208 protein-coding genes, 1 tRNA gene and 1 riboswitch are annotated in these 227,464 nt (G+C 59.7%); of the genes, 116 read left to right on the forward strand and 93 right to left on the reverse strand.

Annotated features, from left to right (window positions below):
• Positions 1-210: 210 nt before the first annotated feature.
• The gene (locus WG29040_RS15420) at positions 211-633 is read right to left on the reverse strand and encodes an OsmC family protein (RefSeq protein WP_003444470.1); all 423 of its coding nucleotides are present in this window, start codon (positions 631-633) and stop codon (positions 211-213) included.
• A gap of 228 nt (positions 634-861) precedes the next feature.
• Here WG29040_RS15420 and crp point away from each other — a divergent pair, with 228 nt between their 5' ends.
• Positions 862-1,506, forward strand: coding sequence for a cAMP-activated global transcriptional regulator CRP (gene crp / locus WG29040_RS15425; protein WP_003444471.1), 645 nt, complete (start codon positions 862-864; stop codon positions 1,504-1,506).
• On the opposite strand, the gene WG29040_RS15430 is transcribed toward crp, so the two are convergent.
• From WG29040_RS15430 to rpe, 7 genes are all read right to left on the reverse strand, one after another.
• Positions 1,503-2,204, reverse strand: a complete 702-nt coding sequence (locus tag WG29040_RS15430) for a lipoate--protein ligase family protein (RefSeq protein WP_003444472.1) — start codon at positions 2,202-2,204, stop codon at positions 1,503-1,505. The genes crp and WG29040_RS15430 overlap by 4 nt on opposite strands.
• 68 nt (positions 2,205-2,272) lie before the next feature.
• On the reverse strand, positions 2,273-3,109 hold the full coding sequence (gene trpC / locus WG29040_RS15435; protein WP_127196496.1) for an indole-3-glycerol phosphate synthase TrpC: 837 nt from the start codon (positions 3,107-3,109) through the stop codon (positions 2,273-2,275).
• Positions 3,106-4,155: an anthranilate phosphoribosyltransferase gene (gene trpD / locus WG29040_RS15440; protein WP_003444474.1), complete on the reverse strand. Its 1,050-nt coding sequence runs from the start codon at positions 4,153-4,155 to the stop codon at positions 3,106-3,108. Before trpD ends, trpC begins: the two co-directional genes overlap by 4 nt.
• Positions 4,156-4,164: 9 nt before the next feature.
• Entirely contained in the window at positions 4,165-4,758 is a 594-nt protein-coding gene (locus tag WG29040_RS15445; RefSeq protein WP_010656639.1) for an aminodeoxychorismate/anthranilate synthase component II, read from the reverse strand.
• A gap of 11 nt (positions 4,759-4,769) precedes the next feature.
• Complete coding sequence (gene trpE / locus WG29040_RS15450) at positions 4,770-6,257, reverse strand: anthranilate synthase component I (RefSeq protein ID WP_003444478.1); 1,488 nt, start codon at positions 6,255-6,257, stop codon at positions 4,770-4,772.
• 70 nt (positions 6,258-6,327) lie between these two features.
• Positions 6,328-7,146 (reverse strand): phosphoglycolate phosphatase, encoded by an 819-nt coding sequence (locus WG29040_RS15455; protein ID WP_003444480.1) that lies wholly within the window; start codon positions 7,144-7,146, stop codon positions 6,328-6,330.
• On the reverse strand, positions 7,143-7,817 hold the full coding sequence (gene rpe, locus WG29040_RS15460) for a ribulose-phosphate 3-epimerase (RefSeq protein ID WP_003444482.1): 675 nt from the start codon (positions 7,815-7,817) through the stop codon (positions 7,143-7,145). Before rpe ends, WG29040_RS15455 begins: the two co-directional genes overlap by 4 nt.
• A 282-nt stretch (positions 7,818-8,099) precedes the next feature.
• Here rpe and WG29040_RS15465 point away from each other — a divergent pair, with 282 nt between their 5' ends.
• The gene (locus tag WG29040_RS15465) at positions 8,100-8,558 is read left to right on the forward strand and encodes a transposase (RefSeq protein WP_003444484.1); all 459 of its coding nucleotides are present in this window, start codon (positions 8,100-8,102) and stop codon (positions 8,556-8,558) included.
• Positions 8,559-8,561: 3 nt separating this feature from the next.
• On the opposite strand, the gene WG29040_RS15470 is transcribed toward WG29040_RS15465, so the two are convergent.
• From WG29040_RS15470 to WG29040_RS15495, 6 genes are all read right to left on the reverse strand, one after another.
• Positions 8,562-9,386, reverse strand: a complete 825-nt coding sequence (locus tag WG29040_RS15470; RefSeq protein WP_127196497.1) for an ABC transporter permease — start codon at positions 9,384-9,386, stop codon at positions 8,562-8,564.
• A gap of 10 nt (positions 9,387-9,396) precedes the next feature.
• On the reverse strand, positions 9,397-10,644 hold the full coding sequence (locus tag WG29040_RS15475) for an ABC transporter permease (protein WP_003444488.1): 1,248 nt from the start codon (positions 10,642-10,644) through the stop codon (positions 9,397-9,399).
• Positions 10,645-10,712: 68 nt separating this feature from the next.
• Positions 10,713-11,753 (reverse strand): ABC transporter substrate-binding protein, encoded by a 1,041-nt coding sequence (locus tag WG29040_RS15480; protein ID WP_003444490.1) that lies wholly within the window; start codon positions 11,751-11,753, stop codon positions 10,713-10,715.
• A 41-nt stretch (positions 11,754-11,794) separates the two neighbouring features.
• The gene (locus tag WG29040_RS15485; RefSeq protein ID WP_003444491.1) at positions 11,795-12,919 is read right to left on the reverse strand and encodes an ABC transporter ATP-binding protein; all 1,125 of its coding nucleotides are present in this window, start codon (positions 12,917-12,919) and stop codon (positions 11,795-11,797) included.
• A 272-nt stretch (positions 12,920-13,191) separates the two neighbouring features.
• Entirely contained in the window at positions 13,192-13,821 is a 630-nt protein-coding gene (locus WG29040_RS15490) for a response regulator transcription factor (protein ID WP_003444492.1), read from the reverse strand.
• A gap of 25 nt (positions 13,822-13,846) precedes the next feature.
• A complete protein-coding gene (locus tag WG29040_RS15495; RefSeq protein ID WP_003444493.1) occupies positions 13,847-16,237 on the reverse strand; it encodes a PAS domain S-box protein in 2,391 nt (796 codons plus the stop codon).
• Between the two features lie 74 nt (positions 16,238-16,311).
• Between WG29040_RS15495 and WG29040_RS15500 the strand changes: the two genes are divergently transcribed.
• Entirely contained in the window at positions 16,312-17,307 is a 996-nt protein-coding gene (locus WG29040_RS15500; protein ID WP_003444494.1) for an alpha/beta hydrolase family protein, read from the forward strand.
• 11 nt (positions 17,308-17,318) lie between these two features.
• Here WG29040_RS15500 and WG29040_RS15505 read toward each other — a convergent pair whose 3' ends face one another.
• The 3 genes from WG29040_RS15505 to WG29040_RS15515 are packed head-to-tail and all read right to left on the reverse strand — an operon-like array spanning position 17,319 to position 19,781.
• Complete coding sequence (locus WG29040_RS15505) at positions 17,319-18,086, reverse strand: TerB family tellurite resistance protein (protein WP_003444495.1); 768 nt, start codon at positions 18,084-18,086, stop codon at positions 17,319-17,321.
• A gap of 1 nt (position 18,087) precedes the next feature.
• The gene (murU, locus tag WG29040_RS15510) at positions 18,088-18,759 is read right to left on the reverse strand and encodes an N-acetylmuramate alpha-1-phosphate uridylyltransferase MurU (RefSeq protein ID WP_127196498.1); all 672 of its coding nucleotides are present in this window, start codon (positions 18,757-18,759) and stop codon (positions 18,088-18,090) included.
• Positions 18,756-19,781 carry an aminoglycoside phosphotransferase family protein gene (locus WG29040_RS15515; RefSeq protein ID WP_127196499.1) on the reverse strand — a complete coding sequence of 342 codons (1,026 nt, stop codon included), beginning with the start codon at positions 19,779-19,781 and terminating at the stop codon, positions 18,756-18,758. Before WG29040_RS15515 ends, murU begins: the two co-directional genes overlap by 4 nt.
• Positions 19,782-19,913: 132 nt before the next feature.
• Here WG29040_RS15515 and WG29040_RS15520 point away from each other — a divergent pair, with 132 nt between their 5' ends.
• The 11 genes from WG29040_RS15520 (at position 19,914) to WG29040_RS15570 (ending at position 34,007) form a co-directional block, all read left to right on the forward strand.
• Positions 19,914-22,661 (forward strand): LPS-assembly protein LptD, encoded by a 2,748-nt coding sequence (locus WG29040_RS15520; protein WP_003444498.1) that lies wholly within the window; start codon positions 19,914-19,916, stop codon positions 22,659-22,661.
• Positions 22,636-23,976, forward strand: a complete 1,341-nt coding sequence (gene surA / locus WG29040_RS15525; RefSeq protein ID WP_177412985.1) for a peptidylprolyl isomerase SurA — start codon at positions 22,636-22,638, stop codon at positions 23,974-23,976. The genes WG29040_RS15520 and surA overlap by 26 nt, the downstream gene beginning before the upstream one ends.
• Positions 23,973-24,962: a 4-hydroxythreonine-4-phosphate dehydrogenase PdxA gene (pdxA, locus tag WG29040_RS15530; RefSeq protein WP_127196500.1), complete on the forward strand. Its 990-nt coding sequence runs from the start codon at positions 23,973-23,975 to the stop codon at positions 24,960-24,962. The genes surA and pdxA overlap by 4 nt, the downstream gene beginning before the upstream one ends.
• Positions 24,959-25,777: a 16S rRNA (adenine(1518)-N(6)/adenine(1519)-N(6))-dimethyltransferase RsmA gene (rsmA, locus tag WG29040_RS15535; RefSeq protein WP_003444501.1), complete on the forward strand. Its 819-nt coding sequence runs from the start codon at positions 24,959-24,961 to the stop codon at positions 25,775-25,777. Before pdxA ends, rsmA begins: the two co-directional genes overlap by 4 nt.
• Before the next feature lie 160 nt (positions 25,778-25,937).
• Positions 25,938-26,318: a Co2+/Mg2+ efflux protein ApaG gene (gene apaG, locus WG29040_RS15540; protein ID WP_003444502.1), complete on the forward strand. Its 381-nt coding sequence runs from the start codon at positions 25,938-25,940 to the stop codon at positions 26,316-26,318.
• Positions 26,318-27,199, forward strand: a complete 882-nt coding sequence (locus WG29040_RS15545) for a symmetrical bis(5'-nucleosyl)-tetraphosphatase (protein ID WP_003444503.1) — start codon at positions 26,318-26,320, stop codon at positions 27,197-27,199. Before apaG ends, WG29040_RS15545 begins: the two co-directional genes overlap by 1 nt.
• Before the next feature lie 32 nt (positions 27,200-27,231).
• Complete coding sequence (gene glpE / locus WG29040_RS15550; protein ID WP_003444504.1) at positions 27,232-27,561, forward strand: thiosulfate sulfurtransferase GlpE; 330 nt, start codon at positions 27,232-27,234, stop codon at positions 27,559-27,561.
• A gap of 298 nt (positions 27,562-27,859) precedes the next feature.
• Positions 27,860-29,782 carry a PrkA family serine protein kinase gene (locus tag WG29040_RS15555; protein ID WP_003444505.1) on the forward strand — a complete coding sequence of 641 codons (1,923 nt, stop codon included), beginning with the start codon at positions 27,860-27,862 and terminating at the stop codon, positions 29,780-29,782.
• Between the two features lie 101 nt (positions 29,783-29,883).
• Positions 29,884-31,158 carry a YeaH/YhbH family protein gene (locus WG29040_RS15560; protein WP_003444506.1) on the forward strand — a complete coding sequence of 425 codons (1,275 nt, stop codon included), beginning with the start codon at positions 29,884-29,886 and terminating at the stop codon, positions 31,156-31,158.
• Positions 31,155-32,717, forward strand: coding sequence for a SpoVR family protein (locus WG29040_RS15565; protein ID WP_003444510.1), 1,563 nt, complete (start codon positions 31,155-31,157; stop codon positions 32,715-32,717). Before WG29040_RS15560 ends, WG29040_RS15565 begins: the two co-directional genes overlap by 4 nt.
• Before the next feature lie 60 nt (positions 32,718-32,777).
• The gene (locus WG29040_RS15570) at positions 32,778-34,007 is read left to right on the forward strand and encodes a multifunctional CCA addition/repair protein (RefSeq protein WP_010656649.1); all 1,230 of its coding nucleotides are present in this window, start codon (positions 32,778-32,780) and stop codon (positions 34,005-34,007) included.
• Positions 34,008-34,107: 100 nt separating this feature from the next.
• On the opposite strand, the gene folK is transcribed toward WG29040_RS15570, so the two are convergent.
• On the reverse strand, positions 34,108-34,632 hold the full coding sequence (gene folK, locus WG29040_RS15575; RefSeq protein WP_127196501.1) for a 2-amino-4-hydroxy-6-hydroxymethyldihydropteridine diphosphokinase: 525 nt from the start codon (positions 34,630-34,632) through the stop codon (positions 34,108-34,110).
• On the reverse strand, positions 34,623-34,976 hold the full coding sequence (gene folB / locus WG29040_RS15580) for a dihydroneopterin aldolase (protein ID WP_003444513.1): 354 nt from the start codon (positions 34,974-34,976) through the stop codon (positions 34,623-34,625). The genes folK and folB overlap by 10 nt, the downstream gene beginning before the upstream one ends.
• A gap of 74 nt (positions 34,977-35,050) precedes the next feature.
• On the opposite strand from folB, the gene plsY reads away from it, so the two are divergent.
• Complete coding sequence (plsY, locus tag WG29040_RS15585; protein WP_003444514.1) at positions 35,051-35,620, forward strand: glycerol-3-phosphate 1-O-acyltransferase PlsY; 570 nt, start codon at positions 35,051-35,053, stop codon at positions 35,618-35,620.
• A 55-nt stretch (positions 35,621-35,675) separates the two neighbouring features.
• Here the strand turns inward: plsY and tsaD are convergent, their stop codons facing one another.
• On the reverse strand, positions 35,676-36,701 hold the full coding sequence (gene tsaD / locus WG29040_RS15590) for a tRNA (adenosine(37)-N6)-threonylcarbamoyltransferase complex transferase subunit TsaD (RefSeq protein WP_003444515.1): 1,026 nt from the start codon (positions 36,699-36,701) through the stop codon (positions 35,676-35,678).
• A gap of 198 nt (positions 36,702-36,899) precedes the next feature.
• Here tsaD and rpsU point away from each other — a divergent pair, with 198 nt between their 5' ends.
• From rpsU to WG29040_RS15660, 14 genes are all read left to right on the forward strand, one after another.
• Positions 36,900-37,115: a 30S ribosomal protein S21 gene (gene rpsU / locus WG29040_RS15595; RefSeq protein ID WP_002551877.1), complete on the forward strand. Its 216-nt coding sequence runs from the start codon at positions 36,900-36,902 to the stop codon at positions 37,113-37,115.
• A gap of 473 nt (positions 37,116-37,588) precedes the next feature.
• Positions 37,589-39,553: a DNA primase gene (gene dnaG, locus WG29040_RS15600; RefSeq protein ID WP_127196502.1), complete on the forward strand. Its 1,965-nt coding sequence runs from the start codon at positions 37,589-37,591 to the stop codon at positions 39,551-39,553.
• A 67-nt stretch (positions 39,554-39,620) separates the two neighbouring features.
• Positions 39,621-41,468: an RNA polymerase sigma factor RpoD gene (gene rpoD, locus WG29040_RS15605; protein WP_003444517.1), complete on the forward strand. Its 1,848-nt coding sequence runs from the start codon at positions 39,621-39,623 to the stop codon at positions 41,466-41,468.
• 348 nt (positions 41,469-41,816) lie between these two features.
• A tRNA-Ile gene (locus tag WG29040_RS15610) sits at positions 41,817-41,893 on the forward strand.
• Positions 41,894-42,094: 201 nt separating this feature from the next.
• Positions 42,095-42,547, forward strand: a complete 453-nt coding sequence (locus tag WG29040_RS15615) for an Lrp/AsnC family transcriptional regulator (protein ID WP_010656665.1) — start codon at positions 42,095-42,097, stop codon at positions 42,545-42,547.
• 168 nt (positions 42,548-42,715) lie between these two features.
• Positions 42,716-44,398, forward strand: a complete 1,683-nt coding sequence (locus WG29040_RS15620; protein WP_127196503.1) for an NAD(P)/FAD-dependent oxidoreductase — start codon at positions 42,716-42,718, stop codon at positions 44,396-44,398.
• Positions 44,399-44,495: 97 nt separating this feature from the next.
• Positions 44,496-45,290: a carbon-nitrogen hydrolase family protein gene (locus WG29040_RS15625; protein WP_003444520.1), complete on the forward strand. Its 795-nt coding sequence runs from the start codon at positions 44,496-44,498 to the stop codon at positions 45,288-45,290.
• Positions 45,291-45,338: 48 nt separating this feature from the next.
• Complete coding sequence (gene pqqF, locus WG29040_RS15630; protein WP_127196504.1) at positions 45,339-47,786, forward strand: pyrroloquinoline quinone biosynthesis protein PqqF; 2,448 nt, start codon at positions 45,339-45,341, stop codon at positions 47,784-47,786.
• A 151-nt stretch (positions 47,787-47,937) separates the two neighbouring features.
• Complete coding sequence (pqqA, locus tag WG29040_RS15635) at positions 47,938-48,012, forward strand: pyrroloquinoline quinone precursor peptide PqqA (protein ID WP_003444522.1); 75 nt, start codon at positions 47,938-47,940, stop codon at positions 48,010-48,012.
• Positions 48,013-48,109: 97 nt separating this feature from the next.
• Positions 48,110-49,021, forward strand: a complete 912-nt coding sequence (pqqB, locus tag WG29040_RS15640) for a pyrroloquinoline quinone biosynthesis protein PqqB (protein ID WP_004419441.1) — start codon at positions 48,110-48,112, stop codon at positions 49,019-49,021.
• 64 nt (positions 49,022-49,085) lie between these two features.
• On the forward strand, positions 49,086-49,838 hold the full coding sequence (pqqC, locus tag WG29040_RS15645) for a pyrroloquinoline-quinone synthase PqqC (protein WP_004419443.1): 753 nt from the start codon (positions 49,086-49,088) through the stop codon (positions 49,836-49,838).
• A complete protein-coding gene (gene pqqD / locus WG29040_RS15650; protein ID WP_127196505.1) occupies positions 49,835-50,110 on the forward strand; it encodes a pyrroloquinoline quinone biosynthesis peptide chaperone PqqD in 276 nt (91 codons plus the stop codon). Before pqqC ends, pqqD begins: the two co-directional genes overlap by 4 nt.
• Positions 50,103-51,248: a pyrroloquinoline quinone biosynthesis protein PqqE gene (gene pqqE, locus WG29040_RS15655; RefSeq protein ID WP_004419448.1), complete on the forward strand. Its 1,146-nt coding sequence runs from the start codon at positions 50,103-50,105 to the stop codon at positions 51,246-51,248. The genes pqqD and pqqE overlap by 8 nt, the downstream gene beginning before the upstream one ends.
• Positions 51,214-53,040, forward strand: a complete 1,827-nt coding sequence (locus tag WG29040_RS15660) for a S9 family peptidase (RefSeq protein ID WP_127196506.1) — start codon at positions 51,214-51,216, stop codon at positions 53,038-53,040. The genes pqqE and WG29040_RS15660 overlap by 35 nt, the downstream gene beginning before the upstream one ends.
• Before the next feature lie 83 nt (positions 53,041-53,123).
• Here WG29040_RS15660 and WG29040_RS15665 read toward each other — a convergent pair whose 3' ends face one another.
• Together WG29040_RS15665 and WG29040_RS15670 are read right to left on the reverse strand one after the other, a co-directional pair.
• Positions 53,124-53,282 carry a YqaE/Pmp3 family membrane protein gene (locus tag WG29040_RS15665; RefSeq protein WP_004419451.1) on the reverse strand — a complete coding sequence of 53 codons (159 nt, stop codon included), beginning with the start codon at positions 53,280-53,282 and terminating at the stop codon, positions 53,124-53,126.
• Positions 53,283-53,457: 175 nt separating this feature from the next.
• Complete coding sequence (locus WG29040_RS15670) at positions 53,458-54,732, reverse strand: aspartate aminotransferase family protein (RefSeq protein WP_010656669.1); 1,275 nt, start codon at positions 54,730-54,732, stop codon at positions 53,458-53,460.
• A gap of 228 nt (positions 54,733-54,960) precedes the next feature.
• Between WG29040_RS15670 and WG29040_RS15675 the strand changes: the two genes are divergently transcribed.
• Entirely contained in the window at positions 54,961-55,863 is a 903-nt protein-coding gene (locus WG29040_RS15675; protein ID WP_004419455.1) for a LysR family transcriptional regulator, read from the forward strand.
• 342 nt (positions 55,864-56,205) lie between these two features.
• On the opposite strand, the gene WG29040_RS15680 is transcribed toward WG29040_RS15675, so the two are convergent.
• The 7 genes from WG29040_RS15680 to bioB all read right to left on the reverse strand — a co-directional run bounded on the left by WG29040_RS15680 (position 56,206) and on the right by bioB (position 64,901).
• Entirely contained in the window at positions 56,206-57,984 is a 1,779-nt protein-coding gene (locus tag WG29040_RS15680) for an acyl-CoA dehydrogenase C-terminal domain-containing protein (RefSeq protein WP_127196507.1), read from the reverse strand.
• Positions 57,985-58,252: 268 nt separating this feature from the next.
• Entirely contained in the window at positions 58,253-60,058 is a 1,806-nt protein-coding gene (locus tag WG29040_RS15685) for a phenylacyl-CoA dehydrogenase (RefSeq protein ID WP_004419459.1), read from the reverse strand.
• Between the two features lie 284 nt (positions 60,059-60,342).
• Positions 60,343-61,023 carry a dethiobiotin synthase gene (gene bioD, locus WG29040_RS15690; RefSeq protein ID WP_127196508.1) on the reverse strand — a complete coding sequence of 227 codons (681 nt, stop codon included), beginning with the start codon at positions 61,021-61,023 and terminating at the stop codon, positions 60,343-60,345.
• Complete coding sequence (bioC, locus tag WG29040_RS15695; RefSeq protein ID WP_004419463.1) at positions 61,020-61,832, reverse strand: malonyl-ACP O-methyltransferase BioC; 813 nt, start codon at positions 61,830-61,832, stop codon at positions 61,020-61,022. The genes bioD and bioC overlap by 4 nt, the downstream gene beginning before the upstream one ends.
• Entirely contained in the window at positions 61,825-62,556 is a 732-nt protein-coding gene (locus WG29040_RS15700; RefSeq protein WP_004419465.1) for an alpha/beta fold hydrolase, read from the reverse strand. The genes bioC and WG29040_RS15700 overlap by 8 nt, the downstream gene beginning before the upstream one ends.
• Positions 62,549-63,721: an 8-amino-7-oxononanoate synthase gene (gene bioF, locus WG29040_RS15705; RefSeq protein ID WP_127196509.1), complete on the reverse strand. Its 1,173-nt coding sequence runs from the start codon at positions 63,719-63,721 to the stop codon at positions 62,549-62,551. Before bioF ends, WG29040_RS15700 begins: the two co-directional genes overlap by 8 nt.
• 124 nt (positions 63,722-63,845) lie before the next feature.
• Positions 63,846-64,901 carry a biotin synthase BioB gene (gene bioB / locus WG29040_RS15710; RefSeq protein ID WP_004419470.1) on the reverse strand — a complete coding sequence of 352 codons (1,056 nt, stop codon included), beginning with the start codon at positions 64,899-64,901 and terminating at the stop codon, positions 63,846-63,848.
• 89 nt (positions 64,902-64,990) lie between these two features.
• Here bioB and WG29040_RS15715 point away from each other — a divergent pair, with 89 nt between their 5' ends.
• From WG29040_RS15715 to rarD, 5 genes are all read left to right on the forward strand, one after another.
• Positions 64,991-65,731 carry a ComF family protein gene (locus WG29040_RS15715; RefSeq protein WP_127196510.1) on the forward strand — a complete coding sequence of 247 codons (741 nt, stop codon included), beginning with the start codon at positions 64,991-64,993 and terminating at the stop codon, positions 65,729-65,731.
• Between the two features lie 58 nt (positions 65,732-65,789).
• A complete protein-coding gene (locus WG29040_RS15720) occupies positions 65,790-66,554 on the forward strand; it encodes a TOBE domain-containing protein (protein ID WP_004419474.1) in 765 nt (254 codons plus the stop codon).
• Between the two features lie 83 nt (positions 66,555-66,637).
• Positions 66,638-68,539 (forward strand): PhoX family phosphatase, encoded by a 1,902-nt coding sequence (locus WG29040_RS15725; RefSeq protein WP_127196511.1) that lies wholly within the window; start codon positions 66,638-66,640, stop codon positions 68,537-68,539.
• 134 nt (positions 68,540-68,673) lie between these two features.
• Positions 68,674-69,648: a serine/threonine protein kinase gene (locus tag WG29040_RS15730; RefSeq protein ID WP_004419476.1), complete on the forward strand. Its 975-nt coding sequence runs from the start codon at positions 68,674-68,676 to the stop codon at positions 69,646-69,648.
• 158 nt (positions 69,649-69,806) lie between these two features.
• Positions 69,807-70,691, forward strand: a complete 885-nt coding sequence (gene rarD, locus WG29040_RS15735) for an EamA family transporter RarD (protein ID WP_127196512.1) — start codon at positions 69,807-69,809, stop codon at positions 70,689-70,691.
• A gap of 123 nt (positions 70,692-70,814) precedes the next feature.
• Here rarD and WG29040_RS15740 read toward each other — a convergent pair whose 3' ends face one another.
• Positions 70,815-71,333 carry a glycine cleavage system protein R gene (locus WG29040_RS15740; RefSeq protein ID WP_004419479.1) on the reverse strand — a complete coding sequence of 173 codons (519 nt, stop codon included), beginning with the start codon at positions 71,331-71,333 and terminating at the stop codon, positions 70,815-70,817.
• Between the two features lie 371 nt (positions 71,334-71,704).
• Here WG29040_RS15740 and WG29040_RS15745 point away from each other — a divergent pair, with 371 nt between their 5' ends.
• Positions 71,705-73,882, forward strand: a complete 2,178-nt coding sequence (locus WG29040_RS15745) for a malate synthase G (RefSeq protein WP_004419480.1) — start codon at positions 71,705-71,707, stop codon at positions 73,880-73,882.
• Between the two features lie 191 nt (positions 73,883-74,073).
• On the opposite strand, the gene WG29040_RS15750 is transcribed toward WG29040_RS15745, so the two are convergent.
• Positions 74,074-74,514 (reverse strand): response regulator, encoded by a 441-nt coding sequence (locus tag WG29040_RS15750; RefSeq protein WP_004419482.1) that lies wholly within the window; start codon positions 74,512-74,514, stop codon positions 74,074-74,076.
• Positions 74,515-74,787: 273 nt separating this feature from the next.
• Here WG29040_RS15750 and WG29040_RS15755 point away from each other — a divergent pair, with 273 nt between their 5' ends.
• The 7 genes from WG29040_RS15755 (at position 74,788) to WG29040_RS24360 (ending at position 83,069) form a co-directional block, all read left to right on the forward strand.
• On the forward strand, positions 74,788-76,722 hold the full coding sequence (locus WG29040_RS15755) for a putative nucleotidyltransferase substrate binding domain-containing protein (protein WP_010656677.1): 1,935 nt from the start codon (positions 74,788-74,790) through the stop codon (positions 76,720-76,722).
• Positions 76,719-77,429 (forward strand): PolC-type DNA polymerase III, encoded by a 711-nt coding sequence (locus WG29040_RS15760; protein ID WP_004419485.1) that lies wholly within the window; start codon positions 76,719-76,721, stop codon positions 77,427-77,429. Before WG29040_RS15755 ends, WG29040_RS15760 begins: the two co-directional genes overlap by 4 nt.
• Before the next feature lie 198 nt (positions 77,430-77,627).
• Positions 77,628-78,152 carry an RNA polymerase sigma factor gene (locus WG29040_RS15765; RefSeq protein WP_165439574.1) on the forward strand — a complete coding sequence of 175 codons (525 nt, stop codon included), beginning with the start codon at positions 77,628-77,630 and terminating at the stop codon, positions 78,150-78,152.
• On the forward strand, positions 78,149-79,126 hold the full coding sequence (locus WG29040_RS15770; RefSeq protein WP_004419488.1) for a FecR domain-containing protein: 978 nt from the start codon (positions 78,149-78,151) through the stop codon (positions 79,124-79,126). Before WG29040_RS15765 ends, WG29040_RS15770 begins: the two co-directional genes overlap by 4 nt.
• Before the next feature lie 90 nt (positions 79,127-79,216).
• A complete protein-coding gene (locus tag WG29040_RS15775) occupies positions 79,217-81,652 on the forward strand; it encodes a TonB-dependent siderophore receptor (RefSeq protein WP_010656678.1) in 2,436 nt (811 codons plus the stop codon).
• Positions 81,653-81,783: 131 nt separating this feature from the next.
• Positions 81,784-82,896: a PepSY domain-containing protein gene (locus WG29040_RS15780; RefSeq protein ID WP_004419491.1), complete on the forward strand. Its 1,113-nt coding sequence runs from the start codon at positions 81,784-81,786 to the stop codon at positions 82,894-82,896.
• Entirely contained in the window at positions 82,893-83,069 is a 177-nt protein-coding gene (locus tag WG29040_RS24360; protein ID WP_004419493.1) for a hypothetical protein, read from the forward strand. Before WG29040_RS15780 ends, WG29040_RS24360 begins: the two co-directional genes overlap by 4 nt.
• A gap of 30 nt (positions 83,070-83,099) precedes the next feature.
• On the opposite strand, the gene WG29040_RS15785 is transcribed toward WG29040_RS24360, so the two are convergent.
• Positions 83,100-83,600: an ATP-dependent zinc protease gene (locus tag WG29040_RS15785; protein ID WP_004419495.1), complete on the reverse strand. Its 501-nt coding sequence runs from the start codon at positions 83,598-83,600 to the stop codon at positions 83,100-83,102.
• 229 nt (positions 83,601-83,829) lie between these two features.
• Between WG29040_RS15785 and WG29040_RS15790 the strand changes: the two genes are divergently transcribed.
• A complete protein-coding gene (locus WG29040_RS15790; RefSeq protein WP_004419497.1) occupies positions 83,830-84,717 on the forward strand; it encodes an acyltransferase in 888 nt (295 codons plus the stop codon).
• A gap of 2 nt (positions 84,718-84,719) precedes the next feature.
• Here the strand turns inward: WG29040_RS15790 and WG29040_RS15795 are convergent, their stop codons facing one another.
• Entirely contained in the window at positions 84,720-85,277 is a 558-nt protein-coding gene (locus WG29040_RS15795; RefSeq protein ID WP_004419500.1) for a DUF2780 domain-containing protein, read from the reverse strand.
• Between the two features lie 387 nt (positions 85,278-85,664).
• On the opposite strand from WG29040_RS15795, the gene WG29040_RS15800 reads away from it, so the two are divergent.
• On the forward strand, positions 85,665-86,297 hold the full coding sequence (locus WG29040_RS15800; protein WP_127196513.1) for an RNA polymerase sigma factor: 633 nt from the start codon (positions 85,665-85,667) through the stop codon (positions 86,295-86,297).
• Positions 86,294-86,968 (forward strand): anti-sigma factor domain-containing protein, encoded by a 675-nt coding sequence (locus tag WG29040_RS15805; RefSeq protein WP_127196514.1) that lies wholly within the window; start codon positions 86,294-86,296, stop codon positions 86,966-86,968. The genes WG29040_RS15800 and WG29040_RS15805 overlap by 4 nt, the downstream gene beginning before the upstream one ends.
• 43 nt (positions 86,969-87,011) lie before the next feature.
• Here the strand turns inward: WG29040_RS15805 and fdhA are convergent, their stop codons facing one another.
• The 7 genes from fdhA to glyA all read right to left on the reverse strand — a co-directional run bounded on the left by fdhA (position 87,012) and on the right by glyA (position 95,898).
• A complete protein-coding gene (fdhA, locus tag WG29040_RS15810; protein WP_004419507.1) occupies positions 87,012-88,211 on the reverse strand; it encodes a formaldehyde dehydrogenase, glutathione-independent in 1,200 nt (399 codons plus the stop codon).
• 106 nt (positions 88,212-88,317) lie between these two features.
• Entirely contained in the window at positions 88,318-89,175 is an 858-nt protein-coding gene (gene purU / locus WG29040_RS15815; RefSeq protein WP_004419510.1) for a formyltetrahydrofolate deformylase, read from the reverse strand.
• A 91-nt stretch (positions 89,176-89,266) separates the two neighbouring features.
• On the reverse strand, positions 89,267-89,899 hold the full coding sequence (locus tag WG29040_RS15820) for a sarcosine oxidase subunit gamma (protein WP_004419513.1): 633 nt from the start codon (positions 89,897-89,899) through the stop codon (positions 89,267-89,269).
• Positions 89,900-90,010: 111 nt separating this feature from the next.
• Positions 90,011-93,028 (reverse strand): sarcosine oxidase subunit alpha, encoded by a 3,018-nt coding sequence (locus tag WG29040_RS15825; protein WP_004419514.1) that lies wholly within the window; start codon positions 93,026-93,028, stop codon positions 90,011-90,013.
• Entirely contained in the window at positions 93,025-93,357 is a 333-nt protein-coding gene (locus WG29040_RS15830; protein ID WP_004419517.1) for a sarcosine oxidase subunit delta, read from the reverse strand. The genes WG29040_RS15825 and WG29040_RS15830 overlap by 4 nt, the downstream gene beginning before the upstream one ends.
• Positions 93,358-93,371: 14 nt before the next feature.
• Positions 93,372-94,622 (reverse strand): sarcosine oxidase subunit beta, encoded by a 1,251-nt coding sequence (locus WG29040_RS15835; RefSeq protein WP_004419522.1) that lies wholly within the window; start codon positions 94,620-94,622, stop codon positions 93,372-93,374.
• A 22-nt stretch (positions 94,623-94,644) separates the two neighbouring features.
• Complete coding sequence (glyA, locus tag WG29040_RS15840) at positions 94,645-95,898, reverse strand: serine hydroxymethyltransferase (protein WP_127196515.1); 1,254 nt, start codon at positions 95,896-95,898, stop codon at positions 94,645-94,647.
• Between the two features lie 291 nt (positions 95,899-96,189).
• Between glyA and WG29040_RS15845 the strand changes: the two genes are divergently transcribed.
• Positions 96,190-97,233, forward strand: a complete 1,044-nt coding sequence (locus WG29040_RS15845; RefSeq protein WP_004419528.1) for a low specificity L-threonine aldolase — start codon at positions 96,190-96,192, stop codon at positions 97,231-97,233.
• Positions 97,234-97,315: 82 nt separating this feature from the next.
• Here WG29040_RS15845 and WG29040_RS15850 read toward each other — a convergent pair whose 3' ends face one another.
• From WG29040_RS15850 to gbcB, 3 genes are all read right to left on the reverse strand, one after another.
• Positions 97,316-97,618: a cell division protein ZapA gene (locus WG29040_RS15850; RefSeq protein ID WP_004419530.1), complete on the reverse strand. Its 303-nt coding sequence runs from the start codon at positions 97,616-97,618 to the stop codon at positions 97,316-97,318.
• The gene (locus WG29040_RS15855; RefSeq protein WP_004419533.1) at positions 97,615-97,839 is read right to left on the reverse strand and encodes a hypothetical protein; all 225 of its coding nucleotides are present in this window, start codon (positions 97,837-97,839) and stop codon (positions 97,615-97,617) included. The genes WG29040_RS15850 and WG29040_RS15855 overlap by 4 nt, the downstream gene beginning before the upstream one ends.
• Before the next feature lie 181 nt (positions 97,840-98,020).
• Positions 98,021-99,121, reverse strand: a complete 1,101-nt coding sequence (gene gbcB / locus WG29040_RS15860) for a glycine-betaine demethylase subunit GbcB (RefSeq protein WP_004419536.1) — start codon at positions 99,119-99,121, stop codon at positions 98,021-98,023.
• Between the two features lie 281 nt (positions 99,122-99,402).
• On the opposite strand from gbcB, the gene gbcA reads away from it, so the two are divergent.
• On the forward strand, positions 99,403-100,695 hold the full coding sequence (gene gbcA / locus WG29040_RS15865; RefSeq protein ID WP_127196544.1) for a glycine-betaine demethylase subunit GbcA: 1,293 nt from the start codon (positions 99,403-99,405) through the stop codon (positions 100,693-100,695).
• A 497-nt stretch (positions 100,696-101,192) separates the two neighbouring features.
• On the opposite strand, the gene WG29040_RS15870 is transcribed toward gbcA, so the two are convergent.
• The 6 genes from WG29040_RS15870 to WG29040_RS15895 form a co-directional block, all read right to left on the reverse strand.
• Positions 101,193-101,963 (reverse strand): electron transfer flavoprotein subunit beta, encoded by a 771-nt coding sequence (locus tag WG29040_RS15870; protein WP_004419540.1) that lies wholly within the window; start codon positions 101,961-101,963, stop codon positions 101,193-101,195.
• A 103-nt stretch (positions 101,964-102,066) separates the two neighbouring features.
• The gene (locus WG29040_RS15875; RefSeq protein ID WP_010656686.1) at positions 102,067-103,278 is read right to left on the reverse strand and encodes an electron transfer flavoprotein subunit alpha/FixB family protein; all 1,212 of its coding nucleotides are present in this window, start codon (positions 103,276-103,278) and stop codon (positions 102,067-102,069) included.
• Positions 103,275-105,218: a dimethylglycine demethylation protein DgcB gene (gene dgcB / locus WG29040_RS15880; protein WP_127196516.1), complete on the reverse strand. Its 1,944-nt coding sequence runs from the start codon at positions 105,216-105,218 to the stop codon at positions 103,275-103,277. The genes WG29040_RS15875 and dgcB overlap by 4 nt, the downstream gene beginning before the upstream one ends.
• 125 nt (positions 105,219-105,343) lie before the next feature.
• Positions 105,344-107,404 carry a dimethylglycine demethylation protein DgcA gene (gene dgcA, locus WG29040_RS15885; protein ID WP_004419549.1) on the reverse strand — a complete coding sequence of 687 codons (2,061 nt, stop codon included), beginning with the start codon at positions 107,402-107,404 and terminating at the stop codon, positions 105,344-105,346.
• 15 nt (positions 107,405-107,419) lie between these two features.
• Positions 107,420-107,950, reverse strand: a complete 531-nt coding sequence (locus WG29040_RS15890) for a 4-vinyl reductase (protein WP_004419551.1) — start codon at positions 107,948-107,950, stop codon at positions 107,420-107,422.
• A gap of 129 nt (positions 107,951-108,079) precedes the next feature.
• Positions 108,080-109,057, reverse strand: coding sequence for a dipeptidase (locus WG29040_RS15895; RefSeq protein WP_004419552.1), 978 nt, complete (start codon positions 109,055-109,057; stop codon positions 108,080-108,082).
• Positions 109,058-109,276: 219 nt separating this feature from the next.
• On the opposite strand from WG29040_RS15895, the gene WG29040_RS15905 reads away from it, so the two are divergent.
• Positions 109,277-109,678: a lysozyme inhibitor LprI family protein gene (locus WG29040_RS15905; protein ID WP_004419553.1), complete on the forward strand. Its 402-nt coding sequence runs from the start codon at positions 109,277-109,279 to the stop codon at positions 109,676-109,678.
• A 48-nt stretch (positions 109,679-109,726) separates the two neighbouring features.
• Entirely contained in the window at positions 109,727-110,143 is a 417-nt protein-coding gene (locus WG29040_RS15910) for a DUF3010 family protein (protein ID WP_004419555.1), read from the forward strand.
• On the opposite strand, the gene WG29040_RS15915 is transcribed toward WG29040_RS15910, so the two are convergent.
• Positions 110,140-111,075 carry a GlxA family transcriptional regulator gene (locus tag WG29040_RS15915; protein ID WP_127196517.1) on the reverse strand — a complete coding sequence of 312 codons (936 nt, stop codon included), beginning with the start codon at positions 111,073-111,075 and terminating at the stop codon, positions 110,140-110,142. The two genes, WG29040_RS15910 and WG29040_RS15915, sit on opposite strands and share 4 nt — an antisense overlap.
• 165 nt (positions 111,076-111,240) lie before the next feature.
• Between WG29040_RS15915 and choX the strand changes: the two genes are divergently transcribed.
• The 5 genes from choX to WG29040_RS15940 all read left to right on the forward strand — a co-directional run bounded on the left by choX (position 111,241) and on the right by WG29040_RS15940 (position 115,205).
• Positions 111,241-112,167 carry a choline ABC transporter substrate-binding protein gene (choX, locus tag WG29040_RS15920; protein WP_004419560.1) on the forward strand — a complete coding sequence of 309 codons (927 nt, stop codon included), beginning with the start codon at positions 111,241-111,243 and terminating at the stop codon, positions 112,165-112,167.
• A 73-nt stretch (positions 112,168-112,240) separates the two neighbouring features.
• Positions 112,241-113,128: a 3-keto-5-aminohexanoate cleavage protein gene (locus WG29040_RS15925; RefSeq protein ID WP_004419561.1), complete on the forward strand. Its 888-nt coding sequence runs from the start codon at positions 112,241-112,243 to the stop codon at positions 113,126-113,128.
• Positions 113,129-113,251: 123 nt separating this feature from the next.
• The gene (locus WG29040_RS15930) at positions 113,252-114,217 is read left to right on the forward strand and encodes an L-carnitine dehydrogenase (protein ID WP_127196518.1); all 966 of its coding nucleotides are present in this window, start codon (positions 113,252-113,254) and stop codon (positions 114,215-114,217) included.
• A 12-nt stretch (positions 114,218-114,229) separates the two neighbouring features.
• Positions 114,230-114,712, forward strand: coding sequence for a thioesterase family protein (locus WG29040_RS15935; protein ID WP_004419565.1), 483 nt, complete (start codon positions 114,230-114,232; stop codon positions 114,710-114,712).
• A 235-nt stretch (positions 114,713-114,947) separates the two neighbouring features.
• On the forward strand, positions 114,948-115,205 hold the full coding sequence (locus tag WG29040_RS15940; RefSeq protein ID WP_004419567.1) for a hypothetical protein: 258 nt from the start codon (positions 114,948-114,950) through the stop codon (positions 115,203-115,205).
• A 104-nt stretch (positions 115,206-115,309) separates the two neighbouring features.
• Here the strand turns inward: WG29040_RS15940 and WG29040_RS15945 are convergent, their stop codons facing one another.
• The gene (locus WG29040_RS15945; RefSeq protein WP_004419569.1) at positions 115,310-116,413 is read right to left on the reverse strand and encodes a GlxA family transcriptional regulator; all 1,104 of its coding nucleotides are present in this window, start codon (positions 116,411-116,413) and stop codon (positions 115,310-115,312) included.
• 444 nt (positions 116,414-116,857) lie between these two features.
• Complete coding sequence (locus WG29040_RS15950; protein WP_004419571.1) at positions 116,858-118,234, reverse strand: L-serine ammonia-lyase; 1,377 nt, start codon at positions 118,232-118,234, stop codon at positions 116,858-116,860.
• A 359-nt stretch (positions 118,235-118,593) separates the two neighbouring features.
• On the opposite strand from WG29040_RS15950, the gene WG29040_RS15955 reads away from it, so the two are divergent.
• The 3 genes from WG29040_RS15955 (at position 118,594) to choV (ending at position 121,630) form a co-directional block, all read left to right on the forward strand.
• Positions 118,594-119,541 (forward strand): choline ABC transporter substrate-binding protein, encoded by a 948-nt coding sequence (locus WG29040_RS15955; RefSeq protein ID WP_004419573.1) that lies wholly within the window; start codon positions 118,594-118,596, stop codon positions 119,539-119,541.
• A 68-nt stretch (positions 119,542-119,609) separates the two neighbouring features.
• A complete protein-coding gene (gene choW, locus WG29040_RS15960; protein ID WP_004419575.1) occupies positions 119,610-120,455 on the forward strand; it encodes a choline ABC transporter permease subunit in 846 nt (281 codons plus the stop codon).
• Positions 120,452-121,630: a choline ABC transporter ATP-binding protein gene (choV, locus tag WG29040_RS15965; RefSeq protein WP_004419578.1), complete on the forward strand. Its 1,179-nt coding sequence runs from the start codon at positions 120,452-120,454 to the stop codon at positions 121,628-121,630. The genes choW and choV overlap by 4 nt, the downstream gene beginning before the upstream one ends.
• Positions 121,631-121,722: 92 nt before the next feature.
• Here choV and WG29040_RS15970 read toward each other — a convergent pair whose 3' ends face one another.
• Positions 121,723-123,663, reverse strand: coding sequence for a BCCT family transporter (locus WG29040_RS15970; protein ID WP_232286863.1), 1,941 nt, complete (start codon positions 123,661-123,663; stop codon positions 121,723-121,725).
• A gap of 453 nt (positions 123,664-124,116) precedes the next feature.
• Here WG29040_RS15970 and betI point away from each other — a divergent pair, with 453 nt between their 5' ends.
• The 10 genes from betI (at position 124,117) to WG29040_RS16020 (ending at position 138,397) form a co-directional block, all read left to right on the forward strand.
• Entirely contained in the window at positions 124,117-124,710 is a 594-nt protein-coding gene (gene betI / locus WG29040_RS15975) for a transcriptional regulator BetI (protein ID WP_004419582.1), read from the forward strand.
• A 109-nt stretch (positions 124,711-124,819) separates the two neighbouring features.
• Positions 124,820-126,292: a betaine-aldehyde dehydrogenase gene (gene betB, locus WG29040_RS15980; protein ID WP_004419584.1), complete on the forward strand. Its 1,473-nt coding sequence runs from the start codon at positions 124,820-124,822 to the stop codon at positions 126,290-126,292.
• A 118-nt stretch (positions 126,293-126,410) separates the two neighbouring features.
• Positions 126,411-128,114 (forward strand): choline dehydrogenase, encoded by a 1,704-nt coding sequence (gene betA / locus WG29040_RS15985; RefSeq protein ID WP_004419586.1) that lies wholly within the window; start codon positions 126,411-126,413, stop codon positions 128,112-128,114.
• A gap of 237 nt (positions 128,115-128,351) precedes the next feature.
• Positions 128,352-129,794, forward strand: a complete 1,443-nt coding sequence (locus tag WG29040_RS15990) for a TldD/PmbA family protein (RefSeq protein ID WP_127196519.1) — start codon at positions 128,352-128,354, stop codon at positions 129,792-129,794.
• Positions 129,794-131,131, forward strand: coding sequence for a TldD/PmbA family protein (locus WG29040_RS15995; RefSeq protein ID WP_127196520.1), 1,338 nt, complete (start codon positions 129,794-129,796; stop codon positions 131,129-131,131). Before WG29040_RS15990 ends, WG29040_RS15995 begins: the two co-directional genes overlap by 1 nt.
• Before the next feature lie 141 nt (positions 131,132-131,272).
• Positions 131,273-132,703 (forward strand): multidrug transporter subunit MdtD, encoded by a 1,431-nt coding sequence (gene mdtD, locus WG29040_RS16000; RefSeq protein ID WP_004419591.1) that lies wholly within the window; start codon positions 131,273-131,275, stop codon positions 132,701-132,703.
• 193 nt (positions 132,704-132,896) lie between these two features.
• Positions 132,897-134,234, forward strand: a complete 1,338-nt coding sequence (gene dbpA, locus WG29040_RS16005; RefSeq protein ID WP_232286864.1) for an ATP-dependent RNA helicase DbpA — start codon at positions 132,897-132,899, stop codon at positions 134,232-134,234.
• A gap of 131 nt (positions 134,235-134,365) precedes the next feature.
• Positions 134,366-135,544 (forward strand): NAD(P)/FAD-dependent oxidoreductase, encoded by a 1,179-nt coding sequence (locus WG29040_RS16010; RefSeq protein WP_010656692.1) that lies wholly within the window; start codon positions 134,366-134,368, stop codon positions 135,542-135,544.
• 145 nt (positions 135,545-135,689) lie between these two features.
• Positions 135,690-137,864, forward strand: a complete 2,175-nt coding sequence (gene yccS / locus WG29040_RS16015; RefSeq protein ID WP_004419597.1) for a YccS family putative transporter — start codon at positions 135,690-135,692, stop codon at positions 137,862-137,864.
• Positions 137,865-137,929: 65 nt separating this feature from the next.
• Positions 137,930-138,397, forward strand: coding sequence for a GNAT family N-acetyltransferase (locus tag WG29040_RS16020; RefSeq protein ID WP_004419598.1), 468 nt, complete (start codon positions 137,930-137,932; stop codon positions 138,395-138,397).
• On the opposite strand, the gene WG29040_RS16025 is transcribed toward WG29040_RS16020, so the two are convergent.
• The gene (locus WG29040_RS16025; protein ID WP_004419599.1) at positions 138,388-138,684 is read right to left on the reverse strand and encodes a helix-turn-helix domain-containing protein; all 297 of its coding nucleotides are present in this window, start codon (positions 138,682-138,684) and stop codon (positions 138,388-138,390) included. The two genes, WG29040_RS16020 and WG29040_RS16025, sit on opposite strands and share 10 nt — an antisense overlap.
• Positions 138,685-138,739: 55 nt before the next feature.
• The gene (locus tag WG29040_RS16030) at positions 138,740-139,240 is read right to left on the reverse strand and encodes a M48 family metallopeptidase (RefSeq protein ID WP_004419601.1); all 501 of its coding nucleotides are present in this window, start codon (positions 139,238-139,240) and stop codon (positions 138,740-138,742) included.
• 318 nt (positions 139,241-139,558) lie between these two features.
• On the opposite strand from WG29040_RS16030, the gene WG29040_RS16035 reads away from it, so the two are divergent.
• Positions 139,559-139,933: a hypothetical protein gene (locus WG29040_RS16035; RefSeq protein ID WP_127196521.1), complete on the forward strand. Its 375-nt coding sequence runs from the start codon at positions 139,559-139,561 to the stop codon at positions 139,931-139,933.
• 58 nt (positions 139,934-139,991) lie between these two features.
• Here WG29040_RS16035 and fba read toward each other — a convergent pair whose 3' ends face one another.
• The 5 genes from fba to tkt all read right to left on the reverse strand — a co-directional run bounded on the left by fba (position 139,992) and on the right by tkt (position 145,916).
• Positions 139,992-141,056 carry a class II fructose-bisphosphate aldolase gene (fba, locus tag WG29040_RS16040; protein WP_004419605.1) on the reverse strand — a complete coding sequence of 355 codons (1,065 nt, stop codon included), beginning with the start codon at positions 141,054-141,056 and terminating at the stop codon, positions 139,992-139,994.
• Positions 141,057-141,315: 259 nt separating this feature from the next.
• Entirely contained in the window at positions 141,316-141,534 is a 219-nt protein-coding gene (locus tag WG29040_RS16045) for a hypothetical protein (RefSeq protein WP_004419607.1), read from the reverse strand.
• 32 nt (positions 141,535-141,566) lie between these two features.
• A complete protein-coding gene (locus WG29040_RS16050; RefSeq protein WP_004419608.1) occupies positions 141,567-142,730 on the reverse strand; it encodes a phosphoglycerate kinase in 1,164 nt (387 codons plus the stop codon).
• A gap of 26 nt (positions 142,731-142,756) precedes the next feature.
• On the reverse strand, positions 142,757-143,812 hold the full coding sequence (epd, locus tag WG29040_RS16055) for an erythrose-4-phosphate dehydrogenase (protein WP_010656695.1): 1,056 nt from the start codon (positions 143,810-143,812) through the stop codon (positions 142,757-142,759).
• A 106-nt stretch (positions 143,813-143,918) separates the two neighbouring features.
• Entirely contained in the window at positions 143,919-145,916 is a 1,998-nt protein-coding gene (gene tkt, locus WG29040_RS16060) for a transketolase (RefSeq protein WP_010656696.1), read from the reverse strand.
• Between the two features lie 272 nt (positions 145,917-146,188).
• On the opposite strand from tkt, the gene WG29040_RS16065 reads away from it, so the two are divergent.
• The 4 genes from WG29040_RS16065 to WG29040_RS16080 all read left to right on the forward strand — a co-directional run bounded on the left by WG29040_RS16065 (position 146,189) and on the right by WG29040_RS16080 (position 150,685).
• On the forward strand, positions 146,189-147,184 hold the full coding sequence (locus tag WG29040_RS16065) for a metalloregulator ArsR/SmtB family transcription factor (RefSeq protein WP_004419611.1): 996 nt from the start codon (positions 146,189-146,191) through the stop codon (positions 147,182-147,184).
• A gap of 19 nt (positions 147,185-147,203) precedes the next feature.
• Positions 147,204-148,394, forward strand: a complete 1,191-nt coding sequence (gene metK, locus WG29040_RS16070) for a methionine adenosyltransferase (RefSeq protein ID WP_004419612.1) — start codon at positions 147,204-147,206, stop codon at positions 148,392-148,394.
• Between the two features lie 163 nt (positions 148,395-148,557).
• Positions 148,558-150,222, forward strand: coding sequence for an NAD-dependent DNA ligase LigB (gene ligB, locus WG29040_RS16075; protein WP_127196522.1), 1,665 nt, complete (start codon positions 148,558-148,560; stop codon positions 150,220-150,222).
• 67 nt (positions 150,223-150,289) lie between these two features.
• Positions 150,290-150,685, forward strand: coding sequence for a DUF1090 domain-containing protein (locus WG29040_RS16080; protein WP_004419614.1), 396 nt, complete (start codon positions 150,290-150,292; stop codon positions 150,683-150,685).
• Between the two features lie 107 nt (positions 150,686-150,792).
• Here WG29040_RS16080 and WG29040_RS16085 read toward each other — a convergent pair whose 3' ends face one another.
• Entirely contained in the window at positions 150,793-151,242 is a 450-nt protein-coding gene (locus WG29040_RS16085) for a cytochrome c (protein WP_127196523.1), read from the reverse strand.
• Between the two features lie 121 nt (positions 151,243-151,363).
• Between WG29040_RS16085 and WG29040_RS16090 the strand changes: the two genes are divergently transcribed.
• Positions 151,364-152,518, forward strand: a complete 1,155-nt coding sequence (locus WG29040_RS16090) for a murein transglycosylase A (protein ID WP_010656699.1) — start codon at positions 151,364-151,366, stop codon at positions 152,516-152,518.
• 86 nt (positions 152,519-152,604) lie between these two features.
• Here the strand turns inward: WG29040_RS16090 and WG29040_RS16095 are convergent, their stop codons facing one another.
• Positions 152,605-152,991 (reverse strand): MAPEG family protein, encoded by a 387-nt coding sequence (locus tag WG29040_RS16095; RefSeq protein WP_004419617.1) that lies wholly within the window; start codon positions 152,989-152,991, stop codon positions 152,605-152,607.
• Positions 152,992-153,004: 13 nt separating this feature from the next.
• Complete coding sequence (locus WG29040_RS16100; protein WP_004419618.1) at positions 153,005-153,838, reverse strand: DMT family transporter; 834 nt, start codon at positions 153,836-153,838, stop codon at positions 153,005-153,007.
• Positions 153,839-153,989: 151 nt separating this feature from the next.
• Here WG29040_RS16100 and WG29040_RS16105 point away from each other — a divergent pair, with 151 nt between their 5' ends.
• The 3 genes from WG29040_RS16105 to WG29040_RS16115 all read left to right on the forward strand — a co-directional run bounded on the left by WG29040_RS16105 (position 153,990) and on the right by WG29040_RS16115 (position 157,763).
• A complete protein-coding gene (locus WG29040_RS16105; RefSeq protein WP_004419620.1) occupies positions 153,990-155,255 on the forward strand; it encodes a sodium:proton antiporter in 1,266 nt (421 codons plus the stop codon).
• Positions 155,256-155,398: 143 nt separating this feature from the next.
• Entirely contained in the window at positions 155,399-155,770 is a 372-nt protein-coding gene (locus WG29040_RS16110) for a hypothetical protein (RefSeq protein ID WP_004419622.1), read from the forward strand.
• A gap of 1 nt (position 155,771) precedes the next feature.
• Positions 155,772-157,763: a pyrroloquinoline quinone-dependent dehydrogenase gene (locus WG29040_RS16115; RefSeq protein ID WP_127196524.1), complete on the forward strand. Its 1,992-nt coding sequence runs from the start codon at positions 155,772-155,774 to the stop codon at positions 157,761-157,763.
• A 666-nt stretch (positions 157,764-158,429) separates the two neighbouring features.
• Here WG29040_RS16115 and WG29040_RS16120 read toward each other — a convergent pair.
• On the reverse strand, positions 158,430-159,347 hold the full coding sequence (locus WG29040_RS16120; RefSeq protein ID WP_004419625.1) for a LysR family transcriptional regulator: 918 nt from the start codon (positions 159,345-159,347) through the stop codon (positions 158,430-158,432).
• A gap of 108 nt (positions 159,348-159,455) precedes the next feature.
• On the opposite strand from WG29040_RS16120, the gene WG29040_RS16125 reads away from it, so the two are divergent.
• From WG29040_RS16125 to WG29040_RS16135, 3 genes are read left to right on the forward strand one after another with little or no spacing between them, the layout of a single operon-like run.
• Positions 159,456-160,688 (forward strand): D-amino acid dehydrogenase, encoded by a 1,233-nt coding sequence (locus WG29040_RS16125; RefSeq protein WP_127196525.1) that lies wholly within the window; start codon positions 159,456-159,458, stop codon positions 160,686-160,688.
• Positions 160,689-160,719: 31 nt separating this feature from the next.
• On the forward strand, positions 160,720-161,070 hold the full coding sequence (locus tag WG29040_RS16130) for a RidA family protein (protein ID WP_127196526.1): 351 nt from the start codon (positions 160,720-160,722) through the stop codon (positions 161,068-161,070).
• 26 nt (positions 161,071-161,096) lie between these two features.
• Positions 161,097-161,999 carry a transporter substrate-binding domain-containing protein gene (locus WG29040_RS16135; protein WP_004419631.1) on the forward strand — a complete coding sequence of 301 codons (903 nt, stop codon included), beginning with the start codon at positions 161,097-161,099 and terminating at the stop codon, positions 161,997-161,999.
• A gap of 30 nt (positions 162,000-162,029) precedes the next feature.
• Here WG29040_RS16135 and WG29040_RS16140 read toward each other — a convergent pair whose 3' ends face one another.
• A complete protein-coding gene (locus WG29040_RS16140; RefSeq protein ID WP_004419632.1) occupies positions 162,030-162,671 on the reverse strand; it encodes an HD domain-containing protein in 642 nt (213 codons plus the stop codon).
• Between the two features lie 192 nt (positions 162,672-162,863).
• Between WG29040_RS16140 and WG29040_RS16150 the strand changes: the two genes are divergently transcribed.
• Positions 162,864-163,829 carry a GlxA family transcriptional regulator gene (locus WG29040_RS16150; protein WP_127196527.1) on the forward strand — a complete coding sequence of 322 codons (966 nt, stop codon included), beginning with the start codon at positions 162,864-162,866 and terminating at the stop codon, positions 163,827-163,829.
• 47 nt (positions 163,830-163,876) lie between these two features.
• Here the strand turns inward: WG29040_RS16150 and WG29040_RS16155 are convergent, their stop codons facing one another.
• Both WG29040_RS16155 and WG29040_RS16160 read right to left on the reverse strand, forming a co-directional pair.
• Positions 163,877-164,596, reverse strand: a complete 720-nt coding sequence (locus WG29040_RS16155; RefSeq protein ID WP_004419638.1) for a 16S rRNA (uracil(1498)-N(3))-methyltransferase — start codon at positions 164,594-164,596, stop codon at positions 163,877-163,879.
• A gap of 134 nt (positions 164,597-164,730) precedes the next feature.
• Positions 164,731-166,137, reverse strand: a complete 1,407-nt coding sequence (locus WG29040_RS16160) for an adenosylmethionine--8-amino-7-oxononanoate transaminase (RefSeq protein ID WP_004419640.1) — start codon at positions 166,135-166,137, stop codon at positions 164,731-164,733.
• A gap of 287 nt (positions 166,138-166,424) precedes the next feature.
• Between WG29040_RS16160 and WG29040_RS16165 the strand changes: the two genes are divergently transcribed.
• Positions 166,425-166,976, forward strand: a complete 552-nt coding sequence (locus WG29040_RS16165) for a cytochrome b (protein WP_127196528.1) — start codon at positions 166,425-166,427, stop codon at positions 166,974-166,976.
• Positions 166,977-167,008: 32 nt separating this feature from the next.
• On the forward strand, positions 167,009-167,584 hold the full coding sequence (locus WG29040_RS16170) for a YceI family protein (protein WP_004419644.1): 576 nt from the start codon (positions 167,009-167,011) through the stop codon (positions 167,582-167,584).
• Positions 167,585-167,828: 244 nt separating this feature from the next.
• On the opposite strand, the gene WG29040_RS16175 is transcribed toward WG29040_RS16170, so the two are convergent.
• From WG29040_RS16175 to ahcY, 3 genes are all read right to left on the reverse strand, one after another.
• Positions 167,829-169,685 carry a DEAD/DEAH box helicase gene (locus tag WG29040_RS16175; protein ID WP_004419646.1) on the reverse strand — a complete coding sequence of 619 codons (1,857 nt, stop codon included), beginning with the start codon at positions 169,683-169,685 and terminating at the stop codon, positions 167,829-167,831.
• Between the two features lie 321 nt (positions 169,686-170,006).
• Entirely contained in the window at positions 170,007-170,852 is an 846-nt protein-coding gene (gene metF / locus WG29040_RS16180; RefSeq protein WP_004419648.1) for a methylenetetrahydrofolate reductase [NAD(P)H], read from the reverse strand.
• 192 nt (positions 170,853-171,044) lie between these two features.
• Positions 171,045-172,454, reverse strand: coding sequence for an adenosylhomocysteinase (gene ahcY, locus WG29040_RS16185; protein ID WP_004419650.1), 1,410 nt, complete (start codon positions 172,452-172,454; stop codon positions 171,045-171,047).
• Between the two features lie 22 nt (positions 172,455-172,476).
• Positions 172,477-172,583, reverse strand: a riboswitch (S-adenosyl-L-homocysteine riboswitch).
• A 165-nt stretch (positions 172,584-172,748) separates the two neighbouring features.
• Between ahcY and WG29040_RS16190 the strand changes: the two genes are divergently transcribed.
• Both WG29040_RS16190 and WG29040_RS16195 read left to right on the forward strand, forming a co-directional pair.
• Positions 172,749-173,150 carry an acyl-CoA thioesterase gene (locus tag WG29040_RS16190; protein ID WP_004419651.1) on the forward strand — a complete coding sequence of 134 codons (402 nt, stop codon included), beginning with the start codon at positions 172,749-172,751 and terminating at the stop codon, positions 173,148-173,150.
• A 158-nt stretch (positions 173,151-173,308) separates the two neighbouring features.
• Entirely contained in the window at positions 173,309-174,154 is an 846-nt protein-coding gene (locus tag WG29040_RS16195; RefSeq protein WP_127196529.1) for a formate/nitrite transporter family protein, read from the forward strand.
• Positions 174,155-174,228: 74 nt separating this feature from the next.
• Here WG29040_RS16195 and WG29040_RS16200 read toward each other — a convergent pair whose 3' ends face one another.
• The 7 genes from WG29040_RS16200 to pilG all read right to left on the reverse strand — a co-directional run bounded on the left by WG29040_RS16200 (position 174,229) and on the right by pilG (position 184,436).
• Positions 174,229-174,846 carry a hemolysin III family protein gene (locus tag WG29040_RS16200; RefSeq protein WP_010656705.1) on the reverse strand — a complete coding sequence of 206 codons (618 nt, stop codon included), beginning with the start codon at positions 174,844-174,846 and terminating at the stop codon, positions 174,229-174,231.
• A 137-nt stretch (positions 174,847-174,983) separates the two neighbouring features.
• Positions 174,984-175,436: a chemotaxis protein CheW gene (locus tag WG29040_RS16205; protein WP_004419655.1), complete on the reverse strand. Its 453-nt coding sequence runs from the start codon at positions 175,434-175,436 to the stop codon at positions 174,984-174,986.
• Positions 175,429-180,948, reverse strand: a complete 5,520-nt coding sequence (locus WG29040_RS16210) for an Hpt domain-containing protein (RefSeq protein ID WP_127196530.1) — start codon at positions 180,946-180,948, stop codon at positions 175,429-175,431. Before WG29040_RS16210 ends, WG29040_RS16205 begins: the two co-directional genes overlap by 8 nt.
• Entirely contained in the window at positions 180,948-183,005 is a 2,058-nt protein-coding gene (locus WG29040_RS16215) for a methyl-accepting chemotaxis protein (protein ID WP_004419659.1), read from the reverse strand. Before WG29040_RS16215 ends, WG29040_RS16210 begins: the two co-directional genes overlap by 1 nt.
• Positions 183,006-183,058: 53 nt before the next feature.
• A complete protein-coding gene (locus tag WG29040_RS16220) occupies positions 183,059-183,598 on the reverse strand; it encodes a chemotaxis protein CheW (protein ID WP_004419661.1) in 540 nt (179 codons plus the stop codon).
• A gap of 10 nt (positions 183,599-183,608) precedes the next feature.
• Complete coding sequence (gene pilH / locus WG29040_RS16225; RefSeq protein WP_127196531.1) at positions 183,609-183,986, reverse strand: twitching motility response regulator PilH; 378 nt, start codon at positions 183,984-183,986, stop codon at positions 183,609-183,611.
• 42 nt (positions 183,987-184,028) lie between these two features.
• On the reverse strand, positions 184,029-184,436 hold the full coding sequence (pilG, locus tag WG29040_RS16230) for a twitching motility response regulator PilG (RefSeq protein WP_004419664.1): 408 nt from the start codon (positions 184,434-184,436) through the stop codon (positions 184,029-184,031).
• Positions 184,437-184,732: 296 nt separating this feature from the next.
• Here pilG and gshB point away from each other — a divergent pair, with 296 nt between their 5' ends.
• The 7 genes from gshB (at position 184,733) to WG29040_RS16265 (ending at position 190,726) form a co-directional block, all read left to right on the forward strand.
• Positions 184,733-185,704: a glutathione synthase gene (gshB, locus tag WG29040_RS16235; protein WP_004419666.1), complete on the forward strand. Its 972-nt coding sequence runs from the start codon at positions 184,733-184,735 to the stop codon at positions 185,702-185,704.
• A 145-nt stretch (positions 185,705-185,849) separates the two neighbouring features.
• Complete coding sequence (locus WG29040_RS16240) at positions 185,850-186,749, forward strand: energy transducer TonB (RefSeq protein ID WP_004419668.1); 900 nt, start codon at positions 185,850-185,852, stop codon at positions 186,747-186,749.
• Between the two features lie 80 nt (positions 186,750-186,829).
• Positions 186,830-187,402: a YqgE/AlgH family protein gene (locus WG29040_RS16245; RefSeq protein WP_004419669.1), complete on the forward strand. Its 573-nt coding sequence runs from the start codon at positions 186,830-186,832 to the stop codon at positions 187,400-187,402.
• Positions 187,402-187,854 (forward strand): Holliday junction resolvase RuvX, encoded by a 453-nt coding sequence (gene ruvX, locus WG29040_RS16250; protein WP_004419670.1) that lies wholly within the window; start codon positions 187,402-187,404, stop codon positions 187,852-187,854. The genes WG29040_RS16245 and ruvX overlap by 1 nt, the downstream gene beginning before the upstream one ends.
• 83 nt (positions 187,855-187,937) lie before the next feature.
• A complete protein-coding gene (pyrR, locus tag WG29040_RS16255) occupies positions 187,938-188,441 on the forward strand; it encodes a bifunctional pyr operon transcriptional regulator/uracil phosphoribosyltransferase PyrR (protein ID WP_004419672.1) in 504 nt (167 codons plus the stop codon).
• A 12-nt stretch (positions 188,442-188,453) separates the two neighbouring features.
• Positions 188,454-189,458 carry an aspartate carbamoyltransferase catalytic subunit gene (locus WG29040_RS16260; RefSeq protein ID WP_004419674.1) on the forward strand — a complete coding sequence of 335 codons (1,005 nt, stop codon included), beginning with the start codon at positions 188,454-188,456 and terminating at the stop codon, positions 189,456-189,458.
• Complete coding sequence (locus WG29040_RS16265; protein WP_010656707.1) at positions 189,455-190,726, forward strand: dihydroorotase; 1,272 nt, start codon at positions 189,455-189,457, stop codon at positions 190,724-190,726. Before WG29040_RS16260 ends, WG29040_RS16265 begins: the two co-directional genes overlap by 4 nt.
• An 86-nt stretch (positions 190,727-190,812) precedes the next feature.
• On the opposite strand, the gene WG29040_RS16270 is transcribed toward WG29040_RS16265, so the two are convergent.
• Positions 190,813-191,229: a TM2 domain-containing protein gene (locus WG29040_RS16270; protein ID WP_004419677.1), complete on the reverse strand. Its 417-nt coding sequence runs from the start codon at positions 191,227-191,229 to the stop codon at positions 190,813-190,815.
• Positions 191,226-191,498, reverse strand: coding sequence for a hypothetical protein (locus WG29040_RS16275; RefSeq protein WP_232286862.1), 273 nt, complete (start codon positions 191,496-191,498; stop codon positions 191,226-191,228). The genes WG29040_RS16270 and WG29040_RS16275 overlap by 4 nt, the downstream gene beginning before the upstream one ends.
• Between WG29040_RS16275 and WG29040_RS16280 the strand changes: the two genes are divergently transcribed.
• Entirely contained in the window at positions 191,482-192,141 is a 660-nt protein-coding gene (locus WG29040_RS16280) for a C40 family peptidase (protein WP_004419681.1), read from the forward strand. The two genes, WG29040_RS16275 and WG29040_RS16280, sit on opposite strands and share 17 nt — an antisense overlap.
• Positions 192,142-192,222: 81 nt before the next feature.
• Here the strand turns inward: WG29040_RS16280 and WG29040_RS16285 are convergent, their stop codons facing one another.
• Positions 192,223-193,221, reverse strand: coding sequence for a type IV pilus twitching motility protein PilT (locus tag WG29040_RS16285; protein ID WP_127196532.1), 999 nt, complete (start codon positions 193,219-193,221; stop codon positions 192,223-192,225).
• A 56-nt stretch (positions 193,222-193,277) separates the two neighbouring features.
• On the opposite strand from WG29040_RS16285, the gene WG29040_RS16290 reads away from it, so the two are divergent.
• The 10 genes from WG29040_RS16290 to WG29040_RS16335 all read left to right on the forward strand — a co-directional run bounded on the left by WG29040_RS16290 (position 193,278) and on the right by WG29040_RS16335 (position 200,257).
• A complete protein-coding gene (locus WG29040_RS16290; RefSeq protein ID WP_004419686.1) occupies positions 193,278-193,964 on the forward strand; it encodes a YggS family pyridoxal phosphate-dependent enzyme in 687 nt (228 codons plus the stop codon).
• Between the two features lie 33 nt (positions 193,965-193,997).
• Complete coding sequence (proC, locus tag WG29040_RS16295; RefSeq protein WP_004419687.1) at positions 193,998-194,816, forward strand: pyrroline-5-carboxylate reductase; 819 nt, start codon at positions 193,998-194,000, stop codon at positions 194,814-194,816.
• Positions 194,817-194,826: 10 nt separating this feature from the next.
• Positions 194,827-195,414: a YggT family protein gene (locus WG29040_RS16300; RefSeq protein WP_004419690.1), complete on the forward strand. Its 588-nt coding sequence runs from the start codon at positions 194,827-194,829 to the stop codon at positions 195,412-195,414.
• Positions 195,414-195,707, forward strand: coding sequence for a DUF167 domain-containing protein (locus WG29040_RS16305; protein WP_004419693.1), 294 nt, complete (start codon positions 195,414-195,416; stop codon positions 195,705-195,707). The genes WG29040_RS16300 and WG29040_RS16305 overlap by 1 nt, the downstream gene beginning before the upstream one ends.
• A gap of 199 nt (positions 195,708-195,906) precedes the next feature.
• Positions 195,907-197,046, forward strand: a complete 1,140-nt coding sequence (locus WG29040_RS16310; RefSeq protein ID WP_004419696.1) for a homoserine O-acetyltransferase — start codon at positions 195,907-195,909, stop codon at positions 197,044-197,046.
• Positions 197,047-197,053: 7 nt separating this feature from the next.
• Complete coding sequence (gene metW, locus WG29040_RS16315; protein ID WP_004419699.1) at positions 197,054-197,674, forward strand: methionine biosynthesis protein MetW; 621 nt, start codon at positions 197,054-197,056, stop codon at positions 197,672-197,674.
• A 44-nt stretch (positions 197,675-197,718) separates the two neighbouring features.
• A complete protein-coding gene (locus WG29040_RS16320; RefSeq protein WP_236010223.1) occupies positions 197,719-198,117 on the forward strand; it encodes a DUF4426 domain-containing protein in 399 nt (132 codons plus the stop codon).
• Positions 198,117-198,713: an RdgB/HAM1 family non-canonical purine NTP pyrophosphatase gene (rdgB, locus tag WG29040_RS16325; protein WP_004419705.1), complete on the forward strand. Its 597-nt coding sequence runs from the start codon at positions 198,117-198,119 to the stop codon at positions 198,711-198,713. The genes WG29040_RS16320 and rdgB overlap by 1 nt, the downstream gene beginning before the upstream one ends.
• Positions 198,710-199,924 carry a radical SAM family heme chaperone HemW gene (gene hemW / locus WG29040_RS16330; RefSeq protein WP_004419708.1) on the forward strand — a complete coding sequence of 405 codons (1,215 nt, stop codon included), beginning with the start codon at positions 198,710-198,712 and terminating at the stop codon, positions 199,922-199,924. Before rdgB ends, hemW begins: the two co-directional genes overlap by 4 nt.
• Before the next feature lie 9 nt (positions 199,925-199,933).
• Positions 199,934-200,257 (forward strand): DUF3392 domain-containing protein, encoded by a 324-nt coding sequence (locus WG29040_RS16335; RefSeq protein ID WP_004419711.1) that lies wholly within the window; start codon positions 199,934-199,936, stop codon positions 200,255-200,257.
• A gap of 115 nt (positions 200,258-200,372) precedes the next feature.
• Here WG29040_RS16335 and trmB read toward each other — a convergent pair whose 3' ends face one another.
• The 4 genes from trmB to WG29040_RS16355 form a co-directional block, all read right to left on the reverse strand.
• On the reverse strand, positions 200,373-201,092 hold the full coding sequence (gene trmB / locus WG29040_RS16340) for a tRNA (guanosine(46)-N7)-methyltransferase TrmB (protein ID WP_004419716.1): 720 nt from the start codon (positions 201,090-201,092) through the stop codon (positions 200,373-200,375).
• A gap of 9 nt (positions 201,093-201,101) precedes the next feature.
• Positions 201,102-201,896 carry a thiazole synthase gene (locus WG29040_RS16345; RefSeq protein WP_004419719.1) on the reverse strand — a complete coding sequence of 265 codons (795 nt, stop codon included), beginning with the start codon at positions 201,894-201,896 and terminating at the stop codon, positions 201,102-201,104.
• A gap of 50 nt (positions 201,897-201,946) precedes the next feature.
• Entirely contained in the window at positions 201,947-202,147 is a 201-nt protein-coding gene (thiS, locus tag WG29040_RS16350) for a sulfur carrier protein ThiS (protein WP_004419723.1), read from the reverse strand.
• Positions 202,148-202,227: 80 nt separating this feature from the next.
• Complete coding sequence (locus WG29040_RS16355) at positions 202,228-202,599, reverse strand: DUF423 domain-containing protein (protein WP_010656711.1); 372 nt, start codon at positions 202,597-202,599, stop codon at positions 202,228-202,230.
• 44 nt (positions 202,600-202,643) lie between these two features.
• On the opposite strand from WG29040_RS16355, the gene mtgA reads away from it, so the two are divergent.
• Positions 202,644-203,399, forward strand: coding sequence for a monofunctional biosynthetic peptidoglycan transglycosylase (gene mtgA / locus WG29040_RS16360; RefSeq protein WP_127196533.1), 756 nt, complete (start codon positions 202,644-202,646; stop codon positions 203,397-203,399).
• Positions 203,400-203,470: 71 nt separating this feature from the next.
• On the opposite strand, the gene rpoH is transcribed toward mtgA, so the two are convergent.
• The 4 genes from rpoH to ftsY all read right to left on the reverse strand — a co-directional run bounded on the left by rpoH (position 203,471) and on the right by ftsY (position 207,610).
• On the reverse strand, positions 203,471-204,325 hold the full coding sequence (rpoH, locus tag WG29040_RS16365; RefSeq protein ID WP_004419731.1) for an RNA polymerase sigma factor RpoH: 855 nt from the start codon (positions 204,323-204,325) through the stop codon (positions 203,471-203,473).
• 113 nt (positions 204,326-204,438) lie between these two features.
• Positions 204,439-205,461, reverse strand: a complete 1,023-nt coding sequence (ftsX, locus tag WG29040_RS16370) for a permease-like cell division protein FtsX (protein WP_004419734.1) — start codon at positions 205,459-205,461, stop codon at positions 204,439-204,441.
• Positions 205,458-206,129, reverse strand: a complete 672-nt coding sequence (ftsE, locus tag WG29040_RS16375) for a cell division ATP-binding protein FtsE (protein WP_004419735.1) — start codon at positions 206,127-206,129, stop codon at positions 205,458-205,460. The genes ftsX and ftsE overlap by 4 nt, the downstream gene beginning before the upstream one ends.
• The gene (gene ftsY / locus WG29040_RS16380; protein WP_127196534.1) at positions 206,126-207,610 is read right to left on the reverse strand and encodes a signal recognition particle-docking protein FtsY; all 1,485 of its coding nucleotides are present in this window, start codon (positions 207,608-207,610) and stop codon (positions 206,126-206,128) included. Before ftsY ends, ftsE begins: the two co-directional genes overlap by 4 nt.
• A gap of 355 nt (positions 207,611-207,965) precedes the next feature.
• Between ftsY and WG29040_RS16385 the strand changes: the two genes are divergently transcribed.
• The 5 genes from WG29040_RS16385 to WG29040_RS16405 all read left to right on the forward strand — a co-directional run bounded on the left by WG29040_RS16385 (position 207,966) and on the right by WG29040_RS16405 (position 213,427).
• A complete protein-coding gene (locus tag WG29040_RS16385) occupies positions 207,966-209,321 on the forward strand; it encodes a pitrilysin family protein (RefSeq protein ID WP_004419739.1) in 1,356 nt (451 codons plus the stop codon).
• Positions 209,314-210,804 (forward strand): pitrilysin family protein, encoded by a 1,491-nt coding sequence (locus tag WG29040_RS16390; protein WP_010656713.1) that lies wholly within the window; start codon positions 209,314-209,316, stop codon positions 210,802-210,804. The genes WG29040_RS16385 and WG29040_RS16390 overlap by 8 nt, the downstream gene beginning before the upstream one ends.
• Positions 210,804-211,412: a 16S rRNA (guanine(966)-N(2))-methyltransferase RsmD gene (rsmD, locus tag WG29040_RS16395; protein WP_004419741.1), complete on the forward strand. Its 609-nt coding sequence runs from the start codon at positions 210,804-210,806 to the stop codon at positions 211,410-211,412. Before WG29040_RS16390 ends, rsmD begins: the two co-directional genes overlap by 1 nt.
• Positions 211,413-211,598: 186 nt before the next feature.
• Positions 211,599-212,588 carry a hydrolase gene (locus tag WG29040_RS16400; protein WP_004419742.1) on the forward strand — a complete coding sequence of 330 codons (990 nt, stop codon included), beginning with the start codon at positions 211,599-211,601 and terminating at the stop codon, positions 212,586-212,588.
• Positions 212,588-213,427: an AraC family transcriptional regulator gene (locus WG29040_RS16405; RefSeq protein WP_029612696.1), complete on the forward strand. Its 840-nt coding sequence runs from the start codon at positions 212,588-212,590 to the stop codon at positions 213,425-213,427. The genes WG29040_RS16400 and WG29040_RS16405 overlap by 1 nt, the downstream gene beginning before the upstream one ends.
• Before the next feature lie 45 nt (positions 213,428-213,472).
• Here WG29040_RS16405 and WG29040_RS16410 read toward each other — a convergent pair whose 3' ends face one another.
• Complete coding sequence (locus tag WG29040_RS16410) at positions 213,473-214,327, reverse strand: sulfurtransferase (protein ID WP_004419746.1); 855 nt, start codon at positions 214,325-214,327, stop codon at positions 213,473-213,475.
• 30 nt (positions 214,328-214,357) lie between these two features.
• Positions 214,358-215,026, reverse strand: a complete 669-nt coding sequence (locus WG29040_RS16415; protein ID WP_004419748.1) for a TetR/AcrR family transcriptional regulator — start codon at positions 215,024-215,026, stop codon at positions 214,358-214,360.
• A 166-nt stretch (positions 215,027-215,192) separates the two neighbouring features.
• On the opposite strand from WG29040_RS16415, the gene WG29040_RS16420 reads away from it, so the two are divergent.
• The 5 genes from WG29040_RS16420 (at position 215,193) to WG29040_RS16440 (ending at position 219,842) form a co-directional block, all read left to right on the forward strand.
• A complete protein-coding gene (locus WG29040_RS16420) occupies positions 215,193-216,623 on the forward strand; it encodes a coniferyl aldehyde dehydrogenase (protein WP_127196535.1) in 1,431 nt (476 codons plus the stop codon).
• Between the two features lie 13 nt (positions 216,624-216,636).
• Entirely contained in the window at positions 216,637-217,182 is a 546-nt protein-coding gene (locus WG29040_RS16425; protein ID WP_127196536.1) for a twin-arginine translocation pathway signal protein, read from the forward strand.
• Between the two features lie 115 nt (positions 217,183-217,297).
• The gene (locus WG29040_RS16430) at positions 217,298-218,893 is read left to right on the forward strand and encodes a GMC family oxidoreductase (protein ID WP_004419752.1); all 1,596 of its coding nucleotides are present in this window, start codon (positions 217,298-217,300) and stop codon (positions 218,891-218,893) included.
• 115 nt (positions 218,894-219,008) lie between these two features.
• Positions 219,009-219,491 (forward strand): pantetheine-phosphate adenylyltransferase, encoded by a 483-nt coding sequence (coaD, locus tag WG29040_RS16435; RefSeq protein ID WP_004419754.1) that lies wholly within the window; start codon positions 219,009-219,011, stop codon positions 219,489-219,491.
• A 99-nt stretch (positions 219,492-219,590) separates the two neighbouring features.
• On the forward strand, positions 219,591-219,842 hold the full coding sequence (locus WG29040_RS16440) for a YfhL family 4Fe-4S dicluster ferredoxin (protein WP_004419756.1): 252 nt from the start codon (positions 219,591-219,593) through the stop codon (positions 219,840-219,842).
• Between the two features lie 108 nt (positions 219,843-219,950).
• On the opposite strand, the gene mutM is transcribed toward WG29040_RS16440, so the two are convergent.
• Positions 219,951-220,763 carry a bifunctional DNA-formamidopyrimidine glycosylase/DNA-(apurinic or apyrimidinic site) lyase gene (mutM, locus tag WG29040_RS16445; protein WP_004419758.1) on the reverse strand — a complete coding sequence of 271 codons (813 nt, stop codon included), beginning with the start codon at positions 220,761-220,763 and terminating at the stop codon, positions 219,951-219,953.
• Positions 220,764-220,780: 17 nt separating this feature from the next.
• Positions 220,781-221,593, reverse strand: a complete 813-nt coding sequence (locus tag WG29040_RS16450) for an HDOD domain-containing protein (protein ID WP_177412988.1) — start codon at positions 221,591-221,593, stop codon at positions 220,781-220,783.
• 201 nt (positions 221,594-221,794) lie between these two features.
• Between WG29040_RS16450 and WG29040_RS16455 the strand changes: the two genes are divergently transcribed.
• A complete protein-coding gene (locus tag WG29040_RS16455; protein ID WP_004419762.1) occupies positions 221,795-222,991 on the forward strand; it encodes a class I SAM-dependent rRNA methyltransferase in 1,197 nt (398 codons plus the stop codon).
• Between the two features lie 147 nt (positions 222,992-223,138).
• Here the strand turns inward: WG29040_RS16455 and WG29040_RS16460 are convergent, their stop codons facing one another.
• Positions 223,139-224,833: a DUF4153 domain-containing protein gene (locus tag WG29040_RS16460; RefSeq protein ID WP_127196537.1), complete on the reverse strand. Its 1,695-nt coding sequence runs from the start codon at positions 224,831-224,833 to the stop codon at positions 223,139-223,141.
• 317 nt (positions 224,834-225,150) lie between these two features.
• Here WG29040_RS16460 and ilvD point away from each other — a divergent pair, with 317 nt between their 5' ends.
• Complete coding sequence (ilvD, locus tag WG29040_RS16465; protein ID WP_127196538.1) at positions 225,151-226,998, forward strand: dihydroxy-acid dehydratase; 1,848 nt, start codon at positions 225,151-225,153, stop codon at positions 226,996-226,998.
• The last annotated feature ends 466 nt before the right edge of the window (positions 226,999-227,464 follow it).

The raw sequence follows: 227,464 nt of genomic DNA on the forward strand, positions 1-227,464 counted from the left end.
TCGACTTGGTCGACGACCGACAATTTAAAGGTCAGCGTGTAGTCTCGCTGACTACGCCTTTTACTTGTCTCCATTACGCCCTCCTGAAAATAGATCAGAAGGTGTAAACCTTATTCAGGACGGGACAGGCATATAAAAAAAGGCGGCTACCTACCGGTAGCCGCCTTTTTTATTGTTCGAAACCTGCGCCAGCTTGCATGCAATGGCGACTCAGCCCAACTCGATGATTTCATAATCATGGCTGATGGCTACACCGGCGGCGCCAAGCATGATCGACGCGGAGCAATACTTTTCGGCAGACAGTTCGATGGCACGCTTGACCTGAGCTTCTTTCAAGCCGCGACCTTTCACCACAAAGTGCAGGTGAATTTTAGTGAACACCTTAGGGTCTTCAGTGGCGCGCTCGGCTTCCAGGAATGCCTCGCAACTCTCAACTGCCTGACGCGACTTCTTGAGGATGCTTACAACATCGAAGTTGCTGCAACCACCGAGCCCCAGCAGAAGCATTTCCATCGGTCGAACGCCCAGGTTACGACCACCGCTCTCGGGTGGGCCGTCCATCACAACGACGTGGCCGCTGCCCGATTCGCCCAGAAACATGGCTTCGCCAGCCCATTGAATGCGTGCCTTCATCGCCCAGACTCCACTGATTTAAAAGGGGCGCCAGCTTAGCACAGCGCCCGAAACCGAGCGCTCACCACACCGAAGCCTTTATTCATTGCGACATGGAGCATCAGGAAAATTCTGACAACCGTTAAGAATCTGTCTGTTAAGCTGGCGCCAAATCACTGGCGCCAACCAGCCAGAGCGATATAAAAAAAATAGACACAACCCTTACTGTGCATGCTTCGGGATACAACAATGGTTGCTTTTACTCCCATACCAAAAATCAAAAATCTCGACAAATTTTTGACTCAGTGCCAACGCAGACGCTATCAGACCAAGAACAACATCATCTGCGCCGGTGAAAACTCACACACACTGTTTTTTATAATCAGAGGCTCGGTCACGATTGTGATCGAGGACGATGATGGTCGAGAAATGATCATTGCTTATCTCAACCCCGGCGATTTCATTGGCGAACTGGGTCTGTTTGAACAGCCAGGACAGGAGCAGGCTCGCAGTGCATGGGTTCGCGCCAAGACTGAGTGCGAGATTGCAGAAATTAGTTACACGAAATTCAGAGAGTATGCGCTGCAAGAACCGGAAATTCTTTATGCGATCAGCGGCCAAATCGCACAACGCTTACGCAATACCACACGAAAAGTCGGCGACCTGGCATTTTTCGACGTGACCGGGCGAGTGGCCCGCTGCCTGCTGGAACTGTGCAAACAACCCGATGCAATGACCCACCCCGACGGCATGCAAATCAAGATTACCCGTCAGGAGATCGGCAGAATTGTCGGCTGTTCCCGCGAGATGGTCGGCCGTGTGCTCAAGGATCTTGAAGAACAGAACCTGGTGAGCGTCAAAGGGAAAACCATGGTGGTGTTCGGCACACGCTAAGGCTTCAGCAAGGGCACCAGAATTTGTTGGTAACTGGTGCTCAAACGCTCGAAGAAATCGGGCGCAGGAAACACTTCATGCAGTGCGATATGACTCTCGGCACGGCAGTGCTGCTCCAGCCCGCATAACTGATTGAAGCGGTTGACTGCAGCCACCATCGAGTCGCGCTCGTTTTCAACCAGTAATGCTCCGTGAACCAGGCCCACAGGCCGCTGCCCGCCCTGACTCTGCCGCCAACGCTGCGCAGTTCCCACCAGCTTTCGCGCATTCAGGTTGACGTTGAAGCGACCATCGCAAAACGCGCCTTCAACTTCCCCCAAAGACGCCACGCCCCCCAGCTCTGTCAGTAAATCGCAGATCGGCTCACACAACCGTCGATAGGCCGTTTCGATACGTCCCTGATCACCTTCAGTACGCGCCGGTGCGTAGACCAGAGCGATATTGATCGTCGCTGCTGACTGAGGGACAGGCTCACCACCGGTTTCGCGCAACAGAATGGGCCAGCCGCTGGCCGCCAGTTCTGCACTGGCCTGCTCGAAACCCGGTAACCGGCTCAAGCGCCGCGGCATCACCAGCGCACGGTCCGTGGGTTGCCAGAACAAGACACCCGCCTCCAGCTCTGCGGCGCATACCGAAGCCAGTAAATCCTGCTCGGCCTTGAGGCCGGCTTCTACACTGAGTTGCTGGATGAGTGTCATAGGTGTCCTTGTCCAGCACCGACCAAATCGTCTTGCGATGCAGGCAACCGATGCCTGCAGAGCGCCGGTTAATCCAGGGTAGAGCCCGTTACCTGTACAACCCGCTCCGGGAAGAACAGACGCTGCAGTTCATTACCCGGGTTTTCTGCACGCATAAAGGCTTCGCCCACCAGGAACGAATACACGTCGCTGATTTCCATCAGCTCCACGTCTGCCCGGTTGAGAATCCCGCTCTCGGTAATCACCAGTCGATCCCGCGGGATACGCGGCAACAGATCCAGAGTGGTTTCCAGGCTGACGTCAAAAGTGTGCAGATTTCGGTTATTGATCCCCAGCAATGGCGTGTCCAGGGTCTTGAGTGCACGCTCAAGCTCATCGCCATCATGCACTTCGACCAGGACATCCAGCCCAACGCTTCTGGCAACGGCAGCCAGCTCGGCCATTTTCACGTCATCCAGCGCAGAGACGATCAACAACACGCAGTCTGCACCCAATGCCCGGGCTTCGACGATCTGGTACGGATCGATCATGAAGTCTTTGCGGATCACTGGCAGCTTGCAGGCAGCGCGAGCCTGCTGCAGGTACAGATCGGCGCCCTGGAAAAAATCAATATCGGTGAGTACCGACAGACAGGTAGCGCCACCTTTTTCATAACTCTGGGCAATTTCGGCAGGCACAAAGTGCTCGCGAATTACGCCCTTGCTTGGCGAAGCCTTTTTGATCTCGGCGATGACCGCTGGCTGTTTCAACTTGGCCTGCGCCAGCATGGCCCTGGCGAAGCCGCGCACCGGATCAGCCTGAGCTGCCATACGTTCAAGTTCGGCCAGGCTCACACGAGCGCTGCGCTCGGCCACTTCCTGAACTTTACGCGCCAGAATATTTTCCAGAACGGTAGGCACACTCATGCTTGGTTCTCCTGTTTGAAGATGGCGGTAAAGGCACCCAGCTCTTCGAGTTTTTCCCGAGCCAGACCTGTATGCAGCGCATCGTGAGCCAAAGCCACACCCTCTTTGAGAGTGTAGGCAAGATCAGCGGCATACAACGCGGCCCCGGCATTGAGCACGATCATCTCGGCGGCCTTCTGGCCTGCTTCTGTCTTGCGTCGGCCCAGGGCATCGCGGATCAGCTCCAGCGATTGTTCCGGACTGTCGACCACCAGACCGAACAGGCTCTGGCTCTTGATACCCAAATCTTCAGGCTGCACCCAATATTCAGTAATCTCGCCTTTGTTCAGTTCCGCAACAAAGGTCGGGGCCGCCAGGCTGAACTCGTCCAGACCATCTTGCGAATGCACCACCAGCACATGCTTGCTACCCAGACGCTGCAGCACTTCAGCCAGCGGTCGGCACAGCGCCTGATTGAATACACCTACGACCTGATGCACTACGCCGGCCGGATTCGTAAGCGGGCCAAGCATATTGAACAAAGTCCGCAGGCCCAGATCGCGACGCGGAATGGCCGCGTGCTTCATGGCACCGTGGTGGGACTGGGCAAACATGAAACCGATGCCCACGCTGTCAATACAACGGGCGACTTGCACGGGCGTCAGGTTCAAGTACACACCGGCGGCCTCCAGCAAATCAGCGCTGCCGCTTTTACCCGACACGGCGCGGTTACCGTGCTTGGCTACAGTGCAGCCTGCGGCCGCAATTACCAGAGCGGAAGCCGTGGACACGTTGAAAATATTCGCACCATCGCCGCCGGTGCCAACAATGTCGACCACACCGTCCAGGGTCTTGAGTTCAACCTTGTCCGCCAGCTCGCGCATCACCGTCACAGCACCGACAATCTCGTCGATGCTTTCGCTTTTCATGCGCATGCCCATCATGAACGCGCCAATCTGCGCCTCGGTGCACTGACCGGTCATGATGTCGCGCATCACATCGCGCATTTCTTCGGTGGTCAGGTCCAGATGACCGACGATACGGTTCAGGGCAGTCTTGATATCCATATAAAGTCCTTAGCGCGTGCCGCCGGTTTGTTTAAGAAAGTTGGCAAACAGTTCATGACCCTGTTCGGTCAGGATCGACTCGGGGTGGAATTGCACCCCTTCGATGTTCAGCGTTTTGTGGCGCAAGCCCATGATCTCGTCCACCGAGCCATCGGCGTGTTGCGTCCAGGCCGTCAGCTCCAGGCACTCAGGCAAGGTTTCACGCTTGACCACCAGCGAGTGGTAACGGGTCACGGTCAGCGGGTTGTTCAATCCCTGGAACACCCCGGTATCCAGGTGATACACCGGACTGGTTTTACCGTGCATCACTTGCCGGGCGCGAACCACATCACCACCGAAGGCCTGCCCGATGGACTGATGGCCCAGGCATACCCCCAGAATCGGCAGCTTGCCGGCAAAATACTTGATGGCTTCAAGCGAGATACCCGCCTCGTTCGGCGTGCACGGGCCGGGCGAGACCACAATGCGCTCAGGTTTCAGCGCTTCGATCTGGGCAATGCTCAGCTCATCGTTGCGCACCACCTTGACCTCTGCACCCAGCTCGCCGAGGTACTGCACAACGTTGTAGGTAAAAGAGTCGTAATTATCGATCATCAGCAACATGGCAAAGCTCCTCAGGCGTCGGATGCGGGGGTTTGTTCAGCGAGCGCTACGGCACGAAACATCGCGCGGCGTTTGTTCAGCGTCTCTTCCCACTCCAGGGCCGGTACCGAGTCGGCGACAATGCCGCCGCCGGCTTGCACATGCAATTCACCGTTCTTGATCACCGCAGTACGAATCGCGATGGCCGTGTCCATATTGCCGTTCCAGGCGAAATAACCGACTGCGCCGCCATATACACCGCGCTTGACCGGCTCCAGCTCGTCGATGATTTCCATCGCGCGGATTTTCGGCGCACCTGACAAGGTTCCCGCCGGCAGAATCGCCCGCAGCGCATCCATCGCCGTCAGCCCGCTTTTGAGCTGGCCGGTGACGTTGGACACAATGTGCATCACGTTGGAGTAACGCTCGATCACCATTTTCTCGGTGAGCCTGACCGAGCCGATTTCCGAAACACGCCCTGTGTCATTGCGCCCAAGGTCGATCAGCATCAAGTGCTCGGCGATTTCCTTGTCGTCGCTGAGCAGGTCTTGCTCCAGCGCCAGGTCAGCCTCTTCGGTTGCGCCACGGGGACGGGTACCGGCAATCGGGCGCACGGTAATCAGGTTGTCTTCGACCCGCACCAGCACTTCCGGCGAACTGCCCACCACGTGGAAGTCGCCGAAGTTGAAGAAGTACATGTAAGGCGTCGGGTTGAAGCAACGCAGCGCGCGGTACAGATCGATCGGCGCAGCCTTGAAGTCGATGGACATCCGCTGCGACGGCACTACTTGCATGCAGTCGCCCGCCAGGATGTAGTCCTTGATGGTGTCGACGGCTTTTTCGTAATCAGACTGGGTGAAGCTGGAACGGAACACCGGATCGGCTGCTTGCTGCCTGGTGAAATCCAGGCCTTGACGCGGCGTAATCGGCTGGCGCAACTGTTCAAGCAACGCCTCAAGGCGGGCCTGGCCTGCATCGTAGGCATCAGGCTGCGCAGGGTCGACCAGTACGATGGCGTGCATCTTGCCGGCCAGGTTGTCGAACACCACCACCGCGTCGGACACCATCAGCAAAATATCGGGCACCCCCAGCGGGTCCGGGTTCGGGCACTTGCCCAGACGTTTCTCCACGTAGCGCACGCAGTCATAACCGAAATAGCCCACCAGCCCGCCGTTGAAGCGTGGCAGCCCGGCGATGGTCGGTACGTTGTAGCGGGCCTTGAACTCTTCAACGAAGGTCAGTGGATCATCCGCTTCAAGAGACTCGATTTCGACGCCGTCATGGGTCACCCGGATCTGCTGCTCATGCACGCGAAGTACAGTGCGACATGGCAAGCCAATGATCGAATAACGCCCCCACTTCTCGCCGCCCTGCACCGACTCCAGCAAATAGGAGTTGGGCTGGTCAGCCAGTTTCAGGTAGATCGACAAGGGTGTGTCGAAATCAGCAAGGGTTTCACGTGCAAGGGGGATACGGTTGTAGCCGGCAGCGGCCAAACGCAGGAATTCTTCGCGGATCATGAGGTGCCTCGTGGTCTGAGGGTCAAACAGTCAGGTATGCAAACGTGCCGGATCTCCGGCCAGATTCAAGTCAGGCGCGCCAACGCCAACGGGCCAGGGCCTTGATAACTTTCATCCAGAGTTTGCGAGTGACCACCACGATGGAATCTCTTCGAGAGGGGTGAACAGAATTGCCCAACGTTATCTCAGGCGCAGAATCTAAGCAACCGGCTATAAGCTCATGAAGGTTACCGATCACCATATCGGGTGACTCTTCTTCAATCGGCCGGCCGTGATTGTAACCGTAACTCAGGGCTACACACTTCACGCCTGCGGCTTTGGCTGCCAGCACGTCATTGCGCGAATCACCGACAAACAATGCCTGCTCAGGTGCCACACCGGCCATTTTCATCACAAACAACAGCGCGGCGGGATCAGGTTTCTTTTGTGGCAGGGTGTCTCCGCCAATGATCCAGCGGAAAAACCGGCCCAGCTTCAACTCATCCAGCAACGGCGCCACAAAGCGCTCGGGCTTGTTAGTGATCAACGCCATTTCGACGCCCTGCTTCTGCAGCCATTTGAGGCTTTCGCGTACACCAGGGTAAACCCTGGTCAGATCATGGCCGCCATCGTAGGCGTCCATGAAAATTTCCAGCGCCTGTTCGGCTTCAGGGTCATCGACCCCCGAAGCCTCCAGGCTGCCGGCAAGAGCACGGCGCACCAGCATGGGCGCACCGTTGCCAATCCACATCCGCACGTTCTCTATACCTGCGGGCGGGCGGCCCAGCTTGAGCAGCATGGTCTCCACGGCGACTGCCAGATCCGGCACCGAATCGATCAGGGTTCCGTCCAGATCGAACATCACCAGTTTTGGCAGCTGCCCCTGAAGCAGCTGCTCAAAGCCACTCATGGACGGGCCAACGCAAGCTCGGCGCGCATTTTTTGAATGACTTCTTTGTAGTCAGGTGTATTGAAAATCGCCGAACCCGCGACGAATGTGTCGGCACCGGCCTCAGCGATCTCACGGATGTTCCCGACGTTGACGCCGCCGTCGATTTCCAGGCGGATGTCACGTCCGCTGGCGTCAATCAGGGCACGGGCTTCGCGCAATTTGTCGAGGGTGCCGGGAATGAATTTCTGCCCCCCGAAGCCAGGGTTGACGCTCATCAGCAAGACCATGTCGACCTTGTCCATCACGTACTTGAGCACGTCCAGTGGCGTTGCCGGGTTAAACACCAGGCCCGCCTTGCAGCCGCCCTCACGGATCAGTTGCAGGGAACGGTCAACGTGTTGTGTGGCTTCCGGGTGGAACGTGATGTAAGTCGCGCCGGCTTCAATAAAGTCGCCGATGATCCGGTCTACCGGGCTGACCATCAAATGAGCATCGATGGGAGCGGTGATGCCGTACTTGCGCAAGGCAGCACAAACCATCGGGCCGATGGTCAGGTTGGGCACGTAATGATTGTCCATGACATCGAAGTGCACGATATCAGCGCCAGCGGCGAGCACATTGTCGACCTCTTCGCCAAGACGGGCGAAATCGGCGGAAAGAATCGATGGGGCAATAGCGAAGGGCTGCATAACGCACCTTTAGTGAGCAAAACACGGTGGCGCGCATTGTATACCGCCGACCCGAGCCCCGAACACCGGGCGGTGATGATTGACTGCGTGACGACGCATCTCATACGGCCGCTTCGCACCCGATCGCAGCCTTCGGCAGCAACTACAGAGCCGTAACCGATCATTAACCTGCTGCGAAAAGGGCCGAAGAACCTTCCAGAAATATCTTGTGAACCAAGAAGCGGCCGTCTGTTGTGTTGCAGTCTTAAGTTAAACAACACCCACCATCATGAGGGCAAAGGAATGCCACACTCATTTAGCAGTCATCAACTATTGAAAGGTCGCTACTCAGAACATGGCCGGATCTATCTGCTCACAACAGTCACCGACAATCGGCGCCCGGTATTCGAAAACTTTCAGTCAGGGCGCCTGCTGGTCAATCAACTCAGGGACGCCCACGACGAAGGCATCGTCAACTCTATTGCCTGGGTGGTCATGCCAGATCATTGTCACTGGTTAATCGAATTACGCAGCAAAACACTGGGCGAACTGATGTGCCGGATCAAGTCACGCAGTTGCGTGGCAATCAATCAGGCCGCTCAATCCAGCGGTCGTCTATGGCAAAAGGGATATCACGACAGAGCATTACGCCAGGAGGAAGACCTCAAGGCTGCCGCCCGTCATATCGTCAAAAACCCGATCCGCGCAGGTCTCGCCACGCGGATCGGGGATTACCCCCTGTGGGATGCCTGCTGGATCTAAGGGCTAGGCCTGGGCGGTGCGCAGTTTCTCGCTGCGCCCGCGCAACCACTCGAGCGTCAGCAGCAATACCACCGAGAACGCGATCAGCAAGGTAGCTGCCGCAGCAATGGTCGGACTGAGGTTCTCGCGGATGCCGCTGAACATCTGCCGCGGCAACGTTGCCTGCTCCGGGCCCGCCAGGAACAGGGTGACCACTACCTCATCGAACGAGGTTGCAAAAGCGAACAGCGCGCCCGAAATGACTCCCGGCGCAATCAGCGGCAAGGTCACCCGGCGAAAGGCGGTCAGAGGTGAAGCCCCCAGACTGGCTGCAGCGCGCACCAGATTCTGATTGAACCCCTGCAAAGTGGCCGAGACCGTGATGATCACGAATGGCACTCCCAACACCGCATGCACCACGATCAGGGACAGGAAGCTGTTGCCAAACCCCAGCGGTGCAAAGAACAGGTAGCTGGCCACACCGATAATCACCACCGGCACCACCATGGGCGATATCACCAGCGCCATGACCAGCGCCTTGCCGGGGAAGTCGCTGCGGGTCAGGCCAATGGCCGCCAGCGTGCCAAAGATCATTGCCAGCACCGTGGCCGCCGGCGCCACGATGATGCTGTTGCGCAAGGCCCGCATCCATTCTGACGAAGCGAAAAAGTCCTGATACCAGTGCAGCGAGAACCCCTGCAACGGATACACCAGAAAGCTGCCCGAGTTGAACGACAACGGAATGATCACCAGCACCGGCAAGATCAGAAACAACAGAATCAGCCCGCAAAGAATGCGCAAACTGTAATACCAGACCCGCTCGACAGGTGACATATAAGGGCTAAGCATGGCGGTCTCCTTAACTCAAACGCAGGCGACTAGCGCCCACCAGCCAGTTGTAAATCAGATACAGCACCACGGTCGCCAGCAACAACAAACCGCCCAGGGCCGTCGCCATGCCCCAGTTGATACTGGTGTTGGTGTAGAACGCCACGAAGTAGCTGACCATTTGATCATTCGGGCTGCCGAGCAACGCCGGGGTGATGTAGTAACCGATGGCGATGATGAAGACCAGCAAGCAGCCCGCCCCGACTCCGGCATAGGTTTGCGGGAAATACACCCGCCAGAAGCTCGCGAATGGATGACAGCCCAATGAGATCGCCGCCCGCATATAGGTCGGTGAAATACCTTTCATCACGCTGTAAATCGGCAAGATCATGAACGGCAGCAGAATGTGCACCATCGAGATGTACACCCCGGTACGGTTGAACACCAGCTCCAGCGGCTGATCGATCACCCCCAGGCTCATCAGCGCACTGTTGATCAGCCCCCCTGACTGCAGCAGCACAATCCAGGCCGCGACCCGCACCAGTACCGAGGTCCAGAATGGCAACAGCACCAGGATCATCAGCAGGTTGCTTTGCCGAGCGGGAAGATTGGCCAGCAAATACGCCAGCGGATAGGCCAGCACCAGGCAGATACAGGTGATCACCAGGCCCATCCAGAAGGTCCGGGCGAAAATATCCAGATAGATCGATTGGTCCGGTGTGGCGGGAGCAATTTCGCCCAGGTCATCGATCCGGTGATCGACAGCCGCCAGCAGATAAAACGGGGTCACGCTTGAAGTGTTGCGCTTGATCGCCTGCCAGTACGCCGGGTCGCCCCAACGCTCGTCGAGGGCTTCCATCGCGTCTTTATATGACTCGGGTACCGCCTTGAACGGCAGCGCCTTGGCGGTTTTCATCAGCAAACTGCGATAACCGGCCAGCTCCATGTTCAGGCGCTTGGACAAGTCGCCCAGAACCTGATTCTTGCGGGCCTCGGCCAGGTCTTCGCTAAGGGACTGGTAGACCGGTTCCGCGGGCAGGCCTTTGCCATCCCAACTGGCCACCGCCACTACCGTGCGTGGCAATCCCCCAACCACTTCCGGGTTGCCGACACTTTTGTAGAGCAGGGCCGCGATTGGTACCAGGAACACCAGCAGCAAAAAAATAACCAACGGTGCAATCAGCGCCTGCGCTTTCCAGCGGTTAATCCGCTCGGCATGCGCCAGGCGCTTCTTCAACGTGGGGCTGGAGACCTCGTTCAGGGGAACGGCGATGGCCATGGCGAACTCCGAAAATCTTTAAACGATGGCGGCGCGCCCTGATCAGCTGCGCCGCATGTCAGCACTGCTTACTTGGCAGCCCAAGCGTTGAAGCGCTGCTCCAGCTGCTCGCCGTTGTCAGCCCAGAAGGTGACGTCGATCTGCACCTGATTGGCGATGTTTTGTGCAGCGGTCGGCATGTCTGCCTGCACGGCTTCAGGCAACAGTGGCATGGCCTCCTTGTTGGCCGGGCCGTAGGCGATGTTTTGCGAGTACAGGCTCTGCTGTTGCGGCTGCAGGGTGAAAGCGATGAACTTCTTCGCCACTTCGGCCTTGTCTTTGCTCAGGCCTTTGGGAATAGCCCATGCATCAAAGTCATAAATCCCGCCGTTCCACACAATCTTCAGATTGCTTTCTTTCTGCACGGCTGCGATCCGGCCGTTGTATGCCGAACTCATCACCACATCACCGGAAGCCAGGTACTGGGGCGGCTGTGCGCCCGCTTCCCACCACTGGATGCTCGGCTTGAGTTCATCCAGCTTTTTGAAGGCGCGGTTCTGCCCTTCCTTGCTCGCCAGCACCTTGTACACATCCTTGGGCGCTACACCGTCGGCCATCAAGGCAAATTCCAGGGTGTACTTGGCGCCCTTGCGCAGGCCGCGTTTGCCGGGGAAGGTTTTGGTGTCCCAGAAGTCTGCCCAGCTGGTGGGCGCAGTTTTCAACTTGTCGGCGTTGTAGGCCAGCACGGTGGACCAGACGAAGAAGCCGGCACCGCAGGTCTGAATCGCCCCTTTGACGTACTGCTCAGGATTACCGAACAGGGCCGGGTCCAGCGCTTCGAACATGTCTTCATCGCAACCGCGGGACAGCTCCGGCGATTCGACTTCTACCAGGTCCCAGGAAATGCTTTTGGTGTCGACCATGGCCTTGATCTTGGCCATTTCGCCGTTGTATTCACCGGCGATGATTTTGCCCTCGCCTTTGGCTTCCCAGGGTGCATAGAAGGCTTTGACCTGAGCCGCCTTGTTCGCACCGCCAAACGACACCACGGTCAGATCGGTTGCGGCCAGGGCATTGGCAGCGAACATCAGACCCAGACTCAAGGCCGTGAACTTCAGGGATGTATGCATTTTTTGTTCTCCACTGTGCAGGGTTGGTGAAGCCGGGGCGATTAATTCGCCTCTAAGAGAGGGTCCAGCGCACGTACATGTTCGACCTGCCAGCCCAGCGGCACGACGTCACCGACGGCCAGGGAGGGGTCCAGTTCAGCAATCGGCTGTTTCACAAAAAAATCGGTCTTGCCGCACACTTCCATGCGCACCCGGACGTGATCGCCCAGATAAATAAACTCTTCGACCCGGCCCGAGAAACGGTTGGCGCAGGCTTCGCTGGAACCATTGAGACAGATGCGCTCAGGCCGTATCGACAGGGTCACCGGATCACCCGTTCGCCCCACGTTTACCGCCAGTGCCTGGACTTTCTCACCGCGCCCCAGCTCGACCACGCAGCGCTCACCGTCCTGACTGTGCAGACGGCCATTGAGGCGGTTGTTTTCGCCGATGAAGTTGGCGACAAAGGTGTTTTTCGGCTCTTCGTAGAGGGTACGGGGCGGGGCAATCTGCTGGATTTCACCCTGATGGAATACCGCTACCCGGTCGGACATGGTCAAGGCTTCGCCCTGGTCATGGGTGACATAGACCACCGTCACGCCCAGACGTTGATGCAGATGCTTGATCTCCATCTGCATGTGCTCGCGCAGTTGTTTGTCCAGAGCCCCCAGCGGTTCATCCATCAGCACCAGCTGCGGTTCGAACACCAGCGCCCGCGCCAGTGCGACCCGCTGTTGCTGACCACCGGACAACTGGGCCGGGTAACGCTGGGCGAAGGCATCCAGCTGCACCATGCTCAGCACGCGCTTGACCCGTTCGCTGATATCGGTTCGATTGAGGCCGCGCACCGACAGCGGAAATCCAAGGTTTTCCGCCACGGTCATATGGGGGAACAGTGCGTAGTTCTGGAACACCATGCCGATGTCGCGCTTGTGCGGTGGCACGTGATTGATCGCGCGCCCGGCCAGTAAAATCTCGCCGGCGGTTGGTGTTTCGAAACCGGCCAGCATCATCAGACTGGTGGTTTTGCCCGAACCGGACGGCCCGAGCAAGGTCAGAAATTCGCCTTTGCGAATATCCAGATTGAGATCCTTGACGATCAGGTTTTCGCCGTCGTAGCTTTTTTGCACGCCACGGAAGCTGACCAGTATCTCACTCGCCCCAGCGCTTGCACCGACCTCACTCATAGCCACACCTTTTGTTTTGGACTGCCGTAGCCCAAGACTAAAGAAGGCGCCAGCCCACAGAAATCGGGGCGCAGGAGAGATTCACATCAGGAGGCTGGAAGGCTTCTTGTAGGGATAGCCCTACAGGGTTGTCGCGATTTGGATGGTTGATTGGGGCGGGCCCAGTGGCTGGGCAAAGACACCTCATGAAAGTGTCGTAATCAGGTATGCGCGAGATATGCCGTCGCGGCCGCAAGCTGCGATCGGCAGTACCGCGACCGGCCAGGTTACATTCAGAGCAACTTGTGCTCCATGGCGTATTTCACCAGCTCCGCCAATGAGTTGATATGCAGCTTTTGCATCAAGCGCGCTTTGTGGGTGCTGATGGTTTTACTGCTCAGGGCCAGTTGCTGGGCGATTTCGTTGACATTCACGCCCTGGGCCAGGCGCTCGAAAACAGAAAACTCACGCTCGGACAACAATGCGTGCAATGGCCTTTCATCTGTCAATCCGACCTCAAATACCATGCGGTCGGCCAGGTCCGGATCGATATAGCGCCCGCCCGCCGCAACCTTGCGAATCGCCATCAACAACAGCGCCGGATCACTGTCTTTGGTGGCATAACCGGCGGCACCGAACTTCAGGGCGCGGGCCGCCATTTGCGCTTCGTCATGCATCGATAACACAAGTATGGCCGGCGGGTTGTTCAGGGCGCGAATCCGCGGAATAGCTTCCAGGCCGTTGACCCCGGGCATGGATATATCCAGCAGCACCACCTCACATTGCACATGGCGCAGGGTTTCCAGCAACTGTTCGCCGTTGCTCGCCTCGCCCACCACCAGCAGATCCTTGGCCAGGCCAATCAACTGTTTGATGCCCTCGCGCACTATGGTGTGGTCTTCAGCTACCAGTACTCGAATCACGGATATTTCCTTATTCAAAGGTCACTCAAGACGCCGGGAGCAGCGGCACCCGCACACTCAACAGCGTCCCCTCACCCGGCACACTGTGCAAAGTCAGGGTACCGCCCAACATCAGGACGCGCTCGCGCATACCGACCAGGCCGAATGAAGTCGGCTTGCCGGTGGCGGGCACAAAACCCTGGCCATCATCGCTGATGCTCAGGCACAAGTCGTTGCCCTCCAGGCTCAAGGTCAACTCTACCGTCTGGGCGTGGGCGTGGCGCATTACGTTGGTCAGGGCCTCCTGCATGATTCTGAACAGGCCGACTTCCTTGGCCCCCCCCAGCGCCGGCAAATATTCCGGCACCTGCACCAGGCAAGGGATTTGCGTGCGCGCTTCAAAACGCCGGGCCTGCCATTCGATGGCGGAACTGATGCCGGCATCCAGGATCGGCGGACGCAGGGCCGTGGCCACATCACGTACCAGCTGGAACAACTGCGCAATCAGCTTTTTCATGCTGTTGAGGCGCTCGCGCAGCCCCGGATCCAGCTCGGCATAGGCCAGCTCGCACATTGAGGTCTCCAGCTTGAGGACCGTCAGCATCTGCCCCAGCTCATCGTGAACCTCACGGGCAATATGGGCCTTTTCCTCTTCGCGCACACTTTCAAGGTGGGCCGACAGCTCTCGCAGCTGTCCGCGCGAACTATCCAGTTCCAGCTCAATGCGTTTGCTCTCGCTGATGTCCCAGACGATGCCGTCCCAGACCACGGTGCCATCTTCCAGGCTGCGGGTGATGGCCTTGATCTCGGCCCAGCGTTGCTGGCCCTGACGGGTCAGGATGCGGCCCTGCCATGACCAGTCGCTGTCGCTGTCCAGCGCCAGGTCCTGAACCCGGTGGTAATCCGCCCGGTCATCCGGATGCACGAGGCTGCGCAGCCCCACTTCACGCTGACGCAAGGTAGTCGGGGAATACCCCGCCAGGCTCTCGCTGCCTTCGCTGATGTAGGGGAAGTCCAGCTCGCCGGTCAGCAACGAACGCTCCAGGCGAAAGACCAGTCCCGGGACATTGGCGGCAATACCCTGCAAACGCGCATCACTTTCCTGCAAGGCAGCCTGTACCCGGCGGCGTTCGGTGATGTCATTCAGGTAAACCACCAGGTATTCAGCATCTTTGAAGCGCAGAAAACTCAAGGTCACGTCGGCCGGAAACTCGCTGCCATCGGCGCGGATGCAATGGGTTTCGATCCGTTGCACTGCTTCTTCGCTGGCACGGGCGCGGCGCCATAAAGTCAACCAGCGGTCCATGTCCAGGCCCGGCTCAAAATCTCTCAGGGGGCGATCCAGCACGGCCCCCGGCGGATATCCGAGCATGTCTTCTGCCGCCTGATTGGCATAGCGCACATGACTGTCCCAGTTAACCCACAAAATCCCCATCGGGCTTTGATCGATAGAAAACTGAGTCAAGCGCAAGGCTTCAGCACTGGCGGTGCCCAGGGCAATGTCTTCACGGGCACGGAGCAATGCACGCTCCAGGGCCGTCTGCTGGCGACGCTGCCAGAACATGATTGCCATGCAGGCCAGCAATAGCACACCGATCAACAAGCACAGGTTCTGCCAGAAGCCGGGAGACGGGCCGAGCTTAGGGTACTTGGGTTGCAGCCAGTGGCTGTGCAGTTGCTCCATGTCCCGTGCAGGAATGGCATGCAGCCCGCGCTCCACGATACCGGCCAGTTGCGGCCAGTCGCGGCGGGTGGCCACCCGCAACAACTGTGGCAAACCAATGTCACCGACCACCGCCAGCCCGGCGAACTCGGGCTCGGCCGACAGCCGGGTCAGTTGCGCTTCATCAACCACCGCGTAGGTTGCTTGCTGGCTCAACAACAACTGCAAGGCCTGGCGTTCGAGGGGCACGCCCTGCAGATTGAGACCGGGATAGCTGCTGCGCAGATAATCGGCGGCAGAACTGGGCATTCGCACCGCGACCCGGACCTGGCTGTCCACCCGCTCCAGGTCCACAGAGCCGCCGGCGTTGCGCTCGCCCACCAACAAATGCGGAACCCGCATGTAAGGGTCAGAAAAAAGCCACAGCCGCAAGCCCGCCGGGGTCTGCGTCAGCCCGGGCGCCAGGTCGATCTCGCCGGCTCGGGCGGCCTGCTCCAGTTGCGCCAGATCGGCATAGTTATGCCAGACCAGGTCGATGCCCAGACTCTGCGCCAGCCATTTCATCAGTTCGACGTTGGCCCCGGACAATCGCTGCAAACGTTGATCAAATTTGGCATAGGGCGCCTGTAACACCAGGCCGACGCGCAGCTGCCCGTGCTGCGCCAGCCATTGCTGTTGCTCCGGGCTCAACTGCGCCGCAGGCATGGACGCGGCATTGACCATCAAGGGCAACGATAACCAGCCGATCATTAACAGATAGCAAAAACGCTTCATCGGAACACTCATACCCTGACAAATGCTGATCAACCCATTAGGCTGCCTGGATTACTTCTGGCCTGGAATCACCTATGTCTTCTTTGCGCCCGGCACTTGCAGCGCTGTGCCTGTGGTTGTTCCTGCCACACGCCTTGCCGGTACTGGCGGCTGATCCGGAGCCGGCGCCAGAGCCGGCACAAGCTCAGCCGGAAATACGCCCACAGCTGCCCGAACGCAGCATGGAAGACGAAACGGCTCTTGAGCGCCAGCTACCGAAAAACCAGCAACAACAACTGCAGGCCGGGCAAGACAGTTTTCTCGCACTCTGGAAGCCCGCCAATAGCAGCGACCCCAGTGGCGCGGTGATTATCGTACCGGGAGCAGGCGAAAGTGCAGACTGGCCACTGACTGTGGGCCCGCTGCGCAACAAACTGCCGGATGCCAACTGGGCCAGCCTGAGTCTGAGCTTGCCGGACATGCAAAGCCAGGCCAGCCAGCCGCGCCAGGCCGAACCACAGGCTCCTCCCGCACCCCCGGCGCCGAACACTAGCAGCAAAGAGGCCAGCACCACAGCCAAACCCATCGAGCAGGCGGCCAGTATCGGCACCGAAAACACGACTGAAGCGCCACCGGCCGAGACGTTTGAGGCCATGAGCAAAGCGGATGCCGAGCGGATCTACGCCCGTATTGACGCTGCCATTGCCTTCGCCCAACAGCAAAACATGCGCAGCCTGGTGCTGCTTGGCCACGGTACCGGCGCCTATTGGGCTGCGCGCTATGTGAGCGAAAAGCAACCAGCCCAGCTGCCCAGACTGATCCTGATCGCCGCGCAGACACCGACCGGAGTTGAACCTGATTTGAGCCAATTGACGCCGAATCTCTCGCTGGCGCAATTGGATATCTTCTACAAAGACCAGCCGCTGGCCCGCAAGGCCGCCTTGCAACGACGACAGGCCAGCCAACGGGTAAGCCGTACGAATTTCACTCAAGTTGCCCTGAACGCCATCCCGGGCAATAAGGAAGCCGAGCAGGAACAGCTGTTTCGCCGAGTACGCGGCTGGCTCAGCCCGCAGCCTGCCTACAAGTAGCCGCCAGGCCGTTAACGAAACCCGCGCTGCTCGCGAATCATGGCGTAGGCGTGGTGCAGTTCGCGGGTTTTTTCCGTGGCCTCGCGCACCTGGGCCGGACTCGCGCCGCTGCCGGCAACCTTGTCCGGGTGATGACGACTGAGCAAACGCCGATAGGCGCGTTTGATCTGATCCGGCTCCGTACTCGCCGTTACCCCCAGCAGGACTAACGATTGCTGGTAGGTGCCATCACGGGTGGCCAGTGGTTTTCTATGCGGTTCATAGTCTGGGCCCAGCGCCTGCACCTGTTGCGCCGTCCAGCCCAGCCAGTGCCCCCACAACACAATCAACTCGCGCTCCCGGGGATCGATACGACCGTCAGCCAAAATCATCCGCCACCCGGCGCGCAGCACACCTTCTGCTGCATGGGGCTGGGCTTTCAGGCGTCGTAGATAGCCACGCAGGGAGTCATTCTGCGATTTGCCACGATTGAACGCGGCAATGGCCCGCTGCTGCGCCGGGCCGGACATGTCGAGCTGACGCATTTCCTGGCGCGCCTGCTCAATGTGCTTGTCCACCACCCTGCCGCCGCTTTTGGCCAGCCGTCCAAGCAGCACAAACAACAGTTCATCGTTGCGCAACGCCGGGCGACCGCCCAAGCGTTCACGCAACTGCGCCCAGCTGTGCAACTGCAGACGCCGGTCCAGCGCCTGCCCCAGTAAAGCACCGAGCATGGCCCCCGGAATGCTGGCAATGAAAAAGCCGGCACCGGCTCCGACAAGAGTCCCTGGCCACAACATTTTAGTGTTTGCCCTTGATCAACGATTCAACTTCGGCCAAACGCTCATGGGTCCCCACATCGACCCAATCCCCCTGTAAACGCTCGCCCGTCACCTGTCCGTCGGCCATGGCTTTGCGCAGCAAGGGGGCGAGTTTGAATGCGCAAGGCGTAGCCCCCGCGAATAAGCCGGGGCTAAGCACTGCGATGCCACTGTAGGTCAGGGCGTCGACACCCGGCAGCGCATCGAGAACTTGCGCGCCCTGCAGGTAAAAGTCACCGCCCGGATGGTGTGCCGGGTTATCGACCAGAACCAGATGCGCCAGGCCTGTGAGCGGCTGACGCAAGCCTGCAAAGTCGTAGTCGGTCCATATATCGCCATTGATCACAGCAAAGGGCTGATCGCCCAGTAACGGCAATGCTTTAAAAATGCCGCCGCCGGTCTCCAGCGGTTCGCCTTCAGCGGAGTACTGGATACTCACGCCAAAACGCGAACCATCGCCCAGATGATCTTCTATTTGCTGACCCAGCCAGGCGTGGTTGATTACGATCTCGGTAAAGCCCGCCGCCGCCAGCGCCCGCAGGTGGTACTCGATCAAAGGCACGCCGCCAGCCCGTATCAACGGCTTGGGAGTATGCAAGGTCAGCGGCCGCAGGCGTTCACCTTTGCCCGCTGCCAGAATCATGGCCTTCATAGGTCCGCCCCGGCACGCAGGCCCAGGCTGTGGAACAGCTCGCCCAGTTCCGCCAGTTCAGGACGGCGTGCCAGCACCGCTTCTATATAAGAGAAGAACCGCGGCACGTCAGCCAGATAGCGTGGTTTGCCATCACGATGGCAGATGCGCGCAAAGATACCGATCACCTTCAGGTGTCGCTGCACACCCATCAGATCACTGGCTTGCAGGAACGCCTCGAAATCCGCCCCCACCGGGATGCCCAGTGGCAAGGCCAGTTCCCAGTAGTCGCGCAGCCAGGCGCGCACACGCTCTTCCGGCCAACTGAGAAAGGCGTCCTTGAACAGGCAGGTAATGTCGTAAGTGACCGGGCCATACACCGCGTCCTGGAAATCCAGAACCCCGGGGTTGGGGATACTGAGCATCAGGTTGCGCGGCATAAAGTCGCGATGGACCAGTACCTGGGGCTGCTGCAACGCACTGTCGATCAACAGCGCGCTGACCCGCTGCCAGGCAGCCTGTTGCTGCTCATCGAGCTCTACACCCAAATGACGGCGCACGTACCACTCGGGAAACAACTCCAGTTCGCGACGCAGCAAAGCAACGTCATAGCTGGGCAAAGGTGCTTTCATCGGCAGTTGCTGAAAAGCCAGCAAGGCTTCAATGGCGTCTTTGAACAACTCATCGGCATTGGTGCTGTTAATCACGTCGAGGAATGTTTTATTGCCCAGGTCGTTGAGCAAAAGAAAACCGCGCTCGAGGTCCTGAGCATAAATTTTTGGCACATTTATCTGGCTGATACGCAGCAAATCAGCGATATCGACGAATGGCTTACAGTTTTCCTGGGGGGGCGGCGCGTCCATGACGACAAAAGTCCGACCCTCGCCCTCCCAGCGAAAATAGCGTCTGAAGCTCGCGTCGCTACTGGCCGAAGTCAACGTGGCCGGGGGTACGACACCCCAACCCTGGTCCTCATACAAGGTTACCAACTGCTCATCCAGCCAAACTTTCAGGTGTTGCAGGCGTACATCTTGGTCAGGCATTACAAGGGTCTCCGACGGTGCTAGCCGTCAAGCGGGTCATGCTTTATTATCCAGCATCTTTTCCAGACCATCGATAGGCGTTGCGGTCCCCCACCGCGGGCTGATGGCACGCAGGAAGCCCGGACTAATAAGATGGCATTGAAATCCCCCGCGTTTCGTAAAAAATTTCCGTTGCTGGTAACCGGCAGTTTGCTGGCCATGCAACCTCTAGCCATGCCGTTCGCTGTTGCCGAGGAACAGTATGACTGTTCCGTGTCGGCTACGGGTGGCTGGGATTGCACGCCAAAAACCAACGCCGCGCAATTGCCGCCGCGTCCGGCGCACCAGGGTGTCCTGGCAGAAGCCAGCGGTGAGGCCAGCGAGCAAGTCGCGCCCATCCCGCTGGTTACTGAAGCCAAGGGCCGTGGGCTGAGCGCGCGCAGCGCCGACTACAGCCACCTGGACTGGGTGCCCCGGGAGAAGCTGACACCGGCGCAACTGGCCGAAACCGGACCTTATTGCTCCGGCTCGTACGTCGAGCCCATCCGTCCGGGCATGAACGACCCCACCAGTAAAAGCGATGCCCCGACCTTTGTTGGCGCTAAAGCTTCCCGCTATCAGCAGGAAGAACAGGTCGCGACCCTGGCCGGCGATGTCGTCATGCGTCAGGGCAGCATGCAGGTCGAGGCCGACGAGGCCAGCCTGTATCAGGCTGAAAGCCGTGGCGAACTCAATGGCAATGTCCGTCTGCGGGACAACGGTGCACTGATCGTTGGCGACCACGCCGATGTGCAGCTGGACACCGGTGCGGCCAAGGTCGACAACGCCGAATACGTTTTGCACAAGTCGCGCATCCGCGGCAGCGCGCTGTATGCCAAGCGCGCCGAAGACGCCATCATCCGTCTCAAGGATGGTACTTACACCACGTGCGAGCCGAGCAGCAACGCCTGGCAGCTCAAGGGCAACAACATCACGCTGAACCCTGCCACCGGTTTCGGTACGGCGACCAACGTGACGTTGCGGGTTAAAGACATCCCGATCTTCTACACCCCGTACATCTATTTCCCGATCGACGATCGCCGCCAGTCCGGTTTCCTGCCGCCGTCCTTCAGCAGCAGCACCGACACCGGCTTTACGCTCGTGACCCCGTACTACTTCAACCTGGCGCCGAACTACGATGCCACGTTGTACCCGCGCTACATGACCAAGCGCGGCCTGTTGATGGAAGGCGAGTTCCGCTACCTGACCGAGTCCAGCGAAGGGCAGTTCGGCGCCGCTTACCTCAACGACGACGACACCAAGCGCAAGGGTCAAACCGACTACTCCGACAAGCGCTACATGCTTAACTGGCAGCACAAGGGTGGCCTGGATTCGCGGGTACTGACAGAAGTCGACTACACCAAGATCAGCGATCCGTATTACTTCCAGGATCTGCAAACTGATCAGATCGGCGTCGAAAACCGCGACTACCTGAACCAGCAAGCTGCCGTCAGCTATCGGGGCGACAGCTACACCGCCCGGTTGAATGCCCAGGCCTATCAACTGGCCACTGTTACCCAGGTCACGCCTTACAACAAGTTGCCGCAACTCACCCTCGACGGTGCGCTGCCGTTTCACCCTGGCGGCGTGAACTTCAGCTACGGCTCCGAACTGGTGCGGTTTGAGCGCAGTCTGGAAAACGGTAATTACACCAACGAAGACGGCACTACTGCCCCGCGACTCGACAACAATATTGTTGGTCTGGCACGAGCCAACGGCACACGTCTGAATCTGGCGCCGAGCATGAGCCTGCCGATGACGTCAAGCTACGGCTTTGTGACTCCAACCCTGAAGTACATGTACACCCAGTACGATCTTGATCTGGATAGCCAGGGCAAAAGTACCTTGCTCGCCGGTGAGGACTACAAGAGCTCGCAAAACCGTAGCGTGCCTATTGCCAGCGTCGATAGCGGCCTGTATTTCGACCGCAATACCAACTGGTTCGGCACCAACTACCGCCAGACCCTGGAACCGCGCGCTTTCTATCTGTATGTCCCTGAGCGCAATCAGGAAGACATTCCTGTTTTCGACACCAGCGAAAACACCTTCAGCTATTCCTCGCTGTGGCGTGACAACCGGTTCAGCGGTTCCGACCGCGTGGGCGACGAGAACAAGCTGTCGCTGGGTCTGACCAGCCGCTGGATCGAAGACAACGGCTTTGAGCGCCAGCGTGTCAGCATCGGCCAGGCGTATTATTTCCAGGATCGCAAGGTTCAATTGCCGGGCATTGCCGACGATCGCAAGGATTCAACTTCCAGCGTCTCGCCTTATGCTCTGGAATACGCCTATCGCTTCAACCGCGACTGGCGCGCCACTGCCGACTACAACTGGGATCCGGAAACCCGCAGCCCGCGTTCCGGCAGCGCGATGATGCACTACCAGCCTGAAGACAACCCGAACAAGGTGGTCAACCTGGGCTATCGCTATCGCAACGACCAGGTGATTTACAACCAGTACACCGGCAAATGGCAAATGGGCGGTGATTACCTGACCCCGGGGCAAAACGGTTACATCAAGGATTACTACAAGATCCAGCAGCACGACTTCTCGGTTATCTGGCCGATCGTGCCGCAGTGGAGCGCCATCAGCCGCTGGCAGTACGACTACAACCGCAACCGTACTCTGGAAGCCTTCGGTGGCTTTGAATACGACAACTGCTGCTGGAAGCTTCGTCTGATCAGCCGTTATTGGGTATCCAACGACGAGTACACCCAAGAAGCCCCTCAAAACGAGAAGGGCGATCATGGTCTCTTCCTCCAAGTTGTGTTGAAAGGTCTCGGTGGCGTAGTCGGCACCAAAGTAGAGAGCTTCCTCGACAAAGGCATCCAAGGTTATCGTGAACGTGAAGATCAAGCTTTCTGAGTGTCTGCGCCCGCTAGTGCTGGGCGCGTTGTTTCTGGGTACTGCAGTACACGCTGCAGTACAACCCCTTGACCGGGTTGTGGCCATCGTCGACAACGACGTGATCATGCAGAGCCAGCTGGACCAGCGTGTCCACGAGGTTCAGCAGACCATTGCCAAGCGTGGCCAGGGCGTGCCGCCTGCCAGCGTTCTGGATCAGCAAGTACTTGAGCGTCTGATCGTCGAAAACCTGCAACTGCAGCTCGGCGAACGCTCAGGCATCCGGATCACGGATGAAGAGCTGAACCAGGCCATTGGCACCATTGCCCAGCGCAATAACATGACCATTGACCAGTTCCGCCAGGCACTGGCTCACGACGGCCTGTCCTATGAAGATGCCCGCGAGCAGGTTCGTCGCGAGATGATCATCAGCCGTGTGCGCCAGCGTCGTGTGGGCGAGCGCATTCAGGTGACGGAACAGGAAGTGAAGAACTTCCTCGCATCGCCTATGGGCGCAATGCAAATGTCCGAAGAATTCAATCTGGCCAATATTCTGATTCCAACGCCGGAAAGCGCGAATTCGGAAGCAGTCCAGACGGCTTACAAACAGGCTGAAGAGATCTACAACCAGCTCAAGAAAGGCGCCGACTTCGGTCAAATGGCCATCGCCCGCTCCGGCAGCGATACCGCACTGGAAGGCGGCGACATGGGCTGGCGTAAAGCCGCTCAATTGCCACCACCGTTCGACAGCATGCTGAGCAAAATGCCAGTAGGAGAAGTGACGCCTCCGGTACGTACACCGGGCGGCTTTATCATCCTCAAGCTCAACGGCAAACGCGGCGGCGAAACCGTGGTGGTGGACGAAGTCCATGTTCGTCACATCCTGATCAAGCCGAGCGAAATCCGTAGCGAAGCGCAGACCAAGGAACTGATCAACAAAATCTACGAGCGCATCACGTCGGGCGAAGATTTTGCCACCCTGGCCAAAACTTACTCCGAGGATCCGGGTTCTGCCCTTAACGGCGGCGACCTGAACTGGGTCAATCCGGACTCTCTGGTACCCGAGTTCCGTGAGGCCATGGCCGACACGCCCCAGGGCGTATTGTCCAAGCCGTTCCAGACTCAATACGGCTGGCATGTTCTGGAAGTCCTTGGCCGCCGCGCCACCGACAGCACCACCCAGGCCCGTGAACAGCAAGCAATGAACGCACTGCGTAACCGCAAGTACGACGAAGAGCTGCAAACCTGGTTGCGTCAGATCCGTGACGAAGCCTATGTAGAGATCAAACTTCCTGGCGCCACCTCGCAAGAGAGCGGAAACCAGGCAGCGCAGTGAAAACACAGCGTTTTGCACTGACACCCGGCGAGCCGGCAGGCATAGGTCCAGACCTGTGCCTGCTACTCGCCTCACAACGCCAGCCGCACCCCCTGATTGCCATTACCAGCCACGACCTGCTCCTTGAGCGAGCCGTGCAACTGGGCGTGGCTGTCAACCTGCTGCCGGTGAACCCGGACAACTGGCCTGATCAGCCAGCCCCTGCAGGCAGCCTGTATGTGTGGGATACCCCGCTGAAAGCGAAGGTAATTGCCGGCACACTGGACAAAGCCAACGCCGGGTTTGTCCTGCAAACCCTGACCCGGGCTGCCCAGGGCTGTGTCGACGGGCACTTCGCGGGCATGATTACCGCCCCTGTACACAAGGGCATCATCAATGAGGCCGGGATTCCATTTTCCGGTCACACTGAATTCCTCGCAGACCTGACCCACACCGGGCAGGTTGTGATGATGCTCGCCACGCACGGCCTGCGCGTAGCCCTGGTTACCACTCACCTGCCCCTGCGCCAGGTGAGCGACGCAATCACCCCTGAGCGACTGATGCGGGTTGCCCGCATTCTGCACGCCGACCTGCAACAAAAATTCGGCATTGCCCGGCCCCGCATCCTGGTTTGTGGGCTCAACCCCCACGCCGGCGAAGGCGGCCATTTGGGCCATGAAGAAATCGACATTATTGAACCAACTCTGGAGCGCCTGCGCAGCGAAGGTATGGATTTGCATGGCCCGCTGCCCGCCGACACTCTGTTTACCCCCAAATATCTGGAGCACTGCGATGCAGTGCTGGCGATGTACCACGACCAAGGCCTGCCCGTACTGAAATACAAAGGGTTTGGTGCCGCTGTCAACATCACCCTGGGCTTGCCGATCATCCGCACCTCTGTCGACCATGGCACCGCCCTGGATCTGGCAGGCAGCGGCAAGATCGATACCGGCAGCCTGCAAGTCGCGCTGGAAACCGCCTATCAGATGTCCGAGACCCGTATATGAACGAGCAATTCCAACACAAGGCGCGTAAGCGTTTTGGCCAGAACTTCCTGCACGATGCGGGTGTCATTGACCGTATCCTGCGCGCCATCAACGCCAAGCCTACTGACCGTTTGCTGGAAATCGGTCCGGGACAGGGCGCCCTGACCAAAGGCATCCTTAACAGTGGCGGCCAGCTTGATGTCGTGGAGCTCGACAAAGACCTGATCCCGATCCTCAAGCAACAATTCGCAGGCATGAGCAACTTCACCCTGCACCAGGGCGATGCCCTGAAGTTCGATTTCAACAGCCTGGGCGCTGCACCACGCACCCTGCGGGTTGTCGGCAACCTGCCGTACAACATCTCCACTCCGCTGATTTTTCACCTGCTGAAAAATGCCGGCCTGATCCGTGACATGCACTTCATGCTGCAAAAAGAAGTGGTTGAGCGCATGGCTGCCGGCCCGGGCGGTGGCGATTGGGGCCGTCTGTCAATCATGGTTCAGTATCACTGCCGCGTGGAACACCTGTTCAACGTAGGTCCAGGCGCGTTCAATCCGCCGCCTAAAGTAGATTCGGCAATTGTCCGCCTGGTGCCACACGAAGTGCTGCCACACCCGGCCAAAGACCATCGCCTGCTTGAGCGCGTGGTTCGGGAAGCCTTCAACCAGCGCCGCAAAACCCTGCGCAACACCCTCAAGGCCTTGCTCAGCAACGCCGAGATCGAAGCGGCTGGTGTTGACGGCAGCTTGCGTCCAGAGCAACTCGACCTCGCCGCCTTTGTGCGCCTGGCCGACGTACTCAGCGAACAAGCTGTGGCAAGCCCAGAAAAAGACTGATCATCTCCGGGCCAAGTGCCAGGCCTGTGCAGGAGCGTCAACCGGCGACTCCTGCAGCTGCCACGCCTTAACCGGCTGGCCTAGTCACCATTACTTGGCCTAGACTCAGGCATCAGTTTTATCCCGAACTGTGTCTACGCTTTCAAGTAAGGCCTCTCGCATGCCCGATCCCCGCTATCTGGTCGACGTCAACGTCGTCACGCGTTACCTGCCAGAACAATCCCAACCTGAACTTCAGCGCTTCGCCTTTGCTTACACCATTACGGTGCACAACAAGGGATCGATAGCCGCGAAGCTGTTGTCCCGGCATTGGGTGATCACCGATGGCGACGGTCATGTCGAAGAAGTCCGTGGCGCTGGCGTAGTCGGTCTGCAGCCATTGATCGAGCCGGACGGGCAGCATGTCTATAGCAGCGGCTCGGTGATCACCACCAAAGTCGGCACCATGCAAGGCAGCTATCTGATGCATGCCGAAGATGGTCACGAGTTCAAAGCCATCATTGCCCCTTTCCGCCTCGCCGTGCCCGGGGCACTGCACTGATGCCGGTGTACGCCGTTGGCGACCTGCAAGGCTGCCTGCAGCCACTCAGGTGCCTGCTGGAACGCGTAGCTTTCGATCCTGCCAAAGACAAACTGTGGCTGGTGGGTGACCTGGTAAACCGTGGCCCCGAATCGCTGGAAACGCTGCGCTTTCTATACCGCATCCGCGAATCGCTGGTGTGCGTACTGGGCAACCATGACCTGCACTTGCTGGCCGCCGCGCACAATATCGAGCGTCTGAAGAAAGGCGATACGCTGCGTGAAATTCTGCAAGCTCCCGATTGCGATGAACTGCTGTCCTGGCTGCGCCAGCAACCTTTGCTGCATTACGATGCCGAACGCAACGTCGCCCTCGTACATGCAGGAATACCGCCGCAATGGAGCCTGAAAAAGGCCCTGAAGTGCGCCAGCGAAGTCGAACACGCTTTGCGTGACGACAACCTGCTTGGCCCCTATCTGGATGGCATGTACGGCAACGAACCTGCCAAGTGGGACAACGACCTCACCGGTGTCGCCCGTCTGCGGGTGATAACCAACTATTTCACCCGTATGCGTTTTTGTACCCGCGACGGGAAACTCGACCTCAAAAGCAAAGAAGGCGTGGGCAGCGCTCCCCCCGGCTATGCCCCGTGGTTCAGCTATAAAGAACGCAAGACCCAGGACCTGAAGATCATCTTTGGTCATTGGGCGGCACTTGAAGGCAACTGCAAGGAGCCCGGGATTTTCGCCCTCGACACCGGCTGTGTCTGGGGAGGAGCCATGACCCTGCTCAACGTCGACTCTGGCCAGCGCCTCAGCTGTGATTGCGACGACCTTGGCCTTGCAGCCCACTCGACCATCGCGCTCCCCGACCAACCTTCCCAACCCTTGGGCGCCGTCTAGCCGCGCCCGCAGTCAGGCCACAGGAATCCTCCATGACCGAATTCAAACGTATCCCGCCCGAACAAGCACAGGCCTTGCGCGAAAAAGGCGCCGTGGTGGTCGATGTCCGCGACCCGCAGGCTTTCGCTGCCAGCCACATCAGCGGTGCGAAACATCTGGATAACCACTCGCTGCACGATTTCATCACCCACGCCGATCTCGATGCCCCTCTGATCGTTGCTTGCTATCACGGCAACTCCAGCCAGAGCGCTGCTGCTTATCTGGTGAGCCAGGGCTTTAGCGAGGTGTACAGCCTTGATGGCGGTTTCGAGTTGTGGCGTGCGACTTATCCGCAAGAAACCTCCCAGCTCCCCGCAGAATAATTTTTTATCAGCGCCAGCCCCCGTTATCCGCGGGCTGGCGCCCTGCCTGACCAACGGTCGAACGTAACAAATCTCGCATCGCGCCTTGACCTCTCCGATTACCAACTATCCTTTAGATCAGGCCATCCGAATCTGGGGAGAGCCGGTACTCCGGCGTATGGATTATCAGTAGTAAGTTCAAGGAGTTAACCACCTTGATGGTGTCCTGGGGGGTACACAGCAGCTGAAATGCTGCTGCATGCCAGCACTCGAACTGACCGATCTATCGCCGGCTCCACGTATCGAGCGAGGTGACGTCATGAGTATTTTTAGCCACTTCCAACAACGCTTTGAATCCACACGCCAAGAAGAACTGACCCTTCAGGAATATCTTGAACTGTGCAAACAAGACAAAAGCGCTTACGCCTCTGCCGCTGAAAGGCTGCTGCTGGCCATTGGTGAACCGGAACTGCTGGACACCTCCAACAACTCTCGCCTGTCGCGAATCTTCTCCAACAAAGTGATTCGCCGCTATCCGGCCTTTGAAGACTTCCACGGAATGGAAGAATGCATCGACCAGATCGTTTCCTACTTCCGCCACGCTGCGCAGGGCCTGGAAGAGAAAAAACAAATTCTCTATCTGCTGGGCCCGGTGGGCGGCGGTAAATCATCGCTGGCAGAAAAACTGAAGCAACTGATCGAGAAAGTCCCCTTTTATGCAATCAAGGGCTCGCCGGTCTTTGAATCGCCACTGGGGCTGTTCAATGCCACCGAAGACGGCGCAATTCTCGAAGAAGACTTCGGCATCCCGAAACGCTACCTGAGCACCATCATGTCGCCGTGGGCAACCAAGCGCCTGGCCGAATTTGGTGGCGACATCAGCCAGTTCCGCGTGGTGAAGCTCTATCCTTCGATTCTCAATCAGATCGCCGTGGCCAAAACCGAGCCGGGAGACGAGAACAACCAGGACATTTCGGCACTGGTGGGCAAAGTCGATATCCGCAAACTCGAGGAGTACCCACAGAACGACGCCGATGCCTATAGCTATTCAGGCGCACTGTGCCGGGCCAACCAGGGCCTGATGGAATTCGTGGAGATGTTCAAGGCGCCGATCAAGGTCCTGCACCCCTTGCTGACCGCAACCCAAGAGGGCAACTACAACAGTACCGAAGGTCTGGGCGCGATCCCGTTTACCGGCATCCTGCTGGCCCACTCCAACGAGTCAGAGTGGCATACCTTCCGCAACAACAAGAACAACGAAGCGTTTATCGACCGGATCTACATCGTCAAGGTTCCGTACTGCCTGCGCGTCAGTGACGAGGTGAAGATCTACGACAAACTGTTGTTCAACAGCTCGCTGGCCAAAGCCCACTGCGCGCCCGACACCCTGAAAATGCTTGCCCAGTTCACGGTTCTGTCGCGTCTTAAAGAGCCGGAAAACTCGAACATTTACTCGAAAATGCGGGTCTACGACGGTGAAAATCTTAAAGACACCGACCCGAAAGCCAAATCGATCCAGGAATACCGCGACAGCGCAGGCGTCGATGAAGGCATGAATGGCCTTTCCACCCGTTTCGCCTTCAAGATCCTGTCCAAGGTCTTCAACTTCGACCCGCACGAAATTGCAGCCAACCCAGTGCACCTGCTCTATGTCCTGGAGCAACAGATCGAGCAAGAGCAGTTCCAGGCGGAAACCCGCGAGCGTTATCTGCGCTTCCTCAAGGAGTACCTGGCACCGCGTTACATTGAATTCATCGGCAAAGAAATCCAGACCGCTTATCTGGAGTCCTACAGCGAATACGGGCAAAACATCTTCGACCGCTATGTGCTCTACGCAGACTTCTGGATTCAGGATCAGGAATACCGCGATCCGGAGACCGGAGAAATCCTCAATCGCGTAGCCCTCAACGAGGAGCTGGAGAAAATCGAAAAACCGGCCGGCATCAGCAACCCGAAAGATTTCCGCAACGAAATCGTCAACTTCGTACTGCGGGCCCGCGCCAACAACAACGGCAAAAACCCGACCTGGCTCAGCTACGAGAAACTGCGGGTGGTTATCGAGAAAAAAATGTTCTCAAACACCGAGGACCTGCTTCCGGTTATCAGCTTCAACGCCAAGGCAAGCAAAGAGGATCAACAAAAGCACAACGACTTCGTTACTCGAATGGTCGAACGTGGCTACACCGACAAACAAGTACGGCTTCTCTCCGAGTGGTACCTGCGGGTCAGAAAGTCGCAGTGAGGCAGCTGTAAGCCTCTAGCCTCAAGCTGCAAGAAGAAGTACGCGCTACCGCTTCGACTTGCAGCTTGCAGCTCACAACTTGAAGCTGCCCGGAGGGCCTAATGAGCTATGTGATCGACCGACGCCTCAATGGCAAGAACAAGAGCACGGTGAACCGCCAGCGTTTCCTGCGGCGTTACCGTGACCACATCAAGAAGGCCGTAGAAGAGGCCGTGGGCCGCCGTTCCATTACCGACATGGAACATGGCGAACAAATCAGCATTCCCGGCCGCGATATCGATGAGCCGGTGCTTCACCACGGCCGCGGTGGCAAGCAAACGGTGGTGCACCCTGGCAACAAGGAGTTCACCAGCGGCGAACACATTCAACGCCCACAAGGTGGCGCGGGAGGGGGTGGCGGCCCCGGCAAGGCAGGCAACTCCGGCGAAGGCATGGATGAGTTCGTGTTTCAAATCACCCAGGAAGAGTTTCTGGAATTCATGTTCGAAGACCTCGAACTGCCCAACCTGGTCAAACGCAACCTTACGGGCACCGACACCTTTAAAACGGTGCGTGCGGGCATCAGCAACGAAGGCAACCCGTCGCGCATCAACATCATTCGCACCCTGCGCTCGGCTCACGCACGGCGTATTGCCCTGTCCGGCAGCAGCCGGAAAAAACTCAAGGAAGCCAAAGCCGAACTTGAACGACTGAAGCGCGAAGAACCGGACAACTTCGGCGATATCAAGGTAGTAGAGGCTGAAATCGAGAAACTCAGCGCACGCATCCATCGCGTGCCATTCCTCGACACCTTTGACCTCAAGTACAACTTGCTGGTCAAGCAACCCAACCCCAGTTCGAAGGCCGTCATGTTCTGCCTGATGGACGTTTCCGGCTCCATGACCCAAGCCACCAAGGACATCGCCAAGCGTTTTTTCATCCTGCTGTACCTGTTCCTGAAGCGTAACTACGACAAGATTGACGTAGTGTTTATTCGCCATCACACCAGTGCACGGGAGGTTGATGAAGAGGAGTTTTTCTATTCGAGGGAGACCGGCGGCACCATTGTTTCCAGCGCACTCAAACTGATGCAGGAAATCATGGCTGAGCGCTATCCCACAAATGAGTGGAATATCTATGCAGCGCAGGCTTCAGACGGCGATAACTGGAACGATGATTCACCCATTTGCCGGGATATTCTGATCAATCAGATCATGCCGTTCGTGCAGTACTACACTTATGTAGAAATAACCCCGCGCGAACATCAGGCCCTCTGGTACGAGTACGAACGTATCAGCGAAGCGTATTCAGATACCTTCGCCCAACAGCAACTGGTCTCGGCCGGCGACATCTATCCGGTCTTCCGTGAACTCTTCCAGCGCAGGTTAGTGACATGACCGCCAAAGAGAATAAACGCCATCCCATTTCCACTGGCTCCGAGTGGACCTTTGAACTGATCCAGGCTTACGACCGCGAAATCGGCCGCCTGGCCGAACGCTATGCCCTGGATACCTACCCCAACCAGATCGAGGTGATTACCGCCGAGCAAATGATGGATGCCTATGCCTCTGTGGGCATGCCGCTGGGCTACCACCATTGGTCCTACGGCAAACATTTCTTGAGCACCGAAAAGTCCTATAGCCGCGGCCAGATGGGACTCGCCTACGAGATCGTGATCAACTCAGATCCATGCATCGCCTATCTGATGGAAGAAAACACCATCTGCATGCAGGCCCTGGTGGTGGCCCATGCCTGCTATGGCCATAACAGCTTCTTCAAGGGTAACTACCTGTTTCGCACCTGGACCGATGCCAGTTCGATCATTGACTATCTGGTGTTCGCCAAGCAGTACATCATGCAATGCGAAGAGCGCCACGGTATCGATGCCGTTGAAGACCTGCTCGACTCCTGCCACGCCCTGATGAACTACGGCGTTGATCGTTACAAACGGCCTTATCCGATTTCAGCCGAAGAAGAACGTCGGCGGCAGAAGGACCGTGAAGAGCACCTGCAAAAACAGATCAATGATCTGTGGCGCACCATTCCCAAAGGTGCAGACAAGTTCAGCGAAAAGGACAGCGCACGATTCCCCGACGAGCCCCAGGAAAACATCCTGTACTTCATCGAAAAACACGCTCCCCTGCTCGAGCCCTGGCAGCGTGAAGTCGTACGCATCGTGCGCAAGATTGCCCAGTACTTTTATCCACAACGACAAACCCAGGTAATGAACGAGGGCTGGGCGACGTTCTGGCACTACACCTTGATGAACGACCTCTACGATGAAGGGCTGGTTACCGAGGGCTTTATGATGGAGTTCCTCATCTCCCATACCAGCGTGGTGTTCCAGCCAGGCTTTGACAGCCCTCACTACAGCGGGATCAACCCCTACGCACTGGGTTTTGCAATGTATTGCGACATCCGGCGCATTTGCGAACATCCAACTGACGAGGACCGCCACTGGTTCCCGGACATGGCTGGCAGCGACTGGCTATCGAGCATCAAATTCGCCATGAGCAGCTTCAAGGACGAAAGTTTCATCCTGCAATACCTGTCACCCAAGGTCATCCGCGACCTGAAACTGTTCAGCATCATGGACGATGATCAAAAGGACGACCTGCTAGTACCTGCCATTCATGACGAGAACGGCTACCGCACCATTCGTGAAACCCTGGCGGCTCAGTACAACCTGGGCAATCGTGAACCCAACGTGCAAATCTGGAGCATCGACCGCCGCGGCGATCGCTCGCTGACCCTGCGTCACCAGCAACATGACCGCAAACCCCTGGGCGACTCCACTGACGAAGTGCTCAAACACCTGCATCGCCTGTGGGGGTTCGATATTCATCTTGAAACCCTTCAAGGCGACCAGGTCATGAAAGTCCACCATGTCCCGCCAAAAGGAGAACATTCAGACTCTGACTACGGGCGTTTGGATATGAGCGCCATTCACCTGTAACACGGGAACCTCCGTTCTCACGGCGCAAGCGTTATCCTGTCGTGCTAACGGAGGTTTTTTATGCAGATTTATAAAGTTGGCGGTGCCGTAAGGGATCGCCTGCTGGGCAAGCCCGTCACTGATATCGATTGGGTAGTGGTCGGCGCAACAGTCGAACAAATGCTCAGCAAAGGGTTTCGCCCCGTGGGCTCGGACTTTCCGGTATTTCTTCACCCTGTAACCGGGGAGGAATACGCACTGGCCCGCACAGAGCGCAAAAGCGGCCAGGGCTATGGCGGCTTCATCTTTCATGCAAGCCCCGACATTACCCTTGAACAAGACCTGATCCGGCGCGACCTGACCATCAACGCAATGGCTGAGGATGACTCAGGCAATTTGACCGACCCTTTCCATGGTCAGCGCGATCTGGAGGCGCGGATTTTACGCCATGTTTCACCCGCATTCGCCGAAGATCCCCTCCGGGTATTGCGAGTTGCCCGGTTCGCCGCGCGCTATGCCGGACTCGGTTTCAGCATCGCACCCGAGACCCTGGAGCTGATGCGCCAACTGTCTCGCTCAGGCGAACTGCAAGCGCTGACCCCGGAGCGTTGCTGGAAAGAAATCTCCCGGGCCCTGATGGAAGATCAGCCTCAGGTATTCCTGGAAGTACTGCGCAGCTGCGAGGCTCTGGAAGTGCTGCTACCGGAGATCAATGCCCTGTTTGGTGTACCCCAGCCTGCTGCACATCACCCGGAGATCGACAGCGGCGTACACACCTTGAGCGTGCTTGAGCAGGCAGCCCTGCACAATCAGCCACTGACCGTGCGCTGGGCCTGCCTGCTGCATGATCTGGGCAAAGGGCTTACACCTGAAAAGGACTGGCCAAGACACATTGCCCACGAGCACAAAGGGCTGCGCCTGATCAAAGCGGTCAACGAGCGCTACAAAGTGCCGCGCGACTGTCAGGAACTGGCACTCCTTGTGGGCGAATATCACACCCACGGCCACCGCGCTCTGGAACTCAAGGCATCAACGCTACTGGAACTGCTGCAGCGCTTTGACGTATATCGTCGACCGCAGCGTTTTGAGGAGTTTATCGTAGCCTGCGAGATGGACGCCAAAGGGCGCCTGGGACTGGAGAATCGCCCGTATCCACAGGCCGATTACCTGCGCGGAGCTGCCAAGGCTGCCCAGGCCGTGGCCGTCCAGCCTTTACTTGAGCAGGGTTTCAAAGGCCCTGAACTCGGGGAAGCGCTAAAGCACGAACGGCTAAAGGCGCTGCAAGCCTACAAAGAATCAGCAAAAGCCTGAGACATCGTTCTTGTAGTCGATGGCGCAGGCTGCGCCAAGGGCCGAAGGACCTTCACAGCAGGGTCGCCAGGCAACCCATCGCAGCCTGCACCAGCGACTACTAAGGCAAAAGCATCCCGACCGGGGTCAACTGCTCCCCCCGCCATTCAAATGCTGCAGGCGCCAGAACTTGATCGATCTGTGCTTCTGCCCACATCTGAGCCAGAGTCTTGCCCACGCCCGGATGCACCTTGTCTGGCGCTATCAACGATAAGGGCCACAAGACAAAAGCATTTTTGAGAATCTCTGCACGGGGCAAAATCAAGCCATCAAAGTTGCCTTCCAGATCACCGTAAAACAACACGTCGATATCCAAAGGCAAACCTTTGCGATCTTGGGCATAACGTCCGCTATCCGCCTCGATCAACTTCAAACGTCGACTTAGTTCAGCCAGCGGAAAGTCAGTTTTTGCCGACACCACCAGGTTGAAAAAAGGCCCGCTCCTGATGCCCACCGGCTGACTTTCAAACACTGCAGAACAGCTCATGTCCTGCAAAAATCCAGCAAGGGCGTCAAGCCCGGCGCACAAATGCTTTTCACGCTCGACATTACTGCCCAGCCCGAGGAAAACCTGAGTTAGCGACATCCGCGCTCAATCTCCACGCCCACACCGGTGGCCGCCGAAACGGCGCCGGGCTTGGTCAGCTTCAGATGCAACCACGGAATATTGAATTCAGTCATCAGCACTTCGGCCAGACGCTCAGCAAAAGTCTCCACCAACTGGAACTGAGCCGCCTCGGCAAATGCCTGGATTCGCGAAGAAACACTCGCGTAATCCAGGGCCAGCGTCAGGTCATCACCGGCCGCAGCCGGGCGATTATCCCACGCGAAACTCAGGTCAAGCCGCAAGCACTGGCGGATGCCACGCTCCCAGTCATAAGCACCGATCACGGTGTCAACTTCCAGGCCTTCGATAAACACTCTGTCCAAGCACTTTTCTCCGCAGCACGACAAGGGCGCAATGCGCCGTTAGAATCAGGGCGTCCTCGCCCGGAATAGTTAGCATGTTTTGGTTACTGGCGATTTTCGCCTACCTGCTTGGCTCTCTGTCCTTCGCCATTTTGCTCAGCCGCCTGACGGGAAATCCCGACCCGCGAATGAGTGGCTCGGGCAATGCCGGCGCGACCAATATGTTGCGCCTTGCCGGCAAAAAGCTCGCCGTCCTGACTCTGCTCGGCGACCTGTGCAAAGGCTTGCTGCCTGTACTTTTGGCCAACCAGCTCGGTCTCCCGCTCCAGCAACAAGCCTGGATCGGTATCTGCGCCGTCTTCGGCCACATGTACCCGCTGTATTTCCGCTTTCGCGGCGGCAAAGGCGTTGCCACTGCCGCAGGCATGCTGGTGGGACTCTACCCGCCTGCCGCCCTGCTGGCCGTTGCCGCATGGCTACTGACCTTCCAGCTAAGCCGCACCAGCTCACTGGCAGCGTTGATAGCCACACCCCTGACCCTGCCATTGCTGGCCTGGCAAGAGCCTGCTGCCCTGCTGCCCATGTGCGCCTTGACGGCGCTGATTGTATGGCGCCACCGCAGCAATTTACGCGACCTGATGGCCGGGCGCGAACGGCATTTCTGAATAGCGCGCATGAAATACGCTCACGCAACACCGACTCATGCCTTACGCCCCGCACTCACAGCGGCTTCAATTGCTCCATCGGCCAGCGCGCCTGCACACTGATCGCCAGGCTTTCATGCTGACCTGCCTGCAACCGCTGGCAGCCGGCAAAGGCAATCATTGCGCCGTTGTCCGTACAAAACTCCGGTCGAGCGTAGTAAACATTGCCATTCATTTCGCCGAGCATTTTTTCGAGCGAAACCCGCAGCGCCTTATTGGCACTGACCCCGCCCGCAATCACCAGACGCTTCATGCCTGCGTGCTTCAAAGCCCGCTTGCACTTGATGGTCAATGTCTCGACCACCGCCTGCTGGAACGCCAGAGAGATATCGCAACGGGTCTGCTCTGTGTCATCACCAGCCGCCACACAGCGCTGCCAGGTATTCAAGGCAAAGGTTTTAAGACCGCTGAAACTGAATTGCAGCCCCGGACGGTCAGTCATGGGCCTGGGGAACACAAACCGCCCCGCAACGCCCTGAGCGGCCAGTCGCGCAATCTCAGGGCCGCCAGGGTAGTTGAGCCCCATCATCTTCGCCGTCTTGTCGAATGCTTCTCCGGCCGCGTCGTCCAGGGTCTCGCCCAACAACTCGTATTGGCCGATGCCATCCACACGCACCAACTGCGTATGACCGCCCGACACCAACAAAGCGACGAACGGGAATTCCGGGGGCTGCTCTTCCAGCATTGGAGCCAACAAATGGCCCTCCATGTGGTGCACACCCAAGGCCGGAATCCCCCAGGCAAACGCCAGCGCCTGGGCACATGAAGCCCCAACCAGAAGGGCTCCGACCAATCCAGGCCCTGCCGTGTAGGCGATCGCATCAATCTCTGTAGGCACACAGCCAGCCTCAGCCAGCACCTGACGAATCAAGGGCAGCATGCGCTTGACGTGATCCCTTGAAGCCAGCTCCGGAACCACACCGCCATAAGCGCGGTGCAAGTCGATCTGACTGAACAGTGCGTCGGCCAAAAGCCCGCGTTCACTGTCGTAAAGCGCGACGCCGGTCTCGTCGCAGGAGGTTTCTAATCCCAGTACTAGCATGGGTTTACGCCTTGTAGAGGCTAAATTCGAAGGCGCGCATAATAGTCGCCACTCCCGCCCCCGGCCAGCGGTTTTCGATCAGAGGCTTTGCATTCCGGGCGATGAGGGGTTAACATCCGCAACCCTTAAAAACCGACGTCTTCCAACGCGATTTTGCCTTGAGACGTTGACCCCGGTAATGAATGAAGGTAGCTCTGGATGCCAGCCGTCAAAGTAAAAGAGAACGAACCCTTCGACGTAGCTCTGCGTCGTTTCAAGCGCTCCTGCGAAAAAGCCGGTGTTCTGGCTGAAGTTCGCAGCCGCGAATTTTACGAGAAGCCGACTTCTGAGCGTAAGCGTAAAGCAGCAGCTGCTGTTAAGCGTCACGCGAAGAAAGTTCAGCGCGAGCAGCGCCGCGCCGTTCGTCTGTACTAATACACAGACGTTCGAAGCACGCTTCTGCCAAGCCCGGCCTAAAGCCGGGCCGTAGGCAGTTGCAGCTTTAGTTACATGTTTTATTGTCAAGGCCGCAGATGCGACCGCGACAAAACGCTACATCACGTCAGACCTGGCCTAATAGCCAGCGGTGCACGTCTTTACTGACGAGCCTTCCAAGGCTACCGACGAGCACACCCCTCTGATTTTCCCAAAGACGATCAGCCCAAGGTACCTCTCCAGTACCTGCTTATGAGCTATCCGAGACCAGCCATTGGTCAATGCCGGACTCAGAGCGCGACACCTATCGAAGCCATTTACCCTGATTAAAAATAAATCAGTGACGTTTCGACAGATACACTCCCCCAACATGATTGAGCAGACGTCCCGCGATCTGGCAGCACACTTGCCTGCACGTACGACGACCAAGCCCTCATGCGGGTTAATTTCTGCGCAGAGATGACGAGAACGCCATGGCCGGGTTAATCCCCCAGAGCTTCATTGACGACCTTCTTAACCGTACCGATATCGTCGATGTCGTCAGCTCACGCGTGCAAATGAAGAAAGCCGGCAAGAACTACACCGCCTGCTGCCCCTTCCACAAAGAAAAAACACCATCCTTCAGCGTCAGCCCCGACAAACAGTTCTATTACTGCTTCGGATGCGGCGCAGGAGGCAATGCCCTCGGCTTTATCATGGACCACGACAACCTGGACTTCCCCCAGGCTGTAGAGGAACTGGCCAAAGCCGCGGGCATGGAAATCCCCCGGGAAGAAAGCGGCCGCCCACACAAGCCAAGGCAGCCCACCGACTCTCCGCTCTACCCGCTTCTGACAGCCGCAGCCGACTTTTATCGCCAGGCCCTAAAAGGCCATCCGGCACGCAAAGCGGCCGTGGACTACCTGAAGGGACGCGGCCTGACCGGCGAAATAGCCCGCGACTTCGGACTGGGCTTCGCCCCGCCCGGCTGGGATAACCTGTACAAGCACCTGAGCAGCGACACGCTGCAACAAAAGGCCATGATCGACGCCGGCCTGCTGGTCGAAAATGCCGAAACCGGCAAACGCTATGACCGCTTTCGCGATCGAGTCATGTTTCCGATCCGCGACAGTCGTGGCCGCATCATTGCTTTCGGCGGCCGGGTACTGGGCGACGACAAACCAAAATACCTGAACTCCCCCGAAACCCCGGTCTTCCATAAAGGCCAGGAACTGTACGGGCTGTTCGAAGCGCGCAAATTCAACCGCAGCCTCGACGAAATCATCGTCGTCGAAGGCTACATGGATGTTATCGCTCTCGCCCAGCAAGGCCTGCGCAATGCCGTGGCCACACTCGGCACGGCAACCAGCGAAGAACACATGAAGCGCCTGTTCCGCGTGGTGCCCAGCGTCCTGTTCTGCTTTGACGGTGACCAGGCCGGCCGCAATGCTGCCTGGCGCGCACTGGAGGCGACCCTGCCTTGCCTGCAGGACGGTCGTCGCGCGCGCTTCCTGTTCCTGCCCGAAGGCGAAGATCCGGACACGCTGGTGCGTTCCGAAGGCACTGACGCCTTCAAGGCGCGTATCAACCAGCATGCACAGCCGCTGGCCGATTATTTCTTCCAGCAACTGACAGAAGAGTCCGACCCGCGCTCGCTTGAAGGCAAGGCCCACATGGCAACCCTGGCAGCACCGCTGATCGATAAAGTTCCGGGGGCCAACCTGCGGACCCTGATGCGCCAACGCCTGAGCGAGATAACCGGTCTCACCAGTGAAACCGTCAGCCAGCTGGCGCAGAACGCACCCACAAAGGCGCAGGCGCAACCTGCTTATGACCCGGGCATTGATTACGACGGCATGCCTGACTACAGCGACTTCCAGCAACCGGACACCTACCTCCCCCAACAGGAGTGGACGCCGAAAAAACCTGGCGCTGGCGGCAAGAAGTGGGAAAACAAGCCCTGGGACAAAAAATCCAAGCGCGGCGGCGACAATGACCAGCCCCGCGGGCCACGCATCCCGGCAGCGGTCGAGCCACCAACCCTGGCCGCCCTGCGCACACTGCTGCATCACCCGCAACTGGCTGCGAAAGTTGAAGATGCCGGGCACTTTGCCGCAGAAGACCAGACTAATAATCAACTGCTGATCGCTCTGGTCGAGGCCGTACAGAAAAATCCTAAGCTAAGCTCTATTCAGTTGTTATCCCGTTGGCACGGGACTGAACAGGGTCGTTTATTGCAAAGATTGCTGGAAAAGGAATGGTTAATTGATGCCGACAACCTTGAACAACAGTTTTTCGACACTATAACTAGCCTGTCAGCTCGCCAACGCGAGCGAAATCTGGAGCAACTTCTTCGAAAAGCACGTCAAGGCGAGCTCAGTACCGAGGAGAAAAATCAGTTACGCGACCTTCTAAGTCGCAATAATCCCGCATCAAACCCGACCTCAACTGGCGCGTGAGGTCATAGCTAAGGTATAATCCTCGGCTTGTTTTTTGCCCGCCAAGACCTTCAGTGGATAGGGTGTTATGTCCGGAAAAGCGCAACAGCAGTCTCGTATCAAAGAGTTGATCACCCTCGGCCGTGAGCAGAAGTATCTGACTTACGCAGAGGTCAACGACCACCTGCCCGAAGATATTTCAGATCCGGAGCAAGTGGAAGACATCATCCGCATGATTAATGACATGGGGATCCCCGTACACGAGAGTGCTCCGGATGCGGACGCCCTTATGTTGGCCGATGCTGACACCGACGAAGCAGCTGCTGAAGAAGCAGCTGCCGCGTTGGCGGCAGTAGAGACCGACATTGGTCGTACTACCGACCCTGTACGCATGTATATGCGTGAAATGGGCACGGTAGAACTGCTGACACGTGAAGGCGAAATCGAAATCGCCAAGCGTATCGAAGAAGGCATCCGCGAAGTGATGGGCGCAATTGCGCACTTCCCTGGCACGGTTGACCATATTCTCTCCGAGTACACTCGCGTCACCACCGAAGGTGGCCGCCTGTCCGACGTTCTGAGCGGTTATATCGACCCGGACGACGGTATTGCGCCGCCCGCAGCCGAAGTACCGCCTCCTGTCGACCCAAAGGTGAAAGCCGAAGGTGACGACGAAGAGGACGAAAAGGAAGAGTCCACCGAAGAAGAGGAAGAGGTCGAAAGCGGCCCTGACCCGATCATCGCGGCTCAGCGTTTCGGCGCCGTTTCCGATCAGATGGAAATCGCTCGCAAGGCACTGAAAAAGCACGGTCGCGGCAGCAAGCAGGCAATTGCCGAGCTGGTTGCACTGGCTGAGCTGTTCATGCCGATCAAACTGGTCCCGAAGCAATTCGAAGGCCTGGTTGAGCGTGTTCGTAGCGCCCTGGAGCGTCTGCGTGCACAAGAGCGCGCCATCATGCAGCTGTGTGTACGTGATGCACGCATGCCGCGCACCGACTTCCTGCGCCTGTTCCCGGGTAACGAAGTCGACGAAAGCTGGAGCGACGCGCTGGCCAAAGGCAAAAGCAAATACGCTGAAGCCATTGGTCGCCTGCAACCGGACATCATCCGTTGCCAGCAGAAGCTGTCTGCACTGGAAGCTGAAACCGGCTTGAAGATTGCCGAGATCAAGGACATCAACCGTCGCATGTCGATCGGTGAGGCCAAGGCCCGCCGCGCGAAGAAAGAGATGGTTGAAGCCAACTTGCGTCTGGTGATCTCCATCGCCAAGAAGTACACCAACCGTGGCTTGCAGTTCCTCGACTTGATCCAGGAAGGCAACATCGGCTTGATGAAAGCGGTAGACAAGTTTGAATACCGCCGCGGCTACAAATTCTCGACTTATGCCACCTGGTGGATCCGTCAGGCGATCACTCGCTCGATCGCCGACCAGGCCCGCACCATCCGTATTCCGGTGCACATGATCGAGACGATCAACAAGCTCAACCGCATTTCCCGCCAGATGCTGCAGGAAATGGGTCGTGAACCGACCCCGGAAGAGCTGGGCGAACGCATGGAAATGCCTGAGGATAAAATCCGCAAGGTATTGAAGATCGCTAAAGAGCCGATCTCCATGGAAACCCCGATCGGTGATGACGAAGACTCCCATCTGGGCGACTTCATCGAAGACTCGACCATGCAGTCGCCAATCGATGTAGCCACCGTTGAGAGCCTTAAAGAAGCGACACGCGACGTACTCTCCGGCCTCACCGCACGTGAAGCCAAAGTACTGCGCATGCGCTTCGGCATCGACATGAATACCGACCACACCCTTGAGGAGGTTGGTAAGCAGTTCGACGTTACCCGTGAACGGATTCGTCAGATCGAAGCCAAGGCGTTGCGCAAGCTGCGCCACCCGACGAGAAGCGAGCATCTGCGCTCCTTCCTCGACGAGTGATACCAAAACCCCCGGCCCTGCCGGGGGTTTTGCTTTATAGCAACCTGCCCTCCCCGTTCTTTCGCCTGCCAGGCGCATGTCACGTACGCAGACCACTCCACGACTGCAACCTCTTGCCCCCTGCCTGCGAAGCCCCCCCCCCCCCGACAAAACCATCATTAGCGACGAGTGCCGAGACCTGGGCTCAACAGGATTTTCTTGCCGCACAAAGCTGCGAACGGATACAGACCCGCATCGCCAGCACGGCGCAAACCGCAAAAAATCGCAGAGACCATTGTTCACGCCTCTATTTCAGATTTTTCGGATAGCACTCACGAGAAACCATCGTTATAATCCGCGACCTACTGAGGGCCTATAGCTCAGTTGGTTAGAGCAGGGGACTCATAATCCCTTGGTCGTAGGTTCGAGTCCTACTGGGCCCACCATACTCAAAGCCGCGCACTGCGCGGCTTTCGTGTTTCTGGCTCCAGCGCAGCAGCGCTGGCTCGCCTGCGGCCAACACTTCTTCCGCCATCTGAAAGTCCCGGGCGCTTAAAACAACAGGCTGATCTATGGCGCCTGCAACCACGAGCCGTCAGGCCATGTACCATGACCACCCGCGTCACCAATGCCACAGGAGCCCTCCCTTGTCTGATGCCCACCCGCCCGCGCTGGATGAAACCGACCGCCAATTGATCGGGGCCCTGCAACTCAATGCCCGCGAAAGCGTGGCAATGCTGGCTCGCCAGCTGGGGATCGCGCGCACCACGGTGACCTCGCGGCTGGCACGACTGGAGAAAACAGGAGTGATTACCGGCTATGGCGTTCGCCTGGGCCAGCGACTGATTGATGGCGGACTTCAGGCCTATGTAGGCATCACCGTGCAGCCGCGCGCGGGCAAAGAGGTAGTCAGACGCCTGAGCGCCATGGCCCAGGTCCAGCAACTGTGTGCAGTCAGTGGCGAGTTCGATTATGTGGCCTGGCTTCGCAGCGACTCTCCCGAGCAGCTGGATCAATTGCTGGATCAGATTGGCAATGTCGAAGGTGTTGAAAAAACTACCACCTCGATCATTCTCAGCAGCAAAGTCGACCGCGGGTAACTTTTCAACCGTCCTACACAACAATATGCAGTCCATATTCGTCACATTGACCAATAAACAGTCATAACGACGACACATTGCGCCTTATTAACGTGTTCTGCGCTCCCTATCATGGTGCCTGTCTTTTCCTATACTCAGCGTTAAACGCGGGTCGCCAGCAGGTCAGCCATGAACAAGAATAATCGCCACCCCATCGACGGAAAAAAACCCATCACCATCTTCGGCCCGGACTTTCCGTTTGCCTTTGATGACTGGATTGAACACCCGGCAGGCCTGGGCAGTATCCCGGCCGACAAGCTGGGGACCGAAGTCGCGATCGTCGGCGCCGGCATGGCCGGAATGGTAGCGGCATACGAGCTGATGAAGCTGGGCCTCAAACCCGTAGTGTATGAAGCCTCAAAGATGGGTGGACGCCTGCGCTCGCAGGCCTTTGAAGGCAGTGAAGGGGTGATCGCCGAGCTGGGCGGCATGCGTTTCCCGGTGTCCTCGACCGCGTTTTACCACTACGTCGACAAGCTGGGACTGGAAACCAAACCGTTCCCCAACCCATTGACGCCCGCGTCGGGCAGCACCGTTATCGACCTCGAAGGCCAGACTTTCTACGCACAGAAAATGGCGGACTTGCCTGCACTGTTCCAGGAAGTCGCCGACGCCTGGGCCGATGCCCTTGAGTCAGGTTCGCGCTTTGGTGATATTCAGCAAGCCATCCGCGACCGTGACGTACCTCGCCTCAAAGAGCTGTGGAACACTCTGGTTCCGCTGTGGGACGACCGCACGTTCTACGACTTTGTTGCCACGTCAAAAGCCTTCGCCAAACTGTCGTTCCAGCACCGTGAGGTATTTGGCCAGGTCGGCTTTGGCACCGGCGGATGGGACTCCGACTTCCCGAATTCGATGCTCGAGATCTTTCGTGTCGTGATGACCAACTGTGACGACCATCAACACTTGGTGGTTGGCGGAGTTGAGCAAGTCCCGCTGGGTATCTGGCGTCATGCACCCGAGCGCTGCGCCCACTGGCCCGAGGGCACCAGCCTCAGCTCTTTGCACAACGGTGCCCCGCGCACCGGGGTCAAAGCCATCTCCCGCGCATCTGACGGACAGTTCTGCGTCACCGACAACCTCGGTGTAGTGCGCTCCCATGCAGCCATTTTGATCACCTGCCAAAGCTGGCTGCTGACCACCCAGATCGAATGCGAAGAATCGCTGTTCTCGCAAAAAGTGTGGATGGCCCTGGACCGCACACGCTACATGCAGTCCTCGAAAACTTTTGTCATGGTCGACCGCCCGTTCTGGAAAGACAAAGACCCGGAGACCGGCCGCGACCTGATGAGCATGACCCTCACCGATCGCCTGACCCGTGGCACCTACCTGTTTGATAACGGCGACAACAAGCCGGGGGTCATCTGCCTGTCGTATTCGTGGATGAGCGATGCACTGAAAATGCTGCCACACCCCGTAGAAAAGCGCGTGAAACTGGCGCTCGACTCGCTGAGGAAAATCTACCCCAAGGTGGATATCGCCAGCCGCATCATTGGTGACCCGATCACCGTGTCCTGGGAAGCCGATCCGCACTTCCTTGGCGCCTTCAAAGGGGCGCTGCCAGGGCACTATCGCTACAACCAGCGCATGTATGCACACTTCATGCAGCAGGATTTACCCGACGAGCAGCGCGGAATCTTCATTGCCGGCGATGATGTGTCCTGGACCCCCGCCTGGGTGGAAGGCGCGGTGCAGACCTCATTGAATGCGGTATGGGGCATCATGACCCACTTCGGCGGCAGCACCCATGCCGAGAACCCGGGGCCAGGCGATGTATTCCATGAAATCGGCCCGATCGCCCTTCCGGACTGAACACCGCCGTGATACTCCCATGACCCTTGAGTCTGGCTGACCCAAGGGTTATGGAAGTCACCGCCACAAACAGTCAGCACTTACACCGGAGAACCCCATGCGCGTCGCCCTTTATCAATGCCCGCCCCTGCCGCTGGATGTCGCGGGCAACCTGCAGCGCTTAGGCAATATCGCGCGGCAATCCAAAGATGTCGACTTGCTGGTGCTGCCCGAAATGTTCCTCACGGGCTACAACATCGGCGCCAGGGCCGTGGCCGAACTCGCACAGACCCACGACGGCGACGCTGCGCAGCAAATTGCCGAGCTGGCCAAAACCACCAACAAGGCGATCGTGTACGGCTACCCCGAGCGCGGCGCCGACGGGCACATCTATAACAGCGTGCAGTTGATCGATGCCCATGGCAAAAGCCTGTGCAACTACCGCAAGACCCATCTGTTCGGTGAACTCGATCACTCCATGTTCAGCCAGGGTCCCGATGCGTTCCCGGTTGTCGAGCTCAATGGCTGGAAGCTCGGCCTGCTGATTTGCTATGACCTGGAGTTCCCGGAAAATGCCCGGCGTCTGGCCCTGGCCGGTGCAGAACTGATTGTGGTGCCCACTGCCAACATGGTGCCCTACGACTTTATCGCCGATGTCACCGTGCGCTGCCGCGCCTTCGAAAACCAGTGCTTCGTGGCTTACGCCAACTATTGCGGGCATGAAGGAAATATCCATTACTGTGGTCAAAGCAGTATCGCCGCCCCCAACGGCCGGCAGGTTGCCCTGGCCAAACAGGACGAAACCTTGATTGCTGCGACCCTCGAACACCCGCAACTGCTGGCTGCCAAAACCGCCAATTCCTACCTCGCCGATCGCCGCCCAGAACTTTACAACGAGCTGACCAAGCGCTAATTGCCCGTAATCCGCTAGCATGAGCGCTTCTCTGTTCCGGAAGTGCCCATGCCTGCGCTGAACCACCCTCACACCCAACGCTCGACCCTGAACAACGGTCTGAGTCTTTCTGTACGCCATGAGCCGCGCCTCAAGCGTTGCGCGGCCGTATTGCGCGTTGCCGCAGGCAGTCACGATGTGCCCGCCGCCTGGCCCGGCCTCGCGCATTTTCTGGAGCACTTGCTGTTCCTCGGCACGGAGCGCTTCCCGGCACAAGACAACCTCATGGCCTACGTGCAACGCCATGGCGGCCAAGTGAATGCCAGAACCAGCGAGCGTCACACCGACTTCTTCTTTGAGCTGTCAGCCGATACCTTTGCCGGCGGTGTTGAGCGGTTGTGCGACATGCTCGCGCATCCGCGCATGAATCTGGATGAGCAACTGCGCGAACGCGAAGTACTGCATGCCGAATTTATCGCCTGGGCTCGTGAGCCCTCGGCACAGCACCAGCTAAAACTGCTGCAACCCCTTAATCCGGCACATCCGCTCAGGGCTTTCCATGCCGGTAACCGTTACAGCCTGCCAATACCTCGCCAGAGTTTTCAGCAGGCGCTGCAGGACTTTTACCAAGAGTTCTATCAAACCGGGCAAATGAGCCTCAGCCTGACGGGGCCGCTATCCGTAGATCAACTGACCGCACTGGCTGAACACAGCTGCGCCGATCTACGACGCGCAGAAACCGTTGTACAGAGTGCACCCCCCAAATTGATGACTGATGCCGGGCCGGGCTATCAACACATCGATGGCCAGCACCTGAACCTGATGTTCGCCTTCGAGCAGCTGCCGCCCGCCTCCAGACAGGCCCTGGACTTTCTGTGCCACTGGATCAATGCCGATAAACCCGACGGCCTGGTGGCCCGGCTATGCCAGCAGCAACTGATCACTAACCTGAAAGCTGCGGTGCTGTATCAGTTCAAGGGGCAGGCCCTGTTGCAAATCGAGTTCAGCGCAGCTGCCGAGATCACTCAGACCGCAACACAGATAAGCGAGATGTTCTACGACTGGCTGGCGTTCTTCAGCACTCAACAAGACTGGCCCGCTCTGCGGGAGGAGTTTCGTTTACTGCAACAGCGTCAGATGGAAGTTTGTGGCGCAATGGAATTGGCCCGCCTGGACTGCGAGCAAGCTGAGGGGCCGTTGTCGGATCAAGCCGTGGCGGCACTTAAAGCCATACTGGGGCAGATGCAGCCCGTGCCGGTCTCGACCTGCCGGTACACCTGGCAATTGCCGGCGGCCAATCCATTTTTGCGCGCAGCGAAAGAGCCGGTCAATGCCGGCCTGATTCGCGGGCAAACCAGTGCTCACCGTGGCTTGCGCACCTTTGCTCAGGACCGTTTGCGCAGCCGTCGCGATATGTCCGCAATGAACTTCAGTTCGGCGGTGCCTGCCCATAACGGCGAAGCAGCGATTTACCTGCGCTGGCGCTTGCACGCAACACCTGCAGACGGCGTGCTGTCAGGCCTGGAAAACAGCCTGCGCCCACTGCAGCAAGATGCCCGCGCGGCCGGTGTCGAACTGTCGTTCAGCCCTTGCGGCAATGACTGGCTGCTGAAACTGCAGGGCTTTCAGATGCCCATGCCCGCCATTCTCGAACACGCTCTGCGCGCACTGGCTACGCCCTCGACCGGGCCATTGACTAACGCCCCCCCTGCCAGGCCATTGATACCCATTCGCCAATTGCTCAAGCGCCTGCCAGAGGTCTGCCAGCCTGGTAGCGACTATGTGGCCGGCGATCTGCAGCAGTGCTGGGCCACGGCGCAGTGGGACGGGCTGGCTGTCGGTTTGCCCGCCGCCACCCAGTCGCTGATCACAGCGGCACTGGCCAGAGTTCCCGGCACCCCGGATGCACAGATCAGGCAGGAGCCCGAATCTGCAAACCGGCACTTCTGGCACACCGAACCCTGCGATTCCAGCGAACAGGCCCTGCTACTATTTTGTCCTGCGCCAGTGGGCAACCTCGGCGCTGAGGCGGCCTGGCGCCTGCTGGCCCATATCGCTCAAACCCCGTTCTATCAGCGGCTAAGGGGCGAGCTGCAATTGGGCTACGCGGTGTTCAGTGGTTTGCGCCAAATCAATGGCCAGACCGGCCTGCTGTTCGGCGTGCAATCACCCCACGCCTCAACGGCTGAAATCTTCGGGCACATCCGGACCTTTCTCGCCGATTTGCCGCAATTGGTCAGCTCGCTGGATGAAACTTCTTTCACCCAGGCTCGTGATGCCTTGGCACGGCAATTCTCGACCGAGGCCCTGGGCGCGCTCCAGGCCGCTGAGCTGTTGTGGCAAGCCAAACTGGCAGGCCACCCGTCGGATTACCTCGAGGCCCTCTACGCCGCGCTTCTGGCGCTGGAACCAGGCACTACACTGAAAGCGGCACAGCACATTGCCCAGGCTGATATCGGCTACTTGTGCCTCGCAACACACAATGCAACTGAAACGTTTTATCAGGGGAGAAGCTGATCGTTACCATCTGTGTAACGAGCTTTTTCCGACATTGGTCGTTCAAGAACGGTCTGATTTAGTAACATGATCGCCTAAGCACAGGAACGACTCCCTCGGGAGCCGGACTAACGTTAGAGACCCCACCCACTACCGCTGAAGGAGTTACCTCATGGCTTGGACAAAACCTGCTTACACTGATCTGCGTATTGGCTTCGAAGTCACCATGTATTTCGCTAGCCGTTGATCTGCGCTGCTTCTGTGCACAACAGAGCTGAGCAGAGCAACCCAACGCCTCGGTTCGCCGGGGCGTTTTTATTTTCAGAATTGCAAGAGAGCATGCCATGTTTGTCCAGATTCTAGGTTCCGCCGCTGGCGGCGGCTTCCCGCAGTGGAACTGTAACTGCGTCAACTGTGCGGGTTTTCGCGATGGCACGCTGAACGCCAAGGCCCGAACCCAGTCCTCGATTGCAATCTCCGATGACGGCGTGAACTGGGTTCTGTGCAACACGTCACCCGACATTCGTGCGCAACTGCAAAGTTTTGCCCCCATGCAGCCAGGCCGCGCCCTGCGTGACACGGGGATCAGCGCCATTGTTCTGATGGACAGCCAGATTGACCACACCACAGGCCTGCTGAGCCTGCGCGAAGGCTGCCCCCATGACGTGTGGTGCACCGACATGGTTCATGAAGACCTGAGCACCGGCTTCCCGTTATTCACCATGCTCAAGCACTGGAACGGCGGTCTCAACTGGCACCGCATCGAGCTTGAAGGCACGTTCACCATCCCGGCCTGCCCGAACCTGCGCTTTAGTCCACTGCCCTTGCGCAGTGCTGCGCCGCCCTATTCTGCGCATCGCTTCGACCCGCACCCCGGCGACAACATCGGCTTGATCGTCGAAGACCTGCGCACCGGCGGCAAACTGTTCTACGCCCCGGGACTGGGCAAGGTCGACGGGCCATTGCTGGACATCATGGCCGGCAGCGACTGCCTGCTGGTGGACGGCACGCTGTGGGACGACGACGAAATGCAGCGCCGTGGCGTCGGCACCCGTACCGGTCGTGAAATGGGCCATCTGGCACAAAACGGCCCCGGTGGCATGCTCGAAGTGCTTGAGCAATTGCCCGGGCAGCGCAAAGTCCTGATCCACATTAACAACACCAACCCGATCCTCGACGAAGACTCTGCCGAACGTGCCGAACTGGCCCGCCGGGGGGTTGAAGTGGCCTTTGACGGCATGAGTATCGAGCTCTGACCCGCAAAACCCTGTAGTCGCAGCCAGCGGCAGCGACTGCAAAAACGTATTTTCTGGAGGCACCATGACCCACGCCCCTCTCAGCACCACCGAATTCGAAGCCGCCCTGCGGGCCAAGGGCGCCTATTACCACATCTATCACCCTTATCAGGTGGCGATGTACGAAGGCCGCGCGACCCGCGAGCAGATTCAGGGCTGGGTCGCCAACCGCTTCTACTATCAGGTGAATATCCCGCTCAAGGACGCCGCGATTCTGGCCAACTGCCCCGACCGGGAAGTACGCCGCGAGTGGATTCAGCGCATGCTCGACCACGACGGCGCCCCCGGCGAAGACGGCGGTATCGAAGCCTGGCTGCGGCTGGGCCAGGCAGTAGGGCTGGACCCGGAGCAACTGCGTTCCCAGGAACTGGTCCTGCCCGGCGTTCGCTTTGCCGTGGATGCCTATGTCAATTTCGCCCGCCGCGCCAGCTGGGAAGAAGCCGCCAGCAGCTCCCTGACCGAGATGTTCGCGCCGCAGATCCACCAGTCACGGCTCGACAGCTGGCCGCAGCACTACCCCTGGATCGATCCTGCCGGCTACGAGTACTTCCGCACCCGCCTGGGCCAGGCCCGGCGCGATGTGGAGCATGGGCTGGCGATTACCTTGCAGCACTACACCACTTACCAGGGTCAGCAACGCATGCTGGAGATCCTGCAGTTCAAACTGGACATTCTCTGGAGCATGCTCGATGCCATGACCATGGCCTACGAGCTGGACCGCCCGCCCTATCACAGCGTGACCGACCAACGGGTCTGGCACAAAGGAATCACCCTATGAGCTTCGATCGCAGCAAAATCCCGACCTGGCGCCAGGGCTATCGCTTTCAATACGAGCCCGCGCAAAAAGGCCATGTGCTGCTGTACCCCGAAGGCATGATCAAACTCAACGACAGCGCGGCATTGATCGGTGGCCTGATAGATGGCCAGCGTGACGTATCCGCCATTATTGGTGAACTGGACCAACAGTTCCCCGGCGTACCCGAGCTCGGCGCAGACATCGAGCAATTTATGGAGGTCGCTCGTGCAGAGCACTGGATCGAACTTGCCTGACAGCCGTATCCCGCCCAAACCGGAAATCGGCCTGCCGCTCTGGCTGCTGGCCGAATTGACCTACCGCTGCCCGCTGCAATGCCCCTATTGCTCCAACCCGCTGGACTTCGCCCAGCAGGGCAAAGAGCTAAGCACCGAGCAATGGTTCAAGGTGTTCCGTGAAGCCCGGGAAATGGGCGCCGCCCAGCTCGGTTTTTCAGGGGGCGAACCGCTGGTGCGTCAGGACCTCGCCGAGCTGATCGCCGAAGCCCGCAAGCTGGGCTTCTACACCAACCTGATTACTTCCGGCATCGGCCTCACCGAGCAGAAAATCAGCGACTTCAAAAAGGCCGGCCTGGACCATATCCAGATCAGTTTCCAGGCCAGTGACGAACAGGTGAACAACCTGCTGGCCGGTTCGAAAAAAGCCTTCGCGCAAAAACTTGAAATGGCCCGCGCCGTGAAGGCCCACGGCTACCCGATGGTGCTGAACTTCGTCACCCATCGGCACAATATCGACAAGATCGATCGCATTATCGAGCTGTGCATCGCCCTTGAGGCCGACTTCGTCGAGCTTGCCACCTGCCAGTTCTACGGCTGGGCCCAGCTCAACCGGGTCGGACTGCTGCCGACCAAAGAACAGTTGGTGCGGGCGGAGCGCATCACCAATGAATACCGGGCCAAACTGGCCGCCGAAGGCCATCCCTGCAAACTGATTTTCGTCACCCCGGACTATTACGAAGAGCGACCCAAGGCCTGTATGAATGGCTGGGGCAGTATCTTTTTGACCGTGACACCTGACGGCACCGCCTTGCCGTGTCATGGTGCACGGCAGATGCCGGTCGAGTTCCCCAACGTACGCGACCACAGCATGCAACACATCTGGTATGACTCCTTCGGCTTCAATCGTTTTCGAGGCTATGACTGGATGCCCGAGCCTTGCCGCTCGTGCGACGAGAAGGAAAAGGACTTTGGCGGTTGTCGTTGCCAGGCCTTCATGCTCACGGGCGATGCCAGCAATGCGGACCCGGTTTGCAGCAAATCGCCACAACACGACTTGATTCTCAAGGCGCGCGAAGAAGCCGAGCACGCCACCCAGACCATCGAACAACTGGCGTTCCGAAATGATCGAAACTCACGTCTCATCGCAAAAGGCTGAACCTTTCAGTGCCGCACTCGCCGTAGCCGCCGGGGTCGATTTCGCAGAGCTGCGGGTCGGCCCAAAAGGGCTGTTCTGGAATGAGTACCGCCCCACCGACGCGGCCTGTCGCATCTGGCACTGGCGCGACGGCCAGGCACATTGCCTGACACCCGAGGGTTTCAGTGTTCGCAGCCGGGTCTACGAGTACGGCGGCGGCGCGTTCTGCCTGAGCGATAACGGGGTGGTGTTCGTCAACGAATCCGACCAGCAACTGTATCTGCAAACCCTGGATGACAAGGCCCCCCAGGCCCTGACCCGGGGCATTTGCCGCTATGGCGATGTGCAATACGCTGACGGGCACATACTGGCCGTCGAGGAAAATGTCGAAACCCATCGACTGGTGAGCATCAGCCTCAAGACCCTTGAGCGCCGGGTACTGGCTGAAGGCGCCGATTTCTACGCGGCGCCCACCCTGAGCCCAGACGGTCAACGCCTGGCCTGGATCGAATGGAGCCGGCCGCATCAGCCGTGGACGTCGACCCGCCTGATGCTGGCGGAAGGCAACATCGATGGGCACTGGAATACCCCACGCTGCATCGCCGGAGATCTGCGCGAAGAGTCACTGCAACAGCCGCGCTTCGACGAATACAGTCGCCTGTATTGCCTTACCGATCGCGCCGGCTTCTGGCAGCCCTGGGCACAATTTGCCGAAGGCCTGATACCTGCGCCAAGTGCCGCCGCCGATCACGCCCCGGCACCCTGGCAACTGGGCGCAAGCACCTGGCTGCCCCTGGGCGACAAGGCCTATCTGGCCAGCTGGACCGAGGCCGGTTTCGGACGCCTGGGCATCCATACGCCTGACGGCCATCTTGAAGATTACACCGCTGACTACAGCCGCTTTCGCTCCCTGGCGCTGGATGATGAGTTCATCTATTGCATTGCCGCATCACCGGTCAGCCCCTCGGCCGTCATTGCCATCCGCCGCCACGACAAACAGATCAACGTTTTGGCCGGTGGCATTGCGCCGCTCCCCCCCGGGCAAATCAGCCGGCCACATACCCTGCGCTACCCGTCCGGGGGCGGCGAAGCCCATGGCTTTTTCTACCCGGCAATGCACGGCGAAACCAAACCGCCATTGCTGGTGTTTGTTCACGGAGGCCCGACATCGGCCTGCTACCCGATGCTTGACCCGCGTATCCAGTACTGGACCCAACGCGGCTTTGCCGTCGCCGACCTGAACTATCGCGGCAGCAGTGGCTATGGCCGGGAATATCGCCAGGCCCTGCATCTGCAATGGGGTGAAGTGGATGTTGAAGACGCCTGCGCCGTGGTCAGCTACCTCGCGGCACAGGACTTGATCGATGGCGAACGCGCGTTTATTCGTGGCGGCAGCGCGGGTGGCTACACCACCTTGTGCGCGCTGGCATTCCACAATGTCTTCCGCGCGGGCGCCAGTCTGTACGGGGTCAGCGATCCGGTCGCCCTGGCACGCAGCACCCACAAGTTTGAGGGCGATTACCTCGACTGGCTGATCGGCGACCCGCAACGGGATGCCGAACGCTACGCGGCCCGCACCCCGTTACTGCACGCCAGCCAGATCCGCGTGCCGGTGATTTTCTTCCAGGGTGAGCTGGACGCCGTGGTGGTCCCGCAGCAGACCCGGGACATGCTCGAGGCGCTGCAAGACAACGGCATCCCGGCCCGGGCGCATTACTATCCCGATGAACACCACGGGTTTCGCAAGGCCAAAAACCAGGAACACGCACTGGAACAGGAATGGTTGTTTTATAGCGAGTTGCTGGCCAGATAACCCTTGGACTGCACACCACCTGCAGGAACGAGCTTGCTCGCTCCTGCAACGTCAGCGGCGCATCAGGAAGTTCCGGCCTCACGTTAGCGCTTGGCGATGATCCACACCGCGTGCACGATCCCCGGGATGTATCCGCACAAGGTCAGCAGAATATTCAGCCAGAATGCGCCGGCAAATCCCACTTGCATGAACACGCCAAGTGGAGGGAGCAAGATCGCAAAAATGATTTTAATAAGGTCCATGAGTTCAGCTCCCAATTAATAGCGGGCCCAATCGAGCCCTACAGTTAATCGACTGCGCACGTGATTAAAAGGTTCAGTCGGCACTCATCCGGGACAAAAAAACGCCCCGTGCCAAACAAAACTGGCACAGGGCGCGCGGTACACCGCGAGACGGTTCATTGAATTCTGTATGGCTCTAGGTTCTGCGGCACTGCAATTGTGCTGTCCGTACCCGGGCAAACGCCCGGGCCAGACGCAGCAGCATCTCATCGATGTTGCCTTTACTGACACACAGCGCAGGGGTGAAACGCAGACAGTCGGGCTGCGGAGCGCTGATCAGCAAACCTTCGTATAACGCCGCCTTTACCACTGCCTGCGCCGAATCATCCGACAGGGTCAGCCCCCAGAACATGCCCTGACCACGCAGTTCGCCCTGGGCATAACGGCTTGCCAGACGGGCCAGCCCCTCGCGCAAGTAGTGACCGGTGTCCCGCACCTGCTGCAAGAAACCTTTTTCCAGCAGCGTCTCAAGCACCGCACCACCGGCAGCGGTCATCAATGCATTGCCATGATGGGTGCCACCCAGCTCTCCCGGTTCCAGGCAACAGGCCTTGCCCCGCGCCAGTAACGCGGCCAATGGCACGCCGCCGCCCAGGCCTTTGCCCAGGGTTACGATGTCGGCACGTACGCCGTAGTTCTGTTCTGCCAGCAAGGTGCCACAGCGGCCCATACCGGTCTGGACTTCATCCAGAATCAGCAAGATGCCCAACTCGCGACACAGGCGTTCGACGCCCTTGAGGTAATGCCCGGTCGCCGGAATCACACCGGCATCGCTCTGTACCGGCTCCAGCATGATGGCCACGGTCTGCGCATCGACGGCGGCGTGCAGCGCCGGCAGGTCGTTGAACGGTACGTTGATAAAGCCCGGCAATTGCGGTTCAAAGCGATTATCAAAGGTGCCGCAGCCTGAGGCGGACATCGCGCCAAAGCTGCGACCGTGGCAACTTTGGGTGGCGGTAATAACTCGGTGGGCACCGCCACGATGCAACTGGCCCCACTTGCGCGCCAGTTTGATCGCGCCCTCGTTGGCCTCGGCTCCGGTATTGAGAAAATGCACTTGGTCACTGCCGGTGCTTGCGCACAAGCGCTCGGCCAGGCCCAACATGCCCGGATTGTAAAAAGCCGACCCGGGATTGATCAGTGCCTGCGCCTGATCTGCCATCGCCTTGATCAATACGGCCGGGCTATGCCCCAGGCTATTGACTGCACCGCCCTGGTAAAAGTCCAGATAAGCACGGCTTTCACTGTCCCACAGCCACGACCCCTGGCCCCGCACAAAGACTTGAGCCGCGCGCTCCACGCTGGGCATCAGGCAGGCCCGGGACTGGCGGCTGTCATGAACTGACGGAACGGACTCAGCCTCCAGCAGGTGATGGCTGGATCGGGGGCGACGCAGGTTGAACAGGTTCATGCAGGCAGACCTTGTGCTCATAAGCAGATCCGATTTGCAACCGGAGTCTTGTGCATGAGTGACAACGCCACCGGCAAAACCTATTGCCTTTCCTATGCAAAAAACCTCGTGCAAATCAGTAATCTTCTGGCTCTCAGGCTCTACGGCCCTTGTGGAATGGGGGTAGACTAGGCGTCGTCGGGCCTTTGAGCCATTTCGTTTTTTAAGCATTTTCGATAAGCATTACTTATGGATTTCAAGCAACTGCGTTATTTCGTCGCGGTGTACGAAGAAGGCCATGTGGGCCGTGCTGCCGAGCGTTTGTCCATCTCGCAACCGGCGCTCTCGCAACAGATACGCCACCTGGAGCACAACCTCGACGTCAGCCTCTTTGAGCGCAGCAGTAAACGCCTGCTACCGACGCTCGCGGCGCATACCTTGTACAACCACGCCTTGCCACTACTCGATGGTCTGCAACGGGCCAAAGAGGCTCTAAGCAACTTCCAGGGCCAGGCCCTGCGCACCATTGCCATCGGCGTGCTGCAAACCGTGCATACCAGCCTGGTGCCGCAAATGCTCGAACGCGTGCGTCAGGCCCAGCCGCATCTGGTGGTGCAAATCTACGAACTGACCGGCATCGAGATTGAACGGCGCCTGCTCAATGGTTCCCTCGACATCGGGATCAGCTATCTGCCGCCACGTCAGCCGGGGCTGAACGGCATGTTGCTGTACGAAGACGAGTTGCAACTGGTGATTCCGGCCGACCATCCGTTACGCGAATTCAAGAAGGTGTCACTGACCCAGGCTGCCGAACTGCCGATGTTGCTGCTGGGGGAGGAGTTTCAGGTGCGGCAAATCTGGAAGAGCCAGCTCGCGAGCCTGGGCCGTCGGCCACAGGTTCAGGCTGAGCTGAACACCATGGCCGGAATTCTCGAAAGCCTGCCCCATACCAGGCTGGCGACCGTACTGCCGGGGCGCTCGCGCCAGGAACATGAAAATCAAGTACTGCTCTGGAAGCCCCTCAGTGAACCGCGGGTGCCGCTGAAGGTGGGGTTGGTGTGTCGCGATGTACAGCGCCAGCAAGCGACGCTCGAATTACTGCGCACATTGCTGGAAGACGTGAGGCATCCCAAGGATGCAGCGCTGTTGTAGTGCAAACCGGCTTGCAGCGGTGCAGCAAGGGCGGCCATCTGAACAAAAACGATGATGCCATCGCCGCCAGGCCGGCTCCCGCAGGACATCTATTGTCAACCGGGGCCCAGCAAAATTCAGACGCACAAAAAAGAAAACCCCGCCTAGGCGGGGTTTTGCAGACTGTTTCCCTGACATCCTTTTCACTCCGCCTTCCTGGCAGAATCCTACGTGTCCCTGTTGTTGCTTTGAGCTTCCTGCTCTACGTCCCTGATAAGTAGATTACCCATGGATCCAATCTGGCGATATGGGCGAATGGCAGTACGCCATGTAAGCAAATGCTTACATGGCTCTGAAATGATTTCAGAAGTGCGCTTCATCCAGCAGGTAAAGCGACTCGCTACCAGCCTTGACCGAGGCGCTCAGCGAGTGAATACGTGGCAGCAAACGCGCGAAGTAGAAGCGTGCAGTGCCCAGTTTGCTGACATAAAAGGCTTCTTCGGACTCTTTGCCCAAAGCAGCCTTGGCCATCAATGCCCACATGTAGGCATAGGTCGTGTAACCAAAAACCTGCAGGTACTCGACCGATGCCGCGCCGATTTCATCGGGATTATTTTGCGAGCGGTCCAGAACCCAGGCCGTCAGTTGGTCAAGGGTGTCCAGAGCGGCCGCCAGGGGCTGGGTAAACTCGCTCAAGTCGCTGGATTGCGCTGCGATGAACTGGCGGATTTCATCGGCAAACATCCGGTAGTAAGCCCCGCGGTTGCCAACCACCTTGCGGCCCATCAAGTCCAGCGCCTGAATGCCGTTAGTGCCTTCGTAGATCTGGGTGATACGCACATCGCGCACCAGTTGCTCCTGACCCCACTCACGAATATAGCCATGGCCGCCAAACACTTGCTGGCCATGCACGGTGGTTTCCAGCCCCAGATCGGTCAAAAAGGCCTTGGCCACAGGGGTCAGTAACGCCACCAGGGCATCGGCCCGTTCACGCGCCGCCGGGTCTTCGCTGAACTTGGCAATATCCAGCTGATTGGCGACATAGGTGGAAAATGTACGTCCGCCTTCGTTGCAGGCTTTCATGGTCAGGAGCATGCGGCGTACGTCAGCATGAACGATGATCGGGTCAGCCACTTTGTCCTTGGCCTGAGCGCCGGTTGCAGCACGCCCTTGCAGGCGGTCGCGGGCGTATTCCACCGCGTTCTGATACGAGCGTTCGCCCGAGGCCAGGCCCTGAATACCGACGCCCAGACGCTCGTAGTTCATCATGGTGAACATCGCGGCCAATCCACGGTTGGGCTCGCCCACCAGATAACCCACGGCTTCGTCGAAGTTCATGACGCAAGTGGCTGAAGCCTGAATTCCCATTTTGTGTTCGATGGAACCACAGGTAACCGGGTTGCGCTCACCCAGGCTGCCATCGGCATGCACCATGAACTTGGGCACCAGAAACAGCGAAATGCCTTTGGGCCCCGCCGGAGCATCCGGCAGTTTGGCCAGGACCAGATGGATAATGTTTTCGGTGAGGTCGTGCTCGCCACCGGTGATGAAAATCTTGGTGCCACTGACTTTGTAGGAACCATCAGCCTGAGGCTCGGCCCTGGTGCGAATAATCCCCAGATCGGTACCGGCATGTGGCTCGGTGAGGCACATGGAGCCCGCCCACACCCCCGAATACATATTGGGCAGGTAAGTGGCTTTCAACTCTTCATTGGCGTGAGCGTTGATCGATACACAGGCCCCGGCCGTCAGCATGGGATACAGGCCGAAAGCCAGGCTGGAGGAGTTGATCATTTCTTCAACCTGGGCCGATACCGACTTGGGCATGCCCATTCCGCCGAACTCGGGGGCGCCACCCACGCCGACCCAACCGCCTTCAGCGTAGGTCCTGTAGGCGTCGACGAAACCGGCTGGCGTCGTGACTACGGTGTCTTTCCAGTGGCAGCCTTCTTCGTCGCCGCTGCGGCTCAACGGCGCGATGCTTTTGGCAGTTACTTTGCCCGCCTCCTCAAGAATGGCTTCAACAGTTTCAACATCGACGGTTTCTGCTAATGCAGGCAATTGCGCCCAAAGAGAGGCGACCTCGAAAACCTCATTGAGGACGAAGCGCATATCGCGCAGGGGCGCTTTGTAATCAGCCATGGCAAACCTCGTAATCTGTAAACGTTGGAGCCCGTAGGGCAATTGAAACCGGCACTCAGTCTAGCTTAACGACGATAGTGATACATAGGGTCAAGCTGTGACCAGACATAATATTTAAGTCATGCCCTGCAGGAGCGAGCTTGCTCGCGAGGCGTTTTTATAAAAAGCTCGCGAGCAAGCTCGCTCCTACAAGGGGGATGTGGATGGCGCACAATAAAAAAGCCGCGTCCCCTGGGGAGAAGCGGCTTTTTCAGATGACTCGCCGGGCTTAGTAGCCCAGGTCGAAGTCTTCTTCTTTCATGTCCATCAGGTTGCCTGCGCCCGAAAGCATGGTGGCAACGTGGGTACGGGTACGCGGCAAGATGCGCTGGAAGTAGAAACGTGCCGTTTGCAACTTGGCTTTATAGAACGCTTCTTCGGACGTGCCCGCTGCCAGCTTTTCAGCCGCCAGACGCGCCATGTCAGCCCAGAAATACGCCAGGCAGGCATAACCGGAATACATCAGGTAGTCGACCGAGGCCGCACCCACTTCTTCGCGGTCTTTCATGGCTGCCATACCGACCTTCATGGTCAGCTCGCCCCATTCCTTGTTCAGTGCAGCCAAAGGTGTCACGAACTCCTGAACGGCTTCGTTACCTTCATTGGACTGGCAGAACTTGTGCACGATCTTGGTGAAGCCTTTGAGCGCTTCGCCTTGAGTCATCAGCACTTTACGGCCCAGCAGATCGAGTGCCTGGATACCGGTGGTGCCTTCGTACAGCATCGAAATGCGGCTGTCGCGAACGTTCTGCTCCATGCCCCACTCAGCGATAAAGCCGTGGCCGCCATAGATTTGTACGCCATGGTTGGCGGATTCAAAGCCGACTTCAGTCATGAACGCTTTAGCGATTGGAGTCATGAACGCCAACAACGCATCGGCTTTCTTTTTCTCGTCTTCATCAACGCCGTATTTCACGATGTCGACTTGCTTGGCGGTGAAGTAAACCATCGCGCGGTTGCCTTCGGCGAATGCCTTCATGGTCAACAGCATGCGACGTACATCCGGATGAACGATGATCGGGTCAGCAGCCTTTTCAGGTGCCTTGGGCCCGGTCAACGAACGCATTTGCAGGCGGTCGCGAGCGTACTTCAGGCCGCCCTGGAAACCGATCTCGGCGTGGGACAGACCCTGCAGGGCAGTGCCCAGACGGGCCGTGTTCATAAAGGTGAACATGCAGTTCAGGCCTTTGTTCGGCGGGCCGATCAGGAAACCTGTTGCACCGTCGAAGTTCATCACGCAGGTGGCGTTACCGTGGATCCCCATTTTGTGCTCAAGGGAGCCACAGGAAACCGCGTTGCGCTCACCGAGGCTGCCATCGGCGTTAGCGTTGAACTTGGGCACGATAAACAGCGAAATACCTTTGGTACCCGCCGGTGCATCCGGCAGGCGCGCCAGAACGATATGGACGATGTTGTCGGCCATGTCGTGTTCGCCGGCCGAGATGAAAATCTTGGTCCCGGAGATTTTGTAGGAACCATCAGCCTGAGGTTCAGCCTTGGTCCGCAGCAGACCCAGGTCGGTACCGCAATGGGACTCGGTCAGGCACATGGTGCCGGTCCACTCGCCGGTAACCAGCTTGCTCAGGTAGGTATTCTGCTGCTCGGGAGTACCGTGCTCAGAGATGGTGTTCATCGCACCATGGGACAGGCCCGGGTACATGCCCCACGACCAGTTGGCCGCACCCACCATTTCGCTGACTGCCAGACCCAGAGACTCCGGCAGGCCCTGGCCGCCGTGTTCTACGTCGTGAGCCAGGCTAGGCCAGCCGCCTTCAACGAATTGTTTGTAGGCTTCTTTAAAGCCGGTAGGCGTTTTAACCCCGGATTCACTCCAGGTGCAGCCTTCGATGTCACCCACGCGGTTCAGCGGTGCCAGCACTTGCTCACAAAACTTGGCGCCTTCTTCAAGAATGGCGTCAACCATATCTGGAGTAGCGTCCTGGCAAGCCGGCAGGCTCTGATAATGCGCTTCGTAACCGAGCAGTTCGTCACGAACGAAGCGAATATCACGCAAGGGGGCCTTGTAGTCAGGCATAGCGATAAACCTCTGCTGATGAATCCGGGGATGAACAACCGCGTGAATTTGTTATAGCGGTCAAACAGTTGTTTGAAACATACGTTTACGCCCATTTATTGTCAAGCAGCGCTATGCCGCCGTTCGTCTTGGGCATGATCGATACCCTTATATATCGGGCCCGGCAGCAAATTGTGGGAGCCGGCTTGCCGGCCATCGCTTCAGCGTATTGCCACAGGCGCACCCGTCCCCAGGATCGCTGGCAAGCCAGCGCCTGAAGGGAGCAGTCACATGGGGAACAGAGCTTAGTCCAGCAAATCCAGCTGCAGATGCTCGGCCACAGCCTGCGCCGAGGCGCTCTTGAGCTTTGGCACACGGCCCAGGCAGGGAGCCGGGAGACGCTCGGCCAGGGTGGCGAGGTTTTCTTCAAGGCGGGAGGTCTTCGGACCAATGATGTTGGCCACCCAACCGGCCAGTTGCAGGCCATCCCGGGCAATCGCCTCGGCCGTCAACAGGGCATGGCTGATGCAACCCAGGCGTACGCCCACCACCAGAATCACCGGCAGATCCAGTGCCTGGGCCAGATCCGACAAACTGTCTTGCCCGGACAGCGGCACGCGCCAGCCTCCGGCGCCTTCAATCAGAGTGAAATCCGCCTGCCGGGCCAAAATCTGGCGCATGGGCGACAACAACGATTTCACCGTCAGCACCACCCCGACTTCGCGCGCAGCAATGTGCGGAGCGATGGCCGGTTCGAATGCCACGGGGTTGACCTCGTCGTAGCTGAGCTTGATTGAACACTCTGCCATCAGTGCCAGCGCGTCGGCGTTACGCAAACCTTCAGGGGTGTTGTCACAGCCCGAAGCCACCGGCTTGCCCGCCGCCGTGCTCAATCCGGCCTCGCGTGCGGCATACAACAAACCTGCTGCAATCGTGGTTTTGCCAACGTCGGTGTCGGTGCCAGTAATGAAGTACCCAGGGCTCATCGCGCTTTCTCCAGAATCCCGTAGACCACCTGATAGGTTGCCGGTAGTCCCGCAGGTTGACGAAACTGCTCGTACGCACCCACCAATCCCTGAAGCCGTGCCCTGCCGGTCAGCCCTTCGGGGCGACCGGGGTTGAGATTATGCGCCCCCAGAGCCTTCAGCTCATGGGTCAACTGGCGCACTTGCGGGTAGTGCAGCACATGCGCCTGATTGTGCAGGCCGAGTACAGCCAGGCCGCTACCGGCGCACAGCTGTTGATAGGTCTCGAATTCACGGAAGCGATTGACGTGAACCTGACCATCCACCGCCCGCCAGCTGTCACGCAACTCGCGCAATGTACCCACGCACAAACTGGCAAAGGCAAACACGCCTCCGGGTTTGAGCACCCGCCGGGCTTCGCTGAGCACGGCATTGAAATCGGCACACCATTGCAACGCCAGGCTGGAAAAAATCAAGTCACAACTGCCGGACTGCAGCGGCAGGCTTTCGGCATCCCCTGCAATAAAATGCTGGGCACCGCCCTGGGGCCGGGCGAACGCCAGCATGCCCTGGGCGATATCCAGCGCCAGCCCCTCACTGTGAGCAAAACGCTGCCCCAGCACCCGGCTGAAATAGCCCGTGCCACTGCCCAGATCCAGCCACCGCTCAGGCTTGAGATCTGCCGGTAAGCGGCTGGCCAGTTCATGACCTACTGCACGCTGCAGTTCAGCCACGCTGTCGTAGCTGGCTGCCGCCCGGGAAAACGAAACGGCCACCTGACGCTTGTCCGGCAAGGGATTGGCGTGGGTTGCAACACTCAAATCAGTCATCGCCCGACTCATGTAAAAAACCCTGGATCGCCGCCGCCAATTCGTGGGGGGCTTCCAGCAGGAATGCATGACAGGCCTGTTCAATCAGACCCACTTCGACATCTGGTAACAGCGCCAGCACATCGCTTGCGGCCTGTACCGGCACCAAGCCGTCAAGCCCGGCGAACAAATGCAATTGCGGACCGTTGAACGCCTGCAAGGCACTGCGCGTATCGAGCTTGCCCAGTAATTCCAGGCCTGCGAGCAGGATGTCCGGCTGCGCTTTGGGCGCGCCGCCCAACAGCTGGCTGGCCAATGCACGGGGCTCGGCCGAGCCCTGGCTGCATAACAGACAAAAGCGTTTCAGGGTGGTGTTGGGTGCTTCGCGAAAACCGCCAAGAAAGAGCTCGAAGGTAGCTGCCGGCATGCCACTGGGCCAGTCGTCACGGCTGACAAAGCTGGGGTTGCTGGCCAGGGTCACCAGCCCGCAACAACGCTCACCCCGGCGGGCGGCCAGCTCCGTGGCAAGCATGCCGCCCAGCGACCAGCCGCCCAGCCAGACGTTGTCGGGCAGTGTTGCATCCAGCTCATCGAGCCAGTCTTGCAACGTGGTCGACGCCAGCACCGGCAGCGGTTCGATTTCAACCCGAAAGTGCTCGTCCAGGCCTCGCAACGCTGCGGCCAGGGGCTCCAGCGGTGAAACCCCAAGGCCCCAGCCCGGCAGCAAAATCAAACGGTCACGCATGGTCGGGCTCCAGCTTGCGCCAACAGTCAGCGAGTGCATTTAACAATAGCTGCACCTGCGCCTCTGTGTGAGCGGCCGACAACGTCACGCGCAATCGCGCACTGCCTGCCGGCACCGTTGGCGGACGAATCGCGGTCACCATCAATCCGCGTGTGCGCAGCATCTGTGACAGGCGAATCGCCCGGCCACTGTCGCCAATCATGATCGGCTGGATCGGAGTAAAGCTGTCCATCAGCTGCAGGCCAATCTGCTCGGCACCACGGCGGAACTGACTAATCAATTGCTTGAGGTGTTCACGGCGCCAGTGTTCGGTGCACAACAGCTCGAGGCTTTTCAGCGTGGCACAGGCCAGCGCCGGTGGCTGGCTGGTGGTGTAGATGTAAGGCCGGGCGAACTGGATCAGGCTTTCGATCAACTCTTCGCTGCCGGCCACAAACGCACCGCTGGTGCCAAATGCCTTGCCCAGGGTGCCGACCAGCACCGGAACATCGTCCGCGCTCAGGCCGAAGTGCTCGACAATCCCGCCGCCATTGGCGCCTAACGGGCCGAAACCATGGGCATCATCGACCATCAGCCATGCGCCTTTGGCTCTGGCCTGGCGGGCCAGGGCAGGCAGGTCAGCCAGATCACCGTCCATGCTGAACACGCCATCAGTCACCACCAGCGTATTACCGCAAGCCTTCTCCAGCCGCGCGGCCAGACTGAGCGCATCGTTATGCAGATAACGATTAAACCGCGCGCCGCTCAACAAACCGGCATCCAGCAGCGAAGCGTGATTGAGACGGTCTTCCAGCACCGTATCGCCCTGCCCCACCAATGCCGTGACCGTGCCCAGATTGGCCATATAGCCATTACTGAACAACAGCGCCCGCGGGCGACCGGTGAACTCGGCCAGCGCCTCCTCCAGTTCGTGATGCGGTGTGCTGTGGCCGATCACCAGATGGGATGCCCCGCCGCCCACGCCCCAGCGCGATGCCCCGGCCTGCCAGGCTTCGATGACCTGGGGATGATTGGCCAGACCGAGATAGTCGTTATTGCAAAAAGCCAGTAACGGCTGGCCGTCGACCATTACCTGTGGCCCTTGCGGGCTCTCAAGCAACGGGCGCTGGCGATACAAGTGGTCGGCCCGACGCGCGGCCAGGCGGGCGCTTAGATCAAAAGACATGCTGGCCTCGAAAACAGATGGCGCACAACCTGCAGGAGCGAGCTGCCCCCTGTAGGAGCGAGCTTGCTCGCGAGCTTTTAAACAACCTGAAACAGCTCGCTCCTACAAAGGGTGGGGCTCGGGTTTAAACCGCAGCGTTATAAAACTGTTCGCTGGATTTCTGATCCATCAGCGCGTGCTCAATGGCTGCCTGATGCACTTCGTCAGCGTGGTCCTCACCGGCCTCGGGCAAGATGCCCAGGCGGCTGAACAGCTGCATGTCCTTATCGGCCTGGGGGTTGGCCGTGGTCAGCAATTTATCGCCATAGAAAATCGAGTTGGCCCCGGCAAAGAACGCGAGTGCCTGCATCTGCTCGTTCATCGCTTCACGCCCCGCCGATAGCCGTACATGGCTCTGCGGCATCATGATGCGCGCCACCGCCAGCATGCGGATGAAATCAAACGGGTCGATATCTTCCGCGTTTTCCATCGGCGTACCGGCCACTTTCACCAGCATGTTGATCGGCACCGATTCCGGATGCCCGGGCAAGTTGGCCAGCTGAATCAGCAGATTGGCCCGGTCATCCAGCGACTCGCCCATGCCCAGGATCCCGCCGGAGCAGATTTTCATCCCGCTATCACGCACGTAACTCAGGGTTTGCAGGCGCTCGCTGTAAGTGCGGGTGGTGATGATGCTGGTGTAGAACTCGGGCGAGGTGTCGAGGTTGTGGTTGTAGTAATCGAGCCCGGCGTGGGCCAGCGCGCTGGTTTGCTCCTGGTCGAGCTTGCCCAGGGTCATGCAGGTTTCCAGCCCCAGCGCCTTGACCCCTTTGACCATTTCCAGCACGTAGGGCATGTCCTTGGCCGAAGGATGTTTCCAGGCTGCACCCATGCAAAAACGGGTGGCGCCGATCGACTTGGCCCGTGCCGCTTCTTCCAGCACTGCCTGGACCTGCATCAACTTCTCTTTGGCCAGGCCGGTGTTGTAATGGCCTGACTGCGGACAATATTTGCAATCTTCCGGGCAGGCCCCGGTCTTGATCGAAAGCAGCGTCGAAACCTGCACCCGATTGGCGTCGAAATGTGCGCGGTGAACGGTCTGTGCCTGGAATAACAGATCATTGAATGGCTGAACAAACAATGCGCGAACTTCGGCTAAGGACCAATCATGTCGCAAGTTGGCAAGGGTGCTGGCGCTCATCGGCGTTTCTCTTGATTTATGCTTTGACTTGAACCTGAAGCAAGGGCTTCAGACACGGCACGGATGCCCGGCATGTTTAAGGATGCAAGATGAACTGTCAACCACATTGGATTAGACTGGTTGACATCTGGTTATTTAATAACCAGACCTGTTTATTGTGCGATGAGGCGCTCAAGGGCGTTTTACCGATCTGCCGTGCCTGTGAGCCTGAGCTGCCCTGGCTGGGTGATTGCTGCCTGCGCTGCGCCTTGCCACTCCCGGCGGCCCGGTTGACCTGCGGTGAATGCCTCAAGCAACCGCCTGCGTTCGAGCAGGTGCATGCGGCCTGGGCGTACGGCTTTCCGGTCGACAGCCTGATCGTGGGTTTCAAACACAACAGTAAATGGCCCTATGGCCGGCTGTTGGCCGAACTTCTAGGCCAATGCCTGCTTGATAGCTTCAACTGCGGCCAAGAGCGACCCGACTTCTTGCTGCCGGTACCGCTGTCCGTTCAGCGCCTGCGCCAACGTGGCTATAACCAGGCAGCCATGCTCAGTCACTGGCTCAGTGCCCGGTTGAACATCCCCTGCCGAGAACACTGGTTACTGCGCACCCAGGACACCCCCACGCAACAGGCGCTGGACGCCAAAGCCCGCAAGCGCAATCTGTTGCAAGCCTTCGGCCTGAGCCCGGGAGCGCAGGTCCAGGGCCTGCACCTGGCGCTGATTGATGACGTACTGACCACCGGCGCCACCGCTGAAAGCCTGGCGCGCCTGCTGCTCAAAGCCGGGGCTCGGCGGGTCGACGTGTATTGCCTGGCCCGCACCCCGAAACCTGACGGAGCGCCTTGACGGGCCCGGGTTGAACAGGCACTTTCCGGGCTTCCAGCCGCCTTGCGAATCCGCCGTCATGCACCTGCCCTCCTTGCTTGCACAACACATGGTCCGCCGCCCGCAGCGTATTGCGCTGTTACAGCACATTGCCGAACAGGGCTCGATCACTGCGGCGGCCAAAAGTGCGGGCATCAGCTACAAGGCAGCATGGGATGCCATTGATGAACTGAACAACCTGGCGCAAACCGCACTGGTTCAGCGCAGCGTTGGCGGCAAAGGCGGGGGCGGGGCGCGGCTGTCCGTTGCCGGAGAGCGGGTACTGCGTCTTTACCAGCGCTTGCAGGTGCTACAGAGCCAGGTGCTGGATGCCGCCGAAGACACCGAAGACCTCGACCTGCTGGGGCGCCTGATGCTCAGAACCAGCGCCCGCAACCAGTTGCACGGCAACGTGACTGCCATATCCAGCCATGGCCATAACGACATGATTGAGCTCGCCCTGGCGGGCGGTCTGAGCCTGCACGCGCAAATCACCCGCGACAGTACCCTGCGCCTGGAACTGCAGATCGGCAGCCCGGTGGTCGCCCTGATCAAGGCCGGCTGGCTGCAACTGGTGGCTGCCAAACAGGTGCCCGCCCCGGGGCACAATCATCTGCAGGGGCGCATTGAGCAAATCCTCCACGCCGACGATGGCCCCAGCGAAGTGCGCATCAGCCTGTCCGGCGGCCAGGTTTTGTGCGCCCTGAGCGAGCCGCAACACCTTGAAATACTTGGCGCAAAGACGGGGGATGCAACCCAGGTGCAGTTCTCGCCGTCGCTGGTGTTGTTGGGCACCCCGCTGTAACGGCCACCACGGCCGCTTGCAACACGGCTGTCATACCCGCGGCTTATGGTGGCTGGCAAAATCGTCTGCGAGCCGAGCCTGACATGACCCTGTTAAAAGAAGACCAACCCACCGACCTTGAGCAGATCATCGGCCTCAGTCGACGTGGCTTTATCGGCGCCGGCGCCTTGTGCGGTGCTGCCATGTTTTTGGGCGGCGGCCTGCTGAGCCGCAGCGCCCTGGCTACCGGCATCAGCGCCGCCTCCAGCCCGTTGCTGGGTTTTGACAGTATCAAGGCGGCCACCACTGACAGTATCAGCCTGCCACCCGGCTATCGCTCCAGCGTACTGATCAGCTGGGGTCAGCCACTGCACGCCGCAGGCCCGGCGTTCGACCCCGACGGTAACGGCTCGGCCAGGGACCAGGAAGTGCAATTCGGCGACAACAATGACGGCATGAGCCTGTTCGCCTTCGCCGATGACCCGAACCGCGCCCTGATGGCCATCAACAACGAGTACACCAACTACCGCTATCTGTACCCCCACGGCGGCATGCCCGCCTCCCTTGAACAAGTGCATAAAGCCCAGGCCAGTGAAGGCGTATCGGTCATTGAAATCCGCCGCACCGGCAACGGATGGGCGTTTGCCCAGGGCTCGCCGTTCAACCGGCGCATACATGGCAATACACCGATTCGCCTGGGTGGCCCGGCGGCCGGTCATGCCTTGCTGCGCACCCGGGCCGACAACACCGGCACCCTGGCCCTGGGCACCTTCCAGAACTGCGCCAATGGCAAAACCCCATGGGGCACCTACCTGACCTGTGAAGAGAACTTCACCGACTGTTTCGGCAGTTCTGACCCCAGGCAAGCCTTCGACACCGCGCAAAAACGCTATGGCGCCGTGGCCGCCAGTAAAGAAATCAACTGGCACCCCCATGACCCGCGATTCGATCTGGCGGTCAACCCCAACGAACTCAATCGCCACGGCTGGGTGGTGGAAATTGACCCGTTCGACCCGCACTCGATGCCCGTCAAACGCACAGCGCTGGGCCGCTTCAAGCACGAGAACGCCGCCCTGGCCGAAACCGCCGATGGCCGGGCGGTGGTCTATATGGGCGATGACGAACGCGGCGAATTTATCTACAAATTCATCAGCCGCGACCGGATCAACCATAAAGACCCCAAGGCCAATCGCGACCTGCTGGACCACGGCACTCTTTACGTTGCCCGCTTTGACGACGGCGACAAAAACCCCGACCTGCCCAGGGGGCAGGGTCAGTGGGTTGAATTGAGCCATGGCAAAAACGGCATCGATTCCGCCGGCGGCTTCGCCAACCAGGGCGAAGTACTGATTCACGCACGCCTGGCAGGCAGCGCGGTGAATGCCACGCGCATGGACCGCCCGGAATGGATAGTGGTCAGCCCCAAGGACGGGCAGGTCTATTGCACCCTGACCAACAACGCCAAGCGCGGCGAAGACGGGCAACCGGTCGGCGGGCCCAACCCCCGGGAGAAGAATGTCTACGGACAGATCCTGCGCTGGAAAGCCCGCAACGACGATCACGGCACCGACACCTTCGACTGGGACCTGTTTGTAGTCGCCGGCAACCCGCTGGTGCATGCCGGACAAGCCAAGGGTGGTTCTTCCAACATCACCCCGCAAAACATGTTCAACAGCCCCGACGGTCTGGGCTTCGACGACGCCGGACGCCTGTGGATCCAGACCGATGGCGATTCCGGCAATAGCGGGGACTTCGCCGGCATGGGCAATAACCAGATGCTCTGTGCCGACCCGGCAAGCGGTGAAATCCGCCGTTTCATGGTCGGGCCGATCGGTTGCGAAGTGACCGGCATCAGCTTCTCGCCAGACCAGAAAACCCTGTTCGTCGGCATCCAGCATCCCGGTGAAAACGGTGGATCGACCTTCCCCGAGCACTTGCCCAACGGCAAGCCACGCTCTTCGGTCATGGCCATCAGTCGCGAAGATGGCGGCATCATCGGCGCCTGATGACCGCAGGCCCATCTGTGGGAGCCGGCGTTGTGCCTCAATCGCCGGTAGCCACAGGTTTAGTGCCAGATCGTTCCCGGTCTGCGCTAACATGCATGGCCGGACGCGGCAGCCTGCTGCGCGCAGGAGTCAGCATGTCTCATCCGTTTGCAACACTTACCCCTGATCTGGTGCTCGACGCCGTCGAAAGCATCGGTTTCCTGAGCGATGCCCGCGTGCTCGCGCTCAACAGCTACGAAAATCGCGTGTACCAGGTCGGCATCGAAGACTCGGAACCGCTGATCGCCAAATTCTACCGACCGCAACGCTGGACCAACGAAGCCATCCTCGAAGAACACCGCTTCACCTTCGAGCTCGCCGACCTTGACGTCCCGGTGGTCGCACCGATGATTCACAACGGTCAGAGCCTGTTTGAACACGCAGGCTTTCGCTTCACCCTGTTTCCGCGCCGTGGCGGCCGTGCGCCGGAGCCCGGCAATCTCGACCAGCTGTACCGCCTGGGGCAATTGCTGGGGCGCCTGCATGCCGTGGGGGCAACCAAGCCGTTTGAACACCGCGAAGCGCTGGGGGTGAAGAACTTTGGTCACGACTCCCTCACCACCCTGCTCGAAGGCAATTTCATCCCGCGCAGCCTGCTGCCGGCCTACGAGTCCGTGGCCCGTGACCTGCTAAAGCGTGTCGAAGACGTGTACGCCGCCACCCCGCACACCAACATCCGCATGCACGGTGATTGCCACCCCGGCAACATGATGTGCCGTGATGAAGTGTTCCATATCGTCGACCTCGACGACTGCCGCATGGGGCCTGCGGTGCAGGATCTGTGGATGATGCTTGCAGGTGATCGTCAGGAATGCCTGGGCCAGTTGTCAGAATTGATGGACGGCTACAGCGAGTTCCATGACTTCAACCCGCGGGAACTGGCGTTGATCGAACCGCTGCGGGCCTTGCGCCTGATGCATTACAGCGCCTGGCTGGCGCGCCGCTGGGACGACCCGGCGTTCCCCCACAGCTTCCCGTGGTTTGGCACCGAGCGTTACTGGGGCGACCAGGTGCTGGCTTTGCGCGAGCAACTGTCAGCGCTCAATGAAGAACCGCTGAAGCTGTTCTGACCCCCTCCGTTTTCTGTAGGTGCGAGCTTGTTCGCGGGTTTTTGACTACCCGGTAAACGAACAGCCCGGACCTACAAAAACTTTGCTCGCAATCTGTAAAACCTGCTTACACTCTTGGCCTGTTCCGTATCCGTTAGTTGCCTAAGCAAGGACTCTGCATGCAAGCCGCCAACCCGCGTCGCGGGTACATTTTAGGCCTCACCGCCTATATCATCTGGGGCATCTTCCCGCTCTACTTCAAACTCCTGGCCAGTGTCCCCGCGGCCGAGATCATCGTAAACCGGGTGCTCTGGTCCGCACTGTTCGGCTCTTTGTTGCTGCTGTTCTGGAAACACCCCGGTTGGTGGCAGGAACTGCGCGACAACCCCAGGCGCCTCGGCGTGCTGGCCATCAGCGGGCTGTTGATTGCGGTCAACTGGCTGACCTATGTGTGGGCGGTCAATAACGACCGCATGCTGGAAGCCAGCCTCGGGTACTACATCAACCCGCTGGTCAATGTATTGCTTGGCATGCTGCTGCTGGGGGAGCGTTTACGCCGCCTGCAATGGCTGGCCGTAGGGCTGGCCGCCCTTGGCGTGGCGCAGCAGGTGTGGCAAGTGGGCAGCCTGCCGTGGGTGTCCCTGGTGCTGGCGCTGAGCTTCGGCTTTTACGGGCTGATCCGCAAACAGGCGCCCGTCAAGGCACTGCCCGGGCTGGTGGTCGAAACCTGGATTCTGGTGCCCCTCGCCATTGGCTGGCTGCTCATGCACCCCGAGGCCAACAGTGCCCATACGGAGTTCTGGAGCAGTAAGGAAGCCTGGCTACTGGTGGCTGCAGGTCCGGCAACGTTGATCCCGCTGGTGAGCTTCAACGCCGCCGCAAGGCACTTGCCCTACACCACCCTGGGCTTTATGCAGTACATCGCGCCGACACTGGTACTGATTCTGGCGGTGTGGGTGTTTGGCGAGCATCTGTCAGAAGCCACACTGATGGCCTTTATGTTTATCTGGGCCGGTCTGGCGATCTATACCCTTGATGCAGTGCTGACCCTGCGCCGGGGATAGGGGGCGTGCCCAATCAGTTTCCACAGCACGCAGGTTCTGCTGTTGTGCAGCGCGGGAAGCGAAGCTGAATCATTCCAAACCAGCTTCGCGCAACACGGCCCTGCGCAACAGCAGGGTCGGCCCCTAGTCCTCGGGGCGCAACTCGAGCCCGACCATCAACTCGTCGGCCAGGGTTTCCAGGCGCGCCTGCAACACCTCCAGCGAGAGCGTCAGCGGTACCGCCAGAATGGCCTCGGCATGAAACAGCGGCTCGTTGCTCATGGGCGCGGGTCGCACATCCGTCACCAGACGCTCCAGATTCACTCCCTGCTCCGTCAGCACCCGGGTAATGTCGCGCACTATGCCCGGACGGTCATTTCCCACCAGGTCCATGGCAATCGGCTTCCAGGTGCAAGACTGCTCGATCCCGCTTTCGGCGATCAACACCCGAATCCCGTCCGGCGCCAGGCCGTGCAGCGCAGCGATCAATTCATCATGGGCTTCAGCCGGCACGCCTACGCGCAAGATCCCGGCGAATTGCCCGGCCATCCGTGACATCCGGCTTTCCAGCCAGTTGCCGCCATGCTCGGCGATGCATTGGGCAATACGTTCGACCTGCCCGGCCTTGTCCGGGGCAAAGACCGTAATCACAAGATGGTTCATGGCGGGGACTCTCTTGTTAGGGGTCGGATGAGTATAGGCAAGACCCCGGGTGCCACTTCAGGTGCCACAAAAACACCTCGAAAGAACAAATTGTGTACTGTTTTTAGAATTATCTGGAACAAGCTGTACAATTCTTGAGAACATCCTGTTCTTCTGTATGACCGATAGCGTACAAATGGTCGCAGAACGACGTGATTAGTCTGATTTTCACATCTGCAATTGATCATGTAGTATCCCTTGGCGACCACTACATAATTTGTAATATGGTTCGCCAAGGCGTCTGCTACACCCCGCACAACCCCGCCAGCATGAGCTAACGCGGTGTTTTAAGAAGCGCTCCAGGCTTTAAATAAAAATGAGTGAGGCAAGCAATGACTGAACACGTTCACGTCGGTGGCCTGCAGGTCGCCAAAGTCCTGTTCGACTTCGTAAACAACGAAGCCATTCCCGGTACCGGCCTCGACGCCGACCAGTTCTGGGCCGGTGCCGACAAGGTTATTCATGACCTGGCACCCAAGAACAAAGCACTGCTCGCCAAACGCGATGATTTGCAGGCGCGGATCGACGCCTGGCACCAGGCTCAGGCCGGCAAGGCCCATGACGCCGTGGCTTATAAAGCCTTCTTGCAAGACATCGGGTATCTGCAGCCAGAAGCGGCGGATTTCCAGGCAACGACACAGAACGTCGACGACGAAATCGCCCGCATGGCAGGTCCCCAACTGGTGGTCCCGGTGATGAATGCGCGCTTTGCCCTCAACGCCTCGAACGCCCGCTGGGGGTCGTTGTATGACGCGTTGTACGGCACCGATGCCATCAGCGAAACCGATGGCGCCACCCGGGGCAAAGGCTACAACAAGGTCCGTGGCGACAAAGTGATCGCCTTCGCCCGCGCCTTCCTCGACGACGCCGCGCCCCTGGCAACAGGTTCCCACGTTGACGCCACAGGCTACGCCATTGTTGGCGGCGCCTTGCAGGTGAGCCTCAAGGGCGGCGCCAGCAGCGGCCTGCGCGACACTGCGCAACTGACCGGCTACCACGGCGCGGCTGCGGCACCGACCGCCGTGTTGCTCAAACACAATGGCCTGCACTTCGAAATCCAGATCGACGCTGCCAGCCCGGTCGGCCAGACCGACGCTGCCGGGGTCAAAGACGTGCTGATGGAAGCCGCGCTGACCACCATCATGGACTGCGAAGACTCAGTCGCCGCCGTCGATGCTGACGACAAGGTGGTGATCTACCGCAACTGGCTCGGCCTGATGAAGGGCGACCTGAGCGAGCAAGTATCCAAGGGCGGCACAACCTTCACCCGCACCATGAACCCGGACCGCGAATACACCGCGCCCGACGGCGGCACTGTCAGCCTGCACGGCCGGTCGTTGTTGTTCGTGCGCAACGTGGGTCACTTGATGACCATCGATGCGATCCTCGACAAAGACGGCAACGAAGTACCTGAAGGCATTCTCGACGGCCTGCTGACCAGCCTGGCAGCGATCCATAGCCTCAATGGCAAAGCGACCCGCACCAACAGCCGCACCGGGTCGGTGTACATCGTCAAACCGAAAATGCACGGCGCTGAAGAAGCGGCGTTCACCAACGAGCTGTTCGGCCGCATCGAAGATGTCCTGAAGCTGCCACGCAACACGCTCAAAGTCGGGATCATGGACGAAGAGCGCCGCACCACCATCAACCTCAAGGCCTGCATCAAGGCCGCCAGCGAGCGGGTGGTGTTTATCAACACCGGCTTCCTGGACCGTACTGGCGACGAGATTCACACCTCGATGGAAGCCGGGCCAATGGTGCGCAAGGCGGACATGAAGTCCGAAAAATGGATTAGCGCGTACGAAAACAACAACGTCGATGTCGGCTTGAGTACTGGCCTGCAAGGTCGTGCGCAAATCGGTAAAGGCATGTGGGCCATGCCCGACCTGATGGCTGCCATGCTGGAGCAGAAAATCGCTCACCCGCTGGCCGGCGCCAACACCGCCTGGGTGCCTTCGCCGACGGCAGCCGCCCTGCATGCGCTGCACTACCACAAGGTTGACGTGTTCGCCCGTCAGGCCGAACTGGCCAAACGCGCCCCGGCCTCCGTGGACGACATCCTGACCATCCCGCTGGCCGTTAGCCCGCAGTGGACGCCCGAGCAGATCCAGAACGAACTGGACAACAACTCCCAGGGCATTCTCGGTTACGTGGTGCGCTGGATCGACCAGGGCGTTGGTTGTTCGAAAGTACCGGACATCAATGACATCGGCCTGATGGAAGACCGTGCGACGCTGCGCATTTCCAGCCAGCACATCGCCAACTGGCTGCGCCATGGCATCGTCAACCAGACCCAGGTACTTGAAAGCCTCAAGCGCATGGCTCCGGTGGTCGACCGTCAAAATGCCAACGACGCGCTGTACCGTCCGCTGGCACCGGACTTCGACAGCAACATCGCCTTCCAGGCAGCGGTTGAACTGGTGATCGAAGGCAGCAAACAGCCAAACGGATACACCGAGCCTGTTCTGCACCGTCGTCGTCGCGAGTTCAAAGCCAGGAATGGTTTGTAACAAACCCCGAAAACCGCAAGCCCCTGCAGAGCGCTGTCTTTGCAGGGGCTTGCGGGTCCCGGGATATTCTCAATAACGCCGTGTTTACCCTGTAAACACGGCGTTATTGTTTAAAGCCCTCCCGCACCAGCTCGCCCCTGCAGTTGAGATCGCCGTTGTTCAAGCGAACCGCATTGCGGCCATGTGCCGGGCTACAACGCCAGTTCCTGCTTGATCAGCTTGAGCAACTTGGCGGTGTCGATGGGTTTGAGCAGGAAATCCACCACGTTGAGGTGCATCGCATCGATGGCATCACGCACTCCTGCATCGCCCGACATGATGATGATCGGCAAGCTTGCCCGCTCGGATGCGCGCACCTTGCGGATCAGGTGCAGGCCATCGTGGGGCACCATGCGCAAATCGGTGAGTATCAGCCCGATGGAGTGTTCAGACTTCAACAACGCCAGCGCCTGACGTTCATTTCTTGCGGTCACACACTCAATGCCGCTCAAGGTCAAAAACTCCGCCAGCAACTCGCAGGCCAACTCATCATCGTCAACAATCAACACCCCATGCTGCTCCGGCACAGGTGTTCGCATCACCTCGTTCAAGGCCTCGCGTTCGGCGTCGGTCAATATGTCGTGTTCAGTCATGCGGCTCTCGTAAACTGTCCTGCCGGTCAAATATCCCAGCGTTAAAGTCGGTTAATCCTTGATCGGATCAATGTGCACCCAGATCAGAGTAATTCCAAGTCCGGCATCAGGGTAAACAAGGAAATAGTCTGTAAGCATTCGCAAAAACTTCAACAGGCCTCTTCCCCATAGACTTACGTCCAATGGGCACCCGCGCCCAGACAACCGAGCATGAGGGTCACAACACGCCATGGGCCCGCCCCGTCCCGTCATAACAACAATGCGGTAATGGTAATGAGTAAATCGGATGCATTTCTCCAGGCAGGGAAAACTGCGGTGCTGCAGAACATTCACGGCACCATGCAATTCTTGCAGCGATTCCCGCCCTTCAACCAAATGGAAAATACGCACCTGGCATTCCTGGTGGAGCAGTGCCAGCTGCGCTTCTACGGGCCCGGTGAGAGCATCATCCGACCGACTGACGGGCCGGTGGATCACTTCTATATCGTCAAGCAGGGCCGGGTGGTGGGCGAACGGACCCATGTAGGCCGTGAAGACGCCGAGACCACCTTTGAAATCACTGCCGGCGAATGCTTTCCGCTGGCCGCGTTGCTGGGCGAGCGCGCCACCCGTACCGAACATCTGGCCGCCGAAGACACCTTTTGCCTGCAACTCAACAAGCCTGCATTTATCAAATTGTTCGCCCTGTCCGACGAGTTCCGCGACTTTGCCCTGCGTGGCGTCAGCAGCTTGCTCGACAAGGTCAATCAACAGGTGCAGCGAAAAGCCGTAGAAACCCTCGGCACGCAATATTCACTCAACACCCGCCTCGGTGAACTGGCCATGCGCCACCCGGTGACCTGTCTGCCGGACACCGCGCTGCGTGAAGCTGTGCGCCTGATGCACGAACAGCAGGTGGGCAGCATTGTGGTGGTGGACGGGCACAAAGCGCCGCTGGGCATCTTCACCCTGCGCGACCTGCGCCAGGTGGTGGCCAGCGGGATTCAGGATTTCGCCCAAACCATCGACCTGTACATGACCCCCGGGCCGTTTTACCTGTCCCCCGATCACAGCGCCTTCGACGCCGCCATCGCCATGACCGAGCGCCATATTGCCCATGTGTGCCTGGTCAAGGATCAGCGCCTGTGCGGCGTAGTCTCCGAGCGCGATCTGTTTTCTCTGCAACGGGTTGACCTGGTTCATCTGGCCCGCACCATCCGCCATGCCCCCCGGCTGGAAAACCTGATCAGCCTGCGCGGCGAGATCGGGCAACTGGTGGAACGCATGCTGGCCCACGGCGCGTCCTCAACCCAGATCACCCACATCATCACCCAGCTCAACGACCACACCGTGTGCCGGGTCATCGAGCTGGTGCTGGCCGACCGTGGCGATCCTGGCGTGCCCTTCAGCTGGCTGTGCTTTGGCAGCGAAGGGCGACGCGAGCAAACCCTGCATACCGACCAGGACAACGGCATTTTATTCGAGGCCAGGGACGCCACCCAGGCCGCTGAAATCCGCCAGCGCCTGCTGCCCATCGCACAGCAGATCAACCATCATCTGGCGGCATGCGGCTTTACCCTGTGCAAGGGCAATGTCATGGCCGGCAACCCGGAACTGTGCTTGTCGCGCGCCGAATGGGCCCGCCGTTTCGCCGCCTTCATTCGCGAGGCAACCCCCGAAAACCTGTTGGCCTCGAGCATCTATTTCGACCTGCGGGTGGTCTGGGGTGACGAACAGGGCTGCCAGCAACTGCGCCGCGGCATTCTCGAACAAGTGGCCGACAACCGCCTGTTCCAGCGCATGATGGCCGCCAACGCCCTGCGCCATAGCCCGCCGGTGGGGCGTTTCCGTGAGTTTGTACTGGAGCGCAAAGGCAGCGACAAAGCCACCCTGGACCTCAAGGTGCAGGGCCTCACGCCGTTCGTCGACGGTGCACGGCTGCTGGCACTGGCCCACGGCGTGGAAGCCAACAACACCCTGGAACGCCTGCGCCAGCTGGTGACCCTGGAAGTGATCGAGGCACTGGACGGCGCGGCCTATGAAGAGGCCTACCACTTCATCCAGCAAACCCGCATGCAACAGCACCAGTTGCAAACCCGGGAGAACCGCCCGTATTCCAACCGTGTCGACCCGGACAGCCTGAACCAGCTGGACCGGCGCATCCTGCGTGAAGCCCTGCGCCAGGCCCAGCGCCTGCAGAGCAGCCTGGCCCTGCGGTATCAACTATGAGCCTGCTGTCCTGGTTGCTGCCGCGTAAAAAGCCGGTCTTGAGCCCTGAGCAACAACAACGGGTGCTGCAACTGCCGGCACCACCCGGGCTGAGCGAGGCCTCACTGCGCCAACAGCGCTGGGTGGTGGTCGACCTGGAAACCAGCGGCCTGAACCTCAATCGCGACCAGGTGCTGTCGATTGGCGCGATGGTCATCGAAGATGGTGCCATCGATCTGGGCCAGGCGTTCGAACGCACCCTGTTGCGCCCCGACAACACCCTCAACCCCAGCGTGTTGCTGCATGGTCTGAGCCCGGAAGCAATTGCCGCGGGCAGTGATCCGGTGGATGCCCTGCTGGACTTTATGGCCTTTGTCGGTGACAGCCCGCTGCTGGCCTTTCACGCCCCATTTGACCAGCACATGCTGGGGCGTGCCCTTAAAGACAGCCTGGGCTACCGCCTGCAGCACCCGTTTCTGGATGTGGCGGCCCTGGCGCCGATGCTGTGCCCGCAGGTCAATCCGCGAGAGGCGGGGCTTGATCACTGGATCCGGCACTTCAACCTGCAAGTCGAAGACCGCCACAACGCCAGCGCCGACGCCCTGGTCACAGCCGAACTGGCGTTGATCCTGTTCAGCCGCGCACGCACGCAACAGATCGACAGCCCCCTGGCCCTGCAGCAGCGGCTAAACCAGTGGCAGCGACGCAAACAAGCCCATAGCTTCTGACACCGGACTCGACTCCTGAAGCGACACCACAGCTGACTTCACACCTGTAGGAGCGAGCTTGCTCGCGCGCCTTTCATGGCTGCGCCAAAGAGCTCGCGCCTGCAGGCTGTTTACCTTCCGATGAGTGTCAATTGCGCATGCCCATTGCCTCTGACACAATCGCGAATAGTTATCGTTAGTTAATGCATGTATTCGGTGATGCCCTTGTCGTCAGTCCAAACCCCCCACAGTGAACTGGTTGGAGCGCTTTACCGCGACCATCGCGGTTGGCTGCTGGCGTGGTTGCGACGCAATGTGGCCTGCCCGCAACGGGCGGAAGACTTGAGCCAGGACACTTTCGTGCGCCTGCTGGGCCGTGAAGACCTCAAGGCCCCCCGCGAACCCCGGGCTTTTCTGGCCGCCATTGCCAAAGGCCTGCTGTTTGACCATTTTCGCCGCGCTGCCCTGGAACAGGCCTACCTCAACGAGCTGATGCTGATCCCCGATGCCGAGCAACCCTCGCCCGAAGAGCAGCAACTGATCCTCGAAGACCTCAAAGCCATCGACCGCCTGCTGGCCAAACTCTCGAGCAAATCCCGGGCGGCCTACCTCTATAGCCGTATCGACGGCCTGACCCACGCTGAAATTGCCCAACGCCTCGGCGTATCGGTGCCCCGCGTGCGCCAGTATCTGGCCCAGGGCATCCGCCAGTGCTACATCGCCCTGTATGGCGAGCCGGCATGAGCCCGGTCAGCTCCAAACCGGTATCGGCACCCGTGCTGGATGCTGCCATTGCCTGGCAACTGTGCCTGGACTGCGGCAATGGCAGCGCCTTGGAGCAAGCCGAATTCAACAAGTGGTACAGCGCCAGCGAAGAGCACGCGCGGGCCTGGATGCAACTGGGCATGCTCGATCACCGCTTCAGCAGCACCAGTGTCCCGGCGCGTAACGCCTTGCTCAAGGCCCGCAGCGGCGTACAGCAACAGGTGCGCAAAATCGGCGGCGGCCTGGCCAGTATTGCGTTGGTGTGCGGGCTGACCTTGTTCGCCAGCAAAGACTACCTGCCGGTTGATTACTGGATGGCCGATCACCGCACCGCCACCGGCGAGCAACGCCAGTTACGCCTGGCCGATGGCACCCTGCTGAACCTCAACACCCACAGCGCAGTCGATGTGCGCTTTGATGGCACGACGCGACGCATCGTCCTGCAAGAAGGCGAAATCATGGTCGAGACCGGCCATGGCGACCCCCGGCCTTTTGTCGTGCAAACCCGTGATGGCAGCTTGCGAGCATTGGGCACGCGGTTTCTGGTCCGGCGCGAAGACGACGGCACCCGCCTCAGCGTGCTGCAGTCGCGGGTTGCAGCGCATCCCGAAAACAGCGTCGACGAAATCATCTACACCGAAGGTCAGCAAGTGCTGATGCACCGCGATTACCTGGGCCAGATGCTCGCCGTAAACCCCGGGGCAGACGCCTGGACCCGCGGCATGCTGGTGCTCGACAACGTACGCCTGGCCGACATGGTGCACGAACTCAAGCGCTATCGACGCGGCCACCTGGGCGTCGACCCCGACGTCGCCGACCTGCGCATCAGCGGCAGCTTCGCGCTGAACAACGTCGAGCTGGCCCTCAATGCCCTGCTGCCCGCCTTGCCGGTGAAGATTGAACAGCACACCCCGTGGTGGGTCACCATCAGCGCCAGGCCGGCAAAAAACTAAATCTAAATTATTTTCAATCAGCCCTATCACTTTTCGGATCTCGTTCGGCAGATAGTCATTGAGAAACATTTCCATTCAGGAACCCGCCGAATGTCCCGCTCCCTCGACACCTTTTTGCGCCCTGGCCTGTTAGCCGTAGCCATCGCCCTCAGCATCCCGCTGACCAGCACCTGCGTCATCGCCGCCGAACAGGCCCCGACTGCGCGCAGCTACAACCTGCCCGCCGGACCGCTGGCCGCCACCCTGAACCAGATCGCCAGCCAGTCGGGTATCACCCTGGCCATCGATCCGGCCCTGGTTGCAGGTAAAACGTCAGCCCCGGTCCAGGGTTCGTTCGAGGCCAGCACTGCATTGCGCGAGGCGTTGCGCGACAGTGGCCTGCAACTGGTGCCGGGAAGCGCCGGCAGCTTCAGCCTGATCGCCATTCCTGAAGGGGTGGTGGCGCTGGAAGCCACCACCATCAGCGGCCAGAGCAGCTATGAAAGCCCGTGGGGCCCGGTGGACGGCTACCTCGCCCAACGTACCGCCGCCGGCACCAAGACCGACACGTCCCTGCTCGAAGCCCCGCGCTCGATCTCCGTCGCCACCCGCAGCCAGATGCAGGACCGGGCGGTGCAGAACCTGGATGATGCGGTGCGTTACATGCCGGGCGTAACGGCCAGCAGCTATGGCAGCGACAGCCGTGCAGAATGGCTGAAGGTGCGAGGTTTCGAGCCAACCCAGTTCCTCGATGGCCTGCCATTGCCCAAGGGCACCTATGCCATGCCCAAGCTTGAAACCTGGGACCTGGAACGCGTGGCCCTGCTCCGCGGCCCGGCGTCATCGGTCTACGGCCAGACACCTGCCGGCGGCCTGCTGGATATGGTCAGCCGGCGCCCGGAAGACAGCGCCAGCCACGAAGTACAGATGCAGATCGGCAGCTATCAGCGCAAGCAGATCAGCTTCGACAGCACCGGCCCGATTGATGATGAAGGACGTTTTCTGTACCGCGTCAGCGGCGTGGTGCGTGACAGCAACACCGCCATCGACCACAACGAAGACAAGCGCTACAACATTGCACCGAGCCTGACCTGGAACATTGACGAAGACACCAAGCTGACCTTCCTCAGCCAGTTCAACCGTGATGACACCGGGATCACCAGCCAGTTCTTGCCGCTGCAAGGCACCAAGGTGTCCACGCCTGCGGGCAAAGTGAAGTATCACGAAAACCTCGGTGATCCGAAGTGGGAGTTCTACGACAAGACCTACTACGCACTGGGCTATGCGTTTGAGCACCGCCTGAACGACGTGTGGCAGTTCCGTCAAAATCTGCGCTACACCAAAAGCGATCTGGCCTTCCAGGGCATCACGGCGGGCGGTTACTACGGCTCGGTGGCAGACGATGGCACGGTTGAGCGCGGGGCCAACGTGGTGGATGAAGACATCAGCCAGTTCGCCGTGGACAACAATTTCCAGGCCGACTTCGACACCGGCGCAATCAAGCACACCGTGTTGATCGGTCTCGACCATCAGCGCGTCAATACCAACTACAAATGGGATTACGGCGCCGCGCCTGCCAGCAACATCATCAACCCGATCTACGGGCAGGATTTCAGCAACGTCAAATACACCACCTACAACGACTACAACCAGAAAACCCGCGACACCGGTCTTTACCTGCAAGACCAGATGGCTCTGGACAACTGGCGCTTGACCCTTGGCGGACGTCAGGACTGGTTGCACACCGACACCACGTTCTACAACGAGAAAAATGCCCGCGACACACGTGACGACAGCGCCTTTACCGGTAATGCCGCACTGAGCTATGTATTCGATTCCGGCTTCACGCCTTATGTCTCGTACGCCGAATCCTTCCAGGCCGAACCGGGCGGTTTTGCCGGAAAATCATTCAAGCCCGGCACCGGCAAGCAGTACGAACTGGGCCTCAAGTACCAGCCACCGGGCAGCGACATGCTGTTTACCGCCGCAGTCTATGACCTGACCCGCAAGAACATTGTGCTGAGCGATACGCTGGGCGTCAGCCGTCCGCTGGGTGAAGCCAACGTGCGTGGCCTGGAACTGGAAGCGGTGGGCAACGTTAACGAGAACCTGAAGTTGACGGCAGCCTATACCTACGCCAACACCAAAATGACCAAGGTGTCCGACCCGCTGGACAAGAACCGTCCACTGCCGCTGACCCCCGAGCATCAGGCTTCTATCTGGGCTGACTACACCTGGCACAAAGGCGCGCTGGAAGGCTTCGGCGTAGGCTTTGGTGCCCGCTACATCGGCGAGACCGACAACATCGCCATTGGCAGCATGGCCTATGTACCGGACGCTTCCTACGGTCATACAGATGCCTATACCGTCTACGATGCGGCGGTGCATTACGACCTTGGCAAGATGAACAAATCACTGCAGGGCGCCACGGTTTCGGTTAACGCCAACAACGTGTTCGACAAGCAATACCTGTCGACCTGCGATGGTTTCTACTGCTACTACGGCGACCGCCGCAACATCATGGCCAGCGTCAACTACAAGTGGTAACCCGCTAAACGCAACACCAATACCCACCTGCAGGAGCGCGCTTGCCTCGCGATGAAATCATCCCCCGACCGAGGGCCGGCATCGCGAGACAAGTTCGCTCCTGCAGGGGAGTTTTTGCATTTGGGAATGTCATGAAAAGCAAAACCATCCGCCGCTGGTCCTTCATTCACACCTGGACCAGCCTGATTTGCACCGCGTTTTTGCTGATGCTGGCGCTGACCGGCCTGCCGTTGATTTTTCACCATGAAATCGACCATCTGCTGGGCGACGCCCCGCAGGTCAAGGAATTGCCCGCCGGTACTCCAACCCTCGATCTGCAACAACTGGTGCTCGCCGCGCAGGCCCACCGGCCGGGCGAGGTCATGCAGTATTTCGGCTGGGACGACGATGAACCCAACGCCGTCCTGACCATCATGGCCCCCACCGCAGGGACCGAACCCAATTCGTCCCATACCTTCATGCTCGATGCACGCACCGGCGAGGCGATTGATGTGCCCTCCGCCAACGGCGGCATCATGATGGTCATGCTGCGCCTGCACGTGGACATGTTTGCCGGCCTGCCCGGCAAACTGCTGCTGGCATTCATGGGCATCCTGTTCGTACTGGCGATCATCTCCGGCACCGTTTTGTACTTGCCGTTCATGCGCCGCCATGACTTCGCCACCGTGCGCACCGACAAGTCCCGGCGCCTGCGCTGGCTCGACCTGCACAACCTGATTGGCGTCGTGACCCTGACCTGGGCACTGGTGGTGGGCGTGACCGGGGTGATCAGCGCCAGCGCCGACCTGATCATCGCTGCCTGGCGTGCTGAAACCCTCAGCGCCATGATCGAACCCTACCGCGACGCCCCGCCATTGACTCACCTGGCACCTGCCAGTGATCTGTTGCACATCGCCGCCAGGGCAGCACCCGACATGCAGCCGGACTTTATCGCCTTCCCCGGCACCCGGTTCTCCAGCGAACACCATTACTCGGTGTTCATGAAAGGCAGTACTCATCTGACCTCACACCTGCTGACTCCGGTCCTGATCGACGCCAGCAACCTTGAAGTCACCGCCGTGGCCGGACGGCCCTGGTACATGGATGCCATGGGCATGTCGCAGCCGCTGCACTTTGGCGACTACGGCGGCATGCCGATGAAAATCCTGTGGGCGGCACTCGACCTGCTGACCATCGTGGTCCTGGGCAGTGGCCTGTACCTGTGGTGGGTACGTCGTCGCGCGGCACAGGAGAGCACCCGATGAAACCGCGTCAGTCGAGTTTCTGGAAGGTGTTTTCCATTCCGCTGGCGATAGCCCTGGTGGGCGCCACCGGGTTGTTCTGCGCACTGCTGGACGATGGCGCCTGGGATTCGCTGAGCTGGATAGGGCTGGGCATACCGGCGTGGATCAGCCTGCGAGGCTTGCTCAAGCGTTGACCCTACCCCGCAGGGTAGGGCCAGGTCGCATCAGCAATCAGGCTTGTCTGCCGTATAACGACGGGCCGGGTTAACCGCGGCACCGAACTCGCGCAACGCCTTGGCACCGATCAGCAGCGGGTAGTTGAAGCTGCTGCGGTCGGTGAGGTTGACCTCAACCGTGCGTTTGACATTGCCCAGGCACATTTCCAGATCAACCACCGGGCGCTTGGCGCTTTCGCTCGCGTCCTTGTCTTCGTCTTCATCGGCGCGGCTTTTGATTTTGCTGATGCGTGCCACTTTGTGTTCATACACCTTGCTGCTCGCACCTTCGGTGGCCAGCTGGAAGCGTACCCAGTCGTCACCATCGCGGGTAAAGGTCTGGATGTTTTTGGCCGACAGCGACGCGGTCAGGGCACCGGTGTCCATCTTGGCTTTCAGGGTTTCACCGATTTCCGGCAACTTGATGTATTCGTAGCGCCCGTACAGGGTCGGCTCGGCGGCCATCACCGGCAATGCCAATACAGAGAGCAAGGCTAGAACAGACTTCATAAAGACAGTTTCCTTCGGTTTGACGCTGCCTGCAGGGGCGAGTCTGGCTCGCGATGCTGGCAACTCGTTTAATTCATTTGCCGTGGTGATGCTATTGCGAGCAAGCCCGCTTCTACAGTGTCGGTTGAACGATAGCGGCTGGCGCGTGAAACATTTGTCGATACGCCGATTTGGCGTTCGGCGAGGCTCTGCTTATCATTGCCTGTCATTAAACGTTCAAGAGTTACTTATGCGCCGCCTGCTCACCGGCTGTCTGGTCACACTGCTACTGCTGTGCAACACCCTCATCCTGTTTGGCCCCTTGATGCTGTTTGCCCTGCTCAAACTCATCTCGCCGGGTCGCCTGCGCGATTACAATTCGTGGGCCGTGATGTGGATCGCCGAGACCTGGTCTGAAATCGACAAACGCATTTTCGCCCTGTGCCTGCCCACCCAATGGGACATTCGCGGCGCTGAAGGCCTGAGCCGCGATACCTCGTACCTGGTGATCAGCAATCATCAATCCTGGGTGGATATCCCGGCGCTGATGCAGGGCCTTAACCGGCGTACGCCGTTCTTCAAGTTCTTCCTCAAAAAACAACTGATCTGGGTGCCCTTTCTGGGCCTGGCCTGGTGGGCGCTCGACTACCCGTTCATGAAGCGTTACTCCAAAGCCTTCCTCGCCAGACACCCGGAACTCAAAGGTGAAGACCTGAAAATCACCCGGGCAGCCTGCGAGCTTTTCAAGCGCCAGCCGGTGACCGTGGTCAATTACCTTGAAGGCACGCGTTTCACCCCGGCCAAGCGCGCCCGGCAACAATCGCCCTACACCTACCTGCTCAAACCCAAGGCGGGCGGCGTGGCGTTTGTACTGGCCGCCCTGGGCGAACAGCTGGATGCCGTGCTCGACGTGACCGTGGTTTATCCACAGGCAAAAATTCCGGGCTTTTGGGCATTGATCAGCGGGCAAGTGCCCAAGGTGATTGTCGACATTCAGATCCACCAACTGGACCCGGCGTTATGTCAGGGGGATTACGAGAATGATCCGCTGTTTCGTCAGCAGATCCAGAGCTGGGTCAACCAGCTCTGGATCAAGAAAGATCAGCGCATCAGCACCTTGCGTGCCGAGCGCGATTGATCTTAAACGCCCCAGGCGCTACCCAGTTTGCTCAGCAGCGAAGTGCTGACGTTCTGGCCTTTGAAGTAGTCCAGCAGGACCGGAGCAAACTTGGCGACCATTCCGTCCTGCATGCCCAGCGCAGAGAACGCAGCATCAAGCTGGCTGGTATTGGCCACGTTGCTCACAGCGCTGGTCGCGGTTTCGGACACGCCATTGGTCTTGCCCAGCAAACCGCCCAGTTGGCTCAGTTGACCCAGGGCACCGGCGCCAGCCAGTTTGTTAACACCCGGCACTTGCTTGGTCAGCTCGGAATAGTCACTTGAGGTCAGCTGGTTTTTCGCCAGGCTCAACATCGCGCCAACACCGCCAGCCGCCTGCTCGGGTTTTACCCCAAGTTCGTTGACCTTGCTCAGCAACTGTACCGCTTGTGCCGACTTGTCAGTGGTCGCGCCGTTACCGTTGGCGCCCTGCATTTGAGCCGCGACGCCAGCCACATCGCTCAAGCTGAAACCCGCAAACACCGGGCTTGCGGCCACGGTCATAAATGTTGCCAGTGCCACTGCGCTCAACTTTTTCATCGCATCAACCTCTATATCCAAAGAGCCGCGCGTCAATTAACGCGACGGCAAAACTGTGTGTAAGACCCGAAAAACCGGCAGATGTTCCCAAATGCCACTACGGGATCAAACGGCACGCAATCTTAATTGAAAAATTGTTTGCCCGCGCTGCATCCGCTTTGCCTTCGCCTGCGTATATCAAGCACGGACAGACCTTGTTGACCGCCTGCCAACCGACAAGGGCACAGACCATGAAATGCAACTCGATCAGAACCCCGTTGATTGCCAGCCTTCTGAGGCTGATTGTTGCCGCCAGCAACTGTCGACAAAGTGCTGATGCCTGAATAGTGCATGCCTGCCCGGCCGGTGGGCACCCACGGTAAGCGGCCGGTCAATGGGAACCCCGCCATGAATGGAATAACTCTATATGCTCATCTAATCTCAACCGACAACTGGCATGGAGCCATCCCCAGTCATGTAGGGAGAACCGGTATTTTAACTGCCAACACCGAGAACCTGAGACAGCTGCTGGCCCAATGCTCGTTGGGCAATCGACGCGCTTTCGAAACCCTTTACCGCAGCGTTGCTCCCAGCTTGCACAGCGTAGCCCTGCGTTGCATGGGCCGACGCGACCTTGCTGAAGAAGTGGTGCAGGAAAGCTTTGTGCGTATCTGGCACAACGCCTCACGCTATGAAGCTCATTTGTCGGCGCCATTGACCTGGATGATCAACATCACCCGCAACCTGGCCATCGACCAACTGCGCAAACACCGGGAGTTGCCGTTAAGCGATCTGCAACAGAACGCCGTGGCCGATGACACCCCGGGCGCCGATGAGCAACTGGACAGCGCCCGCTCCTCCCGTGCCCTCAATCATTGCCTTGAGCAACTGGACGGCATGCAGCGCCAGACCATTACCATTGCCTACTTCCATGGCTTCAGTGCCAGCGAACTGGCCACGCAACTTGCAGCGCCTCTGGGCACAGTCAAATCCTCGATTCGCCGGGGCATGGAACGTCTGCGCAGGTGCCTCGAATCATGAACTATCAAACTGCCGAGCGGCGCCGGGCTCTGGCTGGCGACTATGCCATTGGCCTGATGCCGCCCACTGCCCGCAAACGTTTTGAACAACTGCTGCTGGACGACCCGCATTTGCGCGCCGAACTGGCGCAGTGGGACACCCATCTCGCCAGCCTGGCCGACCCCCTGTCTGCGCAGCCCGTACCCGAGCACGTATGGCAGGCCATCGTCTCGCGCATCGAACCACAAAAACTGCATGTGCCGGCCAGGCGTCCGTTCTGGACCTGGCTACGCACGGGGGCTGTGATCTGCTCTTTGCTGATTGCCGTCACCGTGGGCCTGCTCTACACCCGCGACAACGTCCAGTACAAGGCCACCTTGCTCAGCGGTACCGAGCAACCGGGCTTGCGGATCGAAGCTCACACCGACTATCTGCAGGTTCAACCGCTGCAACTGGCAGCCCTCGATGCCGGGCGCAGTCTGGAGTTGTGGGCGATTCCGGTGGATGGCAAGCCTGTATCACTGGGCCTGATCCCCACGGGCGGGGACGGTATGATCGGTCTGAGCAAAGGCCAGCAACAATTGCTTGGCCCCCATGTTGTGCTGGCCGTGAGTCTTGAACCCAAGGGCGGCTCAACCACCGGTCAGCCGAGCGGGCCAGTGTTGTACCAGGGCCCGTTGGCTGCGTTGTAAGCATCACTGGCGCAGCGGTTCGCTGCGCCAGTGTGTGCAGGGATCAGACCCCGCTGAACAGTTTGTGCGGATCGATCACAAATTTCTTCGGTACCCCCGCATCAAACTCGCCATAGCCACGCGGAGCATCATCCAGACTGATCACTTCAACGCCGACGATGTCGGCGATTTTGATCCGGTCCCACATGATGGCCTGCATCAGTTGGCGGTTGTACTTCATCACCGGAGTCTGGCCGGTATGGAAACTGTGGGACTTGGCCCAGCCCAGACCAAAGCGAATGCTCAGGCTGCCCATTTTCGCAGCCGCATCCACAGCACCCGGATCTTCGGTCACGTACAGGCCAGGGATACCGATTTTGCCCGCTACCCGCACCACCCCCATCAGAGAGTTGAGTACCGTGGCCGGGGCTTCGTGCTTGACCCCGTCATGCCCGTGGCCACGGGCCTCAAAGCCCACCGCATCGACCGCGCAATCCACTTCGGGCTCGCCCAGCAGCTCGGCAATCTGTTCGTGCAGCGGAGTGTCTTTGGACAAATCGGCAATTTCAAAACCCTGGGCCTTGGCGTGCGCCAGACGAATCGGATTGACGTCGCCGACAATCACCACGGCCGCGCCCAACAGTCGCGCCGAAGCCGCCGCTGCCAGACCGACCGGGCCTGCACCGGCGATGTACACCGTGCTGCCAGGGCCGACACCGGCGGTCACGGCACCGTGGTAGCCAGTGGGCAGAATGTCGGAAAGGCAGGTCAGGTCACGGATCTTCTCCATCGCCGCGTCGCGGTCCGGCAACTTGAGCAGGTTGAAATCGGCATAGGGCACCAGCACATATTCGGCCTGACCGCCGACCCAGTCGCCCATGTCCACGTAACCATAAGCGCCGCCGGGACGGGCCGGGTTGACGGTCAGGCACACCCCGGTATTTTGTTCCTTGCAGCTGCGGCAACGGCCGCACGCCACGTTGAAGGGCACCGATACCAGGTCGCCAACTTTCAAATGCTCCACGTCGCGTCCGGCCTCAATCACCTCCCCGGTAATCTCATGCCCCAGCACCAGCCCGGTTTGCGCCGTGGTGCGTCCGCGCACCATGTGCTGGTCGGAACCGCAGATATTGGTCGATACCACTCGCAGGATCACGCCGTGATTGATTTGTTTGCCCTGCGGGTTCTGCATCTTCGGGAAAGGGATGCTTTGCACTTCCACCTGGCCATTGCCCAGGTACACCACACCGCGATTGTCAGCCATCGAGTTCACCCTTGTTGTTATTTGAGGGCAGTTGCACGCGGCAAGCTAAAAGCCGCAAGCAGTCTGCTGTGACTTGCAGCTTGCAGCTTAGAACGGGCTGCTGCGGTTACAGCACCACCGTACGACCTCCATTTAGGAAAACGCGCCGCTCGATGTGATACCCCACGCCCCGGGCCAGGGTTTGCGCCTCGATGTCGCGGCCCTTGGCGATCAGGTCTTCGGGGTAATGGCTGTGATCCACCACCTCGACCCCCTGGGCGATGATCGGGCCTTCATCCAGGTCGTTGTTGATGTAGTGCGCAGTGGCGCCCACCAGCTTGACCCCCTTCTCGTAAGCCTGGTGATAGGGCTTGGCGCCTTTGAAACCGGGCAGCAGCGAGTGATGGATATTGATCGCCTTGCCGTCCAGTTTGCGACACAGCTCAGGCGACAGCACTTGCATGTAGCGGGCGAGAATCACCAGCTCGGCGCCGGTGTCTTCGATCACTTGCCAGACCTTCGCCTCCTGCGCCGGTTTGTCGGCGGGGTTGAGGGCGAAGTGGTGGTAAGGAATGCCATGCCATTGGGCCAGCGGCTCAAGGTCCGGGTGATTGGACACCACGGCCACCACATCCATCGACAACTGGCCGATGCGCTGGCGGTAGAGCAAGTCGTTAAGGCAGTGGTCGGCTTTGGACACCATGATCAGCACTTTGGGCCGGTAGTGAGGCGGGGTCAGCTCGAACCTCATGCCAAAGGCTTCGCCGCGTTCGGCCAGGCCGGCGCGGAATTCGTGCTCGTCGAAGCCATCGGGCTGGCGGAACTCGACACGAATGAAAAACCGTCCGCAACGCTGGTCATCGAACGAATGGTGCTCGGTGACATAGCAGCGGTGCTCAAACAGATAACGCGTCACCGCATCCACCGTACCCAACAGGCTGGGGCAGTCAGCGGTGAGAATCCAGGTATCCGGGGCGCGGCTCATGGGGGGGTTCCTTGTAATTGTGTGGAATGGCGTAACCCTTGTGGGAGCTGGCAAGCCAGCTCCCGCAATCAGTTATGTGATCGCGCGTTGCTCAGGCCTCGACACTCAGCCCGTATTGCGCCGCTGCGTCCTGCAACCATAACCACCAATAGTCCGAAAAGCTGCGCCGGATCAGCAGTTCCCAGGTGTCTTCGCCGGTATGGCGGATGACCAGCTGCGATTTGGCGAACACCGTACCCACGGCCTTGCCCACCGGGAAGTTGTCGGGGTGCACGTCATAGCTGGTGGACTTCATCAGCACTTCACGCACGTTGGGCCCGCTCAGCTCCAGCAGTTGCTGGCCGCCACTGACATTGACCACCGAAATATGCAGCCCCGCCAGCGCTGCGCGCAGGGCTTGTTCCACAGCGAATTCCTGGCCACCGGGCACAATCAGCAGCCACTCGTCCGGGCCCATCCATTGCAGCGATGTCTGATCCTTGGCCACCAGGCTCAAGGCCACCGGCAATTCCAGGCCCAGGGCCTTGTGCACACCTTCGGCAAAGGCCGGGTCTTTGGCGTCGCCACGCAGGGTCAGATGCCCCAGAAGTTTTTTCTCGCGCACGATGACGCCGGGATTTTTACGGCCTTTGCCAATCAGCCCGGCGAGGTTGGCGTGGTGTAACGATGACTCGGCTTTCGCGCCCGAGTCAGGGCGTTGTTGGTACACGTTGGCTGTGGTCATGAATCACCCGTTCGCAATGTTATGTAGGATCGACCGCTATCGCTGGCAAGCCAGCTCCCACACTTGCACTGCAACCCATGTGGGAGCTGGCTTGCCAGCGATGGTCTTGATTCAAATATTCTGCCGTTCGCCCTTGGGGTCGAAGAACACCGAAGACACGATTTCAGCCTCGATCACGCTGCCGTCCGCCAACGGTGCGAACACCCGCTCGCCCATGCGCTTGAGGCCGCCTTTGACCACGCCCATGGCAAACGAGTAACCCAGCGAGCCGCAGGTGTAGCTGGAGGTCACATGACCGACCATGCTCATCGGGATCGCCTGCTTGGTGTCGAACACCAGCTGTGCGCCTTCAGGCAGCCATTTGGTCGGGTCCACCGGCTTGAGGCCCACCAGTTGTTTGCGCTGATCACGCACACAGTCTTCACGGTTCATCCCGCGCCAGCCGATCCATGAAAATGCCTTGGTGCGGCCCACACACCAGCCCATGTTCAGGTCGTCAGGGGTCATGGAACCGTCGGTGTCCTGACCGACGATGATGAAACCCTTCTCGGCCCGCAGCACGTGCATGGTCTCGGTGCCATACGGGGTGAGGTTGTACTGCTTGCCCGCCTCGACAATTTTTTCCAGCACGCCCATGGCGTAGTCAGCCTGGATGTTGACTTCATACGACAGCTCGCCGGTGAACGAGATACGGAACACCCGCGCCGGTACGCCGCCCACCAGACCTTCCTTCCAGGTCATGAACGGGAAAGCTTCACGGTCCAGGTCGATGTCGGTCACTTCGCTCAGCAGCTTGCGGCTGTTGGGGCCGGACAGGGTCAGGGTCGCGTAATGGTCGGTGACCGAGGTGAAGTACACCTTCAGCTCCGGCCACTCGGTCTGTTGATAGATCTCCAGCCATTGCAGTACCCGGGCCGCACCGCCGGTGGTGGTGGTCATCACAAAATGGTTGTCGGCCAGGCAGGCGGTCACGCCATCGTCGAACACCATGCCGTCTTCTTTGCACATCAGGCCGTAGCGGGCCTTGCCCACATCGAGCTTGGTCCAGGCGTTGGTGTAGATGCGGTTGAGGAACTCCCGGGCATCCGGGCCCTGAATGTCGATTTTGCCGAGGGTGGAAGCATCCAGAATGCCGACGCTGTCACGCACCGCCTGGCACTCGCGCTTGACGGCCGCGTGCAGATCTTCGCCATTGCGCGGGAAGTACCACGGGCGCTTCCACTGGCCGACGTCTTCAAATTCGGCACCTTGCTTGACGTGCCAGCTCTGCAGCGCGGTGTAGCGCACCGGCTCGAAGATGTGCCCGCAATGGCGGCCCGCCACCGCGCCGAATGTGACCGGCGTGTAGTTGGGGCGGAACATGGTGGTGCCCATTTGCGGGATGGTCACGTTCAGCGAACGCGCCGCAATGGCCAGCCCGTTGACGTTGCCCAGCTTGCCCTGGTCAGTGCCAAAACCCAGGGCGGTGTAGCGTTTGACGTGTTCCACCGACTCGAAGCCTTCACGGGTGGCCAGTTCAATGGCCGCTGCAGTGACGTCGTTTTGCAGGTCGACGAATTGCTTCGGCGCCCGTGCAGTGGCTTTTTCGTGGGGCACCTGAAACAGCGCCAGGGTGGCTTCTTCATGATGGTTCAGGGCTTTGGGCAACACGCCCTCAACCGGTTTGAAACCAGCTTCACTGGCCGCCCGCACGCCTCCTTCAAAGCCATCGGCCAGGCTGTCGCCGAGCTTGTAGACGCCATTGATGCCGCCCACGCAGACGCGTTTCTGCGGCGCTTCGCCGGGAACAAAGCCGAGAATGTCTTCACGCCAGGTCGGCTTGCCACCCAGGTGCGAGGCCAGGTGCACCACCGGGCTGTAGCCGCCGGAGGTCGCAACCAGATCACACTCCAGCCATTCGCCAGGGCTGGCGACGCTGTGCTGTTTAAGGTCAATCGCCGCCACACGGGCACCGGTTACATGTTTGCTGCCGCGGGTTTCGATCACCGCGCTGCCGGTCAGAATCCGGATGCCCTTGGCCCGTGCCTCTTCGACCAGTGCACCGCGGGGATTGCTGCGGGCATCGGCAATGGCCACCACTTGCTGACTGGCGTCGAGCCAGTCCAGCGCCACGCGGTAGGCATGGTCGTTGTTGGTGCTCAGCACCAGTTTTTTGCCCGGAGCCACGCCGTAGCGGCGCACATAGGTCGACACCGCACCCGCAAGCATATTGCCCGGCACGTCGTTGTTGCCATACACCAGCGGCCGCTCGCAGGCGCCGGTGGCCAGCACCACGCGTTTGGCCCGTACCCGATGGATGCGCTGACGCACCTGGCCGATGGGTGCGCGGTCGCCAAGGTGGTCGGTAAGGCGCTCGTGAATGGTCAGGAAATTGTGGTCGTGATAGCCGTTCACCGTGGCCCGTGGCAGCAGCAACACGTCCGGCAGCGCCTTGAGGGCCGCAATCACCCCGGCTACCCACTCCATCGCCGGTTTGCCGTCCAGGCTTTCGCGGCTGTCCAGCAGGCTGCCGCCGAACTCTTCCTGTTCATCGGCCACTATCACCCGTGCGCCGCTGCGCGCTGCTGCCAGGGCGGCGGCCAGTCCGGCCGGGCCGGCACCGACGATCAGCACATCGCAATGGTGGTTCATGTAGTCGTAGGTATCGGGGTCGTTCTGGGTTGGCGAACGCCCCAGCCCCGCCGCCTTGCGGATGTATTTCTCGTAAGTCATCCAGAACGACTGCGGGTACATGAAGGTTTTGTAGTAAAAGCCGGGCGGCATCAGCTTGCCGCCAACCTTGCCCAAAATCCCCATCACGTCATTGTTGACGTTGGGCCAGCCGTTGGTGCTGGTGGCCACCAGCCCTTGATACAGCGCCTGTTGTGTGGCGCGCACGTTGGGGATCTGGGTGGCTTCGGTGGCGCCGATTTGCAGCACCGCATTGGGCTCTTCGGCACCGGCGGCAAAAATGCCCCGCGGCCGGGAATATTTAAAGCTGCGACCGATCACGTCGACGCCGTTGGCCAGCAAGGCAGCGGCCAGACTGTCGCCTTCGTAGCCTTTGTACTGTTGCCCGTTAAAGGTGAAGGTCAGCACTTTGTTGCGATCGACGCGGCCGCCGTTAGGCAAGCGGTGGGTCTGGCTCATACCTTTTCTCCCAGCTCGCGAGTGGCCGTGGTGGTCAGTGGTGCAGCCTGTTCGGTGAACTGCGGCTTGCTGCCGATCAGGTAGGTTTCAAGAATTTCATAGGTCAGGGTATTGCGGGTCGCGTTGAAAAACTGGCGACAGCCGGCCACGTGGTTCCACAACTCGTGGTGCAGGCCACGGGGGTTGTCGCGAAAGAACATGTAGTCGCCCCACTCGGCATCGGTGCAGGTGCCAGGGTCGAGCGGACGCGGAATGTGGGCCTGGCCACTGGCGTGAAATTCCTCTTCGGAACGCAGCTCGCCGCAATGGGGACAGAAGATGTGCAACATGGGTGATTCTCCTGTTAGTGGGCGACAGCGGCAGCGCCGTGTTCGTCGATCAGGGCGCCGTTGTGGAACCGGTCAATGGAAAACGGGGCAGCCAGCGGGTGCATTTCGCCTTTGGCCAGGCTGGCGGCAAACACGTTGCCCGAGCCCGGTGTAGCCTTGAACCCGCCCGTGCCCCAACCGCAGTTGAAGAACAGGTTCGGCACCGGGGTCTTGGAGATGATCGGGCAGGCGTCCGGCGTGGTATCGACGATGCCGCCCCACTGGCGGTTCATGCGCACCCGGGACAACACCGGGAACATCTCGACGATGGCCTGAATGGTGTGTTCGATCACCGGGTACGAGCCGCGCTGGCCATAGCCGTTGTAGCCGTCGATACCGGCACCGATCACCAGGTCGCCCTTGTCGGACTGGCTGATATAGCCGTGCACGGCGTTGGACATGATCACGCTGTCGATAATCGGCTTGATCGGCTCCGACACCAGTGCCTGCAGCGGGTGCGATTCAATCGGCAGACGGAAGCCGGCCTGGCGTGCCATGTGCCCGGAATTACCGGCCGTGACCACGCCTACGCGCTTGGCACCGATAAAACCTTTACTGGTTTCGACGCCGATGCACACCCCGTTTTCCTTGCGAAAGCCCAGTACTTCGGTTTGCTGGATCAAGTCCACCCCCAGCGCATCGGCGGCCCGGGCAAAGCCCCAGGCCACGGCGTCATGCCGGGCCACGCCGCCACGTCGTTGCACGGTGGCGCCCATCACCGGGTAGCGGGTGTTTTTTGAACAGTCCAGATACGGAATTTCGTCTGCCACCTGTTTCGCATTCAGCAACTCGCCGTCCACCCCGTTGAGGCGGTTGGCGCTAACCCGGCGCTCGGAATCGCGGATGTCTTGCAGGGTATGGCACAGGTTGTATACCCCGCGCTGGGAGAACATGACGTTGTAGTTCAGATCCTGGGACAGGCCTTCCCACAGCTTCATCGCGTGCTCGTAGAGATGCGCCGACTCGTCCCACAAATAGTTGGAACGCACGATGGTGGTGTTGCGCGCCGTGTTGCCACCCCCCAGCCAGCCCTTTTCCACCACCGCTACATTGGTAATGCCGTGCTCCTTGGCCAGATAGTAAGCAGTGGCCAGGCCGTGGCCGCCACCGCCGACAATGATCACGTCGTAAACCTTTTTCGGGGTCGGCGTGCGCCACATCTTCTGCCAGTTTTCGTGGTGGCTGAGGGAGTGTTTGAAGAGGCCGAAGCCTGAATACCGTTGCATAGGGATTACTCCAAAACCGCGCTCAGCGATAAACCGGGAAGTCTTTGCACAGTGCCGTTACCTGGCGCGCCACATCAGCCTCGATATCGGCATCGCCGAGGTGATCGAGGATGTCGCAGATCCAGCCGGCCAGCTCCGTACATTGCGCCACTTTGAAACCGCGGGTGGTGACCGCCGGGGTACCGATGCGCAGGCCCGAAGTCACGAAGGGGGATTGCGGATCGTTGGGCACGGCGTTTTTGTTGACCGTGATATGGGCCCGGCCCAGGGCTGCATCGGCGTCTTTGCCGGTCAGGCCCTGACGGATCAGGCTGAGCAGAAACAGGTGATTGTCGGTGCCGCCCGAAACCACGTCGTAACCGCGCTTCACAAACACCTCGGCCATCGCCCGGGCGTTGTCGATCACCTGTTGTTGATAGGCTTTGAAGCCGGGTTCCAGGGCTTCCTTGAAACACACGGCCTTGGCGGCGATCACGTGCATCAACGGCCCGCCCTGGCCGCCGGGGAACACCGCCGAGTTGAATTTTTTCTCCAGCGCTTCGTTGGCCCTGGCCAGAATCAGACCGCCACGTGGCCCGCGCAGGGTTTTGTGGGTGGTGGTGGTCACAACGTCAGCGTACGGCAGCGGGTTCGGGTACAGGCCCGCCGCCACCAGGCCGGCCACGTGGGCCATGTCGACAAACAGGTAAGCCCCTACCTTGTCGGCGATCTGCCGGAAGCGCGGAAAATCGAGAAATTTGGAGTAAGCCGAGAACCCGGCAATGATCATCTTCGGCTGGTGCTCGACGGCCAGACGCTCGACTTCGTCGTAGTCGATCAGGCCCGTGGCGGTGTCGATGCCGTATTGCACGGCGTTGTACAACTTGCCGGAAAAACTCACGCTGGCGCCGTGGGTCAAATGACCGCCGTGGGCCAGGCTCATGCCCAGCACGGTGTCCCCGGCATTGAGCAACGCCAGATACACCGCTGCGTTGGCCTGGCTGCCGGAGTGCGGTTGCACGTTGGCGTAATCGGCACCGAACAGTTGTTTGGCACGGTCGATGGCCAGCTGCTCGACTTTATCCACATGCTCGCAGCCGCCGTAATAACGCTTGCCGGGGTAGCCTTCGGCGTACTTGTTGGTCAGGCCGCTGCCCTGGGCTTGCATCACGCGCCGACTGGTGTAGTTCTCGGAGGCAATCAGTTCGATGTGATCTTCCTGACGCTGGTCTTCGGCATTCATGGCCGCTAACAAGGCATCGTCGTAGCCCTGAATCTGATCCTGCTTGCTGAACATTGCGTTCTCCCAGCGCCAGCGCGCCTTTGGTCTCGGTTAGGGCTTGCCCTTTGAGCCAGATGGTAGAGCTGGCGCCCCCGGATCAAATGCCTATGGACGCCACACAAAGGTGCGTTTACGACATGGGACAAAAGCGGGTATCACTCATGCCCTGTGGGAGCCGGCTTGCCGGCGATACCTGATCTGCCATCGCCGGCAAGCCGGCTCCCACAAGAAGTCTGTCGAGCATTCTGTGCACCCGCCGGATTCTTGGATAAAGTGCAGCACGATCTTCGACCATGGAACCGGGAAATGACTGACAAGAGCCAACAATTCGCCAGCGACAACTACTCCGGTATCTGTCCCGAAGTCTGGGCCACCATGGAGCTGGCCAACCACGGCCACCAGCGTTCCTATGGTGATGACGAGTGGACGCTGCGCGCCGCCAACGATTTCCGCAAACTGTTTGAAACCGATTGCGAGGTGTACTTCGCCTTCAACGGCACCGCTGCCAACTCATTGGCCCTGTCGTCGTTGTGCCAGAGTTTCCACAGCGTGATCTGCTCCGAGACCGCCCACGTCGAAACCGACGAATGCGGCGCCCCTGAGTTCTTCTCCAACGGTTCCAAGCTGCTGCTCGCCCGTACTGAAAACGGCAAGATCACCCCCGAGTCGATCCGCGAAATCGCCCTCAAGCGCAAAGACATTCACTACCCCAAGCCGCGGGTCGTCACCATCACCCAGGCCACCGAAGTCGGCAGCGTGTATCGCCCGGAAGAAATCCGCGCCATCAGCGCTACCTGCAAGGAGCTGGGCCTGCTGTTGCACATGGACGGCGCCCGCTTCTCCAACGCCTGCGCGTTTCTGGGGTGCACGCCTGCGGAACTGAGCTGGAAGGCCGGGGTTGATGTGCTGTGCTTTGGCGGGACCAAAAACGGCATGGCGGTGGGCGAAGCGATTCTGTTCTTTGATCACGCCCTGGCAGTGGATTTTGACTATCGCTGCAAACAGGCCGGGCAACTGGCGTCGAAAATGCGTTTTCTGTCAGCCCCCTGGGTCGGCTTGCTGGAAAACGACGCCTGGCTCAAACATTCACGCCACGCCAACCACTGCGCACAATTGCTGAGCCAGCTGGTCAGTGACATTCCGGGGGTTGAGCTGATGTTTCCGGTGGAAGCCAACGGCGTGTTCCTGCAACTGTCGGAACCGGCTGTGGCAGCGCTGACAGCCAGGGGCTGGCGCTTTTACACCTTTATCGGCAAGGGCGGCGCACGCTTCATGTGCTCGTGGGACACCGAAGAGGCGCGGGTGCGGGAACTGGCTGCGGATATCCGCGAAGTGATGGGCGCAAATTAATGCAGGGGCGAGCTTGCTCGCGAGCTTCTAACAGCTCACGAACAAGCTCGCGCCCACAGAAGATGATTGTTTTTTGCGAGACTCAGGATTGCCCGAGAGTCCGCTCAATCACTTCGACCGTGGCGCTGACTTGCTCTTGATAACGGTCGATTTCCTGTTTGTGCTGCTGTTTGAGTTCAATCTGTTGTGAACACAGATTCAACGCGGCCAGCACCAGCAACTTGTCCCCGATCAAGCTCGGGTACTTTCTTTTCGTATCGGCCAAGGCAGTGTTCAACATCACCGATGCGGCCACCAGGGTTTGCAGCTCCCCCACAGGCGCCTTGATCGAATAGTCGTTGCCCAGAATCGAGACGACTTTTATTCCGTCTCTGTCTTCGCTCATGCGCTGACAGTGCTCGCACGTTCAACCAGTGCCTGGATGCGTGCAGCGGTTGCACCTTGCTTCTCTTCCTGTTCCATCAGGCTCAGTTGCAGGCTTTCGTTGTCGTCTTTGGCCTGGGCCAGTTCAGCGTTCAGCGCAGCGTTGGTGTCCAACAGCTCCTGCTTTTGTTGAACCAGGTCGCTGACCAGTTGTTCCAGTTTGCTAAGGGATGATTCCATCATGGTGGTGATCTCAAGCTGTTTTCAGAGGGCGCGTACGATAAAGAAAAGTCACCGGCTAAGCTAGCGGCAACCGGCCTTTAAGCCCCCTAAAGACTGTGGTTTCCAATCTTTGTTCCCGTCCTCCCCCAAACACCCACTGTGGGAGCGAGCTGTGGTTTTAAAAAGCTCGCTCCTACAGGTATCAGAATTCAATCCGCACATCGCCCTTGGGTACGCTGCAGCAAGACAAGATGTAGCCTTCTGCCACGTCTTCGTCAGTGATGCCGCCGTTGTGCTCCATCTCGACTTCGCCGCCCAGCTTCAACACCTTGCACGTGCCACAAATGCCCATGCCGCAGGCTTTGGGAATCAACAGCCCCAGCTTGGCTGCCGCAGCGTGTACGGTTTCGGCCGGGCCCACGCGGATACTTTTGCCCGACGCGGTGAACTCCACCTGGTTGAGGTCCGCCAGATCCAGCTCCGGCGCATCTGCCGCCTGTTCGGCCTGCTCCACCGCATCGGCCCGGGCCTCGGGCGGGGTCGCACCAAAAGACTCTTCGTGGTACCGGCTCATGTCAAAACCGTTGGCTTCCAGCAGCCGCTTGACCGCGCTCATGTAAGGCGTGGGGCCGCAACAGAACACTTCGCGCTCCATGAAGTCGGGCGCCATCAGCTCCAGCATCTTGTGATTCAAATAGCCGCGGTAGCCGGCCCAGGGCTCGCCCAGGCCGTGCTTCTCGCAGATCAGGTGCAGGCTGAAGTTGTCGATGCGCGAAGCCATGTGCTCCAGCTCGCGGTGATAAATGATGTCTTTCGGTGAACGGGCGCTGTGGATAAACACCATGTCGACATTGGCGTTGGTGTCGTAAAACCAGCGCGCCATGGACATCACCGGGGTAATGCCGACCCCGCCGCTCAGATACAGCACCTTGGGGCTCGGCGCGTCGATGGCGTTGAACAGCCCGACCGGGCCGTGTACCGCCAGCTCCTGGCCCTCACTCAAGGTGTCGTGCAGCCAGTTGGAGACGCGCCCACCCGGCACGCGCTTGATGGTCACCGAAAAGCTGTACGGCACCGAAGGCGAACTGGAAATGGTGTACGAGCGCATCACCGGATCGCCGTCGATTTCCAGCTCCAGGGTCACGAACTGCCCCGGCTTGAAAAAGAACAGAATCGGCTGGTCAGCCATAAAGCAGAAGGTGCGCACATCCCAGGTTTCCTGAATCACTTTGACGCAGCGCACGATGTGTCGGCCGTTGGCCCAGGTCTGGGTGGTTACCGGATTCAGAAAGCTGTTGGACATGGGCTTCTCCACGGCCGACAACCGGCCTCTTGCTGGCGATTCTGCGCATGCCCCGGGGCGGCCATTTACCTATTCGCGACATTCACATACTTATCGCGACCAGCCCCTTGAAACAGGGGCTGGCGCGTCGGGAACAGATTGGGCCATGTCGCCCGCAGATATGGCATCGGCCCGGCCGGAACGCACACTCAGCGCCACTGATAGCGTTAATTGCTTTGCCTTGCGTCGCACCCCTGAGCAGCTACTTTCGGCCACATAGAATGGCCATGAGGATTACAACGATGGACATCACCGCAACCCTGAGCCTGGGCGATCCACTGGAACCCGCACGCAAGGCCACCGCCGAGATGTTGCAGAGCCGTGAGCGTACTTTTTCGCTGCCGCAGCCGTTTTATAACGACGAGCGCCTGTTCGAAATCGACATGCAGGAGATCTTTCAGAAGGAGTGGCTGATTGCAGGCATGACCTGCGAGATCCCGACCAAGGGTAATTATCTGACGCTGCAAGTGGGCAACAACCCGATCATCGTGATTCGCGGTGCCGAGGGTCAGGTCCATGCATTCCATAACGTATGCCGGCATCGCGGCTCGCGGCTATGCACTTCCGAGAAGGGCAAGGTTGCCAAGCTGGTGTGCCATTACCACCAGTGGACCTATGAGCTCGATGGCCGCCTGCTGTTTGCCGGCACCGAGATGGGCGCCGACTTTGACATGAAGCAATACGGCCTCAAGCCGGTGAATGTGAAAACCGCAGGTGGCTACATCTTTATCAGCCTGGCCGAAAACCCGCCCGCAATCGACGAGTTCCTGGCCACCCTGAACCACTACATGGAACCCTACGACATGGAAAACACCAAGGTGGCGATTCATACCACCCTGGTGGAAAAGGCCAACTGGAAGCTGGTGCTGGAAAACAACCGCGAGTGTTATCACTGCAACGCGTCCCACCCGGAGCTGCTGAAAACCCTGCTGGAATGGGACGACGTCACCGATCCCCGGGCCGATCAGGCCTTCAAGGACCATGTGGCGGCTTCGGCAGCGGCCTGGGATGCGGAAAAAATCCCCTACGCCCACGCCAGCTTCGGCCTGCGCAACCGCATCGTGCGCATGCCGCTGCTCAAGGGCACGGTATCGATGACCCTGGATGGCAAACAGGGCTGCGCAAAACTCATGGGGCGGATTAAAAACCCGGACCTGGGCTCGATGCGCATCCTGCACCTGCCGCACTCGTGGAACCACTGCATGGGCGACCACATCATCGTCTTTACCGTGTGGCCGATCAGCGCCCAGGAAACCATGGTCACCACCAAGTGGCTGGTGCACAAGGATGCAGTAGAAGGCGTGGACTACGACGTGGAGCGCATGCGCAACGTGTGGGACGCCACCAACAACCAGGACCGGCGCCTGGCTGAAGAGAACCAGCGCGGCATCAACTCCGTGGCCTATCAGCCGGGGCCATACTCACAAACCTATGAGTTCGGCGTGGTCAACTTCGTCGACTGGTACAGCGAGCGCCTGTTGAGCAATCTGGGCGCGGAGCCGGCGCCCTACCTCACAGGTGTGCTCGCCCAGTAACCGTCCGACCAAACCTGTAGGAGCGAGCTTGCCTCGCGAGCTGTTGAAATCTCGCGAGGCAAGCTCGCTCCTACTGGCTATTTTTTGACCAGATGGCTACACCCCATACAATCAAAGGCCCGCAGCCCTTCACCAACATCTTATCCACAGTCACACCCACAGCAATTGTGGGGAAGTGGGTAAGTTATCCCGAAAACAGTGATTGGCTATTTTTTGTACAAAACCTTACAGACCACGGGATACGTGGCCTGCAAGCAACCGCAAACACCTTATCCACATATCCGCCAACAGAGATTGTGCGCAACTTATGCACCGCCCCCCATTACTGTGGAAAACCCTTTAAAGTCCCGATTTTTAAAGGGTTTGAGTGTCGAACAGTGGATAACCGGGGCAATTGAGTGTTTTTTGATCAGAAGCCTGTAAGCCTTGATCCGTATAGCGCTTAGCCGACAGCAAACAACTTATCCACATAAGCGCTAACAGACTTTGTGGGCAACTCAGCGCACCACGCCTTCTTCGATCAATAACTTCAAAATCGCCTGTGCCCCCTCTTCGCTGCTCAAGCCTTTGAGTATTTGACCGCTACCACCAGTGGCCTTGGCTGTGGCTGCTTTCATACGGTCGGCGGCACTTTTGGCCCTGATCACTTTGAGACGCTTTGGCCGGGGTCTGGCGGGCTGGAAAGCACCCACTGTGGATAACTCATCAACAATCACCTCAACCACTTCGGCATCCACCACCCCACGGGTAGCCGGGCCATAGGCACTTTGGCGGGCCTTGGGGGCAGCGTTATCCACAGTGGCCATGAACGGCAGGCGCACCTTGAGCCGGCGCCGCTGACCACGGGGCAATCCCTGCAACACCAGCGCGACACCGTTGTGGATAGATTCAACCTGAGCCACCCCCACCACCAGCGGCCAGCCCAGTTGCTCGGCCAGCAGATACGGCAACATGCCCGAGCCTTCGCCGGTTTCCGCCTGGCTGCCCGCGAGTACCACCTGCACCCCGGCTTCGCGGATGTAGTCGCGCAATACCGGCAGCGCATCGGCCCCGTGCGCCTGCTCAAGTACGTGAAGCTCCTCCAGGCCCATGCCCAGATACGCGCGTAGCGCCGGCTCATGGGGGTTGCCCGCATGCAGTACATGCAGGTTATCCCCAGCCAGTTGCAGGCCGAGCTCGACAGCCCGGGCATCCTGTTCAGCGCGGCGGGCCCGGCCGGAAGCCGGGTGGGCGCCGATTGAAACCAGTGCAACGGTGGCAATGGTCATAAGCGAATCTCCAAAACTGTAAACAGACTGTAGGAGCGAGCTCGCCTCGCGATCTGTTTAAAAGCTCGCGAGACAAGCTCGCTCCTACAGGGGTTCAGGACAATCAGGCGGCATCGCGCCTGGCGCTCTTGCGCCAGTTATCCACAGCCGCAATCAACGCCTGCAAAATTGCCGCACCGTCACCAATCACCGAAAGATCAGCGCGCTTGATCATGTCGCAACCCGGATCAAGGTTGATCGCCACCACCTTGTCGCACCCGCCAATCCCTTGCAGATGCTGGATCGCGCCGCTGATGCCGACCGCAACATAGACCCGGGCGGTAACCCAGGTACCGCTGGCCCCGACCTGACGCTCACGCCCCATAAAGCCGTCATCCACCGCCACCCGTGACGCGCCTTCGGTGGCCCCCAGCGCTGCTGCAGCCCTGTGGAAAAGTCCCCAGTCCTTGATCCCGTTACCGCCGCTGAGGATAAACTCGGCCTCTGCCATGGGCGTCGCCGCAGGATCCACCGCAACCGCACCCAGGTCTTCAATCCGGGGCAGGCAACGCGGCGCATCTGTGGATAACTGCACAGGCAATGCCTCATGCAGGGTTTCGCTGACCGGCTCGGCGCACTCGGCAGCGGCCAGGATCAACCGTGGCAACGGCTGCGCCAGATCCTGCAAGCCGGCCCCGGCTCGTCCCAGACAGGTTCCGTCCTTGATTTGCCACACCCGGGTGGCCGGGCGCTGGCCCAGGCTCGCAGCCAGACGACGGCCCAGTTCTGCACCGCCATTGCGGCTGTCGGGCAGCAACCAGTGTCTGGGCGCGAACTGGTTATCCACAGCCCGTAAATCGTGAACCCGTTGCTCCGGTGCATAACCTTCGCTGTCCAGTAACAACAAACGGTCTACCCCGGCCCTGGCAAAGGCCGTTTCTTTGCACTCGCCAAACACCACTGCCAGCACCGCGCCGTCGCTGCCCGCCAGTTGCCGGGCCAGGCCAAGCACGTCGCGGTCGTGACTGGCGAGGCGGCCACCGGCCATATCCGGTACCACGCAGATATAAAACGCCGGCGCCGGCACCTGATGCAGCGGCAATTGCACTTGTTCACTGGCCGCGCGTTTGACCGTGCCGCCCTGTTGCGCGCCACTGCGATCAATCCGCTTGATGCCGTTGGGGCCGATAAAACCCAGCCCATGTACATTTTTGCGCAGCACCCCGTTGGGCCCCATCCAGCTGGCGGATGCCGGCTGCATGGCGGCATGCAGCGGGTGCAGGCGGTTGCGGGCGATCCACTCGGCCCGCGGGTCGCGGCGGATAATGTCACTCATACCATCACCTCCGGGGCTGCGCGGCTGGGCGCTTTGGCGGGCACGATCGGTTCAATCAGAGCTTCAGCCACCAGTTCGGCAATGTCCTTGATCAGCGGCCGCGGCTCGACCACGCCTTCGAGCATGGCCGTGCATTGCGGGCACCCTACCGCCACACGCTCGGCGCCGGTCTCGCGGATGTCGCCCATGCGCATGTCGGGAATCCGTTGTTTGCCGGGGATGTCAGTAATGGGGGCGCCGCCGCCGCCGCCACAGCAGCGTGAGCGAAAGCCCGAGCGCTGCATTTCTTTGACTTCAATGCCCAGCGCGCGCAATACCGCGCGGGGAGCCTCGTATTCGCCGTTGTAACGCCCCAGATAACAGGGGTCGTGATAGGTCACGCTGCCGCCCGTATCCGCGTTCAGGGCAAGAGCGCCCAGGTCGATCAGTTCGGCCATGTAAGTGCTGTGATGTTGCACCAGGTACTCACCGCCAAAGGCGCCATATTCATTTTTCAGTACGTGGAAACTGTGGGGATCGCAGGTCACGATGCGTTTGAAACGGTATTGCCCCAGGGTCTGGATATTACGTCGGGCCAGCGCCTGAAAGGTCGCTTCGTCGCCCAGACGCCGGGCCACGTCACCGCTGTCGCGCTCTTCGAGCCCCAGTACCGCGAAATCGACCCCGGCGGCTTTCAGTACCTTGACGAATGCCCGCAGGGTGCGTTGGTTACGCATGTCGAAGGCGCCATCACCGACCCAGAACAGCACGTCCGCCGAGGGTTTATCGCGCATCAGATCAAGATTCAGGTCTGCAGCCCAGTTCATCCGCCCGCCCGGTGCAAAACCGCCGGGGTTGTCGGTGGCGATCAGGTTGTCCAGCACCTGAGCGCCGTTGTTCGGGGTTGCACCTTTTTCCAGGGTCAGAAAGCGGCGCATGTCGACGATGGCATCCACGTGCTCGATCATCATCGGGCACTCCTCAACACAGGCACGGCAGGTGGTGCAGGACCACAGGGTGTCTGCATCCACCAGGCCGTCAACTATGGGTTGATGCGGGTTGCCGCCATGTTCACCAACGGGTTTGCCCGGGTACGGGCTGCCGGCAAAGTGCGCATCGGTACCGCCCGCAAGCCCCACCACCATGTCCTGAATCAGTTTCTTCGGGTTCAACGGCTGGCCCGCAGCGTAGGCCGGGCACGCCGCTTCGCACTTGCCGCATTGCACGCAGGCGTCAAAACCCAGCAGCTGGTTCCAGGTGAAGTCCTTGGGTTTTTCCACCCCCAGGGGCGCGCTGCGATCATCCAGGTCCAAAGGCATCAAGCCGGTAGAACGGCCACCGCCAAAGCGCTCGGCGCGCCGATGCCAGGCCAGGTGCAAAGCCCCGGCGAAGGCGTGCTTCATCGGCCCGCCCCAGGTCATGCCGAAGAACAGCTCCGCCACGCCCCACAGCACTCCCACCCCCAGCAGGGTTGCCAGCAACCAGCCGCCAAAGTCCTGGGGCAGCAAACCGGCGACCGGCAAGGTGAGGATAAAAAAGCTCAGCGAAAATGCCAGCAGGCTTTTTGGCAGCCGCATCCACGGGCCTTTGGACAGGCGGGCCGGTGGATTGAGGCGACGTTTGAACACAAAGAGCGCGCCGACAAACATCAGCGCCGTGGCCACCAGCAGGGCGTATCCGAGGATGCGGTTATGCAGCCCCAGGCCATGCACCAGAATCGCCAGCAACGCCGCCAGTACAAAACCCCCGGCAGTGGCAACGTGGGTATTGGCCATGTACTTGTCACGGGCGACCACGTGGTGCAGATCAACCATATAACGCCGGGGCATGGCCAGCAGGCCAGCGAGCAGATCGACCCTGGCCGGGCGGCCACTACGCCACATATGCATCCGCCGCACGGCGCCGATGACGGCCAGACCGAGGGCAGCGAATAACAGAACTGGGAGAACAATATTGAGCATGGTGAAGCTCCCGAAGACCTCAGGGGTTGCGCAAATCCTGTGGGAGCCGGCTTGCCGGCGATGTTGCTGGCAATTGCCTATGCCTCATCGCCGGCAAGCCAGCTCCCGGAGTTATTCACACGTGCTTAGAAATCCTTGCACAACCTGAGTGCGTCATAGATCGCGGCATGTACGTTGCGCTGGGCCACGCAGTCACCGATGCGGAACAGCAGGTAACCGTCCCCCGGTTCGCTCAGGCACGGTTGCGGCTTGATCGCAAACAGCGCTTCGACGTCGATCTGGCCCTTGTTGCGCGAGTCCGGTTTAAGCCCGTAGTACAATTCTTCATCCGGACGCACGCCATTCTCGATCACCACCTGGTCCACCACCCGCTCCTCCCTGGCGCCGGTGTATTCGTTCTCCAGAACGGCAATCAGCTTGTCGCCTTCGCGGTAGACCTTCTCCAGCATCATGTCCCCGGTCATGATCACTTCCTTGGGGTACAGGCTGCGGTAGTAGGTGGGGAATGAGGTGCCGCCAATCGCCACCCCGGGCTTGGTGTCGTCGGTCACGATCTCGACCTGGGCACCTTTGTCGGCCATGAAGTCGGCGACGGACATGCCGGTAAACTCGCAGATGGTGTCGTACACCAGCACGTTCTTGCCCGGCTCGACCTTGCCGTCGAGCACGTCCCAGCTGCTGACCACCAGCCCTTCGGCAGCGCCCCAGTGTTCGTTCTGTTCCACAAACGGATGCCCGCCCACGGCCAGCACCACGATGTCGGGACGCAGATCGAGAATGGTCGCCGGGTCTGCCGCGGTGCCCAGACGCAGATCAACGTTCAGGCGCGCCAGTTCCAGCTGGAACCAGCGGGTAATGCCGGCCATCTGGTCCCGTTGCGGGGCTTTGGAGGCGGTGGTGATTTGCCCGCCGATGACATCCTTTTTCTCGAACAGGGTCACGTCGTGACCCCGTTCCGCGGCTACCCGCGCCGCCTCCATGCCGGCAGGCCCGGCGCCGACTATCACCACCTTGCGTTTGGCCCCGGTACTTTTCTGGATGATATGCGGCACGCCCATGTATTCCCGGGAGGTGGCGGCGTTCTGGATACAGAGCACGTCCAGGCCCTGGTACTGGCGGTCGATGCAGTAGTTGGCGCCCACGCATTGCTTGATCTGGTCGATCTGGCCCATTTTGATTTTGGCGATCAGGTGCGGGTCGGCGATGTGGGCACGGGTCATGCCCACCATGTCCACGTAACCGCCTTCCAGAATCCGCGTGGCCTGATTCGGGTCCTTGATGTTTTGCGCGTGCAGCACCGGGGCCTTGACCACTTCCTTGATCCCGGCGGCCAGGTGCAGAAACGGCTCCGGTGGAAAACTCATGTTGGGGATCACGTTGGCCAGGGTGTTGTGGGTATCACAGCCCGAGCCGACCACGCCGATAAAGTCGAGCATGCCGGTGTCGTCGTAGTACTTGGCGATTTGTTTCATGTCCTCGTGGCTCAAGCCATCGGGGTGAAATTCGTCACCGCACAGGCGAATGCCGACGCAGAAATCCGGACCGACTTCGGCACGCACGGCCTTGAGTACTTCGAGGCCGAAGCGCATGCGGTTTTCAAAACTGCCGCCCCATTCATCAGTGCGTTTGTTGACCCGCGGGCTCCAGAACTGGTCAATCATGTGCTGGTGCACAGCCGACAGTTCGACCCCGTCCAGCCCGCCTTTCTTGGCGCGCCCTGCCGCACTGGCGTAGTTGCCGATCACGCGCCAGATTTCTTCCGGCTCGATGGTTTTGCAGGTGGCACGGTGCACCGGTTCGCGCACCCCGGACGGCGACATCAGGGTCGGCCAGTTGAAGCCGTCCCAGCGTGAGCGGCGGCCCATGTGGGTTATCTGGATCATGATCTTGGCGCCGTGCTTGTGCATGGCATCGGCCAGGTTCTGGAAGTGCGGGATGATGCGGTCGGTGCTCAGGTTGACCGAACTCCACCACTCCTGGGGGCTGTCGATGGCCACCACCGATGACCCCCCGCAAATCGCCAGGCCGATACCGCCCTTGGCTTTTTCTTCGTAGTACTGCACGTAGCGCTCAGTGGTCATGCCGCCATCGGTGGCATACACCTCGGCGTGGGCAGTGCTGAGCACGCGGTTGCGGATGGTCAGTTTGCCGATTTGAATCGGCTCAAACATTGCTTCGAACGCCATATCCCGATCCTCGACTTACAATGGCTTGACGATAAACAGGCCGTGGTCGTGGCCCTCTTCCGATCCGCTATAAATCTGCTCGGCGCGGGTGCGAATGTGGCTGCCACGGGCCTGCAGAATCTGATCCATGGCGCCGGCAAACCAGCCGGTGAACATGTAATCGACCTTGCGCCCGACCTTGCCGTACACGTAGACGAAACAGGAGTGCTCGAGCTTGATGGTGGCAGTGCCTTTATCGAGGTCGATGTCCTGGATTTCGAACAGGCCCCAGCCACGCTGGGACAGACGCTTCATGTAGTGCTCGAACACCGCGACCCCTTCCAGGCCGTGGCACTCGGCTTCTTTTTCGCACCAGTGCCAGGCGGATTTGTAGCCGGCCTTGTAGAGAATTTCGGCGTAGGCGTCAGCACCCAGCACCTCCTCGATGCCCATATGGTTGTTGACGAAAAAATGCCGTGGCACATAGAGCATGGGCAGGGCGTCAGAGGTCCAGACACCGGTTTCACTGTCGACTTCGATAGGCAATTGCGGGGCGATTTTAGCCATGGAACAAAACTCCAGAAATTCAACAAATCTATGTAGTCGCTGCCGCAGGCTGCGAAGGGTTGCGAAGCAGCCCGTTTTTCAAGAAGTCCTCATCGCAGCCTTCGGCAGCGACTACGAGGAGCTGTTCGGCTATTCGCCCCAGACGTCCTTGAGCACGTTGACCCAGTTTTCGCCCATGATTTTGCGCACCACGCGCTCGGGGTGACCGCGCTTGAGCAGGGTTTCAGTGAGGTTGGGGAACTCACCCACAGTGCGAATGCCCAGCGGGTTGATGATCTTGCCGAAGCTGGTCAGACGCCGGGCATAGCCCTTGTCGTGGGTCAGCATTTCGAAGAAGTCCTGACCGTGGCCCTGGGTGAAGTCGGTGCCGATACCGATCGCGTCTTCGCCGACGATATTCATCGTGTACTCGATGGCCTGGGCATAGTCGTCAATGGTGGAGTCGATGCCCTTGGCCAGAAATGGCGCGAACATGGTCACCCCGACAAACCCGCCGTGGTCGGCGATGAATTTAAGTTCGGCGTCGGATTTGTTGCGCGGGTGCTCTTTGAGGCCGGACGGCAGACAGTGCGAGTAGCAGACCGGTTTCTTCGATTCGAGGATCACCTCTTCCGAGGTTTTTGAACCCACATGGGACAGGTCGCACATGATCCCGACGCGGTTCATTTCGGCCACCACTTCGCGGCCAAAGCCCGAGAGCCCGCCATCACGTTCGTAGCAGCCGGTGCCCACCAGGTTTTGCGTGTTGTAGCACATCTGCACCACGCCAACTCCGAGCTGCTTGAAGATCTCGATATAGCCCAGCTGGTCTTCAAAGGCGTGGGCGTTCTGGAAGCCAAAAATGATACCGGTCTTGCCCTGCTCCTTGGCCCGACGAATATCCGCAGTGGTTTTTACCGGGATCACCAGGTCGCTGTTTTCGCGAATAAGGGTCTGGCTGGCCACAATATTATTGATCGTGGCTTGAAAACCCTCCCACACCGACACCGTGCAGTTAGCTGCCGTGAGGCCGCCCTTACGCATGTCTTCGAACAGTTCGCGGCTCCATTTGGCAATGATCAGCCCGTCGATAACGATGCTGTCTGCGTGCAACTCGGCTGGGCTCATCAGGCGTCCCCTTATGGGCGCCGAATCGTCTGCCGGCGCTTTGGGGCCAGCATAGGCTCGGGGTTAAAAACAGCCGGGTGCAAAAGCGACAGCGCAATTGCCGAAAGCGTCAATCCGCGACAAAGCCCTCGGCGCCAAAGTAATGACCTATGCTGCGTAGCTGTTCTTTGGCCCACGCTTAAGCCAGAATCCGTCCCATCTATGGATTAGGAAGCCGCAATGAAATCGATTCTCCTGGCCTTGGCGTTGATCACAAGCGGTGCGTACGCAGCCGATGATGCCGACTACAACCCGTGCGATGCGGTGGAAAACGACCAGCAAACCCTGGCGTGTTCGGCGTACAGCAAGAATGCGGCCGAGCTGTTGCTGACCGAAAATTACGAAGCCCTGCAGACGCGAATGAACTCGATGTACGGCTCAAACGCAACTCAGCTCAATAACATCATCAGCAAGATCAAGACCGCTCAGGCGCTGTGGTTGCACCAGCGTGACGCCGACTGCGCGATTGTGGTGTTCCCTGCCACATCCGGCACCGAGACCTTCAACATTGCCCAGAACGACTGCATGGCCCGCATGAGCGATGATCGTTCGGAGTTTCTGGAATCGATCGGGCAGGAATAACCACCCTGCTCCCACAGATCAGATGCCTTATTTAAATCCAGGGTTTTTATGACTATTTGCGGTATCGATATCAAAGGCAGCGAAGCGATCTTCGCCGTCGCCACCCAGGGCCCCGACGGTCTTCAACATCTAGCCATTGCGACCAAGAAAATCGCCCTCGACGATGATGACGATGCCCTCAACGTCAAAGCCTTCGCCGCGCAGGTCACAGCCTTTGTAAAGACCAACGCCATCACCCGCATCGCGATTAAAAAGCGCAGTAAAAAAGGCGAGTTCGCCGGCGGACCGACCACCTTCAAAATCGAAGGCATCATCCAGTTGCTGGACGCTTGTGAGGTGCAATTGCTGTCACCGCAAACCCTCAACGCGCAATTCAAAAAGCACGCTTTCGAGCTGCCCGCCTCGCTGAACAAATATCAGCATGATGCGTACAAGGCTGCGTGTGCGGCGCTGCTCAAGGGTTAACCGACCCGGTCCTGTCGCGGCGCACAGGCAAATCGCGCGCGATAGCTGCGGGTGAAGTACGACGGTGATTCAAAACCGCAGGCCAGGCTGATATCCAGCACGCTCATGTCGGTCTGGCGCAGCAGTTGCCGGGCTTTGTGCAGGCGCAGGCCAAGGTAGAAGTTGCGCGGAGTATCGTTCAGGTGCAGGCGGAACAGGCGCTCCAGCTGGCGCTGGGTGACGTTGATGCTCAGTGCCAGTTGCGAAATGCTCAGGGGCGGCTCGGTGTGCTGCTCCATCTCGCCAATCACCTGCACCAGCTTCTTGTTACGGATGCCGTAACGCGTGGCAACTTGCATGCGCTGGTGATCCTTGCGCGGGCGGATACGCCCGAGCACGAACTGCTCTGATACCTCGATAGCCAGTTCCGGGCCGTGCGCCTGGGCAATCAGATCGAGCATCATGTCGATAGAGGCCGTACCGCCCGCGCAGGTAATCCGTCGGCGGTCGATTTCAAACAGCTCTTGCGTGACCTGTAACCGCGGCCATGACTCCTTGAACGCCTCCAGCGCTTCCCAGTGCAGGGTCAGACGATAGCCGTCGAGCAGGCCCGCCTCGGCCAGCACAAAACTGCCGGTATCGATCCCGCCCAGGCTTACCCCTTCGCCGTCCAGACGCCGCAGCCAGTGAATCAGTGCCGGCGTGACATGGGCCAGTGGCTCGAAACCGGCCACCACCAGTAACGTCGCCCCTGCGGTGAGCGCCTCCAGCCCTGCCTCGGCATTGACCGACATGCCGTTGCTCGCCGGTACCGCGCCACCGTCGCTGCTCAGCACGTGCCAGCGGTACAGCTCGCCGCGAAAGCGGTTGGCCACCCGCAGCGGCTCAATCGCAGAAATAAAGCCCAACGAGGAAAAGCCGGGCAGCAGCAGGAAATAGAAGTCCTTGGGCATGGAGGCGCTCGTGCAGTCAGTTCGCAGGATTGAAACACACTCAGGTCGCTACAGTGCAAAAGCCCGTCGCTCCAGTGCGGTTAAGCAATACCCGACCTCGGTAACTTGGCGTCACGGTGCACAAAGACACCGGCTACCTAATAACAACCTGCCGAGGCCCGCTCCATGAAACGACTGATCAGCTGTTGCTTGTTGGTACTCAGCCCCTATGTGCTGGCTGGCGAAGATCCATCGTGCAAGAACGTACGCATGGGCGTGGTCAACTGGACCGATGTGATCGCCACCAGCGCCATGGCGCAAACCCTGCTCGACGGTCTCGGCTACAAAACCAAACAGACCAGCGCCTCCCAGCAAATCATCTTCGCCGGGATACGTGACAACCGGCTGGACATGTTTCTGGGCTACTGGAACCCGATCATGAACCAGAGCATCACCCCCTTTGTCGATGCCAGACAGGTGACGGTGCTGGCCGAGCCCAGCCTTAAAGATGCCAAGGCCATGCTCGCCGTGCCGACCTATATGAGCGACAAGGGGCTTAAAAGCTTTGCTGACATTGCCCGATTCGAAAAAGAACTGGGGGGCAAGATTTACGGGATTGAACCGGGCTCCGGTGCCAACACCCAGATCAAGGCCATGATCGAGCAAAACCGCTTTGGCCTGGGCAAGTTCCAGCTGGTGGAATCCAGCGAGGCCGGAATGCTTTCGGCCGTGACCCGCGCGGTCAACCGCAATGAACCGATTGTGTTCTTTGGCTGGACCCCGCACCCGATGAACATCAACCAGAAAATGACCTACCTGACCGGCAGTGAAGACGCACTGGGCCCGAATGAAGGCCTGGCCACGGTGTGGACAGTGACCACGCCGGACTACGCCAGCCGCTGCCCGAACGTCAGCCGCTTGCTGAGCAACCTGACCTTCAGCGCCGATGACGAGAGCCGCATGATGCAGCCGTTGCTGGATCACAAAGACGCCCGGGCATCGGCCCGCCAGTGGCTCAGGGACCACCCGCAAGACCAGCAGCGCTGGCTCGAAGGTGTTACCACAGCGGACGGCAAACCCGCTGCAGGGAACCTGAAACTCAGCGCCAAATAATTCAACACCGAGCCCCTCGGCCGCCGCCTGCAACGGCAGCGGCGTGGCGCTCTACGCCCAAAGGAAATGCCCCATGAACCACGACGTCATCATCACTTGCGCACTCACCGGTGCCGGCGACACCAGCGCCCGCAGCCACCTGGTACCGATCACGCCCAAGCAAATTGCCGACGCCGCCGTGGAAGCGGCCAAGGCCGGAGCCACAGTGGTGCATTGCCATGTGCGTGATCCGAAAACCGGTCAGTTCAGCCGTGATGTGGCGCTGTACCGCGAACTGATGGAGCGCATCCGCGAGGCCGACATCGACATCATCGTCAACCTCACGGCCGGGATGGGCGGTGACTTGCACATCGGCCCCGGCGAGAACCCGATGGAGTTTGGCCCCAATACCGATCTGGTCGGGCCGCTGACCCGTCTGGCACACGTCGAAGCCTTGCTGCCGGAAATCTGCACCCTTGACTGCGGCACCCTGAACTTCGGTGACGGCGACACCATTTACGTTTCGACCCCGGCGCAGCTGCGGGCGGGGGCCAAGCGCATTCAGGAGCTGGGGGTCAAAGCCGAACTGGAGATTTTCGACACCGGCCATCTGTGGTTCGCCAAGCAAATGATCAAGGAAGGCCTGCTCGACGATCCGCTGTTCCAGCTGTGCCTGGGCATCCCCTGGGGTGCTCCGGCAGACACCACCAGCATGAAAGCCATGGTCGACAACCTGCCCGCCAATGCGGTGTGGGCCGGGTTCGGCATTGGTCGCATGCAAATGCCCATGGCTGCCCAGGCGGTCTTGCTCGGCGGCAACGTCCGGGTCGGGCTGGAAGACAACCTGTGGCTGGATCGCGGGGTACTGGCGAGCAACGGACAGCTGGTGGAGCGTGCCGCAGAAATCCTCAGCCGCCTTGGCGCCAGGGTGCTGACCCCGGCTGAAGGCCGGGTAAAGATGGGTTTGAGCCAGCGCCACTAACCCCGCCTCCCCCTGCCCACCTGCCCCCCCTGTAGGAGCGAGCTTGCCTCGCGAGCTCTTCAGCGAAACAGCGAAAAGCTCGCTCCTACAGGTTTAAGACCGAATTTTGATCAGGAATCGCCCATGACCTTTATCACTAACATCAAAACCTTCGCCACCCTTGGCAGCGGTGTCATTGGCAGCGGCTGGGTCGCCCGCGCACTGGCCCATGGCCTCGACGTGGTGGCCTGGGACCCTGCCCCCGGCGCCGAAGCCGCCCTGCGCAAGCGCGTGGCCAAGGCCTGGCCGGCGCTGGAAAAAAGCGGCCTCGGCAAAGGCGCGTCCCAGGACCGCCTGCGCTTTGTCAGCACCATTGAAGAATGTGTACGCGACGCCGATTTCATTCAGGAAAGCGCACCCGAGCGGCTCGATCTCAAACTCGAGCTGCACAGCAAAATCAGCGCTGCCGCCAAACCCGATGCACTGATCGGCTCCAGCACCTCGGGCCTGCTGCCTAGCGAGTTCTACGAGACATCCACCCATCCCGAGCGCTGCATCGTCGGCCACCCTTTCAACCCGGTGTACTTGCTGCCGCTGGTGGAAGTGGTGGGCGGACAAAAAACTGCACCACAAGCCATTGCGGCTGCGATCGAGGTCTATAAATCCCTGGGCATGCGCCCCTTGCATGTGCGCAAGGAAGTACCGGGTTTTATCGCTGACCGCTTGCTCGAAGCCCTGTGGCGCGAGGCGCTGCACCTGGTCAATGACGGGGTGGCAACCACTGGCGAGATCGACGATGCCATTCGCTTTGGCGCCGGTTTGCGCTGGTCGTTCATGGGCACATTCCTCACCTACACCCTTGCCGGTGGCGATGCGGGCATGCGGCACTTCATGAACCAGTTCGGCCCGGCCCTGAAACTGCCGTGGACCTACCTGCCGGCGCCGGAACTCAGCGAAAAACTGATCGACGACGTGGTTGAAGGTACAACTGAACAACTGGGCAGCCACAGCATTGCCGCGCTGGAGAGCTATCGTGACGATTGCCTGCTGGCGGTGATGGAAGCGGTGAACGCGACCAAACTCAAACACGGCATTGCCATCAACGATTGAGCGAGGTTCTGCATGCCCATCCTCACCACCTACAGCACCCCCGTTCTTGAAGAGTGGGTCGATTACAACGGCCATTTGCGGGACGCGTTTTACCTGCTGATTTTCAGCTATGCCACCGATGGGCTGATGGACCACCTGGGACTCGACAGCCAGAATCGCGAAGCCAGCGGCCATTCGCTGTTCACCCTGGAAGTGCACATGAACTACCTGCACGAAGTGAAGCTCGGCGCCCGGGTCGAAGTGCGCACCCAGATCATCGGCCATGATAAAAAGCGCCTGCATCTTTATCACAGCCTGCACCTGATCGGCGAAGAGCAAACCCTGGCCGGCAATGAGCAAATGCTGCTGCATGTCGACCTTGCAGGCCCGCACTCGGCACCGTTCAGCGAACATTCACTGGCGTTGTTGCAGGCAATAGAAACCCGCCAGGGAGACCTGCCCAAACCGGCTTATGTGGGCCGGGTGATCGGTTTGCCCGGCACCGCCAGGGCATGAAAAAAGCCCCGGACCTGCCGTGACAGGTTCGGGGCTAACTCTGTGTGATGCCGAGAGGGTGACCAAACCATCGACGATGCCGCGAAAGTCAGTGTGCACAGCCCAGTGCACCGGCACTTAGCCGAAAACGACCTGCGCTTAGGCATCCCGGACATATCGTCAGACCGCCCCTTGCCCCCTTGACCAAGCCGTACCAGAATCGAGTTCGATCGCGCCTCTGTAGAAGGATAAAAAAATGATGCACGCGGATTTGATTGATGAGCAAGACCTGCTGGGCCAACTGCGCTCACTGGGGTTTGAGGTGTCTGGCAGCGCCGAGCAAGCCTGTACGACGGTGGTCTGTGGACTGAATGAAACCAATGCTCGCGCACTCAAGGGCCTGGTAGAAAAACTCTACACCGGCAGCGCGACCATTTTGCCGGCGGTGCGCCAGGCCATAGATCAACAGCTGCTGCCGGGGCTGGCGCAATTCAAGCAAAGCAAAATGGCCTGACCCCACCTCTGCCTGCCCCCACCTCTGTAGGAGCGAGCTTGCCTCGCGAGCTCTTCGCTGAAATGCTCGCGAGCAAGCTCGCGCCTGCAGAAGGCTTTGCGGCGTTACAGTCGTACGCTGGCAAAGGTCGATTCGTTGCGCGCCTGATTCAAGGCAGACATGGGGCCGGCCAGCGGCGTCATCAGCAGTGACTGCGGAATCGGGATCAGGGTTGTCTGTTGCGCGGTGTTGGAGCCCACTCGCTCATCCCGTGGCGGAATACCGAAATACTCGCGGTAACACTTGGAGAAATGCGGGGTAGAAACAAAGCCGCACACCGCTGCCACTTCAATGATCGACATGGGTGTCTGCTTGAGTAACTGCCGCGCCCGTACCAGCCTCAGCTTGAGGTAGTAACGCGATGGCGAGCAGTGCAAATACTTCTGAAACAGGCGCTCCAGCTGACGTCGCGATACGGTGACATACACCGCCAGCTCATCAAGGTCGATGGGCTCTTCGAGATTGGCCTCCATCAATGCCACGATTTCCTGCAGCTTGGGCTGGTTGGTGCCAAGCATGTGCTTGAGCGGCACCCGCTGATGGTCCTGTTCGTTGCGAATGCGTTCATACACAAACATTTCCGAAATGGCCGCCGACAGCTCACGGCCATGATCGCGGCTGATCAGGTGCAGCATCATGTCCAGCGGTGCGGTGCCCCCCGAACTGGTAAAGCGGCTGCGGTCGAGGGTAAACAGGCGGGTACTCATGGCGACCCGCGGAAAGGCTTCCTGCATGGAGGCCAGACATTCCCAGTGCACGCTGCAATCAAAGCCGTCCAGCAGACCGGCGTAGGCCAGGGCCCAGCTGCCGGTGCATACGGCGCCCAGACGGCGCGACTGGCGCGCCTGGCTTTGCAACCATGAAACGTGCTCGCGGGTAACAGTGCGTTGAATACCGATACCGCCGCAAACAATCACCATGTCCAGTGCCGGGGCCTTGTACATGCTTGCATCGGGGGTTACTTGCAGGCCGTCGCTGGCCCATACCTGACTGCCATCTGCGGTGAGGGTGCTCCAGCGATACAACTCGCGACCGGACAGCTGATTGGCCATGCGCAAGGGTTCTATCGCGGAAGCCAGGGAAATGAGCGTGAAATTGTCCAGCAGCAGAAAGCCGATGGATTGAGGCGTACGGTTCTGGGGTTGAACCCCGGAGTTGAACGACGTCATCGCGATATCTCCTCACACAATGCGGGTGATGGCCCCAGGCACAGGCTCTTGTTATTGCCCTCGTTTGACGGGGCTTTGCAATCACAACGCAAATGCCATGCCTAAACTTGAATGACCATTCAACTAAGCCTGAAAACGACGTCGCAATGTGTCTGCGCGGGTATTGACCAAACCGCTGACAAGCATTGTTTAAAAGGACCCGACACGCACAGCCCGGCGCTTTTGAGCACATTGGTAGCACTTGTGGGAAGGCGGCAGAAACAGAGCCGTGACGGAATGTCACCAAGCGCACGAATGCGCCAAAAGAGATCGGTGTGCGCTGAAACAGCGCGCGGAAAACCTGACTACAAACCTGTAGGAGCGAGCTTGCTCGCGAGCTTTTGATCTTGAAAGCTCGCGAGCAAGCTCGCTCCTACAGGAGGGGGCGACCCAGTCATCCGGTGCTCAGCACTCCACCGCGCTGACGGCCAGCCCGCCCCGTGAGGTCTCTTTGTATTTGTCGTGCATGTCGGCACCCGTGTCGCGCATGGTGCGGATCACCCGGTCCAGCGAGATAAAGTGCTGGCCATCGCCACGCAAGGCCATTTGGGCCGCATTGATGGCTTTGACTGCAGCGATGGCGTTGCGCTCGATACAGGGCACTTGCACCAGCCCGCCCACCGGGTCACAGGTCAGGCCCAGGTTGTGCTCCAGACCGATTTCGGCCGCGTTGCACAGTTGCTCGGGGGTGGCACCCAGGATTTGCGCCAGCCCGGCGGCGGCCATGGCGCAGGCTGAACCGACCTCGCCCTGACACCCCACTTCGGCCCCGGAAATGGAGGCGTTCTTTTTGCACAGAATGCCGATCGCCGCCGCGCTTAATAAATAGTCAACCACATGGGCTTCGCTGACCTCGTCGCTGAATTTCATGAAGTAGTGCAGTACCGCCGGGATGATGCCCGCCGCACCGTTGGTGGGCGCCGTGACCATGCGCCCGCCCGCTGCGTTTTCTTCGTTGACCGCCAGTGCAAACAGGTTGACCCACTCCATGGCGCTGAGGGTCGAGCCGATGACATTGGGTTTGCCCAATTCCTGCAAGCTGCGGTGCAGGCGCGCCGCGCGGCGACGCACATGCAAACCGCCGGGCAGGATGCCTTCATGCTTCAGCCCCTGCTCCACGCAGTCCTGCATGGCGCGCCAGAGCTTGATCAGGCCACAGCGGATCTCCTCTTCACTGCGCCATGTGCGTTCATTGGCCATCATCAGGGCCGCCACGCTCAGGTGATGTCTGGCGCACAGTTCGAGCAGCTCGCCAGCGCTGGAGAAGTCATAGGGCAACAGGGTCCGGTCCATGTCCAGCACACCGCTGGCCGCTTGCGCAGCGTCCACCACAAAGCCGCCGCCCACCGAGTAATAGCTGTCGCGATGCAGCTCGCCCTGTTCACTGGCGGCGACCAGCGTCATGGCATTGGGATGAAACGGCAGGTTTTCGTCGATCAGGCGCATGTCTTGCGCCCACTCGAACGGGACTGGCAGATAACCGTCGAGTAGCAGGGTCCGGGTCTCGCGCAACTGTTCGATGCGTTCGCCAATGCAGGCCGGGTCGATGACGTCCGGCCATTCGCCCATCAGGCCCATGATCACTGCATTGTCGCTGCCATGACCGATCCCGGTGGCAGACAACGAGCCATAAAGCTGCACTTCGATACGCCGTACCTGTTGCAGCTGGCCGCGTTCGCGCAAGCCCTGCACAAACAGCGCCGCCGCCCGCATGGGCCCGACCGTGTGGGAGCTGGAGGGACCGATGCCGATCTTGAACAGGTCAAACACGCTGATAGCCATGAGCACAAAGCCTCGGGGGTGAATGCCCGCACTATGGGCGGTTTTCAATCAGCTAAAACGTCCAGCTACGACCCGGCTTTGCCTGCCAGCGCCCTCGCCGTTTTATACGGTGCAGACAGCTGGAAAAGGCAGTTTCAGCAGCGGAATTTTCCATATACGACCTCCCAAGTACCAGATACGACCCTCCCTGTACTGGATGCGACGCACCCTGTAGGCGTTTGAATTTCACTGTTACATGATCAGTCTCGACTCGATTGCCAGATGCGCGGCCAAACCCCTGCCGGGCATCGCCCAACCGCAACTGATACGTGCGGCTTTTCGATTCGGAAACCGCCACCCAGACACCCAGGAGTCGTTCCATGAAACATTCCCCGTCGCTGTTGCTGGCTGCACTGTTGAGTCTGCCCGTGATCGTCCAGGCTGCCGAGCCGGCGCAATGCAGCACCGTTAACTTCTCGGATGTCGGCTGGACCGACATCACCGTCACCACCGCCGTCACCAGCGAGGTGCTCAAGGCCCTCGGTTACAAAACCAAAACCACCATGATTTCAGTACCCGTCACCTACAAGTCACTGGCCGATGGCAAGAACATGGACGTGTTTCTGGGCAACTGGATGCCCACCATGGAAAACGACATCAAGGCTTACCGCGATGCCGGAACGGTGGAGACCGTACGGGCCAATCTGGAGAACGCCAAATACACCCTGGCCGTGCCCGAAGCGCTGTATGACAAGGGTTTGAAAGACTTCTCCGACCTACCCAGATTCAAGAAGGAACTGGACGGCAAAATCTACGGCATCGAACCCGGCAACGATGGCAATCGCATGATCCAGACCATGATCGACAAAAACGCCTTCGGCCTTAAGGACGCAGGCTTCAAGGTGGTGGAGTCGAGCGAAGCCGGAATGCTGTCACAAGTCGATCGCGCCCAGCGCCGTGGCACCGAGGTGGTGTTTCTGGGCTGGGAACCGCACCCGATGAACACCCGTTTCAAGATGAAATACCTCACCGGTGGCGATGAGTTCTTCGGCCCCAATTATGGTCAGGCAACCATCTACACCAACACCCGCAAGGGCTACACCCAGGAATGCCCGAACGTCGGCCAGTTGCTGAAGAATCTGGTGTTCACCCTGGACATGGAAAGCACCCTGATGGGCAAGGTGCTCGATGACAAGACCAAACCGGACGTGGCGGCCAGAGCCTGGCTTAAACAGAACCCGCAAGTGCTCGACACCTGGCTGGCGGGCGTGACCACTATCGACGGCAAGCCGGGCCTTGAGGCCGTCAAGGCCAGTCTCGCGAAGTAAGCTCGGGCGCCGGGCGGCACGCTCGCCCGGCTCCGTTTCAATTCCCCTGCATGCGGACGTTCACTACCATGCTGATTGATCACAAGATCCCTCTGGGCGAGTACATCGCCAGCTTCGTCGACTGGCTGACCAAACACGGCGCCAGCACCTTCGACGCCATTGCGCTGACGCTGGAAACCATGATCCATGGCGTGACGTTCGCGCTGACCTGGTTCAACCCCTTTGTGTTTATCGGACTGATTGCACTGCTCGCGCACTTTATTCAACGCAAGTGGGGGCTGACGGTGTTTGTGGCACTGTCGTTTCTGCTAATCCTAAATCTGGGGTACTGGCAAGAGACCATGGAAACCCTGGCGCAGGTGCTGTTCGCCACCTTTGTCTGCGTGATCATCGGGGTGCCGCTGGGCATTCTGGCGGCGCACAAACCCATGTTCTACACCTTCATGCGCCCGGTACTGGACTTGATGCAGACCGTGCCGACATTCGTTTACCTGATCCCGACCCTGACCCTGTTCGGGCTGGGTGTGGTGCCGGGGCTGATCTCTACCGTGGTCTTTGCCATTGCCGCGCCGATTCGCCTGACCTACCTGGGGATTCGCGATGTACCCCATGAACTGCTCGATGCCGGCAAGGCCTTTGGCTGTTCGCGCCGCCAGCTGCTCACACGCATCGAACTGCCCCATGCCATGCCCAGCATCGCGGCCGGGATTACCCAATGCATCATGCTGTCGCTGTCGATGGTGGTGATTGCTGCCCTGGTGGGTGCCGACGGCCTGGGCAAACCGGTGGTCAACGCACTGAACACCGCAGACATCGCCCTGGGCTTTGAGGCCGGGCTGGCAATTGTATTGCTGGCGATCATGCTCGACCGGATCTGCAAGCAGCCGGAAGCCAAGAAAGGAGCTGACGCATGAGCATTATCCGCTTCGACAAGGTTGACGTTATCTTTGCCAAAGATCCGCGCGAGGCCCTGGGCCTGCTGGACCAAGGGCTGTCACGGGATCAGATCCTGAAAAAGACCGGGCAGATTGTCGGCGTCGAGAGCGCCAGCCTGGACATCGACAAAGGCGAAATCTGCGTGCTGATGGGTTTGTCCGGCTCGGGTAAATCCAGCTTGCTGCGCTGTATCAACGGGCTTAACACCGTGAGCCGTGGCCAGTTGTATGTGGAGCATGAAGGCAAGCAGATCGATATCGCATCCTGCACCCCGGCCGAACTGAAAATGATGCGCACCCAGCGCATCGCCATGGTGTTTCAAAAGTTCGCCCTGATGCCATGGCTGACCGTACGCGAAAACATCAGTTTTGGTCTGGAGATGCAGGGCCGGCCCGAGAAGGAACGCCGCGCGCTGGTGGACGAAAAGCTGGAGCTGGTGGGCCTGACCCAGTGGCGCAACAAAAAGCCGGATGAACTGAGCGGCGGCATGCAGCAGCGGGTCGGCCTGGCCCGGGCACTGGCCATGGACGCCGATATTTTGCTGATGGATGAACCCTTCTCGGCACTGGACCCGCTGATTCGCCAGGGCTTGCAGGACGAATTGCTGGAGCTGCAGCGCAAGCTCAGCAAGACCATTGTGTTTGTCAGCCACGATCTGGACGAAGCCCTGAAACTGGGGAGCCGCATCGCGATCATGAAAGACGGCAAGATCATTCAGTACAGCAAACCTGAAGAAATCGTGCTCAACCCGGCAGACGACTATGTGCGCACCTTCGTCGCCCATACCAACCCCCTGAACGTACTGTGCGGGCGCAGCCTGATGCGCACGCTGGACAACTGCAAACGCATCAACGGCTCGGTGTGCATAGATCCGGGGGACGACTCGTGGATTGATCTGGCAGAAGGCAACACCATCAAGGGCGTGCGCCAGGGTGCCAGCAACGTGGACTTGCAGCACTGGAGCCATGGGCAGGCAGTGGAAGGACTGGGGCGTGGCCCGACCCTGGTGGACTCGGGAATCGGCATGCGCGACGCGCTGCAAATCCGTTATCAGACCGGCAACAAGCTGGTGCTGCACGACAATCAGAAAGTGGTGGGGATACTCGGCGATACCGAGCTGTATCACGCGCTGCTGGGCAAAAACCTGGGCTAGGTGCCCGTAACTGACCTTGTAGGAGCGAGCTTGCTCGCGAGCTGTTCAAACCGGCTCGCGAACAGGCCCGCTCCTGCAGGAGGGACGTGAATTTAGCTGTAAACCCGCCCAAGGAGCTGGCGATGGCTTTCAAACTGGTCGAGCACGTCACGGCTGATTTGCTCTGGAGTGAAGCCCATCAGGTCGTACTCCTGGCTGCCGTTATGCAAATACACTTCAGCCCGGTAGTAACGGTTGCGCACTTCATCCTGACCAGACTCGCCCGGTGCCGCCATGTAGCCGTCCAGGCTGACTTCGTAGACAAACGGGTTGCCTTCTTCCATCTCGACCCGCACGCCCATGCAACGCTTGGCTTTACCCAGCAGGGTCTGTACATCAAAGCCTTGGGCACGCAGTTGCGTGGCGGCTTCTTCCAGTGCCGGGGTCACGTGCTTGTCCATAAAGCGCTGCACCACTGCCTGGGTCGGCTGCAGGTCCTGGGCGGTCAAACGCTCGCTGAAAAAGCCGCTGCGACCACGGGCCGCCAGTTCAGCCTGTTCCTGTTCCATCTGGGTGTCCTGGCGCATCGCTTTGTGCAGGCCGAACATGAACAGGATCAGCACCACCGAGAACGGCAGGCCGGCCAGCACCACCATGGTTTGCATGGCGGCAAAGTTACCGGCAAACAACAGACCGATGGTCACCAGGGTAATCACCACCGACCAGAAGATGCGCAACCAGTGCGGGGCATCTTCATCCACATCGCCGCCTTTGCAGGACAGGTTGGCCATCATTACCGCGCCGGAATCCGCCGGGGTCAGGAACAGTACAAAGCCGACAAAGATCGACACGCCGATCACGATTTTCGAGGCAGGGTAGTGCTCAAGCAGTTGGTAAATTGCCATCGACGGCTGTTCGAGCGCCGTTTTACCCAACTCCACCGCCCCCTGGTTAACCACCAGGTCCAGGGCCGAGTTACCGAAGATCGACAGCCAGGCCAGGGTGAAGCCCAACGGAATCAGCAATACGCCCGCTACCAGTTCACGCACGGTCCGCCCGCGGGAAATACGCGCAATGAACATGCCGACGAACGGGGCCCAGGAAATCCACCAGGCCCAGTAGAACAGGGTCCACAGACCCAACCAGCCTTCGGTCTTCTTGGTGTCGCCTTCATAGACATACAGGTCGAAGGTTTTCATGACGATACCGTTGAGGTAGTCGCCGGTGTTTTGCACAAAGCCGTTGAGCAGGTGCAGGGTCGGGCCGAACAACAGCACGAAAATCAGCAAGCCACTGAACAGCACGATGTTCAGGTTGGACAGACGGCGAATGCCGTTCTCAACGCCCGAGACCGCCGCGATGGTGGCCACGGTGCTCATCACGATGATCACGATCAGCAAGTTGGTGTTGCTGTGCTCCATGCCGAACAGGTTCTCAAGCCCCGACGACACTTGCATCGAGCCAATGCCCAGGTTGGTCACCAGGCCAAGCAACGTCACGAACATGCCGAAGCCGTCTACTGCGTGGCCCGCAGCGCCTTTGACCCAGCGTTCACCCATCAACGGATACAACGCCGAGCGCAGGGCCAGCGGCTGGTTGTGACGATAGGCGAAGTAAGCCACGGCCAGACCGACCAGTGCGTAAATCGCCCAGCCGTGCAGACCCCAGTGCAGGAAAGTCAGTTGCAGCGCCTGGCGCGCGGCCTCGTGGCTGCCCGATACCCCTTCAGGCGGGTTGAAGTAGTGATCCAGGGGCTCGGAAGCGCCGAAATACAACAGCGAAATACCGATGCCGGACGAGAACAGCATCCCGGCCCAGGCGCCGTAGCTGAAATCGGGGGTGTCTTGCTTGGTCCCCAGTTTCAGCTTGCCGTAGGACGAAAACGCCAGCCCCACGACGAAAATCAGGTAAGCGGCGATCACCACCATGTAGTACCAGCCGAAGCTGCGCGACAGCCATTCCTGGGCAACACCCAGTACGCGGCCTGCTTCTTCGGGGGCGATGATCAAAATGGCAGTCAGCAACAATATCAAGGCAGTGGAGGTGTAAAACACCCAACCGTTGACCGTCACCTTTTGCGGTGGGGTCTTTATAAGAGAAGCAGAACTCATGGCACGGATGCTCCAGGCAGCGCGAGAGAAAGACTTGAGGCTACGCACCACTCGACCAAACGCTTAGATAGCGACCAACGGTCGAGTGATATAAAGACACCGCTAAAAAAACCGGACCCGCCCGGACCCTGCTGTTTCTGTAGGAGCGCGCTTGCTCGCGAGCTTTTTAATCGCGTTACAGGGCTCGCGAGCAAGCTCGCTCCTACACAAAACCGGGGTTCCAGCGATGTTTGCTGTGTCGTTTTGCGCCATTGATGCCCAGGCAAACGGCATAAATCGCGACGATTTGTCGCAGAGCTTATTCTTTGTTGATTGAACGTTCAATCAAAACAAAATAGACTGGTCTTCGCTCAGTGATCGATTTGCACTGCTCGCAGGCCCAAGGAGATTTGCAAGATGCCAAAGGTCGGGATGCAACCCATACGCCGCCAGCAGTTGATCGAAGCCACGTTAACGGCAGTCGATCAGGTCGGGATGGCCGATGCCAGCATTGCGCTGATTGCCCGTTTGGCCGGTGTGTCGAATGGCATCATCAGTCACTACTTTCGCGACAAGAACGGTCTGATTGCCGCCACCATGCGGTACTTGATGAACGTCTTGATCGACAACGTCACCGCCCGCCGCCAGGCGCTGAGCGATGACAGCCCCAGGGCTCACCTGCAGGTAATCGTTGAAGGCAACTTTGACGCCAGCCAGGTCAGTGGCCCGGCAATGAAAACCTGGCTGGCCTTTTGGGCCGCCAGCATGCACCAACCGTCTTTGCACAGATTGCAGCGGATCAACGATCACCGCTTGTACTCCAATCTGTGCTGCCAGTTCCGCCGGGTTTTGCCGCAGGCCCAAGCCCGCAATGCAGCACGGGGCCTGGCAGCTCTCATCGATGGTCTATGGTTGCGGGGTGCCCTGTCGGGAGACGCTTTCGACACCGAACAGGCACAACGCATCTGCTACGAATACATGGATCTACAACTGGCGAAAAAGGTGAGTTAGGCCTCAATCAATGCTTAACCCCTGAACTGTCGTGAATCTGAGTTGCCCCAGTTAGATGGCATCCAGGTTCACGATGAACGCCAACCACTTATGCACTTGCGAGGATTTTATGGCCCGTTTCGAACTGCAAAAACTCTACATCGACGGCGGCTACACCGACGCCAGCAGCGATGCAACCTTCGATGCCATCAACCCGGCTAACGGCGAAGTCCTTGCGCAAGTGCAACGTGCGACTAAAGAAGACGTTGAGCGCGCTGTTGTCAGCGCCGAAAAAGGCCAGAAAATCTGGGCTGCCATGACTGCCGTGGAGCGTTCGCGCATCCTGCGCCGGGCCGTGGACATCCTGCGCGAGCGCAACGATGAACTGGCTGCCCTGGAAACCCTGGACACCGGCAAGTCGTACTCCGAAACCCGTTACGTGGACATCGTGACCGGTGCCGACGTACTGGAATACTACGCAGGCCTGGTGCCCGCCATTCAGGGCGAGCAGATCCCGCTGCGCGACACTTCGTTCGTTTACACCCGTCGCGAGCCGCTGGGCGTTGTGGCCGGTATCGGCGCATGGAACTACCCGATCCAGATCGCTTTGTGGAAATCCGCACCGGCACTGGCCGCCGGTAACGCGATGATCTTCAAGCCAAGTGAAGTCACTTCCCTGACCACCTTGAAACTGGCCGAGATCTACACCGCTGCCGGCGTACCGGACGGCGTGTTCAACGTACTGACCGGCAGCGGCCGCGAAGTCGGCACCTGGCTGACCGAGCACCCGCGCATCGAGAAAATCTCGTTCACCGGCGGCACCGACACCGGCAAGAAAGTTACCTCCAGCGCCACCAGCTCTTCGCTCAAAGAAGTGACCATGGAACTGGGCGGCAAGTCGCCGCTGATCATTTTTGACGACGCCGACCTGGATCGCGCGGCTGACACCGCGATGATGGCCAACTTCTACAGCTCGGGCCAGGTGTGCACCAACGGCACCCGCGTGTTCGTCCCGACCGCACTGAAAGCAGCGTTCGAAGCCAAGATTCTGGAGCGCGTTGCCCGTATTCGTATCGGCAACCCGGAAGACGAAAACACCAACTTCGGTCCGCTGGTCAGCTTTGCTCATATGGAAAGCGTGCTGGGCTACATTGCCAAGGGCAAGGAAGAAGGCGCCCGCCTCCTGTGCGGCGGCGAACGTCTGACCCAGGGTGACCTGGCCAAGGGCGCATTCGTGGCACCGACCGTGTTCACCGACTGCACCGATGAGATGACCATCGTCAAAGAGGAAATCTTTGGCCCGGTGATGAGCATCCTCACCTACGACACCGAAGAAGAAGTGATCCGTCGCGCCAACGATACCGAGTTCGGCCTGGCTGCCGGTGTCGTGACCAAAGACCTGAACCGCGCCCACCGTGTGATTCATCAGCTGGAAGCGGGCATTTGCTGGATCAATGCCTGGGGCGAGTCCGACGCAAAAATGCCGGTAGGCGGCTACAAGCAGTCGGGTATTGGCCGCGAAAACGGTATCAGCTCCCTGGCGCAGTACACCCAGATCAAATCGGTACAGGTTGAGTTGGGCGATTACGTTTCGGTGTTCTAAGCCAGCGCCCCCATCGCCGGCACGCCAGCTCCCACGCACCTTGTGGGAGCCCGGTTTGCCGGCGATGGGGGGCGAAGCGCTCGCCATGACCTGACCAACTTCAAAGAGGGTGCATTTTATGTCCCAAGAATTCGATTACATCATCATTGGTGCCGGCTCTGCCGGTAACACCCTGGCGACCCGTCTGACTGAAGACGAAGGCGTCACCGTGCTGCTGCTCGAAGCAGGCGGCCCGGACTACCGTTTAGATTTCCGGACCCAGATGCCCGCGGCTCTGGCGTTTCCGCTGCAAGGCCGTCGCTACAACTGGGCCTTTGAAACCGATCCGGAACCACACATGGACAACCGCCGCATGGAATGTGGCCGTGGCAAAGGTCTGGGCGGTTCTTCCCTGATCAACGGCATGTGCTACATCCGTGGCAACGCGATGGACTACGACGGCTGGGCAAAACTGCCAGGCCTCGAAGACTGGGATTACCTGAACTGCCTGCCGTACTTCCGTAAAGCGGAAACCCGCGACATCGGCGCCAACGATTACCACGGCGGTGATGGCCCGGTCAGCGTAACTACGCCAAAAGCGGGGAACAACGTGTTGTTCCACGCCATGGTTGAAGCCGGCGTACAGGCAGGCTACCCGCGTACCGAAGACCTGAACGGCTACCAGCAGGAAGGTTTCGGCCCGATGGACCGTACCGTCACGCCAAACGGTCGTCGTGCCAGTACCGCTCGCGGTTACCTGGACACCGCCAAGCAGCGTTCGACCCTGACCATCGTCACCCACGCCCTGACCGACAAGATCGAGTTTGAAGGCAAGCGTGCGGTTGGCGTTTCCTACATGGTCGGCGACAGCGACACCCGCATTCTGGCCAAGGCCCGTAAAGAAGTGCTGCTGTGCAGCGGCGCGATCGGTTCGCCAACCGTGCTGCAACGCTCCGGCGTCGGCCCGGCCGAACTGCTCAACAGCCTCGATATCCCGGTGGTTCACGACCTGCCGGGCGTCGGCCAGAACCTGCAGGACCACCTGGAGCTGTATCTGCAATACGCATGCACCCAGCCGGTTTCGCTGTACCCGTCCTTGCTGTGGTACAACCAGCCGGCCATCGGTGCCGAGTGGTTGTTCCTGGGCAAAGGCATCGGCGCCAGCAACCAGTTCGAAGCAGGCGGTTTTATCCGTACCCGCGAAGAGTTCGAATGGCCGAACATCCAGTACCACTTCCTGCCGGTTGCGATTAACTACAACGGCAGCAACGGTGTGAAAGAGCACGGTTTCCAGGCACACATGGGCTCCATGCGTTCGCCGAGCCGGGGCCGGATCAACGTCAAGTCCAAGGACCCGCGCGAGTACCCGAGCATCCTGTTCAACTACATGGCGGCCGAGCAGGACTGGCAGGAATTCCGTGACGGCATCCGCCTGACCCGGGAAATCATGCAGCAACCGGCTCTGGACGCTTACCGTGGCCGTGAAATCAGCCCGGGTATCGACAAGCAGACTGACGAAGAGCTGGACACCTTTATCCGTGAACACGCGGAAACGGCGTTCCACCCTTCCTGCTCGTGCAAGATGGGTACCGACGAAATGGCCGTAGTGGACGGCGAAGGCCGGGTGCATGGCATGCAGGGTCTGCGGGTAGTCGATGCGTCGATCATGCCGCTGATCACCACCGGTAACCTCAACGCACCAACGATCATGATCGCCGAGAAAATCGCCGACAAGATCCGTGGTCGTGCGCCACTGCCGCGCAGCACAGCCAGCTACTACGTTGCAGGCGATGCACCGGTACGCGGCAAGCCGCTGCGTGATGTGAGCCGTACCGCGCAGTAACCGCGATTGCGATTGAGCCCGTTCCTGCTGCTGTGGGAGCGGGCTTGCCCGCTATAGCATCACCTCGATTTGCCTGAAGTACCGGGTCGTGCGCATCACGGGCAAGCCCGCTCCCGCAACCGCTGCAGTTTCATCCCTCCCCGCTTGTCCCGGCCTCAACGCAGGCCTACTCTAGTGCCTCGCTTCAGTTCCCAAACCCAAGCTTCGATACACTTTCCGATGTTCGGAGGTCTGTGCATGTTCGATTTCTACCCTCAGCTCAAGCAGCGCTTTGCCGCGTTGCGCACCCGGGCCGAGTTCTTTTCGTTGCGTTATGTGCGCGAGTCCGGGCAACACCTGTCGGTACGCAAGAACGTTGCAGAACCTCCTGCCTTCAGTCACGACCAGGGCGCGATGCTGACCGTGCGGGTCAAGGGCGTTGAAGCCTATGCCGCCACCAACGACCTGTCACAGGCCGGTTTGCAGGCCGCCCTGGATCGTGCCGAGGCCCAGGCCCGCCTGATCACGCCCCACGCGTTGCTCGACCTGACCCTGGAACCGGTATCCCGGGAACGCGCCGACTATTACTCGCCCGATCTGGACCAGACATTCCCGTCCCTCAGCCAGTGCTTTGAGCTGCTGGGCGCCGAGTCGGCAGCCGTGCCCAAAGACCCGCGACTGGTGAGCTGGGACGTGTCCCTGGGACTCAACCACGTCGAGCAGATTTATCTCAACAGCGCCGGCGCCGAGTTGCGCCGGGCCCAGCGCTTCGTGTTTCCGGGCATGAGCGTCACCGCCTATGACGGCAATGACAGCCAGACCCGCAGCCTGGGCCGGGAAAACTTTGGCCAGCAAGGCGGCGTGGATGTGATTGGCCGCTGCGGCTTGATCGGCGCCGCGCCCCAGGTCGCCGAGCAAGCCCTGCAGTTGCTGCTTGCGCCCAACACGCCCCAGGGCCAGCGCGATCTGCTGTTGCTGCCCGACCAGATGATTCTGCAGATTCACGAGTCCATCGGCCACCCGCTGGAGCTTGACCGCATTCTGGGCGACGAGCGCAATTACGCGGGCACCAGCTTCGTCAAGGCCGGTGACTTCGGCAACCTGCAATACGGCTCCAGGCTGCTCAACGTGACCTTCGACCCGACCATTGCCGAGCAGTTGGCCAGCTACAGCTTTGACGACGACGGTACCCCGGCGCACAAGGAGTTCCTGATCCGTGAAGGTTTGCTGCTGCGGCCTTTGGGCGGAGCGCTGTCGCAATTTCGCGCAGGTCTCGACGGCGTAGCCAACAGCCGCGCCTGCAGCTGGAATCGTCCACCGATAGACCGTATGGCCAACCTCAATATCGAACCCGGCGACCAGTCGATGGCGCAACTGATTGGCAATATCGAAAACGGAATCCTGATGGCCACCAACCGCTCATGGTCGATTGACGATGCGCGCAACAAATTCCAGTTCGGCTGCGAATGGGGTCAGTTGATCGAAAACGGTGAACTCAAGGGCGTGGTCAAGACCCCCAACTACCGCGGTATCTCCGAGCAGTTCTGGCGCAACCTGAGCGCCGTGGGCGACGCCAGCACGTTCAAGGTGCTGGGTACCCCCAACTGCGGCAAAGGCGAACCCAATCAGGTGATCCGGGTGGGCCATGCATCCCCGGCCTGCGTGTTCAGTAATATCGACGTGTTTGGAGGTGATGCCTGATGAGTACCCCAATGAGTCAGGCCGGGCAGTTCAAGGCACTGGTGCAGTGGCTGCGCGATGCGCTGCGCAGTCCCGAGCAATTCACCCTGGACTACAACGCCGAAGCCTCGGAATTTATTCGTTTCAACAAGGGCAAGGTACGCCAGGCAGGGTTGGTGCAGCAGGCGAGCCTGAGCCTGAAGCTGATCGACAACGGGCGTCACGCTGACGTCAGCATCACCCTCGCCGGTGAACTGGCGGTCGATCAGCAGCGCTTGTCCGAAGCACTGCAACAATTGCGCGACACCCTGCCCCTGCTGCCGGTTGATCCCTGGCTGCTGCTCAACCCCGAGCCGTGGCAAAGCCACAATGTGCAGGACCAGCCGTTGCCGGACACCGCCCGGGTGCTGGAGGAAATCCGCCGCGCCGCCGAGGGCATCGATCTGGTGGGCTTTTATGCCAGCGGCCCGATCAGCTATGGCTACGCCAGCTCCGAAGGCGCACTGGGCTGGCATCAGGCCAACAGTTTCAATTTTGACTGGAGCCTGTTCCACAGCAACGGCCAGGCAGTCAAAGCCAGCTACGCCGGGGCCGACTGGGACAGCGAGGGCTTTGCCCGGCGCATGCAATCGGCCCGCGAACAGCTGGCCTATCTGGATCGTCCGTTGCATGCCCTGGCACCCGGCGAATACCGTGCTTATCTGGCTCCGGCGGCACTGGAAGAAGTGATGAGCATGTTGAGCTGGGGTGGGTTTTCGGCCCAGGCCCTGGCCAGCAAGTACAGCCCGCTGCAAAAACTCTACGCCGGCGATGCGCAGCTGAGCGCGCTGGTGTCGCTGGACGAACAGGTCAGCCAGTCCCTGAGCCCGGCGTTTTCCGCTGAGGGTTATCCGCGCCAGGACCTGTCGCTGGTCAGGCACGGCAAGGCCAACCAGCAACTGGTGGGCTCGCGCAGTGCTGCCGAGTACGGCCTCGAGGTCAACGGCGCGCCCTGGGGTGAAGGGCCCAGCGCACTGGCGATGGCAGCGGGCAGCCTGGAACAGGCCGATATCCTCAAGCAGTTGGGTACCGGGCTATACATCAGCAACCTGTGGTACCTGAACTACTCTGACCAGTCGGCGGCACGCCTGACCGGCATGACACGCTTCGCCACGTTCTGGGTGGAAAACGGCGAAATCAAGGCACCGGTCAACACCATGCGCTTTGATGACAGCGTCTATAGTCTGCTGGGTTCACAACTTGAAGCACTGACCGTAGAGCGCGAGCTGCTGTTGTCGGCCAGCACCTATGACCAGCGCCAGACCGCGTCAAACCTGTTGCCGGGGGCACTGGTAAAAAAACTGACATTGACGCTTTAACCCCCCTGCCCACTGTGGGAACCGGCTTGCCGGCGATTGGTGCAACCGGGCTTTCCTGACCATCGCCGGCAAGCCGGCTCCCACAGAGTGGGGCCAACCGGCCCCGCAGCGGGTTCTCGACTGTTCATAAAAAGAGGTCCTATGCCCGTACGTCCGGTTCTAAGTCCTGAAGTCCTTCGCTGGTTGCCCTGGGTAGTGGCCATCGCGTTTTTCATGCAGTCGCTCGACGGCACCATCCTCAATACCGCACTGCCCGACATGGCCAGCGACCTGAAAGAAAACCCGCTGCGCATGCAGGGCGTGATCGTCGCCTACATGCTTACCGTTGCACTGCTGATCCCGGCATCAGGCTGGATCGCCGACCGCTTCGGCACCAAAAAGATCTTCTTCAGCGCCATCCTCCTGTTCAGTTTCGGTTCTTTGCTGTGCGCGCTGTCCGGCACGCTCAACGAGCTGATCGGCGCACGTATCGTCCAGGGCCTGGGCGGTGCCTTGATGCTGCCCATCGGGCGACTGGTGGTGCTCAAGGCTTATCCGCGTTCGGAGCTGGTGCGGATCATGGGCTTTATCACCATCCCCGGTTTGCTCGGCCCCCTGATCGGGCCGACCATGGGCGGCTGGATGGTGCAGTACCTGAGCTGGCACTGGATTTTCCTGATCAACCTGCCCGTCGGAATGCTCGGCTGCTGGGCGGTCTGGCACTTCATCCCGGACCTGCGCGGCAGCGAGCGTACGCGCTTCGATACCCTGGGCTTTGTGCTGTTTGGTGCCGCGATGGTGTTTATCACCATTGCCATGGAAGGCCTGGGCGAATTGCACATGCCGCACCTGCGGGTGATGTTGCTGCTGTTCGCGGGGCTGGCGTGCCTGGCGGCCTATTGGCTGCGGGCAGGCAATATCAGCAACCCGCTGTTCTCGCCGGTGCTGTTTAAAACCAGGACCTTTGCCGTGGGTATATTGGGCAACCTGTTTGCCCGGCTCGGCAGCGGCGCCTTGCCGTTTCTGGTGCCGCTGCTGCTGCAGGTCGCCCTGGGCTATTCGCCGTCCCAGGCCGGGATGAGCATGCTGCCACTGGCGGCCGCCGCAATGCTGGCCAAGTGGGTGGCCCGGCCGCTGATCGAGCGCGTGGGCTATCGCACCGTGCTCACGACCAATACCTTTGCCCTGGGCCTGATGCTGGCCAGCATGGGCCTGGTCACCGAGCACACGCCGTACCCGCTGCTGCTGGGGATGCTGGCCGTTCTGGGCGCGATCAACTCGCTGCAATTCACGGCCATGAACACTGTGACCCTGATCGACCTCGACGACGCCAGCGCCAGCAGCGGCAACAGTTTGCTGTCGGTGGTCGCGCAGCTGTCCTTGAGCCTGGGTGTGGCGTGCGCCGGGGCCCTGCTCGGCGGTTTTACCGGCGATGGCGGCGATGAGGGGGTGGATACGGTACTTGGAGCATTCCAGCTGACCTTCCTGACAGTGGGCATCATGGCAATGCTGGCGGCCGCGATCTTCCTGCAGCTGTCACCCAAGGACGGGCGCAAGCCCAAGGCCAACTCGGAGCACGACCTGGAGCATTAAGAACGCAACACCTGTAGGAGCGAGCTTTTTTAACAGCTCGCTCCTACAGAGTTGTCAGGGTTCAGATGACAACTCGTCCAGAATGTTCAGGCTAAGGGCATAGGGCTGTTACACTGCGCGACATTTTGTTTTGCAGGCCAGTCTCGTGACCACCATTGCCACCGCTTTTAACTCTCTGCCTCTGTCCGCCGCCATGCTGGCTAACCTCGACTCCCTCGGTTATGCCCAGATGACGCCGATCCAGGCGCAGAGCTTGCCGGTGATCCTCAAAGGCATGGACCTGATCGCCCAGGCGAAGACCGGCAGCGGCAAAACTGCCGCCTTCGGCATCGGCCTGCTGAACCCGATCAACCCGCGTTTCTTCGGTTGCCAGGCCCTTGTGATCTGCCCGACCCGCGAACTCGCTGACCAGGTTGCCAAAGAGATCCGCCGTCTGGCTCGCGCCGAAGACAACATCAAGGTGCTGACCCTGTGTGGCGGCGTGTCCTTCGGCCCGCAGATCGGTTCGCTGGAGCACGGCGCGCACATCATCGTCGGCACCCCGGGGCGCATCCAGCAGCACTTGCGCAAAGGCTCGCTGAAACTCGACGGCCTCAACACTCTGGTACTCGACGAAGCTGACCGCATGCTCGACATGGGCTTCTACGATGCCATCGAAGACATCATCCGCCAGACTCCGGAACGCCGTCAGACCCTGTTGTTCTCGGCCACCTACCCGGTCGGTATCAAGCAACTGTCGTCCAAGTTCATGCGCAACCCGCAGCAGGTAAAAGCTGAGGCCTTGCACACTGACAGCCAGATCGAGCAACGTTTCTACGAAATCTCGCCTGAAGAACGCATGGACGCCGTGACCAAAGTGCTCGCGCATTTCCGTCCGCAATCGTGCGTGGCTTTCTGCTTCACCAAGCAGCAGGTTCAGGAAACCGTTGATCACCTGACCTCCAAGGGCATTTCCGCCGTCGGCCTGCACGGCGACCTGGAACAGCGCGACCGTGACCAGGTACTGGCGATGTTCGCCAACCGTTCGACTTCGGTACTGGTAGCCACAGACGTTGCCGCCCGTGGTCTGGACATCGATGCACTGGACATGGTGCTCAACGTCGAACTGGCCCGCGATTCGGAAATCCACATTCACCGTGTCGGCCGTACCGGTCGTGCGGGCGAAAAAGGGGTGGCGATCAGCCTGGTTGCTCCGTCCGAAGCGCACCGCGCCCAGGCCATCGAGCAACTGCAGAAAGCCCCGCTGAACTGGGAAACCCTGGACACCCTGAAATCCCAGGGCGGCGCGCCATTGCTGCCGGCCATGAGCACTTTGGTGATTGGTGCAGGCCGTAAAGACAAGGTTCGCCCGGGCGACATCCTTGGCGCCCTGACTGGCGACGCGGGCATCCCCGGCGCCCAGGTCGGCAAGATCGCGATCTTTGACTTCCAGGCCTACGTGGCCGTTGACCGCACTATTGCCAAGCAAGCGGCCCAGCGCCTGAGCGAAGGCAAAATCAAAGGCCGCGTACTGCGCGTCCGGGTTTTGTAAACCCAAACGACACACTCATTGTGGGAGCTGGCTTGCCGGCGATGTCAGCACCTCGGACCGGGTTGCCTGCATCGCTGGCAAGCCAGCTCCCACAGTGCTTTTAAACAGAGAATTTTTGTGAGGACACCGCTTTGCGCTCTACCGACGTTGTGATTATTGGCGCTGGCGCCGCAGGTTTGATGTGCGCGCTGAGCGCTGCCGGGCGTGGGCGCAAGGTGATGCTGATTGACCACGCCAACAAGGCGGGCAAGAAGATCCTGATGTCGGGCGGTGGCCGCTGCAACTTCACCAACATGTACACCGAACCGAACAATTTCCTGTCGCAGAACCCGCACTTCTGCAAGTCGGCGCTGGCGCGTTACACCCAATGGGATTTCATCGAACTGGTCAGCAAGCACGGCGTGCCCTACCACGAGAAGAAACTCGGCCAGCTGTTTTGCGATAACAAATCCAGCGACATCCTCGAAATGCTCCTGAGCGAGTGCCAACAGGCCGGCGTCAGCCTGCACCTGGACACCTCGGTGGAGCAGATCGAAAAAACCGAAACCGGCTACAGCCTCAACACCACCCTGGATCAGTTGAACTGTCAGTCGCTGGTGATCGCCACCGGCGGCCTGTCGATTCCGACCCTCGGCGCCACCGGTTTCGGCTATCAAGTGGCCAGGCAGTTTGGTCACACCTTGCTGCCGACCCGCGCAGGTCTGGTGCCCTTCACCATCACCGATCAGCTCAAAGAGATTTGCACCGAGCTCTCCGGGACCTCGGTGGACTGCCTGGTGAGCTGCAACGATCAGAGCTTCAGGGAAAATATCCTGTTCACCCACCGCGGTTTGAGCGGACCGGCGATCTTGCAGATTTCGTCGTTCTGGAACTCCGGCGATACAGTTGAAATCAACCTGCTGCCCGACCTCGACGCGCTGAGCTGGCTGCACACCCAGCAGGCCGAACGCCCGAACAGCGAACTGAAGACTCTGCTCGGTGAGATTTTCACCAAGAAGATGGCCAACTTGCTGGCCGAGCACTGGTTTGTGTCCAAGCCCATGAAGCAATACACCCCGGGCGAGCTGGCGGAAGTGGCTGACAGGCTGGCGTGCTGGAAAGTGGTACCGGCCGGCACCGAGGGCTATCGCACCGCGGAAGTGACACTGGGCGGGGTCGATACCCGTGAAGTGTCATCCAAGACCATGGAGTCGCTGAAGAGCCCCGGCTTGTACTTTGTCGGTGAAGTGCTGGATGTGAGCGGCCATCTGGGCGGTTTCAACTTCCAGTGGGCGTGGGCTTCGGGGTACGCCGCGGCGCAGTTCGTCTGACGACGTCACCCTGTGGCCGCTGTCGAAGGCTGCGGCTACAGAGTCTGAGTCAAAAAATATTTTGTGTCCGATGTGAAGAGTGTCATTGCGCTGTCGTCTTATCTGGCTCAATTTAGCGAAATACGAGCCAGGCACCGCCACCTCCATGTCATCGACCTCCTTCAGTCAGTCCCTGCGCCGCTTGTGGGCACGGGACAAGTTCAGTTACAGCGTTCGCGTATTTATCGCCCTGACCGGCAGCATGGCTTTTTGCTGGTATCAGGACGAGATGTCACTGCTGATCCCGCTGTTCCTGGGGATTATCGCCAGCGCCCTGTCCGAGACCGATGACAGCTGGCAAGGCCGACTGAACGCGTTGCTGGTGACCCTGGTGTGTTTCAGTGCCTCGGCCTTCAGTGTCGAATTACTTTTCCCCTACCCCTGGTTGATGGTCTGCGCACTGGCGCTGGCCAGCTTCGGCCTGACCATGCTCGGGGCGCTGGGCGAGCGCTACGGGGCGATTGCCTCAGCCACGCTGATTCTGGCCGTGTACACCATGATCGGGGTCGATCAGCGCGGCGGGGAAGTGCTCAATTTCTGGCACGAGCCCTTGCTGCTGGTGGCGGGCGCGGCCTGGTACGGGCTGCTGTCGGTACTGTGGCAGGCCCTGTTTTCCCACCAGCCGGTGCAGCAAAGCCTGGCGCGGCTGTTCTGGGAGCTAGGCCTGTATCTGAAGATCAAGTCCTCGCTGTTCGAGCCCGTGCGCAAGCTGGATGTCGAGGCCGGCCGGCTGGAACTGGCACGCCAGAACGGCAAGGTGGTGGCCGCCCTGAACAGCGCCAAGGAAATCATTTTGCACCGGGTCGGCAACTCCAGGCCGGGGTCCAAGCTCAGCCGCTACCTCAAGTTGTACTTCCTCGCGCAGGACATCCACGAGCGCGCCAGCTCCTCCCATTACCCGTACAACGCACTGGCCGAGGCGTTCTTTCACAGCGATGTGATGTTCCGCTGCCAGCGTCTGTTGCGCCAGCAAGGCGTGGCCTGCCAGCGCTTGTCAGAGTCGATCAAGCTGCGCCAGCCATTCGTCTATGACGACAGCTTTGCCGAGGCCCTGGGCGATCTGCACGCCTCCCTGGAGCATCTGCGCATCCAGAGCAACCCGGCCTGGCGCGGGCTGTTGCGTTCACTGCGGGCGCTGGCCGCCAACCTCGGTACGCTGGACCGCCTGCTGAGCGATGCCAGCAACCCTGACAGCCTTGCCGATGCCACCGACAGCAGCCTGCTGGATCGTTCGCCGCGCAACCTCAAGGATGTGTGGTCGCGCTTGCGCCAGCACCTCACCCCCACTTCGCTGATTTTCCGCCACGCCCTGCGTCTGCCGTTGGCGTTGTCCATCGGCTTTGCGATGGTGCACTGGATTCATCCCAGCCAGGGTTACTGGATCATCCTCACCACGCTGTTTGTGTGCCAGCCGAGTTACGGCGCGACACGCCGCAAGTTCAGCCAGCGGATCATAGGTACGGCCATCGGCCTGGCCGTGGGCTGGGCGCTGTTCGACCTGTTCCCCAACCCGCTGGTGCAATCGATGTTCGCGGTGGTGGCCGGGGTGGTGTTCTTTATCAACCGCACTACCCGCTACACCTTGAGCACTGCCGCCATCACCCTGATGATTCTGTTTTGCTTCAATCAGGTGGGCGACGGTTACGGGCTGTTTCTGCCAAGACTGTTCGATACCCTGGTGGGCAGCGTGATTGCTGCCGCAGCGGTGTTCCTGTTCTTGCCTGACTGGCAGGGCCGACGCCTGAATCAGGTGCTGGCCAATACCTTGAGTTGCAACAGTCAGTACCTGCGGCAAATCATGCACCAGTACGCCCAGGGCAAAAGTGACGACCTGGCGTATCGTCTGGCGCGGCGCAACGCCCACAACGCCGATGCTGCCCTGTCGACCACACTGGCCAACATGCTGATGGAGCCGGGGCACTTCCGAAAGGATGCCGATATGGGCTTCCGCTTTTTGGTGCTTTCACACACCCTGCTCAGCTATTTGTCGGGCCTGGGCGCGCACCGCGACACCCGGTTGCCCAGCGACATTCGCGAGCACTTGATCGAAGGCGCGGGGCGCAGGATCGCTGACAGCATCGACCTGATCGCTCAAGGCCTGACCACCAAACAGGCCGTGGCGGTGCAGAGTGACGAAGAAGAAGCGCTGGCCAATGAGCTGGAACAGATGCCGGATGAGCTCGACGAAAGCCAGCGCCTGGTGCAAACCCAGCTGGCGCTGATTTGCCGTCAGCTGGGGCCATTGCGGACCCTGGCTGCGCATTTGATCAAAGCGCCTTAGCGCTTGGCGCCACCGGGCTTCGGGCCTACTATCCGCTGATCGTTTTCTCGCACAAGGACTGGACCGTGACCACTGACTGGCTCTGCAAACACCACACCGATCTGGGCAAGGAGCAGCTCTACGCCATACTGGAGCTGCGTTCGGAGGTATTTGTCGTCGAGCAAAAATGCGCCTATCAGGACGTCGATGGACAAGACCTCAGTGGCGATACCCTGCACCTGATGGGCTGGCAGAACAACCAGCTGGTGGCATACGCCCGGCTGCTCGATCCTGATTCCCAGGGCGGTGATGTGGTCATTGGCCGGGTGATCATTGCCCCGGCGGGCCGCGGGCAAAAGCTGGGGCACGAGCTGCTGGCTCAAGCACTGGAAAATATCGATGACTACTGGCCCGGGCAACCCGTGTTCATGTCAGCCCAGGCTCATTTGCAGCCGTTCTATGAGCAACACGGGTTTAGCGCCGAGGGCGAAATCTATCTTGAAGATGACATCCCGCATATCGGCATGCGCCGTAATCAAACACCTCAGGGATAACCGAGTACCTGCTTGATCTGCGCCAGATGCTGGCCGATCCAGGCCTTGTCGACCGGGCCCCAGCTGTGAATCTGATAGCGGCCGGCATGATTGCGGGCACCATCCTGCTGCTCGAATTCGCAGACGATGTCCAGATCGGCCAGCGCGGCGATGGTGTCCTGGGCGGTACGGCGCGGCATACCGGTGACCTCGGTCAGGGCTGGAACACTGCTGGCGGTCTGGCTGTCGATCAACCAGGCCACATACAGGCGCCGGTAAAAGCTGCTTTTGGTTTTGCTGACTTCCATTCAGAACTCCTGATATCTGTACTTGGCGACTACTACTGCAGGCGCCTGCAGGTTGTCATCGACCAGCCTGCATGTCGCGCCACGTGAGATACACCCGCAGGTCAAATTCCAGCTGGTGGTAGCCCGGCTGCATGTATTCACACAGCTTGTAAAACGCCTTGTTGTGATCTGACTCCTTGAGGTGTGCCAGCTCATGGACCACGATCATTTTCAAAAACTCTGGCGCCGCCTCCTTGAACAACGAAGCTACGCGCAGCTCTTTCTTGGCCTTGAGCTTGCCGCCCTGCACCCGCGAAATGGTGGTGTGCAAACCCAGCGCACGGTGGGTCAGATCCAGCTTGTTATCAAACAGCACCTTGTCGAAGGACGGCGCATTGCGCAGGTGTTCCTGCTTCAGTTCCAGCGCATAGGCATACAAGGCCTTGTCGCTTTGCACCGCGTGACGTTGTGGATAACGCTCACTCAGGTAACTGCCCAACTGATCGCGCTCAATCAGGTGACGCACCTGATCTTGCAAGGTCTGGGGATAAGCCTGGAGGTATTTGAGGACAGTCATGGGGCGCCAACGTACAACGTAAAGGTGCGCCAGTGTAGCGAATTCAGGATTAAGCAGTGCCATCACTTCAACTGGCCATTTTTAAAGGCTAGTCATGATTGATTTGGCAACCTGGAACCTGAGCGTTCAGCAAACTGGATATTGACCACAACAAGCTCTGACATCCGGGCCGCAAAGTCAGAACTTACTCTGAAACACGTAGGACGTTTCCTAGAATGTAATTTCGCCTCGAGTGCCACTTGCTGCGCTGAAAGTCACGGGGCTATCTTCTTGAGTCGCCTCAGTCTTGGCTCGAATGATGGCCTGCGTGGAAAACCCATGAAAGCTTCCAAGCCCAAACGTATCAAGCGCGATGATCATCAATACGATGAAGCAACCCGGCGCCTTCTCGACCGCCTGCGCGCTGCGCCCGCCCTGCTCGATGAGCTTGAACCTACCCGTCCCCGGAAAATCAGCCCCCGCTCTCCCTTTGCAGTGTTGCCCGACATCCCTGCACTGGAGGCCCTGGTGCATGTCTCAGTGATGCTCAAGAGCGCAGAAGAGGTCTCGGACGAGATCACTGAAATGGCCAGTGGCATCGAGCGCGGCTTGGTGTGGTCGCTGGTGCACTCGGTGGAAATGGCCCGTTCGCTGGTGGATGCACTGCTCCAGGGCAACGGCGTCGACCCGGAGCAATTACAGCGTCCCGGATGACGCCCACAAAAAAGCCCGCATTGCGAATCGCAGCGGGCTTTTTTTAAACGCCGGGGTCTTAGTTGACCTTGGCGTTCAGCTCACCTTTGAGGTAGCGCTGGTACATGGCTTCGAGGGAGATCGGCTTGATCTTCGAGGCATTACCGGCAGTACCGAAGGCTTCGTAACGTGCGATACACACGTCACGCATGGCGGTCACGGTTGCGCCGAAGAACTTGCGCGGGTCGAACTCGCTCGGGTTGGTGGCCATCAGGCGACGCATGGCGCCAGTGGATGCCAGACGCAGGTCGGTGTCGATGTTGACCTTGCGCACGCCGTGCTTGATGCCTTCAACGATTTCTTCTACCGGCACACCGTAGGTTTCTTTGATGTCGCCGCCGAATTCATTGATGATCGCCAGCCACTCTTGTGGCACAGACGACGAACCGTGCATCACCAGGTGAGTGTTGGGGATACGTTTGTGGATCTCTTTGATCCGGTCGATGGCCAGCACGTCACCGGTAGGTGGCTTGGTGAACTTGTAAGCGCCGTGGGAAGTACCGATGGCGATAGCCAGGGCGTCCACTTGGGTGCGCTTGACGAAGTCAGCCGCTTCTTCCGGGTCGGTCAGCATCTGGCTGTGATCCAGAACGCCTTCTGCGCCGATGCCGTCTTCTTCGCCAGCCATGCCGGTTTCCAGGGAACCCAGGCAGCCCAGCTCGCCTTCAACCGATACGCCGCAGGCGTGGGCCAGGGCAACAGTCTGCTGAGTGACACGCACGTTGTAGTCGTAGTCGGTCGGCGTTTTGCCGTCTTCGCCGAGCGAGCCGTCCATCATCACCGAGCTGAAGCCCAGCTGGATCGAGCGCTGGCAGACGTCAGGGCTGGTGCCGTGGTCCTGGTGCATGCACACCGGGATATGCGGGAATTCTTCGATTGCCGCCAGGATCAGGTGACGCAGAAACGGTGCACCTGCGTATTTACGCGCACCGGCCGAAGCCTGAACGATCACCGGGGAGTCAGTCTTGTCAGCGGCTTCCATAATGGCGCGCATCTGCTCAAGGTTGTTGACGTTGAAGGCTGGAACGCCGTAGCCGAATTCGGCGGCGTGGTCCAACATCTGGCGCATGCTGATAAGTGCCATTGTGTGTGTCTCTCCCGGACGAGGGTCGTTAATCGTGCAAGCCTGCCGTAGCGGCGGCTGCTATTCAAGTTATTGCAGATCGGGGGCGCGCCCCTGAAATGCGAATTCTGTTGAGCTGAAACGTTACAGCTTCAGCTATAGCTACTCGCTATTTAATGTGGGAGCTGGCTTGCCAGCGATGCAGGTAATACGGTCTGTCAGGCAAACCGCCTCGATGCCATCGCTGGCAGGCCAGCTGCCACAATATCTCTCACCCGCTTTACGGGCACCCGTGCTCTTTTGAAGGTTGGGGCGACTCGTATTTCTCCAGCGCCTCCGGCCCTGAGCGTTTATTCACCAGCGGCACACTCTGCGCCTGCCATTCTGCCTGGTAGCAACCACTCTCTTCAGGGGTTGCAGCCTCGGGCGTCGGCTTGCTCGAACCGGCACAACCGGCCAAAAAGCCCGCAATCATTAACAGCGGTAACAACTTGACCATGTCGATGCTTCCTTTCAGGGCCTGAGTCATGTTCAGGCTTTGGCGCGGCTTTCCAGGATTTCAACGGCAGGCAATACCTTGCCCTCAACGAACTCGAGAAATGCACCGCCGCCGGTGGAGATGTAAGAAATCTGATCGGCAATACCGTACTTGTCGATGGCCGCCAGTGTGTCGCCGCCGCCAGCGATGGAAAATGCCGAACTTTCGGCAATCGCTTTGGCCAGCGTTTTGGTGCCTTCACCGAACTGGTCGAATTCGAAGACGCCCACCGGGCCGTTCCACAGAATGGTTTTGGACGACTTCAGCAGTTCTGCGAAGTGCGCGGCCGTTTGCGGACCGATATCCAGGATCATGTCGTCTGCTGCCACGTCAGCGATCAGTTTGACCGTCGCTACAGCCGACTCAGCGAATTCCTTGGCAACCACCACATCAGTCGGCAAAGGCACGTTGACCTTGGCCGCAATGGCGCGGGCAGTGTCCAGCAGATCCGGCTCGTACAGCGATTTGCCCACCGGGTGACCCGCCGCGGCAAGGAAGGTGTTGGCGATACCGCCACCCACGATCAACAGATCGCAGATCTGGCTCAGGCTGTTGAGCACTTCAAGTTTGGTCGACACCTTGGAGCCAGCAACAATCGCCGCCATTGGCTTGGCCGGGGCGCCCAGGGCCTTGCCCAGTGCTTCCAGCTCGGCCGCCAGCAACGGGCCTGCCGCTGCAACCTTGGCGAACTTGGCTACGCCGTGGGTCGAACCTTCGGCACGGTGCGCAGTACCGAACGCATCCATTACAAATACGTCGCACAGGGCGGCGTATTGCTTGGCCAGTTCGTCGGCGTTTTTCTTTTCGCCCTTGTTGAAGCGCACGTTTTCGAACAGCACGATGTTGCCGGGCTCAACGTCGACGCCATCGAGGTAGTCGCTGACCAGCGGCACGTCGCGGCCAAGGGCTTTGCTCAGGTACTCGGCGACAGGCTTGAGGCTGTTTTCAGCCGAGAACTCGCCTTCAGTCGGACGTCCCAGGTGCGAGCAGACCATGACAGCCGCGCCTTTTTCCAACGCCAGCTTGATGGTCGGCAGCGAAGCAAGGATGCGCGCATCGCTGGTGACTACACCGTCCTTTACCGGGACGTTGAGGTCTTCGCGGATCAGTACGCGCTTACCTTGCAGATCGAGGTCGGTCATCTTCAACACGGTCATGGGTCGCAGTTCCTGAGTTTCTAATGTTAGAGAGCGGGGTTGGGGTGGGTAACGTGCAAATAGTGCTCTGCCACATCGATCATTCGATTGGCAAAACCCCATTCGTTGTCAAACCAGGCCAGCAGGTTCACCAGCCGTGGGCCGGAAACCCGGGTCTGACTGGCATCAACAATCGCCGAATGCGGATCATGGTTGAAATCACAACTGGCGTGGGGCAATTCGGTATAGGCCAACAAGCCTTTGAGCGGGCCGCTGGTGGCAGCCTCGCGCAGCACGCGGTTGACTTCCACGGCGTCGGTGTCGCGCGCCGTGACCAGGGTAATGTCCAGGCACGACACGTTTAACGTCGGCACCCGAACTGCTTTGGCCTGGATTCGGCCGGCAAGTTCCGGCAATAAACGTTCGATGCCTTTGGCCAGGCCGGTGGAGACCGGAATCACTGACTGAAACGCCGAACGGGTACGACGCAAGTCTTCGTGGTGGTAGGCATCAATCACCGGCTGATCGTTCATCGCCGAGTGAATGGTGGTGATCGACACGTACTCCAGACCAAACGCCTGATCCAGCAAGCGCAACAGCGGCACGCCGCAGTTGGTGGTGCAGGAGGCATTGGACACCAGACGCTCTTCGCCGGTCAGCGTGTGCTGGTTGACGCCGTACACGATGGTGGCGTCGACATCGGCGTCGCTGGCCATCGGTTGCGAAAACAATACGCGGGGAGCCCCGGCATCAAGAAAGCGCTGGGCGTCGGCGCGGGTGTTGTAGACGCCGGAGCATTCCAGCACCAGGTCAACGCCCAGCGCGGCCCAGTCGATCCCTTCCGGGGTGGCACTGCGGAACACTTTCACGCAGTCGCCATTGATATGCAGGCAGTCGCCTTCGATCCGTATCTCGCCGGGGAACCGGCCATGGGTGGAGTCGAAGCGCGTCAAATATTCGAGGCTGGCCATATCGGCCAAGTCATTGAGTGCAACAATTTCAAACCCGGCAGCGGCCCCTCGCTCAAACAACGCACGCAAGACGCAACGACCAATCCGGCCGTAGCCGTTGAGTGCAACTTTGTAAGGACGCGGTTGAGGCATGGGGTTCTCGAATTGTCGGGTGACGCTAATGCCATCGCGAGCAAGGCCGCGCCTGCAGAATGAATAACCATCCTGCAGGCGCGAGCTTGCTCGCGATCTGGCGCTTTTAGTCTTCCAGCAGCTCTTCAGCCTGACCCAGGATGTTTTCCAGGGTGAAACCGAACTCTTCGAACAAGGCAGGCGCAGGCGCCGACTCGCCGTAGGTGGTCATGCCGATAACGCGGCCTTCCAGGCCCACGTACTTGTACCAGTAGTCTGCATGGGAAGCTTCGATCGCAATCCGCGCGCTGACCTGCAGCGGCAGAACCGACTGCTTGTAGCCTGCGTCTTGAGCTTCGTAAACGCTGGTGCATGGCATCGAAACCACGCGCACCTTGCGGCCCTGTTCGGTCAGCTTCTCGTAAGCCTGAACCGCCAGGCCCACTTCGGAACCGGCCGAGATCAGGATCAGTTCAGGCTCGCCTGCACAGTCCTTGAGCACGTAACCGCCACGATTGATGTCTGCGATTTGTGCAGCATCACGGGTTTGATGGTTAAGGTTCTGACGCGAGAAGATCAACGCGGACGGACCGTCGTTGCGCTCCAGGGCGAATTTCCAGGCCGCAGCAGATTCCACCGCGTCGGCCGGACGCCAGGTGTCCAGGTTCGGCGTGGTACGCAGGCTGGTGAGTTGCTCCACCGGCTGGTGCGTCGGGCCGTCTTCGCCCAGACCGATGGAGTCGTGGGTGAATACATAGATCACACGCTGCTTCATCAGGGCCGACATGCGGATGGCGTTACGGGCGTATTCCATGAACATCAGGAAGGTAGCGCCGTAAGGCACCAGGCCGCCGTGCAGGGCGATGCCGTTCATGATGGCGCTCATGCCGAACTCACGTACGCCGTAGTACATGTAGTTGCCGCTGGCGTCTTCAGCCGAAACACCTTTGCAGCCTTTCCACAGGGTCAGGTTGGAACCGGCCAGGTCAGCAGAGCCGCCCAGCAGTTCCGGCAACAGCGGGCCAAAGGCGTTCAGGGCGTTCTGGCTGGCTTTACGGCTGGCGATGGTTTCGCCTTTGGCAGCCACTTCATTGATGTAGGCAGTAGCCTTGGCATCGAAGTCAGCTGGCAACTTGCCGCTCAGGCGACGGGACAGTTCTGCAGCCAGCTCCGGGAACTCGGCGGCGTAGGCGGCGAAGCGCTTGTCCCACTCGGACTCGGCAACAGCACCGGCTTTCTTGGCATCCCATTCGGCGTAGATATCGGCCGGGACTTCAAAAGGACCGTGGTTCCAGTTCAGCGCCTTGCGGGTCAGAGCGATTTCTTCCAGGCCCAATGGAGCGCCGTGGCAGTCTTCTTTACCCTGTTTGTTCGGCGAGCCGAAACCGATGGTGGTTTTGCAGCAGATCAGCGTTGGCTTGTCGCTTTTGCGTGCAGTCTCGATCGCGGTTTTGATCTCTTCCGGGTCGTGACCGTCAACGTTGCGGATCACTTGCCAGTTGTAGGCTTCGAAACGCTTTGGCGTGTCGTCGGTGAACCAGCCTTCAACTTCGCCATCGATGGAGATGCCGTTGTCATCGTAGAACGCGATCAGTTTGCTCAGGCCCAGGGTGCCGGCCAACGAGCCAACTTCGTGGGAAATGCCTTCCATCATGCAGCCATCACCCATGAATACGTAGGTGTGGTGGTCGACAATGTTATGGCCAGGACGGTTGAACTGCGCGCCCATGACTTTTTCTGCCAGAGCAAAACCCACGGCATTGGCGAAACCCTGGCCCAGAGGACCGGTGGTGGTTTCAACGCCCGGCGTGTAGCCCAGCTCCGGGTGGCCCGGGGTACGGCTGTGCAGTTGACGGAAGTTTTTCAGGTCTTCGATCGACAGGTCATAGCCGGTCAGGTGCAGCAACGAGTAAATCAGCATCGAACCGTGGCCGTTGGACAGCACGAAGCGGTCACGGTCAGCGAATGAAGGGTTGCTCGGGTTGTGCTTCAGATAATCGCGCCACAGTACTTCGGCGATATCCGCCATACCCATAGGGGCACCGGGATGGCCGCTGTTGGCTTTTTGCACGGCATCCATGCTGAGTGCACGAATGGCGTTGGCACGCTCACGACGGCTGGGCATCGCTGTTCTCCTAGGTTTGGTAAAAACGAACTTAAATAAAACGGAACGCAAAAAAGGCGAGCATTTTCCCTCAGGCACTGCCTTCGGGGCAATGACAGATAGTCACTTGGGGCGTTTTTCCTGTGCTTAACCGTTCAAGCTGTTAAGGATCGGACATTTCGTTTCGTTAATAGACACAACCCATCCGACAAACGCGCCATCCATCACCCAATATCGAAAAGTTTTGATATTGAACTTGCGGGCCGCGAACGGGGTAACTAGACTGCGGCCCCATGAACCTACACGCGCCTTCAATCCGCCACGACGATTGCGATGAGCTCTTGGCCCTGTGCAAGGCCGGAGGCGATCCGCTGCGACTGAATGTGTTGCGCGCGCTGGCCAATGATTCGTTTGGCGTGCTGGAGTTGACCCATATTTTCGCCACCGGCCAGTCAGGCATGAGCCACCACCTCAAGGTGCTGTCACAGGCGCAACTGGTGGCAACCCGACGCGAAGGCAATGCCATTTTTTATCGCCGTGCCCTGCCCCACACCGAACTGCCGGGCGGGAAGTTGCACGCAGCGCTGCTGGAAGAAGTCGACAACCTGACCCTGCCCACCGATGTACAGGCACGTATCAGTGCCGTCCATGGGCAACGTGCTGCGGCCAGTCAGGACTTTTTCTCGCGGGTCGCCGAAAAGTTTCGCGCTCAACAGGATTTGATCGCAGGTTTGCCGCAGTACCGGGATAGCGTCCTGGCCTTGCTCGACAAACTAAGCTTCAACCCAGCGGCCACGGCCCTGGAAGTGGGCCCCGGAGATGGCAGTTTCTTGCCTGACCTGGCCCGTCGCTTTCACCAGGTCACGGCACTGGACAACAGCCCGGCGATGCTTGAACTGGCCCGCCAGTTGTGTGAACGCGAGTCACTGGAGAACGTCAGCCTGATCCTCGCTGACGCTTTGCAGGATGCACAGATCCAAGCCGATTGTGTCGTTGTGAACATGGTCTTGCACCATTTCGCCGCACCGGCCGAAGCATTCAGGCAACTGGCCAACTTGTTGCGCCCTGGCGGTAGCCTGCTGGTAACAGAGTTGTGCAGCCATAATCAGGCATGGGCCCGCGAAGCCTGCGGTGATCTGTGGCTGGGTTTTGAACAAGATGATCTGGCCCATTGGGCCACCGCTGCGGGACTCGTTCCCGGGGAAAGCCTCTATGTAGGCTTACGTAATGGTTTCCAGATTCAGGTCCGCCACTTTCAGCGGCCGGCTGGCGACACTCACCATCGGTAAATATTAGGAAACCGTCGAGATGAGCGAATACTCCCTTTTCACCTCCGAGTCCGTGTCTGAAGGGCATCCGGACAAAATCGCCGACCAGATTTCTGATGCGGTGCTGGACGCCATCATTGCTGAAGACAAGTTCGCCCGTGTGGCGTGCGAAACTCTGGTGAAAACCGGCGTAGCAATCATCGCGGGCGAGGTCACCACCTCGGCCTGGGTTGACCTGGAGCAGCTCGTCCGTGATGTGATCACCGACATCGGCTACAACAGCTCCGACGTTGGCTTCGACGGCGCGACCTGCGGCGTGATGAACATCATCGGCAAGCAGTCGCCCGACATCAACCAGGGTGTTGACCGTGCCAAGCCTGAAGATCAGGGTGCCGGCGACCAGGGCCTGATGTTCGGCTACGCCAGCAACGAAACTGACGTGCTGATGCCGGCGCCGATCACTTTCTCCCACCAGCTGGTTCAGCGTCAGGCTGAAGCCCGCAAATCCGGCCTGCTGCCGTGGCTGCGTCCGGACGCCAAGTCCCAAGTCACTTGCCGCTACGAAGGCGGCAAAGTTGTGGCGATCGACGCCATCGTACTGTCGACCCAGCACAACCCGGATGTCTCCTACAAAGATCTGCGCGAAGGCGTGATGGAGCTGATCGTCAAGCATGTGCTGCCAGCCGAGCTGCTGCACAAGGACACCCAGTTCCACATCAACCCGACCGGCCAGTTCATCATCGGTGGCCCGGTGGGCGACTGCGGCCTGACCGGACGCAAGATCATCGTTGACACCTATGGCGGCATGGCCCGTCACGGCGGCGGCGCGTTCTCGGGCAAGGATCCATCCAAGGTTGACCGTTCGGCGGCCTATGCCGGTCGTTACGTGGCCAAGAACATCGTGGCAGCCGGCCTGGCCGAGCGTTGCGAAATTCAGGTTTCCTACGCTATCGGCGTCGCTCAACCGACTTCGATTTCGTTGAACACCTTTGGCACCGGCAAAATCTCCGACGACAAAATCATCAAGCTGGTACGTGAGGTGTTCGACCTGCGTCCATACGCCATCACCACCATGCTTGACCTGCTGCACCCGATGTACCAGGAAACTGCTGCGTACGGCCACTTCGGCCGTACACCGCAGGTCAAGACTGTCGGTGACGATACCTTCACCACGTTCACGTGGGAACGTACCGACCGTGCTGAAGAGCTGCGCACCGCTGCCGGTTTCTAACTGAGCCTGCTGCACCAAAAGCCCCGGACAGGTGACTGTCCGGGGCTTTTTGTTATCTGCACGCGGGAGCCGGTTCGTTTGAAATACCCGGCAAAGCTCCTGGTGCGAGACGCAAAATACCTTCACTAGGCTTAAGCATTCACCCCGGGCAAGGACGCTCATGATGCTCGCCTCACTTCGATTTATCTGCAGGTTCTGGCTCGCGCTACTGGCACTCAACGCACTGGCTGACACCTGCCCCGACCGGGCTCGATACCAGGCTCTGCAGCAACAGCTGGAAACCTGGGACGACAGCTATCACCGCCTGGGTATTTCACAGGTCAGCGACGCGGTTTACGACCAGTCCCGCACGCGCTTTGAAGGCTGGCAGCACTGTTTCAAATTTGCTGTTGTGGATAACCCGCTAAAAACCGCGGGCGGCAGTGTGCCTCACCCCGTGATCCATACCGGCCTGCTGAAACTGCCCGATGAGAAGGCCGTCAAACAGTGGATCCAGGGGCGCCAGGAGCTCTGGGTTCAGCCCAAGGTCGATGGCGTAGCCGTCACCCTGGTGTATCGACAAGGGCAACTGCACCAGGTGATCAGCCGGGGAGACGGGCAAACCGGGCAAAACTGGAACCGGGCGGCACGGGCCATCAGCGCCATCCCCCAGCAATTGCTGCAACCTGTGGATATCGTGCTGCAAGGCGAACTGTACTGGCGGCTGCCCGGACATATCCAGGCCAGATCCGGCGGCGTGAATGCCCGCAGCACGGTCGCCGGCCTTATGGCGCGTCATCAATTGAGTGCCGAGCAAGGGCAAGGTATCGGCCTGTTTGTCTGGGACTGGCCTGAAGGCCCCGACACCCAGGACGGGCGGCTCGCCCGATTGAGCACCCTGGGTTTTGCCGACAGCCAGGCCTTGAGCCAGCCGATAGAGAGTTTCGAACAGGCCCGGCAGTGGCGCGAACACTGGTACAACAACCCGCTACCGTTCGCCAGCGACGGTCTGGTGCTGCGCCAGAGCCGGCGCCCTGCGGCTGAACGCTGGCAGGCAAAACCGCCGAACTGGGCTGCCGCCTGGAAATACCCGCACGCTCAAGCCCTGGGCGAAGTTCGCAAGGTGACCTTCAAGATTGGCCGCACCGGACGCATAACCCCGATGCTGGAATTGATCCCGGTGCGCCTCGACGACCGCACCATCAAACGCATCAGTGCCGGTTCCTTCAAGCGCTGGCAGGCCCTGGACATCCGCCCCGGGGATCACGTGGCCATCAGCCTGGCAGGCATGACCATCCCGCGACTGGACAGTGTCGTATTTCGTACCAGTAAAAGGGTTGAAGTGCAGGCACCCGATCCCGATAATTTCCACGGCCTCAGTTGCTGGCAGCTGTCACCAGGCTGCGAGGGCCAGTTTTTGGCCCGTTTGAGCTGGCTGAGCGGTAAAAAAGGTCTGGCCATGCAACATGTCGGCCCCGGAACCTGGAATGCATTGCTTCAGGCAGGGCGAATCAACAACCTGACCGATTGGTTGACCCTGGATGCCGCGCAGCTTGCTAACATTGATGGCTTGGGCGAGCGTAGCACCGCCCGCTTGCTCGGCAGTTTGCATGCAGCCCGGTTACAACCGTTCGAACGCTGGCTGCGGGCCATTGGCCTGCCGCCGACTGCAGACGCGCCGTTGGGCCAGTCGTGGCAAGCGCTGGCGGCACGTGACACCTTGGCCTGGCAGGCACAGCCAGGCATTGGAGCCAGTCGCGCGGTGCAGTTGAGTTCTTTTTTTCGCGATCCGAACGTGCAGGCTTTGAGTGAAGAATTACGCGCTGCCGGTATTGCCGGTTTCGACTAGAAACCCCAGGCCGCAGCATTACTTTTGAAAATTGTGTTTATTGTCATCTTTTGTAATGGAGCTCTTTATGAAACTTCTTTCCCCGCTCGCCCTGTTAACTGTCTGCAGCCTGCTGGCTGCTCCGCTGATGGCCGCAGAGCCTGCGCCGGAACTGACGGGCTGCGCAGCCAAGAAACAGGCCATCAGCCTGCAGCTTGAACAAGCTCGCGCCCACAACAATTCCGGCCAGATTGCCGGCCTGGAAAAAGCCCTGAGCGAAGTCACTGAACATTGCACCGACGCGGGCCTGAAGAAAGAACGCGAGAACAAGGTGCTGGAAGCCAAGCACGAAGTCAGCCAGCGCCAGGCCGACCTGGACAAAGCCATGAAGAAAGGCGATCCGGAAAAAATCGACAAGCGCAAAACCAAACTGGCCGAGTCGCGCAAAGAGCTGCAAGAGGCGCTGGATCAGCTGGATAAATAAGCCCCCTCTGCAGGAGCGAGCTTGCTCGCGAGCTCTTCAACATGATCACGTGACTGCGTGATCGCGAACAGCTCGTTCCTGCAGGACGGATTGCAGTTGCGGTTCACTCAGTGATTACGAAATTCCTTGTGACACGCACTGCAGGTGTCTTCGACCCTTTGCATTGCAGGGGTCAGGTTGCTGGCTTTATAGGGTTGTATCCGGCTAGCGACAACCAGCTCGCCTGTGGCAGCTTCCAACTGGCGAGCCAACTCCTGAAAACGTGCCTGTTTTTGCCAGACATCGTCGGTGGCGCTGGTTTGATCGGATTCCTTCACCTGCGGAAAATGCTTCCACGGCTCGTAAGCCAGGGCATCGAGCTTGACTGCTCCCTCGGCAAAGCGTGGTCCGTCAAAGGCGATCCTGCCACGCAACATGCCGCCCAGGTCTTCACTGGTCTTGAGCATTTGCTTGAAAATCGCTTTACGCTGGCCCAGCGGCGAATCGGGATCAACCCCGCCACACGCCGATAACGTCAGGCAGGCCAGTAATACAACAGTCAGTCGTTTAACAATCATGGTGGCTCACGTCACGGGAATCGGCCGCCAGTATCCTCGCGTCACACACAAAGACCAATAGCCCTATTGAATATAGGGTTTGCCTTGAAGGTCACTCGGCAAATCTCGAAGGAACCTGCTGATGAGTAAATTTTTCAAGCCTCTGGCCTGGGCACTGCCCGTTGTCATGTTACTGGCCGGATGCAATGGCACCGACAAGGATGCTGACAAGGGCAGCACCAAACCGGAGCCCCACACCACTTACAGCAAAGCTGAATGGAGTGCCCTGCCGCAAGTGACAGGCAGCGACCTGCAAAGCGGGTTTGCCTCATGGCGCAGTGCCTGTACCCGACTCAAGGCCGACCCTAACTGGGGAAGCGTGTGCAGCGATGCCGCCAAGCTGACAGCCAGCCCGAGCGTAGAGCAAATCAGCAGTTTTCTGCAGACCCATCTCGATGTGTACAGCCTGCGCTCGGCCGAAGGCAGCAGTGACGGGCTGATCACCGGGTATTACGAGCCGGTTTACCCCGGAAGCCTGAAACCCACCCAGGCCGCGAATGTGCCGATCTATGGCATTCCGTCCGACCTGATTGTGGTGAATCTGGACAGTATCTACCCCGAACTGAAGGGCAAGCGCCTGCGCGGTCGCCTTGAAGGCCGCGTACTCAAGCCTTACGACACCGCCGAAACCATCAACAGCAAAGGTCTGAACGCACCGGTGCTGGCGTGGCTCACTGATCCGATGGACCTGCAGTTCCTGCAGATCCAGGGCTCGGGCCGAGTGCAACTCGACGATGGTCGCCAGCTGCGCATCGGCTATGCCGACCAGAACGGTCATCCGTACAAACCCATTGGCCGCTGGCTGGTAGAGCAAGGCGAGCTGAAAAAAGAAGACGTGACCATGGGTACCATTCACGCCTGGGCAATGGCGCACCCGGAGCGCGTTCACGAAATGCTGGCCAGCAATCCGAGTTATGTATTTTTCACCCAGAACCCCGACAGCAACGAAGGCCCGCGCGGCTCACTGAACGTGCCGCTCACGGCCGGCTATAGCGTGGCGGTGGATCGCAAGGTCATTCCGCTGGGCAGCCTGCTGTGGTTGTCGACCACCCAGGCCGACGGCCAACCCATAGTCCGGCCGGTTGCGGCCCAGGACACCGGCGGTGCAATTGCCGGTGAGGTTCGCGCGGACTTCTTCGTCGGCACCGGCCCCCAGGCCGGGCAAATAGCCGGCGACATGAAGCAAAAGGGCAATATCTGGCTGCTGTGGCCTAAAGGCGCGGCGTTGCCACAGTAACCTGGTGCAGGAGCGAGCTTGCTCGCGGGCGCTTCAACATGGTCCCGTGATCGCGAACAGCTCGCTCCTGCATTTTCAGCCTGAACTTACATCGACACAAAAAAGAAGCTGACCACCAGCCCCATGCCGATAAACCAGACCACCGAACGCATCATGGCCCAGTCGGCCAGATAACAGATGATGTACAGCAGGCGGCTGGTAACAAACAGCACCGCCAGCACGTCGATGGTCACGGGCTGCGCATTGCCCACGATATCGGCAATGATCACCGCGGCGGCAAACGCCGGGGTCACTTCAAAGCTGTTGAGCTGGGCGCTATGGGCGCGCTTGGCAAATCCTTGCAGACCGTCGAGAAACGTCCGTGGATCATGGTTCTGCCGCGGCCCGAACTTGCCGTCGCTGAACTTGGCAAAGGCGGTACAGACATAGGGCAGGCAAAGGGCAATCAGTACACACCAGAAGGCAACCGTCATTGGAATTTCCTTTTTAGAGTTTCATCACGAGCATGCCGATCAGCACCAGCCCACAGGCTAAGAGCCTCGGCCCACCAAAAGGTTCTTTGAGGTAACGCATACCGAACAGCACCACCAGAATCACACTGACTTCACGCAATGCCGCGGCCTCGGCAATCGAGCCCAGCTGCATGGCCCACAACACCAGGCCATAGCTGGCCAGAACACAAATCCCTACTGCCACCCCCAAACGCCATTGCGTACGCCAGAACAGGGTAAACGCGGTACGCCTGCGGGTCAGCGCCAGCAACGGGAACGGCCAGGCGCTGATCAGGGTTACCCAAACCAGATAATCCAGCGGGTGCGACCAGCGCCGCAGGGCCTGACCATCCAGGAAGGTATAGCAGCCGATGCACAGGCCAATCAGTGCAACCACTGGCAGCAGCGACCAAGGCAACCGATCACCGCCACCGCCCTGCCACAGCAGGCAGGCCATGCCGCACGGGATCAGCAGGATACCGATGATTTGCTGACCGGTAAGGGCTTCGCCGGCAAACGTCAGGGTCAACGCCAGCACCACCAGTGGCGAAAGCCCGCGCATCAGCGGATAGACTAATCCCAGATCACCCACCCGATAGGCGCGAATCAACAACACCCGGTAAAGCAGTTCGAATACGGCAGATGCCAAAATCCACGGCCAGATGTCCATGGGCGGAAATGCCACAAACCCCACCAGCGCAACAACCAGCAGCAGCGCAACCGTGTCCATGCACGCGATCACCAGCAAACGTTCGCCACTGAACTTAATCAGGGTATTCCAGATCGCATGCAACACAGCCGCGATCAGCACCAACGTGGTTGCCAGCACCGTTACCTCCTTTATTTTTATGGATCGGCATCTTTTTTATACGGTATTCATGACTGTGCCGCGAATATGTGTCGCTGCCGTCTGCTTTTTCATCAAACAAGACCTGACCCGATCAGGGTCTCCACTGACTCCCGCCACTACAGGATCCCGGATGCTTGAACTTGTTGCTGCGTTTATCTGCCTGACCTCACTGCTGACATACGTGAACTTCCGTTTTATCGGCCTGCCGCCAACCATTGGTGTGATGGTCACCGCCCTCATGTTTTCCCTGCTGTTGCAAGGCTTGAGCTTTATTGGCTATCCCGGTCTCGAAGATCGCGTGCAGGAGTTGATCGGCCAGATCGATTTCGGCGATCTGCTGATGAACTGGATGCTTTCCTTCCTGCTGTTTGCCGGCGCCTTGCACGTAAACTTCAACGACGTACGCAGCTACCGCTGGCCCATCGGCCTGCTGGCCACCGTCGGTGTGCTGATTGCCACCACCGTGATCGGCAGCCTGGCGTACTGGATCTTTGGCCTGTTTGGATGGCATATCAGCTTCCTGTATTGCCTGCTGTTCGGCGCCCTGATTTCGCCCACTGATCCGATCGCCGTGCTTGGCGTGCTGCGTACCGCCAACGCATCCAAACCGCTGAAAACCACGATTGTCGGTGAGTCGCTGTTCAATGACGGCACCGCCGTTGTGGTGTTCACCGTATTGCTGGGCATTGTGCAACTGGGCGAAACCCCGAGCCTGGGCGCCACCGCGATGCTGTTTGCCCATGAAGCCATTGGCGGCGTGGTGTTTGGCGGTTTGATCGGCTATCTGGTCTATCGAATGATCAAAAGCATCGAGCAATACCAGATCGAAGTGATGCTGACCCTGGCGCTGGTGATCGGCGGCTCCGCCATGGCCAGCGAGCTGCATGTCTCGGCACCCATTGCGATGGTGGTCGCCGGTCTGATCATCGGTAATCTGGGCCGCAACAAGGCCATGAACGAGATGACCCGGCGCTACATGGACGGTTTTTGGGAGTTGCTCGATGACATGCTCAACGCGCTGCTGTTTGCCCTGATCGGCATGGAATTGCTGTTGCTGCCGTTCTCATGGTTGCACTTGCTGGCAGCGAGCGTGCTGGCCCTGGCCATCCTGCTCTCGCGCCTGTTGACCGTGGCCCCGGCCATTGTGCTGCTGCGCCGCTGGCGTACGGTGCCCCGCGGCACCATCCGCATCCTGACCTGGGGTGGTTTGCGCGGCGGGGTTTCGGTAGCCCTGGCTCTGGCCTTGCCACTGGGGCCGGAACGCGACCTGATCCTGAGTATTACCTACATCGTGGTGCTGTCGTCGATCCTGTTCCAGGGTTTGACCATCGGCAAACTGGTCAAGCATGTGACCAAAGATGCACCGGCTCCGGTCGAGACGGATCCCGCGCATTGATCTGAAGCCCGCAATCTCGCTGCCACCGCCCCCCCCGGTAGCGACTGCGAAACTGCCGGGGCACCTCGTCCCGGCGTTTCCTGCCAGCTTGGCTACACTCTTTTTCCTAATGCCTGAGAGCATAAAACGTAAAGGAGAAAGGGATGAGTACTTCTGCTGGCTATGCACCGCCCAGGCGCCATACAGGCGCCTACATCATAGTTATCACCGCACTGATCGCCCTGGCCATTACGGCATGGCGATTTTTTACGCCACTGTCGGGCGTGACCGACTCCGGCGGCGCGATGGTAACGATGCTGGGCGAATTCGTTCTGTTCATTCTTGGCCTGTTGCTGATCAAGCATGAATTCGGGGGACTAAGAAGTTTCTTCGTTGTTCTTAGCTGGCTCGCGGTCATCGGGACGCTGTTTGGCGCGGTCCTCTTGCATGGCTGGTGGACAGCTCTGGTGCTGGTGGTGTGCGCCGCAGGGGTGGTCATCGAAACTTTTTGCGGCAAGCCAACAAGGAGCGCGTGACATGGATAAAGTAAAAAAACATCTTTTCACGGCACCGGTCATCTGCATGCTCGCGGGTATTTCAACCGCACACGCTGACACCGCTTACATAGTGCCCACGCCCCTGCTGGCGCCATCCAGTATCTCCGCCGAAGACGCCAGAATACCCGTGCCCAATGGCAAGGAGTGGGACTCGTTCCATGGCCAGTTAAGCTCGCAAAAATATTCGCCGCTGAACCAGATCAACAAGGACAACGTCGGAAAACTGACCAAGGTCTGGCAGTATTTCACCGGCGACATGTCGGACGGGACCGGCAAAACCCCTGCCACTGTATGGTCCGCCACCCCGATCTTTGCCAATGACACGCTGTACGTCGGCACGCCTTTTTACCGGATCATTGCCCTTGAGCCTGAGACGGGTAAAGAAAAGTGGAGTTATGACACCAAGTCGCCGCTGGAGGCCCTCACCCAGCCGGCCTTGAAATCCCGTGGCGTAGCCTACTGGCAGGAAAAAAACCCGCAACCCGGGGTTGCCTGTCAGAAAGTCGTGTACCTGGGGAATATGACAGCCCAGTTGTTTGCAGTGGATGCCGACACCGGCAAGCCATGCGAAAACTTTGGCAAAAACGGCGTGGTTGATATCAACCAGTGGAACAAGCTCAACGCCAAATGGCCGCTGTCGGTCCTGCAGCCGCCGACCGTTATCGGTGACAAGCTGATCGTCGGCTGGGCCGGCAAGGACTGGGAGTACGAAGTCGAATCACCAGGCTCGCTGTTTGCTCTCAACGCCCGTACCGGCGAGCTGGAGTGGGAATTCAAACCGATTCCCGATGATGAGGCCGGCAATACCGGTACCGCCAATATCTGGACCGCCATGTCCTATGACGCGGCACTCGGCCTGCTGTACATCCCGGTCTCCTCGCCTTCACCCAACTACTGGGGCGGCAACCGGCCAAAAGCGATTCCTTTGGGAACCTCAACAACCGCGCTGGATATCAATACGGGCAAGGTCGTATGGTCCCGTCAGTGGGTTCACCACGATTTGTGGGACTACGATATCAACTCGGCCCCGACCCTGATGGACATCACCGTCGATGGCAAACCTGTAGCCGCGCTGGTTCAAGCTACCAAAATGGGCTTTCTGTTCACCGTTGACCGTCGTACCGGTGAAGACGTGTGGCCGATTGAAGAGCGTCCGGTGCCAAAAGGCGATGCCGATGGCGAAGTCTACTCACCCACGCAGCCCTTCCCGACCAAACCTGCTCCGTTGCTGGACCAGTCCAAGAAGCCCGCAATCTGGAAAATCGCCGATATTGTCGGCTTTGGCCAGTGTTCAAAAATGTGGGACGGCCTGGAATACAACGGCATGTACTCGCCACCTTCCACCAAAGGTAACGGCGTACTGGCCTACCCGGACAGCGCCGGTGGCGTGCAATGGGGTGGCGTAGCCTTCGATCCGGTCAGCCAGGTGGCAGTGGTTAATACCTCGCACATCGTGCAGATGATCAAGCTGTGGGATCGCGCCTCCTATGACAAACAACCCAAGGAAGCAGGCAACGAAAACGGCTTCTATCCGCAGATCGGCGCACCCTATGGCATGTCCTTGCTCAATGCGCAGAACTGGGCCGGCATGCCGTGCTGGGCGCCGCCTTTCGGTGAAATCGTCGCCATCGACATGCACACCGGTGACGTGAAATGGCGTCGTCCGATGGGCGCGGTGCAGCAATATGGCTGGTACATGCCTGAAAGCATGGGCTCACCTACCATCGGCGGACCGGCAATCACGGCCGGTGGCGTGGTGTTCATTGGTGCCTCGATGGATGCCAAGGTGCGCGCCTACTCCCTGGATGACGGCAAGGAACTGTGGTCGGATAACGTCATGGCACCTGCTGTCGCCAACCCCGCGGTGTATGAGTACAAGGGCCGGCAATATGTGGCGTTTGTCGCGGGCGGCAACTCCATCATGAAAGATCAGGTGGGCGATCAAGTGGTGGTCTACGCACTGCCGAAATGATGCCGGGCTCCCACACGCCCTGATCGGGCCTTGTGGGAGCTGGCTTGCCAGCGATGCTATCGCCGGCAAGCCGGCTCCCACAGGTTATGTGTTTCCCTCCATCAACCGCTGCAACCGTTCCCCGGCCCCGCAGCGCCAACGCTACCAAAAGTACTGGTCGATGCCGGGCTACCACACGCTCTGATCAGGCCCTATGGGAGCTGGCTCCCACAGGTTATGTGTTTCCCTCCATCAACCGCTGCAAATGTTCGCCGGCCCCGCAGCGCCAAAGCCACCAAAAGTGCTGGTCGACGCCGGGCTACCACAGGCTCTGACCGGACCTTGTGGGAGCTGGCTTGCCAGCGATGCTATCGCCGGCAAGCCGGCTCCCACAGGTTATGTGTTTCCTCACATCAACCGCTGCAACCGTTCCCCGGCCCCGCAGCGCCAACACTACCAAAAGTACTGGTCGATGCCGGGCTACCACAGGCTCTGATCGGGCCCTGTGGGAGCCGGCTCCCACAGGTTATGTATTTCCTCCCATCAACCGCTGCAACCGTTCGCCGGCCCCGCAGCGCCAACACCACCAAAAGTGCTGGTCGATGCCGGGCTACCACAGGCTCTGACCGGACCTTGTGGGAGCCGGCTTGCCAGCGATGCTATCGCCGGCAAGCCGGCTCCCACAGGTTATGTGTTTCCTCCCATCAACCGCTGCAACTGTTCGCCGGCCCGTCCGGCGAACAGTTCCAGCAACCCCTCCAGCGTATGCGCCGGTGCTTCATCGGCACGGGTCAGTGCATACAGGGTAATCGGCAATGCAGGACTCAACGGACGAATCAGGGTGCTCGCCCGCGAAGCACCCAGCGCCGTGAACGGGTCAATCACCGCCAGCCCCGCTCCCGACTCCACCATCGCCCGCGCCAGAGAATAGGTTTGCACCGCAATGCTGATACGCGGCGGCGGCTCAATGGTTTTCAGATAACTGTCCAGACGCGCGAACAACGGGTCGGCATTGCTCAGGCCGATCAACGGCGCATCTGCCAGTTCATGCAGCGCCAGCGGTTCTCCCTCACTCTCATCCGGCCAGTAACCCCGCGGCGCCAACGCCACCAATACGCCGTGGGCCAACGCCTGGGCCTTGAGCCCTGGATGGTCAGGCAGCTTGAATGTCAGGGCCACGTCCAGCTCGCGCATCAACAGGTTCTGCACCAGCTCCCGGCTATGGGCACTGGCCAGTTCGCAACTGATATCCGGGTAGCGCCGGGTCCACTCGCTGATCACCGGCGGCAATAGCGACAGCGCCAATGCCGGCGTACTGCCGATGCGCAAGCGGTGCCCGGGGGCACGGCGCAGGCTTTCGGCCAGTCGCTGTACCCCTTGCAGGCTCTCGCTGACCTTCTCGACTTCGCGTTCCAGCAGCAGGGCTTCAGGGGTGGGCTGCAGTTTGCCGCGTACCCGCAAAAACAGCGGGAACCCCAGTTGCAGCTCTGCGTGCTGCAGCACTTTGCTCACCGCCGGTTGCGAGACATGCAGCAGTTGCGCGGCGGCACTCACCGAGCCGGTTTGACGGATGGCCTGAAAGATTTCGATATGTCGCAAACGCATGGCGATAGTCCATAACCTTTGTTTATGGGTAAGGCATCTTTATTCATTGTTCAGCCTCTGTCACCTACCCCTAATCTGAGCCCGAACAACATTGGGCTAAGGACTGACATGGGACAGCGGGTTTGCATCATCGGTGGTGGCGTTATCGGGCTGGCAACCGCGTATGCGCTGGTGCGCGACGGATTTTCAGTGAGCCTGATCGAAGCCCGGCCCACGCTCGCCAGCCAGACCAGCTTCGCCAATGGCGGCCAGCTTTCCTATCGCTATGTGGCACCGCTGGCCGATGCCGGGGTGCCCTGGCAAGCGATGGGCTGGATGTTGCGCGGCGACTCGCCACTCAAGTTGCGGCCCCGCATGGACCCGGCCCAATGGCGCTGGATGGCGTCATTTATCGCCGCCTGCCGGGGCTCGGTGAATCAGCGCAATGCTGCGCACTTGCTGCGCTTGGCGCTCCTGAGTCAGGCCACCTTGCAGCAGTGGCGTGAAGAAGATCAATTGAGCGGTTTTGAGTGGCGGCGCAACGGCAAGCTGGTGACCTTCCGCAACCCGGAAAGCTTCGACAAGGCGCGGGCCAGAGTTGCCCACAGCCCATTTCAACAAGCACTGTCTGCCAGCGAATGCGCAACCCTTGAACCAGGCCTGAAGGACTCGGCGTTTATCGGCGGCATCTATACCCCCGACGAGGAAGTGGGTGATTGCCATGCTTTCTGCCAGCAACTGGTCGCCCGTTTGCAAGCCAGCGGCCGTTGCACCTTTTTGCTGGGTAAAACCGTCACCCGTATCCATCACGCCAACGGCGCAGTCAGTGCCGTGCAAATGGGCGATGAGCATTTGCCAGTGGATCAACTGGTGCTCTCAGCAGGACACACCAGTCCGGCCCTGAGCTTGCCGGGGTTGAATTTGCCGCTTTACCCGCTCAAGGGCTACAGCCTGACCCTGCCCCTGAGCGACCCGCAAAAAGCGCCGAATGTGAGCATCACCGATTACGACCGTAAAATCGTCTACGCCCGCATTGGCGAGCAGTTGAGAATTGCGGCCATGGTCGACATCGTCGGTTTCGATACTTCCCTGGACCCCAAGCGTCTGGCACAAATGCGCCAACTGGCCGCCAGCACCTTCCCGGATGCCGGCAACTATCACGACGCCATCGAATGGGCCGGCATGCGTCCTGCAACACCTGGCGGCGTGCCTGTCCTCGGTGCCAGCGGATATCGCAACCTGTGGCTCAACCTCGGCCACGGAGCCCTGGGCTTCACCCTGGCCTGCGGCAGCGCGCGCCTGTTAAGCGACCTGATCGGACAACGTAAACCCGCCATCGACATGCAGGGTCTCTGCGCCTGAATACCTAACTCAACGTACAAGGAAATCCCCGATGATGATTCACCGCCTCAACAGCAATGACCGTTTAAGCGCCGCTGCGACCTTCGAGGCGCTGGTATTTTTGTCGGGACAGGTTCCCACCCAAAGCACAGATATTTCCGCGCAGACTCAGGAAGTTCTCGCCAAGATCGACGCATTGCTGGCCGAGACCGGCAGCGACAAAGACCACATCCTCAACGCCACGATTTACCTGCAAAACATCGAGCGCGACTTTGCGGCCATGAATGCCGTGTGGTCGGCCTGGCTCTCGGCGGGCAAGGCGCCGACACGCACCACCCTGCAAGCCGAACTGGCGCGGCCTCAGGTGCTGGTAGAAATCAGCGTGATTGCCGTTCGTCACTGACCTGTTTGCAACCGGAGAACAAGAAGATGAAAAAACTCACTTTGATCAGTTGTACGCTGGGTCTGTTGCTCAGCCACTCACTGCACGCCAGCGAAGCGCCATTACAGGGCACGCTGAAGAAAATTGCCGACTCGGGAAGCATTACCCTGGGTTATCGCGACGCCTCAGTGCCGTTTTCGTATGTAGGCGACAACAGCGGCAAGCCCATGGGCTATTCGGTGGAGCTGGCGAACAAGATCGTCCAGCGCATTCAGCAGCAGTTGGGCGACCAGCCGCTGAAGGTCAAATACAACCTGGTGACCTCGCAAACCCGTATCCCGCTGGTACAAAACGGCACCGTCGACCTGGAGTGCGGGTCTACGGGGGTGACTGCCGAGCGGCAAAAGCAGGTGGCGTTTTCATACGGCTTCATTTACGTCAAAGGCCAGTTGCTGACCGCCAAGGACAGTGGCATCAAAGGCTTTGATGACTTGCGCGACAAAAACGTGGTGACCACCGCCGGCACCACCAACGAACGTTTCATCAAAAGCTATAACGCTGACCACAAGATGAACATGAACGTGATCAGTGCCAAGGACCACGGCGAAGCATTCAAGATGCTGGAGACCGGTCGGGCTGCGGCGTTCTATATGGACGACGCGCTGCTTTACGGCGAACGCGCCAAAGCCCGCGACCCGCACAACTGGGTTGTGGTGGGCGACGAGCAATCGCGGGAAATCTACAGCTGCATGGTGCGCAAGGACGACCCGCAGTTGCTGGCAGTGGTAAACAAAACCCTGGCCGATTTATACCAGTCCGGGGAAATTACCGGCATCTACCAGCGCTGGTTTGAACAGCCAATCCCGCCCAACGGCCTGAATCTCGAATTCCCGATGACCGCCGAGTTGAAACAGATCATCGCCACGCCGGTGAGTGACCCGGTTGAGTAGAAGCCGGCCCCCACTCCATCTTGTGCCCGATCAAGAAGCCCAGGGCGATTTACGGATGATTTCGACGAAGTTCAGCGGTTTGAAGCCCGGGTCGCAGTCCACCAGTACGTCGGCGTTAACCGTGCCAAAGGTGGTTTGCGGACGATGCTTAAAACCGTTGGCGAAGGCGCAGAGAATGCACTCTTTGAAACCTTCGCCCCGCGGGTGAGCATGGACTACGGCTTCACGCTGCGCGGCAGGGAACGCCGCGTAGTCGATGCCCAGCACATCCATTTCAACCCCCGCCGTCACCAGCGCCACAGTCGGGCGCAGGTGCTGCGTGACCCCCGGCGTGGTGTGCAACGCGATGGATAACCACACCTGCTCCACATCGTCATCGCTCAGGCCGAACGGTTTCATAAAGGCTTTGGCATTGTTGGCACTGTCCACTTCAAAGCGCTCGTCTTCAGTACGGTGGCCTTCGACCAGCCCCAGGTCGTGAAACATCGCCCCCACATAAAGCAGTTCCGGGTCATAGGCCAGTTGCTGGCGCTGCCCGCTCAGGGCGCCAAACAAAAATACCCGGCGCGAGTGGTTGTAGAGCAAATCGGACTCGACGTCGCGGATGTATTCGGTGGTAGCTTTGGCCAGGGCGCTGTCCGGGATGACGATGCCTGCGATGGTCTGACTCATGGCGAACTCCTCGAGCGAGCGCCGGGTTGGCGCCGTGATGTTTAGTGTGGGCGCATACCCCAATGGCAACAATCAGCGGACAGTGACGATTCGTGCCAATCAGGTTGCAATGCCGGCCATCGTCCTGCAGGCGCTTGTCCACATCAGCGGACTACGGTATTTCATCTCTTACCCACCTGACGGCCGACTCTGATGACCCTGACCGTAGCATTGATCGTATTTCCTGGCGTGCAGGCACTGGACGTGACTGGCCCCCTGGATGTGTTTGCCGAAGCCAATGCCTTTCTGGCCCCCGACAAGCAATACCGGCTTGACGTAGTGGGGCTGGAGTCAGGGCTGCTGAGGTGCTCGAACGGGCTGTCGATTCAGGCCCACCGGCATTTTTCTGCAGCACCAGACAGCTATGACCTGGTGTTATGTGCAGGAGGACCGGCCTTGCCCGGGCAGGATTTCGGCGCGGAGTTTTACACCTGGCTGCGCGGTATATGCCGGCGGTCGCGACGCTATGGCTCGATCTGCAATGGCGCATTGATGCTCGCCCGGACCGGGTTGCTGGGCGGGCGCCGTGTCACCACGCACTGGAGTGATGTCGCGGCCCTCGCCCGTCTGTGCCCCGACGCCGTGCTGGAGGTCGATCGCCTGTATGTGCAGGACGACAATTTGTACACCTCGGCCGGGGTCACGGCGGGGATTGATCTGTCGTTATATGTACTGACTCAGGATCACGGCCCGCAGGTGGCGCTGAATGTGGCCAGACGCTTGGTGGTCTTTACCCAGCGCTCAGGTGGGCAGTCGCAGTTCAGCCCGTTTCTGACCGCAACCCCCCATACCGCTTCAGCGGTCGCGGCAGTACAAGGCCTGGTGCTGCAGAATCTGCGCACCGACCTGAGCATCGCCGAGCTGGCACAGGCTGCCGCCATGAGCCCACGTAATTTCTCTCGGATATTTGCCCGGGAAACAGGGACCACACCCGCGCAGTTCGTGGAAGGAGCCCGGGTGGACGCTGCCCGGGCCATGCTCGAAAACGCCACCCTGGCGCTCAAGACGGTGGCATACGAATGCGGCTTTCGCGATGCCCACCATATGCGTAGCGTGTTTATGCGCCGGCTGGGGGTATCGCCCCAGCAGTTCCGGATGAATTTTGCACCGATGGTTTAAACCACAGGCGCAAGCTTGCCCGCGCCAAAACCGGGATCAGCGCGCAATCAGAAGTCGCCCCACAACTGCTGGGCCACGGCCAGGGCCACAACCGGTGCCGTTTCGGTACGCAGTACCCGAGGACCAAGGCGCGCAGGCTGGAAACCCGAGGCCTGGGCCTGATCGATTTCATTGTCGGTCAGCCCGCCTTCTGGCCCGATCAGAAATGCCAGACGCCCGGGTTTGGCGTGGCTGGCCAACGGCTCGGACACCGGGTGCAGCACCAGCTTGAGATCAGCCTCGGTGGTTTTGATCCACTCACTGAGCAACACCGGCGGGTGAATGACCGGCACCCGCGAACGACCGCATTGCTCGCACGCGCTGATTGCCACCTGGCGCCAGTGCGACAGGCGCTTCTCGGCGCGCTCGTCCTTGAGCCGCACTTCACAGCGCTCGCTCATGATCGGGGTAATTTCGTTGACCCCCAGCTCGGTGGCCTTCTGAATGGCCCAGTCCATACGCTCGCCACGGGACAAACCCTGGCCGAGATGAATGGCCAGTGGCGATTCAATTTGCCCGGCAAAGCTTTCGTCGAGCAACACCCGCACCCGTTTTTTCCCGACTTCCAGCAGGCGCCCGGTGAACTCATGTCCCGAGCCATCGAACACCTGCAGGGCATCGCCCTCGGCCATGCGCAGCACGCGGCCAATGTAATGCGCCTGGGCTTCAGGCAATTCGTGTTCACCGAGGCTCAAAGGTGCATCGATAAAAAAGCGGGACAATCTCATGTAGGTTCTCTGAAAATTAAATGACTTATGCCGCCGCTGCCGCAGGCTGCGATGGGTTGCGCAGCGACCCCGTTTTAAAAACGAAGGTCCTTCGGCCCTTGTCGCCGTCTGCGCCAGCGGCTACAAAACAGGGCTTAACCGGGGTCACGGAAGTCGGGATGGAAGTTCGACGGCACGGCCACGCTGATATCACTGCGGGTCGCAATGTCGATCCCTTCACTGGCCACTTCAGCCAGAAAGTCGATCTGCTCCGGAGTAATCACGTAAGGGGGCAAGAAATACACCACGCTGCCCAATGGGCGCAACAAGGCGCCGCGCTCCAGTGCGTGCTGGAAGACTTTCAAACCGCGCCGCTCCTGCCATGGGTAAGCGGTTTTGCTGGCTTTGTCCTGGACCATTTCAATGGCCAGCACCATACCCGTCTGACGCACTTCCGAGACATGGGGATGGTCAACCAGATGCGCCGTCGCACTGGCCATGCGCTGGGCCAGGGCCTTGTTGTTCTCGATCACATTGTCCTGCTCGAAGATATCCAGCGTCGCCAGAGCGGCCGCGCAAGCCAGCGGGTTGCCCGTATAGCTGTGGGAATGCAGGAAGGCGCGCAGAGTCGGATAGTCATCGTAGAACGCGCTGTAGACCTCGTCGGTGGTCACGCAAACGGCCAGCGGCAAGTAGCCGCCGGTAAGGGCCTTGGACAGGCACAGGAAGTCCGGCGTGATGCCGGCCTGCTCGCAGGCGAACATGGTGCCGGTACGGCCAAAACCCACTGCAATTTCATCGAGGATCAGGTGTACGCCATAACGGTCGCAGGCTTCACGCAGCAGCGTCAGGTATACCGGATGGTACATGCGCATGCCGCCCGCGCCCTGAATCAGCGGCTCGACAATCACCGCAGCCACAGTGTCGTGGTTCTCGGCGAGTGTCTGCTCCATGGCCAGAAACATCGTGCGCGAGTGTTGCTCCCAGCTCACGCCCTCGGGGCGCAGGTAGCAATCGGGGCTCGGCACTTTAATGGTGTCGAGCAACAGCGCTTTGTAGGTTTCAGTGAACAGCGGCACGTCACCCACCGACATCGCCGCCATGGTTTCACCGTGGTAGCTGTTGGTCAGGGTCACGAAACGCTTTTTTTCCGGCTGGCCACGGTTCAGCCAGTAGTGAAAGCTCATCTTCAGCGAGACTTCGATACAGGACGAACCGTTGTCCGCGTAGAAGCAGCGGGTCAGGCCCTCAGGTGTCATCTTGACCAGGCGCTCGGACAGCTCAATCACCGGCTGATGGCTGAAGCCGGCAAGAATCACATGCTCAAGCTGGTCGACCTGATCCTTGATGCGCTGGTTGATACGCGGGTTGCAATGGCCAAACACGTTGACCCACCACGAACTCACCGCGTCCAGGTAGCGCTTGCCTTCGAAGTCTTCCAGCCATACGCCTTCGCCGCGCTTGATCGGAATCAACGGCAGCTGCTCGTGATCTTTCATTTGGGTGCAGGGGTGCCATAACACGGCAAGGTCACGCTGCATCCACTGATTATTCAGGCCCATATCCACTCTCCTGGCGCTGGCTCCCGGCGTGTGCGGGCAAACAATCGCGCAAGCCTATGCAATGCGCGTGCGTGTAACAACCCATTACTATTCACCAAAGCCCGGGGTGTTGAACTTTGAGACGCTCACGGGCATACAAGAGCGACATAAAACATCGTTAACGTTTGCTTAACTTTTCACTCTCAGGCTACTGATCGCATTTATCGATGCCTTACAGCAAATAAATGCGCTTTCATTCGATAGGTAAATCATTAGTCTTAGGCGCAAGTTCCCACAGGATGTCGGTAATGCAATTACGTAACTCGTCTTCTCGCTATGGTGCGGTCAGTATTTTCATGCATTGGTCCGTTGCGCTGGCGGTGTTCGGATTGTTTGCCCTGGGTTTGTGGATGGTCGGCCTCGACTACTACAGCCCATGGCGCAAGGAAGCACCGGACCTGCATAAAAGCATTGGCCTGACGCTGTTCGCCGTCATGTTGCTACGGGTGCTATGGCGCTGGATCAGCCCCACTCCGCCGGCACTTGAAAGCTACAGCCGGGCAACGCGCATTGGTGCCAAACTCGGCCATGGCTTGTTGTATCTGGGGTTGTTCGCCGTGATGTTTGCCGGCTACCTTATTTCCACTGCCGAAGGCGTCGGTATTCCGTTTTTCGGCCTGTTTGAAGTACCCGCTCTGATTTCCAACTTGCCCGATCAGGCCGATGTGGCCGGTGTCGTGCATCTGTGGCTGGCGTGGGCCGTGGTGATTTTTGCCGGTTTGCATGGCCTGGTCGCCTTGAAACACCACTTTATCGATCGTGATGCGACCCTGAACCGTATGCTGGGACGCAAAGCCTGATGCTCAACCTCAACTCAAAAGGAATAGAACGCATGTTGAAAAAGACCCTCGCTGCACTGGCTCTCGGTACTGCCCTGCTGACTGCCGGCCAGGCCATGGCTGCTGACTACACCATCGACAAGGAAGGCCAGCACGCCTTCATCGACTGGAAAATCAGCCACCTGGGCTTCAGCTTCATTCACGGTACTTTCAAGGACTGGAGCGGCACCTTTTCGTGGGACGCAGCCAAGCCTGCAGACAGCAAAATTGACGTTACCCTGAAAACCGCAAGCCTGTTCTCCAACCACGCCGAACGCGACAAGCACATCGCCAGCAAAGATTTCCTGGACGTGAGCAAGTACCCGGAAGCGACCTTCAAGTCGACCAAAGTGGTGCCAACCGGCGACACGACTGCTGACGTGACCGGCGACCTGACCCTGCACGGCGTGACCAAGCCGGTAACGTTCAAGGCCACGTTCAACGGTGAAGGCAAGGATCCATGGGGCGGCGAGCGCGCTGGCTTCAACGCGACCACCACCATCAACCTGCAGGACTTCGGTATCAAATCCCCAAGCAAGGACCAGACTCTGAGCCTGGACATCTCGCTGGAAGGCGTGAAAGCCAAGTAATCGCGCTTTCATACGGCAAAAAAAACGCCCCGACTCGCAAGAGCCGGGGCGTTTTTTTGTGTACGGAATAAACCTGTACCCATTCGGTCTGCAGGTTAAACCCTGTTGACGCACTCGCCGGCAAGCCGGCTCCCACAATGGCGGGGAGAATAAAGGCGCTTGCTCCTGCAGAACCCTCGCCAGACGCGCATAAAAAAATGCCCCTGATCTCTCGATCGGGGGCATTTTTTCAGGCGGTGTTAACTCAGCGGTTGCGAGTCAACAGCGCTGGCTTCTCGCCACGAGGGCGGTTCGGCAATTGATCCAGCTGCTCAGGTGTCGGGAAGCGATCGCTTTTCGACTCCTTGTGCATGATCTTCGGCTGGTTCTCGCGCGGGCCTTTAACCGCTGGCTCTTGACGGGCATCGTCACGGGCCGGACGGTTTTCGCGACGGGCCTGACCGTCACGCGGAGCACCACTGCGTGGGCCGCTGCGCTTGGCTGGCGGAGTGCCAGTGCTGGCGCCGCTGCCGGTACGCGGGCCGTTCTGGCGACCCTGAGAAGCACCACCGGTACGGGCAGGTGCAGCACCGGTGCCAGCAGCAGGTGCGCCCGGACGGCGACCACGGCTCTGGTTGTTCTTGTTCTGGTACGGGCTGACGTAATCAGCGCGGTTACCAAAGTTGTCTACGTCGTCATCACGGAACTCGTCCGGCGCGCGGTTGGCGTCCGAACGCGGAGCAGGCTGACGCTGTTCACGGGCAGGTTGCGCTTCCCGTGGCTTTTGCTCACGGGCAGGACGTTCGCCGCGAGCAGCTGCCGGTTTTTCCTTGCTCTTTTCCTTGCCCTTGTCTTTACGACCACCGCCACCGCCCGGGTTACCCGGACCGTCGCCACGTGGACCGCGAGGCGGGTTGCGCGGGTTACGCACATCCGGACGCTCACGTACTTCAGGCTTTTCGGCTTCTACTGTGCTGGAGTCAAAACCCATCAGGTCGCCATCGGCGATTTTCTGCTTGGTCATGCGCTCAATGCTTTTCAGCAGTTTTTCTTCGTCCGGAGCGACCAGCGAGATCGCTTCGCCCGAACGACCGGCACGGCCAGTACGGCCGATACGGTGAACGTAATCTTCATCGACGTTTGGCAGCTCGAAGTTGACCACGTGTGGCAGCTGATCGATATCCAGACCGCGAGCGGCGATATCGGTGGCTACCAGAATGCGTACGGCACCGGCCTTGAAATCGGCCAGGGCTTTGGTCCGCGCGTTCTGGCTCTTGTTACCGTGGATGGCCACAGCGCTGAGGCCGTGTTTGTCCAGGTATTCAGCCAGACGGTTGGCACCGTGCTTGGTACGGGTGAAGACCAGAACCTGTTCCCAGGCGCCTGCGGTAATCAAGTGCGCCAGCAAGGCACGCTTGTGGGTAGCCGGCAGACGGAAAACGCGCTGTTCGATACGCTCGACCGTGGTGTTCGGCGGCGTAACTTCGATGCGTTCCGGGTTGCGCAGCAGCTTGCCGGCCAGATCGGTGATGTCCTTGGAGAACGTCGCCGAGAACAGCAGGTTCTGACGCTTGGACGGCAGACGGGCGAGGACTTTTTTCACGTCATGGACGAAGCCCATGTCGAGCATCCGGTCGGCTTCGTCGAGCACCAGAATTTCAACGTGGGACAGGTCAACGCTGCCTTGGCCGGCCAGGTCGAGCAAACGGCCCGGGCAGGCAACCAGTACGTCGACACCGCGGGCCAGTGCTTGTACCTGAGGGTTCGTACCGACACCGCCAAAGACGCAGGCACTGACGAACTTCAAGTCGCGGGCATAGAGCTTGAAGCTCTCATGCACCTGGGCGGCGAGTTCGCGAGTAGGGGTCAGGACCAGCACGCGTGGTTGGCGTGGGCCGTGGCGCTGGGATTTGTCCGGGTGGCCATTGGGAAACAGCTTTTCCAGAATCGGAAGAGCGAAGCCGCCGGTTTTGCCAGTACCTGTCTGAGCCGCAACCATCAGGTCGCGACCTTGCAACACGGCGGGAATGGCCCGCTGTTGCACCGGAGTAGGCTCGGTATAGCCCGCAGCTTCAATGGCGCGGACTAAAGCCTCGGAGAGACCGAGGGAAGCAAAGGACATGAGTAATCCTGTTCTAGTTAGGGCTTGGCCCAAAGGGATAGTCTTGCCTGGCGTGAATGGCGTTTAAGGTGACGCAATCCCGTCCGGTCCTGCTCCAGTCCTGAAGGCTCATTCAAACTGCTCGCGCTGGCTGAAAGCTGCGCTGTAGCCGGGTTGAATGCCTTGTACAAGGACGAGCGGCCGGGCGTAAGCCTGGCGGAAAGCCCGGAGTATAACAGAGCAATCACGGCGCGCCGATTTCATGCTGCTGAACGGCTTTGCAGAGCTGTACGGCACATTCCCTGCGGGAGCGAGCACACTCGCTCCCGCAGGGTGTGTGTGTCAGCGAGGCAGCTTGAGGTTGTTCCAGATCGCCAGGCTGGGCTCGGCCTGGTTCAGGGTGTAGAAGTGCAAGCCCGGGGCGCCGCCGTCGAGCAGGCGTTCGCACATTTCGCTGATGACCTGTTCGCCAAATGCCTGAATGCTCTGGATGTCGTCGCCGTAGGCTTCCAGCTGTTTGCGAATCCAGCGCGGAATTTCAGCGCCACAGGCGTCCGAGAAGCGCGCCAGCTTGCTGTAGTTGGTGATCGGCATGATGCCCGGCACGATTGGAATCGTGACGCCAGCCGCCCGCACACGCTCGACAAAACGGAAGTAGCTGTCTGCGTTGAAGAAGTACTGGGTGATTGCGCTATCGGCGCCGGCATGGGCCTTGCGCACGAAGTTGTTGATATCGTCTTCGAAGTTGCGCGCTTGCGGGTGCATTTCCGGATAGGCAGCCACTTCGATATGGAAGTGATCAGCGGTCTCTTCACGAATGAAGCTCACCAGGTCATTGGCATGGCGCAGCTCGCCACTGGCCATGCCCATACCCGAAGGCAGGTCGCCACGCAGCGCAACAATGCGCTTGATACCCGCAGCTTTGTACTGGGTCAGCAGGCCGCGCAAGTCAGCCTTGCTGTCACCCACGCATGACAAATGCGGGGCGGCAGGTACTTTTACTTCGCTCTCCAGTTGCAGCACGGTATTGATCGTGCGGTCACGGGTGGAGCCACCGGCACCATAGGTGCAGGAGAAAAAATCCGGGTTATAGGTCGCCAGCTGGCGAGCCGTGTTCATCAGTTTTTCATGTCCAGCATCGGTCTTGGTCGGGAAGAACTCGAAGCTGTAACGACGGTCTTGAGACATGGAGGCAACCTCCAGCGGCAAGCTACAAGCTTCAAGCGCCAAGAGGGCGATGCGCCAGGCTCTTGTGCTGCAGGCTTACAATTTGCAACTGCTTATTATTGTTTACACTCAATAGCTGGCCCCAAGCCTCAAGCTACAAGCCAAAGCAATCTGCTTTGCTGGCAACTCGAGGCTTGAAGCTTGCAGCTGCTATTAGTAGCGGTAAGCGTCCGGCTTGAACGGGCCTTCGACGGTAACGCCGATGTAGTCAGCCTGTTGCTTGGTCAGCTGGGTAACTACGCCGCCAAAGCCGCGAACCATTTCCAGGGCCACTTCTTCGTCAAGTTTCTTCGGCAGCACTTCTACAGTCAGACGCTCGGCTTGCAGCTCGGCTGGCAGGTCTGCGTATTTCTGGGCGAACAGGAAGATCTGGGCCAGAACCTGGTTGGCGAACGAACCGTCCATGATGCGGCTCGGGTGACCGGTGGCGTTGCCCAGGTTCACCAGACGACCTTCGGCCAGCAGGATCAGGTAGTCGTCGTTCTGCGGGTCGAATTCGCCCAGGCCAGTACGGTGAACCTTGTGAACCTGTGGCTTCACTTCTTCCCATGCCCAGTTCTTGCGCATGAAAGCGGTGTCGATTTCATTGTCGAAGTGGCCGATGTTGCACACTACAGCGCGTTTTTTCAGCGCAGCCAGCATGTTCTTGTCGCACACGTTGACGTTACCGGTGGTGGTCACGATCAGGTCGATCTTGCCCAGCAGCGCAGCGTCGATGCTGGCGGCAGTGCCGTCGTTCTGGCCATTGATGAACGGCGAAACCACTTCGAAACCGTCCATGCAGGCTTGCATGGCGCAGATCGGGTCAACTTCCGAAACCTTGACGATCATGCCTTCCTGACGCAGGGACTGAGCCGAACCCTTGCCCACGTCGCCGTAGCCGATCACCAGCGCCTGCTTGCCGGACAGCAAGTGGTCAGTACCGCGCTTGATGGCATCGTTCAGGCTGTGACGGCAGCCGTACTTGTTGTCGTTTTTGCTTTTGGTCACCGAGTCGTTGACGTTGATCGCAGGGATCATCAGCTCGCCTTTGGCCAGCATGTCCAGCAGACGGTGTACGCCGGTGGTGGTTTCTTCCGTCACGCCGTGGATCTTTTTCAGCATGTCCGGGTATTTCTTGTGCAACAGCTCGGTCAGGTCGCCGCCGTCGTCGAGGATCATGTTGGCATCCCAAGGCGCGCCATCCTTGAGGATGGTTTGCTCAAGGCACCACTCGTACTCTTCTTCGGTCTCGCCTTTCCAGGCAAATACCGGGATACCGGCAGCAGCGATAGCGGCAGCAGCCTGATCCTGAGTCGAGAAGATGTTGCACGACGACCAGCGCACTTCGGCACCCAGGGCAACCAGGGTTTCGATCAGCACGGCAGTCTGGATGGTCATGTGGATGCAGCCCAGAATCTTCGCGCCCTTGAGCGGTTGTTCTGCTGCATAGCGGCGACGCAGCCCCATCAAAGCCGGCATTTCGGACTCGGCGATGAAGGTTTCGCGGCGGCCCCATTGGGCCAGGGACATATCAGCGACTTTATAGTCAGTAAAACCTGCAGGCGTGTTTACAGCGCTCATCAAGAGCCTCCATTCGTTTAATCGCGAATGGGCGCCGTTGTGCGTTTAGTGCCTGAACAGGGAGCCCTGAACAAACAACGCCCCATCCGAGCCTGACAGGTTGAACCTGCTGCAGCGCCCCTCGGACAGGTGGCGGGAACGGTACTGGGTAAATATGACCGTTTTGAAGCGGGGGGGATTATAGCTGTCTTTATCCGGGTAGTGGCAAGCTGCAAGCAAGAGCGAATCGGCTTCTACTTGCAGCTTGTCGCTTAAAACTTGAAGCTGGGGGCCACACTCAAACCTGGAGCCGCCATGAACTTCCACACCCGCAAGTGGGTTAAACCCGAAGACCTCAACCCCAACGGCACCCTGTTCGGTGGCAGCCTGCTGCGCTGGATCGACGAAGAAGCCGCCATTTACGCCATCGTGCAACTGGGCAACCAGCGCGTGGTGACCAAATACATCTCCGAAATCAACTTTGTCAGCGCTTCGCGCCAGGGCGACATCATCGAGCTGGGCATCACCGCCACAGAGTTCGGCCGTACCTCGATCACCCTGACCTGTGAAGTGCGCAACAAGATCACCCGTAAAAGCATCCTGACGGTCGACAAGATGGTCTTCGTCAACCTGGGTGAGGACGGCTTGCCGGCTCCCCACGGGCGCACCGAGATCAAATACGTCAAAGACCAGTTCCAGGATGACGATCAGGCCTGACCGGACATCGGGCCTTGTGGGAGCCGGCTTGCCGGCGAATGCATGATCAAGACCGCATCGCTGGCAAGCCAGCTCCCACCTGCCATGCAGCAATCCTGAGTGAACAGCTTGCAATCCAACGTGTCGTAGCTTTACACACGCTTACGGTGACGAGCCCGATGGACACTCAAAAAAGCGGTAAAACCCCCAACCTGTCGGCTGAAGAAGAGCACGACGTCACCAAAAACCAGCCGCCACGGGCAGCCGTGCTGCATGAAATCATTCGCCTGCAGGGCGACATGGAACTGGAGCGCAGCATTGCAGCCCTGTTCTGGTCGGCACTGGCTGCCGGACTGACCATGGGCCTGTCGCTGATGGCCATGGGCTTGCTCAACTCGCGCCTGCCGGACGGCGAAGCGTTCAAGGTCATTGCCAGCTTCGGTTACTGCGCAGGTTTTCTGGCCGTCATCCTCTCCCGCCAGCAACTCTTCACCGAAAACACCCTGACCGCCGTATTGCCGATCATGAGCAAACCCACGCTCAATAATTTCGCACGCCTGTTCCGGCTGTGGGCGGTGGTGCTGGTGGGTAACCTGCTGGGCACGCTGCTGGTTGCCTACACGATGCTGCACTTGCCGATTTTCGACAGTCAGACCGATAAGGCCTTTCTCGAAATCGGGCGCAAGGTCATGGAAAACGACTCCAGCCAGATGTTCGCCAAAGGCATTATCTCGGGCTGGATGATTGCCACCATGGTGTGGATGATCCCGTCGATGGAGAGCGCCAAGATGTGGATCATCATCCTCATCACCTATCTGATGGCCCTGGGTGACTTCACCCACATCGTGGTCGGTACGGCCGAGGTCTCATACCTGGTGTTTGCCGGCGAGTTGCCGTGGAAAGATTTCTGGCTGATCTTTGCCGGCCCGACCCTGGCCGGCAACATCATCGGCGGAAGTTTTATTTTCGCCCTGATCAGCCACGCCCAAATCCGCAGCGACACCCAAAAACCGCAAAAAACCTGAGCCAAATCCTGTAGGAGCGAGCTTGCTCGCGAGCTTTTTCAAAGCAGCAAAGCTCGCTCCTACAGATATCAGGGCTAGATCACGTAGTGCGCGATCGCCACAAAGTGCAGCAGGCTGCCGGCAATCACAAACAGATGCCAAATGCCGTGGGCATGGCGCAGGCGGTGATCGAGGGCAAAAAATATGATGCCCACGGTGTACATCACACCACCCGTGGCCAGCCAGACAAAGCCGGCGGTACCCAGCGCCGCCAGCAATGGTTTGACCGCCACCAGCACAATCCAGCCCATTACCGCGTAAATCACGATGGACAGAATGCGCGCCTCGGAGCGCGGCTTGATCTCTTGCAGCATGCCGATCACCGCCATGCCCCAGACTATGCCGAACAGCGACCAGCCCCACGGCCCATGTAGCGTGACCAGACAGAACGGGGTGTAACTGCCGGCGATCAACAGGTAAATCGACAGGTGATCGAACTTCTGCATGATCACTTTCGAGCGCCCGCGCACGCTGTGGTAAACAGTCGAAACGCTGTACAACAACACCAGCGTCACGCCATAGATCGCCACACTGACAATCTTTTGCGGGCTGCCGTCCAGAGATGCCATCACCAGCAACCAGATACTGCCTGCCGTCGCCAGCAACGCCCCCACCAGATGAGTCCAGGCGTTGAGTTTTTCACCGTGATACATGTGCAACTCCCTCAAGATCCGATAGTGCGACCGTGTCACCTTGTTACGAGATAAGGGTCAAGGCTGCGACCTTAAAGGGCAATGCGGCGATCGTCGAGAAGTGCAAGGCTGCTCCTGCTGAAACTTTGCTGGCGCAGTTAAACCTCTTCCCCCATCACCAATCTCTCCAGCGCCAGCAGATCCGGAATCCTGGCCACGTGATCTCCCACTTGCACCGCCGCACGCTCCAGCGGGCACAGCGGCACGTCGACAAAGCTCAATTGGCTATCGACCTTGTATGAGCGGGGGATGCCCTGCACCACCATGGCGATGAACTTGAGCTGCGGATTGCCCCCCAACGTATTGAGAATGACGATGCGTGCCCGCTCGCCAATCACCAGCGGGCTGCCGCACGCGGCTTCGAAACTGATCAGCGGCAACTCACGGTCGCGCCAGGTGATCTGCCGCAGATGCCAGGGCGGCGAGTCGCTGCTGGGTTCGCCGCGCTGCCAGTCGATCAGCTCCGCTATGGCAACGTTGGGCAATAGCAGGTAACGGTCCGCCAGCGGCAGCAGCAGCCCGGTCAGGCTGCCCACACGGTGATCAAGCATTGAACTTGCTCCAGTAGGCGATGCGATCCAGCAACACCGACTCTTGATACGGTTTGCCCAGGTAATCGTTGACGCCGATGGCCATGGCCCGGTTCTGGTGCTTTTGCCCGGTACGCGAGGTGATCATGATGATCGGCAGGTCTTTAAGACGAGGGTTGTTGCGCACGCGGGTGGCGACTTCAAAGCCATCCATGCGCGGCATTTCAATGTCCAGCAGCATCAGGTCCGGGGTGTGTTCTTCGAGCACGCTCATGGCATCAACCCCGTCCTTGGCGGTGATCACGTTCATGCCGTTGCGCTCCAGCAGACGGCTGGTGACTTTACGCACGGTGACCGAATCATCGACCACCAGCACCAGCGCCGGGCGCAACGCCGGGGAGAACTCCAGGGCACCGACCGCCCGCTGTTGCGCCTGCAACAAAGGCAGGCGCGCCTGGTGGGCGCGAATGTAGGCCAGCAGATCAAGGATCAATACCACTCGCCCGTCACCCAGAATGGTGGCACCGGACAAGCCCTGAACCCCGGTGAATTGCGGCCCCAGACTTTTGACCACGATTTCCCGCGACCCTGCCAGCGCATCGACTTGCAGCGCTACCCGCTGGTCCTGGCAATGCACCAGCAACACCGGTACCGAATGGTTTTCGCCCGCCAGCCTGGGCTTGCCCACGGTTTGCAGCAGTTCACCCAGATAACGCAATTCGTAGGTTTGGCCGCCGTAGTGATACAGCGGCGGGTTGAGCTGGTAGTAGCCCTCCAGCTCATTGGGCATGACCCGCACAATGCCCTCGACAGTATTGAGGGCGATGGCGTACTGCTCGTCGGCACACTGCACCATCAGCGCCCGATTGAGCGAGACACTGAACGGCAGGCGGATTTGAAAGTGCACGCCCTGGCCGGCCACCGAGTCGATGGTCATGCTACCGCCCAGCTGGCGCACTTCTTCGTGCACCACGTCCATGCCCACGCCACGCCCGGAAATCTGGGTGATTTTTTCCGCCGTGGAAAAGCCCGGCTGCATGATGAACTGCAACACATCGCGATCCGAGATGCTGGAAGCCGGGTCGAGCAGCCCGCGCAGGATGGCCTTGCGCCGCACCGCTTCAAGGGGCACTCCGGCGCCATCATCATGCATGTCGAACACCACATCGCCGCCTTCATGGGACAGCTCAAGGGTAATCAGCCCCTGCTCGGGTTTACCGCTGGCCCGGCGCACGTGCGCCGGCTCCAGGCCGTGGTCGACGGCATTGCGCAGCATGTGTTCGAGGGGGGCCACCATCCGCTCCAGCACATTGCGGTCGATCTCGGCTTCGCCATTGATGACACTGAAGTCCACCTGCTTGCCCAGCTCGCTGGCCACTTGCCGGACAATCCGTTTAAGGCGCGGCAACACCCGCTCGAACGGCACCATGCGCGTGCCCATCAGGCCTTCCTGCAACTGAGTGTTCACCCGCGCCTGCTTTTGCAGCAGGCCCTGGGCATCCCGATTGCGCGCGGCCAGGGTGGCCTTGAGGTCGAGCAAGTCAGATGCCGACTCGAACAGTGCCCGGGACAATTGCTGCAGCAGCGAATGGCGATCCATTTCCAGCGGATCAAACTCATCGTAGGCCACCCCGTCACCCTCGGTGTGCTGACGATTATGCTGGCGCCCCTGGGTTTCGCTGTCGAGCCGGCGCAACTGATCGTGCATCCGCTCCAGGGTGGTCTGCATTTCGTTGAGGGCGACCTGGGCATCGTTGACTTGCTGCTCCACACGCCCGCGGATGATCGAACTTTCCCCCGCCAGGTTGAGCAAGTCCTCCAGCAGTTCGGCCGGCACCTTGACCGTGTCCAGCCCGGTACGCTCGCCTTCCGGCACCACCGCGCCAGCCGGCTCCGGTTTGCTCGGCACAGCACTCGGGCCAGGTTGCCGGGTGCTGCGCTCGATCTGCCGGATGCGCTCGATCAGCACCTGTGGCGAGGGCAACGGCTGACCACTGCGCAAGGCATCAAGCATTTGCGCCAGCTGGTCATGACAGCGCTGCAATAACATGAACAGGTCCGCACCGGGCGCCAGAAAACCCACGGAAATATCTTCGAACAGGGTTTCCAGCTCGTGGGCAAAGTCGCCGATGGCCGCAACTTCAACCATGCGCGCGCCCCCTTTAAGGGTGTGCAAGTCCCGCAGCAGGTTTTCGACTTCCATATGGTTCTGCGGGTCGGCTTGCCAACGCACCAAGGCCGCACCCGAGCTTTCGAGAATGTCGAAAGCTTCATCCAGAAAGATGTCCTGCAACTCAGGGTCGCCATTGCCTTGGGCCGCGTCGGACTGAATGCTGCTCGCCGGCCCCTGGCTGGCACCCAGCTGCGCCGTGGCGGCGCCCAACTCGGTAATCTCCAGGGTTTTGGTGCCCTCCCGACGGATCAGGCCCGTGGCTTCAGGTGCCAGACCTTCATGCAACAGGTCGTGCAGGGTCTGGATCAGCACCGGCTGCGGGGTGATTTCTTGCCCCGCCGCCAGCTGGTCGAGCATGTTGATCAGTGCTTCATGGGCGTTATTGGCCTCGGTGAAAAAACGCTCACTGACCGCCAGGCTGCTTTCTTCAACGGCGCCATACAGATCAAGCAAGGCTTCGCACAGCGCGTCGAAAGGCTGCAAGTCCAGCAGATGCGCGGACTCGGCCAGGCCGGTCAGATGCTCGAGCAACCCATCCAGCCCCTGACGCTCGTGCGGGTTCTCGCGCCAGTGCAATAGCAGGTCTTCGGCGTCAAACAGGCTGTCCATGCTTTCGGCCAGAAACTCGGCGATGCGCTGAGGATCGCGCTTGGGCTCCAGACCGCCCCCGGGAGCATTGATCAATTCATCCACACGACTGGCGATCAATTGCTCGATACGCTTGATCAGGGGCCGGGCACCATGGATTTCAGCCTGCGGGTCGACATCCAGTTGCTTGAGGCCGCGATGCAGCAAGCTGTCAGCCTCCAGCAGCAGTTCGATTTCATCCCGGTCCAGGCTGATTTGGTGCCCCTTGTACTCGCGAACCAGATGATCCAGGGCCGTGGCCAGCTCCGCCATCGGCAACATACCGGCCATGTGGGCGCTGCCCTTGAGGGTATGCATGGCGCGTTGCAGGTCGTCGCTGGCAGGCAACGGTAATTGCTGGCTGGCCTGATCGAGAAAATGGTCAAGGCTGCCGAGGTGGGTTTGTGCTTCCTGTCGAAAGATATCCAGCAGTTGCGGATCAGTACCGCTGCTGTCCTGCTCGATCAGCAACGGCAACGGCTTACTTTTTGACAGGCTGTGGGCCCGTGCGGCCAATCGGTCGACATCTTCGCGCTGACGCTGGCTAAGCTCGGCAAACTCTTGCACCAGCTCCGGGATAATCACCAGTACCTCTTCCAGCAACTGATAGATCTGCGGCCCTGGCGCCACGCTGCGCTCAATCACCCGGTTGAGCAGATTCTCGACAGCCCAGGCCAGCTCACCCAGCACCAGCGCCCGGACCATGCGCCCGCTGCCTTTAAGCGTGTGAAAGGCCCGCCGCAGCTCGGCCAGTGCAGCACTGTCGGCCGGATTGGCTATCCACTGGGGCAAATAGTCATGCAGGGCGACCAGAACCTCGTCGGTCTCTTCAAGAAAGACTTCCAGCAGTTCTTCATCGACTGCTGCCTCGTCTACCGGGGGCGGTAGCAAGCTGCCGGGAATATGTTGTGCCGGCGGGTTGAGCGCTGACACCGGGCTGGCCAGAACATCGGCCAGGCTCTGCGCCAACAGGGGCCCTTCCAGGGTCTGAGAGAGCTGCATGGCCAGCACTTCGGCCGGGCTGAGGCGGTCATTGAGCACTGGCACCTGGCGCTCTGCCGGGGCATAACCCAGTTCATTGAGGCTGTGCTCGGCCCGATCCAGCACCTGTTCGCCGCTGGCCCCGGGGTCCTGGGAGAGGCGCTCCAGGTAATATTCGATGCTGATCAGCACATTCGCCAGTTGTTCAAGCTGCTGCGCAGACGGCGGTCTGGCTGGCAGCAGTAGCTGTTCGCCCAAGTATTGGTTGCAGGCCTCGAGCAGGCTGGCGGCACGGGTCAGCGGGATCATCGCCAGGGCGCCACGGATTTGCGTCAGCAGTTCGGGCAGTGGTTGCAGATGCTGGCGATCAAAATCTGCCGCCAGGTAGTCGCTGATCAGGTCTTTGACTTCTTCGAGGCCGATGCGCGCCTCTTTGATCACCAGTTGATGGATCTGCATCAGATCGGTGGTGGGCAGACGGCTCTCTTCGCGCTGCGACGGTTCAGCATTGCCGACCATGCCGGCCAACGTGGCCTCGACATAGAGCAAGGCCGCAGCGACATCCATTAACACCGCATCGGTGGGCTCACGCTGCCCCTGGGCCAGGCTCTGGACCACGGCCAACTGGTCGATGATGACTTTACGCGGCTGACCAAAACCCAGCACGGCCAGGGTATCGGCGATCTGCCGCAAAGGCGCCATCAGGCTGCTCAGCTCCGACACGTGGGAGCGGTCGCTGCGCACAAACAGGTCCAGACGCTCCTTGACCCGCACCAGCTCTTCGCACAATGCCGCCACCACTGAGCGCATGGCATCGCGATCGGGCCCTGCCAGCCGCGCACGCTCTTCATCCACCATGGCCGCGTCGGGCATGGCTTCGTCCAGCTCATAGCGGGTTTTCAGCGCGAGCATTTTGGTGGTCGGCTGTTCGGCTTTGGCGATGTAAAACAGCAAACTGGTCAGCAGTTCTTCGGGCGCAGGCTGATTGATGCCGTCTATGCCTTGTTCCAGCAGGCGCTTGAGTTCTTTGTCCGATTCACTGAACAGGCTGCGCAACGCCGGGCTGTTGGCCACCCGCCCGCGGAGCATGCCATCCACCAGCGCCGCGGAGATTTTCCACAGTGCATTGAGCGGCGCGCCGTGGCACATGCTTTCGAGGCGGGCGAACACCCCCGCCATCAGCTCCAGACTGGCCTGCACCTCTTCTTCACGCTGCAAACCCTGCAGCGCGGATTGCAAGGTGTGGCGCAGGGCCCGCAGCTGATGCGGCCATTGTGGCGGCAGCAAGCGGGCCAATGCGGCCTGGTCCAGCTCGGGCAAGTGCTGCAAGGGCGGGCTGAACAGGCTGGTTTCCGAGAGCAGTGCTTCACCTCGGGCGGTGCGCAAATCATTGAGCAGCGGCAGCACCACCAGCGGCCAGTCACGCCGGGCACTGTGCACACGGTCCAGATACAAGGGCAACTGCCTGAACGCTTGCTGCAACAGGCGCAAGGCTTCGTCGAGCTGGCTGACACGGCCCTGCTGCAGGGCAATCACCAGTTTCTCCATCTCTTCGGCCAGCAAGGCGGCGCCGTAGAACTCCACCATCAACAGGCTGCCATGCACCTGATGAATACAGTCCAGGCACTGTTCCAGCATCTGGGCAGTGGGCGGCTGCCCGTCCTCTCCCAGCGCCACACGTGCCTGTTTCAAGGTGTCGGCAATATCGCCTTTGACCCATTCGAGGGCTACGTAGTCGTGCCGGTCAACCATTACTGTGGCTCACGTGGTTTTTGCGTGGCGGGCAAGGTGAACCCGGACACTGAACGCCGCAACTGGCTGGCCATTTTGGCCAGGTTGCCAATGCTGTCGGCGGTGGCAGTGGAACCGGATGAGGTCTGGTTGGTGATTTGCTGAATCACGTTCATCGTCAGGGAAATCTGCGCCGCCGAGGTGGTCTGCTGTTGCGCGGCGTTGGAAATGCTTTGAATCAGATCGGCAAGGTTTTGCGATACACCTTCGATTTCTTCCAGGGCCACACCGGCATCGTGTGCCAGGCGAGCACCGCGCACCACTTCGGTGGTGGTCTGCTCCATGGAGATAACCGCTTCATTGGTGTCGGCCTGAATGGCCCGGACCAGGGTTTCGATTTGCCGCGTGGCCGCCGAAGAGCGCTCTGCCAGGCGCTGGACTTCGTCAGCCACCACGGCAAACCCGCGTCCGGCATCACCGGCCATCGAAGCCTGGATGGCCGCGTTCAGGGCCAGGATATTGGTCTGATCGGCAATGTCATCAATCAGACTGACAATGTCGCCGATCTCCTGGGAAGACTCGCCCAAGCGTTTAATCCGCTTGGCGGTGTCCTGAATTTGCTCACGAATGTTGTCCATGCCGTGAATGGTGTTGTGCACCACTTCATTGCCTTTGTTGGCAATGGCGACAGAGCGCTCCGCCACCGCCGAGGACTCTGAGGCGTTGGCCGAAACCTGATCGATGGAGTGGGCCATTTGCTGGATCGCCCCCGATGCCTCTGCAATCTGCTGCGCCTGATGTTCCGAGGCTTCAGCCAGTTGCATGGCAGTGGCCTGGGTTTCCTGCACCGCCGCCGCCACCTGACCCGCAGTCAGGTTGATGGTCGCCACCAGTCCGCGCAATTGGTCGATGGAATAGTTGATGGAGTCGGCAATGGCGCCCGTAAAGTCTTCCGTGACCGAGGCCGTCACGGTCAGGTCGCCGTCGGCCAGGTCTTCGATTTCATCAAGCAGGCGCATGATCGCGTTTTGATTGCGCTCGTTCTTTTCAGCGGTTTCCCGCAGCTGGCGATTGGTTTCGCGCACCATCACCATCCCGATCAGGATGATCGACGCCAGCGCCAGCAGGCCCAATACATAGCCGCCGATGATGTCCAGCGAGCGTCCGCTGGCCAGGTTTTCAAAGCCGTTGGCCAGGTTCGACGCCTCGTCGAGCAAGGTCTGCGACAAGCTGAAGATATTGTTCGCCGCTTCGCGCACGTGGAACAGCTGGGGGGAGGTTTCGAGAATCTCGTCCACCGAACCGGATACAAACTGGAACAGCTCCGAGATTTCCAGCAAGCGGGTACGTGCGTCCTTGTCTTCGACCTGAGTAATTCTCAGCCCCTCACTCCCTTCCAGCATGCCGTTGAGCACTTGCCCGAAACGGTTGGCATCGCGGCCAAAGGCACCTGCGGCCTGCGCTGCATTCTCATCCCCGGCCAGCACGGTGTTGACCGCGCCCAAAATGCGCTCGGCCAACAAGGATTGACGCTGGGCCAGCACCACCTGGCTGGCAGGAGCGCCACGCTGCAAGAGGATTTCCACAACCTTTTCGTACTCGACCTGCAACTGCGGCACGGTTTCCGCCAGGGTGGCGGCGACCTGATGCAGCGACAGGACGGTTTGCTCACTGGCCAGAATGGCGTTGGTGTTATCCAGCAATTGCTCCCAGTCGCGCTGCACCGCCTGCATTTCCTTGTGCACGGCATGGGGCGCCGGGGGCAGGCCAGTGGCCGGGTCGCCTTTTTTCAGGAAGCCCCAGCGCTGGCTGAAATCATTGCGCGCATCGCTGAGCAAGCGAAACGCCGCCGCCTTGCCGGCAGCCGCTTCAGTGGCGTTCTTGGCGATACGCTGCGAAAGCACCCGCAACTCACCCGCATGGCTGATGTACTGCTTGTCGTAGTTGGACTGGGTATTGAGGTAAGCAAAGTTGGCGAACAACAGCATGATGAACACGATCAGGGCGATAAAAAGCACGATGATCTGGGAGCGACTGCGCGACCCTTCCATTGGTTTAGCGGTATTGGCTGTGGTCATCGATCAGGTCCCGGGGTCCCGTGTCATTGCTGAAGGTACAAAGTGGCGGCGGCTCACACCGCCACCGCCCAGAACTGCGGTGCCTGGGCCAGGGCAAAGGGGCTGAAGACCCACCATACCGGGCTGCCGGCAAAATGCCCCTGCACGTAGGGCGCAAACATGGGGTGGGGCAATGCCTGCACGTCGGTATCGAGGTCGGCCTGGGCGAAGTGCTGCATGCCCAGCACCTCATCTACCTGCAGTCCGACAAATATCTCCTGGTATTCCAGCACCAGCACCCGGCGCTGCTTGCGCAGAGGTGACAGTTCCACGCCGAAGAAACCGCACAGATCGAGGATGGGCAGCAGCTGCCCGCGCAAATTGGCCACGCCCTTGACCCAGGGTTTTACTCCCGGCAGCAAGGTAAAGCGCGGTTCATGGAGGATTTCGGCGATTTCCCCCATCGGCGCCACGAAACAATGCTCGCCGATCCGGAAACCGATACCGCTCCAGTTGTCGGCCTGGACTTGTGCAGGTGCCAGACCCGCCGCCAGCGAGCGACAGCGCTGATCTATCTCCAGCAGCAACTCGAAGGCGGTCAGAGAGTCCGGCACAGGGCCTCCGTCATTTTGGAGGGTTATCTTTGAGTACTTGTTTGAGCTTCAAAATCAGCTTTTCTTCTTCGACCGGCTTGGTCAGATAGCCCTTGGCACCCTGGCGGGTAGCCCAGACCATGTCGGTTTCCTGGTCTTTGGTGGTGACGACAATCACCGGGATATGGCTGGTTTCGGAGTCTTTGGTCAGCTGTCGGGTCGCCTGAAACCCGTTGAGGCCCGGCATCACGATATCCATCAAGACCGCATCGGGTTTTTCCAGACGCGCCAGGGCGACGCCGTCCGCGCCGTTTTCAGCCCTGAGCACGACGTAACCGTGCTTTTCCAGCATGCCGGTCAATTTGTACATTTCAGTCGGCGAGTCATCGACGATCAGAATGCGAGCCATGGTGTTCCCCATAAAAAAGGTAAGCGGCCGGCTGGCCGGGCATCATTGAGCGTTCGGGACAATATTGAAACCGGGCACATGAGCCTTGATCGCACTCAACAGTTCGTCCCTGCTGAAGGGCTTGGTCAAAAATTGATCAGAACCCACTATCCGCCCCTTGGCCTTGTCGAACAGCCCGTCCTTGGATGACAACATAATTACCGGCGTCGACTTGAACGCCCGGTTGTTCTTGATCAGTGCGCAAGTCTGATAACCATCCAGGCGCGGCATCATGATATCGACAAAGATGATATGCGGATGGTGATCGACAATCTTGGCCAGGGCATCAAAACCGTCGATGGCCGTGATGACCTCGCACCCTACGTTTTTGAGCAGCGTTTCGGCGGTACGGCGAATGGTTTTTGAATCGTCAATCACCATCACCTTCAAGGCGCTGGACTGCTTTTCCATATGTGCTCTACCGTCGCGTGGCGACCCGTTTTGTTACAAATGTGCGGCTTGAAAACCCAACTCCTTGATGGACAAGGGCTGAAAGTACTGTGCGAGCCTTTTTAGCACAGTCACGACCTGCAATCTATCGGGCGACCCGGCGTGACGCGGGGCAGGTGGTTTTTCCTTGACCGGGCCCCCGCTCAGCGCCACTCTGGCGCCACTTTTAAAAGCCTTTTACTAACCCGCAGAAGCGAGCTTGCTCGCGAACTTTTCTACGGGTGAGATCTTCGCCAATTTTATATGAGGAATTCGCCATGAGCGTTCGAGTCGGGATTGTCATGGACCCCATTGCGGGCATTTCCTACAAGAAGGACAGCTCGCTGGCCATGTTGCTGGCCGCACAGGATCGCGGCTGGACCCTGTTCTACATGGAGCAGCAAGACCTCTACCTGAGCGAAGGCAAGGCCCGGGCGCGGATGAAGCCGCTCAAGGTCTTCGCCGATCCGCAAAAATGGTTTGAGCTGGACGCCGAAGCCGATACCGCCCTGAGCGATCTGGACGTGATCCTGATGCGCAAGGACCCGCCCTTCGACATGGAGTTCGTGTACTCCACCTACTTGCTGGAACAAGCCGAGCGCGACGGCGTATTGATCGTCAACAAGCCGCAGAGCCTGCGTGACTGCAACGAAAAGCTGTTCGCCACCCAATTCACCCAGTGCACGCCGCCGACCGTAGTCAGCCGCCGCGCCGATGTCTTGCGCGAATTCGCCGCCACCCACGGTGACGTGATCCTCAAGCCGCTCGACGGCATGGGCGGCACTTCGATTTTCCGCCATCGGGTGGGTGATCCAAACCTGTCGGTGATTCTCGAAACCCTGACCGCCAACGGCACTCAGCAAATCATGGCCCAAGGCTACCTGCCGGCGATCAAGGACGGCGACAAGCGCATCCTGATGATCGACGGCGAGCCCGTACCCTATTGTCTGGCGCGCATTCCGGCCGCAGGCGAAACCCGTGGCAACCTGGCCGCAGGCGGCCGTGGTGAAGCACGGCCACTGAGTGACAAGGACCGCTGGATCGCAGCCCAGGTCGGCCCGACCCTGCGGGAGAAAGGCCTGCTGTTCGTCGGCCTGGATGTGATCGGTGAACACCTGACCGAAATCAACGTCACCAGCCCGACCTGCATCCGCGAGATCGACAATGCTTTCGGCACCAATATCGGCGCCCTGTTGATGGATGCGATTGCATCGAAGCTGCAAGCTTCAAGCGCCAAGCCGAAAGTTTAAAGGCGCAATGTAGCGAAGCGGCAAGTTTGGGGCGTATCGCTTTTAGCTTGCCGCTTGAGGCTTGCCCCTTCCCTCCTTGCAGCTAAAAACCAACATTGCGCTATCATGCGCGACCTGTGTAACGCGCAATGTTGGTCTTTCTGTCATGACACTCCCCAGCGACCTGCCCCCCGAACTCAGCCATAAAGGCGTGAGAGCGGCCGATCGCCTGGGTTTTACCCTGATGGTCGCGGCGCTGATTCATATCGCAGTGATTCTGGGTGTGGGTTTCAGCATGAGCGAGCCCAGGAAAATCAGTAAAACCCTGGAAATCACCCTCTCGACGTTCAAAAGCGAGAAAGCTCCGGACAAAGCGGACTTCCTGGCACAGGACAACCAGCAAGGCAGCGGTACGCTGGACAAGAAAGCCGTGCCCAAGACCACAGAGGTCGCTCCGTTCCAGGACAATACGGTCAAAAAGGTCACCCCGCCTCCTGCCGCCAGACCCGAACAGCCAAAGGCAGCGCCCAAGGCGGCAGTCACCACCGTCGCCCCGAAACCGAACAAGGCCCCGCGCGAACCGCAAAAGGTCAAAACCGAAGCGGCGCCCAAGGCCAGCGTTCCCACGTTCGACAGCTCACAGCTGTCCAGCGAGATTTCCAGCCTCGAAGCCGAACTGGCCAACGAGCAGCAGCTGTACGCCAAGCGCCCCAAGATCTACCGCATGAGTGCCGCTTCGACCATGCGCGACAAGGGTGCCTGGTATAAAGAGGACTGGCGCAAAAAAATCGAACGCGTCGGCAACCTCAACTACCCCGAACAGGCCCGTCGCGAAAAGATCTACGGCAAGCTGCGGCTGCTGGTGTCGATCAATCGCGACGGCTCACTGCACGAAGTGCTGGTACTTGAGTCCTCCGGGCAACCGCTGCTGGATCAGGCGGCGCAACGAATCGTAAGGCTGGCGGCGCCTTTTGCGCCATTCACTGGCGATCTGGCAGACATCGACCGGCTGGAGATCATCCGCACCTGGAAGTTTGCCCAGGGCGACAGGTTGTCGAGCAATTGAGCCAGGCTCGCTCCTGCAGAGTCAGCAATCTTCATCCGCCAAACTTGTCAGTTCACCTTGCCAGCGCCACACTAAGGCTCATGAAAAAGCACGCACCGACCTACCTCAAGCATCAATTCCTGATCGCCATGCCCCACATGGCTGACCCGAACTTTGCACACACCTTGACCTACATCGTCGAGCACACGGCCAATGGTGCCATGGGCCTGGTGATCAACCGGCCAATGGATCTGAGTCTGGCGGACATTCTTGAGCAACTGCGCCCTGATACGGCCTGCGCACCCTTGTGCCAGCATGTGCCGATCTACGGCGGCGGCCCGGTGATGGTTGATCGCGGTTTTGTCCTGCACCCGGTCGGCATGAGCTTTGACGCCACCGTCGAGCTGGAGGACGGACTGGCCCTGAGCACCTCTGCCGACGTGCTGTTCAGTATTGCTGACGGGCACGGGCCGCGACGCAGCCTGATTTGCCTGGGCTATGCCGGGTGGGACGCCGGCCAGCTGGAGGCCGAACTGGCGGACAATGCCTGGCTGACCTGCCCCTACTCAGCCCACGTCCTGTTTGACACCTCTAGCGAGTTGCGCCTCGACGCCGCCGCCAAACACCTCGGAGTGAACCTCAATTTGTTAAGCACCCAAGCAGGCCATTCCTGATGGCCGGGCACGACATTCGTCTTGTGCTCGGTTTCGACTTCGGCACCCGCTCCATCGGGGTCGCCGTTGGCCAGATGATCACCGGCCAGGCCCGTGAACTGTGCAACCTGAAAGCCGAGAACGGCATTCCGAAGTGGGAAGAGATCGAAAAGCTCATTAAAGAGTGGAAACCCGACGTGCTGATTGTCGGCAAGCCCCTGAATATGGATGGCAGCGAAAGCCCGCTGTGCGCACGGACCAAAAAATTTGCCAATCGGCTCAATGGCCGTTTCAATTTGCCCGCTTATGAGCACGATGAACGCCTGACCACTTTTGAGGCCAAGGGCGAGCGTATGGCCCAGGGCGGCCAGCGCGGCAGTTTTCGTGACAACCCTGTGGATGCCATTGCCGCCAGGCTGGTGCTGCAAAGCTGGATCGACGAGTTCCTGGCCAAGTCTCAATCCAAAGCCTGACCCTGCGTTTGTATCACTGACGCGCCCCATTGTTTGCGCCCGCCGCTGCAGGCTTCGCCTTGCGGGCCTTTTAAGGAGCCACCATGATCCTGCCTGTTCCCGCTGAACTGATCTCCCAGATGGCCCTCGACCTCAAGGCCCATCTCGCCCGGCGCGGCATCACCGAGCCGCGCTTCATTGGCATTCGTACTGGCGGTATCTGGGTTGCCCAGGCACTGCTGCGCGCGCTGGACAGCGACTCGCCACTGGGCACGCTGGATGTGTCTTTCTACCGCGACGATTTCAGCCAGAACGGGCTGCACCCGCAGGTTCGCCCTTCCGAGCTGCCATTCGAAATTGAAGGCCAGCACCTGGTCCTGATCGATGACGTGCTGATGAGCGGTCGTACCATTCGCGCCGCGCTTAACGAACTGTTCGACTATGGTCGTCCAGCCAGCGTGACACTGGTCAGCCTGCTGGATCTGGACGCGGCCGAACTGCCGATCAGGCCCGACGTGGTGGGTGCGACCCTGCCCCTGAAACCGACCGAGCGGGTAAAGCTGTCCGGCCCGGCGCCATTGACCCTCGAACTTCAAGACCTTGCCTAAGAGACCTTTGCGATGACGCCCATAGACGCCAAGCGCCCGCTACAGCTCAATGATCAGGGCCAGCTGCGCCACTTTCTGTCCCTCGACGGACTGCGCCGCGAGCTGCTGACTGAAATACTCGATACCGCCGACTCGTTCCTCGAAGTCGGCGCCCGGGCGGTGAAGAAGGTCCCGTTGCTGCGCGGCAAAACCGTGTGCAATGTGTTCTTCGAAAACTCCACCCGCACCCGCACCACCTTTGAGATGGCCGCACAGCGCCTGTCCGCCGACGTGATCACACTCAATGTGTCGACTTCGTCCGCGAGCAAGGGCGAAACCCTGCTCGACACCCTGCGCAACCTTGAAGCCATGGCCGCCGACATGTTCGTGGTACGCCACGGCGACTCCGGGGCCGCGCACTTCATTGCCGAGCATGTGTGCCCGCAGGTGGCGATCATCAACGGCGGCGACGGCCGGCACGCGCACCCGACCCAGGGCATGCTCGACATGCTGACGATCCGTCGCCACAAGGGCGGCTTCGAAAACCTGTCGGTAGCCATAGTCGGCGACATCCTGCACTCGCGGGTCGCGCGTTCGAACATGATTGCCCTGAAAACCCTGGGCTGCCCGGATATCCGCGTGATTGCACCGAAAACCCTGCTGCCGATCGGCATCGAGCAATACGGGGTCAAGGTCTACACCGACATGACCGAAGGCCTGAAAGACGTCGACGTGGTGATCATGCTGCGCCTGCAGCGCGAGCGCATGTCCGGCGGCCTGCTGCCGAGCGAAGGCGAGTTCTACCGCCTGTTCGGCCTGACTACGGCCCGCCTGGCGGGGGCCAAGCCCGATTGCATCGTCATGCACCCGGGCCCGATCAACCGTGGCGTGGAGATTGAGTCGGCAGTGGCCGACGGCCCGCATTCGGTGATTCTCAACCAGGTAACCTATGGCATCGCCGTGCGCATGGCGGTGTTGTCCATGACCATGAGCGGGCAAACGGCCCAGCGCCAATTCGAACAGGAGAACGCCCAGTGAAGCTCAGCATTCTCGGCGCCCGCGTGATTGATCCGTGCAGCAAGCTGGATCAAGTGACCGACCTGCATCTGGAAGCCGGCAAAATTATTGCCATTGGCGCTGCCCCGGCAGGTTTTACCCCGACTCAAACCATCGAAGCCAAAGGCCTGGTGGCCGCTCCCGGGCTGGTTGACCTGAACGTTGCCCTGCGCGAGCCGGGCTACAGCCGCAAAGGCACCATCGCCAGCGAAACCCGCGCTGCCGCTGCCGGTGGCGTGACCAGCCTGTGCTGTCCGCCTCAGACCAAACCGGTGCTGGACACCTCGGCCGTCACCGAGCTGATCCTCGACCGCGCCCGTGAAGCCGGAAACTGCAAGGTGTTCCCGATTGGCGCCCTGAGCAAAGGCCTGGAAGGCGAGCAACTGGCCGAATTGATCGCTCTGCGTGACGCCGGATGCGTCGCCTTCGGCAACGGTCTCAGCAGTTTCACCAACACCCGCACCCTGTGCCGGGCGCTGGAATATGCGGCTACATTCGACCTGACGGTGATTTTCCACTCCCAGGATCGCGATCTGGCTGAAGGCGGCATCGCCCACGACGGTCCGATGGCCGCCTTCCGCGGTTTGCCGGGCATCCCTGAAACCGCCGAAACCGTAGCGCTGGCCCGTGATCTGCTGCTGGTTGAGCAAAGTGGCGTGCGCGCCCACTTCAGCCAGCTGACCAGCGCCCGGGGCGTGGCCCTGATTGCCCAGGCCCAGGCTCGCGGTTTGCGGGTGACGGCCGATGTGGCGCTGTATCAGCTTATTTTGACCGATGAGGCGCTGGTGGACTTCTCCAGCCTGTACCACGTGCAACCGCCGCTGCGGACCCGGGCCGACCGTGACGGTCTGCGCGAAGCCGTGAAGTCGGGCGTGGTGCAAGCCATCTCCAGCCATCACCAGCCCCACGAACGCGATGCCAAGCTTGCACCCTTCGGTGCCACCGAGCCGGGCATGAGCAGCGTTGAGCTGTTATTACCGCTGGCAATGACCCTGGTAGAAGACGGTTTGCTGGACTTGCCGACCTTGCTGGCTCGCCTGGGCGCTGGCCCGGCCGATGCCTTGCGCCTGCCGGCCGGACGCCTGGCGGTGGGTTGCGCGGCGGATCTGGTGTTGTTCGATCCGACAGCTTCCACCGTGGCCGGTGAGAAATGGCTTTCCAAAGGCGACAACTGCCCGTTCCTTGGCCATTGCCTGCCAAGTGCCGTGCGTTACACGCTGGTGGATGGCCGGATCAGCTACGAAGGCTAAGCATCTGCAGGAGCGGGCTGCTCGCGATCTTTTGAACACATAAAAGATCGCGAGCAAGACCGCTTCTGCATGTTTTGCGCTGTGCCTTAACGGCGTTCGGCGTTCTTGATCGAAATCTGTTCGTTCAGGGTCCAGAAGTCGTAAAGGATACCGATCAGAAAGAACCCGCCGGTAAACAGGTAGATGATCCCGGTGATCCATTTGCCCATGTACATGCGGTGCACACCGAGCACACCCAGGAAGGTCAGCAGAATCCAGGCCACGCTGTAGTCGGTTTCACCCGAGGTGAAACGCAGGTCGGCTTCGCGATCCATGCTCGGAATCAAGAACAGGTCGATCAGCCAGCCAATTCCCAACAAGCCCAGGGTGAAAAACCAGATCGTCCCGGTCACCGGCTTGCCGTAATAGAAGCGATGCGCCCCCAGAAATCCGAAAATCCACAGCAAATAACCCAGCACCTTGCTGTGGGTATCGCGTTGTACATCGTCTCGATAGCCGCTCATAAATGCCCTCTTTGGTGCTGATAGAAAAATATTGTGGATTTTTTTGTGACTTTTTTACTGTCACGCAACAGGTAAAAGTGTCTTACAAAAAATGGCGCAAAGCCTTGTACCACCTGACCTGCGCTGCTGCCACGGGACAATTTGCCAGTACTTTTGTGCTTTTTCACCCCCAGGCCCAATCGACAAACGGCCTGAGAAAGGACAAAAAAGCTGTTATAAAGTTTCGCGCTTACCACCATAGAGCCCTGCCGAATGCGTCCTTTATTCAAGACATGGCTAACCATTTGCCTGTTAATGCCACTGGCCGCCCACGCCACCAATCGTGAGCAACATCTTCCTTCGGGCTTCACCGGCTACACCGCAAAATCATCTGCGGGTGCTGCTTATGTCGCCTCTAATAGCAAGACCAGCAACAAAACCGTAGCACGTCCTGCGTCCAGCAAGGCTCATCGCAAAGCGCCCGGCAAAATCGCCAATGCTTCGCTGACCGCCGCCAACATGCAGAGCAGCACGGTATTGAGCCGCGCCGTCAACGTGCTGGGCACCCCTTATCGTTGGGGCGGCAGCAGCCCAAGTAAAGGGTTTGATTGCAGCGGGCTGGTGAAATACGCCTTTAATGACGTTGCAGCGGTTGATTTGCCACGTACCTCCAGCGAAATGGCCAGCGGCCACGGGCAAAAGGTCGAACGCAAGGATCTGAAACCCGGCGACCTGCTGTTCTTCAACATCAAGAGCCGCAAGGTCAACCACGTTGCCATCTACCTGGGCAACGACCGGTTCATCCACGCGCCACGTCGCGGCAAGTCGGTCACCATCGACACCCTGAAAAAGCCTTACTGGCAGAGCCATTACGTAGTCGCCAAGCGCGTACTGCCGAAAGAGAAAGCCAGTCTGCAGGTTGTTCAGCGCTAAGAGCGCCAACCTGCTCGCTGGAGCTGTCGAGGCACGAAGGCTGCGATCTTGAAGATCGCAGCCTTTTTTCATCCACAGCCCCTACAACGTTTCGATCACCCTCGCCTCACTAAGCCTGCCAAGGCTCATCTCCAGCGTCTGCATGCCGACCGCCCCACCGGTCTGGATCGCCGAGACCATCTGCGCAACCTTGTTTTCCCGTATCAGGTTCCTGATTGCCGGTGTCGCCAGCATGATTTCGTGAGCCGCTACCCTGCCCCCGCCAACCTTCTTGACCAGCGTCTGGGAAATTACCGCCTGCAGTGACTCGGACAGCATGGAGCGCACCATGGCCTTTTCTTCTGCCGGGAACACATCCACCATCCGGTCGATGGTTCTGGCCGCCGAAGACGTATGCAGCGTGGCCAGTACCAGGTGTCCGGTTTCAGCTGCCGTCAGGGCCAGCCGGATGGTCTCGAGGTCGCGCATTTCGCCCAACATGATCACATCCGGATCTTCGCGCAGCGCCGAGCGCAACGCTGCCGAAAAACTGTGGGTGTCACGATGCACTTCGCGCTGGTTGATCAGGCACCGGGCCGGCTGATGGATGAATTCAATCGGGTCTTCAATGGTGAGTATGTGCTGCTGACGACTACGGTTAAGGTGGTCGATCATCGCGGCCAGGGTCGTGGATTTACCGGAGCCGGTGGCGCCAGTGACCAATATCAGGCCGTGGGGCAGGCGACAAAGCTGACGAAACACCTCGCCCGGCCCCAGTGACTCAAGGCTCGGTACCCGTTGGGCAATGCTGCGCAACACCGCCCCCGCGCCACGCTGTTGCTCGAAAGCGTTGACCCGGAACCGGCCCAGCCCGGCAAGTGCACAAGAGAAATCGGCTTCATGCCCGGTTTCGAAAGCGCTGCGCTGCGCGTCTGTCATCAGGCTGTGGATAAGCCCCCGCACCTGATCTGGCGCGAACACCGGCAGCCCGCACTGCTGCATCTCACCATCGACCCGCAGCATGGGTGCGACACCTGCTGACAGGTGCAAGTCCGAAGCGCCACTACTGACACTCAATGCCAACAGGTCGGCGATATCCATCCCCCCTCCCAATTCCAGTAGAATGCCGCAGACTTTCACAACGGCGGGCTTAACGAATGTCCACGATAGCTGACAACATCGCTGAAGTTGAGGCACGCATCCGTGCCGCGGCACTGGCTGTGCAACGTGATGTGACGAGCATTCACTTACTCGCGGTCAGCAAGACCAAACCCGCTGCAGCGCTGCGCGAAGCCTATGCCGCCGGGGTTCGCGATTTTGGCGAAAACTACCTGCAAGAAGCCCGTGCCAAACAGGTCGAATTAGCCGACCTGCCCTTGAGTTGGCACTTCATCGGCCCCATTCAATCGAACAAGACCCGCGATATCGCCGAGCATTTTTCGTGGGTGCACTCAGTGGACCGCCTGAAAATTGCCCAGCGCTTGTCTGAACAGCGCCCGGCAGACCTGGAACCACTGAATATCTGCATCCAGGTCAACGTCAGTGGAGAAGCCAGCAAGTCCGGCTGTACCCCGCAGGATTTGCCTGCACTGGCAGCCGCCATCAACGGCTTACCGCGCCTGAAGTTGCGCGGCTTGATGGCGATACCGGAGCCCACTGAGGACCGGGCCGAGCAGGACGCGGCCTTTGCAACAGTGCGTGATCTGCAACAAAGCCTGAACCTGGGGCTCGATACACTTTCCATGGGCATGAGCCACGACCTGGAGTCGGCCATTGCCCAAGGCGCCACCTGGGTACGCATCGGTACCGCGCTGTTTGGTGCCCGCGACTACGGCCAGGCCTGATAAGACCGACCTCAATTTTTATAAGGATCTGTTATGAGCAACATGCGTATTGCCTTTATCGGGGCCGGGAATATGGCTTCCAGTCTGATCGGCGGCCTGCTGGCCAAAGGTCTGGATGCCGCACAGATCCGCGCCAGCGATCCGGGCGCCGAAACCCGGGCCAGGGTCTCGGCCGAGCACGGTATAGAACTGTTTGCCGACAACGCGCAGGCGGTTCAGGACGCTGACGTGATTGTCATTGCGGTCAAGCCGCAAGTCATGAAAGCCGTGTGCCAGGACCTGCGCGCGCATCTCGAACCGCATCAGTTGCTTATTTCGATTGCCGCAGGCATCACCTGCACCAGCCTGCAGAACTGGCTGGGCAACCAGCCGCTGGTACGCTGCATGCCCAATACTCCGGCATTGCTCGGTAAAGGTGTAAGCGGCCTGTTCGCGACTGCCGCCGTTACCGCCGAACAGCGCCAGCAGGCTGAAGATTTGCTGTCAGCCGTCGGGATCGCGGTCTGGGTCGATACCGAAGCCCAGATCGATGCCGTCACGGCTGTGTCCGGCAGCGGTCCGGCGTATTTCTTCCTGCTGATCGAAGCCATGGCCGACGCCGGGGTCAAACTCGGCCTGCCACGCGAAGTGGCCAAGCAACTGGCCGAGCAGACAGCGCTGGGGGCGGCGCACATGGCCGTGGCCAGTGATGTCGATGCCGCCGAGCTGCGCCGCCGCGTAACCTCGCCCGCCGGTACCACCGAAGCTGCGATCAAATCATTCCAGGCCGACGGTTTTGCAGCCTCGGTCGAAAAAGCATTGAGTGCCGCCGCGCACCGCTCGGCCGAAATGGCCGAACAACTGGGTCAATAAGGAGCACATGATGTCTGGACTTAATGGCGCTGCCATTTTCGTAATTCAAACCCTGGGTAGCCTCTACCTGCTGATCGTCCTGTTGCGATTCATCCTGCAGCTGGTACGGGCCAACTTCTACAACCCGCTGTGCCAGTTCACGGTCAAAGCCACGCAGCCGCTGCTCAAGCCTCTGCGCCGTGTGATCCCGAGCCTGTTTGGCCTGGACATGTCATCGCTGGTGCTGGCGATTCTGGTGCAAATGGTGATCTTCGCCATAGTGCTGACCCTGAGCTACATGTCGTTCAACATTCTGGGGCTGCTGGCCTGGGCCATCATTGGCGTGACTGCGCTGTTCTTGAAGGTGTTCTTCTTTGCCCTGATCATCAGCGTGATCCTGTCCTGGGTTGCTCCTGGTAGCACCAGCCCGGGCGCCGAACTGGTGAACCAGATCACCGAGCCGGCCCTGGCGCCGTTCCGCCGCATGCTGCCAAGCATGGGCGGGCTGGATATCTCGCCGATCCTGGCGTTCATGGTGATTCAGCTGATCCAGAGCTACGTGATCCCGCCTTTGGCCATGTATGTCGGCATGCCGGTCGTGTTGTTCGGCCTGATCTGATGAGCTACTTCCGTTGGGACGGCGAGGACCTGATTCTCGACTGCCACCTGCAACCCAAGGCCAGCAGCGATGAGTTCGCCGGCCTGCACGGTGAACGTCTGAAGATCCGCCTCACCGCCCCACCGGTAGAAGGCAAGGCCAACGCCCATCTGCTGGCCTTTCTGGCCAAGGCGTTCGGCATAGCCAAAAGTCAGGTCAGCCTGATCAGCGGTGAACTCAACCGGCAGAAACGCGTGCGCTTGCACGCGCCGAAAAAACTGCCGGATTTGCCGGGGCTGACAAAGCCAGCCTGAATACTGTTTCTTCTGTGGGAGCCGGCTTGCCCGCGATTGCATCATTGCGGTTTCCAGGCCGAAGTTGTCGGCTGCATCGCTGACAAGCCAGCTCCCGCAAAGGCAGTCTTCGAGCACCTCCGAAATCAGCCCGGAGCATTGCTTGCCGCCCACTCCCCCGCTCATTAGACTTACGCCTCATTTAAAGAGAGCAGGGTCGATGCCAGCCGCCTTTCCCCCCGATTCCGTTGGTCTGGTTGTGCCACAAATGGCGCACTTCAGCGAACCCCTGGCTTTAGCCTGCGGCCGTTCATTGCCTGCCTATGACCTGATTTACGAAACCTACGGCCAGCTCAATGCCACGGCCAGCAATGCCGTGCTGATCTGTCACGCCCTCTCCGGGCACCATCACGCTGCCGGCTACCACAGCATCGATGAGCGCAAGCCCGGCTGGTGGGACAGTTGCATCGGGCCCGGCAAGCCTATCGATACCAACAAGTTCTTCGTCGTCAGCCTGAACAATCTCGGCGGCTGCAATGGCTCTACCGGCCCCAGCAGTATCAATCCAGAAACCGGTCGCCCGTTTGGTGCCGATTTCCCGGTACTCACCGTTGAAGACTGGGTCCACAGCCAGGCACGCCTGGCTGACCGGCTGGGCATCGACCAGTGGGCCGCCATCATCGGTGGCAGCCTGGGCGGCATGCAGGCGCTGCAGTGGAGCATCAGCTACCCGGACCGGCTGCGTCATTGCCTGGCCATCGCTTCGGCGCCAAAACTGTCGGCGCAAAACATCGCGTTCAACGAAGTCGCTCGCCAGGCCATCCTCACCGACCCCGAGTTCCACGGCGGTTCGTTCCAGGAAAAGGGCGTAATTCCCAAGCGCGGCCTGATGCTGGCGCGCATGGTCGGGCACATCACCTACCTGTCCGATGACTCGATGGGCGAGAAATTTGGCCGTGGCCTGAAGAACGAAAACCTCAACTACGACTTCCACAGCGTGGAGTTCCAGGTTGAAAGCTACCTGCGTTATCAGGGTGAAGAGTTCTCCGGGCGCTTTGACGCCAACACTTATTTGCTGATGACCAAGGCGCTGGACTACTTCGACCCGGCGGCCAACTTCGATGACGACCTGGCCAAAACCTTCGCCTCAGCCAAGGCGCGCTTTTGCGTGATGTCATTCACCACCGACTGGCGTTTCTCGCCCGCGCGCTCACGCGAACTGGTGGATGCCCTGATGGCGGCGAAGAAAGACGTGTGCTACCTGGAGATCGATGCTCCGCAAGGCCATGACGCCTTCCTGATCCCGATCCCGCGTTACCTGCAAGCCTTCAGTAATTACATGAACCGCATAGAACTGTGAGAACGCCATGAGAGCCGACCTGGAAATCATCCAAGACTGGATCCCCGCCGGCAGCCGCGTGCTCGACCTTGGTTGTGGTGATGGCGAACTGCTGAGCTGGCTGCGCGACAACAAGCAAGTCACCGGCTATGGCCTGGAAAACGACCCGGACAATATCGCCGAGTGCGTCGCCAAGGGCATCAACGTCATCGAGCAGGATCTGGACAAGGGATTGGGCAACTTCGCCAGCAACAGTTTCGATATCGTGGTCATGACCCAGGCGCTGCAGGCCGTGCACTACCCCGACCGGATTCTCGACGAAATGCTGCGCGTCGGGCGCCAGTGCATCATTACCTTTCCGAACTTCGGCCACTGGCGCTGCCGCTGGTACCTGGCCAGCAAGGGCCGGATGCCGGTATCCGAGTTTCTGCCCTACACCTGGTACAACACGCCGAACATCCACTTCTGCACCTTCGAAGACTTTGAAGAGCTGTGCCGAGGTCGCGAAGCCCGGGTGATCAACCGCCTTGCTGTCGATCAGCAGCACCGCCACGGGTGGGCCAGCAAGTTATGGCCTAACCTGTTGGGCGAGATTGGCATTTATCGTGTCAGCAGCCCCGGCCTTCAGGATCATCAGGTCGCGGTTTAAATCAGCGTTCAAGGAGAAAGACGATGGGTCGTATTGGATTACTAATGCTTTCAATGTGCTTCGCCATGCAGGCCATGGCGGCTGGCCAGGCCACGGTCGGCGGCACCAAGGTGTATTACAACGCCTATATGTCGGACTTCCTGTCGCCTGAAATTGCAGCCAAATACAAACTGGAACGCAGCAAACAACTGGGTGGCCTGAATATCAATCTGGACACCGCCGGTAAAAAAGTCGCTACCACCGTCAAGGGTACCGTGCGCGTCGAAGGCGAGAAAAAGGCCCGGCCCCTGACCTTCAAGCAAGTGATTGATGACAAGGGGGCGATCGACTACTTCGCTCAATTCCCGGTCAATCAGCCTGCCACCTTCATTTTCGATATCGAGCTCAAGGTCAACGGCGAAACCAAATCCATCGATTACTCCCAAGAGGTCGCTCCGCTCTAATGATCAACTTCACGCAACTGGTACTGGCCAGCCACAACGCCGGCAAACTCAAAGAACTTCAGGCCATGCTCGGCGAGTCGGTGCAGTTGCGCTCGATTGGAGAATTCAGCAGCGTTGAACCGGAAGAAACCGGCTTGTCGTTCGTTGAAAACGCGATTCTTAAAGCGCGCAATGCCGCGCGTATCTCGGGTTTGCCGGCACTGGCCGACGACTCCGGGCTGGCGGTGGATTTTCTCGGTGGCGCGCCGGGTATTTACTCGGCCCGCTACGCCGACGGCAAGGGTGATGCGGCCAACAACGCCAAGCTGCTCGAGGCCCTCAAGGACGTACCCGAAGCCGAACGCGGCGCGCAATTTGTCTGCGTGCTGGCGTTGGTCCGGCACGCCGAAGATCCGTTGCCGATTATCTGCGAAGGCTTGTGGCACGGGCGCATCCTGCCTGCCGCCAGCGGTGCGCACGGTTTCGGTTACGATCCGTTGTTCTGGGTTCCGGAGCGCAATTGCTCCAGTGCCGACCTCAGCCCGGGCGAAAAAAACCAGCTGAGCCATCGGGCCCGTGCCATGGTCTTGCTGCGTCAGCGTCTGGGCCTGAAATGACCCACGACACTCCTCCACAGCCGCTCTATCTGGGTGCGGCTGGCTTTACTCAGCAGGCGCCACGCGCGCCGTTGACGCAATTGCCGCCCCTGTCGCTGTACATCCATATTCCGTGGTGCGTGCGCAAATGCCCGTATTGCGACTTCAACTCCCACACCGCCAGCCCGGTGCTGCCTGAAGACGAGTACGTCGACGCACTGCTGGCCGACCTCGATCAGGACCTGCACGCGGTGTATGGCCGCGAGCTGAGTTCGATCTTCTTCGGCGGCGGCACACCAAGCCTGTTCAGCGCCCGGTCCCTGGGGCGCCTGCTCAAGGGTGTCGAAGCGCGAATTGCGTTCGCCAGCGATATCGAAATCACCCTGGAAGCCAACCCCGGTACTTTCGAGCAGGAAAAGTTCGTGGCTTACCGCAAGCTGGGGATCAACCGGCTGTCGATAGGTATCCAGAGCTTCCAGCAAGAGAAGCTCGAAGCACTGGGCCGCATCCACAACGGTGACGAGGCCGTACGTGCGGCCGGTATGGCACGCCTGGCCGGCTTTGATAACTTCAACCTGGACTTGATGCACGGTTTGCCCGATCAGTCGCTGGACGACGCCCTGAGCGACTTGCGCCAGGCTATCGCCCTGCAGCCGACACACCTGTCCTGGTATCAACTGACGCTGGAACCCAACACGGTATTCTGGAACCAGCCGCCGGTCCTGCCTGAGGACGACACTCTGTGGGACATTCAGGAAGCCGGTCAGGCACTGCTGGCCGAACACGGCTATGCCCAGTACGAAGTTTCGGCTTACGCCCAGCCGGGTCGCCCGGCGCGGCATAACCTGAACTACTGGAGCTTTGGCGACTTTATCGGTATCGGTGCTGGCGCCCACGGCAAATTGAGCCATCCCGATGGCCGCATAATCCGCACCTGGAAAACCCGCCTGCCGAAGGATTACCTGAACCCGGGCAAAAACTTCCAGGCGGGCGAGAAAGTTCTGACTGCCGAAGAGCTACCGTTTGAGTTTCTGATGAACGCCTTGCGCCTGACCGATGGCGTCGATGCTGCGCTCTACCCCGAGCGTACCGGGCTGGCACTCGAAAGCTTGAAAAGCGGACGCGATGCTGCCGAACAAAGCGGCCTATTGCAGGTCGAACCGTCACGCCTGGCAGCAACTGCCCGGGGCCAGCTGTTTCTCAACGACTTGCTGCAGCACTTTCTGATCTAAGGAACTCGAATGGACTTGGTACTAGACCTGCTTGCTACCGTATCGCGCTGGAGCCGCAGCCACCTCTCGGAGATCTCGCTGGCCCTGATCGGCTGCTTGCTGGTGCTGTTCGGTGCCGACTTCAAAGGTTGGGTCGAACAACGTCTGGGAAGTGTTGCCGGCGCCTTGCGTGTGCCCCTGATGGCCTTGTTGTGCCTGGTGGGCAGCGGTGCGGCTCTGATTTACGCCACACCCTGGGTCGAACGCGGCCTCGGCCAGTTCAACAACTACAGCCTGGCGCCGGTGTTGTTGGTGGTGCTGGTGTTGATCGGGGTTGTGGCTGACCGGCGCTGATGCGAAGACTGAAAACATTGTGGGAGCTGGCTTGGCAGCGATGCAGACGACGCGGTTTACCGTCAGACCGCGTTGATGCCATCGCTGGCAAGCCAGCTCCCACAAAGGTTGGTGCTTACAGTTTTTCGAACTTCAGATCCCACACGCCATGCCCAAGACGTTCGCCGCGGCGTTCGAACTTGGTCACCGGGCGCTCGGTCGGGCGCGGTACACAACGGCCATCTTCGGCCAGATTGCGATAGCCCGGCGCGACGTTCATCACTTCCAGCATGTATTCGGCATAGGGTTCCCAGTCGGTAGCCATGTGCAGCACACCGCCGACCTTGAGCTTGGAACGCACCAGTTCGGCAAAGGAAGCCTGCACGATACGGCGCTTGTGGTGACGGCTCTTGTGCCACGGGTCCGGGAAGAACAGCAGCAGGCGATCCAGGCTGTTGTCGGCCACGCAACGGGTCAGTACTTCGATCGCATCGCAATCGTAAACCCGCAGGTTGGTCAGCCCTTGGGTCAGTACGCCATTGAGCAGCGCGCCGACACCCGGACGGTGAACCTCAACCCCGATAAAGTCCTGCTCAGGCGAAGCTGCCGCCATTTCCAGCAAGGAGTGGCCCATGCCGAAACCGATTTCGAGGGTCCGCGGCGCCGAGCGGCCGAATACCTGGTCGAAATCGACCGGCGCATCAGCCAGCGGCAGCACGTACAGCGGCGTGCCCTGGTCAAGGCCACGTTGCTGGCCTTCGGTCATACGCCCGGCGCGCATCACAAAACTCTTGATGCGACGGTGCTGGCGATCTTCGCCTTCTTCCGGGGTTGGGGTGTCGAGTGATTCAGTCATCAGTGGCTCTTACTTGATCAGACCATCCAGCGGCGAAGAGGCGCTGGCATAGAGTTTTTTCGGCATGCGTCCGGCCAGATACGCCAGACGGCCCGCCACAATGGCGTGTTTCATGGCTTCGGCCATGATGATCGGGTGCTGGGCATTGGCGATGGCCGAGTTCATCAGCACCGCCTCGCAGCCCATTTCCATGGCAATGGTGGCGTCGGAGGCAGTACCCACGCCCGCATCCACCAACACCGGAATTTTTGCTTCTTCAAGGATGATCCGCAGGTTGTAGGGATTACAGATCCCCAAGCCGGTGCCAATCAGCCCGGCCAGCGGCATCACGGCGATGCAGCCCATGGCCTCGAGCTCGCGGGCGATGATCGGGTCATCGCTGGTGTACACCATCACGTCGAAACCTTCCTTGACCAGGATCTCTGCGGCCTTGAGGGTTTCGATCACATTGGGGAACAGGGTTTTCTGATCCGCCAGTACTTCCAGCTTGACCAGATTGTGGCCGTCGAGCAGCTCACGGGCCAGGCGGCAGGTGCGTACGGCTTCTACCGCGTCATAGCAACCGGCCGTGTTCGGCAGGATGGTATAGCGATCCGGTGGCAGGATATCGAGCAGGTTCGGCTCGCCAGGGTTTTGCCCGATGTTGGTACGACGCACGGCGACGGTGACAATTTCAGCACCCGATGCCTCGATGGCAAGGCGGGTTTCTTCCATGTCACGGTACTTGCCAGTGCCCACCAACAGGCGCGACTGATAAGTACGGCCAGCCAGGATAAAAGGCTTGTCGCTGCGAACATTGCTCATCGGGAATCCTCTGTAATTGTGTGCACCGCGGGAATGGGTCAAGCGGGGGACTAGCCACCACCGATGGCATGCACCACTTCGACCTGGTCACCTTCTTTGAGCACCGTCCCGGCGTGCTGACTGCGCGGGACGATGTCCAGGTTAAGCTCGACAGCCACTCGACGCCCGGTCAGTTCCTGGCGCGCCAACAGGCTGGCGACGGTCTCGCCGTCCGGCAGTTCAAAAGGTTCACCGTTCAACTGAATGCGCATGCGCGACGCTGCCTTCATTTTAAGGGGCCAGCATTCTATCCCGATCAGTCAGGTCGACCCAAGCCATTCATCTTGCGGACTTAGCTCAAGCGCCAGGCGGCAATGCCCAGGCATAACCATCCGGCCAGAAAAGCCAGACCACCGATGGGCGTAATGATCCCCAGTTTGCTGATACCCGTCAGGGTCAGCAGATACAAACTGCCGGAAAACAGTACGATGCCCAGGGCGAAAAAGACACCGGACCACGTCACCAGGCGACCCGGCAGCTGAGTGGCGAGCAGGGCTACACCGAGCAGGGCCAGGGTATGCACCAACTGGTAGGTAACCCCTGTATGAAAAATGGCCAGGTATTGCTCGCTCAGGCGGCTTTTCAGGCCATGGGCCGCGAATGCGCCAAGGGCCACACCGGTGAAGCCGAAAAAGGCGGCCAGCATCAGAAACACGCGCAACATGGATAACTCCCGTCAGGACTATGGAATGGCGCAGGGTCTGTATAATGGCCCGCTCAACGGGTTCGGCCAAGCCATCTATGCTGCGTATTCTTGTTCATCGCTTTCTCAAAGCCCTGCTCTGGTTCGCAGCGGGCAGCGCATTGCTGGTGCTGATCTTTCGCTGGGTCCCGCCGCCGGGCACTGCGCTGATGGTCGAGCGCAAGGTCGAATCATGGTTCGACGGCGAGCCCATTGACCTGCAACGCAGCTGGCGACCGTGGGATGAAATCAGCGACGAACTTAAAGTCGCGGTCATTGCTGGCGAGGATCAGAAATTCGCCGAGCACTGGGGCTTTGACTTCAGCGCCATCCGCGCCGCTTTCGCTCACAACGAACGGGGCGGGACGTTACGCGGCGCCAGCACGCTGAGCCAGCAAGTCTCGAAAAACCTGTTTCTATGGTCGGGTCGAAGCTGGCTGCGCAAAGGGCTGGAGGCCTGGTTCACCGGGTTGATCGAGGTACTCTGGCCCAAGCAGCGGATTCTCGAGGTGTACCTCAACAGCGCAGAGTGGGATGAGGGAGTATTTGGTGCAGAGGCCGCGGCCCAGCATCACTTTGGCGTGAGTGCCGCCAGATTGAGCCGTCAGCAAGCCAGCTACCTGGCCGCCGTACTGCCCAATCCGCGCAACTGGAGTGCCGGTCGACCTAGCCCGTACGTCAGCCGCCGCGCCAGCTGGATACAGCGACAAATGCGCCAGCTGGGCGGCGACAGCTACCTCGATACCCTGAACACTTCGCGCAAGGCGCCCTGGGCCGAGTAAGCCGGCTCCCGCAGGGACAAACAAAAACGCCCCGACTCGTTAGAGCCGGGGCGTTTTTTTGTCGAGCCCGTTCAGGCGGCAATCGACAGTTTGAGCTTGTTCATCGCGCTTTTTTCCAGCTGACGAATCCGCTCGGCAGACACGTTGTACTTCTGTGCCAGGTCATGCAGCGTAGCTTTCTCTTCAGCCAGCCAGCGCTGATACAGAATGTCGCGGCTGCGATCATCAAGCACTTCCAGCGCTTCATGCAGGTTGCTGGTGGAGTTATCAGTCCAGTCAGCATCCTCCAGTTGACGTGCCGGATCGTACCGGTGGTCTTCCAGGTAGTTGGCTGGCGACTGGAATGCACTGTCGTCGTCAGCTTCGGCTGCCGGGTCGAACGCCATATCATGGCCAGTCAGACGGCTTTCCATCTCGCGAACTTCGCGAGGCTCTACACCGAGGCTTTCAGCCACACGATGAACTTCATCATTGTTCAGCCAGGCCAGACGTTTTTTCTGGCTGCGCAGGTTGAAGAACAGTTTGCGCTGAGCCTTGGTGGTCGCAACTTTCACGATCCGCCAGTTACGCAGAATAAACTCGTGGATCTCTGCCTTGATCCAGTGCACGGCGAACGACACCAGACGCACGCCCATTTCAGGGTTAAAGCGTTTGACCGCCTTCATCAGGCCGACATTGCCTTCCTGGATCAGGTCAGCCTGAGCCAGGCCATAGCCCGAATAGCTACGGGCAATGTGTACAACAAAACGCAGGTGGGCGAGCACCATCTGCCGAGCCGCCCCAAGATCCTGCTCATAGTAGAGACTCTCGGCCAGTTCACGCTCCTGCTCCGGTGTCAGCAGTGGAATGCTGTTCACCGTGTTTACATAGGCCTCAAGGTTCGCACCAGGGACCAACGCATACGCAGGTTGCAAAGAAGTGGTCATACGAATAAACCTCCGTCTCACATAACTCGTGCAGTTCAGCACTGCGAAAGTTGACCGGAAACTCAGGAAAAAGTTCCCAAAAAAAGCTGAAAAGGTCAACAGGCAAAAAGAAACTACTTAGGCGAAAGCTCACGTAAGTGACGCGCTACTGCAATCCATGCACCGATATACCCTAACAGCACCGCGCCAAGCAAGAGAGACAGACCATCGGCTACTGGCACACCGGCCAGGGCAAAACTGCTGCCATACAACCCGGCCAACCCGACTACCGCGTCGTTGAGCCAGTTCAAGCCGAATGCCAATACGCCCCAGGAAAGCACCCCGGCGCCAAAACCATAAAGCGCACCCATATAAAGAAAAGGCCTGCGCACATAACTGTCAGTGCCGCCGACCAGCTTGATGACTTCGATTTCGATACGACGATTCTCGATATGCAAACGAATCGTATTACCAATAACCAGCAGCAAAGCCGATACCAGCAAGACCGTCAAGCCAAACACAAAGCGGTCACCCAATTTCAGAATGGCCGCCAGACGCTCGACCCAGACTAGATCAAGTTGCGCCTGTTGCACTTTCGGCAACTCCGAAAGACGCTCGCGCAGAGCCTCGAGGGTGGCTTTATCGACCTCATTCGGGGTCACCAGCACCACGCCCGGCAACGGATTATCCGGAAGCTCTTTAAGCGCTTCCCCCAAGCCGGATTGCTGCTGGAACTCTTCAAGGGCCTTTTCGCGGCTGATGAATTCAGCGTCAGCCACGCCAGCCATACCTTTTATCTGATTACTCAATTGCTCGCCTTGCGAGCTGTCGGCATCCAGTTGCAGGTACAGCGAAATCTGCGCCGCACGCTGCCACGAACCGCCCAGACGCTCGACGTTGTTAAGCAAAAGCGAGAGCCCCATTGGCAAGCTCAGCGCGACTGCCATCACCAGGCAGGTGAAGAAGCTGCCAATCGGCTGCTTGCCAAGACGCTTCAGGCTGTCGAGCAAACTGGCGCGATGGGCCTCAACCCAGGCCCGGAACAACATCGAGAAACCCGGGCCATCGTCATCGTCATGCTTTTTCCTGGCCGGCTGCGGATCTGCGGCCTTGGGTGCTACACGTTCGGAAACCTTGGAGCCGCGTGTCGCACTCATTGCGCGGCCTCCCCGTCGCCAATCAATCGCCCGCGCTGCAGGGTGAGCATGCGGTGGCGCATGCGTGCAATCAGCGCCAGGTCATGGCTGGCGATCAGTACGCTGGTGCCCAAACGGTTGATGTCTTCAAATACGCCCATGATTTCCGCCGCCAGACGCGGGTCGAGGTTGCCGGTGGGTTCGTCGGCCAGCAGCAAGGCTGGACGATGGACGATGGCCCGGGCAATACCGACGCGTTGTTGCTGGCCCGTGGACAAGTCACCGGGATACAGATCGGTTTTGTCCGACAGCGCCACACGCTCAAGTGCCGAGTCGACACGCTTGGCGATTTCAGGCTTGGACAGCCCGAGAATCTGCAGCGGCAAGGCCACGTTATTGAACACCGTGCGATCAAACAGCAGTTGGTGGTTCTGGAACACCACACCGATCTGACGGCGCAGAAAAGGAATTTGCGCGTTGCTGATCTGCCCCAGATCCTGCCCCGCCAGCAGCAGTTTGCCGGTGGTCGGGCGCTCCATAGCCAGTAACAGCCGGAGCAGGGTGCTTTTACCTGCGCCGGAATGACCGGTTACAAAAAGGAACTCGCCGCGACGGACCCGAAAGCTCAGCTCGTGCAGGCCCACGTGTCCATTTGGATAGCGCTTACCGACCTGCTCGAAACGAATCATGGACGCTCCCGCTCCGCAAACAGAGCCTGGACAAAGGGTTCGGACTCAAAGTCCCGTAGATCATCGATGCCTTCGCCGACACCGATAAAACGAATAGGAATATTGAACTGCTTGGCCAGGGCGAAGATCACCCCGCCCTTGGCCGTGCCATCCAGCTTGGTCAGCGCCAGGCCGGTAAGGGCCACGGTCTGATTGAACTGCTTGGTCTGGCTGATCGCGTTCTGCCCGGTGCCGGCATCCAGTACCAGCAGCACTTCGTGCGGGGCGTCTTCGTCGAGCTTGCCGATCACCCGGCGAACTTTTTTCAGTTCTTCCATCAGGTTGTCTTTGGTGTGCAGGCGTCCGGCAGTATCGGCGATCAACACGTCGATGCCCCGCGCCTTGGCGGCTTGCACGGCGTCAAAAATCACCGAAGCCGAGTCGGCGCCAGTGTGCTGGGCGATCACCGGGATATTGTTGCGCTCCCCCCACACCTGCAACTGCTCGACCGCGGCGGCACGGAACGTATCGCCGGCGGCGAGCATGACTTTTTTGCCTTCAAGCTGGAGCTTTTTCGCCAGCTTGCCGATGGTGGTGGTCTTGCCCGCGCCATTGACGCCGACCACCAGAATGACGAATGGCTTGTTTTTCGCTTCGATTTTCAGCGGCTGCTCTACCGGTTTGAGCATGGCAGCCAACTCGGCCTGCAACGACTTGTACAGTGCATCGGCGTCGGTCAGCTGCTTGCGCGCAACCTTTTGAGTCAGGTTTTTGATAATCACCGAGGTGGCTTCAACACCAACGTCTGCGGTGAGCAGGCGGGTTTCAATCTCGTCGAGCAGATCGTCATCGATGATTTTTTTGCCCAGGAACAGGCTGGCCATGCCTTCGCCGATGCTGGCGCTGGTTTTCGACAGCCCCTGCTTGAGGCGGGCAAAGAAGCCGACCTTGGCTTGCGCAGCTGGAGCTTCAGCTACCACCACCGGAGCCGCAACTGCTGGCGCAGGGACCACAGGCGCAGCAACAGCTTGCGGCTCGACAACTACGACCGGCTCTGGCTCTGGCTCTGGCTCTGGCTCTGGCTCTGGTGCAACAGGCTCGACGAAGGTTTCAAGCACTTCAAGCACTTCGACCACAGGCTCCGGCGCGATGACCGGGGCGCTGACCGCGACCTCGATCTCCGGTTCCGGAATGGAAGGCACGATATACGGCGCCTGCAGGTCCTTGACCAGCGCAACGGGTTCCTCGGGCACTGGCAGCGGCGGCCATGGCTCGGCAGCGGCTGGCGATTCAACAGCAGGCGCCTGTGCAACCACAACCACTTCAGGCGTTGGCTCGACAACCACCGCAGTGGCCTCAATCAACGGCTCAGGGGTGATTTCGGGTGCGGGTGCAGGCTGCTCAACGACGGTTTCCTGCGGCTTTCTGCGCAGCCATCCGAACAGGCCTTTTTTCTCGCCAGCCGCAGCTGGGTTCTTCTTGTCGTCGTTGGAACCAAACATGGAGGACGGCTATCTCATCGTAGCGAAGCGCCACTGTGGCGCCCCGGCAAATAATATTCGGTGTGAAACAGACTGTTTTTTTGTCAGCTCGTTCGCACGCACCTTGATCAGAGGGTAAAGCACACCCCTGAAACTTCGTCTTAACTCGGAACTGGAACGGGAAAATCGGCAAAAAAGCTAAATTTACCGGGATACATTCACACTTCCAGGCTGGCTCCTATACTGCCCGATCAATCGTCGTCTGATCGTCAAAGGCCTGATAGGCGTGGCCGCCAGTAAAACGGATCAGTATCCTAGCACCTCCTCACCCGCTGACGCTAAGGCCAAGCGGGCAGCCCAACAGGTTTAAAAACGAATGAATGCTCTAGCCCGCCGCGCTGCTGGCCTGTTGCTCAGCACAGTTTTGCTCCCGCTTTCGGCCCTGGCGGCCGACCAGCAACCCACCCACGAGTTTCGCCTGGACAATGGCCTGAAGGTCATCGTGCGCGAAGACCATCGCGCGCCAGTGGTGGTATCCCAGGTCTGGTACAAAGTGGGTTCCAGTTACGAGACCCCGGGCAAGACCGGCCTGTCCCATGCTCTTGAGCACATGATGTTCAAAGGCAGTAACAAGGTCGGCCCCGGCGAAGCCTCGTTGATCCTGCGCGACCTCGGCGCCCAGGAAAACGCTTTCACCAGCGATGACTACACCGCCTATTACCAGGTATTGGCCCGCGACCGCCTGGCGGTTGCCTTCGAGCTCGAAGCCGACCGCATGGCCAGCCTTCGCTTGCCGCCTGAAGAGTTCAAGCGCGAGATCGAGGTCATTAAAGAAGAACGCCGCCTGCGTACCGACGATCAGCCGATGAGCAAGGCCTTCGAACTGTTCAGCGCCATGGCCTACCCGTCCAGTGGTTATCACACGCCGACCATCGGCTGGATGGTGGACCTGGAGCGCATGAGCGTTGGCGAACTGCGCGCTTGGTATGAAGAGTGGTACGCACCGAACAACGCTACCCTGGTGGTGGTGGGAGACGTAACACCGGATGAAGTCAAAGCCTTGGCCCAGCGCTATTTCGGCCAGGTGGCCAAACGCGAAGTGCCTGTCGCCAAAGTCCCGCTGGAACTGCCGACCCCCGGTGAGCGCCTGCTCAAGATCCACGTGCAGACCCAACTGCCAAGCCTGATTCTGGGCTTCAACGTGCCAAGCATTGCCACCGCCAAAGACCCGGTTACTGCCAACGCCCTGCGCCTCATTTCGGCACTGCTGGATGGTGGCTACAGCGCACGTATGCCAACCCAGCTGGAGCGCGGCGAAGAGCTGGTGTCCGGCGCTTCGTCCAATTACAACGCCTTCACCCGTGGCGACAGCCTGTTCATGCTTTCGGCAATGCCCAACAGCCAGAAAAAAGTCACTCTGGCCCAGGCCGAAGCCGGCTTGTGGCGCATGCTCGATGACCTGAAAAAAACCCCGCCATCGCCACAGGAACTGGAGCGAGTGCGCGCCCAGGTGATCGCAGGCCTGGTTTATGAGCGCGACTCGATCACCAGCCAGGCCACCTCGATTGGCCAGCTGGAGACCGTGGGCCTGTCGTGGAAGCTGATGGATACCGAGCTGCAAGACCTGCAAAAGGTCACCCCGGCCGATATCCAGCAAGCCGCCCGCACTTATTTCACTCGCGACCGCCTCAGCGTTGCGCATGTACTGCCCGAGGAGAAAACCCATGAGTGAGCGTAAAGGTTCCCGCTACGCCCTGCTCGGCCTGAGCGCTGCAATACTGGCCGGCGTACTCGGCTACTATTTCGTCAGCCCCTCGGTCTCCGTGGCCAGCCAGGCACTGGATCAGGCCAAGGCCGAGCACAAGCTCGAGTCTCTGACCGAACTCGACGGCAAGGCCCCCAGCCATCGCGCATTGAATGTACAAACCTGGAAAACCGCCGAAGGCTCCAAAGTTCTGTTCGTTGAAGCCCGCGAGCTGCCGATGTTCGACCTGCGCCTGACCTTCGCCGCCGGCAGCAGCCAGGACGAAAACACCCCGGGCCTGGCACTGCTGACCAACGCCATGCTCAATGAAGGCGTGGCAGGCAAGGACGTCGGGGCCATCGCCCAGGGCTTTGAAAGCCTGGGTGCGGATTTCGGCAACGGGGCCTATCGCGACATGGCTGTAGTGTCATTGCGCAGCTTGAGTGACCCGGCCAAGCGCACACCGGCGCTCAACCTGTTTGCCGAAGTGGTTGGCCAGCCAACCTTTCCGGCCGACTCCCTGGCGCGGATCAAAAACCAGTTGCTCGCCAGCTTTGAATACCAGAAGCAGGATCCGGGCAAGCTGGCCAGCGATGAACTGTTCAAGCGTCTGTACGGTAATCACCCTTATGCCCACGCAAGCGATGGCAACGCTCAAAGCATCGCTGCGGTCACCATCGATCAGCTCAAGGCGTTCCACAACAAGGCTTACACCGCCGGCAACGCGGTGATCGCGATCGTTGGCGATCTGTCTCGCGCAGAAGCCGAAGCCATGGCCGCTCAAGTGTCGGCCGCGCTGCCCAAAGGCCCTGCAGTCGCCAAAACCGTAGAGCCCGGCGAACCCAAGGCTGGCCAGACCCACATCGAATTTCCGTCCAAGCAGACCCACCTGCTGCTGTCCCAGCTTGGAATTGACCGCGACGATCCGGACTATGCCGCACTGGCCCTGGGTAACAGCATTCTCGGTGGCGGTGGCTTCGGTACGCGCCTGATGACTGAAGTACGCGAGAAACGCGGCCTGACCTACGGCGTGTATTCCGGCTTCAGCCCGATGCAGGCACGCGGGCCGTTCATGATCAACCTGCAGACCCGTGCCGAATTGAGCGAAGGTACGCTCAAACTGGTGCAAGACATTCTGGCTGACTACCTGAAAAACGGTCCGACGCAAAAAGAACTCGACGATGCCAAGCGTGAATTGGCGGGCAGCTTCCCGCTGTCAAATGCCAGCAACGCGGCAATCGTCGGCCAACTGGGCGCAATGGGCTTCTATGATATGCCTCTGGACTATCTGGAAACCTTCATGCAGCAGTCCCAAAGCCTGACTAAAGAGCAGGTCAAGGACGCCATGAACAAGCACCTGAGCGCCGACAAACTGGTCGTGGTGACCGCCGGACCAACTGTGCCGCAAAAACCACTGCCACCTCCTACCGATAAACCTTCAGAGCAACCTCTTGGGGTTCCGGAGCATTAATGGCAAAGCCTAAAAACACATCGCACTCGGGTGCTGGTCAGTTACGCATCATTGGCGGGGAATGGCGCAGCCGCAAGCTGGACTTCCCCCACGTAGAAGGTCTGCGCCCGACGCCGGACCGTGTACGTGAAACCCTGTTCAACTGGCTGACCCCGGACATCGTCGGCGCCAAGGTGCTGGACGTGTTCGCCGGCAGCGGCGCGCTGTTCCTGGAGGCACTGTCACGCGGCGCAGCCAAAGGCGTGGCTCTGGACAGCAACCGCGATGCGATTTCCAACATCCGCGAAAACATGGGCATCCTGCGCTGCACCACCGGCGAAGTTCAGCAGACCAACGCCCTGAACTACCTGGCGACGCCTGCGACCGAAGTGTTTGACGTGGTGTTCCTCGATCCGCCCTTCAACCTGGACCTGCTCAAGCCGGCATGCGACCTGCTGGAACAGAACGGTTGGCTGGCTGACAACGCCTGGATCTACACCGAAAGCGAGCGCCGCCCTTCGGAGCTGGGCCTGCCTGCCAACTGGCGCCTGCACCGTGAACAAAAGGCCGGCGGCGTGAATTACGCCCTGTGGGAGCGCGAAGCAGCGCCAACAGCCGCCGCAGAGTAACAACGCCATGCCCGCGGGGTTTATTCAAACCCCGTGGTGCATCAGGCGCGTTCACCGCCTCTTACTTCGTCAACGACTACTGTCTCGGGCCGCTGTTGTGGCAAGCTAGCCAATCACTGCATCAGTTAGCGCAAGAGAATTCCAGTGCCATCCTTAGCTGCCCCTGTATCACTTCCTGAATCGTTCATGGCGGCCCATGGCCTGCGCAATCCCCATTTACAAACCCTGTGGGGCCCGCTGTGGCGCAAACGGCCGGTGGTTGAACACCGCCGCGAGCGCCTGTGGCTGGCAGATGGTGACTTTCTCGATCTGGACTGGCACGGCACCCCTTCAACCGATGCACCCATAGTGCTGGTATTGCATGGCCTGACCGGCTCATCGGCGTCGCACTATGTCGCAGGCCAGCAACGGGCCCTCGCCACGCAAGGCTGGACCAGTGTCGCCCTGAACTGGCGCGGCTGCTCCGGCGAACCCAATCTGCTGGCGCGCAGTTATCACTCCGGCGCCAGCGAAGACCTGGCGGCAGCCGTGGCACACTTGCGCGCCACCCATCCGCTGGCCCCGCTGTTCGCCGTCGGCTATTCACTGGGCGGCAACGTATTGCTCAAATACCTGGGTGAAAGCGGCAACGAAAGTGGCTTGCAGGGTGCGGTGGCGGTGTCGGTGCCGTTTCGCCTCGACCAGTGCGCCGACCGGATTGGCCAGGGTTTCTCCAAGGTCTACCAGGCGCATTTCATGCGTGAAATGCTGGTCTATGTCACGAACAAGCAGCGGCAGTTTCGCCACGATGCCCGGCATGAGCCGCTGGCCACGCTGGACAACCTGGGCTCCCTGAAATCGCTGCGCAAAATGCGCACCTTTTGGGAGTTCGATGACCGGGTCACCGCACCACTCAACGGTTACCTGAATGTCGATGACTACTACCGTCGCGCCTCCAGCCGGTACTTTTTGGCCGCCATCGACACTCCGACCCTGATTATCCACGCCGTGGACGACCCGTTCGTGTTCAAACACAGCATCCCCGAGGCCAGCGAACTGTCCGGGTGCACCACACTTGAGCTGCATGCCAGGGGGGGCCATGTCGGATTTATCGAAGGCTCCCTTAAAACCCCGGGCTACTACCTCGAACGGCGCATCCCGCAATGGCTGGCGAGCCTCAGGCCCGGGCCCGGGTAATGAGCAGCGAGCAGGGTGAGTCGATCCGGTTCTGGCAAACGCCACCGCTGACAGGTGTCGAGTTGCTCACCGCGCGCTATATCGAACACCGCTTCGTACCCCATGTGCATGATGGTTTTGTGATCGGCATGATCATGGACGGGGCCCAGCGCTATCGTTATCGCGGGGCTGAGCATCTGGCCTGCTCCGGCACCCTGGTTCTGATCAACCCGGACGAAGTGCACAACGGGCACAAAGGCCATGATGCCGGCTGGCGCTACCGGGCGTTCTATCCCGACAACGCGCAACTGCACGGCCTGCTGGAAGAGCTCGGCTTGCCCGGCATGCACTTGCCGACCTTCAATGACACCCTGATTCACGACCCCGACCTGTTCAACGGCTTGTGCCGGCTGCACCAATTGCTCGAAGGCCCGGAGTCGGCACTGCATCAACAAACGGTCTGGCGACAAATGATGCTGGCGCTGCTCAATCGCCATGCCCGCCTGCCAATGCCGGCCAAGCCGGGCATTGAACATCGCGCCGTACGTCAGGCCAAGGAGCTGCTGCAGGCCCGTCTCGCCGAACCGCCCTCCCTGGAACAGCTGGCAGCGGCGGTCAATCTGTCGGCATTCCATTTGGCCCGGGTGTTTCAACGCGCGACGGGCATGCCACCGCACACCTGGCTGATGCAGCAACGTATTGCCCACGCCAGAGCCTTGCTGAAAAAGGGTTGTTTGCCGCTGCAAGTGGCTACGCAATTGGGTTTTGCCGATCAAAGCCATCTGAGCCGGCAATTCAAGAAAGTCTACGGTGTGGGCCCCGGCGCCTATCGCGCAGCCAGTGCCCATAAACACCCGTAGTCGCAGCCTTCGCGCCTGCGCAGCGACCAGGTTACAGCGCGGGCATCAATCGCCGGTAGCAATGCCCCGCTCAGGATCGTTGATCCATTCGCTCCACGAGCCCGCATAGAGCTTACCCAGCGGATAACCGGCCAACCCCAGTGCAAACAGGTTATGGCACGCCGTCACGCCGGAGCCGCAGTAGGCCACCAGCTCTTGCGCAGAACGACCGCCGAGCTGCTCGGCGAAACGCTTTTTGAGTTGATCTGCAGGTAAAAAACGCCCGCTGCTGTCGAGGTTCTCGCTGAACGCTGCACATTGCGCACCCGGAATATGCCCGGCAACAGGGTCGATAGGTTCAACTTCGCCGCGAAAACGTGGTCGGGCACGGGCGTCGATCAAGGTCAGGTCCGGATCGCCCAGGCGCTTGTGCAAGTGCTCGGCATCGACCAGCAAACGCTTGTCGAGCTTGCCTTCCAGGTTGCCACGGGGCTTGACCACAGCATCCAGACTCAGCGGGAAACCTGCGCCATGCCAGGCCTTGAGGCCGCCATCGAGGATAAACACGCCGTCGCGCTTGCCCAGCCAGGTCAGCAACCACCATGCCCGGGCGGCATAGACCCCCGGACCGTCGTCATACAGCACCACATCGCTGTCGTCATTGATGCCCCATGCGCGCAGTCGCTCAAGCAACACCTGTGGCTCGGGCAACGGGTGACGGCCCGTTACACCTTTGATCACGGGGCCGCTCAAATCACGTTCAAGGTCAGCAAATTGCGCACCGGCTATATGCCCTTCGGCATAGCTGCAACGACCATAGTCGGGGTCTTCAAGGGCGAAACGGCAATCCAGAATAACCAGACCGGGCAGTTCCTGGCGTTCGCTCAGGGCTTGAGGGCTGATCAGTTGCGCGACGGGCATAGGGAACTCCTGTGAGGGGGTGAAATGCATTTATTGAACGTGCAGCGCGTGCTCCAGCGGGACGTAGTAATCCTTGATCAGTTCATCGAAGTCTGCCCGGCCCTGAGCGGTGACAAAGCCCGATTCCAGGACCAGCAGTTGATACACCCCGCGCTTGATGGCCTGCTCACTGAGCTGATCGTTGTTCTCCCGGGTAGTACACAGAAAACTGACCCATGAGGTGAGAATGATCCACGCGTTAAGGGTCAGCGACTCGATTTGCAGGGGGGTCATGCACATAAGCCCGGCATCGACAAAACCGCGGTAAATCGCTTGCGCCTGACGCAGACAGTTCTGGGAAAAGACCCGGTAACGGGCGGCAAGCTCAGTGTCGCTGTGCAGCAAGTGCTCGATATCACGGTACAAAAAGCGATAGCGCCACATGGCATCCAGCAACTGCTGCAAGTACTGACGCTTGTCTTCAACACTGGCCATACGCCCTTCGGGCGGGCGCAGAAACCTCAACACCAACGCCTCATACTCGCTGAACAATACCGAGATGATCGCCTGCTTGTTAGGGAAGTGGTAATACAGATTGCCCGGTGAAATTTCCATGTGCGCGGCAATGTGGTTGGTGCTCACACTGCGCTCGCCCAGCTGATTGAACAGCTCCAGACTGCTATTGACGATGCGCTGGCTGGTTTTTATTCGTGGGGCCATGGGCTTCTTGGGCTTTAATGAAAAACGAAAGACATCTTACGACCTTACCCGTCATCGTTAAACCTCACGGATAAGCGCCCCTCATTGACAGCTTAGAGCATAGGCTCTAAAAGCATGATTGCTCTCAAATAAAAATAACCCGCAAGCCTTCCGCCCGGAGCAAACCATGTCTGTCGACAGCGCCCCCCGCCAAGACGCCTCAGCCGTGCTGAGCGATCTCCATTCCCTGCTCGACACCCAACGTCTGGCTTATGCGGCTCACCCCTATCCGCCACTCGCCCAGCGCCAGCAATGGCTGAAAAGTTTGCGCAAGTTACTGAGTGATGAGCGCGAAGTGCTGATCGACGCCATCAGCCAGGACTTCAGCCACCGCAGCCCTGACGAAACCCTGTTTGCCGAGCTGATGCCCAGCCTGCACAGCATTGATTACACCCTTAAGCATTTGAAGCGCTGGATGCAGCCCTCGTCCCGCAGCGTAGGGGTGATGTTCCAGCCGGCCAGCGCCAAAGTGGTGTATCAGCCCCTGGGCGTAATCGGCATTATCGTGCCGTGGAACTACCCGCTGTACCTGGCCATGGGCCCTTTGATCGGGGCATTGGCGGCGGGTAACCGGGTAATGCTCAAACTCAGCGAGTTCACCCCGGCCACAGGGCACTGGCTCAAGAACTTGCTGGGGCGCATCTTCCCCGAAGACATGGTTGCCGTAGTACTGGGTGAAGCCGATGTGGCGGTGGCATTCTCCGGCCTGGCATTTGATCACTTGCTGTTCACCGGCTCGACCCACGTAGGCAAGCAGGTCATGCGGGCAGCTGCCGACAACCTGACCCCGGTAACCCTGGAGCTGGGCGGCAAGTCGCCAGCCATCGTATCGGCCGATGTACCGCTCAAGGATGCTGCCCAACGTATCGCCTGGGGCAAAACCCTCAACGCCGGGCAGACCTGCATCGCTCCGGATTACGTGCTGGTGCCGCGAGACCGGGTCGATGACTTTGTTGAGGCCTACCGCCAGGCCGTGCACAGTTTTTATCCGACCCTGATCGACAACCCGGACTACACCGCAATCATCAATGAACGCCAACTGGCGCGCCTTGATCGCCTGCAAACCGATGCCACTCTGAAGGGTGCACGCCTGATACCGCTGTACGAGCAAGGCCAGGGGCGGCGCATGCCCCACGCCCTGCTGCTGGGTGTAAACGACGAGATGCAGGTGATGCAGGACGAAATCTTCGGCCCGCTGCTGCCCGTCGTGGCCTACGGCGACCTGCAGCAAGCGCTGGATTACATCAATGCCAGACCGCGCCCGCTGGCGCTTTACTACTTCGGCTACAACAAGCCCGAGCAGCAGCGGGTCATCCTGCACACCCACTCTGGCGGCGTGTGCATCAATGACACCCTGCTGCATGTGGCCATCGACGACCTGCCGTTTGGCGGTGCAGGGCATTCCGGCATGGGCCATTACCACGGTCATGAAGGCTTTGTGACCTTCAGCAAAGCCAAGGGGGTGCTGGTTAAACAGCGCCTCAACAGCTCGCTGATGATTTACCCGCCTTATGGCCGCCAACTGGTACGCCTGATCCAGAAGCTGTTTATCCGCTAGTCGAAGGTGGCCCATGCCTGAATTGAGGGTTGAAGAGGTTCTGCTATCGCGTCGGGGCGTACTCAAAGTCGGCCTGTGGACCAGTGCATTTTTGACCTGCGCCGGGCTCGGCGCCAGTCTGAGTGGCTGCTCGCCCGGCAGTAGCGCCAGCGGCTTCGCCTTGTTGCGCAGCAGTGATCTGACTTTTTTGCGGGCACTGATCCCGGTGATGCTTGCGGGTAGCGTGGGAGCCCCGGCTGTTCCCGGTGCGGCCGATGCCACCTTGCATCAGCTGGACCACAACCTTGCTCACTTGTCCCCCGAACTGCTCAAGCTGACTCGGCAACTGTTCGATGTGCTGGCCATGCCGGTAACACGGGGCCCGTTGACCGGGGTCTGGGGTGGCTGGGAGAGCGCCAGCCCCGAACAGATTCAGGATTTTTTGCAACGCTGGCAAAACAGCAGCCTGAACCTGCTGCGCATGGGTCACGGCTCGCTGGTGCAACTGGTGATGATGAGCTGGTACGAACGCCCCGAGTCCTGGGCCGGGTGCGGGTATCCGGGCCCGCCGAAGATCTGACTGACCCCGTACAACCCGTAGGAGCGAGCTTGCTCGCGAGCTGTTAAACGCGGCGACGAAGAGCTCGCGAGCAAGCTCGCTCCTACACACCCCATTGCCACCATGGAAGTCCTTTATGCCCGTACCTGATCCGTTCCGCGAAGGCATGGCCCGAGGCTGGAAAACCCGGGATGGCTCGCAACTCGACAGCGACCTGACGCTCGAAGCCGATGTAGTGATTGTCGGTAGCGGTGCAGGCGGCGGCACCACGGCCGAGATTCTTAGTGCCGCCGGTTACAGGGTCTTGCTGATCGAGGAGGGCCCGCTCAGGACCAGCAGTGATTTCAGGCTGCTGGAAGACGAGGCCTACTCCAGTCTTTATCAGGAAGGCGTCGGGCGCATGAGCAAAGACGGCGCCATCAGCATCCTCCAGGGGCGGGCCGTGGGCGGTACGACCCTGGTCAACTGGACTTCAAGCTTTCGCACCCCCGCCCCCACCCTGGAGCACTGGGCCCGGGAACACGCGGTCGCCGGCCACAGTGAGGCGCAGATGGCACCATGGTTCGAGCAGATGGAACAGCGGCTTGGCGTCGCGCCCTGGCTGATCCCGCCCAACGCCAATAACGAGGTGATCCGCACCGGTTGCGAAAAGCTCGGCTACAGCTGGCATGTGATCCCGCGCAATGTGCGCGGCTGCTGGAACCTGGGCTACTGCGGCATGGGCTGCCCGACCAATGCCAAACAATCGATGCTGGTGACCACCATCCCCGCCACCCTCGAACAGGGCGGCGAATTGCTGTATCTGACCCGCGCCCGGCGGCTGCTGATCAGCGGCGACCAGGTTACCGGGCTGGAGTGCCAGGCCATGGACAGCCGCTGCGTGGCGCCCACCGGCCGCACAATCATGGTCAAGGCCCGGCACTATGTGCTGTCCGGCGGCGGCATCAACACCCCCGGCCTGCTGCTGCGTTCAGAGGCACCCGACCCCCACGGACGACTCGGTAAACGGACGTTTCTGCACCTGGTCAACTTTTCTGCGGCGCAGTTTCCTGCGGCCATCAATCCGTTTTACGGCGCCCCGCAATCGATTTACTCCGATCATTTTCAGTGGAAAGACGGCACCAGCGGGCCCATGGGCTACAAACTCGAGGTGCCGCCGCTGCATCCGGCCCTGGCGGCCACAATTTTTGCCAGCTTTGGCCAGACCAGCGCCGGGCACATGGCGCAACTGCCCAATACCCATATGATGCTGGCGTTGATGCGCGACGGTTTTCATCCCGACAGCCCCGGCGGCAGTGTCGAGTTGCGTGCTGATGGCAGTCCGGTGCTCGATTACAGCCTCACGCCCTACGTCTGGGACGGTCTCAAGCGTGCCCTCCACAGCATGGCCGAGATCCAGTTCGCGGCAGGCGCCAGCGCCGTCATGCCGCTGCACAGTGATGCGCAATACATGACCAGCCTTGGCCAGACACGTGACCGAATCGACAGTTTGAGCCTTGAGTTGTATCGCACCCGCCTTGCCAGTGCCCATGTCATGGGTGGCTGTGCAATGGGCGAAAACCCGCAACTGGCGGTTACCGACAGCCTTGGGCGCCATCATCAATTGGGTAATGTATCGGTCCACGATGGCTCTTTATTCCCCACCAGCATTGGGGCCAACCCGCAATTGTCGGTGTACGGGCTCACGGCGAAACTGGCAACAGAGCTGGCCGCGCGCCTGAAAAATCCGTGAAAAAGTAGTTAATTGGCCACGTCTATAGTGCTTTCTTCTGCGAATGGCGACTTGGCCGACCGGGAATGCTGCGATACCATCCGACTCCCCAACGGATTCCCGCCAGGACGACGCGATGAACCGAGTGTTGTACCCAGGTACATTTGACCCTATTACCAAGGGCCACGGCGATCTGGTCGAACGCGCCTCGCGCCTGTTCGATCACGTGATCATTGCTGTCGCTGCCAGCACCAAAAAAAACCCGCTATTCCCTCTGGAACAGCGTGTGGAGCTGGCACGTGAAGTCACCAAGCACCTGCCCAATGTGGAGGTAGTCGGCTTCTCGACGCTGCTCGCGCACTTTGCCAAAGAACAGAACGCCAATGTCTTTCTGCGTGGCCTGCGTGCCGTGTCGGACTTCGAATACGAGTTCCAGCTGGCGAACATGAATCGCCAACTGGCCCCCGACGTCGAAAGTCTGTTCCTCACGCCGTCAGAGCGTTATTCGTTCATTTCGTCGACATTGGTCCGGGAAATCGCGGCATTAGGTGGCGATATCAACAAATTCGTGCACCCGGCCGTGGCCGATGCCCTCACCGAGCGCTTTCGCAAGAAGTGACCGCTGAAGCGGCGCCCGCGTGCACTGCGGGCGCCAATGCGGCACAATTGCCGCATTCGATTTCAGTTGCCCGGGCCGAGCGCCCCGGCAGGAGTACCCATGTCCCTGATCATCACCGACGATTGCATTAACTGCGACGTCTGCGAACCCGAGTGTCCGAACGCTGCCATTTCCCAGGGCGAAGAGATCTATGTGATCGACCCGAACCTGTGTACCCAGTGCGTGGGCCACTACGATGAGCCGCAATGCCAGCAGGTCTGCCCGGTTGACTGCATCCCGCTGGATGAAGCCCACCCGGAAACCGAAGAACAGCTGATGGCCAAATACAAGGCAATCACCGGCAAGGCCTGACCTTGTCGGCCATTGCTTTAATGCGCCGAACCTGAAAAGCCACAGTGCCTGAATCGCTGGCCAGCCAGCTCCCGCGATGACAGCCGGCCAGCGCCTGCTGTGTTCCTGTCAGCTCTGGCAGCGCGGGCAGAACACGCTGGCGCGCTGGCCCAGCTTGACCTCGCGCAACTCGGTGCCACAGACCTTGCAGGGCTGGTAGCCACGCCCGTAAACAAACAGCTCTTGCTGGAAGTAGCCAGGTTGTCCGTCGCCCCCGATAAAGTCGCGCAAGGTGGTGCCTCCACGCTCAATCGCCGCGGCCAGAATCCGCTTGATCTCGATCGCCAGCTTCAAATAGCGCGCCCGTGAGATGCTTTTGGCTTCGCGACGCGGATCAATGCCGGCAGCAAACAGCGCTTCAGTCGCGTAGATATTGCCCACGCCCACCACCACTGCGTTATCCATGATGAACGGCTTGACGGCCATCGAACGCTTGCGCGACAGCTGAAACAGCCGCTCACCGTCAAACAGATCGGTCAGTGGCTCCGGCCCGAGGCGCAGCAGCAATTCATGGTTCAGGGGGTCGAGGCTCCAGAGCATCGCACCGAAACGTCGCGGGTCGGTGTAGCGCAATGCCAGGCCCGACTCCAGCTCGATGTCTACATGCTCGTGCCTGGCCGCCGGCAGCCCGGCCTCTACCAGGCGCAGGTTGCCCGACATGCCCAAATGGCTGATCAGCGTCCCGACTTCGGCGTTAATCAGCAGATACTTGGCGCGCCGCTCCACCAGCACGATCTTCTGCCCCGACAGACGCACATCCAGGTCTTCCGGGATCGGCCAGCGCAAACGGCGCTCGCGCACAATCACCCGGCTGACCCGCTGACCTTCAAGGTGCGGGGCAATGCCCCGGCGGGTGGTTTCGACTTCAGGTAATTCAGGCACGGGAGGCTCCTGCGAGACTAGTGGGCACCCAATTCGCGAATGCTTTCTTTAAGGTTGTCAAAGTCGTAGTCGGACAGACCAATGTAGTCCAGCACCAGGTGCCGGATGCTGTTCCATTCATGGTCTTCACGCTGGTTGCCCAGCACTGTGTGCGAGGCACAGATATGTTCGGCCATCTTGAGGATCGCCAGCAGGTTTTTAAGCTGGCTGTTGCGCGAAGAGTCGTCGCTGAAAATCGCCAGGGCATTGTGGTGATTGGCAATCGCCTCTGTCAGATGCGCAGGCAGACGCCAGGATTTTGCCGTGTAGTAGCCGACCACCGCATGGTTGGTATTGAAATGCCGGTTTTCAGTGTCAACCACACGGCTGCCGGTCCCGGCATTGGCGTAGCCCTGTTCCAGTACCCGCATGTAATCCGGGAAGCGCTTGAGCATCAACGGGATGCCGCAATCGTGAAACAGCCCCAGGGCATAGGCTTCATCCAGAGCCTGGGTGCCCGTGCGCTTGGCCAGGGTCAGGCTGGTCATGGCCACGTCCTGGGCCGTGTCCCAAAACCGGTTAAGGGTCACGATGGTGTCGTCTGTCATCTCGCCCTTGATCGACTGTGCGTTGATCAGGTTGATCACGGTCCGGCTGCCGAGCACCGTGACTGCACGGCGGATCGAGGCAATCTTGTTGCTCAGGCCGTAATACGGCGAGTTGACGATTTTCAGCAGTGCCCCGGACAGCCCCGGGTCCTGGGCGATCAGGCCGGCTATCACTTCCAGATCCGGGTCCGGCATGTATTGCTCCATCTGCAAATCCACCATGATTTGCGGTTGAGGCGGCACGCTGATGCCTTGCAGGGCAAGGCTGATCTGTTCGGATGAAAGCTCTGGGGGCATAACGACGCACTCTGAATTGGACGGCGAGTCTAGCGGAAATTTCTGGCCATTTGCGCACGTAATCCGACGCAATACCGCGAATCAGCTGAGCTTGCAGGGTGCGTCTAAGGCTATAATCGCGCCCTTTTCAATACCCGGAGCGACGTCATGTCCCTGCCAAGCCTGCGCCTTAAAGCCAATGCCGATCGACGCCTGCGCGCCGGCCACTTGTGGGTCTACAGCAACGAAATTGATGTAGCCAACACCCCGCTGCACGGCTTCAAGGCCGGCGACCAGGCCGTGCTTGAAACCGCCGGCGGCAAGCCGCTGGGCATCGTTGCCATGAGCCCGAACAACCTGATCTGCGCTCGCCTGCTGTCGCGCGACATCAAATTGCCGCTGGACAAATCGCTGCTGGTACACCGCCTGAACATGGCTTTGTCCTTGCGCGAGCGCCTGTTCGACAAGCCTTACTACCGCCTGGTTTTCGGCGATTCCGACTTGCTGCCGGGCCTGGTCGTAGACCGTTTCGGCGACATTCTGGTGGTTCAGCTGGCCTCGGCCACCATGGAACAGCACAAAGACGACGTGATCGCGGCACTGGTACAAGTCATCAAGCCAAGCGGCATCCTGTTCAAGAACGACTCGGCTGCCCGTGACGCTGAAGGCCTTGAGCGTTATGTCGAAACCGTCTTCGGTCTGGTGCCAGAGTGGGTTGCACTGGAAGAGAACGGCGTGAAGTTCGAAGCGCCGGTCATGGCCGGCCAGAAAACCGGCTGGTTCTACGACCACCGCATGAACCGCGCCCGCCTGGCCCCGTACGTTAAAGGCAAAAAGGTTCTGGACCTGTTCAGCTACATCGGTGGCTGGGGTATTCAGGCTGCCGCTTTCGGCGCCAGCGAAGTGACCTGTGTCGATGCCTCCTCGTTCGCCCTGGACGGTGTTGAGCGCAACGCTGCGTTGAACGGTTTTGCCGAGAAAGTCACCTGCATGGAAGGCGATGTATTTGAAGCCCTGAAAGAGCTCAAGGCCAACGAAGAGCGTTTCGACGTGATCGTGGCCGATCCTCCGGCCTTCATCAAACGCAAAAAGGACCTGAAGAACGGCGAAGGTGCTTACCGCCGCCTTAACGAGCAAGCCATGCGCCTGCTCAGCAAGGACGGGATTCTGGTCAGCGCATCGTGCTCGATGCACCTGCCGGAAGACGACCTGCAGAACATCCTGCTGACCAGCGCCCGCCACCTGGACCGCAACATCCAGTTGCTGGAACGCGGCGGCCAGGGCCCGGATCACCCGGTGCACCCGGCGATTGCAGAAACGCGCTACATCAAGAGCATCACCTGCCGTTTGCTGCCTAACAGCTAAGACGCCTGAATCGCTGGCAAGCCAGCTCCCACAGTGGAAATGCCCTGAGCATATCTCGTGGGAGCCGGCTTGCCGGCGATGACTCAACATCCTGCAAACTGAGTCGCCTGCCTCGCCGGAAGTCCGGCTCCCACAGGGGTGTCCTAGTTAAGGCTGCGGCGGTATCTCCGGTTGCGGGCTCAGTTGTTCATCCCCGGCCTGCAGCGATTGATAACGCGGCTTCACCACTTTCACCTTCCCTTCGCGAATCTGTTCAATCATCTCCAGCGGGTTTTCGACACCTGCATAGGTGCCTGCACGCTGCCATTTGCCCTGCGCATCACGCTTGAAGAAGTACAGCGGATCAGACCAGCTGTATTTGGGTAACTGCAGCACTTCGTCCTGCCCGTCCTGATCCAGATCGACCGCCCACATGGCACATCCCGGGTACAGGCACTGCTGCCCGCCAATGCCGGGGTCGTTGAACTGCTCGCTGCCTTCCACGACAGGCCCGATCCACTCCAGAAGCCGCCCATCGGAGTCCCGCGCACCTTTACCGGCCTGGGCATCCTTGAGCCGTTTCAACAGAACTTCGCGCGCGGGTTCTGCCAACACCCGGCCCTGCTCGACTTGCTCCAGCAATGCCTCGAACGCCTGCTTACCCGGTGGCCCCAAGCGATAGAGCAAAGTGTCGGCATCAAAGCTCTCTACCGGACTTTTAGCCTCCAGCACGCGCTTTACCTGATTGCTGGCGCTGATCTGCAACGGACTGAACCACGGGGTATGAATCGCCAACAGCAGTACCACGCTGAGCAACGCAATCAGCGGGTTGCTGATGCGCAGGCTCCACAACCACTGACGCTGAGGCACCACCACCGCCCAGGCCGCGGCAAGGGTATGAACCAGCATCACCGCCACCAGCAACATCGCCAGAATGCGGCTGGGGGTCAGGCCATATTGTTCGATTCGCAGCCAGCTCGAATACCCCGCCAGCAGCACCAGTACCGGCAAGCACAGCAGGCACAGGTCAACCATGCGCAACAGCCATCGCGGATAACCGCTGCTCTGCTCGCCGACCTGGAACACGCCATTGAGCAGAAACAGATTGGCCGCCACCAGACACAGCATGATCGGCGTCGAATAGCCGGTGGCCCAAATGGGCTGCAGCCCGGTAAATAGCAGGGCCAGGGTGAAGACAATGGCAATCAGCGAACTCAGGGGCAGCAGAAAGCGGCACAAGGTCAGCAAAATGCCGCGTAACAGACCGATGACACGATCGTTGTCGCGGCCCATCTGCAGGCCCAGGGCAAACACCATCATCGAACTGATGCAGATAAACCCGGTGGTGGAAAACAACTGATTGAGCGCCACAATCCCGAGCATCTTGAACAGGCTGCCCCACAACAGCAGCAGCGCCCAAAACACGCCGTTCAACAGCAAGCCCAGCAACACGATAAACACCGTGTCCCAGGCGTGGCGGAACAGGTCTTCGTAGCGCGGGAAGCGCCCTTCGCGGCTCGGCCAGCTGAGGATGAAAGCCGTCACTATATAAGTGATCACCACGGCAAAGCAGACCCAGGTGCCGGTCAGCCAGCTGCTGCTGCGCAAACTGTCGCCGCCCTCCCAGTACACCCAGGCGCTGATGGCGCTCATCACCAGCGTCAGCCCAAGCACCAGCCAGGCCGTACCGCGCTGACGCACGTCTGGCCCCAGCAGCACCAGGTTGATACCGCCGACCAATACCGCAGTGGCCAGGGCAAACTGGAGCCCCGGCTCGGTCAGGGCGCTCGCCAGCCATAGCAGCAGCCCTTGCGCCAGGCCAATGACCAGGCAGGTTCGCACGGATCGGTTGAGGGTCAGCATACGAATGTCCTTATCGAAAAATCATGCCTGCACTCTATAGCCTGAACACTACCAACGCCTACCGGCCCGCCAAATGCAATGACTCCTCACGCAGGCAGCCAACCCTCTACCCCATTCCCTCCCGCCGCCAGCCGTGTAGAATCGACGGATTCATCGCCAATCATCCCCGGCGGGTTTATGAGCTCAGGCCCTGACGCGCGGCGATCCCGCAGCGTTAACGGCAGCTTGCTGACACGTGGTCATTTTCTGTGTAGTCCGCCAGTCATTAGAAGCTCACTTCCCTGTTTGTTACCTGATTAGCCGCCCGGAGTTGTTCCATGCCTGACTATCGTTCGAAAACCTCCACCCACGGCCGCAACATGGCCGGTGCCCGCGCTTTGTGGCGCGCCACGGGGATGAAAGATGCCGACTTCAAGAAGCCGATCATCGCCATTGCCAACTCCTTTACCCAGTTCGTACCCGGCCACGTCCACCTCAAGGACATGGGGCAACTGGTAGCCCGCGAGATCGAGCGCGCCGGCGGCGTTGCCAAGGAATTCAACACCATTGCCGTGGATGACGGCATCGCCATGGGCCATGACGGCATGCTGTATTCGCTGCCGAGCCGCGAGATCATCGCCGACTCCGTCGAGTACATGGTCAACGCTCACTGCGCCGACGCCATCGTGTGCATTTCCAACTGCGACAAAATCACCCCTGGCATGCTGATGGCTTCTTTGCGCCTCAACATCCCGGTGATTTTCGTCTCCGGCGGGCCGATGGAAGCGGGCAAAACCAAGCTCGCCAGCCACGGTCTCGACCTGGTAGACGCCATGGTCATCGCCGCCGACTCCAGCGCTTCTGACGAGAAGGTTGCCGAGTACGAGCGCAGCGCCTGCCCTACCTGCGGTTCGTGCTCCGGCATGTTCACCGCCAACTCGATGAACTGCCTGACCGAAGCCCTGGGCCTGGCGCTGCCGGGCAACGGCACGGCGCTGGCGACCCACAGCGATCGCGAGCAACTGTTCCTGCAGGCAGGCCGCACCATCGTCGACCTGTGCCGTCAGTACTACGTCGAAAACGACGAAGCGGTACTGCCGCGCAACATTGCCAACTTCAAGGCATTTGAAAACGCCATGACGCTGGACATCGCCATGGGCGGTTCGACCAACACCATCCTGCACTTGCTGGCAGCAGCCCAAGAGGCCGAAATCGACTTCGACCTTAAAGACATCGACCGTCTTTCGCGCCACGTACCGCAGCTGTGCAAGGTGGCACCGAACATCCAGAAGTACCACATGGAAGACGTGCACCGCGCAGGCGGCATTTTCTCCATTCTCGGCTCGCTGGCCCGCGGCGGCCTGCTGCACACCGATCTGCCGACCGTGCACAGCAAGACCATGGCCGAAGGTATCGCCAAATGGGACATCACCCAGACCGACGATGAAGCTGTTCACACCTTCTTCAAGGCCGGCCCGGCCGGTATCCCGACGCAAACCGCGTTCAGCCAGTCGACCCGCTGGGAAACCCTGGATGACGACCGTGAAAACGGCTGCATCCGCAGTGTTGAGCACGCCTACTCGCAAGAAGGCGGCCTGGCCGTGCTGTACGGCAACATTGCGCTGGATGGCTGCGTAGTCAAAACCGCAGGCGTCGACGAATCGATCCACGTGTTCGAAGGCAACGCCAAAATCTTCGAAAGCCAGGACAGCGCAGTGCGCGGCATCCTGGCTGACGAAGTCAAAGCCGGTGACATCGTGATCATTCGTTACGAAGGTCCGAAAGGCGGCCCGGGCATGCAAGAGATGCTCTACCCGACGTCCTACCTGAAATCCAAAGGCCTGGGCAAAGCCTGCGCCCTGCTCACCGATGGCCGCTTCTCGGGGGGTACTTCGGGCCTGTCCATCGGTCACGCTTCGCCGGAAGCGGCTGCCGGTGGCGCGATTGGTCTGGTACAGGACGGCGACAAAGTGCTGATCGACATTCCGAACCGCTCGATCAACCTGTTGATCAGCGACGAAGAAATGGCCGCTCGCCGCGTCGCCCAGGAACACAAAGGCTGGAAGCCGGTGGAAGTGCGTCCGCGCAAAGTCACCACCGCCCTCAAGGCCTACGCCTTGCTGGCCACCAGTGCCGACAAAGGCGCGGTACGTGACAAGGCCCTGCTGGACAAGCTGGTGCCATAAGCCGACGCGTCAAACAAAAATCCCGGCCATGTGCCGGGATTTTTTATGCCCGATACAAATCCATTTGTGGGAGCCGGCTTGCCGGCGATAGCAGCACCTCGACCCGATCGCCTCAATCGCTGGCAAGCCAGCTCCCACAGGGTAGGCAGAGTCCCTGCTTTTATGTTCAGGAAAAATCCACTGTGGAGGCCGGCTTGCCGGCGATAGCAGTACCGCGACCCGATCGCCTGAATCGCTGGCAAGCCAGCTCCCACAGGGAGGGCAGAGTCCCTGCTTTTATGTTCAGCCTAAATCCACTGTGGGAGCCGGCTTGCCGGCGATAGCAGTACCGCGACCCGATCGCCTGAATCGCTGGCAAGCCAGCTCCCACAGGGAGGGCAGAGTCCCTGCTTTTATGTTCAGCATGAATCCACTGTGGAAGCCGGCTTGCCGGCGATAGCAGCACCGCGACCCGACCTCCTGAATC

The organism is Pseudomonas sp. PAMC 29040 (assembly GCF_003994535.1).
Taxonomy (GTDB): domain Bacteria; phylum Pseudomonadota; class Gammaproteobacteria; order Pseudomonadales; family Pseudomonadaceae; genus Aquipseudomonas; species Aquipseudomonas paraversuta.

What these genes read in the sequence shown, in the direction of transcription:
- fdhA (WP_004419507.1), bottom strand. Translation starts at nt 88,211, where the DNA reads ATGGCTGACAATCGCGGTGTGGTGTACCTGGGCAATGGCCAGGTGGAA.
- WG29040_RS16285 (WP_127196532.1), bottom strand. Translation starts at nt 193,221, where the DNA reads ATGGATATCGCCGACCTGTTGGCATTGAGTGTCAGTAGTGGCGCTTCG.
- gshB (WP_004419666.1), top strand. Translation starts at nt 184,733, where the DNA reads ATGAGCGTTCGAGTCGGGATTGTCATGGACCCCATTGCGGGCATTTCC.
- WG29040_RS16280 (WP_004419681.1), top strand. Translation starts at nt 191,482, where the DNA reads ATGCGTCCTTTATTCAAGACATGGCTAACCATTTGCCTGTTAATGCCA.
- WG29040_RS16290 (WP_004419686.1), top strand. Translation starts at nt 193,278, where the DNA reads ATGTCCACGATAGCTGACAACATCGCTGAAGTTGAGGCACGCATCCGT.
- metF (WP_004419648.1), bottom strand. Translation starts at nt 170,852, where the DNA reads ATGTCTCAAGACCGTCGTTACAGCTTCGAGTTCTTCCCGACCAAGACC.
- WG29040_RS15495 (WP_003444493.1), bottom strand. Translation starts at nt 16,237, where the DNA reads ATGAAGCGTTTTTGCTATCTGTTAATGATCGGCTGGTTATCGTTGCCC.
- gbcA (WP_127196544.1), top strand. Translation starts at nt 99,403, where the DNA reads ATGGACATCACCGCAACCCTGAGCCTGGGCGATCCACTGGAACCCGCA.
- rarD (WP_127196512.1), top strand. Translation starts at nt 69,807, where the DNA reads ATGCAAGCCGCCAACCCGCGTCGCGGGTACATTTTAGGCCTCACCGCC.
- WG29040_RS15950 (WP_004419571.1), bottom strand. Translation starts at nt 118,234, where the DNA reads ATGGCTATCAGCGTGTTTGACCTGTTCAAGATCGGCATCGGTCCCTCC.
- WG29040_RS16110 (WP_004419622.1), top strand. Translation starts at nt 155,399, where the DNA reads ATGAGTACTTCTGCTGGCTATGCACCGCCCAGGCGCCATACAGGCGCC.
- WG29040_RS15455 (WP_003444480.1), bottom strand. Translation starts at nt 7,146, where the DNA reads ATGAGTGGCTTTGAGCAGCTGCTTCAGGGGCAGCTGCCAAAACTGGTG.
- apaG (WP_003444502.1), top strand. Translation starts at nt 25,938, where the DNA reads ATGCCCGATCCCCGCTATCTGGTCGACGTCAACGTCGTCACGCGTTAC.
- WG29040_RS15845 (WP_004419528.1), top strand. Translation starts at nt 96,190, where the DNA reads ATGACTGACAAGAGCCAACAATTCGCCAGCGACAACTACTCCGGTATC.
- WG29040_RS16045 (WP_004419607.1), bottom strand. Translation starts at nt 141,534, where the DNA reads ATGGTCAAGTTGTTACCGCTGTTAATGATTGCGGGCTTTTTGGCCGGT.
- bioD (WP_127196508.1), bottom strand. Translation starts at nt 61,023, where the DNA reads ATGAGCCCTGGGTACTTCATTACTGGCACCGACACCGACGTTGGCAAA.
- trpE (WP_003444478.1), bottom strand. Translation starts at nt 6,257, where the DNA reads ATGATCCGCGAAGAATTCCTGCGTTTGGCCGCTGCCGGCTACAACCGT.
- ftsX (WP_004419734.1), bottom strand. Translation starts at nt 205,461, where the DNA reads ATGAGTGCGACACGCGGCTCCAAGGTTTCCGAACGTGTAGCACCCAAG.
- WG29040_RS15445 (WP_010656639.1), bottom strand. Translation starts at nt 4,758, where the DNA reads ATGTTGCTGATGATCGATAATTACGACTCTTTTACCTACAACGTTGTG.
- WG29040_RS15470 (WP_127196497.1), bottom strand. Translation starts at nt 9,386, where the DNA reads ATGCTTAGCCCTTATATGTCACCTGTCGAGCGGGTCTGGTATTACAGT.
- WG29040_RS15765 (WP_165439574.1), top strand. Translation starts at nt 77,628, where the DNA reads ATGCCCTTGTCGTCAGTCCAAACCCCCCACAGTGAACTGGTTGGAGCG.
- WG29040_RS16300 (WP_004419690.1), top strand. Translation starts at nt 194,827, where the DNA reads ATGTCTGGACTTAATGGCGCTGCCATTTTCGTAATTCAAACCCTGGGT.
- WG29040_RS16155 (WP_004419638.1), bottom strand. Translation starts at nt 164,596, where the DNA reads ATGAGATTGTCCCGCTTTTTTATCGATGCACCTTTGAGCCTCGGTGAA.
- WG29040_RS15680 (WP_127196507.1), bottom strand. Translation starts at nt 57,984, where the DNA reads ATGGCTGATTACAAAGCGCCCCTGCGCGATATGCGCTTCGTCCTCAAT.
- epd (WP_010656695.1), bottom strand. Translation starts at nt 143,812, where the DNA reads ATGCCTCAACCGCGTCCTTACAAAGTTGCACTCAACGGCTACGGCCGG.
- WG29040_RS15750 (WP_004419482.1), bottom strand. Translation starts at nt 74,514, where the DNA reads ATGACTGAACACGACATATTGACCGACGCCGAACGCGAGGCCTTGAAC.
- WG29040_RS16190 (WP_004419651.1), top strand. Translation starts at nt 172,749, where the DNA reads ATGAACTTCCACACCCGCAAGTGGGTTAAACCCGAAGACCTCAACCCC.
- choX (WP_004419560.1), top strand. Translation starts at nt 111,241, where the DNA reads ATGAAACGACTGATCAGCTGTTGCTTGTTGGTACTCAGCCCCTATGTG.
- WG29040_RS16270 (WP_004419677.1), bottom strand. Translation starts at nt 191,229, where the DNA reads ATGAGCGGCTATCGAGACGATGTACAACGCGATACCCACAGCAAGGTG.
- WG29040_RS15825 (WP_004419514.1), bottom strand. Translation starts at nt 93,028, where the DNA reads ATGAGCCAGACCCACCGCTTGCCTAACGGCGGCCGCGTCGATCGCAAC.
- WG29040_RS16085 (WP_127196523.1), bottom strand. Translation starts at nt 151,242, where the DNA reads ATGATTGTTAAACGACTGACTGTTGTATTACTGGCCTGCCTGACGTTA.
- WG29040_RS16410 (WP_004419746.1), bottom strand. Translation starts at nt 214,327, where the DNA reads ATGCCCGTCGCGCAACTGATCAGCCCTCAAGCCCTGAGCGAACGCCAG.
- metW (WP_004419699.1), top strand. Translation starts at nt 197,054, where the DNA reads ATGAGAGCCGACCTGGAAATCATCCAAGACTGGATCCCCGCCGGCAGC.
- WG29040_RS15910 (WP_004419555.1), top strand. Translation starts at nt 109,727, where the DNA reads ATGACTATTTGCGGTATCGATATCAAAGGCAGCGAAGCGATCTTCGCC.
- WG29040_RS15780 (WP_004419491.1), top strand. Translation starts at nt 81,784, where the DNA reads ATGAAAAGCAAAACCATCCGCCGCTGGTCCTTCATTCACACCTGGACC.
- WG29040_RS16095 (WP_004419617.1), bottom strand. Translation starts at nt 152,991, where the DNA reads ATGACGGTTGCCTTCTGGTGTGTACTGATTGCCCTTTGCCTGCCCTAT.
- ligB (WP_127196522.1), top strand. Translation starts at nt 148,558, where the DNA reads ATGCTCGCCTCACTTCGATTTATCTGCAGGTTCTGGCTCGCGCTACTG.
- bioF (WP_127196509.1), bottom strand. Translation starts at nt 63,721, where the DNA reads ATGTCTTTTGATCTAAGCGCCCGCCTGGCCGCGCGTCGGGCCGACCAC.
- WG29040_RS15625 (WP_003444520.1), top strand. Translation starts at nt 44,496, where the DNA reads ATGCGCGTCGCCCTTTATCAATGCCCGCCCCTGCCGCTGGATGTCGCG.
- WG29040_RS15835 (WP_004419522.1), bottom strand. Translation starts at nt 94,622, where the DNA reads ATGCAACGGTATTCAGGCTTCGGCCTCTTCAAACACTCCCTCAGCCAC.
- WG29040_RS15505 (WP_003444495.1), bottom strand. Translation starts at nt 18,086, where the DNA reads ATGTTGTGGCCAGGGACTCTTGTCGGAGCCGGTGCCGGCTTTTTCATT.
- WG29040_RS15915 (WP_127196517.1), bottom strand. Translation starts at nt 111,075, where the DNA reads ATGCCCAAGGACTTCTATTTCCTGCTGCTGCCCGGCTTTTCCTCGTTG.
- dnaG (WP_127196502.1), top strand. Translation starts at nt 37,589, where the DNA reads ATGGCCGGGTTAATCCCCCAGAGCTTCATTGACGACCTTCTTAACCGT.
- WG29040_RS16405 (WP_029612696.1), top strand. Translation starts at nt 212,588, where the DNA reads ATGAGCAGCGAGCAGGGTGAGTCGATCCGGTTCTGGCAAACGCCACCG.
- WG29040_RS16415 (WP_004419748.1), bottom strand. Translation starts at nt 215,026, where the DNA reads ATGGCCCCACGAATAAAAACCAGCCAGCGCATCGTCAATAGCAGTCTG.
- crp (WP_003444471.1), top strand. Translation starts at nt 862, where the DNA reads ATGGTTGCTTTTACTCCCATACCAAAAATCAAAAATCTCGACAAATTT.
- WG29040_RS15930 (WP_127196518.1), top strand. Translation starts at nt 113,252, where the DNA reads ATGACCTTTATCACTAACATCAAAACCTTCGCCACCCTTGGCAGCGGT.
- WG29040_RS15700 (WP_004419465.1), bottom strand. Translation starts at nt 62,556, where the DNA reads ATGCGTGACCGTTTGATTTTGCTGCCGGGCTGGGGCCTTGGGGTTTCA.
- WG29040_RS16310 (WP_004419696.1), top strand. Translation starts at nt 195,907, where the DNA reads ATGCCAGCCGCCTTTCCCCCCGATTCCGTTGGTCTGGTTGTGCCACAA.
- WG29040_RS15465 (WP_003444484.1), top strand. Translation starts at nt 8,100, where the DNA reads ATGCCACACTCATTTAGCAGTCATCAACTATTGAAAGGTCGCTACTCA.
- WG29040_RS16245 (WP_004419669.1), top strand. Translation starts at nt 186,830, where the DNA reads ATGAAAAAGCACGCACCGACCTACCTCAAGCATCAATTCCTGATCGCC.
- betA (WP_004419586.1), top strand. Translation starts at nt 126,411, where the DNA reads ATGTCCCAAGAATTCGATTACATCATCATTGGTGCCGGCTCTGCCGGT.
- dgcB (WP_127196516.1), bottom strand. Translation starts at nt 105,218, where the DNA reads ATGCTCAATATTGTTCTCCCAGTTCTGTTATTCGCTGCCCTCGGTCTG.
- rsmA (WP_003444501.1), top strand. Translation starts at nt 24,959, where the DNA reads ATGAACGAGCAATTCCAACACAAGGCGCGTAAGCGTTTTGGCCAGAAC.
- choV (WP_004419578.1), top strand. Translation starts at nt 120,452, where the DNA reads ATGAGCATTATCCGCTTCGACAAGGTTGACGTTATCTTTGCCAAAGAT.
- WG29040_RS15500 (WP_003444494.1), top strand. Translation starts at nt 16,312, where the DNA reads ATGTCTTCTTTGCGCCCGGCACTTGCAGCGCTGTGCCTGTGGTTGTTC.
- WG29040_RS16345 (WP_004419719.1), bottom strand. Translation starts at nt 201,896, where the DNA reads ATGAGCAATGTTCGCAGCGACAAGCCTTTTATCCTGGCTGGCCGTACT.
- WG29040_RS16150 (WP_127196527.1), top strand. Translation starts at nt 162,864, where the DNA reads ATGACCCTGACCGTAGCATTGATCGTATTTCCTGGCGTGCAGGCACTG.
- WG29040_RS15820 (WP_004419513.1), bottom strand. Translation starts at nt 89,899, where the DNA reads ATGACCACAGCCAACGTGTACCAACAACGCCCTGACTCGGGCGCGAAA.
- WG29040_RS15870 (WP_004419540.1), bottom strand. Translation starts at nt 101,963, where the DNA reads ATGACCATTGCCACCGTTGCACTGGTTTCAATCGGCGCCCACCCGGCT.
- ahcY (WP_004419650.1), bottom strand. Translation starts at nt 172,454, where the DNA reads ATGAGCGCTGTAAACACGCCTGCAGGTTTTACTGACTATAAAGTCGCT.
- WG29040_RS15995 (WP_127196520.1), top strand. Translation starts at nt 129,794, where the DNA reads ATGAGTACCCCAATGAGTCAGGCCGGGCAGTTCAAGGCACTGGTGCAG.
- WG29040_RS16430 (WP_004419752.1), top strand. Translation starts at nt 217,298, where the DNA reads ATGCCCGTACCTGATCCGTTCCGCGAAGGCATGGCCCGAGGCTGGAAA.
- murU (WP_127196498.1), bottom strand. Translation starts at nt 18,759, where the DNA reads ATGAAGGCCATGATTCTGGCAGCGGGCAAAGGTGAACGCCTGCGGCCG.
- rpsU (WP_002551877.1), top strand. Translation starts at nt 36,900, where the DNA reads ATGCCAGCCGTCAAAGTAAAAGAGAACGAACCCTTCGACGTAGCTCTG.
- ruvX (WP_004419670.1), top strand. Translation starts at nt 187,402, where the DNA reads ATGGCCGGGCACGACATTCGTCTTGTGCTCGGTTTCGACTTCGGCACC.
- WG29040_RS16420 (WP_127196535.1), top strand. Translation starts at nt 215,193, where the DNA reads ATGTCTGTCGACAGCGCCCCCCGCCAAGACGCCTCAGCCGTGCTGAGC.
- WG29040_RS16460 (WP_127196537.1), bottom strand. Translation starts at nt 224,833, where the DNA reads ATGCTGACCCTCAACCGATCCGTGCGAACCTGCCTGGTCATTGGCCTG.
- WG29040_RS16200 (WP_010656705.1), bottom strand. Translation starts at nt 174,846, where the DNA reads ATGTATCACGGTGAAAAACTCAACGCCTGGACTCATCTGGTGGGGGCG.
- WG29040_RS16030 (WP_004419601.1), bottom strand. Translation starts at nt 139,240, where the DNA reads ATGACTGTCCTCAAATACCTCCAGGCTTATCCCCAGACCTTGCAAGAT.
- WG29040_RS15800 (WP_127196513.1), top strand. Translation starts at nt 85,665, where the DNA reads ATGAATGGAATAACTCTATATGCTCATCTAATCTCAACCGACAACTGG.
- betB (WP_004419584.1), top strand. Translation starts at nt 124,820, where the DNA reads ATGGCCCGTTTCGAACTGCAAAAACTCTACATCGACGGCGGCTACACC.
- rpoH (WP_004419731.1), bottom strand. Translation starts at nt 204,325, where the DNA reads ATGACCACTTCTTTGCAACCTGCGTATGCGTTGGTCCCTGGTGCGAAC.
- WG29040_RS15715 (WP_127196510.1), top strand. Translation starts at nt 64,991, where the DNA reads ATGAACTGTCAACCACATTGGATTAGACTGGTTGACATCTGGTTATTT.
- WG29040_RS15955 (WP_004419573.1), top strand. Translation starts at nt 118,594, where the DNA reads ATGAAACATTCCCCGTCGCTGTTGCTGGCTGCACTGTTGAGTCTGCCC.
- WG29040_RS15660 (WP_127196506.1), top strand. Translation starts at nt 51,214, where the DNA reads ATGATCGAAACTCACGTCTCATCGCAAAAGGCTGAACCTTTCAGTGCC.
- WG29040_RS16125 (WP_127196525.1), top strand. Translation starts at nt 159,456, where the DNA reads ATGGGACAGCGGGTTTGCATCATCGGTGGTGGCGTTATCGGGCTGGCA.
- bioB (WP_004419470.1), bottom strand. Translation starts at nt 64,901, where the DNA reads ATGAGCGCCAGCACCCTTGCCAACTTGCGACATGATTGGTCCTTAGCC.
- WG29040_RS15850 (WP_004419530.1), bottom strand. Translation starts at nt 97,618, where the DNA reads ATGAGCGAAGACAGAGACGGAATAAAAGTCGTCTCGATTCTGGGCAAC.
- WG29040_RS16390 (WP_010656713.1), top strand. Translation starts at nt 209,314, where the DNA reads ATGAGTGAGCGTAAAGGTTCCCGCTACGCCCTGCTCGGCCTGAGCGCT.
- gbcB (WP_004419536.1), bottom strand. Translation starts at nt 99,121, where the DNA reads ATGTCCAACAGCTTTCTGAATCCGGTAACCACCCAGACCTGGGCCAAC.
- WG29040_RS15790 (WP_004419497.1), top strand. Translation starts at nt 83,830, where the DNA reads ATGCGCCGCCTGCTCACCGGCTGTCTGGTCACACTGCTACTGCTGTGC.
- WG29040_RS15730 (WP_004419476.1), top strand. Translation starts at nt 68,674, where the DNA reads ATGTCTCATCCGTTTGCAACACTTACCCCTGATCTGGTGCTCGACGCC.
- dgcA (WP_004419549.1), bottom strand. Translation starts at nt 107,404, where the DNA reads ATGGCGTTCGAAGCAATGTTTGAGCCGATTCAAATCGGCAAACTGACC.
- WG29040_RS16355 (WP_010656711.1), bottom strand. Translation starts at nt 202,599, where the DNA reads ATGTTGCGCGTGTTTCTGATGCTGGCCGCCTTTTTCGGCTTCACCGGT.
- WG29040_RS16025 (WP_004419599.1), bottom strand. Translation starts at nt 138,684, where the DNA reads ATGGAAGTCAGCAAAACCAAAAGCAGCTTTTACCGGCGCCTGTATGTG.
- pilH (WP_127196531.1), bottom strand. Translation starts at nt 183,986, where the DNA reads ATGGCTCGCATTCTGATCGTCGATGACTCGCCGACTGAAATGTACAAA.
- WG29040_RS15515 (WP_127196499.1), bottom strand. Translation starts at nt 19,781, where the DNA reads ATGCCTGACCAAGATGTACGCCTGCAACACCTGAAAGTTTGGCTGGAT.
- WG29040_RS15685 (WP_004419459.1), bottom strand. Translation starts at nt 60,058, where the DNA reads ATGCCTGACTACAAGGCCCCCTTGCGTGATATTCGCTTCGTTCGTGAC.
- choW (WP_004419575.1), top strand. Translation starts at nt 119,610, where the DNA reads ATGCTGATTGATCACAAGATCCCTCTGGGCGAGTACATCGCCAGCTTC.
- WG29040_RS16215 (WP_004419659.1), bottom strand. Translation starts at nt 183,005, where the DNA reads ATGACCACAGCCAATACCGCTAAACCAATGGAAGGGTCGCGCAGTCGC.
- WG29040_RS15785 (WP_004419495.1), bottom strand. Translation starts at nt 83,600, where the DNA reads ATGAAGTCTGTTCTAGCCTTGCTCTCTGTATTGGCATTGCCGGTGATG.
- WG29040_RS16260 (WP_004419674.1), top strand. Translation starts at nt 188,454, where the DNA reads ATGACGCCCATAGACGCCAAGCGCCCGCTACAGCTCAATGATCAGGGC.
- WG29040_RS15670 (WP_010656669.1), bottom strand. Translation starts at nt 54,732, where the DNA reads ATGAACCTGTTCAACCTGCGTCGCCCCCGATCCAGCCATCACCTGCTG.
- WG29040_RS15565 (WP_003444510.1), top strand. Translation starts at nt 31,155, where the DNA reads ATGACCGCCAAAGAGAATAAACGCCATCCCATTTCCACTGGCTCCGAG.
- WG29040_RS16440 (WP_004419756.1), top strand. Translation starts at nt 219,591, where the DNA reads ATGTCCCTGATCATCACCGACGATTGCATTAACTGCGACGTCTGCGAA.
- WG29040_RS16195 (WP_127196529.1), top strand. Translation starts at nt 173,309, where the DNA reads ATGGACACTCAAAAAAGCGGTAAAACCCCCAACCTGTCGGCTGAAGAA.
- WG29040_RS16130 (WP_127196526.1), top strand. Translation starts at nt 160,720, where the DNA reads ATGATGATTCACCGCCTCAACAGCAATGACCGTTTAAGCGCCGCTGCG.
- WG29040_RS15570 (WP_010656649.1), top strand. Translation starts at nt 32,778, where the DNA reads ATGCAGATTTATAAAGTTGGCGGTGCCGTAAGGGATCGCCTGCTGGGC.
- WG29040_RS16240 (WP_004419668.1), top strand. Translation starts at nt 185,850, where the DNA reads ATGACACTCCCCAGCGACCTGCCCCCCGAACTCAGCCATAAAGGCGTG.
- WG29040_RS15760 (WP_004419485.1), top strand. Translation starts at nt 76,719, where the DNA reads ATGAGCCTGCTGTCCTGGTTGCTGCCGCGTAAAAAGCCGGTCTTGAGC.
- WG29040_RS15545 (WP_003444503.1), top strand. Translation starts at nt 26,318, where the DNA reads ATGCCGGTGTACGCCGTTGGCGACCTGCAAGGCTGCCTGCAGCCACTC.
- dbpA (WP_232286864.1), top strand. Translation starts at nt 132,897, where the DNA reads ATGCTGGCTAACCTCGACTCCCTCGGTTATGCCCAGATGACGCCGATC.
- hemW (WP_004419708.1), top strand. Translation starts at nt 198,710, where the DNA reads ATGACCCACGACACTCCTCCACAGCCGCTCTATCTGGGTGCGGCTGGC.
- WG29040_RS24360 (WP_004419493.1), top strand. Translation starts at nt 82,893, where the DNA reads ATGAAACCGCGTCAGTCGAGTTTCTGGAAGGTGTTTTCCATTCCGCTG.
- WG29040_RS16320 (WP_236010223.1), top strand. Translation starts at nt 197,719, where the DNA reads ATGCTTTCAATGTGCTTCGCCATGCAGGCCATGGCGGCTGGCCAGGCC.
- WG29040_RS16335 (WP_004419711.1), top strand. Translation starts at nt 199,934, where the DNA reads ATGGACTTGGTACTAGACCTGCTTGCTACCGTATCGCGCTGGAGCCGC.
- WG29040_RS15755 (WP_010656677.1), top strand. Translation starts at nt 74,788, where the DNA reads ATGAGTAAATCGGATGCATTTCTCCAGGCAGGGAAAACTGCGGTGCTG.
- WG29040_RS15430 (WP_003444472.1), bottom strand. Translation starts at nt 2,204, where the DNA reads ATGACACTCATCCAGCAACTCAGTGTAGAAGCCGGCCTCAAGGCCGAG.
- WG29040_RS16105 (WP_004419620.1), top strand. Translation starts at nt 153,990, where the DNA reads ATGCTTGAACTTGTTGCTGCGTTTATCTGCCTGACCTCACTGCTGACA.
- WG29040_RS15485 (WP_003444491.1), bottom strand. Translation starts at nt 12,919, where the DNA reads ATGAGTGAGGTCGGTGCAAGCGCTGGGGCGAGTGAGATACTGGTCAGC.
- WG29040_RS15935 (WP_004419565.1), top strand. Translation starts at nt 114,230, where the DNA reads ATGCCCATCCTCACCACCTACAGCACCCCCGTTCTTGAAGAGTGGGTC.
- purU (WP_004419510.1), bottom strand. Translation starts at nt 89,175, where the DNA reads ATGAGCCGCGCCCCGGATACCTGGATTCTCACCGCTGACTGCCCCAGC.
- WG29040_RS15830 (WP_004419517.1), bottom strand. Translation starts at nt 93,357, where the DNA reads ATGTTGCACATCTTCTGTCCCCATTGCGGCGAGCTGCGTTCCGAAGAG.
- WG29040_RS16165 (WP_127196528.1), top strand. Translation starts at nt 166,425, where the DNA reads ATGCAATTACGTAACTCGTCTTCTCGCTATGGTGCGGTCAGTATTTTC.
- WG29040_RS15925 (WP_004419561.1), top strand. Translation starts at nt 112,241, where the DNA reads ATGAACCACGACGTCATCATCACTTGCGCACTCACCGGTGCCGGCGAC.
- pqqC (WP_004419443.1), top strand. Translation starts at nt 49,086, where the DNA reads ATGACCCACGCCCCTCTCAGCACCACCGAATTCGAAGCCGCCCTGCGG.
- WG29040_RS16135 (WP_004419631.1), top strand. Translation starts at nt 161,097, where the DNA reads ATGAAAAAACTCACTTTGATCAGTTGTACGCTGGGTCTGTTGCTCAGC.
- WG29040_RS16090 (WP_010656699.1), top strand. Translation starts at nt 151,364, where the DNA reads ATGAGTAAATTTTTCAAGCCTCTGGCCTGGGCACTGCCCGTTGTCATG.
- folK (WP_127196501.1), bottom strand. Translation starts at nt 34,632, where the DNA reads ATGTCGCTAACTCAGGTTTTCCTCGGGCTGGGCAGTAATGTCGAGCGT.
- WG29040_RS16425 (WP_127196536.1), top strand. Translation starts at nt 216,637, where the DNA reads ATGCCTGAATTGAGGGTTGAAGAGGTTCTGCTATCGCGTCGGGGCGTA.
- WG29040_RS15725 (WP_127196511.1), top strand. Translation starts at nt 66,638, where the DNA reads ATGACCCTGTTAAAAGAAGACCAACCCACCGACCTTGAGCAGATCATC.
- WG29040_RS15940 (WP_004419567.1), top strand. Translation starts at nt 114,948, where the DNA reads ATGATGCACGCGGATTTGATTGATGAGCAAGACCTGCTGGGCCAACTG.
- WG29040_RS16305 (WP_004419693.1), top strand. Translation starts at nt 195,414, where the DNA reads ATGAGCTACTTCCGTTGGGACGGCGAGGACCTGATTCTCGACTGCCAC.
- ftsY (WP_127196534.1), bottom strand. Translation starts at nt 207,610, where the DNA reads ATGTTTGGTTCCAACGACGACAAGAAGAACCCAGCTGCGGCTGGCGAG.
- proC (WP_004419687.1), top strand. Translation starts at nt 193,998, where the DNA reads ATGAGCAACATGCGTATTGCCTTTATCGGGGCCGGGAATATGGCTTCC.
- WG29040_RS15890 (WP_004419551.1), bottom strand. Translation starts at nt 107,950, where the DNA reads ATGGCTAAAATCGCCCCGCAATTGCCTATCGAAGTCGACAGTGAAACC.
- WG29040_RS16160 (WP_004419640.1), bottom strand. Translation starts at nt 166,137, where the DNA reads ATGGGCCTGAATAATCAGTGGATGCAGCGTGACCTTGCCGTGTTATGG.
- WG29040_RS15555 (WP_003444505.1), top strand. Translation starts at nt 27,860, where the DNA reads ATGAGTATTTTTAGCCACTTCCAACAACGCTTTGAATCCACACGCCAA.
- WG29040_RS15620 (WP_127196503.1), top strand. Translation starts at nt 42,716, where the DNA reads ATGAACAAGAATAATCGCCACCCCATCGACGGAAAAAAACCCATCACC.
- WG29040_RS16120 (WP_004419625.1), bottom strand. Translation starts at nt 159,347, where the DNA reads ATGCGTTTGCGACATATCGAAATCTTTCAGGCCATCCGTCAAACCGGC.
- WG29040_RS16455 (WP_004419762.1), top strand. Translation starts at nt 221,795, where the DNA reads ATGTCCCTGCCAAGCCTGCGCCTTAAAGCCAATGCCGATCGACGCCTG.
- WG29040_RS15875 (WP_010656686.1), bottom strand. Translation starts at nt 103,278, where the DNA reads ATGAGTGACATTATCCGCCGCGACCCGCGGGCCGAGTGGATCGCCCGC.
- tkt (WP_010656696.1), bottom strand. Translation starts at nt 145,916, where the DNA reads ATGCCCAGCCGTCGTGAGCGTGCCAACGCCATTCGTGCACTCAGCATG.
- WG29040_RS16035 (WP_127196521.1), top strand. Translation starts at nt 139,559, where the DNA reads ATGAAAGCTTCCAAGCCCAAACGTATCAAGCGCGATGATCATCAATAC.
- WG29040_RS15675 (WP_004419455.1), top strand. Translation starts at nt 54,961, where the DNA reads ATGGATTTCAAGCAACTGCGTTATTTCGTCGCGGTGTACGAAGAAGGC.
- WG29040_RS15740 (WP_004419479.1), bottom strand. Translation starts at nt 71,333, where the DNA reads ATGAACCATCTTGTGATTACGGTCTTTGCCCCGGACAAGGCCGGGCAG.
- pqqB (WP_004419441.1), top strand. Translation starts at nt 48,110, where the DNA reads ATGTTTGTCCAGATTCTAGGTTCCGCCGCTGGCGGCGGCTTCCCGCAG.
- rpoD (WP_003444517.1), top strand. Translation starts at nt 39,621, where the DNA reads ATGTCCGGAAAAGCGCAACAGCAGTCTCGTATCAAAGAGTTGATCACC.
- WG29040_RS16400 (WP_004419742.1), top strand. Translation starts at nt 211,599, where the DNA reads ATGGCGGCCCATGGCCTGCGCAATCCCCATTTACAAACCCTGTGGGGC.
- WG29040_RS16205 (WP_004419655.1), bottom strand. Translation starts at nt 175,436, where the DNA reads ATGCTTGATCACCGTGTGGGCAGCCTGACCGGGCTGCTGCTGCCGCTG.
- yccS (WP_004419597.1), top strand. Translation starts at nt 135,690, where the DNA reads ATGTCATCGACCTCCTTCAGTCAGTCCCTGCGCCGCTTGTGGGCACGG.
- WG29040_RS16170 (WP_004419644.1), top strand. Translation starts at nt 167,009, where the DNA reads ATGTTGAAAAAGACCCTCGCTGCACTGGCTCTCGGTACTGCCCTGCTG.
- mtgA (WP_127196533.1), top strand. Translation starts at nt 202,644, where the DNA reads ATGGCCCGCTCAACGGGTTCGGCCAAGCCATCTATGCTGCGTATTCTT.
- rdgB (WP_004419705.1), top strand. Translation starts at nt 198,117, where the DNA reads ATGATCAACTTCACGCAACTGGTACTGGCCAGCCACAACGCCGGCAAA.
- trpD (WP_003444474.1), bottom strand. Translation starts at nt 4,155, where the DNA reads ATGGATATCAAGACTGCCCTGAACCGTATCGTCGGTCATCTGGACCTG.
- WG29040_RS15520 (WP_003444498.1), top strand. Translation starts at nt 19,914, where the DNA reads ATGGCATTGAAATCCCCCGCGTTTCGTAAAAAATTTCCGTTGCTGGTA.
- pilG (WP_004419664.1), bottom strand. Translation starts at nt 184,436, where the DNA reads ATGGAAAAGCAGTCCAGCGCCTTGAAGGTGATGGTGATTGACGATTCA.
- pqqD (WP_127196505.1), top strand. Translation starts at nt 49,835, where the DNA reads ATGAGCTTCGATCGCAGCAAAATCCCGACCTGGCGCCAGGGCTATCGC.
- rsmD (WP_004419741.1), top strand. Translation starts at nt 210,804, where the DNA reads ATGGCAAAGCCTAAAAACACATCGCACTCGGGTGCTGGTCAGTTACGC.
- WG29040_RS16080 (WP_004419614.1), top strand. Translation starts at nt 150,290, where the DNA reads ATGAAACTTCTTTCCCCGCTCGCCCTGTTAACTGTCTGCAGCCTGCTG.
- WG29040_RS16140 (WP_004419632.1), bottom strand. Translation starts at nt 162,671, where the DNA reads ATGAGTCAGACCATCGCAGGCATCGTCATCCCGGACAGCGCCCTGGCC.
- WG29040_RS15745 (WP_004419480.1), top strand. Translation starts at nt 71,705, where the DNA reads ATGACTGAACACGTTCACGTCGGTGGCCTGCAGGTCGCCAAAGTCCTG.
- WG29040_RS15770 (WP_004419488.1), top strand. Translation starts at nt 78,149, where the DNA reads ATGAGCCCGGTCAGCTCCAAACCGGTATCGGCACCCGTGCTGGATGCT.
- ilvD (WP_127196538.1), top strand. Translation starts at nt 225,151, where the DNA reads ATGCCTGACTATCGTTCGAAAACCTCCACCCACGGCCGCAACATGGCC.
- metK (WP_004419612.1), top strand. Translation starts at nt 147,204, where the DNA reads ATGAGCGAATACTCCCTTTTCACCTCCGAGTCCGTGTCTGAAGGGCAT.
- trpC (WP_127196496.1), bottom strand. Translation starts at nt 3,109, where the DNA reads ATGAGTGTGCCTACCGTTCTGGAAAATATTCTGGCGCGTAAAGTTCAG.
- WG29040_RS15905 (WP_004419553.1), top strand. Translation starts at nt 109,277, where the DNA reads ATGAAATCGATTCTCCTGGCCTTGGCGTTGATCACAAGCGGTGCGTAC.
- plsY (WP_003444514.1), top strand. Translation starts at nt 35,051, where the DNA reads ATGTTTTGGTTACTGGCGATTTTCGCCTACCTGCTTGGCTCTCTGTCC.
- WG29040_RS15665 (WP_004419451.1), bottom strand. Translation starts at nt 53,282, where the DNA reads ATGGACCTTATTAAAATCATTTTTGCGATCTTGCTCCCTCCACTTGGC.
- WG29040_RS15480 (WP_003444490.1), bottom strand. Translation starts at nt 11,753, where the DNA reads ATGCATACATCCCTGAAGTTCACGGCCTTGAGTCTGGGTCTGATGTTC.
- WG29040_RS15990 (WP_127196519.1), top strand. Translation starts at nt 128,352, where the DNA reads ATGTTCGATTTCTACCCTCAGCTCAAGCAGCGCTTTGCCGCGTTGCGC.
- WG29040_RS15775 (WP_010656678.1), top strand. Translation starts at nt 79,217, where the DNA reads ATGTCCCGCTCCCTCGACACCTTTTTGCGCCCTGGCCTGTTAGCCGTA.
- WG29040_RS15475 (WP_003444488.1), bottom strand. Translation starts at nt 10,644, where the DNA reads ATGGCCATCGCCGTTCCCCTGAACGAGGTCTCCAGCCCCACGTTGAAG.
- WG29040_RS16115 (WP_127196524.1), top strand. Translation starts at nt 155,772, where the DNA reads ATGGATAAAGTAAAAAAACATCTTTTCACGGCACCGGTCATCTGCATG.
- rpe (WP_003444482.1), bottom strand. Translation starts at nt 7,817, where the DNA reads ATGCAGCCCTTCGCTATTGCCCCATCGATTCTTTCCGCCGATTTCGCC.
- coaD (WP_004419754.1), top strand. Translation starts at nt 219,009, where the DNA reads ATGAACCGAGTGTTGTACCCAGGTACATTTGACCCTATTACCAAGGGC.
- WG29040_RS15855 (WP_004419533.1), bottom strand. Translation starts at nt 97,839, where the DNA reads ATGATGGAATCATCCCTTAGCAAACTGGAACAACTGGTCAGCGACCTG.
- WG29040_RS16175 (WP_004419646.1), bottom strand. Translation starts at nt 169,685, where the DNA reads ATGTCCTTTGCTTCCCTCGGTCTCTCCGAGGCTTTAGTCCGCGCCATT.
- thiS (WP_004419723.1), bottom strand. Translation starts at nt 202,147, where the DNA reads ATGCGCATTCAGTTGAACGGTGAACCTTTTGAACTGCCGGACGGCGAG.
- WG29040_RS16050 (WP_004419608.1), bottom strand. Translation starts at nt 142,730, where the DNA reads ATGACCGTGTTGAAGATGACCGACCTCGATCTGCAAGGTAAGCGCGTA.
- WG29040_RS15945 (WP_004419569.1), bottom strand. Translation starts at nt 116,413, where the DNA reads ATGACGTCGTTCAACTCCGGGGTTCAACCCCAGAACCGTACGCCTCAA.
- mdtD (WP_004419591.1), top strand. Translation starts at nt 131,273, where the DNA reads ATGCCCGTACGTCCGGTTCTAAGTCCTGAAGTCCTTCGCTGGTTGCCC.
- WG29040_RS16065 (WP_004419611.1), top strand. Translation starts at nt 146,189, where the DNA reads ATGAACCTACACGCGCCTTCAATCCGCCACGACGATTGCGATGAGCTC.
- fba (WP_004419605.1), bottom strand. Translation starts at nt 141,056, where the DNA reads ATGGCACTTATCAGCATGCGCCAGATGTTGGACCACGCCGCCGAATTC.
- tsaD (WP_003444515.1), bottom strand. Translation starts at nt 36,701, where the DNA reads ATGCTAGTACTGGGATTAGAAACCTCCTGCGACGAGACCGGCGTCGCG.
- trmB (WP_004419716.1), bottom strand. Translation starts at nt 201,092, where the DNA reads ATGACTGAATCACTCGACACCCCAACCCCGGAAGAAGGCGAAGATCGC.
- betI (WP_004419582.1), top strand. Translation starts at nt 124,117, where the DNA reads ATGCCAAAGGTCGGGATGCAACCCATACGCCGCCAGCAGTTGATCGAA.
- WG29040_RS15895 (WP_004419552.1), bottom strand. Translation starts at nt 109,057, where the DNA reads ATGAGCCCAGCCGAGTTGCACGCAGACAGCATCGTTATCGACGGGCTG.
- WG29040_RS15795 (WP_004419500.1), bottom strand. Translation starts at nt 85,277, where the DNA reads ATGAAAAAGTTGAGCGCAGTGGCACTGGCAACATTTATGACCGTGGCC.
- WG29040_RS15720 (WP_004419474.1), top strand. Translation starts at nt 65,790, where the DNA reads ATGCACCTGCCCTCCTTGCTTGCACAACACATGGTCCGCCGCCCGCAG.
- WG29040_RS15420 (WP_003444470.1), bottom strand. Translation starts at nt 633, where the DNA reads ATGAAGGCACGCATTCAATGGGCTGGCGAAGCCATGTTTCTGGGCGAA.
- WG29040_RS16210 (WP_127196530.1), bottom strand. Translation starts at nt 180,948, where the DNA reads ATGGTTGACCGGCACGACTACGTAGCCCTCGAATGGGTCAAAGGCGAT.
- bioC (WP_004419463.1), bottom strand. Translation starts at nt 61,832, where the DNA reads ATGACTGATTTGAGTGTTGCAACCCACGCCAATCCCTTGCCGGACAAG.
- pyrR (WP_004419672.1), top strand. Translation starts at nt 187,938, where the DNA reads ATGATCCTGCCTGTTCCCGCTGAACTGATCTCCCAGATGGCCCTCGAC.
- WG29040_RS15560 (WP_003444506.1), top strand. Translation starts at nt 29,884, where the DNA reads ATGAGCTATGTGATCGACCGACGCCTCAATGGCAAGAACAAGAGCACG.
- WG29040_RS16385 (WP_004419739.1), top strand. Translation starts at nt 207,966, where the DNA reads ATGAATGCTCTAGCCCGCCGCGCTGCTGGCCTGTTGCTCAGCACAGTT.
- glpE (WP_003444504.1), top strand. Translation starts at nt 27,232, where the DNA reads ATGACCGAATTCAAACGTATCCCGCCCGAACAAGCACAGGCCTTGCGC.
- glyA (WP_127196515.1), bottom strand. Translation starts at nt 95,898, where the DNA reads ATGTTCAGCAAGCAGGATCAGATTCAGGGCTACGACGATGCCTTGTTA.
- pqqF (WP_127196504.1), top strand. Translation starts at nt 45,339, where the DNA reads ATGCCTGCGCTGAACCACCCTCACACCCAACGCTCGACCCTGAACAAC.
- ftsE (WP_004419735.1), bottom strand. Translation starts at nt 206,129, where the DNA reads ATGATTCGTTTCGAGCAGGTCGGTAAGCGCTATCCAAATGGACACGTG.
- WG29040_RS15805 (WP_127196514.1), top strand. Translation starts at nt 86,294, where the DNA reads ATGAACTATCAAACTGCCGAGCGGCGCCGGGCTCTGGCTGGCGACTAT.